Origin of the sequence: Streptococcus oralis, from assembly GCF_002386345.1 — a bacterium.
In the GTDB taxonomy this organism is placed as follows: Bacteria; Bacillota; Bacilli; order Lactobacillales; family Streptococcaceae; genus Streptococcus; species Streptococcus oralis_S.
This window is the reverse complement of the sequence record NZ_CP023507.1, coordinates 345117-575802: the sequence shown is the minus strand read 5'-3', so window position 1 is coordinate 575802 and position 230686 is coordinate 345117. Positions and strand designations below refer to the sequence as shown.

Sequence of the window (230686 nt, the reverse complement as noted above, 5' to 3'; positions counted from 1 at the left end):
ATCTGTAATCACTTTACCTTGTGGTGACACACGTTTCCATTCAGCTAAATGTTCCCATCCTTTACCATTGGTCGTAAAGATAGCATATTCACCTGGGTTTGCTTCTTCTCCATCCGCCATAACCACTGTAGCCTTAACAGGCTTGTTTAGATATGTTGCTTCAACCTTAAACTTCACTCCATAACTTGCACCATTCTTAGGAACCTGCAATTGGGTTCTACGTCCATTAGTATCAATTCCCTGCTCACGAAGAGATGTCCATTGGTTCATAGGAGCACCAATGATTTTTGGTCGTGCAGAGTCGCCCTCTTTAACTTGGCGATTATAGTCTGCAGGCACATATCTAAACCAGGTGTTTTTAGCATCAGGATCATAACTATTTTCATAAGAAGTTCCTGCTACACGATCACGATAAATCTCAGTTGAGTGGAAAGGTTTTAGTTCCGTAACTGTTAATTTAACGACATATCCTGGAGAAATTTCCTTCTCATAAACACTACCTACTTTAAGAGAACCGTCAGTATCAAGTCCTTTAAATGCCTGACTATCACCAAAATCTAACCAGTTAATTTGCTTAACTAGATCCGCAGGGCGTTTCTTTTCGGAATCTGCTAAAGTTGGTTTTTCAATTGTGTTGTTAGGATCTCCATCACGTAAACCAGTAGGTGTAGCATCTCGACGTGCTCGGCGAGAACGTGTAGGTTGCGTAGCCTCCCTAGTCTCTACTGGTTGTTCTACAGCTCTTGAAGCACTTACAGTTTCTGAGCTAGCTTCAGTTGAAGCTGAATTGGCACTCTCTGCAGGCTTCATTTCTGTAGGAGCAACTGGCTTCTCAACTGAAGGTTGAGGCGATTCAGAAACAACTGGCTGTTCATTCTTTGGTTTCTCAATAGACTCTGAAGCTGAGTTTGCAGGTTTACTATTTTCAGCGGATTGAGGAGCCTCAGTAGCTGAAGCAACTAAAGTAGTTGCAGGTTTTGGTGATGTCTCAGAGTTTGCTGGTGCTGTAGAAGTTGCTGATGGTTCAGCAAGATCCGTTCGAGAAATCTCATTTTGGACACCAGAAGCGCTTGTTTCATCAGCGCTAACCTGAGACGTCACTCCCAATAGAACCAAGGTAGACAAGAGTACAGAACAAACACCCACGTTTAGTTTCCGAATAGAAAACTTACGAAGATGTGGATTAAATAATTCTTTTCCCATTAGAATCTCCTAAAATTATTTTTTAAGATATTATACATTATTTTTAATGATTTAGCTACTAAATTATCCTAGAATAATAACTTTTTTTCTATTAAATAAGCAAAGCTTTTAAATATTATTATATTGAGCGTTCTTTATGTTTGTTTTTAGGAATATTTATATTAATGTTTTATCTCTCAAATAAATTATTTTACAAACTAAATTAACCTTTCTTAGAATATAATAAAAAATTCCTGCTATTTATAAAGCATCAAAGAACCACTCACTCCAAAGAGCAAGTGGTTCTTATACTTTTTATTTTTCAAGCAAGCTGAGCGCTTCAGCATCCGCAATAATCGTCACATCAGGGTGATTTTGCAGACTACTTGCTGGTAGACTCTCAGTCACTGGTCCAGACACTGTTCCGGCAATAGCTTCTGCTTTTGATTCACCGTAAGCAAAGAGAATAATTGACTTGGCATCCAAGATGTTTTTAATCCCCATTGAGATAGCTTGGGTTGGAACGTCTTCAATCTTGTCAAAGAAGCGAGCATTGGCTTCGATAGTAGACTGGTCCAGCTCTACAAGGTGTGTTTGACTGTCAAATGGAGTACCAGGTTCATTAAATCCGATATGTCCATTGCGACCGATTCCCAAGATTTGCAAATCAACAGGATGGTCAGCCAAAATTTGGTTGTAGCGTTCAACTTCTTCTTCAGCATTATCCTTAACACCACGTGGCAAGAAGCTTTCCTTAAATGGTTTTTGGTTAAACAGGTTTTCTTGCATGAAGTAACGGTAAGATTGTGGATTGTCCCCATCAAGCCCTACATACTCATCAAGGTTCACACTGGTTAGATTTGAAAAATCAAGGTCACTCTCAACGATTTCTTTGTAAAACTCAAGTGGACTACTTCCTGTCGCAAGTCCCAATGTTTGAGCGCCATTGGCTAATTTTTCCTTCAAAATCTCAAAAGCAACTTTTCCACCTTCGACTTGGTTTTCAACTTTAATAACTTTCATCTTTTCATCCTCCGTTTTAATCTATATTTATTATATGGTATAGACCAATTTTTGTCAAGTGAAAACGATTTAATTTCTAAAAAAAGAGCGTCCAAACTTGAAACGTGTTATAATGGATAGGATTAGAACTTAGAAAGAATGAACAGATATATGAATACAGCTGATTTTGATTTCCACTTGCCTGAGGAATTGATTGCCCAAACACCCCTTGAAAAGCGAGATGCCTCCAAACTCCTCATCGTCAATCGTGAGACGAGAGAAATGCAGGATAAACACTTCCACTCTATTATCGACATGCTGGAACCAGGTGATGCCCTTGTCATGAACGATACTCGCGTTCTCCCTGCCCGCCTCTATGGTCAAAAGGAAGAAACTGGAGGCCATGTGGAGCTTCTCCTACTCAAAAATACCAGTGGAGATGAGTGGGAGGTTCTCGCCAAACCTGCCAAACGCCTCAAGGTCGGGACTCGTGTCAACTTTGGTGATGGTCGCCTCAGCGCTGTCGTTACGGAAGAATTGACCCACGGGGGCCGCTTTGTCCGCTTTGAATACCAAGGAATTTTCCTAGAAGTTTTGGAAAGTCTGGGTGAAATGCCACTACCGCCCTACATCCACGAAAAACTAGATGACCGTGAACGTTATCAAACGGTCTACGCCAAAGAAAGTGGCTCTGCTGCTGCACCAACTGCTGGACTGCACTTTACCAAAGAACTGCTAGCAGAAATCCAAGCCAAAGGTGTTCATCTAGTCTATCTCACTCTCCATGTCGGACTCGGAACCTTTAGACCCGTTTCTGTAGACAATCTAGACGAACATGAAATGCACTCCGAATTCTACCAGCTTTCTGAGGAAGCAGCTGCCACCCTTCGCTCTGTCAAGGAAAAGGGAGGTCGCGTCATCGCTGTCGGAACCACTTCGATCCGCACACTGGAAACCATCGGTTCCAAGTTTAATGGGCAAATCCAAGCAGATTCTGGCTGGACCAATATCTTTATCAAACCAGGCTACGACTGGAAGGTTGTGGATGCTTTTTCAACCAACTTCCACCTTCCCAAGTCAACTCTTGTTATGCTAGTTTCTGCCTTTGCTGGTCGTGACTTAGTCCTAGATGCCTATCACCATGCCATCCAAAAACACTACCGCTTCTTCAGTTTTGGAGATGCCATGTTTATCTATTAAGAAAATCCCTATTAGGAAACCTAATAGGGATTTTTCTAATTATTCTATACCAAACTTTGGATCTTTCAAACTCTGAACACTGGCATTGATAACTGCTCCGATAATCAAAATCTTTGCAATGAGAATAAACCAGAACATCATGACTACCACGATAATGGAACTGAAAAATCGGACATCAACCAGATGATTAACATAACTATTGACGTAGACAGAAAAGATATTCAATAAAAAGATAAGAGTTAGCAAGACAAAGACACTTCCTGGTAAAACATAGCGGATTCGTGGTGCTTTTACTTTTGGAAGGAAGTAATAAATCATGACTAGAATGGCAAAGATCAAGGCATAGACCAGAGGGCCTGTAAAGTCTTGCAGGTAAGAAAATAGCGGACTGTCTGATTGCCAGTAAGTTTTGAGGAGGTTAAGCAACATACGACCAAACATACTCAAAAACAAGGCAAAGGCAAAAAGGATCTGCAAGCCAAAACTAACAAGTAGACTCATCAACTGATGGGAGATAATGCCTCGACTCTTGGTCACTCCATAGGCTTTGTTAAAGGCTTTTTGGAGGAAATCCATTGATTTCGAAAAAGTCCAGAGGGCAGATAAAACAGCAAAACTCAGCAAACCAGTCGATGGTTGAGTCAGAACTTCTCGGACAATCTTGGCGACCACATCATACACCGTATCAGGCAAAAATTCCTTGATCGTCAGTAAGAAATTTGAGACCGGAATCTGAAAATAAGGCAAAATATTGACCATTATCATTAGCAAAGGAAAGATTGAAATCAACCAATAGTAGGCAACCGCAACACTGGTCAACTCGCTATCAGATGCTTGATAATAATGCAAAAAAGCTTTCAATAAGGGCCTGTCCATCAGCTCTTTCCACCACTTTTTCATGTTTCATCCTCCGTCATTTTCTTCATCATCTAAGTTCTTCTTATTAAATCTAGCATATCATAAGGTAAGGTATTCGCAGCCTCTTTCAGAGAATAATTTTCTAAATTATTCACATTTTGTCGTAGTTTTTTGGCATACTTGGCTGTTATCAGTTTAGCTTCTTCGTATTCAAAGATTGCCTTACGTTCGAGATAGTAGCCTCGCAGCATTTCTTCGATATTGTTTGGCTTGATGCGATTGATAACCCGCTCAACAAAAGCACCGCTTCCGATAATGGCCGTCTCGCGTAGACGAGACTCTTGCATAAAGCTAATCAGAGAACTCTTGTAAACCCCTTTTAGGTTTTCCAAACTCTCGATAATCAGCTCTGTATTTTCCAAATACAACTCTGAAATCTGATCATAGTCAACTGCTAATAGTTTACGAGATTCTTCATTCATCCAACTACGAAAAGTTTTGCCAAAGGTAAACATTTCATGGAGTAGAAAGCGCAGTATCCGTAAGGAAACTAGGAAATAATAAGTCACTCTAGAAGCGAAGTTCCGATTGATACTCTGCTCCATGTTTTTTAGGTAACGTTGGTAAACTCGATAGCCACGCTCACTGATTCTATTTTCTTCGTAGGCTTGCTCTAAACCATCACTCTCAATACTTAAGATAAGAAGTTTGAGGGACTCCCAGTCCTCCTGGACTCTCTTATTTTCCAGACTAAGGATGAGGTTTTCAATTCGACCATGATAATTATCAATAGCTGCATAAAGAGGAAGTTTGTTCTTGTGATGGTCCAGTTCTTTTTCTAATTCTGCAGCTACATCATTCAAAATCGCAATATGCATCAAATGATCCTTGCTTTCCTCTTGTTCCTCAGATAAGTGAGGGAGGACCAGTAAACCTGTTAGAAAGCTTAATAGTGTAACGCCTGCTACGAGAAAGAGCAACAGAGGATACTCCTGCTCCAAATGACTTGGTATGAGGAGAATAGTCGCGATAGATACTGTCCCTTTGACACCAGAGAAGGTCAAAAGAAGCATATCTTTCGTGTACTTATGAATTTTTTTCTTAAGTCGACGTGTCCTCACAAAGTAAAAACCAGCAATCATGACAAAGCGGATCGCAAAGAGTAAGAAGGTCAGAACGACAACTGAAAGCAGTAAAAGAAGGGGATTGTAGAGAGAATTAGACAAGATCGGCTCTGCTATCAACTCTAATTCCATTCCCAAGAGAACAAAGACTGATCCATTTAGCATAAAGGTCACGGTGTGCCAAACGGTCTCCGTCACGGTGTCTACCTGAGCCTCAAGGAGCGTAATTTTCTTAAAGCGACTGGCCTTCAAAATACCTGCAACCACTACTGCGATGATCCCTGAAACATGAAACTCTTCTGCGATGAAAAAGGTCATGAGCGGCAAACTTAGCTCTAGCAATAGTTCACTGGCTATATCTATCGCTCGTACACTCAGTAAAAAGCTATGCAAAAAACGATTGACCATAGCCGTCACAAAACCGACTACAAAACCACCAAGTATAGAAAGTGCTAGGGAAGTTCCAGCTTGGCTGAAAGAAAACGTTCCTGTTGTCCAAGCAGCAAGAGCCATCTGAAAGGCAACCAAACCCGAAGCGTCATTTAAGAGCCCTTCCCCTTTTAGGATATTGGAAACCCGTTTGGGAAAACGAAAACGTTCAGAAAGAGATGCAAAGGCAACCAAATCTGTTGGCCCAAGTGCCGCTCCAACTGCTAAACAGGCAGCCAAAGGAAGAGTCATCCAAAGAAAGTGAGCCATGCCCCCCAAGCTTAAGGTCGAGATAAAAATCACAGGAAAGATCAGAAAGACAACAATCCGCCAGTGCTTCAAAATGGACGTAATATCTGCTTCTTCTGCCTCCCGGAAGAGTAAGGGACCAATAACCATGGCCAGAAACAGCTCTGTATTGAGATGAAAGTCCGCATCGGGAACAAATAAACCAATCCCAATCCCCAAAAGAATTTGTACAAGAGGAAGGGGCAAAAAAGGGAGAATTTTATTGGTCGTAGTTGAAATGATTAAGACAAATAAAAATAGAATCAAGTAAATGAGTAATTCCACACAATTCCTCCTTAATCTTTTTTACAACAAGATTCAAAAATCTCCTTTTGCTCTTGGATTTTCTGATCAATCTTAGAACAGTCTTTGTGCTCAATTTTTTTCTGGCATCGTTCCATTTCAAGAGTCACTAATTTTTTCTTAATTTTAAGCATTTTCTTGCTCATATGTGCTTCGTCGAGCACCCCGACTGCTCGCTCGTGATGCGTTGACTCGACAAAATTTTGGCGCATTGCCTCAAGCTTCTCACGAAGGTATTGTTTATCCATGTCTATACCTTTCTAATTTTTCAATCATAACTAAAAACGGTGGATTATTAACTTGGTTGAGAGTCCGATAAATGGCAGCTGTATACTCTTGTTGGTTCAACTGGCTAACAAAATCCAATACAGCATCCCTCTCGGTGTCTCCTCCTTCATGACCATAGTAAATCATGATTGCAATCCGTCCCCCTTTGACAAGCAAGTGACACAGCTTTTCTAAGGCTTCGATAGTAGTCTGAGGTTGGGTGATGACGGATTTGTCAGCAGAAGGTAAATAACCAAGATTAAAAATCCCTGCCTTAGCTTCTGTCACAAACTGGTCTAGTGTCTCATGACCTTTCAAGATTAACTGGGCATTTTTCATTCCAGCCTGATCCAAACGCTCTTGCGTCTTCTCCAAAGCCTGCTCCTGAATATCAAAGGCATAGACTTGCTTGGCTAGCTTGGCTAGAAAAAGGGTATCATGGCCATTACCCATGGTCGCATCCACAACAATATCCTCTTTTGTCACGACTTCAGCTAAAAAATCATGCGCCATCTCAAGTGGTCTTTTCATTTTTAAACTCCTGTTTTACAGCCTTGCATCCTTGCACACTTCCACGACGGCGCATCTCAGTTTCAATAGCATTTAGCACTTCCCATTTATTGAGGCTCCACATAGGACCAATCAACATATCTCTCGGTGCATCTCCTGTAATTCGATGGATGACGATATGCTTGGGAATGATTTCCAACTGGTCACAAATGACCTTGACATACTCGTCCTGACTCATCAGTTGCAAACGTCCTTCGTGGTAATCTCGCTGCATCCGTGTATTGGTCATGAGGTGAAGCAAGTGCAGTTTAATTCCTTGAATATCATTGTCCGTAACACAGCGACGGACATTTTCAACCATCATCTCATGGGTTTCACCGGGCAAACCATTGATCAAATGGGAAACAATCTCAATCTTGGGATACTTTCTCAAGCGTTTTACTGTTTCCACATACAATTCATAAGAATGGGCACGGTTAATCAGGTCAGAGGTTGCTTCAAAGGTAGTCTGTAAGCCCAATTCAACTGTCACGTGCATACGTTCCGATAACTCAGCCAAATATTCGATGGTTTCGTCTGGCAGACAGTCTGGCCGTGTTCCGATATTGATACCTACTACACCTGGCTCGTTGATAGCCTGCTCATATCGTTCCCGAATCACTTCCACCTTTTCATGGGTGTTGGTAAAGTTTTGAAAATAAACCAGATACTTTTTAACTTCTGGCCACTTGCGGTGCATAAAGTCAATTTCCTTATAAAATTGCTCACGGATAGGGGCATCCGGTGCCACGATGGCATCTCCAGAACCTGAAACCGTACAAAAAGTACAACCACCATGGGCTACAGTTCCATCCCGATTTGGACAGTCAAATCCCGCATCAATAGGAACTTTGAAAGTCTTTTCTCCGAAAAGTTTTCGATAATAATCATTCAAGGTATTATAAGATTTCATAACTTTCATTATAACAAAAAACACCTACAATCTCAAAAGCCTGACTTTCCTACAAATTCCCTTGTTTCTCATTTCCTTTAGCGTTTTTTTATGATACAATATGGGTATGATTTTAATGAAAATAGCATCTATTTTATTATTGATATTAACCTTGGTGGTTTGCTTTATTGTCACCAAGCTTTTCGGACTTAGGAAAATAGGATTTAATTTCGCGGATCTAGCTTTTCCACTTTTGGTATTTGAGTACTATCTGATCACTGCTAAAGCCTTTACCCACAACTTTCTACCGCGACTCGGTGTTGCTCTTTCTCTCCTAGCAATCCTCCTTGTAGTCTTTTTCCTTGTCAAAAAACGAAGTTTTTATTACCCTAAATTCATCAAATTCTTCTGGAGAGCTGGTTTTCTCCTTACCTTAATCATCTACATAGCTATGATTGTCGAATTGATGATGCTCCCATAAAAAACATTCCCTCAGACAGCTGTCTAAGGGAATGTTTTTATCTTCATACTTACTTTCTAAGCTCTACCAAGATACTTTTTCTTATTTCCTAAATGTTAAGGCGTAGAATTTTTCATCCCAAAGAAGTTTCATTTCCTTTTCCTTAACTTCACTTGGAACAGCATTCTCAATTTCACTCAAATCAACAGTAGCGTCTTTAAAATAATCCTTACTAAAATGATTTTTCTTATATTGCTGATCCACATAGTCAGCCGTCTCATCTGCAATTAAAATCTTAGTCCCTGGCTTCGCCACTCGTAGCATTTCCTGCATAGCCTTGGCCTTATCATTGAAAAAATTGATTCCGCCAATATGGTAGACAATGTCAAAACTATTATCCGCAAAGGGGAGATCCTCCGCGCAAGCATGGAAAAGTTGCAGATTGGTCTTTTTAGCGCAAGATTTCTGGCATTTTTTTAGCATACTGATAGAAATATCTACCCCTACAAAGTCTAAACTTTTCAGGTCAATTGTCTCAGGAATATAACGGAGGTCTTGGCCAGTCCCGATAGAGACATAAAGAACAGATAAATTATCCTTCCATTCTATTTCCTCCATCAGATCCTTTCTCAACTTATCAATTGCCTTGCCGTGGAGAAGTGGTCCTATCCATTTCTCACTCATATCATACCAGCGAGCCATACGGTTGTACATGGTCATGTATTTAGCATTATCTCCAGATAAATAATCTGGATTAAGAGACAGATAGATAGTCCCATCTTTTTGAAAATTTTCCACCTCCAAACCTGACTTCAATTTATCTTGTAATCTTGTTTCAATCATATGCAACATCTCCTTTTTTATTTGTCACCTATTATAGAGGATTTCGTAGCGAAAACAATAGCTTTTCAGTAAGTGGCAACTATCCACTTGTATCCGGTAGTAGAACCAGGGTCAGTTACAAAAAAACAAGTGCCAATTTCCATTGACACTTGTTTCTACTTTTAAACTGTGTTGCAAAATTTCGTGAAAGATACCGTTTAAAAAACTTAATCTTCTTTTTTGCGTCTTGCCAAGAATCCTGTTCCCAATCCAAGTAGGGCGATTCCAGCTACTAGAGCCACTTGGTTAGACTCGCTTCCTGTATTAGGCAATTCCCCACCTTTTTTAGGCTTACCTGGTTCATTTGGTTTGCCAGGTGTTGGTTTTTCAGGAGTGTGCGTATTTGTAATGTTGTAACCTTCTACTGAAGCAGTATAACCATCTGGAACATTCACTTCTTCAACAGTGTAGGCAATCTCCTTACCTTCTTGATAACGATCAAGACCTGTAAACTCATAAGTCCAGCCACTTGTTTCTGACACTGTAGCTGTCTGACCAGTTTCCTTACCATCTGCAAGAAGTTTTACGGTGATAGATGCTGGACGGATGCCATCTTTGTTATCTTCATCTTTCCAGATTTTATGACCTTTTACAGCTGTTTTTTCTGGAGTATGTTCGTTGGTAATGGTGTACTTACCATCCTTGTCTGTAGTGATGGTTGCTTTGTATTCTGTCATAGCAGTTTCTTTGACAGTGTACTTGATTTCCTTACCATTCTCATACTTAGGAAGTTTTTTAGATTCGAACTTCCAGCCAGTTTTTTCTGAAACTTCAATTTCTTGAACAACCTTGTCGCCGTTAAGAATTTGAACTTTCACAGATGTTGTACGTTTACCGTCTTGGTTGTTGTTATCTTTCCACACCTTAGTTCCTGAAAGAACTACTGTTTCTACGTCATGAGTGTTAGTCACCACTTGACCAGTTACAGAGGCTTTATAGCCAGCTGGTACATCTACTTCATCGATAGAGTAAGTAATTTCTTTACCAGCTTCGTATTGTGGAAGATTTGTGAATGATGCTACCCAAGTGTTAGCGTCTGTCTTATCCTTAGCTGTCAAGGTTAATTTCTTACCTTCAACGGCTACTGGATCAGCATCTCCTACTTTTTTGTAAAGTTGAACCGCTACGGACTCAGGACGTTTACCATCTTGGTTGTTCGCATCGTTCCATACTTTTGTTACCTTGTAGTCAATTTCTTTAGGAGCATATTTGTTTGTGATGGTAAAGTCTGTAATAGTCGCTTCGTATTCTGCTACGGCTTCTTCTGTTACAGTGTATTTGATTTCTTTACCAGCTTTATATTTTGCTAATTTCGTGAATTCGACAGTCCAAGTTCCGTCTGCGGCTGCTTGAACTTCTTTCGAATCAACTTGCTGACCGTCTGCTAAAAGATTGATTGTAATCTTGGTTGGACGTTTGCCGTCTTGGTTGTTCGCGTCATCCCAGTTCTTAGTTGCTTTTACAACAACTGTTTCTGGTAAATAGCTATTTGTGATAGTGAATCCTGATGCAGCATCACCAGTAACTTCAGAAGTGTAACCAGGAACAGTTACTTCTACTACCGTGTACTGGATAGGTGTGCCACCTTTATCAGCATCAAGGTCTTTGAAGCTTCCAGCCCAACCATTTGCTTCAGTCAATTCAAGTGTTTTACCAGTATCTTGACCATCTGCAAGCAATTTAACTGTGACAGAAGATGGGCGTTTGCCATCTTGGTTGTTCTCGTCCTTCCATACTTTCTTAACAGAAACTTCCGTTTTTGCTGGAGTGTAAGTGTTCTCGAAAGCTTTTTCATCATCGTAAGAAACAGTTGCTTCAAGTGCGCCTTTACCCTTGTCCGCTACAGTAACTGTAGCCGTAACAGTTTTAGTATCGTACTTGATGCTTGTATCACTGCCAGCTTTTTCAGCAATTTTAAAGGTATAAGTTCCTGCTTTGTCGAATTCCAATTCTGAGAAAGCAATGTTTCCGTCTTTGTCATTCTTCACAGTTTCTTTCACCTTACCATCTTGGTCTGTTAAAGTGAATTCAAACTCTTCAGCCTTTAACTCACGTCCTGTAAGTTTTTTATTAGCTTTAATCTTAACTTTAGCTTTGCTACGTTTATTTGTAACTGTTTTGATAGCTCCGTCTTGTCCAACAGTCATCTCAAATGGAGTAGGATTTAACTCATATCCCTCAGGAGCCTGAACCTCAGTTACTGTAAAGTTCCCTTTCTTGATATCACTTTCTGAGTAAATAGATGATTCAGCAATTCCGTCATCATTTGTCGTTACAATTTCCTCTTTAGCCGTAGCTCCTGCCGGAGGAGTAATCTTGAATTTTGCTCCTTTTAGACGGTCATGAGTCAGCTCATCGACCTTGTAAAGAATGATACGGTAACCAGTTTCTAACTGAATTGTACCGCCTGAAGCAACTACTGAGTTTCCGATTTGCTTAACGACTGTCTTATTACTATAGTCGTCATATGTAAGAATCTGGTCATCACCCTTCATTTCAGCATTATTCTGAACTTTTGTTCCATCAGCTGGAGCACTTGTTTTATAATTAATTCGAAATGCTGCAGGTTTCCCGTTCTTAGCAACAATTGAAGAAGCATTGTTAATTGTTAAAGTAAAATCGGTATATGACTCATTCCAACTAACTTGGTAATCTTTACCAGCTTCTAAGACCACCTCATCTTTAAAGTAATAAGATTTATCGTACCAACCTGCCGTAACTTTAAATGTTTCTGGAATCATCTGCATCGGTGAGGCATTAGGATCAACCCAGTCATGAATTTCAATTTTGTTATAGGCAGCTTGTTTCGGATTAGCTCGGACATACCAACTGTGTAAATATTGTCCACTCTTATTTAGAGCACTAGATGTCCAATCCTCTTTATAAATCAAACCATGATACTTACTAAAATTCGCACGTCCAATACCTTCAGAATAATCAGATGCTTCGCCTCTTTTTACCTTAATCTGGTGTGTAATTTCATTTATGGTTTCCGTTTTATCAAATCGAAGCGTCTCATTGCTTAGTTCATTTTTAGAACTAAAACCAACAAAGAATGTCCCTTTGACATTTTGAACTTGATAGCCACCTTTTTTCTCAAGGTAAGCTTTCAGATTCTTTAATGTAATAGTTACCTTACCACCATTATTATCCCCATTTGATACAATTTGAGTTTCCCCGATAACGAGATCTGTTTCTTTGTCTTTCAAGTCAAAACTCTCATTTCTCACGGTTAACGGACTTGGGACTGTAAATGTAAAGGTATCACCGTCCTCCAATTTGCCATCATAGGCACTCAAATCATACTCCACAGAGAACTTATAGTTTGAGTAGTCATGGTGCTCTGGAGAAAGGTTATAAATTCCATTTTCATCCGGACTTATAAATTTACCATTATCAACTTCCCAAATTCCGATATTACTGATAACATTCTTTAGCTCCTTCGCTTCTGCTGAATTGGGAGCAAGGATTATCCCTAGAACACATGCCAGAGAAGTTAGGATGGATAACCAAAATTTCTTGTTCTTCATTTTCTTCCTTTCTAAATAACCGAAAACATAAAACGACCAACTATGATTGTTAAAACTCAACAACATCTCCTTTCAAATTCATTAAAATGGATGAGGCGCATTGATGAAACTACATCACATTTACAGACGTTCTTACAGTATGCAATTGCAATTATTTATCATATTGGTTCTGTTTTTAATATAGAAACCTCCTTTAATTTTATTATAAAACAAAATTAACTTTTTTTGTAATAATATAAGGTTATTACCCTTTATAAAATATTGACACTGTGTAAAATTTTAACTTATATTTTTATTTTATCAACATAAAGCTTTCTCTCAAGAGACAGAACGCCTACAAAACTAGCTTACATTTATAAGAAGCACTTAAAATTAACATATGAAAACATTGCATTTATTTATAAGTTTGAATTATCTTAATATTTATTCCAACTACTTTATATAATTGCTAATCAAGTAGAATTATATAATATCCAACATTCTTTCTGAATATAATATAAATTTGGGATTTTTATTTGTCTTGAATTGAATACAAAAAGACCAGGTTTCCCTGGTCTTTCTGAGATACATTTAGAAGAAATACTGATTCATTCTAGTCTTCTTTTTTACCTTTAGTGGCCACTAGACCTGCACTCAAGCCAAGAAGAGCTAAACCTGCTGCTAGAGCTGCTTGACTTTCTGCACTTCCTGTATTTGGTAACTGTTCTTCTTGAACATGACTAGCTTCACTTGAAACAATTTTTTTTGTATCTGCTTTTTCTGATACTTGTGGTTTTGTAGATTCTTGAGGTACTGGTTTAGTTGTTTCACTAGCCGTACCAACTTCTACAATGCGATCTTGAGCCATGACTTTATCATAGCTTTCTTTTTCAGTTCGCTTGCCATTTTCAACCTCGATCAAGTGAACACGGATACCTTGTCTTCCTTCTTGAAGGATGCGAGTTTGACCTGCTGGAAGTTTGTCATTCTTTTGTTCCTGAACTTTGAAATCAATGATTTCTTCTTCTGAGATAAGCTCTGGAAGATTAAGAACGAGGTTCTTCACTTCATCTTCTGGAAGAGAAGTTCCTGGTTTAGTACCAACTTCTACAATACGATCTTGAGCAACGACTTTATCGTAAGTTTCTTTAAGCTGACGTTTTCCATTTTCCACTTCAATCAAGTGAAGACGGACACCTTTTTGACCTTCTTGGACAACACGAGTTTCTCCTAGGTACAACTTATCAGTCTTACGCTCCTGAATCTTGAAGTCGATGGTTTCTTCTTCGACTACAAGTTCTGGTCTGTTAAGGACTAGGTTCTTCACTTCATCTTCTGGAAGAGCGGTTCCTGGTTTTGTTCCAACCAAGACGATGCGGTCTGTCGGAGCCTCTACCACTTCGCGAAGTTTTTCTTCCTTAGTGCCGTCAGGATTCATCGATGTGAAGATACGTTCTTTACCAACTTTTCCTTCTTGTTCTACACGAGTTTCTCCTAGATACAGCGTTGAATCCTTTTTCTCAACTGTCTTGTAGGCCAAATCGTTTTCAACAAATTCGAGTTTTGGAAGTTCTTCTTGTACAGCAGCAACTGTCTTCTCAGAAACTGGTTTTTCCTTGGTAAACTGGATACGGTATTCCTTGACTTGTTTTCCACTTTCTGAAACAAGACGAACAAGTACTGGAAGGCTATCGTCTCCGCTATCTACAACTGTTGAAGCTACTTGATTACTTTCTTCGACTGAGATTTTTGGACGTTGACCTTTATAGGTGATTTGGTAGTCTTGACGATCTTCAGCGAAATCAGGAAGTTCTTTTCCATCTACAAGAATCTTCGATTGAGTGCTTTCTTGAGGCAATTCGCTTGGAGCAAGGAAGGTCATCTCAATTATCGCAACACCCTTCTTATCCGCTTTGCGCTCCATACGCCATCTCATGGCTTTGGCTTTGACAGCTTTAAAGGTAACGTTAATTTCATCACCGGCTTCAATGTCTTTATCCGCACGATAAGGAACAGCTTCCCAATTTTCTGGATTGTTGAATGGATGGTCTGCGTCGTAGGCTTGGTAGTTTGAATAGTAGGTTGGCACTTCAAACTCTGGACCGACATAGCGTTCTAAAACGAGTTTAGATGGTGCATCCGTACCACTATCTGCAAAGAAGTGAAGTTTGGCTTGCGCAACAGTCCGTTCTACAATCTTACCATTTTCACGGAAGATCACACCCGCTGATACTTCTGGATTAGAAGATGGTGTTGGAGACCAGTTTGTCCAACGACGATTTTCAGAATGATCTCTATCATTGATATAGTCAACACGGTCATGAGAACTGTCGTCAATATCATTAGTTGCTGAGGCAAAGGCGCGGTTACTATTTTCATCATACTCTGGGTTATTTGAGAGAGCTTCGCCAAGTTTGTCTGTCACTCGTACAGTGAACTCAGCAACAAGATCACTACCTAGGATACGACCTCGAACAGTAAATTGACCTGCTTTTGTCAGATTTTCTGCTGGAACTTCTTCCCATTCAACTGCCAAGTCTTTTGTTTCGTAACCGTCTTTACCTGTGAAGTAAACCGGAACCTTAGTTGGCAATTCAAGTGGTTGTCCTACTTGTAGCAAGCGAGCTTGTTTGACCGCAGCAACTGGTTTACGAGAGAGCAAGTCTTTATTGCTTGTAAAGTGTAGACGGTATTCTCCTAAGATGTCACCATTTTCAGCTTTCGCGATGACACGAACTGGCTCACCTTCACGAACGCTTGGAACAACCGTCGCAAGACCATTGTTGCTAACACTTGCTGTTACTGCAGGAACTTTTCCATCTACAGACTCAAGATAGTAGTCTGTCAAATCAGGGTTGAAGTTTGCTAAGTCTTTACCGTCAACTTGGATTCTCGTTTGTCCTTGTTTGGCTGCCGCAACCTGTTTCGCAAAGATTTGTACCTCTGTGATAGATGTTCCTTTCTTGCTATCAAGTCGAACCATACGAATGCGAACCGCATAGGTCTCAACTTTATCAAAACTGAAATGATTCATTTCTCCAGCTTTTAATTGAGCTGGTGCTTTGAGATTGCTTACCTCTTTCCAGTTTGCAGGATCGTTAAATACATGGTTTTCCTCACCTACAAAGCTAGGGTTTTTAGGAGCTGTTGGGACAGTCTTACCAACATAATACTCAATCACATAGGTCTTCGGTACACCGACTCCGTGGTCTTCGTGGAATCCGACACTAAGATTATCAATTGAACGCTTGCTCAAGATACCTGAATCTCCGAATAGGACACCGACTGAAGCTTCTGGATTAGTACGATTCCAGTTTGTCCAACGGTTGGCTGGTCGGTCATTAAAGGAAATCAATTTATCGTTGACATTTGAAACAGGATCGCTTGGATTTGAGTCTGAAGCAAAGGCCAGTGGCAATTCTGAACCGGTCCATTGGTCAGAAATATTTGCTCCTTGCTCAGTTTGAGCAGACACACGAACATGAAGTTTGGTAGTTAATTGCGTACCTTCTAGGCGACCATTAACTGTAAAGACACCTTCCTTGGCGTATTGCTCTGAACGAATCGTATCCCAAGTAACCTTAGCTGATGAAACGTGACCATTTGAATCGTAGGTACGAACACTTTCTGGTAATTGTGGCGCTTCTGCAATTGGTGTTGTCACACTAACTTCTTCAACCGAAACAATACCTTCTACAGAGACTTTAGCACGCGCTTCAAGGTCAATTCCTTCAACTTTACCTAGTACTTCAAATGTTTGATAGGAGTCAAGTTTTTCTTTCGGAATAGCTTGCCAAGTGACTTTATGAGTTTTAGGGAAACCTTTGTCATACTCAACCGTTACTGTTGTTGGAAGAGTAGGTTCTTGATGCAAGTCTGTCACTACATTTACTGGACGGATAGATTGCGCAACCTTCTTCTCAGTATTGGCCTGGATCGTAAGATCGATTTGACCTCTAGCCCCCTCATATTCTGCTTTCAGAGTGACTGCTCCTGGCTTATGTAACTCAAGCATTCCTTTACGAACCGCGACTTCCCCTTCACCACTTGTAGAGAAGGTTACTTTATCAGCTGGTAAAACTGCTTGTGTTCCGTCTTGATAGTGAGCGTGTACAGACAATTTCACTGTTTGGTCTTCTTTAAGACCGTCAGCTTGCTCTACTTGTAGGCTCAAGTGGTCAATTTTCGGTGCTTCTTCAAGGAATTGAATTGCATAGGTTTGAAGAGGTCCACCATTTTTTGGTTGAACATAGATGCTTGCACGCATGCCGTTTGCTGCACTTGCTTGGACTACAGTAACATCCGCATTTTCAGCACTTGCTACAACTTCTGGCAAGGATGCACCGTAAGCAAGAGTTCGATATTGCATTGGATTTTGGCTAGTAAGACCAGCGACAGACTCGCCACCTACAGTTACAGTTGGTACTGCAGGTGCCACAGGATTACCTTCTTCTACTACAAGGGTAGCGTGAATAGTCTCACCACCCAGTTGACCAGTCATTTGAATACGTGATCCTGCAACTGACAGTTTAGCTTTATCTGCTTCCGAAATCTCCCACTTATCAACTTCGTATTCTTGTACGCTTCCATCCGTAACAGCAATAGAAACGTATTTATCAACAGCGCTCAAGTCTGTTCCTGGAGCAACACGCTTAACAGTTGGAAGCTCATTTGCGATTGCTAGAATTTCGACACGGGCCTCAACTTCGCGTCCGTCTGCCATACCTTTAACAGTCACAACTCCTGCTTGGCTCACATCAACTGAAGACCAAGTGACTGGACGTTTTTCACGACTGCCATCACTGTAGATAAAACCGACTGTCTTCGGCATTTTTGGCTCTTTCTCAATAACAGTACGTACTTTTGGTACTTCTGTACCTAAAACAGTTTTTTCTTGTCCTTCTTTCTTACCTGTAAAGACAGTGACTTGGTCCGATTTCAAGAGATCAGAGTGGGCAGTAAGGGTGAATTTACCTGCTTGCTCAGTTGATTTAACAATGGCAACCCCTTTACCGTTAAAGGCTCTGCGGATCCAAGAACCATCAGGTTGTGCCTTGTAGCGTTCACGACTGGCTTGTTCCCCATTATCAACACCAACCAGTTGACCTTGTCCATGCAATTGGAAACGAACCAAATTATTGGCAGTTGGTACCACATTTCCTTCACTGTCTACGATTTCATAGTAGATGTAAGTCAAGTCTTTTCCATCTGCAGCGATTGCGTGTTCTTCCTTGACGAGGCGAACTCCTGCAGGTTGGCCTGCAGTCGTAATCTTATCACGTGCAATTTCGTTTCCAGCTTCATCGCGAGCTACAGCTTCCAAAGTACCTGGTTGATAAGCAACCTTCCACTCAAGATAGAGTTCCTTAGCATTGGCACCTTCTTGGTAGGTACGGCCATCACTGGTTTGTTTCTTGTTGAACTTCTTAACTCCAAGAGATTGACCATTTAAGAACAATTCTACGCTTGCAGCGTTTGAGTAGGCACGAACTGGAATTTTTCCGTCTGAATCTTCAACTTTCGATGCCAATTCTCTATTTTCCCAGTTCCAGTGAGGAAGAAGGTGCACCATCGGTTTCTTCTTGGCAGAAACCCATTGGCTTTGGTAGAGATAAAAGTCATGTTTTGGAATACCGGCTGTATCTACGATACCAAAGTAAGAGCTCTTAACGGGAGTTTGGTTTTGGTTGTGCCATGGTGTAGGTTCACCGATATAGTCCGTACCTGTCCAGATAAACTGTCCAGCATAGCCAGCGTTGTCACGGTCAAATGTCCATGAATCTGTTGCCGTTTTACCCCAGCCAACTCGGTCATTACCATAGTCAGACTGTTCGTAATGGCGCTCAGGTCCGTTACTATGTTTCAATTCCTGTTCAGGGCGATAGTAACTTCCACGTGTACGGGTAGCTGAAGATGTTTCCGAACCGTAAATCAACCAGTTTGGATGTTTCGCACGAAGTTTCTTGTAGTTGTCTTCTGAATAGTTGAAACCAACTGCATCCAGTTCATTAGCAATTTTCTCATGATCACCGCTACCATCACCAAAGCGGAACTTATCTGCTCCCATGGTAACATAACGTGTAGTATCAACATCTTTAATCACTTTTACTAAGCGTTTAACCGTTGCAAGAGAGTGAGCATTACCATTGGCTTCACCGATTTCGTTTCCGATAGACCACATGAAGACAGCTGGGTTGTTTTTATCTCTTTCGACCATGGTACGAAGATCATAGTCAGACCATTTTTCACCTTTTCTAGCTTCTGGGTGAGTAGCGTCTTTTTCAAAGAAACGTCCGTAGTCATAAGGTTTCTTACCACCATACCAAGTATCAAAGGCCTCTTCCTGAACGAGCAAACCAAGTTCTGCTGCGATTTGCAAGGTCTGTGGACTTGCAGGGTTATGAGTTGTACGGATGGCGTTAACGCCCATCTCCTTCATTTGTTTGAGACGACGGTATTCTGCCTTATAGTTTTCTTCTGCTCCAAGCGCTCCGTGGTCATGGTGTAAGGAAACACCATGGAATTTAATGCGTTCACCATTCAAAGAGAATCCTTCATTTGGAGTCCAATGATAGTAACGGTAACCAAACAGATCCTTCTTAGCATCCACCAATTGACCATCACGGTAAACACGCGTAATCAATTCGTACAAGGCAGGTTTGTCATTTAAAACGGTCCAGAGTTTTGGTTGTTCAACTTCTAAAATAGCATCAAGACTTGTTGACTCATGTGCTTTCAAGGTACGACTCGCTGTACGAACCAAGCCTGTTACAGCCTGACCACCACGTTCAACGATTTGATACTCTGCCACCAGTTCATGGTCTTTATCGTCTGTATTGACGATTTTGCTGGCCACATGCGTTTCAACCTTGCCATGTTGCTGTTGTTCTAGCTTTGGTGTTAAGATGGTTGTCCCATTCTTCTCAACATGAACTTTATCTGTCATTTGCAAGGTCACATCACGGTAGATACCGCTACCAGAGTACCAGCGGCTACTTGGTTGTTTGTTAACCGCATGGACAGCAATCACATTCTCACGACCATCTTTGTGGAGGTATTTAGTAATATCGTAAGAGAACTGGTTATAACCATTTGGATAATGTCCCACTAACTGGCCATTGACATAGACTTGAGAATCCATGTAGACCCCATCAAAGGTCAAACGAACATTCTTCTTGAGATCTTTTTCATCAAGTTTAAAGGTCTTACGATACCAAGCTTCACCACCATTGAGCTGTCCACCTTCGTTTTGGGCAGGTGATTGATGGTCAAAATCGTTAAAGATACTCCAGTCGTGTGGGAGATCCAATTTTTGCCATGACGAAACATCTGCATCTGGTTTCACAGCTTCTTTGGAGTTTGCATTGAGTTTAAAGTGCCAATTTTGATTAAAATTCACTTTTCTGTCTTCAATCATTTGATTTACTTCTTCATTTGTCGCAGCCTTCAAATCTTCCTTAACAGGTTTTTCTTGACTTGAAGCTTGAGATTCTACCTTTGGTGCTGTTTCTTCAGGTTTTAGAGATGCTTTCTCCTCTTTTGGAACTACAGGTTCCTCTTCTTTCACCTCTGGTTTGCTTGCTTCAATGGGAGCAGCTTGACTTTGGTCGACACTTGCAGCATCCTTGTGCTCTGCTACAGTTTGATCTCCTTTTTCCTCCACTGCCGGACTTTCCTCTTTTGCTTGTTCCACAGTGTGGGCGATAGAAGTTTCATCCGCGAAAACTGGTGATTCTCCAATGACACTTCCTCCAAATAGAACCGCACAGGTTCCAATCATGACAGAGCAAGCGCCTACGGCAAACTTACGAATGCTGTAGACTCTTTTACGATTCCAATGGCCTTTTTCCATAAAATCCTCCTTTAGTAACCGCTTCCATTTCATTGTAAGCGTATTACTTTTCCATAGTCTTTTACCCTTATTTTATAAAATAATATAGGAAATTTCAATACCCTAAACACAAAAAATCATATTTTTGATTGTTTTTTCTAAAATTTGTAGAAAATTCATTAAATGTGAATATAGATTTAGAACAAAAAACAAACATTTCTTGTCATGCAGTAGAATATTATAAAAAAGTCTCACCTGCCAACTTATCTGCTAGCTTAGGGAAAAGAGTATAAAATTTATGGGCTAAATGGAGCAAGATTGGAAGATTTAGTTCCCGTTTGTTTTTTCCTATGGTTTTGACAATCTTTCTAGCTACTGCATCTGGCTCGAGAAGGAAGCGGTCAACTGATTTGAGGTAGCTCCCATCTGACGTCAAATGAGGATTTCCATTAGCAAAGCGTTCTGGGAAAATCTGATACCACACGGTATTTGAAATCCAACTAGGAACCTGACATCCATCAATTTCGTGAACATAAGGAAGTTTAAAGCCATTTCCTTCAGCATCCAAGTTTTCTTGAGTATGTTCCTTATCTACATAAAAATACCCTTACCCTCTTTATCAAGGAGTTCAAAGAGATACTGAATGCGTAAAAAACCAACAGAGACCGTAACCTGCCAATAATCAAGTAAGGTGTCTGAAGTTACTTTGGTCATTTCTTTCTTAGCTTCATACTTATCCTCAATGAAAATAAAGGGATCTCCATAGTGTAAGATAACCTTCTGGACATCATTTATCTTGGTTCTAATTCGGATATGTAGCTGATCTTCCTTGTAAAGATATGCATACTCTGATTCTGGTCTATGATAAATAGCTGTTAATTCCATCATTTGTCTCCTAAATAATCTATCATCAACAAAAACGCAAACGTTTTCATAATTAACAGAACTAGTATACTATTTTAGCTGTTTATTTGCAAATTTTATACCAGTTTTACGATAGATATATAAGATGGACAAGGGTAAAATTGAGTAGACTCTTTTTGAGCTTTAAAAAGAGAGTTTCCATGAACTGAAAAACTCTCTCATCATTACGAATCAGATGATTAAAATAAAAGCTATCTGATATCTTTAATCTTCTAAAATGAAAATTTCTTCAACATGTAGTCGTAGCAACCTTGCAATTTTCATTGCTAGTTCAAGTGTAGGATTGTACTTGTCATTCTCTATAGCAATTATGGTTTGTCGACTAACGCCTAATATTCTTGCCATATCTTCCTGACGTAGTCCCTCAGACTTTCTTAACTGTTTGATGTTATTTTTCATACAGCATTAGTCTTTCTGAAAAAAATAAACGCCAACAGCCAATACTACGATAACAGTGACAACTGCTAGAATGACTCCTTGAACAAGTTTATTTGGTTCTTTATACTCTTCATCACCAGCAATCATATTGCGTTTTATTGCGGTTTGAGCAAATCCTTGCACACTTACAGATAAGATCAAAATTAAGCAAGGAAGCATTTCAAGTTTGCCACCAACAACAAGTGCTTGATAGATATTAAATCCTGTCCATGCACATAAACCCAAAAGCGCTGTTTTATAGCCCCACTCCTCAGAACGCAACTGAATATCTCTGTCCATTTCATCCATCTTTTTCATGGCTTTGTTCCTCCAAATTTTTGTAATAATGTCAAGAGCTCTTTACATTTCTTATTATACTCTAAATCGATAAAATGTCAAGATATTTTAACATTTTTACTTTTTTTATTTTCTTCATCTATTCTAAGAATATTCCTAACTCCAATTTACAGTCTAATCAATCTGACAAAGGGCAAGTTCTTTTAATCCTATTTTATCTTGACTTCATAAGCTTCGGCTATAGATATACTTTCAGTTATGTTAGACTCGAAGTTTATCCTCTCTTTTCTGCTTTCTTATCTCTATTTATACCTTAAATGGGCTTAATCGTTATAAACTGCCTGTTTATCATGTGGTATTTTTCTACAAATTAGCAACCGAAAAAAATAAAAAGCCATTCCTCAAGGGAACAGCCTTTTCACTTATAATTAAAGGTTTCCCCAGCCAACTTATCTGCTAACTTGGGAAAGAGGGTATAAAACTTATGGGCTAGATTCAGTAAGAGCGGAAGATTGATTTCACGTTTGTTTTTGCCTATGGTCTTAACAATCTTTTGCGCGACAGCATCTGGTTCCAATAGAAAACGGTCGACCGATTTGAGGTAGGTCCCATCTGGGTCTGCCTGGTCAAAAAATCCTGTACGGATAGGTCCTGGATTAACAGTTGTCACATAGACACCATAGGGCATGAGCTCAAGGCGAAGAGCATTTGAAAAACCAATGGCCGCAAACTTGGTCGCAGAATATAGACTAGACTTGCCAGTCGCTATCAATCCTGCCATGCTGACGATATTGATGATATGACCTTTTCGACTTTCCTTCATGCGCTCCGCAAAGCGACGAGACAGATTCATCAGGGCAAAGGTATTGACCTCAAACATCTGGTGAATGTCTTGATCAGAGATCTTGTTGAAATCTTCAAAAATTCCATAGCCAGCATTGTTAATCAAGACATCAATCTTGCCATAACGGAGATAGAGGTCAGCTACTAGTGCTTCCAGGGCTGAGTCATCAGTAATATCGATTTCAATTAATTCCACATGAGGATGATTTCCATATAGTTGGGCTAGTTTTTCCTTGTTTCTACCTAGCAAGATGAGTTGGTCATTTGGCAAGAGTTTGACCATTTCTTGGGCTAAGCCACCGCTTGCTCCAGTGATGATGATGGTGCGCATACTTATCCTTTCTCAATCTTCTAAATTTCCACTTCTTCCAAGTCTTTGACCACATGGACATTTTCAAAAACAGTTGCCGCATCTTTCTTGAGCTGACTGATATCTTTTGAGAGGAAACGAGCACTGATATGATTGAGCAAGAGGCGTTTAGCACCGGCTTCTGCTGCTACTTGTGCTGCCTGCATATTGGTTGAGTGACCGTGGTTGCGGGCAATTTTTTCATCTCCCTTGCCATAAGTCGACTCATGGACAAGGACATCAGCGTTAACAGCTAGACGCACACTGGCATTAGCTTTTCGGGTGTCACCCAGAATAGTAATAATCTTACCAGGTCGTGGTGCTGAGATATAGTCTGCTGCCTTGATTTCAGTTCCGTCTTCTAGAACAACGTCCTGACCGTTTTTGATTTTTCCAAAAAGCGGGCCAAATGGAACACCAGCAGCCTTAAGTCTTTCAGCATCCAAGGTACCTTCTAAGTCCTTTTGCATGACACGATAGCCAACACAGAAAATAGTGTGGTCCAGCTCCTCTGCATACACCGTGAATTTATCGGTCTCAAGGATTTTCCCTAGAGAATCTTGGTCAAACTCATGAAAATGAATGCGATAAGGCAGACGAGAACCCGACACACGTAGACTGGTTAAGACAAATGACTTGATCCCTTGTGGTCCATAAATGTCCAAATCTGTCTGCTCCTCATTAGCCTGAAAAGCACGGCTAGAGAGAAATCCTGGCAATCCAAAGATGTGATCTCCGTGCAAGTGAGTGATAAAGATTTTGCTGACCTTACGTGGTCGAATTGTGGTTTCCAGAATACGATTTTGCATTCCTTCTCCACAGTCAAAGAGCCAGACTTCGTTAATCTCGTCCAAGAGTTTCAATGCTAGACTTGAAACGTTGCGAGCTTTAGAGGGCTGACCGGCCCCTGTTCCTAAAAATTGAATATCCATTCGATACTTTCTAATTAATCAATATATAACATAGCTGTGCGATTTTCCGATCGGAAATAGCGACTGCCAGAAAAAGCAACAGCTTCTTGCAATAAATCCTCTTGGCTGTAGCCCTTGAGACGTTTGCGACCATCAGCAAAACTTTCCAAGTCTGTCAATGCTGTGAGATTCTCCACACTAACAACTTCTTCATCTCCGACAGCCTTCATGTAAATATTACCAGACTCTTCAAAGACGAGTTGATGGGGGAAAATTTGCGCAATCTCAAAGAGCAAGTCATCCGAGATTACCTCTTCATTTTCAGAGAAGATTCGCCCCAGGCCCTTACTCTCATAGCAAAATCCAAAAGATTTGCCAGATAAATTAAGACGAATAAAAGGCTTATTTTCAAAGGTGAAACTTGGCTCAGCATTGTAGAGGTTCAGTTCATGACTGAGTTCTGCAAAATAATCCGTCGCAGCTTGAGGGCTCTTTTTCTGGTAGAGTTCTGCAAAGTAGGCATTAACGACACTCGGAGGAGGTGTGATGAGAGCCAACTGCTCTTGCTCTGTTTTGCCAGCTAGAAGCTGATCTAGATAGACCCTATCCAGACTTGTATAGCCCCCATACTTTAGAGCCAAGGTTTTAATATCAGTCATAAAATTCCTCTAACCTCCATTTATTTTTCTCGGAAATGTAGCCTGTAATCACTTCACCGTCATCTTGATAGTCGCGCTCTTCCAGAATCGCTACACTTTCTAGATCATGTATCTTGTAGGATTTTGAAAAAGGCACGCGTAGGGTAAAGACTTCAAAAATATCCTTGAGCTTCTCCAAAAACAATGCTTGCAAGTTCTCACGACTATCCTCAGACTTAGCAGAAATTAGGGCATAAGGCGTTTGAGTAGGCGTGAAATCCTCTACCAAATCCGCTTTATTGTAAAGGGTCAGGCAAGGAATATCCTCCATATCCAAGTCTTTCATGATAGAAAGAACCGTTTTTTCATGCTCCTCGTGATAAGGATTGCTGGCATCAATGACATGAACCAGAAGGTCCACATGCTTGCTTTCTTCCAAAGTCGACTTAAAACTGGACACCAATTCTGTTGGCAAATCTTGGATAAAGCCAACCGTATCAGTCAAGGTAACCTGAAGATTGCCCCCTAGATGGATGCTCTTTGTCGTCGCATCCAGAGTCGCAAATAGCTCGTCTGCTTCGTACTGGATCTTACTGGTCAAGGTGTTCATGATGGTTGATTTCCCAGCATTGGTGTAACCAATCAAACCAATCTTAAAGGTACTTGACTCCAAGCGTTTTTCTCTGACTGTCGCCCGATTTTTCTCAACCACCTTGAGCTGGCGCTCGATATCTGTGATTTGATTACGAACACTACGACGGTTCAGTTCCAGCTGACTTTCACCAGGTCCACGGGAACCAATTCCCCCCGCCTGACGGCTGAGCATAATCCCCTGACCAACCAAGCGAGGCAAGAGATACTTGAGCTGGGCCAAATGAACTTGGAGTTTTCCTTCATGGCTTCGAGCCCGCATGGCAAAGATATCCAGAATCAACTGCATACGGTCAATGACCTTGACACCGAGAATTTCTTCTAGATTGACATTTTGCCGTGGAGTCAAGCGATTATTGACGATGACAGTAGTAATTTCTTCTGCATCCACCATCCGCGCAATCTCTTCCAACTTACCAGAACCGACAAAGGTCTTGGAGTCATACTTTTCCCGTTTTTGCCTGTAGCTATCCACAACGACGGCTCCAGCTGTCTTGGCTAGACTGGCCAATTCTTCCATGGAGAGGTCAAAATTGTCCATGCCCTGCAATTCCACACCGATGAGTAGGACACGTTCCTCTTTTTTCTCCGTTTCAATCATTTAAAAACTCCTCAATCTGGCTTAAAATGCGGTTTTGAACTCCAGGCTCTCCTATCTGATAAAAGGTCACCTGCATACGATTACGGAACCAGGTCAGCTGACGCTTGGCAAAACGGCGGGTCGCCTGCTTGAGACTCTCGCTCGCTTCCTCAAGAGTTTGCTCCCCACGGAAATAAGGAAAGAGTTCCTTGTAGCCAATGCCTTTGGCAGCCTGCGCATCTGGATAATGGTCAAAGAGCCACTTGGCCTCATCCAAAAGACCAGCCTCAAACATCAGATCTACTCGGCGATTGATACGATCATAAAGCTGACTGCGTTCATCATTCAAGCAGATAATCAAAGGTTCATAAGGACTTTCCTGATTTTCCAAATCCTGACCAAAATGGGCAATTTCCAAGGTGCGCATGGCACGACGACGATTAAACTGAGGAATATCAAGACCTGCTTGCTCCACAAGATTGGCTAATTCTTCATCTGATAAAGGCTCTAAACTAGCTCGATAGGCTAAAATCTCCTCATGAGGTGTTTCCCCACCTAGATGGTAGCCTTCCAGCAAGCTCTGGACATAAAGCCCTGTCCCACCAGCAATAATGGCTAGCTTGCCACGGCTTTGAATATCCTCAATAGCCTTCTTAGCCTCTGAAACAAAATCAAAAGCCGAGTAAGACTCGGTCACCTCTCTGACATCAATCAAATGATGAGGAACAGCTACTTGCTCCTCTGGGCTAGCCTTGGCTGTTCCAATATCCAACCCTCTGTATACTTGCTGACTGTCACCACTGACCACCTCTCCACCAAAGCGCTTGGCCACTTTAATAGCAAGGGCTGTCTTCCCAACAGCAGTCGGTCCAACAATCACAATTATTTTTGTTTTCATCTTTTTTCCTTGAAAAATTTCCATTTTTTCGTTACTATTATTATATCACAAAAAGGTCAGTCAGAAAAATGCTACCTCTTGAGGAGCCAGGCTGATCGGGAAGATAAAGGAGGAAGACTCATGGCTAAAGGATTCGCTAAAGGTCTTGTAACAGGTGTCGCAGGAACTGTCGCTGCCGTTGCAGGTGCAGTATACGCAATTAAAAAGAAAGTGATTGAGCCAGAAGAGCAAAAAGCAGCTTTCATCGAAGAAAACCGCAAAAAAGCAGCTCGCCGTCGCGTATCACATTAAGCAACAAAAGAAGTTGAGATTTCTCAACTTCTTTTTATTTTCTTAAATAGCCAAATCAAACTTCAGTTGTGGCTTAACCGGATCATAGTCAACCAACTCAAAGTCTTCCGCTTTGATATCAAAGAAATTGGTCCCATCAGGAACATTTAAAACCAAGCGTGGTTGGCAGTTTGACGGCTCACGACGGAGCAATTCCTCTGCTTGTTCAAACTGATTATCATAGATATGAAGGTTGTTGATGAAGTAGAAGAACTTCCCAACCTTCCAGCCGAAATGCTTGGCAATCATCATCTGCAAGGCCACGTACTGCATAGCATTGATGTGGTGGGCCACCAGCATATCATTCGAACGCTGGGTCAAGGTCGCATCCAGATAGATGTCCCCATCAACCCGACGGACATCAAACATGGTCTGAAAGGCGCATGGAAGGAGGCCGTCTGTCTCCTCAAATGCTTGGTAATCCCAGAGTGAGATGATATTGCGACGGTTCCAAGGATTGGCTTCTAACTGCTTGAGAATCTTGTTGATGATGTCGTGTTTCTTAACGACTGCCCCATAGCGTTCACCGATGGTTCCCGTATCTCCCACTTCCCAGTCATTCCAGTAGTGAACATTGTACTTGTCATTGAGAACATCTAAGCTATTAGACTGATCTTGGTAGATCCAGAGTACTTCCTTGATGGCGGATTTGATAGCAATCGGGCGCAAGGTTGTGATGGGAAATTCCCCCTTAGACAAATCATACTCGGCAAAGGCACCCGTTACGTACTTGGAATTGGCAACTGTCCCATCCTTGTACTTGGGACGAGCCTGCTCAGAAAAGACACCGTCTTTGAGGATTCGTTCAATATTCTCTTTAAAAATCGTATCTGCTTTTGTCATTTACTCTCACCTCATTTATTGTCCTAACTAGTATAACATAAAAAATCTTTTCTACATACTCAGATAATCGATAGCCCTTTTATATTTTTCTAATCGTTCCAAATCATTGTCAGTGACAGACCTCAGTCTAGATAAATCTGAATTATGCTTCAAATCTGCCAATTTGACAACGCGTGCTAGGGGATTAGATTTCACATTTTCTAGATATGTTTGATAGTCTTGCCCCTTTTTCTTTGACAAAATCTGAACGGCAGCAACTACTGTTTCTGGTAAACCAGCTAATAATAGTTCTTCAGCTGTAAAAGGACTGTCCTCTATAACATCATGTAGCAGAGCCACTGCTTTTTCCTCTTCGGTATCAACTTGACTTGCTACATAAATTGGATGTTCTATATAATCTACCCCTGCCTTATCAAATTGCCCATTATGAGCTTCCGTCGCGATAGACAATGCTAATTCAAGCATGGGTTGTTTTGATGTGTTCATCTAGCGATTCCTTCCCAAAATTAAAACCTATTTCGTTTTATTCGACTTTTAAAAAAGAGCTTGATGGATAACCAAGCTCTATTATCAATCTATCTTATTGCAATACAAGTGATGCTGCTCCGATAACTCCAGCGTCATTTCCTAGAGTTGCAAGAGCTAATTTTGTTGATGTACGTACTTGTGGGAAGGTGTTTTCGTCGTAGACTTTTTGAACACCTTGTAGAAGGAATTCTCCCGCAGCTGACACCCCACCACCGATAACGATTGTTGATGGGTTTAGGATTGAACCGATGTTGGCACACGCGATTCCCAAGTAACGTGAGAAGTTACGGTAAACGATCAAGGCAAGGTCGTCCCCTTCTTTTGCAAGGTCAAAAACAGTTTTGGCTGTTACTTCTTCACCGTCGTCGATCAAGCGTTTCAAGGCCGCACCGCCTTCGTATTCATCAGCATAACGACGAGTCAAGTTGACAATCCCTGTTGCTGAAGCAACTGTCTCAAGACAGCCTTTTTTACCACAGGTACATGCGATTGGTTGGTCAAAGTCAACAGTGATGTGACCAAGCTCTCCTGCCGCACCAGCGACACCGTGAAGCAATTTGCCTTCTGCAACGATACCGCCACCAACACCTGTACCAAGTGTCATAAAGACAACGTCTGGTTGGTTTTCACCAGCACCCATCCAGCGCTCACCAAGAGCAGCTACGTTGGCATCATTATCGATGAAGAATGGAATACCCAAGGCTTTTTCAATCTTTTCTTTAATTGGTTGAAGGGTTTTCCAGTTGAGGTTGTAGGCACCGATAACAGTTCCTTTTTCACGGTCAACCACACCAGGTGATCCCATCCCAATCCCTCGGAAGTCTGTGGCTGACAATCCAAGCAAGTCCAAACGATGTTGAATAGACTCAATCATATCATCTACAATATGGCTTCCTTCGTCCAAAATATTGGTCTTGATAGACCATTTTTCTTGGATTTCTCCCTCTTGAGTTAAAATTGCAAACTTGACAGAAGTTCCACCAAGGTCAATCCCAATAATCTTTTGACTCATATTATTCTCCTTTTTAATTGAAAATGCTTACAGACATAGTATAACAAAATCGTCCATTTTGTGCAAAGGTTTGCATTAACTTCCTAGAAATTATTCTGATTTATGGTTTCCAAAGACCAGAACCATCTACGTAGTATCTGCCACCATCAACTCGCTCATTCTTTGCCATTTTACCATCTGATTTCAAATAGTAATTTCCTTGCCAAGTATTACGAGCGTATGAACCATCTGATTTCAAGTAGTACCAAGATTGATAAGAAGAGTCATATATCCACTCACCTTGTGCCATTTTACCGTTCGCTTTGAGATAAAAAGCGCCTTGCCAAGCATTTTGGGCATAGGATCCATCTGATTTCAAATAATACCAAGCTTGGTATGATGAATCATAAATCCATTCACTTTGAGCCATCTTTCCGTTTGCTTTAAGGTAGTAACTTCCTATCCATGTGTTTCGTGCATACGAACCATCCGATTTGAGATAATACCATCCCTTGTAATATGAGTCATATATCCACTCACTCTGAGCCATTGTTCCATCTGATTTGAGATAGTAATCTCCTTTCCAAGAATTGGTTACTAGATTACCATTGTCAGAATAATAATACCAATATCCGTCCTGCTTAACCCATCCACTAGAAGAAACTCTATTTTGTGGACTAGACTGGCGTGGTTTAAAGACTCCCCGAGGTGCATTTGCACGTTCACAAGCTATCCCATCACCATCTTTGTCTAGTCTTGAAGAATATCCAGGCTCTCCTCTATGGATATCAGAATAACCATTTTCCCATGCTTCTTTACAACTAGAAAAATGAATATTTTCTTCTGCACTAACCAGTTGAGCAAACAAACCTAAAATTGGAAAAACAGTAAGAATCACTTTCAGCAAAATTGTTTTTTTCATCATTTCCTCCTAATAAAATGACATCGTTTTCTTTTTATTTTATCAAACTTAATTCAACAATTCAACATATCCATTATATTTTTTAATTTATGAAATTTATTTAGAATTCACTTCCAACTCATACAATCCTCTCACTGCGTTACAGCCATAGACAGCTTCCGCTTGGTCCAAGTCTGGCACAGTCAAGACTTTTTCCTCTACTTGTCCTGTTTCCAGCAAATGCTGACGGTAAATTCCTGGCAAAATTCCAAGTCTGATAGGCGGTGTGTAGAGTTTACCATTAATTTTTAAGACCAGATTTCCAATAGAGGTTTCAAGCAATTCTCCTGCTGCATTATGGTAAATGATTTCCTGTTTACCTAGGCTTAAGTGTGGTCTGTGAGTTGTTTTAAAGTAGGTAAATGATTGATTCAAATCTGCTTCTTGCAGACAAAGTTTGGTTTTGCAGAAACTTGGACTGAGGGGTGTTAAGATTTGGCGACTGAGTTCTATCTCTCCAGATTTGCTGAGACTAATTCGCAAGCGGTAGTCTTGATTTGCATCACAAGCTTGACACTCTTCCTCTATCTTTTGTCTCAGGTCTTCTGGGTCAAAAGGATTGGCAAAATATCGACTAGCCTTTGTCAGTCTTTCCAGATGTTGTTCTTCAAACAGCAGTTGTTTTTTGCTGATTTTCCCAGTTGTAATCAATTGGAATCGTGCTTGTTTACGATAGAGAATAGCCGCCTTTTGATGAACCTCTCGGTATTCAGATTCCCAAGTACTATCCCAAGTAATCCCTCCGCCAACTCCATAAATGGCTTTCCCTTGATGCAGTTGAATAGTCCGAATGGCGACATTGAAAATTCGTCGCCCATTTGGAAGCAAGAGACCAATCGTTCCGCAGTAGACTCCGCGTGGTTGAGGCTCCAAGTCCTTGATGATTTCCATGGTTGCAATTTTCGGTGCTCCCGTTATGGAACCACATGGAAAGAGCGAACGGAAGATTTCAACTAGGTCCACATCCGGTCGTAACTGACTCTTAATGGTCGAAGTCATTTGCCAAACGGTCGAATACTGCTCCACCTGACACAGACGCTCCACATGCTCACTTCCAACTTCAGAAATACGGTTCATATCGTTTCGCAAGAGGTCTACAATCATCATATTTTCAGAGCGATTTTTAGGATCCTGCTCCAACCAGCTAGCCTGGGCAAGGTCTTCTTGGTCAGTCACTCCACGCTGAGTCGTTCCCTTCATTGGTCGCGTTGTCAACTCACGGTCATTTTGCTCAAAAAAGAGCTCTGGGCTCATGGAAATCACTGCCATCTCATCATGTTCAACATAGGCATTGTAGCCCGCCTCCTGCTCTACCACCATACGATTGTAAATGGCAAAAGGATTGACACTCAAGTCTTGCTTGAGTTGGACAGTGTAATTTACCTGGTAGGTGTCCCCCTGACGCAAATGATGGTGAATCTGGGAAATAGCTTTTTCATAGTCCTCTGCAGATGTTTGTTCACGCCACTTTGAAGGCAAATCTACTTCCTCATAAGTCAGAGGAATAGGGGATGTTTCCACCCTATCGTGAACGGTAAAGTAAAGCAAATATTCGCCCAGTAGAGGAAGTTTGTGAACTGCTAGTTTTTTCTCAAAAGCAGGTGCAGCCTCATAGCTGACATAGCCCACGACATAATAACCTTGCTCTTGGTAGCTTTCCACTTGTGCCAGCAAGTCTGCCACTTCTGATAAATCTCTCGTTTTTAACTCTTTGATAGGCTGAGTGAAGGTGTATCTCTCCCCCAAAGCTCTAAAATCAATCACTGTTTTTCTATGCATATCTTAAGTATAGCACAAAAGAAATAAACCCTCAGCTACAAAACTAATCAATATAACTTCCTTTTGATGAATTTTAACTCTATGTAGTTGCTTAATATAAAATTTCTCCTAGTAGTTATTACCACTAGGAGAAATTTTTGCTAAATATTACTTGCTAGTTCACTAGAAGAAAAAGTCAATTTACGAATATAGCTATTAAATCCTAATTAGACTTCATCATCTTCTTTTCGACGATGACTTAGAAGAGCTAACCCCAGAATAGCGCTAGTTGCTGCTACTACCATTGTACTTAGCGATTCTGCTGTTCCTGTATTCGGAAGTTTTTTAGTCTTCAGGGTATCTTCTACTGCTTTCTTGGCTTCCGGTTTACTTTGCGCAGTTGGGTTGACTGAGGCAATGCTGGTTATTCCATCAGTCTTGGCTTGATCGACTTCTACATTTGTGGTCGCAGCGTCAATTGCTTGTTTCGCTGTATCTGCTTTCGCATTGGCATCTGCCTTCGCTGCAGCTTTCTCTTCATCCGTCAAATCGGTACGTGAATCAATGGCTGATTCCTTAGCTTTCAGCGCATCATCGATCGCTTGCTTGGCTGCTGGCTTACTTTGCGAGGTTGGGTTGACTCCGTTAACTTCAGTTGTCCCAGCAGTCTTGGCTTGCGATACTGCTTCATCTGTGGTCGCAGCGTCAATGTTCTTCTTAGCTTCATCAGCTTTCGCCTTGGCATCTGCCTTCGCAACAGCTTTCTCTTCATCCGTCAAATCAGTACGTGAATCAATGGCTGCTTCCTTAGTTTTCAGCGCATCATCGATCGCTTGCTTGGCTGCTGGCTTCGCTACTGGCTGCGGATTGACTGAATTGACTTCAGTTGTTCCAGTTGACTTAGCTTGATCGACTTCTGCATTTGTGGTCGCAGCGTCAATGTTCTTCTTAGCTTCATCGGACTTAGCTTTGGCATCGGCCTTCGCAACAGCTTTCTCTTCATCCGTCAAATCGGTACGTGAATCAATGGCTGCTTCCTTAGCTTTCAGCGCATCATCGATCGCTTGCTTGGCTGCTGGCTTCGCTACTGGCTGCGGATTGACTGAATTGACTTCAGTTGTTCCAGTTGACTTAGCTTGATCGACTTCTGCATCTGTGGTCGCAGCGTCAATGTTCTTCTTAGCTTCATCAGCTTTCGCCTTGGCATCTGCCTTCGCAACAGCTTTCTCTTCATCCGTCAAATCAGTACGTGAATCAATGGCTGCTTCCTTAGCTTTCAGGGCTTCATCAATCGCTTGCTTGGCTGCTGGCTTGCTTTGAGCGGTTAGCTCAACTCCGTTGACTTCAGTTATTCCATCAGTCTTAGCTTGCGATACTGCTTCATCTGTGGTCGCAGTATCAATGTTCTTCTTGGCTTCATCGGCCTTAGCTTTGGCATCGGCTTTCGCTATAGCCTTCTCCTCGTCCGTCAAATCGGTACGTGAATCAATGGCTGCTTCCTTAGCTTTAAGGGCTTCTTCAATCGCTTGCTTAGCTACTGGCTTCGCTACTGGCTGCGGATTGACTCCATTGACCTCAGTTATTCCATCAGTCTTAACTTGGTCGACTTCTGCATTTGTGGTCGCAGCGTCGATGTTCTTCTTAGCCTCATCGGCCTTAGCCTGGGCATCTGCCTTCGCTGCAGCTTTCTCTTCATCCGTCAAATCGGTGCGTGAATCAATGGCTGCTTCCTTAGTTTTCAGCGCATCATCGATTGCTTGCTTGGCTGCTGGCTTCGCTACTGCTTGCGGATTGACTGCGTTGACTTCAGTTGTTCCAGTTGACTTAGCCTGGTCGACTTCTGCATTTGTGGTCGCAGCGTCGATGTTCTTCTTAGCCTCATCGGCCTTAGCCTGGGCATCTGCTTTCGCTGCAGCTTTCTCTTCATCCGTCAAATCGGTGCGTGAATCAATGGCTGCTTCCTTAGTTTTCAGCGCATCATCGATTGCTTGCTTGGCTGCTGGCTTCGCTACTGCTTGCGGATTGACTGCGTTGACTTCAGTTGTTCCAGTTGACTTAGCCTGGTCGACTTCTGCATTTGTGGTCGCAGCGTCAATGTTCTTCTTAGCCTCATCGGACTTAGCCTGGGCATCTGCTTTCGCAACAGCTTTCTCCTCATCCGTCAAATCAGTACGTGAATCAATCGCTGCTTCCTTAGTTTTCAGCGCATCATCGATTGCTTGCTTGGCTGCTGGCTTCGCTACTGCTTGCGGATTGACTGCGTTGACTTCAGTTGTTCCAGTTGACTTAGCCTGGTCGACTTCTGCATTTGTGGTCGCAGCGTCAATGTTCTTCTTAGCCTCATCGGCCTTAGCCTGGGCATCTGCTTTCGCTGCAGCTTTCTCTTCATCCGTCAAATCGGTGCGTGAATCAATGGCTGCTTCCTTAGCTTTAAGGGCTTCTTCAATCGCTTGCTTAGCTACTGGCTTCGCTACTGCTTGCGGATTAATTGAAGTTATTTCAGTTGTTCCAGCAGTTTTAGCTTTCGATACTGCTTCATCTGTTGTTGCAGCGTCGATGTTCTTCTTAGCTTCATCTGCTTTCGCTTTGGCATCGGCTTTCGCTGCAGCTTTCTCTTCATCCGTCAAATCGGTGCGTGAATCAATCGCTGCTTCCTTAGCTTTCAGCGCATCATCGATTGCTTGCTTAGCTGATGGCTTACTTTGCGCGGTTGGGTTGACTCCGTTAACTTCAGTTGTCCCAGCAGTTTTAGCTTGCGATACTGCTTCATCTGTGGTCGCAGCGTCAATTGCTTGTTTCGCTGTATCTGCTTTCGCATTGGCATCTGCCTTCGCTGCAGCTTTCTCTTCATCCGTCAAATCGGTACGTGAATCAATGGCTGATTCCTTAGCTTTCAGCGCATCATCGATCGCTTGCTTGGCTGCTGGCTTACTTTGCGCGGTTGGGTTGACTCCGTTAACTTCAGTTGTCCCAGCAGTCTTGGCTTGCGATACTGCTTCATCTGTGGTCGCAGCGTCAATGTTCTTCTTAGCTTCATCAGCTTTCGCCTTGGCATCTGCCTTCGCAACAGCTTTCTCTTCATCCGTCAAATCAGTACGTGAATCAATGGCTGCTTCCTTAGCTTTCAGCGCATCATCAATCGCTTGCTTAGCTGCTGGCTTACTTTGCGCAGTTGGGTTGACTGAGGCAATGCTGTTTATTCCATCAGTCTTGGCTTGCGATACTGCTTCATCTGTTGTTGCATTATCGATGTTCTTCTTAGCTTTATCGGCCTTAGCTTTGGCATCAGCCTTCGCTGCATCTTTCTCCTCATCCGTCAAATCGGTGCGTGAATCAATTTCTGCTTCCTTAGCTTTAAGGGCTTCTTCAATCGCTTGCTTAGCTACTGGCTTGCTTTGAGCGATTGGATTGACTGCGTTGACTTCAGTTGTTCCAGTTGACTTAGCTTGATTGACTTCTGCATCTGTGGTCGCAGCGTCAATGTTCTTCTTAGCTTCATCCGCTTTCGCTTTGGCATCAGCCTTCGCAACAGCTTTCTCCTCGTCCGTCAAATCGGTGCGTGAATCAATCGCTGCTTCCTTGGCGTTCAGGGCATCATCGATCGCTTGCTTGGCTGCTGGCTTACTTTGCGCGGTTGGGTTTACTGAGTTGACCTCAGTTGTTCCAGCAGTCTTGGCTTGCGATACTGCTTCATCTGTCGTTGCGTTGTCGATGTTCTTCTTAGCTTCATCGGCTTTAGCCTTGGCATCTGCCTTCGCAACAGCTTTCTCTTCATCCGTCAAATCAGTACGTGAATCAATTTCTGTTTCCTTAGCTTTCAGGGCATCATCGATCGCTTGCTTGGCTGCTGGCTTGCTTTGCGCGGTTGGATTTACTGAGTTGACCTCAGTTGTTCCAGCAGTTTTAGATTGCGATACTGCTTCATCTGTTGTTGCATTATCAATGTTCTTCTTAGCCTCATCGGACTTAGCTTTGGCATCGGCTTTCGCAACAGCTTTCTCTTCATCCGTCAAATCGGTGCGTGAATCAATGACTGCTTCCTTAGCTTTAAGGGCATCATCAATAGCTTGCTTGGCTGCTGGCTTACTTTGCGCAGTTGGGTTTACTGAGTTGACCTCAGTTGTTCCATCATTCTTGGCTTGATCAACTTCTGAGTTTGTCGTCGCAGCGTCGATGTTCTTCTTGGCTTCATCTGCTTTCGCTTTGGCATCGGATTTCGCAACAGCTTTCTCTTCATCCGTCAAATCAGTACGTGAATCAATGGCTGCTTCCTTAGCTTTCAGCGCATCATCAATCGCTTGCTTAGCTGCTGGCTTACTTTGCGCAGTTGGGTTGACTGAGGCAATGCTGTTTATTCCATCAGTCTTGGCTTGCGATACTGCTTCATCTGTTGTTGCATTATCGATGTTCTTCTTAGCTTTATCGGACTTAGCTTTGGCATCGGCTTTCGCAACAGCTTTCTCTTCATCCGTCAAATCGGTGCGTGAATCAATGGCTGCTTCCTTAGCTTTAAGGGCATCATCAATCGCTTGCTTGGCTGCTGGCTTACTTTGCGCAGTTGGACTGACTCCGTTAACTTCAGTAGTTCCAGTTGACTTAGCCTGGTCGACCTCTGCATTTGTGGTCGCAGCGTCAATGTTCTTCTTGGCTTCATCAGCTTTCGCCTTGGCATCTGCTTTCGCTGCAGCTTTCTCCTCGTCCGTCAAATCGGTACGTGAATCAATGACTGCTTCCTTAGTTTTAAGGGCATCATCGATCGCTTGCTTAGCTGCTGGCTTACTTTGCGCGGTTGGGTTTACTGAGTTGACTTCAGTTGTTCCAGCAGTTTTAGATTGCGATACTGCTTCATCTGTGGTCGCGTTGTCGATGTTTCTCTTAGCCTCATCGGACTTAGCTTTGGCATCTGCCTTCGCTGCAGTTTTCTCTTCGTCCGTCAAATCGGTACGTGAATCAATTTCTGTTTCCTTAGCTTTCAGGGCGTCATCGATCGCTTGCTTGGCTGCTGGCTTACTTTGCGCAGTTGGGTTTACTGAGTTGACCTCAGTTGTTCCAGCAGTCTTGGATTGCGATACTGCTTCATCTGTCGTCGCAGTATCAATGTTCTTCTTAGCCTCATCAGCTTTCGCCTTGGCATCTGCCTTCGCAACAGCTTTCTCTTCATCCGTCAAATCAGTACGTGAATCAATGGCTGCTTCCTTAGTTTTCAGCGCATCATCGATTGCTTGCTTGGCTGCTGGCTTGCTTTGCGCGGTTGGGTTTACTGAGTTGACCTCAGTTGTTCCAGTTGACTTAGCCTGGTCGACTTCTGCATCTGTGGTCGCAGTATCAATGTTCTTCTTAACCTCATAGGCCTTAGCTTTGGCATCGGCTTTCGCTGCAGCTTTCTCCTCATCTGTCAAATCGGTACGTGAATCAATGGTTGCTTCCTTTGCTTTCAGCGCATCATCGATTGCTTGCTTAGCTGCTGGCTTCGATACTGCTTGCGGATTGACTGAATTGACTTCAGTTGTTCCAGTTGACTTAGCCTGTTCGACCTCTGCATTTGTGGTCGCAGTATCAATGTTCTTCTTGGCTTCATCAGCTTTCGCCTTGGCATCTGCTTTCGCTACAGTTTTCTCTTCGTCCGTCAAATCGGTACGTGAATCAATGGCTGCTTCCTTAGTTTTCAGGGCATCTTCAATCGCTTGCTTGGCTGCTGGCTTACTTTGCGCGGTTGGATTGACTGCGTTGACCCCAGTTGTTCCAGTTGACTTAGCTTGATCGACTTCTGCATCTGTGGTCGCAGCGTCAATGTTCTTCTTAGCTTCATCAGCTTTCGTCTTGGCATCATCTTTCGCTGCAGCTTTCTCCTCGTCCGTCAAATCGGTACGTGAATCAATTTCTGCTTCCTTAGCTTTCAGGGCATCATCGATTGCTTGCTTGGCTGCTGGTTTACTTTGCGCGGTTGGATTGACTCCGTTAACTTCAGTTGTTCCAGTTGACTTAGCTTGGTTAACTTCTGCATTTGTGGTCGCAGCGTCAATGTTCTTCTTAGCTTCATCGGACTTAGCTTTGGCATCGGCCTTCGCAACAGCTTTCTCTTCATCCGTCAAATCGGTACGTGAATCAATGGATGCTTCCTTAGTTTTCAGCGCATCATCAATCGCTTGCTTGGCTGCTGGCTTGCTTTGAGCGGTTGGATTGACTCCATTGACCTCAGTTGTTCCAGCAGTCTTGGCTTGCGAAACTGCTTCATCTGATGTTGCATTATCGATGTTCTTCTTAGCTTCATCGGCCTTAGCCTTGGCATCTGCCTTCGCTGCAGCTTTCTCTTCATCCGTCAAATCAGTACGTGAATCAATGGCTGCTTCCTTAGCTTTCAGCGCATCATCAATCGATTGCTTAGCTGCTGGCTTGCTTTGCGCAGTTGGGCTAACTGAGGCAATGCTCGTTGTTCCATCAGTCTTGGCTTGATCAACTTCTGAGTTTGTCGTCGCAACGTCGATGTTCTTCTTAGTTTCATCAGCTTTCGCCTTGGCATCGGCTTTCGCTGCAGCTTTCTCCTCGTCCGTCAAATCGGTGCGTGAATCAATGGCTGATTCCTTAGCTTTCAGCGCATCATCGATCGCTTGCTTGGCTGCTGGCTTGCTTTGCGCAGTTGGGTTTACTGAGTTGACCTCAGTTGTTCCATCATTCTTGGCTTGATCAACTTCTGAGTTTGTCGTCGCGTTGTCGATTGCTTGTTTCGCTGTATCTGCTTTCGCCTTGGCATCGGCTTTCGCTATAGCCTTCTCCTCGTCCGTCAAATCGGTACGTGAATCAATGGATGCTTCCTTAGTTTTCAGCGCATCATCGATTGCTTGCTTGGCTGCTGGCTTACTTTGAGCGGTTGGGTTTACTGAGTTGACCTCAGTTGTTCCAGCAGTCTTGGCTTGATCAACTTCTGAGTTTGTCGTCGCGTTGTCAATGTTCTTCTTAGCTTCATCAGCTTTCGCCTTGGCATCTGCCTTCGCAACAGCTTTCTCTTCATCCGTCAAATCGGTGCGAGAATCAATGGCTGCTTCCTTAGTTTTCAGGGCCTGCTCAATAGAAGTTTTGGCTTCATTCTTTTTCTGACCTGCTTGAGGATTGACACTTTCTATATCAATAATCCCACTTGTTTTAGCACTCTCTACTGTAGCATTTGTTGTCGCGTTGTCGATGTTCTTCTTAGCTTCATCAGCTTTCGCCTTGGCATCTGCTTTCGCTGCAGCTTTCTCCTCGTCCGTCAAATCGGTGCGTAAATCAATGGCTGCTTCCTTAGATTTCAGGGCGTCATCGATAGCTGCTTTTGCGGCAGCTTTCTTTATTGTTATAGGATTGTCCTTACTGATTGCTAAAAGCCCTTCTCCTTTTGCAAAATCTAATGCCTCTTTTGTTCTAATATTCACATCACCAATTGCTGTTAAAGCTTTTTCTTTATCAGCGTTCACCTTTGCAATTGCTTCTGCCTTCTCTTCAGCAGTTGCAAGTAGATTTGAATTAATTTCTACAATCTTGCTTTCTGCAGCGTCATTAATAGCATCGATGGCTGGCTGTTTGTTTAAAGTTATGAATTCTGATAAAGATCTTGTATCAATTGAACCATCTTTATAAGTTACAACTAGATTTCCATTTAAATCTTTGGCAATAGTATCGATTCGCGCTTCTTGATTTTCAACTATTTTTCCACTCTTACTAATCAGATTTGCATCATCGTTAGTTTGAGAGTATTCAATTTTTACTTTTTCTTTTATTTTTTCAAATTCTTCAGTTGTGATGTTATTAGGATCTACTACACTTACCTTATTTTCAGGAGCCTGTATGTCATATTTTGAAGTTTGATTTTTAACCACAAACTCCACATATCCTGCTGTTTTTTGACGCTCTGCTACATTTGTAGTTTCCTCAATTCTACCGTTGTATGGTGCACTCTCTCCGTTGTTATAATCATTCGCTACAATGATACTTGTCCATTTTTGACCAGGTTTTGCATTAGTAATCCCAGTCATTTTAATACTAGCGCTTCTCTTGTCATCTGAAACCGAGCCTTCTCCACTCGTTAGGGCACTTTCAGTGATTTTCCCAACTGTATAACCATAGGCATCTAGATTACCTTCGGTGGAATCACCAGCACCTCGAAGTTTCATATCTTTAATTTTAGATTCATCTTTAGCAGTAAAGGTTAAATCAGTTTCTTCACTAGAGTATACATAGATAGTCCTGTTTTGCTCGTTAGAATATGGTACTTGTACAGTTGGGGGTATATTCTCCCTCAAAACCTCACCTACAGGTCTTGTTCTTGTAGATCCATCAGTAAAGGTTACCACAATGTTATTTCCTACAACATCAATTGATTGAATGATTTCATCAGGATTCTCTACTAAAGTTCCACGTTTATTCACTAATCTCGCATCTTCATTAGCTGTTGAATATTCTATCTGAATACCATTCTTGATTTTCTCTCTATCTTCAGCAGTTGGATTTGTTAGGCTACTTACTGTTATCAATTCATCTGCAGGCTGAGCTCGCAAAGCGTACTTCTTTGACTGAGATTTCAATACAAGATAGAAATAAGCGGGATCAGACATGTCTTGCCCTTTTTTCAGATTTTCTCTACCTTTATCATCAACTACCTGTAAATAACGAGTTCCAATATTCAAGTTTTGATCTTCTCGTTTGGTATAACCGCTATTATTTTTCAACACATCATTGGGACGCCCTTTAATGACAATTTTAGCTGGATTTTTCTTTGTAGCAGGTGTTGTTAAAGTTGGGTTTTCTGCTCGGTTTATTACGGTAGCAGTAAATCCATATTCAATATCAAGATCATTTTCCGTATCTGGAACATTATTAAACTTCTGTCTAGAACCCTTTTTAATTGTTGCATAGCGGATTTTTCCACTTTCAGAGTAAACTGGGATTTCTAATGTGAAGTTCTCTTCATTATAGATGTAAATTTTCTTCTCTGATGGAATCGAAAAGGTAAAATCTACTTTAGGATCTTCATTTACAGCTGCTCGGAATCCAGTATTACTATCCACTGAGCTACTCTTACGAAGAACAGTTGACTCCGTTTTGTCATCCTGAATAGGCTCTGTATTTTTCTCCGAATTTTCAGTTTCTTTTTCCACGTTCTCTGTTTTTTGAGTCACAGTATCTTGTCTATTCGTGGTATCTTCTGAAATTTCTTTTTTTTCAACTACTTTATTTCTCAGCTTAGAGTTCACTGCAGTCACTAATTTTTGGTAGGCTCTATTCAATTCTTCTTGGTTTAGTGCACTGTTTAAACTAGCTTTTGCTGAAGCTAATTCAGTTGATAAATTAGCTAAGCTTTCTTCTGTTTTTATTGAATATACACCACTAGTAATGTTTGTTTCAATTTCTAAAATATAGTTTGCAAGTAAACTTTTATCTAATTCAGGTTGACTATCCTTCGCGTTACTCTGATCAGTACTGATCTTTTCACCATCTTGCATTAGTTCAACCTTATTAGCTGACTCTTCAGAAATTTTCAATTGATCAGCAGAAACAGCACCAGTTCCTAAAAACATTAATAGTGTTGCAACTGCCACACTTGCAGCACCAAAACTATATTTTCGAATTGAAAAGCGCATAACCTTTTCTTTATCCTGTTTTTTAAGGTTTTTATTAATAATCTCTTTTTTCATCAATACTCCTTTAACTACCACTATCAATATAAAAATATATAGATTTTTATATATAATTATAAAGTATTATACCACTCATTCTATAATTTTTAAGTTCTTTTTGCAAGTTGTGGAAGATACTTTTATTTGTAAAAACTTAGTATTATTCTGAAAAAGTAGCTTCTTGAATTCAAAAAAATGGAGAGGACATTTTGTCCTCTCCATTCTCTATATATCACTCAGCCTATTTGTCTAAAAAGATTACTTAAAGATAGAAGTTTTAAAGCTATCCGTCTGTTGTAAAAGTTTCTTGAATAGTTTTTCTTTTAGTGCAATTGTATTATCAAACTTAACAGAGCCGTTCTTCAAACTGATTCTATCTCTTTCAACAGCAGCAGAAAACGCTTGTTTTAAATCTTCGTAAGAATTATAGGTTGTGCCGTCGATTTCAACTGACTGAATTCCATTTTTCGCTTTTGTTACAACTTCATTGAAATATGCTTTCTTCCAATCTTCCAAAGTACTAAATTTATTATCAGACAGTTTCTTAATAATATAATCATCACCTAGAGTGGATTTACCTTCTTTTCTAGATTCATCCTTATATTTATTTGATGCATAACCTAGGAAACCTTTTTCATAACCATAGTAACCCCAAATTCTAAAGGTGTTGTGCTTAAAGGACATCGCTCCAGGAGCACCCTCACTTGTATTTCCACCATAGATACCAGTCATCATAGGAACAGTAACATAAGCAGAATCAAAATCGGAAGGATTATAAACTCTATTACCCGGACCACGGTTCGTCATGAAATTATTGGTTACCAAGTCATCTACTGTATGTAAAGGAATAGCTTTCTCTTCGTCGCTTAAAGGTCGAACCTTATCAAATTGATTCTTAGTGTTATTCCCCCTGTATTGTCTATCTACCTTCTTGAACCAAGCATTATTTAATTCTTGACTAGCTTTATTGAGGACAGCTTCTCCTTCCAGGTAATCTAGGAGCATGAGCGTATCATTGTACCCTTTCATATAACGATCAATCTCATCTCTAGACTTAAGATCATTTGGATTCGTATTATACCACTGATTTCCATCATTCAAACGTTCATAGGCCATATTGATACCTAAAGCTTTATATTCCCCGTTTGGATTCGATACTGAAGGAGTTTGTAGCATTCCTTGAGCAAATGCTTCAAGATCTGTTCCTTCGCGATGTCTTGAACCGCCTAGATAAACCATACGATCATTAACGTGAGTTGTTTCGTGCGTGAAGGCAGATACTCCAAAATCACTAATCATATCCGTTACCATAAAGAAGACTGAATCATCTTTATATGGATTAGCATAAACTCGAGCTACAGCTCCCATATTCCAGTTCGTATCATGATAGGTACCAGTTGGTCCAAATACTTCACGTACTGGTGCAACATCTTTACCTTTGTTAGTATGACCATAACGATCCGTACTGATTCCTTTGTAGTTCTGGTTATCTCGAACAGGAGTTGGGACCATATTGTTACTCTTCAATAATTGGTTACGTACTTTATCTAAAGACAAACGAGACCAGAAATCTAGATAATTTTGTTGTTCCTTAGCAACTTTATCAATTTCAGCCTTAAAGGCATTTCTTTCTGCATCAGTATTCTTACCATATTTCTCAAAAGAACTATAAGCCATGGTATTGTATGTTGAAATCAAGATCATATGGGCATCTTTTAAGTTCAAAAGTGGCAAGATCATTTTACCATGCATATCATTATTTAATCCTTCGTATGCTCTATGTTTCTTACCAACAAACTCAGGATTCGTTGTTTTAGGTTCAACGATGTAAACATTATCTTTAGTTGATTTTATGAACCAATCATTCAGATCTCTATCACTTGTAAAGAGTTCCATATTGTATTTTAAAAACTCATGAAGATTACCCTTACCTGTTGAACCTGAAATTACTTCACGGTAGGCATCGTGAGTGCGATCACCTTTTATATTATTTTCCTTAGAACCGATATTGATAATCCTATCTAGGACATCAACATTTTTACCATAGAAATCTGGTTTGAATAACATAATCTCTTTGATGTTAAAATCTTCAAATTTAATTCCATAGTATCGATTGAGATAGGACAAACCAAGAAGTAGAGCAGCCTTATTATCATCTATTTTCTTAATCAAAGCACGTTTTGCAACTTCATCAGTATTTAGCTGATGATCTTGGTTGTGAACAAGTTTCGTAATAAATTTACCAAGATTCTCTTTTACGAACTTGAAACTCTCTTCCAGATAAAGATTCTTAATGGCATTTACTTTTCCGTCACCAAGTCTATTTAAATGTTTATAAATGGTATCAGACTGTAACTCAACTGGACTTAATTTTTCTAGAATTGATTGGATTAAATCACTTCTATCCTTATCAACGATATTTGGAGTATAAACTATTTCACCAAGTTCTACAATATTGTACTCTTTAACTTGTTTCACTTTAGAGCTATCTTTAGCAACAACAAGTAATTCTTCTTTCGTTCCGTCAGCATAGTGAATCAAAATCTTATCAATATCAGATAAATCTGTTACAAACTGTCCATTTTTCAAACCTGTAACAGAAAGAACTTCTTTCATAACCAAGTTTGAACTAGCTTCCAATTTATTGGCCTGATTGACAATCCACTCTTTATTATAGAAAGGTTGTAATTTTTCGATATTACGATAAGCAAGTTCACGGTCAATTCTGTAATCTTGAATATCTTTATAGGTCTCATCTAATGATTTTGTATTGTTGAGAGTGTCCTCAATTAGAGGTTTAATTTCAAACTTATCAGCAGTGATTCCCATTGCATCAATCTTGGTATTAGCTTCTTCGAGACTAATTTCTCTAATTCTATGTGAACGAGAATATTTGAACGAATGTTTACCTGCACTAACATCTTTTACAACAAAGTTTCTTTCAAGAGCATTATTCGTGAAGTATCCCCCATCGTAATCAATATCACCGGAACCATAGAATTCTTCACCGTTCTCAACTTTCATCATTGAAACATTATTTTCAAGTTTGCCCCATACCCAGTTCTTACTGATGAAACCTCCAACATCTACAGGTGATTTAACTTTAATTGTTCCTTTAGCGACTGAATTTCGTACAGTCCCATATTTACCGATGCCATTAGGGTCCGAACTATTGTCAACAGTAGACGCAAGACCAGCAGCCCGAGCCTTAGTTGCTGTAATATCAGCTTCTACATATGTTTTATTCGCATGGCCTTTCCAAATCTCACCCACAATACCAGCAAGATTCCATCCTTTATCCCCAACACCATCAATTTTACCAATGAAAGCAACATTATTAACTTTAGCGCCCTCGCCATCTAATTTATTAACCACACCAGCAATATCATTTTTCGCAATAATATGGCCTGTAACTTTGACATTTTCGATTACAGCATTTTTAACAATTCTTGCAACGGGTGCAATATTTTCTGCCCAAGGCATATTAATATTCACATTGCCAAGGTTGATATTCTTCACAGAAGCATTTTCAATACGCTCAAACAATGGTCGAGCGATATTATGAATGGTATACTGTTTTCCATCAACACTTGTTAAATGACCATTAAATACACCTGGTACATATTGTTTATTTGGAGTTGGAACATTTGCTGCGTTCAAATCTGCACCAAGCTTAAACGTCCCCTTACGATTAGCTTGCATTGCTTTTACCAATTCATTGAAATCGTAGTAGACATTCTCTTCGTGAGATTTTGGCTTGGCAAAATAATGAACATATTCTTCACTGAGTTCATTACCATTAGTATGCTGAACTAGATCCGGAGCTTTAGCAGTGACCTTGTATAGTGTTTTTCCATCGACAGTAACTTCTTCGATTTTATCCACAGCAAGACGGGTCACCTTATTATCATGCGTAGCGATTTTTAGATAGTATGGTTTTACATCAGTTGGAACAGAAGTTAAGAAGCTACTATCCGTTTCAACACCATCAGTATCAACACTTATTAAGCTTGTTTCTTTAATATTTTTGACTTCAACTTTTTTGAGGTCAATTCTTAGTGGTTCTTCCCTTAGAACTTCTTCTTCATCACCTTCACCACGGTCATAAACCATCTTGGTTTCGAGTTTATAATCCTTGTAGTACTGCAAATCTGTCAGGCTAGCTGTTAAGTTGTCTGGTGAAATAGTCAATGTTTTGACAATTTCATCACCCTTTTTAAGAGTTAGGGTAATGGATTTTATAGTTGCCTTACTTGGGTTTTCCAAATTGTAACGAATTTGAGATGTTCGTTTTAAATCTTTAACATCGATAAGCGACAAACTTAAAATTGGTTTTTCAAAGTTTTTAGTTCCTAATTTAACGATACGGTCTTGATCTAACTCCAAAACCTGTTCGACAACTTTCGGTGCTTCTTCAGTCTTCAGTCCTTTAATTGTCTTATAAGTTTTTATAATCTTTTTCTGTCCGTCTTTTCCTTCTTTGACAGTAACTCTTTCACCTTTTTTCAGTTGATCATCTTCTTCAACCTTTTCCTTAAACGGAATCTTTTCAAGACTTTCTTCTACCAGAGTTCCTTCAATTGGTTTCGTACCACGACTTATTTTTTTAATGACTGGTTCTTTGATGACAATGGTTGTTGTATTTAAAACTTGATCAGTCTCAATACCGTCGAGAGTCTTATAAGTCGTTTTGGTAATTTGACTACCCTTTTCTCCATCTTGAATGACAGTTTCTTCATCCGTATATTTGGTTGGATCTTCGATAATTTCTGTCTTATAGTCAATCTCCGTAGTAGTTTCTTTCGTAACCGCGCCCTCAGTTACTTTATATTCAGGTAACTTTTCTTGAACTAACGACTCACCTTCTTTACCTGGCTCCTGAGTACCTTTAGCTTCAATCTTGCCTGTATATTCTGACTGTGGTTCTTGAACTAAAGACTCGCCCTCTTTGCCTAACTCCTGAGTACCTTTAGCTTCAATCTTGCCTGTATATTCTGACTGTGGCTCTTTAACTAAGGACTCGCCCTCTTTGCCTGGCTCCTGAGTACCTTTAGCTTCAATCTTGCCTGTATATTCTGACTGTGGCTCTTGAACTAAGGACTCTCCCTCTTTGCCTGGTTCCTGAGTGCCTTTAGCTTCAATCTTGCCTGTATATTCCGCCTGTGGTTCTTGAACTAAGGATTCTCCCTCTTTGCCTGGCTCCTGAGTACCTTTAGCTTCAATCTTGCCTGTATATTCTGACTGTGGCTCTTGAACTAAGGACTCTCCCTCTTTGCCTGGTTCCTGAGTACCTTTAGCTTCAATCTTGCCTGTATATTCTGACTGTGGCTCTTGAACTAAGGACTCTCCCTCTTTGCCTGGTTCCTGAGTGCCTTTAGCTTCAATCTTGCCTGTATATTCCGTCTGTGGTTCTTCAACTACCGACTCACCTTTTTTACTGCTTGTATTGGTACTAGATTTTGATTCTTTAAAGTAACCAACATACTCATATCCTTCAATATGAATAACACCTTTAGCCAAACCTTCATGGGTAGATGCAGAAATAGTTTGGTTATACGAAAGTAACTCTTTATTTTCAAATGTAAAGGCAGTAAAAGGTACAAAATTGCTGACGCCGATAGAGCTAATTAACAGAATACCAAGTACTTTACTACGGTGTTTCTTGGAAACTAATAAAACCGCTAGTGAGGCTGTTGCCAACCCAAGACCTGCCAAAGCAAGCTCCTTACTTCCTGTGTATGGAAGTTGTTGACTGTTAGTCTCCTTCTTGCGATAAACTACATAAATAATATCTTCATCTTGAAATTCTGTAGGAACCTCATGGTGAATCAAGGCTTTTTCAGACTCGGTCAATTCCTGCTCCGCCAGATAACGGTAATGCACACTATGAACACCACCAATTTCATTGGCTTGCACCTTATCTACTAAAAGGGTACTGGCACCAAAAAGGAAGGCCCCGATAGCTACAGGACCTACCCCAACAGTGAGCTTACGAATCGAATATTTGGTAATTTTTTCTAGTTGTTGTTTTGTCTTTTTCATTCTCACGACTTTCTGATAGAATCTTGTGGATACTGCGCACGCGCACCTCCGATTAATTTTGGACGACTAGCTAGAGCCGTTACATGGGCATGCCCAATTTCTCTCAAAAGAGGGCGAATCGGAACCTGAACATGCTTGACATGCATGCCAATCGCAGTATCTCCGATATCCAATCCAGCATGGGCCTTGATAAATTCAACCTCAACTGGATCCCGCATAAACTTGAAGGCTGCCAACTGACCCGAACCTCCTGCATGAAGTGTAGGAAGGACACTGACGATTTCAAGACCAAACTGCTCTGCCACCTGACGTTCAACAACGAGGGCTCGATTGACATGTTCACAACCTTGAACGGCTAGATGAATTCCTTTTTCCTCTAGGATAGCTAGGATGGTCTTCACAATGATCTCCCCAATTTCTTGACTGGATTCCTTGCCAATCTGACCACCTATCACCTCACTAGAAGAAAGGCCCAAAACAAAGATAGTTCCTTGCTTCAAATTAGCCTTGTCTATTACATCTTCTACAATCTGGCTTGTTGCTCTTTGAATGTCTTTTTCCTTCATACTTGATACCTCTTTTGTCACTATCTATCATATCTTTTTTTACTGATTTTATCAAGGCCAACTAATCATTCTGATTTTTAAAAGTAAAACTCCCAGAATAGACTGGGAGTTAGCTAATTGCTATTTTATTAATGTATATTTCAACTGTCGTCCCTTTTTCGGGTGCAGAATTGATCTTCATCTGGTAATTGTCTCCAAAATGAAGTTTGAGTCGTTGGTCGACATTTTGAAGGCCAACTCCCCCACGTTTGAGCTGACTTTGACTACTATCGCCAGCAGCTTGGAAACCAACACCATCATCCTCAATGCGGATGACAAGCCCTGTATCCTGTTTCTGAACAGAAACTTTAATATGTCCCTGTCCTTCCTTCTCCTTAATACCATGGTAAAGAGCGTTTTCTACAAGAGGTTGCAAAACCAGTTTAGGCAAGACTAAATTATCAAAGTCAGGTTCTTCAGCAATCTCATACTCCAGCTTATCACCATAGCGTTGTTTCTGGATAAAGAGGTACTGGCGGACATGATTGATTTCATCAGAAAGAGAAATCAAATCCTTGCCTTGATTGAGCGCCAAGCGGAAATAGGTTGCCAAAGACTTGGTCACCTGAACCACTCGCTGACTATCCTGAAATTCAGCCATCCAGATGATAGTATCCAAAGTATTGTAGAGGAAATGGGGGTTAATCTGGCTTGACAAGGCTTGAAGTTCATACTGCCGGGTCGCTTCTTCCTGTCTGCGCACATCTGCCATCAGCTGATCAATCTGATCCAGCATGGCATTGAACTGGCGAGTCACTTCTCTCAGTTCATAGGCACCAGCTTCCTTAGCACGAAGATTTTGTGTACCAGAAGCAATTTCCAGCATGGTTTCTCTCAAATCCTTCAAAGGGGCAATCCAGCGTTTGAGACTGAACCACACCAAGCAGAGACAGGCAAGAAGAGATAAGGCACTAGCACCAAGCAAGGTCCACATGAGTTGACTCCGAACCTGGTCTAACTTCTCCAACGAAGACACGCCTATCACCGTCCAATCAGTTCCTGCAATCTTTTCCTGACTGACGTAGGATTGATGGTCTAGCGTATAGCCCTGCCCCGTCTCGATGTAGGGTTTCATGGCCTCCATTTCACTCGCTGAGCTATAGACAGTACGTTTAGGATGGTAGACAAATTCATGGTTTTCATTGATGATAAAGGCAAAGCCCTGCTGGCCCAACTGAAGTTGGTTGAGATAGGATTCCAGAGTTTCGTAGGAAATATCCAAACGAAGCACACCAAGATTGGCTCCCTTTTCATCAACAAGTTCCTGAGTAACAGAAATGACCCATTGACTATCTGATTTACGAGCTGGGGTTAAAACTGGCTTAGCTCCCTGATGAATAGCCTTTTGGTACCAATCCTCAGCCATCATATCTGAGGAGGTTTTCATCTGCACACTGTCATCTGTAGAAATAACCTGACCGGATTTGGTGACCAGTACCACCGTTTTCAAGTCCTGGTCTGACTTTAAGATAGTCAAAAACAGATCTCGGATTCCCTTGACCTGGTCTTGGTTAGGATTCTCAGCATAGGCTAAGACATCCTTCTGCTGGGTCAAACTGGTAGAGGTGGTTTCTAATTTTTTGATATAAGACTGAATAAAGTGGCTAGTTTGGCTAATGGTCGTTTGGCTATTACCCTCAATAGTAGCCTCAATAGCTGATGAACTAGATTGATAGTAGAAAGTCCCAACCAGAGCTAGGAGAATGAGAAAGACCAGAAAGATGGAAATAACCATTCTGACTAGGAGAGAAGAACGCTTCATTGACCTTCCCCCTTCTTAAACTGACGAGGGGTCACACCTGCAATCTGTTTAAAGCGTTGGGTAAAGTAGTTCATATCTTCAAAACCAACCTTTTCGGCTATCTCATAAATCTTTAAATCTGAGGTCAGAAGCAAGAGCTTGGCTTGTTTGACACGCTCTCTCACCAGGTAATCCTGAAAAGGTAGGCCCAACTCTTTCTTAATCAAGGAACTCAAATAAGTCGGACTAAAACCTAGGTCACTGGCCAAAGACTTCAAACTAAACTGACTGTCAGCTAGATGAGACTGGATCTTCTGAGCAATATTTCCCTCAAACTTATCGGTTAATAAATCTTGTAACTGCTCTTCCTTTTCTTCCTTGTCTAGTTTTTGCTTGATTTTCCCCAACATTTCCTCAATATCCTGACGAGAAAAGGGCTTGAGCAGGTAGTCATCCACACCTAGTTTGACAGCAGACAAGGCATAATCAAAATCACCGTAACCTGTCAAAAAGACCAAATGAACTTGTGGATAGGTTTCTCGTACCAGACTGGCCAACTGGATGCCATTTAGCTGAGGCATGTTGATATCGGTTAAAATGATGTCTGGCACCTGCTTTTGAATCAAGTCCCAAGCCTGTCTTCCATTTTCAGCCTGACCGATGATCTCCATATCGTAGGCTGCTACATTGACCAGCTTGGTCAAGCCTTGTCTTACTAGATATTCATCCTCTACGATTAAGATTGTGTAGGTCATGCTCTGCTCCTTTGTCACTTACTAGTATCAGTATAGCAAAATTCTCCACTAACTGCTTAGGAAAGACTTCTTAATCGACATAATCTAGTAAATAGGCATAGCCTTTTTCTTCCATTTGGTCTTTGGGAATAAATCGGATAGAAAGACTATTGATACAGTAGCGCAAGCCACCCTTGTCCTTAGGCCCATCTGTAAAGACATGGCCAAGGTGAGAATCTCCAACTCGACTTCTCACTTCCATGCGCGTCATATTGTAAGACTTATCTTCCTTGTAAGTGACAACATCTGGACTAATTGGTTGGGTGAAACTAGGCCAGCCACAACCAGACTCAAACTTGTCTTTTGATGAAAAGAGGGGTTCGCCAGTTGCCACATCCACATAGATACCAGATTCGAATTTATCCCAGTAGCGGTTTGAAAAAGCTCGTTCTGTTTGATTTTTCTGGGTAACTGCATACTCCTCAGGTGACAAGGTCTTTTTCAATTCCTCATCGCTTGGTTTAGGATATTTGCTGGCATCGATGACGGGATAGGCAGCCTGATTGACATTGATATGACAGTAGCCATTTGGATTTTTCTTGAGGTAGTCTTGGTGATAATCCTCCGCCACCACAAAATTCTTCAAGTTTTCCTTTTCAACTGCCAGAGGTTGGTCGTATTTCTTAGCAACTTCATCAAAGACTTGGTTGATTACTTCCAAATCCTTTTCATCTGTGTAATAAACGCCGGTACGATACTGGGTCCCCACATCATTTCCTTGTTTATTTTTGCTGGTTGGATTGATAATGCGGAAGTAATGAAGCAGGATTTCCTTGAGGGAAATTTGATTAGCGTCGTAGGTGACATGGACGGTTTCCGCATGACCTGTTTGGTTAATCAATTCGTACTTGGTTGTTTCCCCTCTACCATTTGCATAGCCTGAAACGGCATCGGTTACTCCAGGCACGCGTGAGAAGTATTCCTCCACTCCCCAGAAACATCCCCCAGCTAGATAAATTTCGTGCAAGTCTGCATCCTTACTCACTTCAGTTTTTTTCACTGTTTTTCCTCCTTGGCTAACGGATGCTTTCTCAATTTGCGAGCTGTCTGTCTGCCCTGCATTTCGCATCAATAGAAAATAGAAACCGGTTAGGACTAGGAGAATGACCCCTGCCAAGACAAACAATTTTACTTTATCATTCATAGCCTTTCTCTACCCCATTTCTTTCAATTCTTTCAAAATCATATCCTTATCCATAAAACCTGGTTGCGTTTTGACCAGCTTGCCTTCCTTGTCTATAAAGGCTTGAGTCGGGTAAGAACGGACACCATAACTTTCCAAGAGTTTACCTGATGGATCAATTAGAACTGGGAAATTTTTATAATCCAAGCCCTTGTACCAATTCTTAAAGTCCGCTTCTGCTTGTTCACCTTTGTGTCCAGGAGAGACCACTGTCAAAACTACATAGTCATCACCAGCATCCTTAGCGATTTCATCCGTATCTGGAAGGCTGGCTAGACAGATGGAACACCAAGAAGCCCAGAATTTAAGATAGACTTTCTTGCCCTTGTAATCAGATAAACGATAGGTCTTACCATCTACTCCCATCAGTTCAAAATCAGCAACCGCCTGACCTTTAGTCGCAGTTTGCGAACTGACTTGTTCTGTTTTGGATTGCTCCTTCATAGTAGACTCGTCTGACATGTTTTTAGCCGAACAGGCTGCCAAGCAACAAATTGAGCCTACTCCAAGGAGACATGTTTGCCATTTTTTCATTTCTTTTTCCTCTCTATTCAAATAATGTAGTCAAAATGGAAGCATTTCCCAAAAGCACCAAGATTCCCATCAGGATAATGAGGAAACCACCCACTTTTTTGAGGATTCCGAGATAAGGATGGAGTTTTCGGAAATGTTTCAAAACATAGCTGGAGGCGAGAGCTAGAACTAAAAATGGTAGCGCCAATCCCAGCGTATAGACTAACATGAGACCAGCTCCCTGCCAAGCTCTTGAACCGCCTGAAGCCGCCAAAGCCAAAACAGAGCCCAAAACCGGCCCTACACACGGTGTCCAAGCAAAACTAAAGGTCAACCCCAGTAAAAATGCCTGACTATAGCCATTAGCATTTTGACCCTGTCTCTTTAATTGTAGCCTTCTTTCCTTGTAGAGTCCCTGCAAATGTAAAACATCCATCTGGTGCAAGCCCAAGAGAATGATAGTCGCACCCGTCACATACTGAAACCAAGAAGCATACAGCAAATTGCCTAAAAAACCAGCTCCATAACCCAGTAAGATAAAAACAAAGGAAATCCCCGCTATAAAGGCCAGAGTTCGCAATAAACTTACAACTGAGATTGAAAATTTTCCGCTAGAAGCCTGAGCATCATTCTTTTCATCCAATAAGACCCCTGCATAGACTGGCAACAAGGGTAAAATACAAGGAGAAAAGAAGGAAAGAATTCCAGCAAGAAAAACACTAATAAAAAAGATTACATTGTCCATTGCCTTCCTCCATTCTTTGATTTGATAGGTCTATTATATCCCCAAAACTCCAGAAAAAACAGGGACAATGATAGGGAAAAATAGGAATTTAATCAGTTTATTTAGAAATCTGGCACAAAAAAAGCCAGACAAGGTCTGACTTTGGTAGAAACAGAAAAGAGAATCACCTGTCCTCCCTACTTATCTGGTAATAAATAAGGTCCGCAACGTAGTCTTTTCTCTCCACACCATTGGCAATGGTTTTTAGATAAGACATTCCCGCTTTTTCCATAACACGGCCTGAAGCTAGATTGAGACTAGCGTAACGAGCTCTGACTTTTTGAAAGCCTGCTTGAGTAAAACAAAAATCTAACACAGCTTTCAAGGCCTCTGTCATCATACCTCGGCCCCAAAAGTTTTTTCCTAAAACACACCCAATTTCACAAGAAGAATCGTTCTTATCCATTGCAACGATGCTAATATCTCCTATCGCTTGCTCTGGGTTTTCTTTGAGACAAATGGCCCATTTGTAATAGTTGGGATTAGTATAGGATGCAACCCAATTTCGAATCGAGTTCCGAGTCACCTCGACATCAGGATGAGGATCCCAGGTGACATAGGCCAGATTCTCAGCAGATGAAGACCAATTTTGAAACATAGCTTCTGCATCACTCTCCACAAATCTTCTCAAGATCAAACGTTCTGTCTGTAATATTTGCGTACCGATTGCTTTCATGATGTTACCTCACTTTCTATCCTTGGAATTAGGTTTATACTTCCATTGCTCTGCCTTACTTCTCTATTCAAGACTAGAAGCGAAGAAGGTCCCCTCGGACCTTCCTCGTTTTCTCATTTCTAGGCTCAGGGTAAAAAGACTATACTCAGTAACAGCTAGGAAACAAGTGTTTTATCTAGTCCCATGACGCAGTCGCTGTCTGGTTTGAAATGCGCTTTACCAAGCTTTTTCAAACCTAGTCATCGTTGCGGGGGTGAGACAAGGAAAATCGAACTCTTCGAGTTACCAAATCTGCCTCGCTTTCTCATTTCTAGACTCGGGCTAAAAAAGTTCCCCGGACCTTCCTCGCTTTCTCGTTTCCAGGCTCGGGGTAAAAACCTCCACTGGAGGTTTTTACTCCCAAAAGTCATCAAATACGGTGATTGGTAGGTGACGTTTGTGTTGGCCTTTGTGCCACCAGTTTTCGATAGTTGCTTGGGCTTCTGGGCTGATGGTTTTACCTTCGAGGTAGTCATCAATTTCATTGTATGTGACTCCCAAGGCTACTTCGTCTGCAATACCTGGTTTTTCTTCTTCCAAATCTGCTGTTGGGATTTTTTCATAAAGGGCTGGGTCTGCACCAAGTTCCTTCAAGAGTTGTTTTCCTTGGCGTTTATTGAGGCGGTAAAGAGGGAGAATGTCTGCACCACCATCACCAAACTTGGTAAAAAAGCCTGTGATATTTTCCGCAGCATGGTCTGTTCCAATGACGGCTCCGCTATGGGCACCCGCAAGGGCATAATGGGCAATCATACGACTACGAGCCTTAATATTGCCCTTGTTGAAGTCTGAAACAGGACTTCCTGTCGCTTCAACTGCTGCTGTCATAGCATCAGCTGATTCCTTGATATTTACAACTAGACTGACATCTGGCTGGATGAAAGCAAGAGCTTTTTGAGCATCTGCCTCATCTGCCTGCACGCCATATGGCAGGCGGACAGCAATAAATTGGTAGCTGTCATCTCCTGTCTCTGCTCGCATTTCTTCCATAGCTAATTGCGCCAAGCGCCCTGCCAAGGTTGAGTCTTGTCCTCCAGAAATCCCTAGTACAAAGGTTTTAAGGAAGGGGTGTTTTTTCAAGTATCTTTTTAAGAAGTCAATCGAACGACGAATTTCTTCCTGGGCATCAATCACTTGTTTGACGCCCAGTTGCTGGATAATGGTCTCTTGCAAACTCATTCTTCTTCTCCTTCACCAAGGGCTTCCTTGCGCATCTTGTCAATCAAGTCCATCTTATCTTGCCAAATATCACGCGCCAAATCTACTGGATAGTGCTGTGGATTGAGTACCCGTTTGTACTCATCCCAAAGCTTGTCAAATTCCTTGCGAGCATAGGCCTGAATTTCTGTTAAACTAGGCAAGTTGTAAACTAATGTTCCTGCTTTGAAAATATCCACCAAGAGAGGAACAGCATCAAAGTTTCGAACGGTCTTTTTGATGTAGGTATAGGTCGGATGAAACATCTTGATTTCTGTCATGCCGCTCACATCCACACCATCATAAGTAATGTAGTCACCTTCTGACTTGCCTTTTTCACGACTGGTAATGCGCCATACTTGCTTCTTACCTGGTGTCGATACTTTTTCAGCATTGCTTGAAAGCTTGATGGTATTGCGCATCTGACCATTCTCATCTTCGATAGCCACAATCTTATATACTGCTCCAAGAGCTGGCTGGTCATAGGCTGTAATCAGCTTGGTACCCACCCCCCAAACGTCAATCTTAGCGTGTTGCATTTTGAGGTTAAGGATAGTATTTTCATCGAGGTCATTGGAAGCGTAAATTTTGGCATCTGGATATCCAGCCTCATCTAACTGTTGGCGAACTTTCTTGGAAATATAGGCTATATCCCCTGAGTCGATACGAACGCCTTTAAAATTGATCTTATCACCTAACTCACGCGCCACCTGAATAGCAGCCGGCACACCGATACGCAAAGTGTCATAAGTATCTACTAGAAAGACACAGTCTCGATGGGTTGACGCATAGGCCTTAAAGGCCTTATAGTCGTTTCCATAAACCTGTACCAAGGCATGAGCATGAGTCCCCAATACTGGAATACCAAAGAGCTTCCCTGCTCGCACATTGCTAGTCCCGTTGGCCCCACCAATCACGGCTGCGCGTGTTCCCCAGATAGCTGCATCCATTTCTTGCGCACGACGTGTCCCGAATTCCATCAAAGGCTCATCTTCAATGACTGAACGAATACGTGCTGCCTTGGTCGCTATCAAGGTTTGAAAGTTAACGATGTTTAAAAGAGCCGTTTCGACCAATTGGCATTGGGCTAGAGGTCCTTCCACCTGCACAATCGGCTCATTAGCAAAAACCAAGTCCCCTTCTTGGGCAGAACGAACCGTCAACTCCAACTTAAGATTGCGGAGGTAGTCTAAGAATGCCCCATGATAGCCAAGCGACTCCAAGTAGGCAATATCGCTATCTGAAAAGCGCAAGTCTTTAAGATAATGTACAATTCTTTCCAAACCAGCAAAAACTGCATAGCCGTTCTGAAAAGGTTGCTGACGGAAATAAACTTCAAAGACCGCCTTCTTATTGTGAATTCCTTGGTCAAAGTAAACTTGCATCATGTTAATCTGGTACAAGTCCGTGTGCAATGTCAAACTATCATCTGGATACATCTGTTTTCCTTCTTCCTACTTTACAAAGGTATGAACGTATTCTACAACTTTCACACCATCCGATAAATTAGTACTATTATAACACATTTTACTGAGATTGATAAAAAGCTAACAAGCTATTCTCCATTCTCCAGTTCATCCATATCTTGCTCAAACTTTTTTTGAGCCCATTCGCCATAACTTTTAAGCCCAAGATTGCCGATAAAAACCCAAGGAAGGTAAATCAGATAAGTAATAACCCAAGCAGACAAATATTTAAGGTTCAGAGGATTGTGCTGATAAATTTCGATATTGAATTGATAATTCTGCAACATCAAAAGAGTCGTAATAGCGAGAGTTACCAGCAAACACCCTCCAATCGTAAAATGAAAACGACTATAGTAGTTCACACCCAAATCTCGAGCACGGCCGAAAAAGTAAGAAGTTCCAATAATGATAATGATGAGAATCATTATCGGATTAAAAAGACTTGGTGCTAATACTGTAATCATATAAGATAAAAGCAAGAAAGCTATAGAGATATAGAAACTTTCAGCCCCCGCTTTATTCATCAGTTGTTCTTCTCTTTCGTCTAGTAATTGATAATAAAAAAATCTATTTTTCATCTTCTTCCTCCCAAAATAATTGATCTAAAGTTTTGCCTAAGCATCTGCAAATGGACTGGCAAAGGGAGAGACTAGGATTGTATTTCCCTGCTTCTATCAAGCCTATAGTCTGCCTAGTAACACCCACAGCCTCTGCCAAATCCCCTTGTGTTAAATCACGCTCCACCCGAGCTAATTTTAATTTTAAGTTTTTAGCCACTAGCGTCCTCCTTCAACATTTTAAAAAGTTGCGCTTCTTTTAAAAACATTATACCATATATCTAACTTAATGCAATATATAAATGTCATTTTGTAAGATTTCATTAACAAAAAACTCTCTATCATCTTACATGATAAAGAGTATTCGTTCTTTTTTGATACTTAGCTAAGTTCCTCTCCAAAAGAAAGAAGTCTAGGTCACAAATCCTTTTGGTAATAGTATCTTTGTCCTGTGTAGGGATAATCTTGCAAGGTAAAGACTTCCTTGTAGCCATGGCTTATATAAAAATCTGGCGCTTGAAACTGGTAAGTATTCACGAAAGAAAAACGACAGTTTCGATTCTTGGCTTCATTTTCTGCTCGCTGCAATAGTTTCGAACCGATTCCTTGTCCCCGTAATTCCTCTCTCACAAACAAATATTCGATTTCCAGCCAATTTCCGAAAGTCTCAGCTACTAAGCCCGCCATGAGATTGCCCTTTTCATCTTCGAGATAAAGATTCAGTGGCTCGCTCTCAGCCTCTTCTCTTTTGGAACGATTATAAGCACGAATCAAATCCCCTATTTCCTGCGCTTTATGCGACTCCTTATTTTCCAATCTAACGTGCATCCAAACCTCCTAATAAACTACCACAGCTTGATTATAGTCTTATTTCGATGGACTGTCAAACTAGAAAAACTCACCAAACAGAGTTGATGAGTTCATGATTTATTTTCTAAATTTCCACTGACTATAAATCCCAAAAACAAGGATCCAGATGGCAGAACCAACTGCCCCCATGAAGGTAGACTCTTGCAAAAAGAGAGTCACGAAAACAAAGACAAAAAAGAGAATGGTTAGGGGATTAAGCAAGCGATACTGAGGCATAAGGTAGCCATCAGCCATGAAGTCTTGTGACTTGCGGTATTTGAGATGAGCCACCATAATCAAGATATAAATCGCGATGTAAACACCTGATGAGGATGCGGTGATCAAAGCAAAGGCATCTGAAACACCTGGTAGCACGTTGATAAAGGCAGCCAGAGCAATCAAGATCGCTGAGGCGATGATGGCATTTTGAGGTACATTGTGGCGAGAAAGGGTATCGACCTTGATGGCCTTTAAGAAACGATTTGGCGAATCATGGGCAATCTGATATAAGTGTCTCCCTGTTGAGTAGAGAGTTGAGTTAAGAGCAGACGCCGCTGATGTCAAGACAACAAAGTTGATTAGAGCCGCCGCCCACTTGATCCCCGCCAGTTCAAAGACCGTTACAAATGGAGAATCTGAAGAATTAAGATAAGACCAAGGAATAATGGCCATAATCGCAATGAGAGCTCCCCCGTAGAAGAAGATAATTCTGAGAGGAATTTCCTTAACAGCTTTGGGCAAGACCTGACGAGGGTTCTTTGTTTCAGAAGTTGTTACCCCGATAAACTCAATCATCAGATAGGCAAAAAATACCATTTGAAAGGCCATGACAAAGTTCATAACTCCGTTTGGAAAAAGAGAGAACTGGTCGCTGATATTTGCCAAGCTTGCAACACCATGCGGTGTCTTAAAGCCTGTCAAAACCATAAATACCCCAGTGGCAATCATGGCTAAAATCGCCACAATCTTGACCATAGCAAACCAAAACTCGACTTCTCCAAAGAGCTTAACCGCAATCAGATTGACCAAAGCCAAAATCGTTAAAAAGACAAGCTGAATCATCCAGCTAGGCCAGGTAGGGAACCAGAAGCGGACATAGTCTGAGATGGCAGTGATTTCTGCCATACCGATAAAGACAACTGACAACCAATAAGACCAAACTGAGAAATATCCCCAGCCTTTCCCCAAATGACGGGTGATAAAGTTGATAAAGGTATGTTGTTCTGGATCCTGATACAGCATCTCCCCAACAGCCCTCATCATCAAAAACATAAAGGCTCCAGTAATCATGTAAATCAGGATGATAGAAGGTCCTGTAAGGCTGATAGAGCGACCAGCACCTAGGAAAAGTCCGGTTCCGATTGTTCCCGCAATGGCCATCACCTGAACATGGCGATTGGTTAAACCACGCTCCATTTTATTTTTCTTCTTATTTGAACTCATATAGTCTCCTATTTATCCAAAAAACCAAAAAGGAGTTGAGCAAGGTAAAACCTTCACTACTCCTTTTTCATCCTATTTAGGCTGTTTTCTCAACCTTTAAGATTTTGACATCATAGCTACCAACCGGTGTTTCAATCGTTGCAGTATCGCCAGTCTTCTTGCCAATTAGAGCACGGCCAATCGGACTTTCATTTGAGACTTTACCAGCAAAAGCATCTGCACCTGCAGAACCGACGATGATGTAGACCTCTTCTTCGTCTTCACCGAATTCTTGGATTGTTACTGTTTTACCGATTGCTACCTCATCTTGGGCAACTGCATCGCTATTAACAATTTCAGCATAGCGAATCTTTGTTTCTAGACTTGAAATTTGACCTTCAACAAAAGCTTGTTCATCTTTCGCCGCTTCATACTCACTATTTTCTGAAAGGTCTCCATAGGAACGAGCAATCTTGATACGCTCTACGACTTCGGGACGTCGGACGAGTTTCAACTCCTCTAATTCTTTTTCTAGTTTTTCCTTTTCTTCAAGGGTCATTGGGTAAGTTTTTTCTGCCATTTTTTTAACTTTCTTTTCTATTTACTTTTTTAAAACAAAATTATGTGGAAAACCACATAATTTTAGTTTGAACTACTTGCTTGAGGTAACTTGCTATTGATATGCTCTGCAACGTTTTGATCATGTTCTTCTTTTGTTGTTGCAAAGTATACTTTACCATCTTCAACATTGGCTACAAAGTACAAGTACTCACTCTTTGTCTGGTTTACACTTGCTTCAATCGCATCCGAACTTGGGCTATCAACCGGTCCAGGCATGAGGCCAAGATTTGTATAGACATTATATGGTGAATCAATCGTTGTATCAATTCCAGCGTCATCTGCTAAACTAATCTTTTGACCAAGTTTTCCTTGAGCATATAGGATAGCGATATTACTTTGAAGTGGCATACCAACATTCAAGCGGTTATAGAAGACACCTGCGATCTTCTTGCGGTCTTCGGTCTTAGCACCTTCTTTTTCGACAAGAGAAGCAATGCTGAGCAATTCATTAACTGTCAGATTCTTTTCTTTGATCGTAGCGTAATATGGTGACATAGCCTTATCCATAGCAGCCACCATCTCATCAATCAAACTTTCAACAGTTGTACCGTCTTTGATCGTATAGGTAGCTGGGAAAAGGTAACCTTCAAGACGATAACGAACGCCACTGTCTTTTGTTGGAAGACTTCCAAGTAGGTTTGGATACTTGGCTACTAATTGTGAGATAAAGGTCTCATCTTGAGCTTTTGCCAAGAAAGCATCCGCAGTAAGAGGTTCTTTAAATTCACCTTGAAGTTGTCCTACTGTTTGAGCGATTTGCTCTAATGTATAGCCTTCTGGAATTGTCAAGTTTGCAAGAACAGGTGCCTGAGCTTCAGGAGTCCCACCTTTTTCCAATTCTTGAATCAACTCATCCGTACTCATACTCTTCTTCAAGTTGTAATAACCTGACTTCAAGTTAGCATGGCTATAATATTTAGCATAAAGACTAAAGATAAGGCCATGTTTAACCAAACCAGATTTTTCCAAGGTGCTTCCAATTTCTTGAACATTTGCACCGTCTGGGATTTGAACCGTTACGTAGTCTTTAGAGCTCGCATCCACAGGTTTCAAGGAATCTTGAACGTAACCATAACCAAAGTAACCACCAACTGCAACGAGTACTAGGAGAACTAGAACTGTTACTAGGCAACCTTTAGCTTTTGATTTTTTCTTTTTCTTAGTTGGTGTTGCACCTTGACGACGACTACGACGTGGAGCATCAGCTAATCCACTGCTAGATTCTGTAGAAACAGGCTCAACTCTTTCAGGCATTCCTGGGGTGATTTCCTCTTTCTTGTCTTCTGTTTTATAGGTTACGGCAACCTTAGTCGGAGTATCGTTAAATTCTTTTTCTTCGGGTTTAAGCTCAACTGGTTCTACCTTAGGTTGAACAGGTTCCACTACAGGTTCTTCAGCCAGATGAATCGGCTCTACTAGAGGTTCTTCAGATTCTACAACTTCAATCTTGTCAATGATTGGCTGTCTAATCTCTTTCTCTTCTTGGTCATCCGTTTCATCAGTTCTAGCACTTGAAAGTGGAGGAACACTTGGTGCATTTTTTAGGATTTTATCGACAACAGATAGGGAATCAGCCATCAACTCTTCTGTTGACGTTTCTGGTTCAAGATCTGAAGGAGTTGCTGAACTAGCTGGAGATGATGAAGCCGTCAGATTTGGAATCTCTACTTCTTTCTCTCTTTTATCTTGTTCTTTTACTCTTTCTAAATCACGTAGAATCTGCTCTTTAAAGCTTAATTTTTCTTCTTCTCTTGATTTTTCAGTCAAAAGCATTACCTCCTTGTTGACAATCCATAATATTATATCTTAAAAGTCGTAAAAAAGCAACCAACTAGGGCATTCCCTAGCTAGTTTTCTTTATTTTCAGGCTGCCAAACCATATCATACCAGGTTTCCCCAGCAAAGCTTGACTGGGATAATCCTTCATTAACAAAGCCATGTTTTTCGTAATAGGCGATAAGATAATCATGACACGTCAGATTAATGCCCTCTCGTTCATGTTCTAAAGCGACCTCTTTCAGAGTCTTTAATAGTCTTTTCCCAACTCCCAAAGCTTGTGCTTCCTTAGCAATAGATAGGCAAGTCACAGAAATATAACCTCCAGGTTGATGGCTATAGTCTTTTATTTCTTCTGTAAAGGACTGATCATGTAGATGGCGGTGTGGGACGACTGGACCTTCGATATAACCAAGAATACGCCCCTCCTTTTCAGCTACCAGAAAACTGGTCTGAATTTCCCGCAAATGCGCCTCAAAGACGGAACGAGGAATGGCCTCTTCAAGGGAGAAATTCTCTAGCTCTATCTCTATAATCCGATCTAAATCTGAAAATCTTGCTTGTCTGATTTTCATATTTCCTCCTGATAAAAGGGATTTGCCCATATCAGATACCATTCAGAACCACTGCAATAATGACTATCGGTCACTTCTTCTTCAACAAAGCCATTCATTTCAAAATATGATAGTAGTTCATCAGGACTCTGCAAAAGAATACCTTGGTGATTTAGTTCGACTGTCACCTGTTTCAAGGCCGCAAGAAGAAGAGTTCCCAGTCCCTGTCCCCAATGGTCAGGATGAATAGTCAATGATTTTATTTCTATCCATTTGGGATGAATAGACTGAGCTTCTCCTAAAATATAGCCTAAGAGCTGATTTTCATCCCCAGCTACAAGAAAGGTACCCGCAGTCTTGCGGATACTCTCTTCTAAAGATTGGCGGCTAAATACCTCTTCTAACGAAGGATTGGCTTCTTCAATCGCCAACATTTCGTCTAAATCTGATAAGGTGGCTTGCCTTATAGTGATTGGAATTTCCATCTGTTTCCCTTATTGGACGTTGCTTGTCAAATTAGACAAGAGACGTTCAAATGAATATTCATAGGTTTGGATGTCTCCTGCACCCATAAAGACGTAAACAGCATTATCATGGTCTAAGAGAGGAGATACATTCTCAACAGTGATAACCTGGTGTTTCTTGTTGATTTTATTGGCTAAGTCTTCTACTTTGACATCACCATGGTCCACTTCACGGGCCGATCCATAGATTTGCGCTAGGTAGACGGCGTCTGCTTGATTCAATGCATGGGCAAATTCGTCCAACAAGGCGATGGTTCTAGTAAAGGTATGCGGTTGGAAGATTGCTACGATTTCCTTACTTGGGTATTTTTGACGAGCTGCATCCAAGGTTGCAATGATTTCTGTTGGATGGTGGGCAAAGTCATCAATGATCACTGTATCATTGACGATTTTTTCAGTGAAACGACGCTTAACACCTGCAAAAGTTTTTAAGTGTTCACGGACCAAGTTCAAATCAAAACCAGCTGTGTAAAGAAGACCAATAACAGCTGTCGCATTCATGATATTGTGACGACCAAAGGTTGGAATGTGGAATTGACCCAACTCTTGACCACGGAAATGAACGGTGAAGGTCGAACCAGTCGTAGAACGAAGAAGATCGCTAGCTACAAAGTCATTGCCCTCAGCTTCAAACCCATAGTAATAGATTGGCGCATTGGCTGTGATCTTACGCAACTCAGCATCCTCACCGTATACAAACAAACCTTTGGTAATTTGTTTGGCATAGTCGTTAAAGGCATTGAAAACATCCTCTAGACTTGTAAAGTAGTCTGGATGGTCAAAGTCAATGTTGGTGATGATAGAGTATTCTGGGTGATAAGGCATGAAATGGCGCTCATATTCGTCTGATTCAAAGACAAAATATTTGGCATTGGCTGAACCACGACCTGTCCCGTCACCAATCAAGAAGCTGGTGTCTGTGATGTGAGACAAGACGTGTGACAGCATACCTGTTGTTGAAGTTTTTCCATGAGCTCCTGCCACTCCCATGCTGACAAAGTCGCGCATAAAACTACCTAGGAATTCGTGGTAACGTTTGTAGCTGATACCATTTTGGTCCGCATAGGCAATTTCAACGTTGTTATCTGGACGGAAGGCATTTCCCGCGATAATCTCCACATCACCTTGTAGGTTCTTTTCATCAAAAGGAAGAATCGCAATCCCTGCCTGCTCTAGTCCACGTTGAGTAAAGTAATATTTTTCAACGTCTGAACCTTGAACCTTGTGTCCCATTTGGTGCAACATCAAGGCTAGGGCACTCATCCCTGATCCCTTGATTCCAATAAAATGATATGTTTTTGACATGCTTTTCTCCCCTACTCAGTAATTCTTGTCAGATTCAACTCTTGGGCAACCTGACGTTCCTGTTCTGTTTGCTTATTCTTTTTATTATAGATTTGACTCTTCTTTAGAAAATCGTAGTTGTTCTTTTTAGTTTTTTCCGTTTGGGTTTTCGGAGTTGGATTCGCCACTTGGCCAACCTCCTCAGCTAAGATATAGTGAGACTGGCTCAAGTTTTTACTAAATTTGGCAAACTCACCAGGGTTTTCCTTTTGAAATGGTGCTGTTGGTTGGTTTCCTTGACGAACAAGTGTTAAACCATTGTGTCGTCTAGTATGACTAACATCTTGAGTCAAATACTTGGCTGAGCGTTTCTTCTTCAAGTCCGCACGCGCCTCTTCTCGAGCCAACTCTGCATAAGTCTTTTCAACTTTTTTAGGTTCTGGGCTTGGCTTTGACTCCTTATTAACCACTGGAGAAACTACGGTTTCTTCCTCATTGATAGGAGACCATTCCAAATAGTTCTTATCGCGGTAATCACCTTTGATATTGCTAATAAAGTCTGACTCATCGTACAAGTCCATGACTGGCATTTTGGTCAGCATGATCTCATCATCTGACACCAATGGAAATCGATCTTGTTTCATTTTGTATTTCCTTTCAACACTTCATTATAGCGTATTGTCTTGATTTTTCAAGTGCTGGCTTCAGAAATTCCCAAAATTTCACGAATTTCTGCCAGACTGAGACTCGCACGCGACTCCGTACCATCTAAAACTTGGGAAACCAAATGTTTCTTTTGTTCTTGAAGTTCTTGGATCTTTTCTTCAATGGTCCCCTTGGTAATCAAACGATAGACCTCGACCATCTGCTCCTGCCCCATGCGGTGGGCTCGTCCGATAGCCTGGGCTTCGACAGCGGGATTCCACCAAAGGTCAACCAAAATAACCGTATCAGCTCCCGTTAGATTGAGACCAACACCACCCGCCTTAAGGGAGATGAGAAAGGCATCTCTCTCCCCTTGGTTAAAGGCCTTGGTCATCTCCTGTCTGTCATGAGCAGGAGTTGAACCTGTGATTTTGAAGGAGGTCAAGCCCAAGTCTGGGAGTTCTTTCTCGATTTTTTCCAACATTCCTTTGAACTGGGAGAAAATCAAGACCCGATGCCCACCATCAGCCACTTGTAGCAATAAATCTCGGAGACTATCCAATTTACCACTAGCTCCCTGATAATCGTCCATGAAGAGAGCTGGCGTATCGCAGATTTGACGCAAACGCATGAGTCCAGATAAGATTTCTACCCGACTTCTCTGGAATTCTTGATCTGTCACTTGCGCTAGGCGGTCTCGCATCTGTTGCAACTGGGCTAGATAGATAGCCTTCTGTTGGTCTTCCAGTTCATTTTTATAGACGACTTCAATCAGATCAGGTAGTTCTGTAAGAACTTCTTCTTTCTTACGCCTCATGACGAAAGGCTTGATAAACTGCGCGACTCGGTCAGCCGGTAATTTCATAAACTCTTTCTTGTTCGGCAAGAGCCCAGGTAGCACAATTTGAAAGATAGACCACAACTCTCCTAAATGGTTTTCGATGGGCGTACCTGACAAAGCAAAAACTGCCGGCACCACAAACTGGCGCAAACTCTGAGCAATCTTGGTTTGGGCATTTTTCATGACCTGGGCTTCATCTAAGAAGAGAAAATCAAAAGCCATCTCTTGATAAAGCTCGCTGTCTTGACGAAAGGTGGCATAGCTAGTCACATAGATTTGGTGATTTTCAGAAAGAATTGCTTCTCGATTCGCTTTCAAACCATGAACGACAGCCAAATCCAACTGTGGGGCAAATTTCCTGAATTCATCTGCCCAATTGTAGATCAAACCTGACGGAGCCAAAATCAAGACCCGACTATCTTCTGTCACCTGACTGGTCAAAAAAGCGATGGTTTGCAGTGTTTTTCCCAGTCCCATATCATCTGCCAGGATGCCACCAAAGCCATAGTGATGAAGCATCTGGAGCCAACGGACTCCCTTTTCCTGATAGTCTCTCAAACTCGCCTGCACCCGTATATCTCCCAAAGGAAAATCCTCTGGATGGGTCAAATCATGAGCTAAATGCTGAAATTCTTCCGAGAAAGAGATCCGATCTCGACCTTCAAAAAGCTGAGAAAGGCTATAAGCCAGAGATTTTCGCGCTTGGAAAGAACCATCTTTTAGCTCAACCCCCAGTTCCTGCAAATTTTGACGAATCTGCTTGGTTTCCTCATCAAAAAAGTACACTTGGTCAGAAGAACTGATATAGAAATCCTGATTACTGGTCAGGGCTTTAAGAGCTTGATCAATCTCTTCTTGGGCAATCCCTTGGAAATCAAATTGGATTTCCAACAATCCTCCCTTGGACTCAATCTGAACCTGAGGAGCTTGGACACTGTAGAGCTGATTGATTTCATCAGACAAGAAAACTTGACCCAATTTCTCAAAAGCTGGAATCGTATGGTGAAAGAAAGAATAAACTGCCTCTGGCTTCAAAGCCTGTCTCCAAGACTGAAAATCAGCCTCAAAACCAGCCCCTAAACAGACTTGAAATAGTTGGTCTTCCAAGACGGCATCGCTTGAAAATAGTAATTGTTCCAGCTGTTGACGACTAGTCACCTTAACATCTCCATAGTCAAACTGGATATCCAAACGGATGCGGCCGTCATCCTCCCTATCAAAGTAAAAGATTGGTGAAAAGGGTCTGATTTGCAAGCGCTCAGGAGCAGAAACTGTGCCCAGCTGTCCAAACAAAGTCAGACAGGCAGCCAGACGGTCGCGATCACTGTTGTCAAACTGGAGGCATTTTCTCCCTCTCTCCTCCTGAGGAAGCTCCTTGATTTCCTTTAGGAGGCTGATTTGTTTAGGATTTAAGAGATAAAGATTCCCCTTACGAAAGAGAACTGCCCCTCCATAGAATACGTTGACTCGCTCACTTTCAGAAATCTCCATTTCAAAATAATCGGGATACTCCTGCACTGAAAAAGAGAACAGTTCTGCATCGGGATCTAAATCATGAAAGAGAAGATTTTCATAACTAGTAATCTGGTGCTCAAAATGAAAATCTTCCAAGTTCATCAATAACCCCACTCCCTGCTCAAAAAAGGTCAGAGGGAAAAAGAGGTGACGACCTTGATTAGGGAAAAAGAGCTCTTGACTCAGTCCCTCCTCAATCAAGCCACATAAAAAAGTAAGAACATCTTGACTAGCTGTATCAAAAGACTCCCAAGACAAGTCATTTTCATAGTATTTCCCAATCATGTATGGCTTTCGATGGACTAAGACCTTCAAAAAGAGAGGGATGTCACGAATGACATAATATTTTTGACTATCAACTAAACCGATTCGGAGAGTCCAAAGGAGGCGATTGGTTCCAGCTTCTACCTGGCCTTGAGCCGACAAAGTGTAGATTTTCTCTCTCTTCTGAGGTTGGATCCGCTCCAAAAAACTACCACCAAAACCAACCTTGGTTTCGACCTCTTCTTGCTCTTCATGTCCTTTTTCTAAGGATTGTAAAATCACCTGGCCTTCTTCGTCGTTCTTCAGATAATGCTCGAGCGCTGCGAGGTGAACACAGTAACCTCTTTTTTGGAAAAAATCGCAAGCACAAAAAACCAGATCATCCTCTAAACTGTAGCGCAAGTCTTCTCCCGCCACACGAGTATAGAGGCGATTCCCTTTTTCCTTGATAATCTCAATGTTGCCTGTTTCATAGAGTACAACCCCCTCCATGCGCAACTTTCCCGGAATCAATTTAGCCATAGTTACCCCTTTATCTTATCTTTTCATTATACCACATTTTCCCCTACGAAAATAGCCTTCTAGGAAGACTTTTCTCCTAGAAGGCTCGATTTTTAAAGTGTAGCAAAAGTGGTCACGATGCGTTGGCAAACCTCTTCCAGTACTGACTTCGGCATAGCCACATTGAGGCGGGCATGAAGAGTTCCCTCCTCTCCAAAGTCCAAACCTCGATTCAAGATAACCTTGGCTTCATTCTTCAAAAGCTCTTGCAAGCGGTCATCCGTTAGGTCATAGGCTGAAAAATCAAGCCAGATCAAGTAAGTTCCTTGCGGTTTCATGACCTTAATCTTGGTTTCGTTGCCCAAAACATCCACTACATAGTTAATGTGGTCCTCGATGACTTCTTTTAACTCTCCTAACCAGTCCTTACCATAACGGTAGGCAGCTTCTGTCGCCAAATACCCCAAGCCTGAGATTTCATGTTGGTTATTGGCCAACTGGCGTTTTTGGAAAGCCAGACGAAACTTTGGATTTTCAATAACTGCATAGGAATTCTTGGTCCCAGCAATATTAAAGGTCTTAGTGGCACTGCTCAAGATAAGGGCGAAGTCTTTAAAGTCTGGATCAATGGTATTAAAAGACTGGTGTTTGTGACCAAAGAGAGCCAAATCTTGGTGAATCTCATCTGAAACCAACAAAACACCATGTTTTTGGCAGAGATGCCCAATCTTTTCTAACACTTCCTTTTCCCAAACACGTCCACCAGGATTGTGGGGATTGCAAAGGATATAAAGCTTCACATCCTCTTCCACCAATTCCTTCTCCAACTGGTCAAAGTCAATCTCAAACAACCCATCCTTTTCCACCAAAGAATTGGTAATCAATCTGCGATTGTTCAGTTTGACACTGCGGGCAAAAGGAGGATAGACCGGTGTGTTAATCAGAACAGCCTCTCCCTCTTTTGTAAAGGCTTGAATGGCTGTTGAGATGGCCGGTACCACTCCCTCAATGAAGACGAGAGCTTCCTTGTCAAAGTGATATCCGTGTTGACTGGCTTCCCAGTCCTGAACCGACTCAATCAAAGCATCGCTAGCATAGGTATAGCCATAGACCAACTGATCTGCGTAGGCTTGTACAGCTCGTCGAACCTCAGGCAAAACCACAAAGTCCATATCCGCTATCCAGGCTGGTAGAATTTCTCGATCAGCTTCTGCTTCTTTCCATTTATAGGTATGGTGCCCAAAACGATTAGGCAGGCTTGTAAAATCATATTTCCCCATATCTATCTTATCCTTCCAAAGCTTGGCGCAAGTCCGCAATCAAATCTCTAGCATCTTCAATCCCGATTGACAAGCGCAAGAGGTCATCTGTTAAGCCATAGGAATGGCGCACTTCTGCTGGAATATCCGCATGGGTTTGAGTTGTCGGATAGGTGATCAAACTCTCTACTCCACCCAAACTTTCCGCAAATGAAAAGACCTTGAGGCTATTTAAAATATGAGGAATACGTTTTTCATCCACTACTTTAAAGGAAATCATACCCCCACGTCCTGTATAGAGCACTTCCTTGACAGCAGGTGAATCCTTCAAAAAGGCAACCACTTCTTGGGCATTGGCTGTAGAACGCTCCATACGAAGAGGCAGAGTTTTAAGACCACGAATCAACTGATAACTATCAAATGGTGATAAGACCGCACCAGTCGTATTCAAATTGTAGAACAGTTGCTCATATAGTTCTAAACTATTAGTCACAACCACCCCAGCCAAGACATCATTGTGCCCTGCTAGATACTTGGTTGCTGAATGAAGAACGATATCCGCACCATCTTCAATCGGACGTTGGTAAATCGGACTGTAGAAGGTATTGTCCACCACTACCTTGGCACCCTTGGCATGAGCTAGTTTGGCTAGTTTGGCAATATCAAATTCCAACATCAAGGGATTAGTTGGTGTTTCAATATAGAGAACATCCACATCTTTCTCCAACTCAGCAATCAACTCTGCTTCAGTATTGGCATAGGTAAAATGGAAACGACCTTCCTGCTCCACTTGGTTGAACCAACGGAAAGAACCACCATAAAGATCTCGCACTGCCAAGACTTTACTTCCTACTGGAAAGACACTAAAGGCCAGTACAATCGCAGCCATACCTGAGCTCGTTGCTAGGGCATAGTCCGCTGATTCAATAGCCGCCAAAACCTCCTCCGCCTTACTACGAGTTGGGTTTTTAGTACGGGTATAGTCAAATCCCGTAGACTGACCGAACTCTGGATGCTGATAAGTGGTTGAAAAATGAAGCGGTGTTACCAAGGCACCTGTAGCCTCATCTGACTTGATACCAGCCTGGGCCAAAATTGTGTTGATGTGTAGTTCTTTGCTCATACAATACCTCCAAATCTATAGTAACTATTGTACCACTTATTTTTACTAACTCATTTTCTTGTTTTCAAGAGCTAGTTATAGTTTCAAACTATATAAAAACGATAGTTCCTTGAGAAACTATCGTTTTTCCTGTTGAATAGACTGGTTATTTAACGTGTTTTGCCAGTTCTTCTTGGGCTTTTTTATTTGATTCTTCTTTTTCTTTTAGCCATTTTTCTTTAGCTTTTTCATACTCATCAGCCGTTACAGTCTTATCTTGTAACTTGAGATACTTGTATGATTCGACACCCTTATTTCCAGCTTGTGAGAATGGTGATGAGAATGGAACTGTCTTTCTCAAGGTCGGTGTTCCACCCTGAGAAACGTTTGGAATTGCAAGGGCGCTATCAACGAGCCAAGCTTGAATTTCAGCATATTTTTCATAACGTTTTGCTGGATCTTGCTCCTTGTTCGCTTCTTCTAACATTTGAGTGTAAGTATCCAGACCAACTGCCTTAGCCTTGTCATTGACCTCACCTGGTTCTAGACCAATGTTTTGCAACATACCACCGTTATTGACATTTAAGATATCAAGATAACTTGATGGATCCAAGTAGTCCGCACTCCAACCGCCATTATAGATATCAAAGTCTTTTTGAGCTGCTGTTTGAGCGAGGTAGCTAGAGTTGTCAAAGTCATCTGTTGATAGCTGTTGGATATCGATAACCACATTCTCAGCTCCTAGAACAGATTCGATGGATTGTTTCAAAGAACTTGCTTCAAGTACACCTTTTTTAGCTGATTGGTCTACAGATACATCCAAGTGGATTGGGAATTGCACACCCTTAGCTTCCAATTCTTTCTTAGCTTCTGCAAATTTAGCTTTAGCCTTGTCAGGATTGTAGTATGGATCTTGTGCATCTGCAAAGTTGATTCCTTGCCATTCTTGGCCATATTTGACCATCTTTTCTGAAACAACATCGCCAAAGTCTTTTCCGTTGATACTTACAAATGTTGGAGGTACAACCAAGTTACGAATAATCTTTGTTGCTCCGTCCTCCCCTTGAGATTGTGCTCCATAGGCTGTACGGTTATAAGCATAGTTGAAGGCTTGACGGAAGTTTTTATTCAGAACTGCTTCTTGGGTTGATTTCTTTTCGATATCAGAGGACTTAGACGTGAAGTTATAAGATTTTCTGTCCAAGTTGAAGTTCAAGTAATAAGAAGTTGCATTTTGCATACTATAGATGATGTTATCCTTGTTCTTCTCTTTAATGCCTTCAAAGCTTGAGCTATTTGGATAGAGACGCGCATAGCTGTATACTCCTTCTACAAAGTTACGTGCTAGGGCATCTTGGTCACTACCATCATAATAGGCCAATTTCACATCATCCACAAAGACATTTTTTTCATCCCAGTAGTTAGGATTTTTCTTGAATTCGATAACAGATTTTGAAACAAACGATTTCATCAAGAAAGGTCCATTGTACAAAATACTAGAAGGGTCTACCTTACCAAAGTCATCCCCTTTTGATTTTAAGAAATCTGCATTGACAGGGAAGAGAATGGTTGAAGTTGTTTTAGAATTCCAATAAGATTCTGGACGTGTCAAAGTGTACTGAACTGTTTGGTCGTCAATCGCCTTAACACCGACAGTTGAAAAGTCAGTTGTTTTCCCGTTGATATAGTCATCCAAACCTGCTACAGAGTCTTGAACAAGGTACAAGGCTTCGGATTTTTTATCAGCAGCATATTTCAAACCTGTCACAAAGTCTTGGGCCGTTACAGGGGCGTATTCTTCACCCTCATAAGTATACCATTTTGCATCCTTACGCAATTTGTAAGTATAGGTCAAACCGTCCTGAGAAACAGTCCAATCCTCTGCCAATGATGGAACATAGTTACCGTATTGGTCATTTTCCATCAACCCATCCACCAAATTGGTCACGATGTCATTGGTTGTTGCACGGTTTTCTGCAAGATAGTTCAAACTAGATGGATCGCTCGAATAAACATAGTTGTATGTTTTAGTAGCGCTACTTGAATTTCCACATGCGCTCAGTAGAATACCTGCGCTTAAAACGACACTTGCAAGTGTCAGATACTTGGCCTTAGACTTTTTCATTTCCAGAACCTCCTATTTAAAAGTTTTGTCTTATTATACAGCTTTGGTTTTATTTAGTCAAGTAATTTCTAAAGAAAAACTTAAAAAAGCATATTTTTTGCTCTTGATTTTAGAAAAAGTTCTCTTTTTTTAAGAAAAATGTAGTATAAAAACCTTTCTGTTAAAGAAAGGTTAAATTCATTACTTTTATTTATAAATCTTTTTACGATATTTTCAATCGTGTACGTAGTCGGTCTGCTTGAGCTTTGCCGATTATCTTGTCCAGAAGTCGTGTCCGTAGGCTCATCAAACCATAAAGACCTCCTCCAAGCCCTCCGATGAGAGCCACATAAAGGAAACTCCAAAAACGTCCACTTGGTTGGAAGACAAAACCGAGTAGCCACTGCAAGAAGCCAACTAGGATAAACATGACAAGGGTCAAGATGGTAATCAAAATGGTTCGCTTCAAGATTATCTTTCGACGAGCACCCGTTACCTGGCAGATGTCACGGTACATCAGGACATTCGGAATAATCAAACCGATAGTCGTTGAAATCAAGGGACCATAGCTATGGAAAATAGCAATGGTTGGCAATTGCAAGACAATCTTAGCAATGGAACCATAGATGAAGTATAGAACTGCCTTGCGGTTTCGGAACATGGCCTGAAGCATAGGAGACAAGACCATATACAAGCCTAGGATAGTAGACTGCAAAACTGCAAAGACAAACAAGCCCATGGCCAGACTATCTGGCTTACCGTAAAAGACTGTATAAAGAGGCTCCCCTACCATGACCACTCCAACCGTTGCCGGTAGTAGAAATAAGAAGAGCATGGTGAGGCTATCTTGGACTAGGCGAGCCGCAGCTGGCAAGTCACCTTTTACATAGTTTTCCGTCAAAAGCGGCAAGCCGACACTCCCAATTGAAACTCCCACAGAGATTAAAATCATGGTAATTTTATTAGGATTGGCAGAGAAATAAGAAAACATGACAACCAAGTCTTCATTGCTGTAGTTAGTAAACCACTTCATACTATTGATAAAGCTCATCTGGTCTAAAATCTGGAAGAGCTGGATGGCTGATCCTGTCAGGATAAAGGGAATGGCTTCCTTGATCGTATCGACTAAGAGTCGCTTACTATTGATTTTATCCCGTGTTTCAAAGACTCTTTTAAGCAAACCTTCTTGGGCAAGGAAGTAGATCAAAACTGCAAAACTTGCCACCATCCCCACAAAGGCTGCAAAGGTCGATTGGGTAACTGCTGCTAGGTAGTCACCAGAACCCATCTTCATAATGAAGAAGGTTGCCATCAACATCCAGATAACACGAATCACCTGCTCAGCGATTTGACTCATAGCATAGGGTTTGAGGTTATTCATCCCTTGGAAGAAGCCTCGAATGACACTCATAGATGGGAAAATCAAGACCGCCCAAGCCAAGCTCTGCATGATGGGAATCAGGTCTTTCCCCACACCTGACAAATCTGCTAACCAGGGAGAAAAGAGATACAAGACCAAAGCAAAGACTAAGCCCAAGCCCGTCATAAAGCTTAGGAAACTCCGAATCAAGGCAAAGCTATGCTCTTCTTCTCGCATGGTATTGTACTTAGCCACTTGTTTGGCGACCGCAACTGGGATACCCGCTGTCGAAATCAGCAAGAACCAGGCGTAAATATTGTAGCCCATGGTAAAGAGACCATTGGCCTTGGCAGCATAGGTCCCCATCCAGATATACCAGGGAATAATGTAGATAGCACCAAGGAGGCGACTAATAAAGTTACTAGCTGTTAGCCAAGCAGTCCCTCGCAACATCTGGGCTTGCTGGTGATTGTTTTCGTTAGACATAGCTTCCTCATTCAATTTTGATAACTAGGAAAAGTTCCTTATCTTCCATTATAAACTTTTCCTTGTTACTTGTAAAATTCGGGCGTGAAGTTTATAATAGAAAGTATGATTAAGATTGAAACCGTATTAGATATTTTAAAGAAAGATGACCTTTTTCGCGAGATTATTGACCAAGGTCATTACCACTACAACTACAGTGAAGTTGTTTTTGACAGCATCAGTTACGACAGTCGAAAAGTAAAAGAAGGGACTCTTTTTTTTGCCAAAGGTGCTGCCTTTAAAAAAGAATACCTCCTATCCGCTATAAGTCAAGGCTTAGCTTGGTATGTCGCAGAAAAGGACTACGAAGTCGGTATCCCCGTCATCATTGTGAACGATATCAAAAAAGCCATGAGTTTGATTGCGATGGAATTTTATGGTAATCCGCAAGAGAAACTCAAAATTCTCGCTTTCACAGGGACAAAAGGAAAGACAACAGCTGCTTACTTTGCTTACCACATCCTATCTCAACGCTACCCAACAGCTCTCTTGTCAACTATGAATACAACTCTGGATGGCAAGACCTTCTTTAAATCTTCCTTCTCAACACCTGAAAATATCGATCTTTTCGACATGATGGCTCAGGCTGTTAAGAATGGAAGAACCCATCTTGTAATGGAAGTCTCTAGCCAAGCCTATCTTGTTCATCGAGTCTATGGCCTGACCTTTGATGTAGGTGTCTTTCTTAACATCACTCCTGACCATATCGGTCCGATTGAGCATCCTAGCTTTGAAGACTACTTCTACCACAAACGTCTCTTGATGAAAAATAGCCGAGCAGTTGTCATTAATAGCGACATGGACCACTTTTCTGTATTGAAAGAACAAGTGGAAGATCAAGAACATGACTTCTATGGTAGCCAGTCAAGTAACCAAATCGAGAACTCCAAAGCCTTTAGCTTTTCAGCTACAGGTAAACTCGCTGGTGATTATGATATCCAACTCATCGGCCACTTTAACCAAGAAAATGCAGTTGCTGCAGGACTTGCCTGTCTTCGTCTAGGTGCCAGTCTAGAGGACATCAAAAAAGGGATCGCTGCAACCCGCGTTCCTGGACGTATGGAAGTTCTCACTCAGAAAAATGGAGCCAAGGTCTTCATCGACTATGCCCACAATGGTGATAGTCTGAAAAAACTGATTTCTGTTGTTGAAACTCATCAAACTGGAAAGATTGCCCTGGTTCTGGGTTCGACTGGAAACAAGGGTGAAAGTCGTCGCAAAGACTTTGGACTACTCCTCAATCAACATCCTGAGATTCAAGTCTTTCTAACTGCGGATGACCCCAACTATGAAGATCCAATGGCCATTGCAGATGAAATCAGCAGCTATATCAGTCATCCTGTTGAAAAGATTGCCGATCGTGAAGAAGCCATCAAGGCAGCTATGGCCATCACAAATCAAGAACTTGATGCCGTGATTATTGCTGGTAAGGGAGCTGATTGCTACCAGATCGTCCAAGGAAAGAAAGAAGACTATCCTGGAGACGCAGCTATCGCAGAACGTTATCTATAAAAAAATCAAGGGAATATTTCCCTTGATTTTTTTAGTCTTCTTTCTTAAATGAATTTTTAAGACCTTCAACGGCACCTTCTACAGCGCCTTTAGCATCTTCAACTACTTCTTTTGCTTTGGCAACTGTTTTTTCTACGGTGCCTTCTGCTTCTGTCTTGCTATCGCCAGTAACTTTACCAAATCCTTCTTTGATAGCACCAGTTGCTTGATCCAATTTATTTTCAAGTGACATAGCTCTGTCTCCTTTGCTTTTAATACGATAATCGTTATCGCTTACATTCAGTTTATGCTTATTCTTTAGTAAAGTCAAACAATCTGCTCAAAATGAAGCAATTAAAGTAAATAGAAAGTCAACCGTTCCTTGTCAAAATCAACAGCCAACTCATATTTTCCTTCTTTGTTTTGCACAATATAACCCAAGACGACTAGACTCTCAACAAAGATATCACGGCGTTTCTGCATCAGTTGATCTTTTTTGAGGAATTTTAACAAAAAAGTCGTCATATATTTGAGGGCATACTCAGGGTTAACATCTCCTAAAATATCATAGAGTTTCTGCTGTTTTTCTGTCAAAGGATATTGGTGCTTGACCTTGTAGAAATAGTTGGATAGGGTCATCTTTTCTCTTGCAAAGTCCGTACGTTCGACTAAAATGGCAGCATTGGTTTGATTGCGCAATTCTGTCTCAAAAGTCTTCTCCAACAAGGCTTGATAGACTGGACTGTCCTCTCTGATAAAAATTTCTTGGTCAAGGGTTAGATTGTCTATCGATTCTAGAAAAGAGAGATTGAGAAAATAGCGTTTGTTTTCCCTTCGGATCAAACCTGCCTTAATATACTCTTCCATGAGTTTATCAACTGCTACATCTAGAAACTGAGCCTTGATTTCTCGAAGGATCACATCGTCATGCTGGTCCAGATAGTCCACCAAATCTATAAAAAATGGCTGTCGAGTCAAACGAGATGGGTTAAAAATCTGAATCATGAAGATTCCTTTCTTTACATTCTAATAGAGGGGATGCTGCTAGTTGACTAGGATTGGTCCCTGGTTGATTCAGAGGCGCTGGAAGTTCGAGTTTCCTGTAGTATTCCCTCCAAAAATCACTGATCTCCTGCTCCTCATCCCCAAATTTCATGGGAATAGTTTCAAAAATCGGTAGGATTTCAGCGATATACTGGGAGCAATAAAAGCCAGAACCATCTGGATAAAAAGAGGCATTATAGGGTGCACCCAAATGTTTGCTAGCTCTCTCCTTTACCAAGTCAGCTTCCAGCTCTGGATAGACATAAAGATCGTAAAGATGAGTTGGTTCAAAAAATTCAGCCGGTTCTTGACAAATGACACCAGCTTTCCCACTAGCATGGTAGATGAAACCGTCCAAAAAGATGGCTACATGACTATAGTTCCCAGTAGAAACCTGGATGGCCTGCCCCATATCTGAAAGGTCCTTCACAAAAATCAAATCACCATTTTCTAACATCTTTCTCTCCTAGAAAAAAAGGAGCCGAAACCCCTTTAGCTATATGGAAAACACCGTTTTCTCGTGTCAATCTCCAGTCAAATAATTACCATTTAAATAATTCATTAACTATATTATAAGAATCACTCTAGCTGAAAATAATAAAGTAGCACCAAACTTCCAAAAGACAGAGCTAAGTAGAGGATTCCTATTTGCAATCCATACAAATACCAAAAACCACCACTAACCAAAATAAAAATCGACGTCTCAGCAACAAGGCGATGCCATTTTTTAAAAGCATGTGGAGATTTTGGTGCCATATATCGCGCCCAAAATAAGATTAATAGAACTGCTAGAAGAAAAAATAGGAATTTTTCCAGCCAAGAAATTTGTATCACAGATACGGAGAAAAGACCAAGGATTGCCACAACCTCAACCAAAAAGCGCAGTCCTTCAATCAATCGCATCATGCTATCACCTTCTATAAATAGTCAAATTAACAGTTCCAAATATTCATTAAGAATTACCCATTAAAGCTTTCAGTCAACTGTGGCACCACTTGTTTCTTACGTGAAACAGCACCTGGAAGGAAAGCGTGATTATTTTCAAGTTTGAAATTGAAAGCTGCTTCCACCTTGTCCATGTTTGATCCAAGAGCCAGAATTTCAGAGTTTGAGTTGACGATGTCTGTAATCATCAAGACAAAATCTGAGTAGCCGTTTGCTGCATTAGCCGCTTGCATTGCTGCTTCGATTTCAGCTTGACGTTCCAAGACTTCAGCAATATCAACTGTATTGACTTGGGCAACACGAACCTTATTTCCGTTGAGTTCAAAAGTCTTAGCATCGATGTCAATCAATTCTTCAGCAGATTTGCTGGCCAAGTTAGTACCAGCCTTGAGCATAGCAAGACCGTACTCTTCCAAGTTGACACCTGCTAATTCAGCCAATTCAGGAGCAATGACTTTATCAGATGGGTGAGTTGTTGGTGATTTCAAAAGAAGAGTATCTGAAATCAAACCTGAAAGCATCAAACCTGCGATTTCTTTAGGAACTGCCACACCATGTTCTTTGAACATGCGGTAAACGATAGATGAAGCTGATCCAACTGGTTCCAAGCGCATGTAGAGCGGGCTGGCAGTTTCAAAATTAGCCACACGGTGGTGATCTACAACTCCGTAAACTTCTACTTCAGCAATATCTGACACTGATTGTTGGAATTCATTGTGGTCAGTCAAGATAACTTGCTCTGCACCTTCTGCTTTAGCAGATGTAATGACGCGTGGTGCTTCTACACCAAAATAGTTCAAAACGAAAGCTGTTTCTTCATTAGGAGTTCCAAGTGCTACTGCTTCTGTGTCCAATCCATAAGCCTCTTTTGCAAGATAGGCAAAGGCTACAGATGACCCGATGGCATCTGAGTCTGGATTTTGGTGACCAAATACTAGAATCTTAGACATGATAATACCTCTTTAAATTTATTCATCTTATTGTAGCACTTTTTTCCTCTTTTGACAAAAGTAAGAGGAGCACAAAGACTCCTCGTTAGACATCAATATGGTTGATTAGATTTTTCTCTTGATTTTCAGATAAAAATCGTTCTTTCTGTGGACGTTTCTTTCGTTTGAGGAGAGCTTCGGCAGACATGGCTTCTTCCTTACTGGCAAAACCCTCTACATAGATGAGTTTGACTGGCAAGCGAGCTCGGGTATACTTGGCCCCCTTACCACTATTATGAACGGCAAGGCGCCTCTTCACATCCGTTGTATAGCCCGTATAGTAAGAACCGTCGCGGCACTCCACCACATACATATAGGCATTATGATCCATAGTAAATCTCTTGAATTTCTGGTGTATAGGAACCATCATCATTATGAACAATGAGAGGTGGCAAGACCTTAAAGCCACTGGTCGATCCATCCTTGATAGCTTCGATTAAGAGCATATTGGCCTCCTTCTCACGTTTAGGATAGACAAATTGCAGGCGCTTTGGTGCCAAATTATGGCGTTGAAGCATGTCTAAGATATCCAAGAGCCGATCTGGACGATGAACCATGGCCAAACGACCATTAGACTTGAGAATACTCTGAGCACTACGGCAAATTTCTTTTAGGTTAGTCGTAATTTCGTGTCTGGCCAGAAGGTAGTGTTCACTCTCGTTCAGATTGGAATGCGGATCTACCTTAAAATAAGGCGGATTGCACAAAATCATATCCACCTTACTTCCCTGAATGTGGGCAGGCATATTTTTCAAATCATCACAGATGACCTGCATCTGCTCTTCCAAGCCATTCAACTGAACCGAACGCTCTGCCATATCCGCCAAGCGCTCCTGAATCTCTACAGATATTATCCGCGCCTGAGTACGTGAACTAGCAAAAAGTCCCACTGCACCATTTCCAGCACAAAAGTCCACAATTAAACCCCGTTTAGGGAAGCGAGGAAAGCGTGACAAGAGAACACTATCCACCGAATAGCTAAACACCTCTCTATTTTGAATGATCTTGATATCTGTCGAAAAGAGCTGGTTGATTCGCTCTCCTGGTTTTAATAATTGTTCTTCTTTCATACTTTTATTATAACAAATTATGTTAATATTACAAATGATTTGAATAATCGTATTTATGGCTTCTTCTTTAAATGCTCTAATGCCTCACGCGTCCAAACAGGCATCATTCGGGCAAGAGGAGCAAATCCGTGCTTGATCCGATCATTTGAAAAACGTCTCCGTCTTGGTAATTGATGCTTTTCCTCTTCCAAGGTACGTATGGAAAGACTGGCCTTTCCAGTATATTCGTCAAAATCCACCACCTGAACTTGAACTTCATCGCCAATTTTTAAAATGTCATAGATATTTTCAATAAATCCCGTCCGAATCTCCGAGATGTGAATCAGCCCTGTCACCCCTGTCTCTAACTCGACAAAGGCACCATAGGGCTGAACTCCTGTAATACGCCCAGTTAGCTTATCACCAATTTTCATTCTAGTCCTCAATTTCAATCGTTCCAATTACTACATCTTCAACTGGTTTGTCCATTACACCAGTCTCAACAGCTGCAATGGCATCCAAGACCGCAAACGATTCTGCGTCTACCAACTGCCCGAAAACAGTATGGCGGCGGTCAAGGTGAGGAGTTCCACCTTGTTCTGCATAAATCTCAGCGATTGGTTCAGGCCAGCCACCACGCGCAATCTCTTTCTTAGAGTATGGCAAATGTTGGTTTTGCACGATAAAGAACTGGCTACCATTGGTATTTGGACCCGCATTGGCCATAGAAAGGGCACCACGGATATTATAAAGTTCTTCAGAAAATTCATCTTCAAAAGAGTCACCGTAGATTGATTCTCCCCCCATACCAGTACCAGTTGGATCTCCACCTTGGATCATAAAGTCCTTGATAATGCGATGGAAAATCACACCATCATAGTAACCGTCTTTTGACAGAGCAACAAAGTTGGCTACTGTTTTGGGAGCATGTTTAGGGAAGAGCTTGATACGCAAGTCTCCGTGATTTGTCTTAATGGTCGCAAGAGGACCTTCTACTGTTTCAATTTCTACTTGTGGGAAATGCAATTCTTTTTCTACCATACCAAATCCTTCTAAGGCATCAAAAATGCCATCTTCTTCTACTGTTTTTGTAATATAATCTGCTTTTTCTTTGATTTTTTCATGGGAAACTCCCATAGCAATACTGATTCCAGCATAATCAAAGAGTTCCAAGTCATTGAGCCCATCCCCAAAGACCATAACATTTTCTGGTTTCAAGCCTAGATATTCTACAACCTTAGCAACACCAGTGGCTTTTGAACCTGAAATAGGCACGACATCTGATGAATGTTCATGCCAACGTACCATTCGAAGCTTACCTGAGAGACTATCTGGTAGGTGCAAATCAGCCCCTTTATTCTCAAAGGTCCACATCTGGTATATATCTGCTTTTTCATGGAAGTTAGGATCCACATCCAAGTTTGGATAAATCGGATCAATAGCTTCACTGATCAGTTCTGTTCGCGTGGAGAGTTTGGCGTCATGACTACCAACCAGGCCGTACTCAATTCCCTCTTCCTTCGTCCAAGAGACATACTCCTCAACATCTGACTTGTCAATCTGATGTTGATAAATCACCTGGCCTTTTTTATCTTCAATATAGGCCCCATTTAGGGTTACAAAAAAGTCTGGCTTGAGCTCACGAATCTCTGGAACGACACCGAAAATTCCACGACCAGAGGCAATTCCTGTTAAAATTCCTTTTTCACGCAACTGTTTAAAGACAGTGGTAATTGTAGCTGGAATAAAACCTGTCTTTGACGTACGCAAGGTATCATCGATATCAAAAAAGACGATTTTAATCTTCTTTGCCTTGTATTTTAATTTCGCATCCATCTCTCTACCTCTTTTCCATCACTCCTTCCATTATACCATAAACCTTAGGAAATTCCTTTTTTGAAAAAAAGATGAAAACCTATCAAAAAGAGAGCCAGTTGAACTAGCCCTCACTTTTCATCCTAGAACATCTCTAGAGCAATCATGGTAATCATCGTTGCATCATAGTAGTTGTCCAAAGGTAAATCTTGTGTGAAAATGTATTTATTTTGCTGAAGAAGTTTCAGATAGCCTTCTCCCTTGTCAGACGCATAGGTAATCGGTGCCAAGAAACTACCTGCCTGGTATTGATTGAGGGCCGTTCCGTTCAAGTCATAACCAGCATAAATGCGTTGCTCTTTCATAAAGAAATCCATCATCTTTTGAACGAGTTTTTGGCTTCTTTCATCCTGACTCTGTGACAGGTGATAAGGCAAACGACAAGCGTTATAAGAGTACGCCCCATCATACTGAGATTCGATTGTGTTGGCATCAACAAGACGTGCCCCGGACTTCTCCGCCCAGATAAAGTCTGGCAAGAGACCTGTATCAGAATGGGAACTGATTTGCTCCAATTGCCCAAGCATCTTATCCTTAACATCTAACCACTGTTTGTTTCCAGTCAGGTCATAGAAAGACTGGAAATAGTGAGGAAGAGTATCAGATGTCCGCATCAAGTAATAATAATCGGAATTCTTATTTGCCCAGTTCCCTACTGTTAAAACACCCGTCTCTTTATTGTAATTATATCGAAGTATATCTTCTAAGATTTTTTTAGCTTGTTCTTGGTATTCCTGAGCTTTATCTGGCCACTGCTTAGAAGCTTCAATCAAAGAATAAGCGATGTAGAGATCTCCATCAGTTGCATTTTGCTTTTTGACCGTTTCACTACCATTTTTGATCACTTGTTTCCAAGACATTAACTGCGTTCCCTCTATGCGATGATTTTGATAATAGCGATAGAGGTTATCAAAATCTGCTTGACTTGCTTGTCCTTTTTGGGCTGCTAAAACCGTTATGAGCATACCGTAACTTTGGGCTTCTGATAGAACTATTGTTTCCTCAGAATCATTCGTCGTACGAACATAAGACTGATCGCCTTTTGTAACAAGGAACTGTTGACTCCATTGACTGTAAATTCGATTACGCATCTCGATTTTAGTCCTTCCTCTTGCCAAAAACAAAGTTAAACAAAAGATAGATAGGATGAGCACAAACCAGACATATTTTAATTTATTTGTTTTCATAGAACCTCCTATCCTGCAAACCGTTTGGTTTTAACCCACTTGGTTTCTTTCCGTCGAAGTACCTTATCCAGTATAATAGATGAAATAGAATCAACCGATACGATGATAAAGATCTGAGAATAACTAAAATAAGATGCCAAGGCCAACCAGATTTGTTTAGTCGTCGCTTGTCCAAATTGACTTGCTAATGCCGTCATAATTTGCATCAAATACAGACCAATCATAAGTATCCAGTTGAAGAGCATGAGCTGGGCGATGTAGATATTGTCCGCATCAAAAGCGAATGGAACTCTGACATCTGGTATGAAAAGATTAAGGCAGATAGCTAGCACATTCGCTAGGAAAATCAAATCCGATAGGACAATGGCAAAGTTAAACCAAAAGAAAACACACGAATAGTTAAAGACTTCTAGTTTGACACGCCAGTTTCCTCTGCTAAATAAATGCTTAAAGTTTGAGAGAACAACTTCATAATTTCCTTTCGCCCAACGTTTACGCTGCATATAGTAACTCTTTAAGGTCTCAGGTTCTTGTTGGAAAGCCTCTGAATTATAGGCAAGGGCAATCAATTTACCGCTCTGCATGATTTTGAAGGAAATATCGGTATCCTCGGTTAAGGCACCATTTTTCCAACCACCAATACTCTTTACAAAGTCGGTTTGAATGAGAAAGTTGGTTCCTGGGATACGCCCAATTTTAAAGAGATGCCACATCCCAACGTGGTGCACGCGCTGAGTAACAACGATTTCTTGGTTGATACAACGAGTCAAGAAATTTTGATTGGCATTTCGAGTCTTGTTGCGACCGAAAGATGCCACGTGACGTTCTGGATCCTTCATCACTTCTTTTACAAGGAAATAAAGAGCGTTCTTTTCAGGCATGGCATCCGCATCATAAACACAGATATATTCACCCGTTGCCATCTCCAAAGCATCGTTTAGAACGCCCGCTTTTCCTCCCGTACCAGTACGGTCGATAATAGTAAGATTTCTTCCTGCATATTCAGGCATAGCTTGTACAGACAAACACTCTGCATAGGTATTGTCCGAACAGTTATCCGCAAACAAGAGCAACTCCACACGGTCGTGAGGATAATTCATGTCCAAGATAGCTTTTGTCGTCTGTGCAATAACCACATCCTCATTATGAGCAGGTACAACAATGGTAACCTTCGGATAATAAGGCAAGGGCGAAGTGTCTACACGAAAATCGCTGTGTTTAAACCAAAAGTGAACAGCTGAAAAGAGAATTACCAAGCCCCATGCTAGAGAAATCCAAATTGTAAGCAAGGTAAAAATCATCAGTATTTGACTAATCATGTTTCACCGCCTTAAAATTCTTATTCACCCGATAGTAAAGAATATTATATGCAATAAATAGTATGGCAAAACAAATTCCAAAAAAGAAACTCACTCCCAAAGCAATTCTGAAAAATAGGTCTGTTAGAGTCATTTCCCCTCCTAATATTCTACAATTATATCCGTCTCTAATTGACGTTTCAAATAGCTCACTAAATCAGAGTAATTTTGATACTTACTTTTATTTTGCGAGTCAATCACTAAGTAACCTAATTGAAATTGAATCTCTTGCATTCCATTTTTTCCATGGAAATGCAAAGCCTCTAGATCCTTCACTATATTATTCAAACAAAATTCCTGTAAAGAAATCTGACTATCATGAGATAATATAATAAAATTCCCCTCCGAAAGATAGTAAAGTTTATCATTGTAACTTAGTTTTTGAGCAATTATTTCTTGAATACGAACTAACATGCGATTATATTCTCTCGGATTTATCTGAAAAAATAGGTCCTCATGCGACCAATGAATTAGTACTGACTGTAGCACAGATTCACTTTGTTTATTTATCATAGAATGATAATCTGATTTGGCATCATCTTCTTGATCCTGAACCTTTGAAGCCATTTTTAATAAATAATGTCGAACCTTCATTAGAATACCAAGCAATGTTGGAAAACTGATTAATAAAAGCAGAACTGAAGAATTAGGGATGAAAACTACACCTGCTATTAAAACAATGACTCCCAATCCAAAAGATAAGATAAGTGTCCAAGCAAGGAGTAAATCAGATAAAACTAAAACCGAAAATAAGGCTAAGGCAAAAAACAATAGTTGCTCTAAAATAATAGTTCGAGCATAGAAAAAGCAAAGTACCAACAAAAGAAGCTCACATCCAAGCAAAGTCAGAAACCAGTTTCTAAATCTATACCAATTTTTCATTGTGTCCCTGCTCCTTCTTTAAACTCTGATGCAGATTCACCAAAGCCAAAATAATGTTTAATAGTCTGTACAATTCTTTCTGATGCATTTCCATCTCCATAAGGATTTGGTGCATGAGACATTTGTCTATAGACAGTTTCATCTGTTAAGAGTTTGGTCATCGCTTCTTTCACACAGACTGGATCTGTACCAACTAGCTTCAAAGTACCCGCACGTACTCCTTCTGGACGTTCGGTCGTGTCACGAAGGACAAGGACAGGTTTTCCGAGAGAAGGCGCTTCTTCCTGAACACCGCCAGAGTCGGTCATGATAAAATAGCTTCTTGAAGCCAAATTATGAAAATCAAGTACATCTAGAGGTTCAATCAAGTGAATACGATTGTGCCCAGCCAATATATCGTTTGCTGCTTCTTGAACGACAGGGCTAAGGTGAACAGGATAAACAACTTCAATTTCCTGATGAAGATCAACCATCTCACGTAAAGCTGTAAAGACATTTCTCATTGGTTGACCTTGATTCTCACGACGGTGCATGGTTACCAATACAAGTTTCTTATCTGGGTCCAATTGATCTAGAACTTCATGATAGTAATCCGATTGAACGGTTAGTTTCAAGGCATCAATGGCTGTATTTCCCGTAATGACAATAGCAGACTCAGGGTGATTTTCCTTGAGGAGATTTTCTTTACTCTCACTAGTTGGAGCAAAATAAAGATCCGCAAGGCAGTCAGTCATCTGACGATTCATCTCTTCTGGGAAAGGAGAATACTTATCAAAGGTCCTTAGACCAGCTTCAACATGGCCGATACGCACCTGATTATAGAAAGCAACTAAGCTTGCTGCAAAAGTTGTCGTTGTATCTCCATGAACAAGAATTATATCTGGAAGTTCTTGCTTAACAACTGGATCAAACTTTTCTAAAATTTTTCCAGTAATATCTAAAAGGGATTGATTTTTCCCCATAATATCCAGGTCATAATGTGGCTCGATGCGAAACGTTTCAAGAACTTGATCCAGCATTTGACGGTGCTGAGCTGTCACAACTGTGATCGTCTCAATGCTGTCACTATGTTTTTGCAATTCTAACACTAAAGGGGCCATTTTAATAGCTTCTGGTCGTGTTCCAAAAACAACCATCACTTTCAGTTTCTTCATTATGCTATCCTTCTACTATAATAAAACTTGACACATCAGATTAATCTTTATATCGAATTATTGCGCAAATCAATTAATTTGATTATCTTAATTATTTTACCGTCAATTAATTTATATGTCAAATTTTTCCCAAATTATATTATTGCATTTAATTTAATTTTAACAATTTGTAACCTTTTTGTAACAATATTATTTACAACCTTTAAAAAGCCTTATTTTAGGAAATTTTAAGACTTTTTAAAAGAATCCGTATTTAAAAAAACTAAACCTTATATGTTTTTTTCGATATTTATTTTTAACTTGATAATTCAAACAATCATATTTTACCAATTTGAGGAATAAATCAAACAATTTCAAACAAAAAAATCCCTTTTTCGAATGAAAAAGGGACTATGATTGTTTACTATATTTAAGATTTAAATCTTATAAAATCTGTCTTAAGACAAATTTTTCGACAGATACAAGACCAATTCTCCGATATCTTCACAAACCGCATTCATGGCCGGTTGATGGTTCTGATACCAAACACCCGTCCCATCTGGAATATAGCCTCGTTTGATGTACAATCTCTGGGCAGGTCCATACCCTGAATGGAGCCCAACACCAAGGGTCACCTTATCCGATATGAGCCTAACTCGTTTTTCTGCTTCTTCCAGCAAGAGATTTCCAATACCTTGATTTTGAAAAGGTTCAAAGACATTAAAATCTGAGAGTTCTGGATAGATTTCTGCAAAAGGCCCCTGCTTAGCGCAGGGCAAAATTGAGATATAACCCGCCAAAGCACCCTCAACCTCTGCAACTAAGACTTCTCTCTCCCCACTTTCTTGCTCCTTAAAGTATCGAGTTAAAATCTCCTCTCTACTTGGCCAACCTTGGCTGATAAATCCTCGAGATAGTTCTTTTATGTCAGATTCTTGCATTTTTCTAATTGAACATGTCCTCTTCATAAGTTGCTCCTTTATAGCTTTCTTCTACCATTATAGCACGATAATAAAGATTAAAAGAAAAAACCTAGTAAGACAAAAGAATCTTACTATGTCAACAGGAAATCCTTTCTAACAAAATCCTATAAAAATCTGAAAAAGAGGTCCACCCAGACTGAACTCGCCTTCTCATTTCAAGGCTCGTGAAAAAAAGACCCGTAAGGATCTTATTCGCTTTCTTATTTCCGAGCTCATGAAAAAGAGGTCCACTGGACCTCTTTTTTAATCTTCGTTTACGAAAGGCATCAAAGCCATTACGCGAGCGCGTTTGATAGCTGTTGTTACTTTACGTTGGTTTTTAGCTGAAGTTCCTGTTACACGACGTGGAAGGATTTTCCCACGTTCTGAAACGAAACGGCTAAGAAGTTCAGTATCTTTGTAATCAACATATTCAATTTTGTTTGCTGCGATGTAATCAACTTTTTTACGGCGTTTGAATCCGCCACGACGTTGTTGAGCCATGTTTTTTCTCCTTTATAGTATTAATTGTCCATTAGAATGGTAAATCATCATCTGAAATGTCCAATGGATTGGTTGCTCCGAATGGATTTTCAGAACGTGAAAAGTCTGGTACTGGGTTTGCAGGTGCTGATTGACCAGCAGTTGGTGCAGAATAAGCCCCACCTGTATGTCCTTCGCGCACTCCGCGGCTTTCCAACATTTGGAAATTCTCAGCCACGACTTCTGTTACGTAGACACGTTGTCCTTGCTGGTTATCGTAACTACGAGTCTGGATACGACCTGTGATCCCGATAAGAGAGCCTTTTTTAGCCCAGTTAGCAAGATTTTCAGCCTGTTGGCGCCACATAACGACATTGATAAAATCAGCCTCACGTTCGCCATTTTGACTCTTGAATGTACGGTTTACTGCAAGAGTAAAAGTCGCAACTGCTACATTTGATGGGGTATAACGCAACTCAGCGTCACGAGTCATACGCCCTACAAGTACAACATTGTTAATCATAATCTACCTTCTTACGCGTCAAGTTTGACGATCATGTGACGAAGAATGTCAGCGTTGATTTTTGAAAGACGGTCAAACTCTTTAAGAGCTGCGTCGTCGTTAGCTTCAACGTTAACGATGTGGTAAAGTCCTTCGCGGAAATCTTGGATTTCGTATGCAAGACGACGTTTTTCCCATGATTTTGATTCAACAACAGTTGCACCGTTGTCAGTCAAGATAGAGTCAAAACGTGCTACCAAAGCGTTTTTCGCTTCTTCTTCAATGTTTGGACGAATGATATAAAGAATTTCGTATTTAGCCATTGATATGTTCCTCCTTTTGGTCTAATGACCCCTAGTCTTTGCAAGGGGTAAGTGAGGTTTGCTCACAATTAACTATTATACTAGAAATACTAGTAGATAGCAAGAGAAAAGTGAAAAAAGAAGATGAAAATATCTTCTTTTTACTAGTTTATGGTTTGATACGATGCAACATACGTGGGAATGGAATGGCTTCACGGATGTGTTTGGTTCCAGCTGCGAAGGTTACCATACGCTCGATACCGATACCAAATCCTCCGTGTGGAACTGTACCGTATTTACGAAGGTCAAGATAGAATTCATACTCTGTACGATCCATACCAAGTTCATCCATCTTAGCTACAAGGGCATCGTAGTCTTCCTCACGCATAGAACCACCGATGATTTCTCCGTAACCTTCTGGTGCGAGCAAGTCTGCACAAAGCACGCGCTCTGGATTTCCAGGAACTGGTTTCATGTAGAAGGCCTTGATAGCTGCTGGGTAGTTCATGACAAATGTTGGCACACCAAAGTGGTTTGAAATCCAGGTTTCGTGTGGTGAACCAAAGTCATCGCCATGCTCAAGATGCTCATAGTCAGCATCTTCATCATTCTCATGCTCTTGCAAGAGGTCAATGGCTTGATCGTAAGTGATGCGTTTGAACGGCTCTGCAATGTAGCGTTTCAAGAGATCTGTATCACGTTCCAAGGTTTCCAAGGCTTGAGGCGCACGATCAAGAACACCTTGAAGAAGGGCTTTAACATAAGCTTCTTGCAAGTCAAGTGACTCATCGTGTGTCAAGTAGGAGTACTCCGCATCCATCATCCAGAACTCAGTCAAGTGACGACGCGTTTTTGATTTTTCAGCACGGAATACTGGACCAAAGTCAAATACACGACCAAGAGCCATAGCCCCTGCTTCTAGGTAAAGCTGACCAGATTGACTCAAGTAGGCTGGCGTTCCGAAGTAGTCTGTTTCAAAGAGTTCTGTTGAATCTTCAGCCGCGTTTCCTGAAAGAATTGGGCTATCAAATTTCATGAAGCCGTTCTTGTCGAAAAACTCATAAGTTGCATAGATGATAGCGTTACGGATTTGCATCACTGCTACTTGCTTACGAGAGCGGAGCCACAAGTGACGGTTGTCCATCAAGAAGTCTGTTCCGTGTTCTTTTGGTGTGATTGGGTAGTCTTGAGATTCACCGATCACTTCGATGTCTGTAATATCCAACTCATAGCCAAACTTAGAACGTTCGTCTTCTTTGACAATTCCTGTCACATAAACAGAAGTTTCTTGGCTTAGGCGTTTAATCGTATCAAACTTCTCTAGCCCCACTTCCTCACCGAACTTTTCAATAAAGTTTGGTTTAAAGGCTACACCTTGGAAGAAGGCTGTTCCATCACGCAATTGCAAGAAGGCAATTTTCCCTTTTCCTGATTTGTTGGCAACCCAGGCTCCGATGGTCACTTCTTGACCAACGTAGTCTTTTACATCAATAATTGTTACACGTTTTGTCATAATCTATCTTCCTTTTTTCGTTTAACTTGTCCGAAGACATCATTACCCACTATTTTACCATAAATAGACTGTGATAGCTAGGTTCTACTAGATAAAAATCGCGAGATTTTCGTTACAAAAAATCTTCGCTAAAAAGGCGAAGATTCTAAGTTTTATTTTTCCATAAACTGGTGCAAACGACGAATAGCTTCTTTTAATGTGTCCAAGTCTGTGGCATAGCTGAGACGAACATTTTCTGGTGCTCCAAATCCAGCTCCTGTAATCAAGGCAAGGCCGACTTCTTCGAGAATAGCCGTTGTAAACTCTGTCACATCGGTATAACCCTTCATCTCCATCGCTTTTTTGACATTTGGGAAAAGATAGAAGGCTCCTTGGGGCTTGACAACTTCAAATCCTGGTACTTGGCACAAGAGAGGATAAATGGTATTCAAGCGCTCTTCAAAGGCTTGGCGCATGGTTTCAACAGAGTCTTGCGGTCCAGTCAGCGCCTCAATCGTTGCATATTGAGATACTGCTGTCAGATTTGAAGTCGTTTGTCCTGTTAATTTGCTCATAGCAGCGATAATTTCAGGATTTCCCACAGCATAACCTACCCGCCAACCAGTCATGGCATAGGCCTTAGATACACCGTTAATCACAATGGTTTGCTTGCGAATGGCTTCTGACAAACTAGAAATTGGAACAAATTCGTTCCCGTTATAAACCAGACGTCCATAAATATCATCTGCTAGGATAAGGACATCATGCGCAACAGCCCAATTTCCGATAGCCAAGAGTTCCTCACGAGAGTAGATCATACCAGTCGGATTCGATGGTGAATTGAGAACCAAGACCTTGGTCTTATCTGTACGAGCTACTTCTAACTGCTCTACTGTTACTTTAAAGTGATTGTCTTCCTTGGCCTGGACAAAGACTGGCACACCTTCTGCCATCTTGACCTGGTCTCCATAGCTGACCCAGTATGGTGTAGGAATGATGACCTCATCACCTGGATTGACCACAGCCATAAAGAAGGTGTAGAGAGAGAACTTAGCACCTGTGGCAAAGGTAACCTCATTGGCTGCTACAGAATAGCCATAATAGCGTTCAAAGTAGGTATTAACCGCAGCCTTTAAGTCTGGCAGACCTGAAGCAACTGTATAAAAGGAAGCTCGTCCATCACGAATCGCTTCCACCGCCGCATCCTGAATATTTTCAGGAGTATGAAAATCTGGCTGTCCCAAGGTTAAGAAAAGAACATCTTTTCCTTGAGCTTTTAACGCTTTGGCTCTTGCATCACTAGCTAGAGTGACGCTTTCTTCCATTTCTAGTACACGTTTGGATAGTTTCATATGCCCTCCTTATTGGATCACTGCTCCTGTTTCAAAATCTATCAGATAGTAGTGGTTTCCTGACTTAACTTCCCAAATCGGCTTGTCCTGATAGCGACCAAAAGTGACTTTGTCAATGTCGCTAGCACCTTTTTCCCTCGAAATCGTCGCTGCCTTGTCTTGAGAAATCCCCTTATCAAGCTGATAGACATAAATCTTGTGGTCATTCTTTTCAATCAGTACGGCAATGGCCTCTTGCTTTTTATTATGTCCTAAAACGCTGTAATAACCTTCTAGTCCATTATAAAAATCAACCTGATCTGCCTCTTCCAATTCTGCATACTGCTTGGCTAGTTTTTCTCCCTCAACTCTAGCATCTTGATAGGGTTTCATGCTGAGTGATATCAGATAAAGGAAGGAAGTCGTCATGACTAGTACTACCAGAGCAATGCCGATTCCATACTGTAAAAGTAGCTTGTTTTTTGCTTTTTTCTGTCTTAGTTTCACTCGTCTATTTTACCATCTCTCCTTCTTTATTACAAGTGAAGACGGGAACATTCTAAGAATCTTTTCCTATAAAATGTAAGTTCTTGTTTTTCTCTCTCATTATTGATAAAATAAAGCTTATGAAACAATATTTGAAAGAGAAAATTTCCGATAATCAACTAGACTTAAAAACGGCTATCGTCCTTAATAAAGCCATACGGACTTTTAAACCATATGAAGCCAAGGCTGCTAAAGAACACGGGCTAACACCCACCCAATTTTCAGTTTTGGAAACCCTCTATAGCAAGGGGGAACTGCGCATTCAGGATTTGATTGAAAAAATGCTAGCCACTTCTGGAAACATGACTGTTGTCATTCGAAATATGGTTCGAGATGGATGGATTTCTAGAACTTGCGACCCCAAGGATCGTCGCTCCTTTTTCCTGAAATTAACACCTGCAGGACGCAGAAAAATCGAGGAGGTTCTTCCTGACCATATCGATTCGATTGTAGAAGCACTCAGCATCTTGGAAGATGGCGAAAAGGAAGACTTAATCCAGATTTTAAAAAAATTTAAAAATTTGTGAGCAAAATTATTGCTAATTAGTATCATTTGTTGTAACATGGATGGTAACAAAAGAGTTCGCTCTTTGAATTTTAAACTAAAGGAGACACATCATGTCTAAAAAAGTATTATTTATCGTCGGTTCACTACGCCAAGGTTCTTTCAACCACCAAATGGCCCTCGAAGCTGAAAAAGCACTTGCTGGAAAAGCAGAAGTTAGCTATCTTGATTACTCAGCTGTTCCTCTCTTCAGCCAAGATTTGGAAGTTCCAACTCATCCAGCTGTAGCTGCTGCTCGTGAAGCAGTCCTTGCTGCGGATGCCATCTGGATTTTCTCTCCAGTCTACAACTTCTCTATCCCTGGAACAGTGAAGAACTTGCTTGACTGGCTCTCGCGTGCTCTTGACTTGTCTGATACACGTGGAGCTTCTGCCCTCCAAGACAAGTTTGTTACTGTCTCATCTGTAGCCAATGCCGGTCACGATCAACTCTTTGCTATTTACAAAGACCTCTTGCCATTTATCCGTACACAAGTCGTTGGTGACTTTACAGCTGCTCGTGTCAATGACTCTGCTTGGGCAGATGGAAAATTGGTGTTAGAAGAAGCAACTGCTTCATCACTTGCAAAACAAGCGGACGACCTTCTTGCAGCCATCAACTAATCCAGCAAAAACCAGCTCGAATGAGCTGGTTTTATGCTTGTTTTACAAAGACGAGTTCTAAATCACTTGATAAATCAGGTCGGTAGTCAAAACCTGCAAAACTGAGCTTGCGAGCTTGTTCGACTGTATGGATTTGCCCCTCTATCAAGGCGGTCAAAAAGGCACCACGGGCTTTTTTTGAAATGGTTGAGTGGATTTTCAACTGGCCTGCCTTGTCCTCCATAAATTTGAAGGTCACCATCTTTTCTCTAATTTCCTTCGAAAATACGGTTTCAAACTCTGATGATAGGAGTGAGAATATCAAGTCCTCGTCCTGAAGTGCCTCATCATAGGCTGATTTCCAATGAGTCTTTAGGGTTTTTCTAGCCACTTTTAACTTCATCAAGAAGTCCAAACGGTGAGGAGCCATAGGCGACAAGGCTGGGACAACACCGTATAAAGCCGAGGTAATCAGGACATGATTTTCAAGATAGGTTTGTTCAGCTTCGGTTAACCCATTTCGTTTGATGTGACGATACATGAGACCATCGAAAAGTTTCAAGGCTGGATAATGTTTAGCCCTGTGATCTTTTAAAGCTTGAATATGGCCGTACTCTTCTTCTGCTTTCTCGACAGATACCTTATAAAAAGTCTCTAATTCACTGGCTGAGTAGTGCGCCAGTGAGTCAAGGACTGCCTGACTTTCTTCCCTCAAGGGGAGCGCTTCGATACAAGGATGGTTTGTGTTCATTTCTTTTGCTGTTGGGATTAAAATTTTCATATTGTTAGTGTAGCATATTTTTCAATCACGACCAAGAATTTCATCTTAAAAACCTCGGTTCATACCGAGGTTTCTTTTACTTGACTTTAAAGCTCTTGAGATAGTTATCCTTTCCAACTTGACCTTCAAAAGATTGACCATTTTCGAGGTAAGGAAGGTCGTCTGACACTGAAGCCTTGACCTTATAAATCTTGCCATCAACTTTGAAGAAGTAAACGGTATCCCCCTTGATGACAGCTGATTTAAGATCTGAAACCACTCCCTTGATGTTTTCTACCGTTTCATTATCCAACTCTAGGTCATTTTTATTGGCATATTTGCTGAGGAGTTCATCTACCGTAGCTGCTACGATGACGTTTTGGTACTCCACGGCATCGACCAATGCATATTCCTTGACCAAGCCTGCATTGTCCTTTAAGCCCATGATATAAAGAGGCTTGTCATTGAGATTAACAAGGATAGGGAAGGTAGCCTTGTAGGCCTTCTCTTGCACTGCTCCTTCTGCGGAAGCACGGGCTGATTCTTCAGTTGCTGAAGCTAGATTGTACTTGGTGATTTCACCAGTGCGCATATTTTCAAGGATAAATCCTAGATTACTTTCGTCAGCATTTGCTGAAGTCACTCCCGTGTAGAGATAAATGTCATTTCCGATAGAAAGATAGTTATAGCCCTCTGTCGTTTGGGTAACATTTTTCTTAGAAATCAAGGCATTCCAGAAGCCGTCTTTATACTTGCCGTTGTAGTTGATTTGTTCGATAGTTTCTTCGGCTGGATAGACACGGTCCACCCATTCTGGCACCTCATCCAAGCTGTATTCCTTGGTTTCTCCATTGGTAGCATCTAAGATAATAACAGATGAAGGACGAGGAACTCCTAGACCAAACTGTTTTTGATAAACGGTTGCTACATAGAAGGGATTGCCTTCATCATCCACCTCAAAGGATGGCGTTTTAAAAATCTTGGTTGGGTACTTGATTCGAAGATGACGTTTGACATCACGATTAAAATACTCAGAGTCTGAATACTTCATGGGCGTTTTTAAATCCACTAATTCCGCATTTCCTGTCACCATATCAACCTTGATATACTCACCAATTCCCTTGGACTGATTATTAAACCATTTGATCGGGTCGGCATACTCTAAAGGTGTCACCCGATAGGGCTTTCCATCAACAGTCAGCTGGGTATAAGTATCTGCTGCTACGTACTGGGAGACCTTATCCGTCAGAGAGCCTAGGTAACGGTCACCAATCTTTTCTGCAGTGCTCCGATCTAGGATTGGAACCTTACTGGTATCACTCTTAGGAAAATCTTTAAAATCTTTTTCTGTGATAGACACCACATTAGCATAATTTTTGGCTTGGAAAAAGCTAGAGGTCACTAGGCTTACCAGACCAGCGAGTGCAAAGATGATACCTGCAGTCAGAAACAATCCTCTACTAAGTTTGGTAAAAAGAAATCCTTCTAGATTGAGTTCGTTGGTAACCTTGCCATGGCGTAGGTGAACTGTCTTGACCAAATTGGTACCCTTGCGGAAACTAAACAAAATGCCCATCACCACTAGATGCCCACAGAGAAAGAAGATGAATTCCCAGCTAGTCAGATTGAAGGGTGGTAAAAAGATATACCAGGTCGTCGCGACCAAAACAAGTTCAAAAAGGATGCGTTTCATCTGAGTTCCTCCTAAATAATCCGTCCTTCCAAATGATCCAGTTCATGTTGGCAGATCTGAGCTGGAAAACCTGTTAGCGTAATGGTCTGCTCCTGCCACTTACTATCACGATAGGAAACCGTAATCGTTTCATAACGAGTCGTTGGTCTCACTCCTGTCAAGGATAAACAACCTTCCTCTGTCTCGTAAGGTCCTTTATAGGAAAGGAGAATGGGGTTAAACATAACCATGGGAACTAGACCAAGATTAAAGATAATCACGCGCTTCTGCACACCAATCATATTAGCCGCCAGACCGACACAGGTCTCTAGATTAGCCAGCAGGGTATCCTGCAAATCCTTAGCCAGATAAAGGTCTTCTTGACTTGCAGGTTTCGAGACCTGCGACAAGAATAAGACATCTCGGACAATTCTCTTTTCCATTCTCTTACGCTCCTTACAACTTTACTTTATTATAGCACAAAAGGGGGCAACTTCTAGTCCTTTCCCTCAAATGCAAAAAAAGTCATCCGAAGATGACTTTCTTTTTAAATCGCATTCTTATCAAGACCAAGTTTACGTTGAACAAACTTAACGATTTCGACGATAAGTATCATTGAGAAGCTTCCAGCTAGAACAATACCCCATTGTGACAAGTCCAGTTTGGTAACATGGAAGATACCTTCAAGCGGTTCTACGACGATTGTTGCCATGAGAAGGATGAAGGATACCAAGATGGACCAGTTAAAGGTCTTAGACTTGAATGGGCCAACTGTCAAGATGGATTGGTAAACAGACTTGACATTGTAGGCATGGAATAGTTGAATCAAACCAAGGGTTGCAAAGGCCATAGTAAGGGCATCCGCATGAATGGCATGATTGTCACCCACATGAACTGGGTAAGCAATTGCAAGTCCATAAACACTCATAACAATAGCTGCTTGGAGTACACCTTGATAGATGATAGAACTCAAAACACCACCTGAGAAGAAGCTTGACTTACGTCCACGAGGTTTGTGGGTCATAACACCTGGCTCAGCAGGTTCAACACCAAGAGCGATAGCTGGGAAGGTATCGGTTACCAAGTTGATCCACAAAAGATGAACTGGCTGCAAGACGTCCCAACCAAACAAGGTTGATAAGAAGATAGTTAATACTTCAGCAGTATTGGCAGAAAGTAAGTACTGAATGGTCTTTTGAATATTTGAGAAGACCTTACGTCCTTCTTCAACTGCGACGATAATGGTCGCAAAGTTATCATCCGCAAGAATCATGTCAGAAGCTCCCTTAGAAACCTCTGTACCAGTGATTCCCATACCGATACCGATGTCGGCTGTTTTCAGAGCTGGCGCATCATTAACACCGTCACCTGTCATGGCAACGACCTTACCTTGGTTTTGCCAAGCTTTCACGATACGAACCTTGTGCTCCGGAGATACACGCGCATAAACAGAGTATTGACCAACGACTTTTTCAAATTCTTCATCAGAAAGTTCGTTAAGCTCAGCACCAGTCAAGACACGGTCTTCCGAGTCATTTTCATCGATAATTCCCAAACGTTTGGCAATAGCTTCTGCTGTGTCTTGGTGGTCACCCGTAATCATGATTGGACGGATTCCCGCTTCCTTAGCGACACGAACGGCTTCTGCCGCTTCGGCACGCTCAGGGTCAATCATCCCAATCAAACCAGTAAAGATCAAGTTGTTTTCAAGCTCTTCAGAAGTAAGATTTTCTGGAATACTATCTATAATCTTATAAGCACCTGCAAGGACACGCAAGGCTTGGTGAGCCATTTCCGAGTTGTTTGTATGGATTAATTCAGTGACTTTCTCATCAATCGGAGCAACATCTCCAGCCTTATCACGAGCAACACAACGTTTCAAGAGTTGATCTGGAGCCCCCTTGACTGCCACGAGGAATTTACCATCTGGCAATGGATGAACCGTTGACATGAGTTTACGATCTGAGTCAAACGGTAATTCAGCTACACGAGGATATTTCTCTAAGAACCCTTTAACATCGTAACCCTTGTCCAAGGCATACTGGATGAAGGCTGTTTCCGTTGGATCCCCAATCAGGTTTCCTTCAGCATCAATCTTGGTATCGTTGGCCAAGACAACAGAACGAAGTAGGGGCATGTCCAAGCCAAGTTCAATCTCATCAGCTGAGTCATGTAGGACTGCGTCATAGAAGACTTTCTCGACTGTCATCTTGTTCATGGTAAGTGTACCAGTCTTATCAGAAGCGATGATTTCTGTTGAACCAAGTGTTTCGACTGCTGGCAACTTACGAACGATAGAGTTTCGTTTGGCCAAAACTTGAGTACCAAGGGCAAGAACGATCGTCACGATAGCTGGGAGTCCTTCTGGAACGGCTGCAACAGCAAGCGCAACAGAGGTCATCAACTCACCAAGTGGATTTTTTCCTTGAATGAAGACACCAACAACAAAAGTAACAAGGGCAATGACCAAGATAGCATAGGTCAAAACCTTAGAAAGGTTGTTCAAGTTTTGTTTGAGTGGCGTATCTGTCTCATCCGCATCTTGGAGCATGCCAGCGATATGACCCACTTCAGTATACATACCTGTATTGACAACAACACCAAGACCACGACCGTAGGTCACGTTTGAGTTTTGGAAGGCCATATTGACACGGTCACCAATACCAGCATCTGCAGCGAGTTCTACAGTCAAATCTTTTTCAACTGGAACAGACTCACCTGTCAGAGCTGCTTCTTCGATTTTAAGAGAATTAGCTTCTAGCAAACGTAGGTCTGCTGGCACTACATCACCTGCTTCGAGAGCTACGATATCACCTGGTACCAATTCTTTGGAATCAATCTCAGCCATGTGTCCATCACGAATAACGCGAGCAGCTGGACTAGACATAGATTTGAGGGCTTCGATGGCTTCTTCTGCTTTTCCTTCTTGGTAAACACCAAAGGCAGCGTTGATGATAACCACAGCAAGGATAATGATGGCATCTGCGATATCTTCCCCACCAGAAGTTACGACTGACAAGATAGCCGCAGCAACTAGGATGATAATCATCAAATCCTTAAATTGCTCGATAAATTTGACTAGGAGAGATTTTTTCTCACCCTCTTCCAGTTCATTGCGTCCATATTCAGCTAGGCGTTTCTGTGCTTCGCTAGACGAGAGACCTTGCTCAGTTGCTTCAACCGACTTCAAGACCTCTTCAGGACTTTGAGTATAAAACGCTTGGCGTTTTTGTTCTTTTGACATGTGTCTCCTCCTTGACATTGTGTGCAAAACAAGTTCTCTTTTAGTTTTATGACAAACAAAAAGAGACCTGTTAATCATAACAAGTCTCGCTGTTTAAGATAGTGCCGGAAAACATACTTTTCAGTATACAATTCGGAATGACGACACTATCACAGGTTTCTGCCAGCTACTCCCTTGAGTAGTACTATTATATCAAAATTTGAAAAGTTTTCAAGGGTTAAAATCAGATGAAACACTTTCTGAATCAAAAGTACGTTCACTGATAATATATCTAGGACGACGTTTTGTTTCCAGATAAATTTTTCCAACATACTCACCAATTACACCCAAACTAATCAATTGAACTCCACCAAGTAAGCTAACTATTGCATAGGTGCTCGCCCAGCCAGCCACGACTGTACCAGCAAACTTACTCCATATAACCCAAATAATCAATAGAAAACTAAAGAGTGACGTCAAAACACCAAGACTTGTAATCAACCGAATCGGTTTTATTGATAAACTTGTAATACCATCCATAGCCAAACCAAGCATTTTAGACAGTGGGTAATGGCTCTCACCAGCAATTCGTTCATGTCGCTTATACGATACGTAAGAATATTTAAAGCCAACTAAAGGCATTAAACCACGAAGAAAAAGATTGACCTCAGGGAATTTTTCTAATTCCTTCAAGAATCTTTTAGAAACCAATCGATAGTCAGCATGATTAAAAACGACTTCTGCTCCGAATAGGCGTAAAACTTTATAAAAACCTTCAGCTGTAATTCGTTTAAAAGCAGAGTCCGTATCACGGTTATCACGTACACCGTAGACAATTTCAGAACCGCTTTTATATTCTTCAATCATTTTATCCATACAATTGATATCATCTTGTCCATCGGCATCAATAGTAATGACAATATCAGCAAACTGAATGGCCTCATACATACCTGCAAGTACACTACTTTGATGACCTCTGTTACGACTTTGCGATACACCAACCACAGAAGGGATAGATTTAGCATAACTTTCTATCAGTTCCCAAGTCCGATCCTTACTACCATCGTTTACATACATAATTTTACTATGGCAGTGGATTTCTTCTTTCTTTATTAATTGTTCAATTTTTTCAACAAACATTGGATTAGTATGCGGTAAGACTTGTTCTTCGTTATAACATGGAACAACGATATATAAAATTGGCTTGTGTCTACTCATCTCTTTCTCCTAATCTTTTTATCCCAAAAGGAAAGTTGGTTCCTCTAAACATCCTGACTATCAATTCACAGCCCAAAATTGTTAATATAACTACAAAAACTGTCGTTATATATTGATTAACAAAAATTCCAGTATATTTCGTAGACAATTCTTTAACTAATTTTTCTACTAACACCAGAACTATCGGCGAATGTACTCCATAATAAATCAACGTTTTTTGGCCGATTGATTTCAAAATGGAACTCTCTGGAATTGTTTTAAAAAATATAAGAACACTCCAAATTCCTGAAATAGCTGCCAAGTAAAATAAGAAATGATTCCCAATTTGCTGATAATACAAATCAACAATTTGATAGCCACTCACTCGATAGTTTAGTTTACTGCTATAATTGGTAAGAATAAGTCCAATCGGTAAAAGGTAAATTGAAAAATACTTTTCTAATTGATGTAAATTATTCTTAGTCCATACTCCCAGCAAGATGAAAATCAGAGCAACAGGAACTAAATCAATATTCCAAATTAAATAATACTCCCTCTCATATACCTTCTGTCCGAGATAGACCAAAACCAAGAGAGATAAGATTATTATCACCCACTGGCTCAAATTCCATCTTCTCTTTAAAATAAAGTAACTGAAAACATGAGCCAAAAACATCACATTCAAAAACCATAATTGAAAATAAATATGCAAACGATCTGAAATCAGTAACTGTTTTATAAAATGAAGAATATCAAAACTCAGAACCTGATCAGGGTACATAACAAAAAGTTGAAACAGAAAAACAAAACTATTTAGCAAGAAAAAAGGAATAACTAAACTCTTTACCTTATTTAAACAATAGCCTGAGAAGGTTTCGTATTTTCTAACATTCAAAGTAAAACCAGATAAGAAAAAGAACAACGGTATGTGGAATGAATAGAGAAGCAACTTTGCATTGTTTGGAACGAAGCTACTATGTCCAATGATAACTAATATAATTGCTAAACCTTTAGACATATCTATGTAACCAATTCGGTTCTTCATACTATCCTCCTGTTCCTAATTTTAAACGATAAACGCTCATATCTGAAGTGACAGATTCAACTTCCTCAAAGTAAACATCCTTCTGATAATGTTCTTTCATAATTTTTTTAACACTATCCATATTCCCTGAGGAAGTGGACCAAAAGAAGAGAATATTCTGATTGTTGATTGCAGAAGACAACAGATTTTCAGGTTCTTCAACTCCGTATCGTTTCATTTGTTCATAATAATGAGGAGAAAAAGTTTGCCAATTTCCTAATGTAGTTGTATTTGTCACTAACTGATTGGGTCTTAATTTAAAAGTTGACAATGTAGGCTGTGAAGAAACCAAAGTGCCATATCCACCAAAAACAATAAGTTTATCCGAATTCCTCTGTACAAGATTTTGGTACTCTGAGACTACTGACGATTGAATATAGGGAAACCAATACAGTTCTTGTCCAAGCTGATTTATCCATACTGCTCCTCCTAGTATTCCCATTATTTGTAAGCTAAGGAACACCTTCCTCTTATCAAATAAACATCTTTTTTCATAAAATGATCGAGCATAAAAAATAAATACTAATAAGAAACATACTATTAGAGGGATATATACGCGCTCTACTACCCTCTGTCTAACAAAGAGAGCTCCAATTAAAAGTAAGGGGGAAATCGGTACAAACCATCCGTATAGCTTCTTAGGCTTAAAAATCAAGAACCAACTAATCAGTACTAAAGAGAAGGTTGTCAGTATACTATTCTTAAAAAAATCTGATATCATCTGAGGCAGATTAAACGAGTATTTCTCTGAGAGGGAGCGAACAGATTGAATGTTTGTTAAAAGAGTATTGCTTAAGGCTTTTTTTTCAGCAAATAACCAGTAGGTGGAGACATTCAAATCATTCTCACTTACTCCCAAAGCTTCAAATTCATTCGCATGTCTTTGATAATCAATAGCAGGATAATCTCTCAAATTCGTACTTAGGGCATTCCATGTCAAATACTCCTGTACGTCAGCTTTCCCTAGTGTATATAGTTTATTGGAAGCAAAAATCAGTAAAATGACGCTAAATAATAAAACAACTTCTTTTCTTTTTTTAGAAGATATCCACTCAAAGAGCAGAAAAGGGAATAACAGTAAAATAAAGCTTGATATAATTTGAGGTCGAATGGATAAACCAATGAACAATAGTGATAGTCCTGAAATGTACCTTTTGTCAAATAGTAAAAAAGTTGCTGCTGTAGCTGATAAATATGCGATAACGGAAAAAGAAAAATATTTAATAAGTATCAATTGGGCTAAAAACACAATTGGAAGCAAAAGATACAGTTTTTTCTTATAAAAAAAGATAGCATAGACACCAAAACTAATACAATAAATACTAACTAAAAAGATAAAAAAAATATTCCAATCAGTAAAAATTTTTTGAAGAAAGACCAACCCTGTAGATAATAAAATTCCTACATAGGGTAATAGCATATTATCCCCAGATAATATAGTTTGATTCACCATGATATCATCTACTACAGGATATTCAAAACCTCTCATCGATATATAGAGATAAAAAAATAAAAATGGCAAAAATAAAAAACTTAAGCTAAGTAGCCTACTGACCATATTTTTATTTATCATTACAAGCTCTCTTTCGAATAAATATTACTCTTCAATTCTACCACATTTCCTTATAAAAAACTAGCTTACCTCCAATCTTGTAAGCCTATATCGTTTGAATTTTCCTTTGAAAACCAGTATAATGTAAGAATACTATATGCCTAGAAAGGAAGTCCGATGAACCAATCCATGTCAAATCTCAAATTGGCAGAGCGCGGAGCCATTATCAGCATTTCGACCTACCTCCTCTTGTCTGCTGCAAAATTGGCAACTGGCCACCTCCTGCATTCTTCCAGTTTGGTGGCAGATGGTTTCAACAACGTATCGGACATCATTGGAAACGTTGCTCTCTTGATTGGGATTCGGATGGCCCGCCAACCTGCAGACCGTGACCATCGCTTTGGTCACTGGAAGATTGAAGATTTGGCTAGCTTGATTACTTCCATCATCATGTTCTATGTTGGTTTTGATGTGCTTCGGGACACCATTCAGAAAATCCTTAGTCGGGAACAAACACCTATTGATCCTTTGGGAGCGATTCTAGGAATCATTTCAGCAGCGGTCATGTTTGCTGTTTATCTCTATAACACACGCCTCAGTAAGAAATCCAAATCCAAGGCTCTCAAGGCAGCTGCTAAGGACAATCTTTCCGATGCTGTCACCTCGCTTGGGACGACCATTGCTATCCTAGCCAGCAGTTTCAATTACCCTATCGTGGATAAATTGGTCGCTATCATCATCACCTTCTTTATCTTAAAAACAGCCTATGATATCTTTATCGAGTCTTCCTTCAGTCTTTCAGATGGTTTTGATGACCGTCTGCTAGAGGACTACCAAAAGGCCATCATGGAGATTCCAAAGATTAGTAAGGTCAAGTCCCAAAGAGGGCGTACCTACGGTAGCAATATCTACCTTGATATCACCTTAGAAATGAATCCCGACTTATCAGTCTATGAGAGTCACGAAATTGCGGACCAGGTCGAATCCATGCTGGAAGAGCGTTTTGGAGTCTTTGATACCGATGTCCATATCGAGCCAGCTCCCATACCTGAGGACGAGATTTTAGACAATGTCTATAAAAAACTGCTCATGCGTGAGCAATTGATTGACCAAGGAAATCAGCTAGAAGAACTCCTTGCTGAGGACTTTCTCTATATCCGTCAAGATGGAGAGCAGATGGATAAAGTCGCTTATCAAGCCGAAAAAGAACTTAAAGCTGCTATTAAGGATATTCAAATCACTTCCATTAGTCAGAAAACCAAGCTCATTTGCTATGAGCTAGATAGCATCGTCCATACCAGTATCTGGCGTCGCCATGAGACTTGGCAAAATACTTTCCACCAGGAAACTAAAAAAGAAGACAAACAGTGACCCTATCCAGTGGATAGGGCCTTTTTGATTATTCTACTTTAAGCAAAGACAGACTATGACGGTTTGGAAGATTTGCTTTTCGAAGCTTGTTTTGCCTCTTTTCTTGCTTGACGATTTTGTTCGATACGCCATTCTCTTTCATAGTACTTCATGATCTCATAGACCCTTTCAGGAAAATCTACATCTAGTAGAATGATAGGGATGATCAAATCTGCTGACGGATGAAAAGGGAAACACCTTCTCTTCAGTAGAGCTAGAAGTGATTGGGATTTCACATTTTCCTTGTTTTTAAAATAAACTTCAATCCGATAGGAATTCCTATACTTTCCTCCAATCCGAGAGAAGGAAAATTCCTCTACATCTGCCCAAGCATAGAAATGACTGGGTTTCTTTGGATTCGGTTTGTAGTAAAACCCCTCAACTGTGAATCTCAAATACTCCTTATCCAAGCTTAACAGTCTGTATGTCTGATAAATGACTACTCCAGCACAAAAGAGGACAACTAGCATAAACAAAAGACTTATCGCATGAAGTTTGCTCCCCTTTTCCGAATACGAATAGAGATAAGATAGAGGTAACAAGACGAAAAGACCGAACAAGGTATTCCAAATGATTTTCTTGGGACTACGTTTAATGATTTTTTCTTCCATCATGCCAACTCACTTAGGTATTCATAACGTTCGTATTTTTCAAGAAGTGCTTCGTTTTTCTCGTCTAGCTCTTTCTGAAGCGTCGCCAATTTGCCAAAGTCAGAGCCATTTGCCTGCATTTCTTCTTCAATAGCAGCGATACGATTTTCCAAGGCTTCAATATCGCCTTCAATGCTTGCCCACTCCTGCTTTTCTTGGTAGGTCATGCGTTTCTTGTCTTCACGGACCTTGACCACTTTCTCCTTTTCGGCCTTTTGCACTTGATTGGCCATCTCTGTTTCAAAGGCTTTTTCATCAAGATAGTCGGTGTAATGGCCAAAGAAGGGAAGAATCTTGCCATCCTCAAAAGCGAGAATCTTGGTCGCTACCTTATCCAAGAAATAACGATCGTGGCTAACTGTCAAGACAGGACCTGCAAAGCCCCGCAAGAAATTTTCCAAGACTGTCAAAGTCGCAATATCTAGGTCATTGGTCGGCTCGTCCAAAAGAAGAACATTGGGTTTTTCCAAGAGCAGTTTGAGGAGATAAAGACGCTTTTTCTCTCCACCAGACAATTTCTCAATCAAGGTTCCATGCGTCGAACGTGGGAAGAGGAACTGCTCTAGCAACTCTGCAATGGAAGTCGTAGAACCACCACTGGTCTTAACCTCTTCTGCTACTTCCTGCAGGTAATTGATAACGCGCTTGCTTTCATCTAAACCTTCAATTTGTTGAGAGAAATAGGCAATGCGAACCGTCTCACCGATGATAACTTGACCTTTAGTCGGCTCAAGACTTCCTGCGATGAGGTTTAGAAGAGTTGACTTCCCGACACCATTATCCCCAACGATTCCGATACGGTCTTTAGCTTGCACTAAGAGATTAAAATCTTGCAAAATGGGCTTGTTCTCATAAGCAAAGGAAACATTCTGAAACTCGATGACTTTTTTCCCAATCCGACTTGTTTCAAAGTTCATGGTCAAGTCTGTTTCAGCAACGCCACCTGAAACTTCTTTTTTCAAATCGTAGAAACGATTGATACGGGCCTGTTGCTTGGTCGCACGGGCCTGTGGTTGTCTACGCATCCAGGCTAATTCTTGCTTATAAAGTTGTTCCTTTTTGTGGAGAAGTGCTGCATCACGCTCATCTTGTTCAGCCTTGAGGCGAACATAGTCCTGATAATTTCCCTGATACTCGGTCAAGCCTGCTCGGTCCAACTCGAAAATCCGCGTTGATAGCGCATCTAGGAAATAACGATCGTGGGTGATAAAGAGAACTGTCTTCTTAGAATTCTTCAAAAAAAGAGTCAGCCACTCAATGGTCGCAATGTCCAGGTGGTTGGTCGGCTCGTCCAGAAGCAAGAGGTCGTGGTTTCCTAGGAGAACTTGCGCCAACTGGACCCGTCTTCTGAGACCGCCTGACAATTCACCAACTGGAGTCGACAAGTCCTGAATACCTAGCTTACTGAGGACCGTCTTGACCTGGCTTTCAATTTCCCAGGCTTGGAGAGAATCCATCTCTGCCATGACCCGTTCCAAACGAGCCTGCTTGTCCTCACTGTAATTGAGCATGATTAACTCATACTCACGAATCAACTGGATTTCCTTGAGGTCGCTAGAGAGAACCGTATCCAAGACCGTCTTGCTATCATCAAAATCAGGATCCTGTGTCAAGTAGCCAATCTTATAGTCATTCTTAGCAGAAAAAGGACTGACATCCCCATCAAAGCCAGAAACGCCAGAAAGGACGTCTAAAAGGGTGGTCTTACCCGTCCCATTGACACCTATTAGACCGATTCTATCCAAGTCATGGATGATAAAGGAAATATCCTTAAAAACGGTCTTGTCACCAACGGATTTGCTTAGTTTTTCAACGATAAAATCACTCATTTTTTCTCCCTCAGGTAAGCATGGATAGCTTGACGATCATTTTCCAACTCTCCATCGACAATGGCAAACTCAATCTCTGTTAAAATCTCTCCCAAGTCTGGTCCTGGCTGGTAACCATATTCCTTAATCAAAATTCCACCGTTAATCTGAATTTCTTTCTTGTCATGAATGGTCAAACTATGGTAAGTTTCTTTGATGGTTTGTGGGTTGACTTCTTTCCCTTGGGCCTGACGAAGACTTTCAGCTTGTAGAAGGGAATGCAAGTCAAATCGGTAACAATCGCGCTTGCTCAGCTCACCTTCTTCTCGCAAAGCCAAAATAGTCAGCAAATCCTGAACCTGCTTAGCAAACTGGCGTGAGGTTTTCCAAGCTTTCAAAAATGGCTGTGCATCTTTAATCTCCAAAGCCCACAAGAGAGCTGCCCAGGCTTGTTCGGAAGACTCAAAAGTGAAATCATTCTCCAAATCAAACAGTCTGTTGAGCTTGTCCTGGCTTCCTGCCATATCTGGAAGATAGTCATAAGCTTGACTTTCAATCATGGAAGACAGACCCACTCGCCAAAAAGGTGCCAGCAAGAGTTTATCAAACTCAACGAAGGTGCGCTCTACAGAAATTTTCTCCAAGAGTGGCGTCAAAGCCCTCATCGCCTCAAAAGTTTCTGGCTCAAGTTCAAAACCAAGACTGGCCTGAAAACGAAAACCACGCATTATGCGCAGAGCATCTTCATTGAAACGCTCACTAGCCACCCCAACCGCTCGCAAGACTTGGTTTTCCAAATCTTCTAAACCATGGAACAAGTCAATGATTTCGCCTGTCTCATCCAAGGCGAAGGCATTGACTGTGAAATCACGGCGCTTGAGGTCTTCTTCTAGCGAACGCACAAAGGAAACCGCGCTGGGCCTGCGATAGTCCACATAGACATCCTCGGTCCGAAAGGTGGTTACCTCATACTCTTCATCCCCATCTAAAACCAAGACGGTTCCGTGCTCGATTCCAATATCGGCTGTTCGCGGAAAAATCTGCTTTGTCTCCTCTGGATAGGATGATGTCGCGATATCCACATCGTGGATGGGACGATTGAGGAGGGCATCTCGAACAGAGCCTCCAACAAAATAGGCTTCAAAGCCTGCTTCTTTAATTTTTTCTAATACTGGTAAAGCCTTCTGAAATTCAGAAGGCATTTGCGTTAATCTCATAATAAGTGTTCTAATCCATAGACAAGCTCATGACGCTTGACAACTTCTTTGATTCCCAAATTGACTCCTGTCATGAAGGAGCTGCGATCATAGGAGTCATGACGAAGGATCAATCCTTCTCCCTGATTGCCAAAGATAACTTCTTGATGAGCTACTAAGCCTGGCAAACGAACTGAGTGGATCCGCATGCCATCAAAATCAGCACCACGGGCACCAGCAATCAATTCTTCCTCATCAGGCGCACCTTGTTGGATAGACTCTCGCACTTCCGCCATCAACTCAGCCGTTTTAATGGCTGTTCCGCTCGGAGCATCTTTTTTCTTGTCATGGTGGAGTTCAATAATCTCCACATTTGGGAAATATTTAGCTGCTTGTGCTGCAAATTGCATAAGCAAGACAGCACCCAAGGCAAAGTTTGGAGCAATCAAGCCACCCAAATCTTGTTCACGGGAAAATGCTTTTAGTTCTGCAATTTCGTCACTAGTGAATCCAGTTGTTCCTACGACAGGAGCAAAGCCATTTTCAAGGGCAAAACGCGTATTTTCGTAAGCAACGGCTGGTGTCGTAAAATCCACCCAGACATCCGCTTCAAAACCAGCCAAGTCAGCCTTATCATTAAAGACAGGAATCCCCTGCCACTCTGACTCAGACTCAAAAGGATCCAAAACTGCGACCAAGTCCAAGTCTGGATCAGCCAAGACCATCTGACAAGCAGCTTGGCCCATTTTTCCCTTAAAACCGGCAATAATTACTCGAATACTCATCTCTACTCCTGTCTAAGATACAAAGCCTGTAAGAACACAAAGTGAAAATAGGAGTTCTGATCAAGGAGTGTCTACTCCTTGGAAGAACTATATTTTTCACACAGGGTTCCAGGCGTGTTCAATTATCAAGATACAAAGGACGTTAGCTGCCCATGAAAAATAGGGAATGGCGCTGACTTTCCATGAAAGGCAAGACAGACATCTTTTTTCAAGAGGCAGGTAGGCCGTGTTCAATTGCTAAGATACAAAGTCTGTAAGAACAATTTAGACGATTGGTGTATAGCTCAAGGCGATACTACCTTCTCCAAGGTGGGTCCCAATGACACTACCAAAGGTTTCAATTGGAATTTCAGCAGTCACACCACTCTCCATCAAAAGCTGACGTAAATCCGCTGCCTTTTGAGGAGCGTTCCCATGGATGACTGTTATACGGTAGTCCCCATCTTTTGTCAACTCCTTGATGATTTCCACCAAACGTTTGATTGCTTTCTTTTCTGTACGAACTTTTTCGTAAACTTCAATCACTCCTTGGTCATTAAAGTAAAGAATAGGCTTGATACTGAAGAGATTCCCTAAGATGGCAGCACCATTTGACAAACGTCCTCCCTTAACCAAGTGGTCGAGGTCATCTACTATGATAAAGGCTGAATTATCAGCAATTTGGATAGCCAACTTCTCCTGAATCTGGGCAAAATCATCGCCTTGTTCTGCCCATTCAAAGGCACTCTCTACCATAAATCCGAGAGGGGAACTTGTGATATGGGTATCCGGAAAGGCAATGGTCAAGCCATCATACTCATCCAACATGTATTGGATGTTCTGATAAAAGCCTGAAATTCCTGACGAAAGAAAGAGTCCCAAGACATGGGTATAACCCTCGTCTTTCAAAGAACTAAGAATCTCATCCAATTTGGCAATACTTGGTTGACTAGTTTTAGGCAATTCTGCAGACTGAGCCATTTTTTGATAAAATTCCTCAGCAGTTAGATTGACACCTTCAACATACTCCTCTCCATCGATATTAACAGGAATATCCAAGATAAATAGATTCTCTCTTTGCAGCGTCTTCTCCTCTAAATAGGCTGAAGAATCTGTAATGACAGCTAATTTCATGACTAAAACTCCAAATTGATCCCTGGAAGATCCAAGGCGATTTCTGTTACTTCATACGTCAAACGATTGAGCATGTTCAAACATGGACGTGCCAAGGTTTCGACTTCTTCTTGGTTAAATTCGCTTGGTTCGTTAACAATACGACCTTCCACATGGTTAACTTGAGAAATCGTTCCACTGATGACAAATTTGTCAAAGACAATCATGAAACTCAAGATAACGACTAAAGAAGTCACTTGATTTTCTTGGTCATGTTGGAGCAACTGAAAGTTCACGTCTACCTTGGTTTCAGGAGCTCCATTTTCATTTTCCCATTCAAAGTTACGAGCATCAAAGTGATACTGGCTAACAAATTCTTGTTCTCGTTTAAGATTCATTTTTCTCTCCCATTGCTACAATTTACTATGCAATTGTACCACATTTTTATCATTTCATCTAGTTTTCTAGGCTTTAGTCAATTCCGATTTCATCTTTAACAACAGCAGCAATTGTATCTACGTAGTAGTTAACTTCTTCTGTTGTTGGGGCTTCTGCCATGACGCGCAAGAGGGGTTCTGTTCCACTTGGGCGGACAAGGATACGACCGTTCCCTGCCATTTCTTCTTCCATCTTTTCGATGATTGTTTTGATGGCTGGTACTTCCATAGCCTTTTCTTTCATGGCATTTTCCACTCGGATATTGACCAGTTTTTGTGGGTAAATCGTCACTTCTGATGCCAGTTGAGACAAGCTCTTGCCTGTTTCTTTCATGATTTTAGTCAATTGGACAGCTGATAATTGACCATCACCAGTTGTGTTGTAATCCATTAAGATAACGTGACCAGACTGTTCACCACCAAGGTTGTAGCCTGATTTTCTCATTTCTTCAACGACATAGCGGTCACCAACAGCAGTCACTGCCTTGTTAATGCCAGCACTCTCCAAGGCCTTATGGAAGCCAAGGTTAGACATAACCGTTGTCACAATGGTGTTTTGAGCCAACTGGCCTTTTTCAGAAAGGTATTTACCGATGATATACATGATCTTATCACCATCGACGATGTCACCATTTTCATCAACAGCAATCAAACGGTCACTATCACCGTCAAAGGCCAAACCAATAGCTGACTGGCTTTCTTTGACAACTTCTTGAAGAGCTTCTGGATGTGTAGAACCCACATTCAAGTTGATATTAAGACCATCTGGTGTCTCACCGATAACTGTCAACTGAGCACCAAGATCAGCGAAAATCTGACGGGCACTTGTAGACGCTGCACCGTTCGCTGTGTCCAAGGCCACTTTCATTCCCTCAAGAGGCGTTCCAGTTGAAACAAGGTAGCCTTCATACTTACGCAAACCTTCTGGATAGTCCACCAAGGTTCCTAAACCTTCGGCACTTGGACGAGGAAAAGTGTCTTCGGTAGCATCTAGCAAGGCTTCAATTTCTGCTTCTTTTTCATCATCAAGTTTGAAACCATCCCCACCAAAGAACTTAATCCCATTATCAAGGGCTGGGTTGTGGCTCGCTGAAATCATGACACCCGCACTAGCTCCCTCAGTTTTGACCAAGTAAGCTACTGCTGGTGTTGCAAGGACACCAAGTTTGTAGACGTGAATCCCTACAGAGAGAAGACCTGCCACCAAGGCTGATTCTAACATTTTTCCTGAGATACGTGTATCACGTCCTACAAAGACTTTAGGGGCTTCTGTTTCGTGTTGACTGAGGACATATCCACCAAAACGGCCTAGTTTAAAAGCCAATTCTGGTGTCAGTTCTACGTTTGCTTCTCCACGGACTCCATCGGTCCCAAAATATTTACCCATTTTATTTATCATCCTTTTCTATTATTTATTATTGTTTAGACGAATCTGATTTTGTTTCTGAACTCGTTGAAGACGAACTGCCTTCTGAGGAACTTGTTGACGAGTTACTTGAACTAGACGTTGCTGTTTTTGTTGTAATTTTCATAGTTGTGTCAAACGGCATAATGACGCTTGGTAAGACATTTCCATTTTTATCGACTGCTTGTAGAGGAACAGAGGACGAGTAGTTTCTAGTTATCCGTTCACTCGTCGGTAAGATGGCAATGACACGATCTACTTTGGAGAGGGTTTCCTCATCACTAATAACCGTTACTTTTTCATCTGATACAGTAACTGTATCGATTTTCACGCGAGAATCAATCTGACTAGGGTCAATCTCCGGCACAACAATGACATTGTCTCGTTTTGCTTTTTTACCGACCTTCACTGTTATCTTTTGCGGTGTCGCAACAGCCGTCAAACCGCTCGGAAGATTTTCAATGGTTAGAGGAACTTCGATGGTTCCTACACTGGCATCAGAAAGATCAGCCGTCACCTTAAATTTGCGGGTACTTTCCTGCATCTCACTCGCCAAAGCAACTCTGTTTGACCCTGTTAGAAAGACCGTCACCTCAGATGTAAAACCACTGATAAAATACTGATCACTGTCATACTGAATATCAATTGGGACATTAAGAACTGTGTTTGTATAAGTCTCCGTCCGCACCTGTCTGGCACTGTTGCTATTCTGATAGTTTGTCAATGTTGCATAGATAAAGAGAATGCAGGCGAAAAAGAAGGAAGAAATGATGTATAGACTATTTTTTCTCATGTTTCAATCCTCCTAGCAAGCGCTCTTTCAGACCTTGCTTTTTCTCTGATTTTGGAAGTAAGATTCTTCTTAACTCCGATTCAAACTCTTCCAAGGTTAAATCGTGCTTAAAGACTCCATTATAGGTGATTGAGATTCCACCCGTTTCTTCCGAAACCACAAAGGTAAGAGCATCTGACACTTCCGACAAACCGATTGCCGCTCTGTGACGCGTTCCAAACTCCTTGGAAATCCCGGTATCTTCAGTCAGGGGTAGATAGGCTGAAGTTACAGCAATCCGGTCTTCCTTGATAATAACAGCACCATCATGCAAGGGAGTATTGGGAATGAAAATATTGATAAGCAATTCAGCCGAAATTTTAGCATCTAAAGGGATCCCTGTCGAGATGTATTCCTGCAAGGTTCTCACTCTCTGAACCACTACAAGCGCCCCAATCTTACGAGGACTCATGTATTCAACTGATTTCACAAATGCACGAACCATTTGCTCTTCCGCACTGATAGGGGCATTGGAGAAGAAATCAGTAGCCCGGCCCAATCGCTCCAAACCTGTTCGAATCTCTGGTGAAAAGATAACCACCGCTGCAATCACCCCGTAGGTGATGATCTGATTGATCAACCAGGAAATAGTTGTTAAACCAATCATATTGGAAAGAATCTGGGCTAGAATAAAAACTAAGACTCCACGGACCAATATCATAATCTTGGTGCCTGCAATAGCTTTAGTAAAATGATATAAAATATAAGTCACAATGAGAATATCAATCAGATTGGTGACTATACTCCAAGGACTTGAAAACAAACTCGTCCAGTATTGTAAATTGGATAATTGTTGAAAATTCATCCTTGGCCTCCTCCCTGTCAAAACACTTTACTCATCATTATACCATTTTTTGCCCATTTTTTCCCTATCCTACCTCATTTTAAATTAAGCAAAAATATGATAAAATAAACTGACTAGAAAAACAAAGGAGAAATCATGTCTCAACTCTATGATATTACCATTGTAGGTGGCGGTCCTGTCGGGCTCTTTGCTGCCTTTTACGCCCACCTACGCCAAGCCAAAGTCCAAATCATCGACTCTCTTCCCCAGCTCGGTGGTCAACCAGCCATCCTCTACCCTGAAAAGCAAATCCTTGATGTTCCAGGTTTTCCAAACTTAACCGGAGAAGAGTTGACCAATCGCTTGATTGAACAGCTAAACGGCTTTGATACTCCTATTCATCTCAACGAAACCGTTCTTGAGATTGAAAAACAAGAAGAAGGCTTTGCCATTACAACCTCTAAAGGTAGCCACCTGACTAAAACAGTTATCATTGCCATGGGTGGTGGTGCCTTCAAACCACGTCCGCTCGAATTGGAGAACGTTGAAGACTATGAAAATATCCACTACCACGTTTCCAATATCCAACAATACGCTGGCAAGAAAGTAACCATCCTTGGTGGGGGAGACTCAGCTGTGGACTGGGCTCTAGCTTTTGAAAAGATTGCCCCAACTACCCTTGTTCACCGCAGAGATAATTTCCGCGCCTTGGAACATAGTGTGCAAGCCTTGCAAGAATCATCTGTGACCATCAAGACACCGTTCGTCCCTAGCCAACTCCTTGGAGATGGTAAAACACTCGACAAACTAGAAATCACCAAAGTCAAATCAGATGAAACCGAAACTATCGAAGTAGACCATCTCTTTGTCAACTACGGCTTCAAGTCTTCTGTTGGTAATCTTAAAAATTGGGGTCTGGACCTCAACCGTCACAAGATTATCGTCAATAGCAAGCAAGAGTCTAGCCAAGAGGGTATCTACGCCATTGGGGACTGCTGCTACTATGAAGGTAAGATTGATTTGATTGCGACAGGACTAGGTGAAGCTCCAACTGCTGTTAACAATGCTATCAACTACATTGACCCAGAACAAAAAGTTCAACCCAAACACTCGACCAGTTTATAAGAAAAGAACCACGAATCAACTGATTCGTGGTTTTATAGTTCATCTGCGATCTTGTTTATTTTTCTGAGTCTGTGATTAACACCACTTTTAGTCAGGGGATTGCTCAGGCTATCTGCCAACTGCTGGATAGAGTAGTCTGGGTGCTGGATTCGCAACTGCGCTACCTCTTGCAAATCCACGGGTAAATTTTCCAAACCCATTCTATCTTTGATTTTACTGATATTATTGATGGTCTTCATACTAGCAGAAACCGTTCGAGCGATATTGGCTGTTTCAGCATTATTAGCCCGATTGAGATCGTTACGAGTTTCACGCAAAATCTTGACGCGCTCAAAATTATCACGCGCCTGCATGGCCCCAATCACGATCAAGAAATCCATGATGTCTTCTGCACGCTGAAGATAGGTAACCGCACCTTTCCTGCGCTCAATAACCTTGGCGTCCAGCAAAAACTGCTGGAGGAGAGAGGCCAGTCCTTGGGCATGGTCCAGATAAACAGAACTAATCTCCAACTGGTACTTGCCAGACTCAGGATCTCGGATGCTACCATTTGCTAGAAAGGCCCCACATAAGTAAGCACGACCAGCCTCCTCATCTGCTAAAATATCGGGATCAATACCCGTCTCCAAACCAAAGAAGGAATCCGCAAGCCGCAAATCAGCTAAAATCTCCTGCACCCTCTCATCAGTATAGACCGTGTAGACACGATTCTTGCGAAGATTGCTTCTCTGATGGTGACGAATTTCTGACTTGATCTCATAAAAATGGAGAAAGGACTCATAAAGGTGCCGAGCTAACTTGGCATTTTCGGTCACGACGGACAAGGTCAAGCCCGAACTAGATAGACCGATACTTCCAGACATCTTGATAATGGCCGATAGTTCATAACGACTGAGATGGTGTTGACCAAGAATTTCCTCTTTTACTGCAACTGTGAAACTCATTTTCTCACCTGTATAATACGCATCAATTCGTCTACAATCAAATCGCCATCATGGAAGGCTCCTCCATTTTCCAAACGAAGGAAGTTGGATGAAATCACACGAGGAACCTGCTTGCAAAGACCAGCAAAGTCATGCTCTACCTGAACCAAATACTCATCAAAACGGTTGGTATCCATGTATTCTCTAGGAACCTTTTCGATATTAACCAAGACCGTATCAATAAAAGGCCGACCTAAGTGTCGATGGAGGACTTCCACGTGGTCACTGTCTGAAAAGTACTCTGTTTCCCCACGCTGGGTCATGATATTGCAGACATAGGCAATCTCAGCCTTAGTATCCAAGAGAGCCTGCCCAATCTCCTCAATGACAATATTCGGCAAAATCGATGTAAAGAGGGAACCAGGCCCCAAGACAATCATGTCACTCTCGAGAATGGTATTGACTACTCGACGGCTGGCTTGCGGTGTTTCATCATCCAAGGTATTGGTCACATAGACATGGTCGATCATGCCTGGATGATCTGCAATGTGGCTCTCACCTGCCACCTCAGAACCGTCTTTAAAGACTGCATGCAGTGTCAAAGGCTGATCGCTTGAGGGGTAGATTTTTCCTGTTGTGTGGAAAAAGAGACTTAGCAGCTGCATGGCATTGTAAGTGGACCCTTGCATTTCAGAAAGTCCTGCTATAATGATATTTCCTAGAGGATGACCCGCAAAAGCACCAGCGTCTTCTGAAAAGCGGTACTGAAAAACCTTCTCATAAAACTTAGGCATATCCGACATGGCTACCAGGACATTGCGAAGATCTCCTGGTGGTGTCAGCTGTTGGATATTCTTTCTTAGTTCACCAGAAGAGCCACCATCATCAGCTACCGTTACGATGGCAGCGATATCAACATCCTTTTCTCGCAAGCTTTTCAAAATGACGGGGATACCTGTTCCTCCACCAATTACCGTTATCTTTGGTTTTCTCATGAACGGTTTACCGTTTCCTTTCTTCTGTCTTTGTCACGATGGCTTTCATTGACAGGCCAGTTTTTAGCAAGGTCCTCAGCTATGCGCTTGGCAAAGGCAACACTACGGTGTTGTCCACCTGTACATCCTACTGCAATGGTTAAAACAGACTTGCCTTCTTTTTTGTAACTTGGCAAAATGGGCTCGATCAAGGCGAGTAAGTGCTGATAAAAACTTTCAGACTCTTCATGATTCATCACATAGTCATAAACTGCTTGATCCTCACCTGTCTGATTACGGAGTTCAGGCAGGTAGTATGGATTTGGCAAAAAACGGACATCAAAGACCAGGTCTGCATCGATCGGGATACCATACTTGAATCCAAATGACATGACCTCGATACGGAAAGACTGGGCTTGTTCTTGGTCTGAAAATTGCTCAGCAATGGTTTTACGAAGTTCACGTGGGGTGAGTTCTGTCGTATCCACCACATTTTGGCTCATGTTTTTCAAAGGTGCCAAAAGTTCACGTTCCAGCTTAATGCCATCTAAAATTCGACCATCTGCAGCAAGTGGGTGACTCCGTCTGGTTTCCTTGTAACGGGCTACCAATTCCTTATCTGCTGCGTCTAAAAAGAGGATTTTGAAGTCCAAATCATCTTGGTTTTCCAATTCATCCAAAACAGCCTGAATCTCTGAAAAGAAGGAACGACTACGCATATCGACTACCAAGGCCAGTTTGTGGTCATCGTCCTTGGTCTCTACCAACTGCAAAAACTTTGGCAAGAGGGCTGGCGGCATATTGTCAATGGTAAAATATCCCAAATCTTCGAAGGACTGAATGGCTACCGTTTTCCCTGCGCCACTCATCCCTGTCACAATCACCAGGTGAAGTTGTTTCTTTGTCATCTATCTCTCCTTATATCAAAAAAAGTTTGGCAGAGCCAAACTTCAACTAGCTTATCCAATCTCTGCGATCACTTCAATTTCGACTTTTACATCACGAGGAAGACGTGCAACCTCTACAGCTGAACGAGCTGGGAACTCCTCTTTAAAGGCAGTCTGGTAAACCTCGTTAAAAGGAACAAAGTCATTCATATCGCTCAAGAAGCAAGTTGTTTTAACAACATGGTCAAAGTCTGTTCCTGCTTCTGCCAAAATAGCACCGATATTTTTCAAGACTTGTTCTGTCTGTTCTTGGATTGTTTTTCCTACAATTTCTCCAGTTTCAGGAGATAGGGGAACTTGACCGCTAGCAAACAAAAGATTGCCAACGATTTTCCCTTGAACATAAGGTCCGATTGCTTTTGGAGCTTTGTCTGTATGAATTGTTTTTGCCATTTCTTTCCCTCACAATTTTTCTAATATTGCGTCCCAAGCCTGATCCATCCCTGCCTTGCTGACAGATGAAAAGAGGATGAAGTCGTCACTTGGGTCAAAGTTTAATTTCTTTTTGATTGCTGATTCGTGCTTGTTCCACTTACCACGAGGAATCTTGTCTGCCTTGGTCGCAACGATGATAACTGGAATCTCATAATACTTGAGAAATTCGTACATCTGCACATCATCTGCTGACGGGTCGTGGCGGAGATCCACCAAACTGACGACCGCACGGAGATTTTCCCGAGTCGTTAGGTACTCCTCAATCATGCGCCCCCACTTTTCACGCTCCTTTTTGGAAACGCGGGCATAGCCGTAACCTGGTACATCTACAAAACGCATCTTGTCATCAATGTTGAAGAAGTTGAGTAACTGGGTTTTCCCAGGTTTCCCTGATGTACGGGCAAGATTTTTGCGGTTGAGCATGGTGTTGATAAAGCTGGACTTCCCAACATTGGAGCGCCCTGCAAGGGCAATCTCCGGCAGTTCATCCTGCGGATAGTGGGACTTGTTGGCCGCACTGAGTAAGATTTCAGCATTATGTGTATTGATTTCCATAGTCACCTCTAGGCTGTTTCTAGGATTGGTTTTTCCGTTCCGTCAACAGCTTCTTTGGTGATGCGGACCAATTTCACATTTTCCTGACTTGGCACTTCAAACATAACGTCTAGCATGGTTTCTTCGATGATGGAGCGAAGACCACGCGCACCCGTTTTGCGTTCGATAGCCTTATTGGCAATCTCTTGAAGAGCTTCGTCGTCAAATTCCAACTCGACATCGTCATAAGAAAGCAAGGTTTGGTATTGTTTGACCAAGGCATTTCTTGGCTCTTTCAAGATGCGAACCAAGTCATCGACTGTTAATTGCTCAAGAGCTGCAAAGACTGGCAAACGTCCAATCAACTCAGGAATAATCCCGAATTTTTGAATATCTTCTGCGATGATTTCTTGCATGTAGGAGCTATTTTCGTCAATCGCCTTATTATTTTGACCAAATCCAATAACCTTTTCACCCAAACGTTGTTTGACAATTTCTTCGATGCCATCAAAAGCACCACCCACGATAAAGAGGATATTTTTAGTATCCACCTGAATCATCTCTTGTTGTGGATGTTTGCGTCCTCCTTGAGGCGGTACGCTAGCAACGGTTCCCTCGATAATCTTGAGAAGGGCTTGTTGTACCCCTTCGCCCGAAACGTCACGTGTGATAGACACATTCTCGCTCTTCTTGGCAATTTTGTCAATTTCATCTACGTAGATAATCCCACGTTCTGCACGTTCGATGTTAAAGTCAGCAGCCTGCAAGAGTTTGAGGAGGATATTTTCCACATCCTCACCCACATACCCAGCCTCAGTCAGAGCTGTCGCATCTGCAATAGCAAAAGGCACATTCAAGCTCTTAGCCAAAGTCTGAGCCAAGAAGGTTTTCCCAGAACCAGTTGGGCCAATCATCAAGATGTTTGACTTCTGCAAATCCACATCTTCTGACTCTTCACGCGTATCGTGGAAATTGATGCGTTTGTAGTGGTTGTAAACTGCCACTGCCAAGGCACGTTTGGCACGATCCTGACCAATCACATAGTGGTTTAGGATATTGAGGAGTTCGATTGGTTTTGGTACTTCAGACAAGTCTGCCAAGACTTCCTCAGCCAACTCCTCCCGAATGATTTCCTGGGCCAACTCCACACATTCATTACAGATAAAGGCGTTGTTCCCAGCGATTATTTTCTTTACTTCTTCTTGGCTTTTGCCACAAAATGAGCAATAAACCATCATATCATTTTTCCTATTTGTAGGCATGATTTCCTTCCATTCTAATTTATCATTCTATCTAAAATAAGGTCATATAAAAAGCGTGGACACTGTTGACCAGATTGGTAAAAGCATTCAACCAGAGTAAGGCAGACAGTCCATAGCGCTTCTTACGAAAAGCCTGTGCTCCAGTCAAAATACAGATCACACACAAAAAAGCTGTAAAAAATCCAAATATACTGCGCTCCATTAGACTTCCTTTCTATCTCGGTATTCGATGGTAAAATCATAGTCGTTTTTCTCATCTCGGGTGTAAGATTTGCTTGCGACTGTCTCAAAATGAGACAAGTCAAACTCCTCAGGGAAATAGGTATCTCCCTCTACCTGAGCATGAATCTGTGTCACGATGATTTCATCTAAATATGGCTCAAAAGCCTGAAAAATCTGTTTTCCGCCAATGATATAGAGATTTTTTTCCTGACTCTGATACCACGCTAAAACAGACTCCACATTTTGAAATACGAGCGCCCCATCTATGACTTCTTCGCTATTGCGCGTTAAAATCAGGGTTTGCCGTTTTGGAAGCAGACGACGTCCCATACCATCAAAGGTCACTCGTCCCATCAGTATAGCATGATTTAAAGTTGTTTCCTTAAAATGTTGCAACTCTGCTGGCAAATGCCAAGGGAGACGATCTTCCTTCCCAATCACACCTTTTTCGTCTTGGGCCCAAATGGCTATGATTTTCTTTGTCATGCTTCCGTCCTTTTTATTGATACTACTATTTTATCAAAATTCTCCCAAAAAGGCTGTTTTGAAACGCGTGCAAAAGAGAGAAAAGGAGCAGGCTTCATTTAGCCTGCTCCTCTCGTCCCTAGGACGTATATTTTTTTGCTTCTGATTCAATTTTTTCAACCACTTCTTGGATACTTAGTCCAGTTGTGTCAAGATAAACTGCATCCTCAGCCTGTCTAAGAGGAGAGGTTTCACGATGACTATCCTTGTAGTCACGCGCAGCAATCTCTTCTTTCAGCGTTTCAAGGTCTGTTTCAATCCCTTTAGCAATATTTTCCTTGTAACGACGCTCTGCTCTTTCGTCAACAGAAGCCACTAAGAAAATCTTGAGTTCAGCTTGTGGTAAAACAACTGTCCCGATATCACGCCCATCCATAACGATACCACCTTGCTGAGCAATCTCTTGCTGGAGCGAAACCAGTTTCTCACGCACCTCAGGAATGGCAGCAATGCTTGAAACCTTGTTGGTCACTTCATTTTCACGAATCGGATGAGTAATATCAACATCCCCTACAAAAACAAGTTGCTCACCTGTTTCTGAACGTCCGAAACTAATGGGGTGTTGGTTAAGAAGCTCAAGAAGTTGGTCTACATTTCCTGCATTCAACTGGTGTTTGAGCGCTATATAAGTCGCAGCACGGTACATAGCACCTGTATCGAGATAAGTATAACCAAAATCCTTAGCGACAATCTTTGCGACCGTACTCTTACCACTCGAAGCTGGACCATCGATAGCAATTTGAATTGTCTTCATGACCGACTCCTATCTTGTCTTAATCACATCACCTGGATTGGCAAACCAAGATCCAGATGACATATGAGAAGGATTTAGGGCTTCTAGCTGGGCAATGGAAATCCCTGCACGTTGAGCAAGAGCTGCTTCTCCCTCTCCAGGATGTACTGTAAGTGTTCCTTCACCTTCTGTATGTTCTTCCGAACTGCTCTCTGAAGGTGTTGATTCAGAAGAAGCTGTTTCCTCTACCTTGCTACTTGAAGATGATGATGCTTCTACTTTAGAACTTGAACTTGTAGAAGGAGACGATGCATCATAGAAGTCCTTCAAAGATGAAGTACGATTGCTTCCTCCGGTTGATAGGTAAATCAATACAACTACCATTGCTACAACGATTACAAAGAAGAGGCTAGCTAGAACCGTCAAGACACGATTCGCAACAACACCCTTCCCTTTTTGTTTCCGGTGTCGACGCTCTGATCTTGTTTCTTCCTCATTGTTTTCGTAAATATCTTCTTGCCACGGTTCTTTTTCCATACCTTACTCCTTGTTTTTTTTACATTTTCTTATTACAATATAAATATGAAAGTCACACTTATACCCGAACGGTGCATCGCCTGCGGGCTTTGCCAAACCTATTCTGAACTCTTTGATTACCATGATAATGGAATCGTTCGATTTTACGATGATCCAGTTGAATTGCAAAGAGAAATCGCTGAGACCAGCGATGTTCTGGAGGCCATCAAAAATTGTCCTACACGTGCACTTCTAAAAGATCCATCGTAGGAATCAGGGAATAAATATAATTGATTTTTTCTCATTTTTCCCACACCTACTAGTTTAGCATATTTCTAGGTAAAATTATAGTCTTTTTTGGTTATTTTTTCCTTCAATAATAGAAAGGTCACTTTTTTCTTTGACGAGATAGAGTGGTCTTTTTTTGGTTTCTAGATAAATCTTACTGATATACTTACCGAGAATCCCAATCGTCAGGAGTTGAATCCCTCCAAGAAAGAGAATGACAGCCATCAAAGATGTCCAACCAGATGTGGGATTTCCCAGGATAAGAGTCCGAAACACTACAAAAACAGTCATCACAAAAGAAAGAAAACAAGATAGAAGTCCCGCTACAAAGGCTATACTCAAGGGGAAATCTGAAAAGTTAAGAATTCCTTCAATCGAGTAGAAAAAGAGTTGTCTAAAACTCCAACTGGTCTTGCCAGCCTGTCGTTCAACGTTTGGATAATCAAGATAGTGCGTTTTAAAACCCACCCAGGCAAAGAGTCCTTTAGAAAAACGATTGGATTCGGTCAGGGTTAAGATAGCATCTACCACAGACCGTCTCATCATACGAAAATCACGGACACCTGAGGGTAGAGCCACTGGGCTAATTTTTTGCATGAGGCGGTAAAAGAGGTCTGCACAGAAACTGCGGAAAAAGGGTTCTCCCTCCCGACTAGTTCTCCGTGTCCCAACACAGTCCAAGTCTGCATTTTGGTCTAGTAAGGCTTTCATCTCAAGTAGCATACTAGGAGGATCCTGAAGGTCTGCATCCATCACGACCACCAGGTCTCCAGTTGCATGCTGCAAGCCTGCGTATAAGGCTGCCTCTTTCCCAAAATTTCGTGAGAATGAGACATAACGGACCGCAGGATTTTGCTCCCGATAGGTCTTCAAAAGCTCTAAGGTCCCATCGTTTGAGCCATCGTCTACAAAGACATATTCGACTTCTGCTCCCAAGTCAGGAAGCAGAGCTTCCACAGACTTATAAAAAAGAGGAAGTACTTCCTCTTCGTTTAGACATGGGACAATGATTGAGATCATCATCTTAGTCTTCAAATCCATTTGGATGCTTGCTTTGCCAACGCCATGCGTCTTCACACATTTGGGTGATGTCGAGTTCTGCTTCCCATCCGAGCTCTGCTTTGGCTTTTGCTGGGTCTGAGTAGCAGGCAGCGATATCACCTGGGCGGCGTTCTACGATGCGGTAAGGAATAGGACGTCCCACTGCTTTTTCCATATTTTGGATAATTTCAAGAACGGAGTAACCTTTACCAGTTCCAAGGTTATAAATGTTTAGACCTGAACCTTTTTGGAGTTTTTTCAAAGCTGCAACGTGACCTTTAGCTAAATCGACAACATGGATATAGTCACGAACCCCGGTTCCATCTTCTGTATCGTAATCATCTCCAAACACTTGTACTTGTTCTAGTTTGCCCACTGCTACTTGTGAAACATAAGGCAAGAGATTGTTTGGAATTCCGTTAGGATTTTCTCCCAAGTCACCGCTCTCATGTGCTCCGATTGGGTTAAAGTAACGTAGCAAGACCACATTCCATTCTGAGTCTGCCTTGTAGATATCCGTCAAAATTTCCTCTAACATGAGCTTGGTACGACCGTATGGATTGGTCACTGAAAGTGGGAAATCTTCTAAGATTGGAACAGTGTGAGGATCTCCGTAAACTGTCGCAGAAGAACTGAAGATGATGTTCTTACAGTTATTTTCTTCCATAGCTTTTAGAAGGCTGACAGTTCCAGCGATATTGTTGTCATAGTAGGCAAGAGGGATACGGGTTGATTCGCCAACAGCCTTCAAACCAGCAAAGTGAATCACACCTGTTGGCTCTTCTTGCTTGAAAATATCTCTGAGAGTATCAGTATCACGGATATCTGCCTCATAGAAAGGAATTTCAACTCCTGTGATTCTTTCAACAACTTCTAAACTTTTACGGTTGCTGTTGACAAGGTTATCCACTACAACCACTTGATGACCTGCTTGGATCAATTCAATAACAGTGTGGGTTCCGATAAAACCTGCTCCACCTGTTACCAAAATTTTTTCTTGCATCTTTTTTCCTCGATTCTCGGATTATTTTTTCTTATTTTATCATTTTTGATGGGGAATGTCATTTGACATCCTAAACTACCTGCTAAAATTTCAGTAAAATCTTATTCGCTTTTTACTCGTTTGACATAGTTTGCGATTGGGTAGTTTACTGGGTCCAAGGTCAACTCCTTGTCTTGGACCAGCTGGGCTAGATGATACCCGATGATTGGACCCGTTGTGAGACCTGATGAACCTAGACCACTAGCCGCATAGACACCTGCCAATCCTGGCACTTGTCCAAAAAATGGGGAGAAATCACTGGTGTAGGCACGGATTCCCACACGCTCACCAGATGATTTCGCTTCTGCCAAGGCTGGGTAGTGAGGCAAGGCTGCCTCCTCCATTTGATGGAGCAAGGTTTCATCTACCGTCAAATCAAATCCCATATCATTTTCATGGGTAGCGCCCAAGGACAATTTCCCACCTGCAAAAGGGATCAAATCCCACTCCCCTTCTGGCATGACAACAGGGGAAGATGCTAGGTCTTTGGAGAGCTGATAATCTCGGAGTTGCCCCTTTTGGGGACGAACATCTACTTCATATCCTAAAGGTTCCAAAATGTCCCCCAACCAAGCTCCCGTCGCTAGAATAAGCTGATCAAACACCTCTTCGCCAATCTGATAGCCAGTTGCTAAAGGTGTCAGACTCACTTTTTCTTTGACCAGCTTGACTTGACTGGCTTCTAGCAAACGAGTCACTAATAGGTGGCCATCCACCCGTGCCCCACCAGAAGCATAGAGCAGGCTGTCAAATCCCTGCAAACCAGGGAATAATTCATTTGCAGATGCTTGGTCTAAAATGGCTAATTGACCTATCAAGGGAGATTCTTCCCTACGCTGGAGTGCTAGTTCATAGAGTTCTTCTAACTTGGATTCATCCTTTTTCAAGAGAAAAACTCCCGAACGCTGGTAAAAATCAATTTCCTGACCAGACTTTTCTATATCAGCCAACAAATCCACATAAAAGTCAGCCCCCAAGCGCGCCATCTTATACCAGGCTTTATTGCGACGTTTGGAAAACCAAGGACTGATAATTCCCGCTGCAGCCTTGGTTGCTTGCCCCTTTCCATGGTCAAAAACGGTCACCTCTAGATCACTTTCTTTAGAGAGGTAGTAGGCAGCAGTTGCCCCTACAATCCCTGCTCCAATAATGGCAACTTTTTTCATTGTCTTCACCTTCTAACTAGATATGGTGGAAAGGATTGGTCGATGCTTGACTAGGTACAATATCAATAGTCCAACCCTTTTCTTCCTTCCATTGAGTAAGGAGTGCAGCAATTTTTTCCACAAAAAGCACTTCGATATAGTGGCCCGGGTCCAATGCCAGCAAACCATCAGACAGCATATCCTGAGCTGTGTGATAGTATATATCACCAGTTATATAGACATCTGCTCCCTTTGCTAAAGCATCCTTATAGAAAGATTGACCACTACCACCACAGATGGCTACTCTTGAAATGGGCTTCTGCAAATCACTCTCTTGATAATGAACCATTCGAAGACTATCTAGACCAAAGACTTGCTTGACATGTTGGGCCAATTCCCCAAATGTCTGAGGCTGAATATTCCCAATCCGTCCAATTCCACGTTCTGGACCTGTCTCCTGTAGATAGATCGTTTCCTCAATACCTAACATCTGACAGAACCAGTCATTGAGGCCATTTTCAACGATGTCAATATTGGTATGGCTGACATAAACTGCGATGTCATGCTTGATCAGGTCGATGTAAATCTGATTTTGCGGACGGCTGGCTATCAGATCCTTGATAGGACGGAAAATTGGCGCGTGCTTAACGATAATCAAATCCACACCCTTTTCAATGGCTTCAGCCACCGTTTCTTCACGAATATCGAGAGCTACCATGACACTTTGGATATCCTTATCCAAAGTGCCAATTTGCAGGCCACGACTGTCACCCTCCATTGAAAATTCCTGAGGGCAAAAGGCTTCATAAGCTTGTATTACTTCACTTGCTAGCATGAAAGCACCTCCTTGATGGCTTGAATTTTATCTACTAAAACTTGACGTTCCTCCAGATTTTTTTCTGGGATTTGTTCGAGGGCGAACTCTAGCTTAACCGCTTCTTTTTGCCATTTTTGGACAAAAACTGGGCTGACTTCTTTGGATAAGAAGGGACCAAAGCGGACATCACTTGCTGATAGCTTCATTTGTCCTGATTCCACCACCAAAATCTCGTAGAATTTGCCTGCTTCTTCTAGAATGCTTTCTGCCACAATCTGAAAACCATTGGCTTGCAACCAAATGCGCAAGTCGTCTTCACGATTATTGGGCTGGAGGATTAAACGCTCTACATTAGCTAGCTTTTCCAAACCTTCTTTCAATATGGTAGCAATCAAACGGCCACCCATACCAGCAATGGTGATAACCGATACTTGGTCAGCCTCTTCAAAGGCTGCCAAGCCATTGGCTAAACGGACTTGAATTCTCTCTTTTAGATTGTGACTTTCAACATTTTTAACCGCTGACTGGTAGGGTCCTTCCACCACTTCCCCTGCAATGGCGCTTTTGATTTGGCCTCTCTCAACTAACTCGATGGGCAGATAAGCATGGTCACTTCCCACATCTAGTAAAATAGCTCCCTGCGGTACAAAGGACGCCACCAATTCTAATCTCTTTGAAATCATCTTCTCTCACTTTCCAAAACTCTGTTACCTCTTATTATACCACATTTCATACTCTTCAAAAATCAAATTCAAACCGCGTCAACGTCGCCTTGCCGTACTCAAGTACAGCCTGCGGCTAGTTTCCTAGTTTGCTCTTTGATTTTCATTGAGTATCAGCTAGCAATCTTGCACCTAAAAAGACCGCAATCCACAGATTGCAGTCTTTCTTTATTTTCTGGATTGGTAACGACTAGTTAGAATGAAAATCACGGTAAAGACCAACATCATGGCCCCATAGACAGGTAATGTTTGTCCTGTTAAGGTCGAAATTTCAAGCAACTTTTGGATCTTTGGGAAAAGAGCTGTAGCTAGGAAACCACCTACCGACCAAACAATCAAGAGGACACGCCAGAGGGTGAATGGTATGCAGGCTCTAAATACGGATAAGAAACCGATAGAACCAAGGAGATAATAGAGTAGGGTTGAGATTTCTAACTCAGACCAACCTTGACTCGCTCCAAATAGTTTCACAAAGAGAACGCTGAACACGACCATGAGTGCGCTTGGTAGGGCGCGAAGCATGGATCTTCTGAGGAAGTTTGGTTCAACAGGCTTGATATTTCGCTCAAAAGTCAGAACGAATGGTGGGAACCCTTCGACAAATTGGTCGATCATGGTAATCTGGATCGGAATAAAAGGGAAAATCAAAATCCACTCAGACCGTCCTAATAAAACACTGGCAATACAGATGACTGCAAGCAAGAAGGAATAGATGGTCTTAATCAAGAAAATCGGTGCGATATGGGCAATATTATTGACTACACGACGACCTTCAAAGAGAATCTCAGGAACATCATTAAAGTCTGAGTTCAAGAGAACTAGATTGGCAATCTGACGAGTCGCCGGATCTCCTTCAGCCATAACGATAGAACAATCTGCTTCGCGGAGAGCTAGGATATCATTGACACCATCCCCTGTCATTGCCGTTGTATGCCCTGCTTTTTTCAGAGTTTGGATGATGAGTTTCTTTTGATGAGGAGAAACACGTCCGAAAATAGCTGTCTCTTCAGCCATGGCAACCAATTCCTCATCTGTGATTTTTGAGCAATCTACATAGCTGTGATAGTCTACAAAGCCAGCCTTCTGGGCAATGCTGGATACTGTAACGGGATTGTCGCCAGAGATAATTTTGAGTCCCACTTCCTGAGAACGGAGGTAGTCCAGCGTCTCAGCGGCTCCTTCTCGAATGGGGTCCAAGATCTCCAGCAAGGCCAGGGCCTGAATATCAGATGGTTTCTGTGGTTTGTGATAGTCTAGTTTTTCCTGACTGAGGGCTAAGACCAAGACACGTGACCCTCTCTCTAGGGCCTCTCTGGCTTCAGGGACTTCAGAGTCCAACAACATCTCAGGTGCCCCTAAAAAAACCGTCCCCAGACCTTCTAACTCCATAGCTCCCCACTTACGGTCGCTTGAGAAAGGAAGATTCGAAAGCATAGGATAGGAAACCTGACCTTGGAAACGCTGGCGAATGGCTTGGGCTGTTGGATTTTTATCCTCACTATGAGCGATATAGCTAGTCAAAATGCTGGCAATAGCTTCATTACCATACGTTTCCGTCAGAGGAAGAATCGCCTCCACCTGCATCTTTCCTTGGGTGATGGTGCCCGTCTTGTCCAGACAGAGCATATCCACGCGAGCCAAGGTCTCGACAGAGTACATCTCCTGCACCAAGACCTTTTTCAAGCCCAGCTTGATCACCGCAGTCAAGAGCGAAGTGATGGTCAAGAGGGCGATTCCCTTGGGCAACATACCCAAAAGTGCTGTTGAAGTATTCACTACAGAAGACTTAAGAGGCAAACCTTTTAACATCAAGGCTTCTAACAAGAGAGCTAGACCAAAGGGAATGATAATCTTTCCAGTAAAACCAGCTAGCTTGTCTAGCGATTTCATGATACGGGAGTTAATTGGTTTCACTGTCTTAGCTTCCAGCATGAGTTTGGAAGCATAGTTTTCTGCCCCGACATGGTGAACTTGAGCCAAAACTGCGCCACTGGCTAGGAAACTCCCTGATAAAAGCAAGGCATCCACTTCTTTTTGCACCAAATCACTCTCACCCGTCAACATGGCTTCATTGACTTCCGCAAATCCTTCCAGAACCAGTGCATCACTGGGGATTTGCTCTCCAGCAGACAAACGAATGACATCTCCTAGAACCAACTCTTCTGGATCGAGAGCGACTTCTTGACCATCACGGATGGTTTTGACCTTTTCCTTGGTCATGAGATTGAGCTTGTCCACCATGTGTTTGGCCCGTAGCTCAGTCACAATCCCAGAAAAAGCGTTAAAGCAAATAACGGCAAAGAAAACCAGATTGCTCCAAGCCTGCACAAAGACCAGCGCTAGGGCAATAACAAAGTTTAATGCGTTAAAAAGTGTAAAAACATTTCGTTTGATGATTTGCCAAGTACTGGTACTGGCTGAAGCGGTAAAGTCATTGACCAAACCTTGAGCCTGTCTTTCCTTGACTTCTCTTTGGGTTAATCCCATAATCTTATTTTTATCCATAAATTCTATCATATCATTTTTTTAAAAAGAATTCTAATCCCATCTAAAACTGTTGGCTGATAACTGAAAAAGTTTGCCAGTAGTCTTTTGATAAGGTATAATAATAAAAGCAATACAATCGAAGGAGATCTCATGTTTTATACTTATTTACGTGGACTAGTCATGCTGATCTTGTGGTCCATCAATGGCAATGCCCACTATCACAATACTGATAAAATCCCTAGCCGAGACGAAAACTATATCCTCGTCGCACCTCACCGTACTTGGTGGGATCCTGTTTATATGGCCTTTGCGACCAAGCCAAAACAGTTCATCTTTATGGCCAAAAAAGAGCTGTTTAACAACCGCATCTTTGGCTGGTGGATCCGTATGTGTGGCGCCTTTCCTATCGACCGAGAAAAACCTAATGCCTCTGCCATCAAGTACCCTATCAACGTCCTCAAAAAAAGCGACCGCTCTCTCATCATGTTTCCAAGTGGGAGCCGTCACTCAAACGATGTCAAGGGTGGCGTAGCTCTGATTGCCAAGATGGCTAAGGTCCGTATCATGCCAGTTACCTATACTGGTCCCATGACCTTGAAAGGTTTGGTTAGCCGTGAACGTGTCGATATGAACTTTGGAAACCCTATCGATATCTCAGACATCAAGAAAATGAATGATGAAGGGATTGAAATGGTTGCAGACCGCATCCAAGCTGAATTCCAACGTTTAGACGAAGAAACCAAGCAATGGCACAATGATAAAAAACCAAACCCACTCTGGTGGTTTATCCGCATCCCTGCCCTCATCCTTGCTGTGGTTGTTGGTATCCTAACGATTATCTTTACCTTCATTGCAAGCTTTATCTGGAATCCAGATAAGAAGAGAGAGTCTCTTGGTTAAAAAATACAATTATCCCTTGGCTTTTACCAAGGGATATTTCTTTTATGCAATTTTCCATTTTTGGGCCAACCAGTTGGAAAAGGCTAGAAAGCGCTCAGCCACTTGCTCATGATGCCCATAGGGATCAAAGACAAACTGACCAGTCGGATAACGTTTCTGAAGACTGGTATGGATCTGCTCAGCATAAACTGGTGCTTGAGCCAAGCGATTAGTATGATGTGCTCCTTCTGTTTGACCATTCTGTAAATACAGTAAACAATCTAAGTTTTTCACCCTTTCATCTTTGCAATAAGTCGTAAAATCAGGATACCAAAAGGAACCGCAGATAGAGAAGATACAGGAGACCTTGTCAAAGCTGAATAGACTGTAGACTGCCGCCAGTCCACCTAATGAGTATCCTCCATAGGCAAGGCGATCTTCGTCCAGGCGATAAAGAGACCGCAACTTATCTAAAAGATTTCCAAATAAAAGTTCATGATAGGAATTTGCCTGGCCGCCAAAATCTGGAGTCCCCTCTCTCAGAGCAGCTGCCTCCCAGGGAGTGTAGTCATCTAGGCGATTTTTAGAGGTCAAGCCCACTAAAATCACAGACTCTGAAAGGGAAGATAGGAAATCCAAGTTTCCATCATTCAAGAGAACAGCTGGATAGATTTGGTTGGGATCATAGGCCGAAGGAAGGCTGACCTTGACTTGGATTCCCTCCCAATCAAACTCATTATTTATTGATAAAGTCATTGATTTTCTCAAGGGAATCAATTACTGCTGGACCATAATCCATCAACTCATCGTAAGAAATGGTCATGATTTTTTGATTCTTAATTGCAGGAACATTTTCCAAAACTTCATTTGCCTTCATCAACTCTACTGCGTTGGCATCCAATTTTTTATTACGGTCACTAGTTACATAGATAATCAACTCAGGATCCATAGACACGAGATTTTCCAAGGTTAAGCCTGATGTTCCCGTTGCAACATTTGTATAACCAAGTTGATTCAACAAGCTTTCTTGCAAAGCAGATTTGTATGCACCAAAGGTTTCGTCATTATAAGCAACCATAATCAAAGCCTTTTTCTTTTCACCTTGGCTTGTTGGATTTGCTTTCTTAACAGCGTCAATTTTAGCTTGTAATTGGGCTGCGTATTCATTGGCCTTGTCCTGAACATTGAAAATCATTCCAAGATTTTTGACATCTTCTACAATATTTCCCAAATCTTGCTGAATTGTTGAGAGAGAAGCTTTTTGCGTATAGACTGGGATTTTGTTTTCATTCCAAGTGCTAACTGTCCCCAAGGATTTTTCAGAAAACATCATGTTTCGACCCATCACAGCATCTGGTTCATAAGAAAGGACTGTCTCTTGAGAGACTGTTTTTTTATCGCCAATTTTAGGAATCGTCGCAATCGCGTCCTTGTATTTGTCCGTCACAGCATTGTCAGGGTTGAGCATGCCAGCAATTTTATCCTTCAAGCCTAACTCCAACAAGATTTCAGTGGTTGAAAGATTGTTGGTGATAACTTTTTCAGGTGCCTTGTCAAAGACTTGTTCGACTTCATTCCCCTTAGCATCATAGGTCTTGACCGTGAGTGGATAAGTCGTCTCTGCGCTGGCCTTTTGACTTGTTTCTGTGCTAGACTGTGTGGTAGTTTTTTCTGTAGTAGTATTGCCACAAGCTGCCATGGTTAGGGTAGCTACTGTTACGAGTAAAATGCTTAGTGTTTTTTTCATCTTGTTTTCCTTTTCATTCTTATAAATAGTGAATCATAGCTTGCTGATCCTCGGTCCAAGTAACCTGACTTTGAACTCCGTATACAATTTGCAATGACTCAGGGGTGATGGTCTCCTTTGGAGTCCCTTGGTAAAGGATTTCTCCCTCTTTCATCAGATAGAGATAATCCGAATAGCGACAAGCAAGTTGAATATCATGTAGGACAGCTAAAACATTGACCTTGAGATTCTTCACAATGGCCAACAAGTCTAACTGGTACTTGATATCCAGGTGATTGGTTGGTTCGTCCAGGAGCAAGAGAGTCGGTTCTTGCGCCAAGGCGCGGGCTAATAAGACTCGTTGTTTCTCCCCCCCTGACAGAGACGAATAGAGACGAGTTTTCTTCTCGAGCATATCCACCTTGACGAGAGCATCTTGAACGAGGGCATAATCTCTTTCCTTTTCCTTCTGTAAAAAAGAGAGGTGGGGAGTTCTTCCCAGCAAGACGATTTCCTCAACTGTACAATCAAACTGCAATTGATTAAACTGAGTTACAACTGCCATTTGCTTGGCTGTTTCTTTGAGTGACCAATGCTCCAGCGGCTTTCCATCTAGGCTTATCAAGCCTTTGTCCGCCTTTTCCTGACGATAAAGGAGTTTAAGCAGACTGGTTTTTCCACTTCCATTTGGTCCTAGTATCGTGTGAAATTGATGCCCCTCAACCTTAAGAGAAACTCCTTTGAGGATTTTTTTCTCTCCTAGTTCAAAGTGGACATCCTGACAAATCAAGTCCATATCAGGCCCTCACCTCCCTTCGCCTACCTCCAACAATGTAGATAAAGAAGGGAGCACCTACTAAGGCTGTGAAAATACCAATCGGCAGCTCAGCATTTGGAATAATGACACGAGAGAGTACATCTGCCCAGATGACAAAGAGGGCACCCAGCAAGGTTGCAATGGGAAAAAGCCTCTTGTAATTCGTTCCTACTAACCCTCGAGCTAAGTGAGGAGTAATGAGACCGACAAATCCAATAATCCCACAGGTTGCCACTAAGACTGCTGTTAACACAGCCACCATTGTCACATAAAGATACCAATAAAAGCGTAAGGGAATCCCCAAAGTTAAAGCAGCCTCATCTCCCATCATCATTGCATTGAAAACACGATACTGAGTAGAGAAAAATAGAAACGCTACTCCCACTACTATAGTTGGCAGGACTAAGTCAGACCAAGTGGTCCCGGCAAGCGAGCCCATGGTCCAAAATTTAATGGTCATCACACTGTCCGCATTAGCGCCGACTGAGATAATAAAGTTTGAAAAAGCCAGAAAGAGAGCGTTGACCACCGTTCCTGATAAGATCAGACTAGAAGTCGTCATCCTGCCCTGCATAGAGGCAATAATGAGGACAGCGATTGTTGCCAAAACAGCTCCTAAAAAAGCTCCAAGGCTAATCACCAATTTTAAACCAAGAATGATGCTCAAGGTTGCCCCTAGAGTTGCACCAGCAGAGATTCCTAAGACATAAGGCTCTGCGATGGGGTTGTTCACTGTGGACTGCATCACGCTACCACACATAGAAAGACCAGCTCCTACTATCAGACCTAACAATACTCGGGGGAATCTCATGTTCCATACAATGGCAAGAGTGGACTTGGAAACCTCTCCTATCTCAAGAGGAATCCCCAATCTGCTCAAAATAATTCGATAGGTATCGCCTAGATCAATCGCAACTGATCCCATAGAAACTGCCAGAAAGAGCGAAATTCCTAAAACACTTAGCAAAATACCTAAAAACAACACAAATTGCAAATCTTGTCGGCTTCCAGAAAGTTTGGAAAGCATGAAAACCTCCTTTGATAGCATCTTAAAAATTTAGAAAATTCTCATGAAAAGTATACCATATTTCTATTAGATGAACAAGGATAGAGACATATATAGAAAAAGCCCTCTGAAGTCAGAGAGCTGATTTGAGCTCGGGCTATAATCCTAGTGAAACAAAAAATCTCCCCGAAGGGAGAAAATCTGGTTTATTTTAGCTTACAGTGCTAATGACCGTAACCGAAGATAATACTTGAGTATATTGAGGTAGGGTGACAAAAGTAAAAAAGCTACCCAATTTAGAGTAGCTTCATTATCAAGATATATTCAATTGAACACGGCCTAAGCACTTGGCAAAAAAGATAAAATCTCCTAGAAACTGAAGTTTCTTCGTCAATTTTCCTATTTTTGCTTTGTGCTTTTGACGGCCTTTGTATCTTGAATTAACGACGAAGTCCTAGAGAGTTGATCAACTCACGGTAACGGTTAACGTCGTTTTTACGCAAGTATGCAAGCAAGTTACGACGGCGACCGATTTTCTTCATCAATCCACGGTAAGTAGCGTGGTCTTTTTTGTGTTGTTTGATGTGTTCGTTAAGGTGGTTGATTTCCCAAGTAAGGACAGCAACTTGAACCTCTACTGAACCTGTATCACCTTCGTGACGTGCATATTGTGCGATGATTTCATTTTTTTTCTCTTTTGAGATTGCCATGATGTTTCTCCTTTTTATTTGGCTTCATCCGAGTGACAGGTTGGCATGCCTGCAACCAAGAAGAAGTTATTTGTCTTTACGACAGTTCTTATTCTACCAAGAAGCAGGGACTTTGTCAACTGATTTACTATTTAAAACCGTGAATTACTCTACTGATTTCAGGGCTTCGAGCATATCTACTTTTCTCACAAACAAGTCACTCTTTACTATCATTATAAGGCTTTTTCAACTAGTTGGAAACTAGAAGCAAAAACAAAAAAGCCTAGGAATCCTAGGCTTTCTGTTTATAAATTATTTTCCAAGGTAGTATTCAGAAACTACGTTCAATTTTTCGTCAAATTCGAATACCAATGGTGGGAAGTTAGGGATTTCCACGTCCATGATTTCGTCATCTGACAAGCGTTTGATGTGTTTTACAAGGGCACGGATTGAGTTACCGTGAGCTCCTACGAATACATTTTTACCATCTTTAAGTGCTGGAGCGATTTTGTCTTCCCAGAATGGAAGGGCACGTTCCAAAGTCACTTTCAAGTTTTCAGCATCTGGGATAACTGAGTCGTCAAGTGAAGCGTAACGACGGTCAGTGTGAGCTGAATGCTCATCATCACGGTCCATGTTTGGAGGCAATACATCGTATGAACGACGCCAGATGTGAACTTGCTCATCACCAAATTGTTCCGCAGCTTCAGCTTTGTTTTTACCAGTCAAACCACCGTAGTGACGTTCGTTCAAGCGCCATGATTTTTCAACTGGAACCCACAATTGGTCAGAAGCTTCAAGAGCCAAGTTTGTTGTTTTGATCGCACGTTTCAATACTGAAGTGTAAGCTTGGTCAAATTCGATACCAGCTTCTTTGATCAATTTACCAGCGTCAATCGCTTGTTGTGTACCTTTTTCAGACAAATCAACATCAGCCCAACCAGTGAAAAGGTTAGCTTTGTTCCATTCAGACTCACCGTGGCGAGCAAAAACCAATTTTACCATTAGATGGATTCTCCTTTTATTTTTCGAGGTTTCCCTCGTTTATCTATTCTATTTTACACAATTTTTCACAAAAAAGCTAGTTAAAATCAACTAAAAAGAGAGAACAGTGTCCTCTCATCTAGTTATTATTAATTCGCGATATTCAATCAAGAAACGATTGCAATTATTTGTTATTTAAAGCATCAATTAAACGATCAGTATTCTTAGTTATATTAGTATCATTGTAACGATTATGAATTAGACCTTCAATTGTTTCTTTGCAATTTTCAAGATTAGCTTTTCAAATACTACCACACTGACAAGATGTAATGAAAGATTGTTTCATAATATTCTCCTTTTATTTTTTCAAGTTGTATTACATCATGTTTTCTTATAAAAAAAGCATTTTACTAACATATTCTTTCGCCAGGTAATTCTTTAAATAAAAAAACAACCCTCAAACGGATTGTTTCACTAGACTATCAGACAAGGCCACAGACTTCTTTCAAAAATTTAGAAAAAGAAACAGCGCCTTTAATGATTAGAAATCCTCCTATCCACTCGGTCGCTGAAAGAAATCCCAGCACGCCACCAATGATAAATAAAATAGATGGCAGCATTCGAAGTTGTTGGTCTTCTTCGAAATAGATTAGCATAAAGGTTCCTAATGCAATCATCAAAATCTTAAAAAATGTCAGGAGCAGGGAAAAGGTAACCGTGACGACCAGCATTTTTGAAGGATCTTTATAGATGATGGCCCCAGTATAGGATAGCAAAAATCGTAGAACAGGTCCCAAAAGTAAGGTCACTCCTGCCACCATGCCCAGTCTCCAATTGAGTCGAACCAATCTATCTCTCTCCATAAAAACCTCCTTCTCTCGTAGCTATCATTCTACCATATTTCCCCCAGAAACAAAAGACCTTCTCCGTCACAAACAAATCCCCTACCAGCTTTCAGACAGCCGAACATAAAAAGAGAAGATCTGTCGATCCTCCCTTTTCATTTTCCAACCCTTATTTCTTAAAAATAGAGGTTCTGAAGTCGTTTGTTTGGTCAAGATAGGCCTTAAAGATTGCTCTCTTCAACTTATGAACGGCACTGTCATACTCTGGATTATAGTTGCTCCAACGAGGACTTACAGCATCCTTGAGAACAGCTTGATCCATGAGGGCTTGCAATTCAGTCACACTATTGATGGTCTTGGTCGCATAGCTTGGCCATGGTTTTGTCGGATCTTTAAAGGTCACTTGTTTCAAGTTTTTAAACTGATCCACACGTTCTTTGTACATGGCTTTCTTAAAGGCAGCCCAAGATGCATACTTGCCTTCAAACACCTTGTCCAATACAAGTTCATCTGTCACCAATCCGCGTTCTTTACCATAGAGATTGATAGTTTTACCTTTTTGTTTGGCAGCTTCTTCGTATTGGTTAGAGATATAAGGTACCATTCCATCCTTGAAGCCTTTGGCAGCCAAAAGTTCGTAAGCAATCCTACGCCCCATAAGGTCCCCTGGCGTGCCTTTCTCACTGCTGAGAGCTGAATAGATTGGGGCAAAGAGTTTAATCGTATAGTAGCCATTTCGTTCATAGTCACCAGACTGGTACTCACGAGCTGACAAGATGTTGTGGTCAATCAAACTATCAAAGTTAGTTAGTTTTTGGGCCTCTTCTTCTGTCAATTCTTTGACTACGTTAGTAGCGTATACCTCATTGCCATCTACTGGATCTTTCACATACTTGTTCTCAATTTTTCTGAGAACCGCCATTTTCTGGTAAACATTTAGCTTGTTAACGATTGATTGCCCTTCGAGGTATTCCAGCATGTAGATAAGATCAAACATGTTGTGGACATAGTTCTGAAGATCTGTTGCGTTTTGGAATCTTTCTGTCGGATCCAAGATTTGCAGACGGGAGCCCTCTGTACTATCTGATTTTGAGTGTCTCAAGATAGAATTAATGGTAATGGTTGCGTCACTTGGTTGGTCAGGGGCTTGCAATAAGCCTTTTGCAAAGAACTCTGGGCCCAAGCCACTTCTTCGACCATAGCCGCCAAGATAAATATCCTGATCCGAATCATGGGTCATTTCATGGGTATAAGTAATGGCTCCATCCTTGTCTAGCATACGGTAAGACATATAGTAGACACCATCCCCTGTTGCGTAGGCTCCATGCTGGTTGTGTACTACCTTATTGCCAACTGGTCCAAAGAAATTCTTCATGGCTGGATTGGAGCTATCAAACTTAGCCTCCACTGTAGCTTTTCCTGAGGTTGTGTCATCCCCAAACTTATAAGCATCATAAAGCAAGATGGTACGATAGAGTTTTTCACGTCTCTCATTATCTAAAATACGATACCAATAATCGTAGTGATCACGCTGACGTTTGGCTGTTTCACGCGCATTTTCTTCTACAAAATCATTGAGAGCCTTGCCCGCTTTATGCTCGCTATTGCGGTAGCGATCATAGGCTCCAAATCCAAGGCTGGACATGGTCGAGATGACAAATACTGATTTCTCTGGCAAGGTTAGGAGAGGCAAGACCATATTGCGGTATTTCCATGTGGCACTAGTAATGCGGTCATAGACACCTATAGAATACTTGGTGCCAGCTTGTCCTTGCTTAGTTTTGACTTCTTCAATATTAGATTTTTCTTCGACGATGTAAGCCTTAGTCTCTGATTTAAACCAGTCATTGTTGCTTTTCTCTGGTAAAAAGACCTTTCGGTAATGTTCTAACGTGCTAAATAAATCTGTCGTCCCATGATGACTGGCAAGACTGATACCATAAGTATCGACATTATTCTTAGCTAGAAGATTGTTAAAGCCAGATTTACCCAACTCAATCAGAGTATCTAGTGGTGAAGCATTTCCCTTACCAAAGAAGTCCAGATGGTACAGAACTAGGTCTTTGACATTCACTTGACCATAGCTGAAGTTGTACCAACGCTCCAGATAGGTCAAGCCAAGTAGCAAGGCTTCCTTGTTGTGCTTGATTTTATCTACAAGATAGCCCTTGATGACTGGATTGTCACCGGCAAGTCCAGCATCAGCTGACAAGAGTTTTTTCAAACTGTCTTCCAGATGTTGTTTTGTTTTGGCGAACTGGTCTTCTAGATAAAGCTCAGTTTGCTTGACGTTTGGAGAAATACCGAGCGTCTTTCTGATGGCTTCTGAATGATAGGCAACCTTTTGTAAGTCTGGTAAGACTTGCTTGATGATGGAGGTTTGGTCATACAGGAATTGGTTTGGCGTATAGAGAAGTCCAGTATTTCCTAGACTATATTCTGCTAATTTGGCAAAATCAGCCTGGTACTTGAGATCGAGCTTTTCAGATGAATGGTCCTTGTAGTGAAGCAAGAGTTTGTTTGCAGTCTCTTTGTTAGAAACAATATCTGTGATGACTTGGTTATCCTTCATCATAACTGCTGACAAGAGTTCTTTTTGATATAAGAGACTGTTCTCATTGACCAGATTTCCGTATTTGACGATGGTTGCCTTGTTGTAGAAAGGTAGCAATTTTTCAATGTTCTTATAAGCCAAGGCGCGCTTAGCTTGATAATGAGCCACCTTAGAAAAATCACTGTCTTTTTTGCCACTTGTTGAGAGGGGTTCCACTATTGGTAGAGTTAGAGGATTGATTGCTGCTTTTTTGCTTTCAATCTGGGAAGCATCTAGCATTGTTCCTCTTTCTTCAAAGGATTCCTTGCTGACGACCTCATCCTTGACCAAGGTGACATTGTAGACTCTGTTGGCCTTGCTGCTGAATGTGTCCTTCACCTTCATTCCATTGTAGTGGTAACCGGTAATGGCATTTCCGTTGGTTACATTGACATCACTGAGAACATTGGTCAATCTTCCAGCATGCTTTTCTAGATTAGAAGTTCGATCCCACAAATAGCCTGCTACTCCCGCGACTCTACCAAAGTGCTTGGCATTGTTAATATCGCCTTCAGCATAGCTATCTTGGATCTGTGCATCCTGATCTACTAGACCTGCAAGACCACCCACAGTCTGATCTGAACTATTTGTGTTGGATGAAATGGCCACTGTCGCTTTTGACTTAGTAAGTAAAGCCTTGTCACCTGTCAAATGACCGACCAGACCACCGATATTGTAGGCAGCAGTCGTTTCATAAGTGTTGATAATTCTTCCCTTGAAACTGCTCTCTGTGATACTTGATTGCTCAGCCTTTGCCAGCAAACCACCGATACCACGTTCACCGGCGAGAACACCATCAACGTGAACTTGTTTAATCTTTGTGCCATTCTGGGCTTCATAGGCCAGTGAACCGATAGCATCTTTCCCTGAAATGGAGACATTTTTCAGACTCAATTTTTCTACCGTAGCGCTACTCAAGGTTTCGAACAGTGGTTTTTTCAAGTTGTAAATAGCATACTGCTTGCCATCTTTTTCACCGATCAACTGACCAGTAAAGGCGCCCTTGATGTAGGATTTAGCTTCAGGATCTAACTCCACTTCGTTGGCATTCAAACTAGCTGCTAAATGATAGGTTCCAGAGAGATTCTGGTTGATAGCTTTGACTAGGTTGCTAAAGGAAGTAAAGGTTGTCGTTTCCTCTCTAGCCTTCTTAGCTAGGTAGAAGGTGAAATCGTCGACATATTTATTCTCTAGCTCTTGCTGGAGTTTCTCAGCCTTGGCTGTGATTTTATAAACTGGCTGACCATCTTTCGTTTCAGCCGTTATTGAAGCGACTGGTAGATAGACATCTTTAAACAACGAAGATTTAACCTTGACAAAGTAAGTGTCTGGATTACTTGGAACACCGTCTAAAGAAACGTGTTGTTTGTAAGTACCATTGGTCTGACTATACAACTCCAGATCCGAAACATTTCTTAGCTCAAGCGTCTTCTCTGGGTCTTTTTCTTTTGGTTTTTCTGTCGGAGCTTCCGGTTTTACTTGCTCGGTATTGCCAGTATATTCTGGAAGAGGAGCGACTTGTTCCGGTTCAACGATGGCTCCTGCTTGAGTTCCTGTATATTCTGGTGTTTCAGTTGTCTCTGGGGCTACTATTGCACCAGACTGCTCACCTTTATATTCTGGTAAGGAAGATTGAGTCTCAGGTTCCACAATCGCACCTGCTTGAGTTCCTGTATATTCTGGTGTTTCAGTTGTCTCTGGGGCTACTATTGCACCAGACTGCTCACCTTTATATTCTGGTAAGGAAGATTGAGTCTCAGGTTCCACAATCGCACCTGCTTGCGTATCTGTATATTCTGGTTTTTCGCTGGTCTCTGGGGCTACAATCGCTCCCGCTTGAGTTCCCCTATACTCTGGTGTTGGTGGCACCTCTTCAGGTTCTACGATTGCTCCAGACTGCTCGCCTGTATAGGCTGGTTTCTCAGCTATTTCTGGTTCCACCAAAGCTCCTGACTGGACACCCCCAACCTCTGGCTCAACTTTTTCCGGCTCAACGATGGCACCAGCTTGAGTTCCCTGATACTCAGGTAGTGGAGCGACTTGCTCGGGTTCAACGACTGCTCCTGCTTGGGTGCCTGTATATTCTGGTTTTTCAGCTATCTCTGGGTCTACAACCGCTCCCGCTTGCTCGCCTGTATATTCTGGTAATGGAGCCTGAGTCTCAGGCTCTCCTTTTCTTGTAGACTGAGGTGCTTCACTCGCGGCTACTGCCTTCTTAGTCCCTTTCTCTACTATACGTGGCAAGGCTTCTTCTACTTTGGTTGAGAGAACTTCCCGAGAAATTTCTTGGTTTTCAACAGTGAAAATGCGAACAAGTTCAATCTTCTTCCCAGCACGACCTTCTTGTTTGACATGGATGGTTCCCTCTGTTAGATCTGGATTTTCTTGAACCACTTCTGAAAAGTCTAGTTTGATTTCAATCTCTTGGTCTTTGTATAGGAGCTCTGGTTTGTTCACGCGACCAGCCAAGACTTCATCCTGAGGATCCACACTAGCAAGACCAGACGGATGTTGATTGGATGAATCTTGAGAAGGGATTGGTTTTTCAGCAGGGAGTGTAGGAGATGGAGCTTTCTGCTCATCTCCTGCCTTTTGTCCACCTTCGTTGGTTTGGAAATGAGGTTGAACCGTGTAGTCTAGTTTCTGATCCCTAGCAGCAGTTTCTTGCTGATTAATCTCTTTGTCTTGCTTAATATAGCCTAGATAAGTATAACCTGATAAGGCACGTGGCAAAGGCAGACTATCTCCTTGGGATAATTGGTATTCTTGATTGTACTGGAGCAAAAGTTGATTTTCGATAGCCTGAACTGAAGAAACCAAACCGCTGCCCATCCCTGTTACCAAAATCACATTCAAGAGGGCTTTCTTCTTGCCTTTCTTTTTGGATACAACAAAAATAAGAAGGCCAATTGAAGCTAGAGCTCCACCAGTTAAAACACTAGTAAGGCTATTCTGCCCACCTGTATTGGGCAACTGACCTAGCTGGACTTTCTCATCCATACGGTAGACTAGATAATAAGTGCTCTCACTATCTTCAGCAATCTTCGGAATGTCCTTTACAATCAAGTCTTTCTCTTGACTACTTAGCTCCGTATCCGTCACATACTTGTAGTGAACAGCTACATTTTCTTGGGCAAATACAGTACCACTGCTCGCAATGGACACAAAAAATAGGCTTGAAATCGAAGCTGACACAAGTCCAATTGCTAATTTTCGTAAGGAGAAACGATGCTGCTTCTCTCCAAAAAACTTTTTCATTCTATATCCTCTCAACTTTTCAACCTCTATCAAGAAAATAACTAGTATTATATTTTGATATAGGTATTTTACATCAACCATTATACTATAAAAAGAGTTCCTTGTCTCAAATAAATGCTTTAGATTTTACGATTATTAAAGCTTATTTATCCTGTCAAATCTACCCCTGCTTGGTAACAAAAAAAGAAGGCTAAGCGCCTTCTCTTATTTGAAAATATTCCTAACAAAAAGTTATTATTCTTGAATCTCGAATTTTTTCAAAAGTCCAAAATAGAGGGATCCACCAATGATTGTCAGAATTCCTCCTACCCATCCCAAGAATGGGATCAATCCAACAGAACCACCTACGATAAACAAAACAGACGGTGCAGGGGTCACACGTTCATCGTCCTTGTAATAGACAATAGACACAATTCCTAAAACCAAGACAGCAATTTTTACCAATGCCAAAATGATTGAAAAAATCGTCAATATACCAACTGTTGCATCCGAGTCCTCCGTCGCCGCAGCAGCCCCGACAGCTATCATAAACATAACAAGAGGTGCCAACAGCAAGACGATACCTGAAATAAGACCAAAAATCGCATTTACGCGAGCAAGTGTTTTTGTTTTCATCCGAATCTCCTTAAAAAATTTTTACAACTATCATTTTACCATATTTTCATGAAAAACAAAATAAATTTCAAAACGAGTATACTAGATGGTGAATGATTTCCAATTTCTATACAGACATTTAGAGTAAAAAATAGGTCATGTATCAATTTATTTGTAAATTCATTCGTTTTTGTACTAAGCAAGCCATTCACCTAAAAAAAGAAGATCACTTGGATCTTCTTTTTTCGTGTCTATCTTTCAAAGATAGACTGTCTAAAGTCGTCTGTCTCACGAAGATAAGCGTTGTAAATCTTCTTCTTGAGCAGGTTGACCCAGCTAGCTTCGACACGGCTAGTAGCATTGGTAATGTTGCGCACATCCTCTGCCACGGCTGCGTCCATCAACTGCTGCATCTCTGCATAAGAGCGAATGGTTACTTTCTTGGTACTGTTTGGATTTTTAAGCTCGTACTCAATGGTAATTGGTTTGAGCTTGGTCAGCTGATCAATCCGCTCCTTATACATGGCCTTCTTGAAGGCTGCCCAAGAGGTGTATTCACCTTTAAATACATTTTCCAAGACTTTCTGGTCGGTCACGAGACCGACATCTCTTCCAGACCATCCGTCCCACGTTTTCATCCCTTCATCGAAGGCTTCCTGAGAGTACTGACCAGAAACATAAGGGACAAATCCGTCATGATAGCCCTTGGCTGCCAGTAATTCATAGGCTGTGCGACGGAACATAACGTCACCAGGTGCTCCATTTGGATTGCTCAAGGCTGAGTAAATTGGTGAGAAGAGGCTGAGACTGAGGTAGCCATTTCGACCATATTTTCCGCTTTCCTTGTTCTCCCTACGAGTGATCACATCATTTTCAATCAGGGAGTCAAAGGTCTTCAGCTGCTTGATTTCCTCAGCTGTAAAGCTTCGCGTCTGGTTTCCAGCGTGGGTCTCCTTGCCATACTTATCTGTAATATAGTAATTCTCCATCTTCCTGAACCACTGTAACTTGGCAGCATCACTCTGCTTCAGCATAGAAGTACCTTCTAGATAGTCCAAGGTGTAGATCATGTCAAACATACCATGGACATAGTGTTGCAGGTCTGCTGCATTTTGAACACGTTCCTTGAAATTATAGGTATGCATACGTGTCTTAGAATCCTTGTCCACCTTGAAGAGAGTATTGAGCGTAATAGTTGGTTCATCTGCGCTCGGCGAAGATTGCAAGAGTCCCCGAGCATAGAGTTCCGCACCCAAGCCCTCACGACGGCCATAACCTTCAAAGTAAATTGCACCGTCAGAGTTATGGGTCATCTCATGCGTGTAGACTGAGTTACCATAGTCTTCCAACAATTTAGCAGCATCAAAGTGAGTTACACTACCCGTAGCATAGGCATTATAGCCCTTGCTTGGATACCACTTGCCAGCTGGTCCAAAGAATTCCTGCATAGCCTGTGATTTTTTGTCATTAGCTGGAGCCCAATATCTTTGACCATTCTTGTCAACCAATGAGAATCCATCATAAACCAGAACCGAACGGAAGAGCTTGTCCTTGCTTTCTGGACTGAGAATCTTATACCAGAAATCATAGTGGTCGCGCTGGTATTCAGCTGTTTTTCTCACTCTGTCTTCGACATATTCAACTAGTTCTGCGTCTGTGCGCACTCTGTTATTGGCATCCAGGCGGTAGCGATCATAAGCTCCCATAGAGAGGGTAGACATATTAGAGATAGCATAGACACCTTTCTCCGTCATGGTCAAGAGTGGCAGGAGCATGCCCTTGTGTTCCCAATTATCTGCTGTAATCTTGTCATAAACACCGACAGAGTACTTGCTCTTGCCCTCGGCTGCGTCCTGAAGCTGTCTCGCTTCTGCTACATCGGACTTAGCCTCAACGATGTAGGCTTTTGTATTGGTCTTGAGCCATTCATTATTGGTCTTGTATGGTAAGAAGAGCTGACGGTAGCCTTCAAGGTAATTGAAGAGTCCTCGCTTGCCAGTTGCTTCAGAGAGCGAATTATCATACGCTGTATAGTTGTTCTTAGCCTTGAGATTCTCAAGTCCTGATTTTCCTAAAGCAATGATTGTATCAAGAACCGAAACGTCAATCTTACCGTAGAAATCCATCTTGTAAGCCGACAAGTCCTTAACATTAAAGGTATCATAGTTGATATTGTACCAACGGTTAAGGTAAGTCAGACCCAATAGGAAAGCTTCTTTATCAGCAAGAATCTTCTTAACAAGATAATCCTTAACTACTTCACCTTCAGTATTGATAGCCTTATCCATAGCTAGCACTTTGCGAAGCTCACCTGATAGCTTGCTTTTCACTTGCGTAAATGCAGTGTCTAAGTATAGTTCATCTAAAGAAGTGTCTGCTGCTACCCCGAGAACTGTGCGCATAGCTGGCGAATCAAGAACGACCTTGTTCAGCTCTGGCAACACTTGATTTAGAATGCTAGTATAATCTGATACGAAGGCTTCTGGAGTATAAAGAAGGTCTAATCCCTTCATTCTATACTCAGCAATACCTTGGTTGACGAAATCTCCCTGATAAGATATTTCTAGATAGTCAATGGTATTGTCCATGTAGTGAAGCATCAAACGATTGATTGCTGTTTTATTGCTATGGATATCAGTGATAATCTGGTCACCCTTCATCGGAACAACATCCAGTAGGTACTCCTTATTCAACTTATGCTCTTTCGGAATCTTGTTCGCAAACGAAACAATGGTTTCTTTATTGTAGAAAGGAAGCAGTTTCTCCATATTTGCATAAGAATATCCACGGTCGAATTGAGCATTGTTTACTTCACCATAGTCGACAAAACGCATATTTAGATTCGTGTCATCTAGGCTAGTCGTGATGTTCATAGCAGTCAGTTTTTCTTCCATTTCTTCTTGAGTAATGGTAGAAGTAACAAACTGATCGTTTTTCAAGGTTTCACTCTTGGCAACTTTATAGGCTTGCGTAATGCGGTCGTTTTTGTAGCCCTGATCTCCAGAAATACTGTAAACGTTTGTACCGCTAACATTGCTGATCACATTATCAACTAAACCATTAAAGTAGTTCGAGCCGACCACTCCACCGATTTGACCGTTAGTGGTTGAATTATATACTTTTCCTGTCACATAAGATTTGGTGATTCGAGCATTGTTTTCTAGACGTCCAACCAAACCACCGATACGTTGTTCATTTGATCGAGCTCCACTAATAATCGTTACATCTGCTTTACTTTGGCTAAGAAGAGATTCTCCTCCTTTAAGGCTTGCAACCAAACCACCTACATTATAAGCTTTGATGTGTTGACTGTTAGATAGGATAGTTCCCGTAAAGGAACTATTTGTAATCTTCGTATTGGTTCCATTAACTACTAGACCCGCTACGTTAGAGGCGTTGCCTACTACCGATACTCTCCCCTGAACAGAAACATCTGTGATTCGCGCATTCTCCGCATTGCGTGCCAGCGCAGCTGAGTCATAGGTACCCACGATATTCACATCTTTAAAGTCGATATTTGAAATGGTAGAGCCACTCTTGAGGTTTTCAAATAAAGGCTTGGCTAGATTGTAAATCGCATATTGCTTACCATTTTGACTACCCGTCAGACTGCCGGTGAAGTTTCCTTTGAGGTAGACATAATCCGCAGGAGCTAGGTTGACCTCACTCGCATCCAAATCAGCTCCCAGAACATAATTTCCTGCCATATTTCGCTTCATAGCTTCTACCAATCCTGCAAAGCTAGTGTAGACATTTTGCTGACTTGGGACTGCCTTACTGATATAGAAGTCGTGCCCAGACTTGTAGCCCGCTTCACTTTCTTGGACGAGTTCAGGAAGGGTTACATTAACCTTATAAACTGCCTTGCCATCTTTCTCTACTTCAGAAATGCTGTGAACAGGTAGGAGAATTTCCTTGGATTCGCTTGATTTGATCTTGACGAAGTAGGTAGACAGATCCGTAGGAATAGAGTTCATCGATACAAAGCGCTTGTATTGGTCGTTTTCTTTATGATAAAACTCAACGGAATCAATATCACGGAAGGCAATCTTCTTGTATTCTAGCTCAAAGTTACGACTGTCTGTTTCAAACTCAGTAAAGCTGCCATTATCCAGTTCATAAGTCAACTTGGTTTTTAGAGTGTAGCCTGTGTAGTAGTCTAGGTCGCCAATTTTCAAGCTGCCAGCGAAGTTGGTAATTGGAAGAGTGCGAATCAGCTGGTCTCCCTGATACAATTCTGCAGTCGCTGAACGGAAGGACTGGGTCTGGTCTTCCAATCTATATTGGACCGTCACCGACTTATCATCAGCATTCTCAGTCAGACTTAGAATGGAAACGGTCGGCTTGACTTTAGGCACTCCATTTAGAGCTTCTTTGGCTGCTGTCAGGCTAGCAAGAACTTGGTTGACCTGTACTTGTGTAGCAGTTTGATTGTTCAAAACTTTGTCTGCCTTGGTCAATTCGTCAGTATAAGCTGTCTGCTTTTCTGAATCCGCATTCTTATATTTAACCGAAGTTTTAACCGTTGGATTTAAATCGTACTCAGTCTGAAGAGCTGTTTTAACAACTTCAAGACCACTTAATTGAGCCTTGGCTTGATTGATTTGTTCCACCAGTTGGTTGACTTCTGCTTGGCTGGCTTGGGATTGGCTCAGAATCGCTTGACCAGCCGTCAAAGCAGCATCATAGTTAGCTTGATGACTCTGACTATCGTTGAAATAACGGGCCTGAGCTTTAATCTGATCCGCTTCTGCCAAGAGATTATGCAGTGAAATTAAATCGAACTCCTCTAAAGCATCTGCTTTCGGCGCATCATTTGGCACCATGGTTGGTTTAGCCGTTCCAACTTTGACTATTTGCGTTACAGGAACTAGGGTTTCCTCATTAGACAACTCTTGGCGGTCAACCTCTTGACCGTTAGAACTGTAGACTCGGGTCTTAATGGTACGTTCGCCTTGGACACCCGGAGTTGCAATTTGACGAGCATCACGAACAAGCTCATCCGTTTCTTCTTCACGAATGGTGAAATTGATTTTTTCTACACGAGTTTCATCCGTGTAAGTCAGTGGATATTCTGGCAGAGCGTCTGCTTTTGGCGCTTCGCTTGGTACCATGCTTGGTTTAGCAGTTCCGACTTTGACAATCTGTGTTACGGGAGCCAAGGTTTCTTCATTCGAAAGTTCTTGACGGTCAACCTCTTGACCGTTAGAGCTGTAAACACGAGTCTTGATGGTCCGCTCACCTTGAACACCCGGAGTTGTGATTTGACGAGCATCTCGAACAAGCTCATCGGTTTCTTCTTCACGAATGCTAAAGTTGATTTTCTCTACGCGCGTTTCATCTGTATAAGTCAGTGGATACTCTGGCAGAGCGTCTGCTTTCGGTGCATCGTTCGGTACCATAGTTGGCTTAGCTATGCCGACCTTGACAATTTGCGTTACAGGAGCCAAGGTTTCCTCATTAGACAATTCTTGGCGGTCGACAACTTGACCGTTGGAACTGTAAACACGAGTCTTGATAGTACGTTCGCCTTGGACTCCCGGAGTCGCGATTTGGCGGGCATCTTGGACCAATTCATCCGTTTCTTCTTCACGAATGCTAAAGTTAATTTTCTCAACCCGAGTTTCATCGGTATAAGTCAACGGATATTCTGGCAGAGCGTCTGCTTTCGGTGCTTCGCTCGGTACCATATTTGGTTTAGCAGTTCCTACTTTGACAATTTGCGTTACAGGAGCCAAGGTTTCCTCATTAAACAATTCTTGGCGGTCGACAACTTGACCGTTGGAACTGTAGACACGGGTCTTAATCGTACGTTCACCCTCAACACCTGGTGTTGCAATCTGGCGGGCATCTTGAACAAGCTCATCGGTTTCTTCTTCACGAATGCTAAAGTTGATTTTCTCTACGCGAGTTTCGTCAGTATATGTCAACGGATACTCTGGCAGGGCGTCTGCTTTTGGCGCTTCGTTCGGTACCATGCTTGGTTTAGCTGTGCCGACTTTGACAATTTGCGTTACTGGAGCTAGAGTTTCCTCGTTAGACAACTCTTGGCGGTCGACAACTTGACCGTTGGAACTGTAGACACGGGTCTTAATCGTACGTTCACCTTGGACACCTGGAGTTGCAATCTGACGAGCATCTCGAACAAGCTCATCCGTTTCTTCTTCACGAATTGTGAAGTTAATTTTCTCAACCCGAGTTTCGTCGGTATAAGTTAGTGGATACTCTGGCAGAGCGTCTTCTTTCGGTGCATCGTTTGGTACTACGGTTGGTTTAGCTGTGCCGACTTTGACGATTTGCGTTACCGGAGCCAAGGTTTCCTCATTAGACAATTCTTGGCGGTCAACAACTTGACCATTAGAACTGTAGACACGGGTCTTAATCGTACGTTCACCTTGGACACCCGGAGTTGCGATTTGACGAGCATCTTGAACTAGCTCATCCGTTTCTTCTTCACGAATTGTGAAGTTAATTTTCTCAACCCGAGTTTCGTCGGTATAAGTTAGTGGATACTCTGGCAGAGCGTCTTCTTTCGGTGCATCATTTGGCACCATGGTTGGCTTAGCCGTGCCAACTTTGACCACTTGCGTTACAGGAGCTAGAGTTTCCTCATTGGATAATTCTTGGCGATCAACCTCTTGACCGTTAGAACTGTAGACGCGAGTCTTGATCGTGCGCTCTCCCTCAACACCTGGTGTTGCAATCTGGCGACTACCCTCTGGAATCTCATCTGTATATTGCTCGTCAATAGAAAAATCAATCTTTTCTATTCTAACCTCATCATTTGTAGTCAATTCCAACTCAGAGTTCTCTTGAACAGGCGCTGTTTCTGGACTGGTGCCATATTCTGTCAGTTCTGGAATCTCTTGAACTGGAGGCGTATCAGAACTGGTGCCATACTCTGCTAATTCTGGAACTTCGTGAACTGGCGCTTTATCAGGATTTGTCCCATATTCCGTCAGTTCTGGAGTCTCACGAACCGGAGACGTCTCAGGACTAGTTCCATATTCCGTCAGTTCTGGAACTTCATGAACTGGAGCTGTATCAAGATTTGTGCCATATTCCTTCAATTCTGGAACTTCATGAACTGGAGATGTCTCAGGAGTTGTACCGTACTCTGCTAATTCTGGAACTTCGTGAACTGGAGTTTCTTTTGGTATCGAGTTAGCTGGAGCTGTTCCAACTAAAATAATTTCAGAAACAGGTTCAACCGTCACTTGATCAGAAATCATTTCGCTTTTCACGATTTCTTGATTCTTACGAAAATGACGAGTCACTACTGTACGTTGACCTCGAACACCTGATTGTATGACTTTTGATTGGCCTTGAGCCAATTCATCGGTATATTGGTATTTTGTCTGATAAGGAAGTTCTTGAACTGACTCCTGCTCGCTAATTTTTAGTTCTGGTAAGTCATAAATAGGAGTTGAGCGTGTGAACTCTATCTCCTTAGCAGCTATAGTTTCTCTTTCTTCCTCAGTTAAAGCATCCCCCTTATCTGAAACAATCTCTTTCATATCAAGATTTGTTTCACTTGGCTTAAGTTCACTTCCCTTCTCTTTCTCTAAGTCAAGTGTCAGATTTTCCTTCAGAGCAGAATGAGCTAAATGACTATCATTTTGTTCTTCATTCTTTAAGTAACCGATATAGTCGTAACCGTCAATTTTCAATGGCGCTGGAAGTGCATCTCCAAGACCCAAGTTAAGACTTTGATTATATGCAGCGAGTTCGATATTCGTAACCGCTAAGACTGTTGGAGATAGCAGTATGGATCCCATTCCAGTTACCAACAAGATCGAAGATAAATACCTCTTCCCATTTCTGCCTCTAACAACTACAAGCACTAGTAATGTAAGACCCATCGCTGTAAAAGTGGATTCCCAAAGGCCGGAGTGACCTGTCTTAGGCAATACTCCAGATGAATCCCCTTGAGTAGTCGGACGATAAACTAAATAATAGGTCTCTGAAGCGTCCTCAACATACTTTGGAATCTCCCTGATCAAGGCACTCTTCTCTGCCTCCGTCAATTCAGACTCCACTACGTAGTGGTATTTGACCTGAGCAGACTGCTGACTTTGAATTTCTGCTGCCTTTACAGAAGTCAAGTCCCCAGTTATTTGCCCACTCAAAAAGAAGCTTCCAATCGTCGCCGAAACGAGCCCAACTGACAACTTCCTGAAAGAAAAGCGCTGTCGTTTTTCTCCATAAAACTGATGTTTCATTCTCAAAATTTCCTCTTCAATATGTTATTCAATCCTTTCTATTCTATCTGATTTCACTTGATTATTCAAATTATTTGTCGCAATTTTTAGAAGCAACACAAGCTTTTGAAAAGTATCAAAAAACGACCTCTCTTTTAAAAAAAATCTCAAAAAATCAACTTAAAACTTTCCTTAAAAATGTTGAATTTCTACATCTTTCTCCTAAGCTTTTACCAGCAAAAAAGAGAGAAATGACTTCCTCTCTTTTTCCTTTTCATCTCATCTTAAACTATGAGAAGACATATTTCTAATCTGATTATTTGGCTTCAAATCCTTCTGCAACTGCATCTGCAAAGTTTTCTTCTACGATGCTTGCACAGTGGTCACAGATGACTGCGTGGTAGCTACGTTCTGCAGTAGTTGGATCAATACGACGGCAACGGTCACAGACTTCACCTGCAGCGCGTTTAACTGTAAAGGCTACATTCTCAAAGCTAACGGCGCCTTCTGGAGCTGTACCTTCAGCGATGGTCAATTCTGACACGATCAAAAGTTGAGCCACATTGCTATCTACTGCTCCAAGAAGAGTTTTCACAACTTCGTTTGGATAAACTGTCAAGTGTGCTTCGAGTGATTTCCCGATAACTTTGGCATTACGAGCTTCTTCCAAGGCTTTTTGAGCTTGTCCACGGAAATCCATGAAGGCTACCCAGGTATCTAAGATTTCTTCTTGATTTGCAAATGTCTCTGCTTCTGGCAATTCTGACAATTGAACAAATTCTTCAGCTTCAAACTCAAGATATGACCAGATTTCTTCTGCAGTGTGAGGAAGGATTGGTGTCAAGAGTTTGGTGATTTTGACAAGAATGTCATAGAAGACTGTCTGCATTTGACGGCGTTCGAGTGATTTGGCACCTTCGATGTAAACAACGTCTTTAGCGAAGTCAAGGTAGAAGGCTGACAAGTCAACGTTGATAAAGTTCACCAAGGCCTTGTAAATTGTCAAGAATTCAAAGTTGGCATAAGCATCACGAATGGTCTTGACAAGCTGGTTAAAGCGGATGGTCATGTACTTATCAACCGAACGAAGCTCATCGTAAGCCACTGCGTCTTGAGCTGGGTTAAAGTCAGATGTATTGGCAATCAAGAAGCGAAGTGTGTTACGGATCTTACGGTAAGTTTCAGAGACTTGGCTCAAGATATCCATAGAGATACGTACGTCGTTGCTTGAGTCCACACTTGTTACCCAGAGACGCAAGATTTCCGCACCAAATTGTTTTTCAACATCACTTGGAGCAATGGTATTCCCAAGAGATTTAGACATCTTCTCACCTTTACCATCAAGCGCAAATCCTTGTGACAAGATTTGTTTGTAAGGAGCAACGCCATGGTTGGCAACAGATGTGATAAGTGATGAGTTGAACCAACCACGGTACTGGTCAGAACCTTCAAGGTAAAGATCTGCTGGATATTTGAGTTCTGGACGGTTGACCACTACTCCATTCCATGAGGAACCTGAGTCAAACCATACGTCCATGATATCTGTTTCTTTCTTGAACTCGCCATTTGGTGAACCTGGATGAGTAAATCCTTCTGGCAAGAGGTCCTTAGCATCACGTTCCCACCAGATGATAGAACCATGTTCCTCAAAGAGTTGAGCTACATGTTCAATCGTTTCAGCTGTCATGATAGCTGTACCATCTTCTGCGTAGAAGATTGGAAGCGGAACACCCCAAGCACGTTGACGAGAGATAACCCAGTCACCACGGTCACGAATCATATTGTAAAGACGAACTTTACCCCATTCTGAGTGGAACTTCACTTTTTCAATTTCATCCAAGATTTCTTGGCGGAATTTAGATACAGAGGCAAACCACTGTGGAACAGCACGCCAGATGATTGGTTTCTTGGTACGCCAGTCAAATGGGTATGAGTGAGAAATTTCTTCTTGAGCAAGGAGTAAATCACCCAGTTTTTCGATAACCGTCGGCACAACCTTGTCATAGAACTGACCCGCAAATTCAGGACCAGCATTTTCCATCATAATACCGCGTTCGTTAACTGTTACAGCAACTTCAAGGCCGTTGGCAACACCGACATTGTAGTCGTCCTCACCAAAACCAGGGGCTGTATGGACAATACCAGTACCAGAGTCAGTCGTAACGTGGTCACCAAGGATCACCAACTCATCTACAGCTGTATCCCATGGGTGGACTGTTACGATGTGATTCAATTCTTGACCACGGTAGGTTGCCAAGACTTGCACATCAGCCCAGCCAAATTTCTCAGACAAACTGTTCAACAATTCTGAAGCAACTACAAACTTACGAGATTCACCAGCTGGTTGTACCAATACATAATCAATATCTGCTCCAACTGTCAAACCACGAGATGCTGTGATAGTAAATGGTGTAGTGGTCCATACGACAATATAAGTATCCGTATCTAGAACACCTTTTCCGTCTTTGACGCGGTTAGCATAGTAAAGGGAAGTTGAAAGCAAGTCATGGTACTCAATTTCCGCTTCAGCAAGGGCTGACTCAGAAGACCATGACCAGTAAACAGGCTTGGCACCACGGTAGATATAGCCTTTTTTAGCCATTTCACCAAAGACCCGGATCTGAGCCGCTTCATAGTCCGGAGTCAAGGTCACATAAGGATTTTCCCAGTCACCAGAAACACCCAATCGTTTAAAGTCTTCACGTTGTTTATCAACTTGAGAAAGAGCATACTCGCGACAAAGTTTCAAGTACTCAACCAAGTCCATTTCTTTGCGTTTAACGCCTTGTTTTGCCAAGACTTGCTCGATTGGCAGACCATGTGTATCCCAACCTGGGATGTAAGGTGCATAGAATCCTGACATAGACTTAGAACGAACAATAATATCTTTAGAAATCTTGTTCATGGCATGTCCAACGTGGATATTTCCGTTTGCATACGGAGGTCCATCATGCAAGGTGAAATGTGGTTTTCCTTGGTTCAATTCTTGACGACGTTGGTAAAGTTTTGCTTCTTCCCATTCTTTTTGCCAAACTGGTTCTTTGGTTGGAAGACCAGCACGCATAGGAAAGTCTGTTTTCCCTAGATTGAGGGTTTCTTTAAGTTTCATTGTTACTCCTTTAATTTAAACTGACAAAATAAAAACCACGATTCGCAAAAAGGACGAAAATCGTGGTACCACCTTTGTTCGAAAAAAGACAGGGTCTCTTTTCCTCTTTTCCCGTAACGTAGGGGACGTCTAGTCTTACTGCTTTCAGACTAGATTCGTTGAGAGGATAATCTAACCACTAGGGATTGCAGGACTCTCACCATCTCCCGCTCGCTGAAAATATAGTTGGTTGGATCTTGTTCTCACATTTTTTATAGGATAAGAACAGATTCTTTATTTGCATCGTTCTCAGTTGCTGCAGTAGCTTCTACTTCAACTGACTCTTCATGCTGGTCACTTTCTTCTGTCTGTTGATTTTGTTGAGCTTCAAACTCAGCTAATTCTTTGTTACCAGCCTCGATACGAGCTTGTAATTCAGCAACCTCTTCTGGTGTGAATTGACGAGTCATATCAATAGGCTCTTCCTCTGGTTGTAAAGATACAGTTTCACCAAGAACTTCACCCACCACTTCTTTAAAGGCTTCATCACTTGTCTGAAGGTAAGTAGCTGTTGGGCGAAGAATATCTTCCCAATCAGATGACTCAACAATAGCCAATTGACTTTCAATCGTAGACTTGAGGCGTTGATGGAATACACGGCTCTTGTTCTTCAACTCTTCAGTCTCAACAGCCACTCTCTTCGCATTATCTGTTGCCTGACGGAGAATTTCATTTGCCTTGTATTTCGCTTCTTCAAGCAAACGCTGAGCGTCTTGTTCAGCTTGTTGAATAATATTGTTTGAACGTTCTTGAGCAGCTTGTTTAACACGCTCCGCTGTATCTTGGGCAATCAAAACTGACTGACTCAAGGAATCCTTCATCTCATCAAAGTAAGACAAACGTTCTTCCAAACTCTTGATGTGTGTCTCTTTATCGTGATTGCTACGAACCAAGTCTTCATAGTCACGAACAACGATATCCAGAAATTCATCTACTTCTTCTGGATCAAAACCTCTAAATTTTGTACCAAAGGTTTTATCTTTAATTTCTAATGATGTAATTGGCATACTTTTCCTCACTTACTTAATAATAATTGAATGCTTAATTTTATCTTATCTTTTTTTGTCTGTCCATTGTCTTTGACAATTTTTAGACGACCAAACTTTCTCACACTGATCAAATCTCCAACTGCAACCTGGTAATCACTTTTTTCAACCAGATGATAGTTTACCTGGACAGATTTTTTTCTATCAGTTGACTAGCTTGGTTTCTAGATAATTTCAAGGCACTTGATAAGAGGGCATCCAATCGAAAACTCGAAACTAAAATTTCTCGTTCTCTATAATCAATTTTAGACAAAATCCTATCGGTAAAAGGACGTTCCTCCAGCGATACAGGAAGTCTGCCAATCTTTCTTATTCCATCCTGAAAAAGAGGAATGAAATCACGATTGACAAAAATCTGTGCTCTCTTTTCATCTACCAAGATATCACCAAATAATTTACGGTCAATTCCTAGTTGGTTGATGATTGTTCCCAATATTTTTCCATGACTCAGTTGCTCAAACTTACTCGGATAGCAAATTTCCAACAAGGCCATTTCAAAGTCTGATATCTCCGGTTCAAAGTAATCGGGATAGAGAAGAACACGAACCGACTCTGTCGGAAGAACATCACCACTACTTTGGCAACCCAGTCCATATGTCCCAGCTAGCACCCTCAAAATCTGTTCCTGATGGGGATTGATAAAAGGAGTAAGTACCGGCGCATAGGTATCTTCTACACGCTTGAACCACTCTAATCCCTTATCAATAAAGGGAATATCATCTTGGGAAAAATGCTGATAAATGGCTCGATTTACTGTCATAGTAATAGGACTAGTCGTGTTAAGAGATTTCCAACAAATTGAATCAGAATCAGCGCTGCCCAAACCGTAAAATCAAGACCAGCAAATTGTAGATTGAGCTTACGAAGTGGCTCAATAACTGGGCGAGCAAGTCTGATAACTAGGCGTCCCAGCTGGCTTTCATAGGCATTTGGAAACCATGAAAGAAGAGCAAATGCAACGAGAATGATGGAATAAATGCTAACCGCATTTTGGATTAAACGGATTAAGAAAATCATTATCTTGCTCTATTTCGTTTAATGTCAAAACCAAACTCAGCGCTTTGTGATTCGTCTGGAAGTTTAATATCTTCAATATTCACGACAACGTTGACAGGAGTCAATAGATACATCGTGCTCGCAACTTTTTTCATATTTCCAGCCAAGACATGACGGGCTCCATCTAAGTAATCAAGGCAACGACGGGCTTGAACCTCTGTCATATATTGGAAATCAATCAAAATACTTTCATTTCCAGCCAACAAATCTACAATCTCAGTTGCATCTTCATATTTTCTTGGATAGCGAACGTCAATTGTCACTTTCTCATCTGAACGATGGCTTTGCATTGCCAATTCTTGCTGACGCGCATGAAGACGGGTAATATTTGCATCTTTTGCTGATCCTGACTGAGCAGGTGCTGGTAATTCTTTAGAAGATGAGATGGCTGGGCTAACTGTTTCCTCTTGTTGAGTCTGGTAGTTAGTCGTTTCTTCTCCGTCTTCTGTAAAATAATCTATAAATTTATCGAATCTATCTTTTAAAGACATAGCTCTCTCCTATTTAAAAAATGCTGTACCGATTCGAACAAAGGTTGAGCCGAACTGAATCGCTTCTTTAAAATCACGACTCATTCCCATGCTTAGCTCTGTCATCGGCATATTAGGGATTTGTTTTTCTCTAATTTCTGCTTGCAGAGCCTGCGTATCCTTGAAAATTTCTTTCAATTCATCACTGTCTGCCTCAAAAGGAGCCATGGTCATTAAACCAACATACTCAATCTGATCTAACTTAGCCAATTCTGGCAAAAGTTCTAGCAATTCTTCTTTTGAAAACCCATGCTTGCTTTCTTCCCCAGAAATATTGACCTGCAAGAAACACTTGACAACATGGTCTGTTCTCTTTTGAATTTCCTGGGCTAGCTTTAGGGAGTCTAAAGCATGAAAGTAATCCACAAATGGGATTACTTCTTTCACTTTCCGTCTCTGTAGTGTTCCTATTAAATGCCAAGTAACTGGGTAATCTTTCAAGGCCTGATATTTTTCTAAAAATTTATCGACTCGATTTTCACCTATATGACGGACACCAAGCGGAAGCAAGGCTTCCGCTGTTTGTACATCTACATACTTTGTCACTGCGATTACTGAAACAGCATCTAGAGCACGGTTGGCTTCTTGACTAGCATCAGCTATTTGCTGAAAAACTAATTCAGTATTTTTTTTCAAATTCATTGATTAACGGTTTTTGAAGAATGGAGGTGTATCCAATTCATCTTCATCTTGTGAAACTGGTGTTTCGAAGCGTTCTACCGGTGAAACAACTGGATCTGTTTGGCGAACAATTGACTCACGACGCAAGTCCCAGTCTCCAAAAGCAGACGCTTGGTTTGTTTCAAAACGACGTGGGCTTGATTTAGGCAATTCTGCTGTTTCTTCCAAGTCGAATTGACGGTCAAATGTGTGTGTTTGTGGCGCTTTAGTTGATGGACGTCCAACTGGTTGGTTGTTACGAGCTCCAACTACTTTTTCCACTCGCTCTTGACGAACACCTGTCGCTACAACAGTAACACGGATTTCATCCTTCATGCTTTCGTCAATTGATGTTCCAAGCCAGATGTTTACACCTTGGCCAGCTGCTTGGTTGACAATTTCTGAAGCTTCTTCTGCTTCAATCAAAGTCAAGTCAAGACCACCAGTAACGTTGACGATGACATCTTCAGCACCATCGATAGTTGTTTCAAGAAGTGGAGAGTAAATTGCTTTACGAGCTGCTTCAACAACGCGTTCTTCACCACTACCGATACCGATACCCATAAGGGCATTTCCTTTGTTGGCCATTACAGTTTTCACGTCAGCAAAGTCAAGGTTAATCAATCCTGGGTTCGTGATCAAGTCAGTGATCCCTTGAACACCTTGGCGAAGAACGTTATCTGCTTCGCTAAGAGCTTCAAGAAGTGGCGTTTTCTTATCAACGATTTCAAGCAAGTTGTTGTTAGAGATAATCAACAAAGTATCAACATGCTCGCGAAGTTCGTTGATTCCTTCTACAGCGTACTGGCCACGTTTGCTTCCTTCAAATCCGAAAGGACGTGTCACAACACCAACTGTAAGAGCACCAAGATCTTTAGCGATACGTGCAATAACAGGGGCTGCACCTGTACCAGATCCACCACCCATACCTGCAGTGATAAAGACCATGTCCGCTCCAGTGATAGCTTCCGTCAAAGCTTCTTCACTTTCTTCTGCAGCTTTACGTCCAACTTCTGGACGTCCTCCAGCACCCAAACCACGAGTCAATTTTGGACCAAGTTGGATAACTGTTTCTGCTTTCGTACTGCTAAGGGCTTGTACATCAGTGTTGGCTGCGATAAATTCTACACCAGCAACACCTTCGTCAACCATGCGGTTGATGGCGTTGCCACCACCACCACCGACACCAATTACCTTAATAACTGCGCCTTGAGCTGCTGCTGTATCAAATGAAAATGTCATAATTTCTTATCCTCTTTTATTCATCAAACATGCTTCCGATCAAACCACGGAAACGTTCTGTTAGCTTCGGTTTACTTTGAGAACTTGCTTGGAATTCTTCCTTGGGAGCAACTGGAGTTTCCTGCACAGTTTCAGCTGGAGCTGCTTGTGCTGGACTTGGTTGCGCTACTGGATTCAAACGTTGATTTGGAATGCCAAAGTTGATTGGTTTTTGACGAAGGAATTCATCTCCTTTAACTGCTTTTTGGGCAAGAAGATTGACTTCAGTCAATTTACCAGCAAACTCAGACAAGCTAATCACATGCGCAAATGCAGGGTTGCGAATTCCAACTTGATTTGGTACATAGAGTTTTACGCGAACACCAAATACTTCTTGGGCTAATTCAACAATTCCTGGCAAAATTGCATTTCCACCGATAAGGACGATACCTCCAGGTAAATCTAACAAGTGTCTTCTTTCCAACTCTTGTTTGATTTGGTCAAAGATATGTTTGATGCGTGCTGAGATAATTTCTGCCAAGTAGCTTTCTGTCACTTCAACAGGTTCTACTTCACCAATTACTTCAACTTGGAAAGTTTCGTTACTTGCAAGTGGAACGTAGGCTTCACCATAGTTCAGTTTCAAACTTTCTGCAATTTTTTGAGATGTTTTCAAGACTTTAGAAATGTCTTTAGTAACGTAATCTCCACCTTCTTGGTAGATGTTAGTGAACTGCAATTCTTGGTTGCGGATAGTCGCTACAGTAGTCTGACCTCCACCCATGTCAATGACAGTCGCACCAAATTCACGTTCACCTTCATTGAGAACGGAGTTCACTATTGCCAAAGGTGAAATAATCACATTATCAACATGAATGCCTACACGCTCAACTGTCTTGCGAAGATTGTGTAGAATCGTACGAGGACCTGTGTAAAGCAGACCACGCATTTCCAAGCGGACACCCATCATACCACGAGGGTCACGGATGCCTTGGAATCCATCCACGATGAATTCTTCTGGAATAAAGGTAATCACTTCACGGTCAGGAGTCATGCTCTTTGTCAAAGCTGATTTGACAACATTTTCAACATCTTGATCTGTGATTTCTTTGGTATCTGAAGTTACAGGAATCATTCCTTGTGTTGGTTCAACCTGCAAGAGGTTTGCTGGAAGGCCAACGTTAACAGACTTAATAGAAATACCCGCTTTCTCTTCTGCCTGTGTGATTGCAGATTTAATTGCTGAAGCAGCTGCTTCAATATCAACAATAATTCCGTCTTTGACACCTTTACTTTTGGCATTGCTAACACCAATTACATTTACTTCGCCATCTCTATGCTCAGCTACTAGCACTTTAATCGAGCTAGTTCCGATATCTAAGCCTGTAAAAAAACCATCTCTAGTCATTACATCGCATCCTCTCTGTCTTCCAAGTTTCTCACTTCTATTTAATAACTATGTTTGGGCATAGCTATTCAAAGAATATTATAACACAAAAAATCCAATCGTGCTTAGTTTTTGATAAAAATCCTGCATGTTTTTTGAGAAAATTCTAGAAAAATTCTTCTTCTAAGAGATTTTTTGAAGTTAACGTTCACAATTTCCTTTTTGCTTCTTAAAAACCAAAAAAAGAGAAGATCATTTTAGATCTTCTCTTGAATAAATTCTTCCGATTTTTGTTGTAAAAAATTTTCTACTAATTTCCCTGTTAAGCGAATTGCTATCACGATAACCGTCGAAACAAGGAGATAATTTAAGGGCTGGCCGAAGCTTCCAACAAGTGGTGGTTTGTTTAAAAATCCATAATCTCCACCTACAACTAAGTTGACAACCCATATCAAGCCATTTAAGGCGAAGGTAATCACCACCACATTCTTCAAATCGAGAAGGGAAGGTTGATAGTTTCTAAACAAGTATAGAAGCGCATTTCCTAAAAGTGCAACATGTCCGATAATGAAGGACAAAATGGTCACGTGTGGAAATGGGTAGGGATCAAAGAGAGGGTAAGCCAGTGCTGCTGTTGCTCCAAAAGTTCCTAAAAGAGCAAAGTACTGTTTGTACTTGGATGTTCCTGGAATCAAGAGCATCACAAACATGGCGATACGGCAATGATAGAAGGGTAAACTTTCTGACAGAGGCATGAGATTCCCCCAATACCAGCTATACAGAACAATCAGTTGAACAGACTGAAGAATCTGAATAAAACGCTGGTAAGCAACTTTCTCGCGAAAACGATAAGAAGCATAGAAAGTAAGAGCCAGTAAACATAACAAACCAATGTACCAGTGAAGTTCAAACTGGGGCGGTTCTGATATCTGTGTGGTAAATAATTTATCCCACAAATTCATATTCTATTCCTCGTTCATCTAGCTAGAGGCAGTAAAAAAAATTCACTCCCCCCAGCTTTTAAATTTTTTGAAAAAACTTGATTCTATGCCATGCATAGAATACTTGAGTCTTAAATTCGCAACCTATTATATCATTTGTATTGCAGAAATGCACCTTGTAGATACCCTTTTTTGATTTGTCAACTTCTCTAGCATAAACTAATCAACATATTGGTCTCTTTGTCCTTTATAAACTTGCCAAAGAATCTCCATTTGCTCCTTGGTGATGCGTTTTTCAGATAAAACTGGCAATTGGTCAATGGCAAAAAATTGAAGCTCAGCAATTTCTTGATTCTCTTGAAATTGTCCATCAAGAAGTTGGCATTCAAAGACAAACTTTGCATATTGTTTGCTCTGTAGTTGGAAACGATTGGTATCAAAAACTGCAAGTAACCTTTCAGCTTTTGCTGTAAAACCGGTTTCTTCTTCAATTTCTTTGAGAATATTTTCGGTTGGAGAGTAGCCGACTTCACCAAAACCACCTGGCAAAGCCCAACTATCCTCTCCTTTTCCTCTAACTAAACAGACTTTTTCATCCTCAACAATCCAAGCACGGACGTCCATCAGAGGAGTTGCATAAGCGGAAGTTGGTTTCAAGACTTCTGCAACTTCTTCTGCATCGAGGTCTGATACCTGATTCAACATTTCAGATAACAGGATTCGCAAGTCCTCGTAGCGCTCACGGTCAAACGGATCTTTTGTAAAGGTTAATCCAGTATCCGTAATGGCTAGCATTCTTTGCAGATACTTGGTAAAATCACTTGCATTCATTTTCTAAACTTTCTACCAGCTTGGCTAGATTCATGGAGTTCGATCCTTTGAGCAAAATTTGGTCATTGGCTCCAAGGCTTTCCTTAACCTGCTTGACTAGGTTTTCAAATTGGTCCTCGTCAGCTGTTTTCTTGAAGTAGAAAACGTGACCGATTGGGAACATTTGACTAGCAAGTTGGCTTAATTCGGCAATGTCTTCTCCATAGAAAATAACGGTATCCAGCACATCTGGCGATAGGCTTAAAATCATCTGGTTATGGAGTTGGACTGACTGGTCGCCGAGTTCCTTCATGTCTGCCAAGACAGCGATTTTCTTGCCTCCTTCGTTGGCTGGGATGGCAGAGAATGTCTCCAAAATCAACTTCATAGCAGTTGGATTGGCATTGTATACGTCAGACAGAATATCTGCTCCATTGGCTGCTTTCTTCCACTCAGTACGATTGCGGGTCAATTCTAGGTTCTGGAAGGCCTGATGAATTTGCTCCTCTGGCACTCCTTCTTGTAGAGCCACATAAGCAGCAATCATAGCATTGGTGGCATTGTACTTACCTGTCACTGGCAAATCGAGGGCTTGTTCCAAAAAATTAGCCTTAAAGGTCAGACTATCCTTGCGCTCAATCAAGTCCGTGATTTCTAACTCAGCTCCTGGCCCAAAACGGACCACTTTTTTATCTGTAGGCAAGTAGTCCTCTACAATCGGGTCAGCTGGTGCCAAAAGCAAAGAACCTGGTGCCATACCATCAGCAATTTGCATCTTCCCTTTAGCAATCTCCGAACGGTCTTTGAAAAAGGCCAAATGGGCTTCTCCAACCAAGGTTACAATGGCTGTCTTAGGATGAGCCAATTCAGACAAGAGGTGGATATCCCCCAAGTGATCCTGCCCCATCTCCAAGACCAACTTTTCTGTCTCCTCAGGCATATGGAGAACCGTATAGGGAAGACCAATCTCGTTATTGTAATTGCCTTGTGTCTTGTAGGTTTTGTAGGTTGTTGACAGTAAATGCGCCAACATATCCTTGGTCGTTGTCTTACCATTTGAACCTGTAACTGCAAAGACATCAACAGCTGTCTTTTCAAGATAGTAGGCAGCTAGGGATTGAAAGGCAGTCAAAACGTCATCTACTAGAATGTAGGGATGATTTGCAACCTCTTTCTCAGACAAGGTTACTACTGCACCATTTTCAAAAGCTGTTTCGATAAAGTCGTGACCGTCACGCGCACCTTTAAGTGGCACAAACAAATCTCCCGTCCCAATCAAACGACTGTCAAACTCAGCCTTTTCTAGCTGGATGTCCTCAAAGATGCTGACATCATTTTTAGCTCCAACAGCTTGGGCAACTTCGTGGATCGTTAATTTCATTTCTACTCCTTTAAAAAGGGTTGAAGTCCGAGAACTCTAGTCACCATGCAGTGATAGTTCTGGCTTCTACCCTCTCTTTCATTTTTATAGCAAATGCGCTTCACGCTTGTCAAAACTTTGCTTAGCAAGGTCAACCAAATGCTCGATTAGTTCTGGGTAGCTGATTCCCATATTGTCCCAAAGTAGTGGGTACATAGACCACTGGGTAAAACCTGGCATGGTATTGAGCTCGTTTAGGAAAATCTCGCCCTTATCTGTATAGAAGAAATCACAACGAGACAAACCGAGGCCACCGATTGCACGGAAGGCAGTTTCTGCATTTCGACGCATGATAGCTACCACATCATCACTAATCTTGGCTGGGATGTCCATGGTAATCTTGTTATCGATATATTTGGCATCATAGTCATAAAAGGCAACATCCTTGACCACTTCACCAGGAAGCGTGCTCTTGACATCGTAGTTGCCCAAGAGACCAACCTCGATTTCACGAGCATTCACCCCTTGCTCTACTAAGACACGGCTGTCATATTGAAAGGCAAGCTCCAAAGCTTGGCGTAGTTCCTCATGGTTTTCAGACTTAGAAATACCGACACTTGAACCCATGTTTGACGGCTTCGTGAAGACTGGATAAGTCAATTTTTCTTCAACTTCAGCGATTTTAGCAGTCACATCATCACCTTCGACGATGGCCACATAAGGTACTTGGGCAATCCCGGCAGACTCCAAGACACGCTTAGTCGTAATTTTATCCATGGCAAGGCTGGATGACAAGATGTTACAACCAACGTAAGGCATTTTCAAAACTTCCAAGAATCCTTGAACAGAGCCATCTTCTCCCATCGGACCATGAAGAACCGGAAAGACCACTGCGCCTTCTTCGTAGATGGAACTTGGCGCTATTTTCTTATCCCAATCAATAGTTTCATTGGTCATGAGACAGTCTTCTTGACCTGGAGTCTGGCTAAATTCTTGTGTTTTGATAAAGTCACCTGACTGGCTGATGAAGAAAGTCTTGACTGTGAAACGGTCGTAGTTGACCGCACGCATAACACTTTCAGCTGAAAGGACAGAGACTTCACGCTCTGCACTACGCCCACCATATAAAAGAATAATCGTTTGTTTCATATTGCTTGTCCTAATTCTAATAGAATACTCGTTCTTTAGTATATCATATTTGCTTCTTTTTTTAAACTTGTATATAAAAAAGCCCTCATTTGAGAGCTGAAACTTTACCGATCCACCACTTGAGCTTCAAAGTAAGCTGGTTTGTCGTCTACATTGGTGATGGTGATCGTGTAGGACTTGTTATTGGTTACATAAAAAACATTCTCCCCTTGGTAGCTGACAACAATCCCATTCTTTACCAAATGAATACCTTTTTAATTGTTTGGAAGCTCTTTATCATCATACCTTTTTGGAGCTCTATCTATTCTGCAAAATTTCGTTCTCTTTCCTTTTTCTACGCTGACCCGACCACCTGATAAACTGCAACAATACTATCATACGAAGAATCAAATAGACCAAACGAAGGATTTTCATCTTTCCAAGAGCTGATAAGAAGTTTTTCCTTGCATTCCCCACTTCTTGAACTAACTGTTCAACCGTCTTACCTGTTTCCTCTTCAATAGCAACTGCATTCTTTGAAATCAAATAATATTTTTGTTCTAATCTGCTGATATAGGCTTTGGAAATTGGCTCGTCTAAGAAAAAATATACTCTATCAGCATATTCATCCTGAGACAGCGTATAGTAAACTTCAGCTTCACTCTCCCATTTTTTAGGAAAACTAGTTATTCTAATATTTCCATAGTCTAAATGCATCATTCCATCTAAAACGTCATTAGTCCATTCTTCCGCATAATGGTATAATTTCACTTTCTTATCTACTATTGGCCAAACCATAACATACCGACTATGCATGAATTCCTTAGTTAATGCCGAGTTACTTGCCAAACTGGTCGCACCAATCTCATATACTGACCAAATAAAAACTACGAGCATTAAGACAGCTTGAGTTGGTTTGTTTTTATAATAGTTTTTCATTTTATTTAACATTTTGCTCTCCAACTGCGAGATTAGGTTTATCTAAATCTTTTTTTGACATTTTGACTAGTATTCACCACTAGATACTCTCTTGCATATTCGAAAGAAACAAGCTGATTGTTACTTTCAAAGCAAATAAGTCTCCTTTACCAAACAATTGCAACTACTGAGGCCTAGTTTATGGTTCCTAAATCTACCGATCCACCACTTGAGCTTCAAAGTGTGCCGGTTTGTCGTCTACATTGGTGATGGTAATCGTGTAGGACTTGTTATTGGTTACATTAAATACTTTTTCCCCTTTGTAACTGACAACAATTCCATCCCGTACTAAATTAATGTCCTTTTGATTGTTTGGAAGCTCTTCATCATCATTTTCTGAATGATTTCTTCTAAAAAGTTTTTGTTCTTCAACACCATAAAAAATATCGCTATCCATCTCAAACCAAACTTTTTTACCTGATAATTTAAGCTTATTAGTGTCATTTTTTTTCAAGATTAATTCTAAGTAGTATTCTACATCATGTGTCCGAGGATTTACTGTAAAGTTAGCCGACTCTCCTGGTTGCAGAGTATACTTACCAAGATTTTGTGCCCATAGATTAAAGAAAAAAATGGCCGCCAAAACTACAACAAGTGTTAAACTACAACCTAAATTCCAATTTGATTTTCTCTTCAAGTTCATTTGTAACTCTCCTTATAGTCATTAATTCAGTCTTGAATCATCTTAGCATCTCCTGGATTATCTCCATAATTTCCATTAATAATGTTCTCTAAATATTTCAAAGGATTCTTATCTGACCATCCCTGAGCCACTCCTGCCCCAACTTTCAAATATGCATCACTCGATTCTAAGTAACCTTTACCAACATAGCCAAAGAGATAATTTCCCAAATAATCAGACTTCATCCCTTGTTTCCACTTTCGTCCCCAGAGTGAGAACGGATATTCTTCTCTGTATGTTCGGTTTTTTAAGTCTAGCGGTTTATTAGAATTAACCAAATCTATAAATGTTCCATTGTCTCCAATCTCATTTCCTATAGCAATCGAATTATCGACTCTTCCATTATCACCAGGGCTTTTCCATTTTCCAACTTATCTAAGATTTCTGGTATTCTTTATGCAAATCCTTAGCTTTCTTAGAAGAATCATATTTTGCACTCTCAATCTTCACATCCTTCATCTTCTGCACCCAGCTCATGTCCACACCGTCCGCATAGTAGTTGCCATCACAATTGACGAGGTATGGGGAATTTACACAAATAGATTCCTAGTAATCACTAAAAAAGGAAACTCTGGAAATGAATAGTCCTCACGAAGTATAGAACTAAAAGAAAAAAGGGGAGTGTAAAATTGGTAACTTAAGTTTTACAAAGAAAAGAAGACAAGAATAAAGCTATCAAAGTGAAAAAATAATCATTTTTTCTTCATTTTACTTTTCTAGTTTCCTCTATTCACCTGTCACCTGCGCTTCAAATCTAATGTCTCTGTCTGAAATATTCGTTATTTTTATTTGTTTTGCGTTTGGAATCTCAAATTCCCAAGATTCTTTAGATTGAAGAACTACACCTTTTTCTGATAAATATATACTATTATTTGTATCGTTTTCTTTTATTTTTGTTGGGATATTACTTGACGATGAGTAGATTTCGCTAATTTCTTGCTTCAAAACATCATAGTTAGTCCCTAAAAGGTTTCCTTCTCCCTTCTGCCACCATGAGGTTTTCCCAGATAATTCTAATTTCCCACCAGAAATCTTAGATAGATATAATTTTGGAGTAAATTCCTTTTGTTTTGAGGTCGGAACTTTTAAAACTATGGAATCCCCTGGTTTCAAGGTATAACTCGCATTTTTGAAATACAAAAAAATATAATAGGAAAACACAATCGCTACAATAGCAACTATTCCAGAACATCCTAGATTCCATTTATTAAATTGTTTTCTTTTATTTTTCACGCGTACTTCTCCCCATTCTTCGTCAGAAACTCAGATTGAGACATATCACTAATCTGCTCCAAGATCCTCTCTCCAAATATCCTTGTCGGTCACATCAACCCAATTTTTGGGGCTAAAGCGACTAGAGTAGATGGAGGTCCAGTTTACCGATCCACCACTTGAGCTTCAAAGTGTGCCGGTTTGTCGTCTACATTGGTGATGGTGATCGTGTAGGGAGTTTCTTCCGTCACCCCAAATACTTCCTTTATCTCCCCTTGAACCACTATACCATCACTTTCTAAATAGATACTTTTACTCTTATCATTTGGTAAGTCTTTACGCTCGGTTTTGTCTTTTAAAAAAATTAGCTCCGTTATTGTTTGCTTTTCAACATTATAGACTATATTACTGTCTTTCATTCCCCAACCTTTTCGACCGGACAATTTTAACTTCGCATCATCTAATTTTTTAAAATGTAGTTCCGAATTATACTCTAGCTGATCTGTATTGGGATAAACTCTCAATTGAACACTTTGACCAGGTTGCAGAGTGTAATTACCAGCATTTAAAACCACACAAATAAAAACTGCCGCAAACGAACCATACAACAATCCGATGATCATTCTTGAGAGACTGCTTTTAAAGTGCCGTAAAAGTAGAAATAAAGACACAATAAATAACACGGGTGTTAGCATTTTAGTTTTCCTCTCTCATCACTATTAAAATCCAGAAGAACTGTGGCCTTCAATCCCTCCTTAAAAGAGAGTATATTTTCCAACCCAAAAGAAAGCAGACCAAAGCTATCGAATAGTAGAAAATTTTCTGAAGCAAATGATTTAAAACTATCTTTCTCATCTGATTCACAACTGTATATAACTGATTCATCGCATTGTCCGAGCGTTGTTCCCAAACGGTCACTGAAGAACCTGTGTTACTTTCAATCACAGCTTGATTTTCACTTGCTAATTTCAAATATCTCCCAGCATGATACAACCGCTTTTCCCCATTTAACCAACTAATTTCAACACTCTTGTCTCCTTGTAATCGATTATTGTAACTGATGGATACCGCTTGATTCTCAGAAGAAATCTTACTTTCAATTTGATTATAGTCATCCACCACATAGATAAGGCCGATGTTCTTTCCATTTTCTTTTGAGGGCACTAGATGAATATGCTTATCAAGAGCATGCCAATCCTGATCATTTTTATCTTGAATCAATTTAACCATACTACTATTCACATCCATCTTAGAAAATGAAATATATTGGTAGATCGGCTTAATGATGAACAATACCATATAAAAAAGGAAAAATAGGATAGACTTACTTTTATTTCTCATTTACTGCTCCAAAGTAACTTTTTTTACAAAATATTCTTAAGAACTCTGTCATGGTAAGCTGCCTTTATAAAACTATTACCTCGTCGTTCCGTTTGTTATTCTGTTCTCCATATATCCTTAACTGTCACTTCTCCCCAATTATCTGGGCTAAAACGACTAGCATATATGGAAGTCCAGTCTTTAAGGACTTTGTGACGGAGTATTTCATCTGCTTCTTTGCGAATCTCATCGACAGTCTTTCCATGATCCGCTAGAAAGGCTTCTACTTGAGACTGCTGAAAATATCCTGTACTCTCATCATCATAGTACCACATAAACCGTTCTAATTGCTGATTGTTTACATCGTACTGGTAATCTACATTTATGGTTGTCTCTGTATCTGGCAGTCTCAAACGCATCTCTATCCCAACTTTCGTCATCTCCTGAAATCTAAAATAAAAATAATAACCTAGAGAATGAATAGTGTTTGGTAAATTTACACTTTTATAATCAATAGAATGTTTATATAAATCTTGAGATCCATTATCGATAATTTTTAACCCTTTTAACTTATAAAAAGCTCGTCCTTTCCAGAGAAATGTATAATTGTGATAATCACTTTCTTCGTAGTATATTTCATCAAAAATATTGTGAACTCTCTGATATTTATAGTACTGAAAACCAGAGAAAGATAATAATAGAACCATTAACAACGAAAAAATTACAAATTTTCTCTTCTTCATCTAATCACCTCATCTCTGTCAACTCTTGATTACCTGCTTCAATATTTCGAATGAAATTATAAGTACTTGGGTAATTTTTTTGTAGCTCATCTACGGTATCTTTTTCTAGTAAAGTCCCTCAACACACCCCGTTGTTCATACAGCATTGCGGTGAGCAAGAAGTTACTTTCTCTAACAATCTAACCATACAAGGTTTGATACATCTTTTTCATAAAAGACTCAAGCTCTTTTTGAACAATCTTTAATAGGCGCTCTTCTTCGGATTGAGAGATAGAAACAATCTCTCTTTTCCCGTTACCATTTTGCTGAGAATAGCTAGAATCAATTAAATTTAGATTTTTATCTAAAATAAAAGCTACATGCGTTTGTTTTTCATTAACCTGTGTGATGAAAAATAACTGAAAATCCTTAGCATCCTTTTTGGGAGGACTAACTTTCAAATGTAACTCTCCTTCTATTTCTAATGGATAAATAACTCCATCCAATCGAATAGCTCCGTCAGGAGGAATAGTATAACCTGCCTTGCGGATGTCAGACGCATATTTTTCTGATGACGTCAAGCGATGAAGAACCTCAATTCTTTCATTTTTCTCAAAGGCTTCTTTTAAAGCACTAGATTGTTGGAAATGATTGTAAGTAAAATATAAAGGAATCGCTAATAGGAACAAGGACAATACAATCAACCATTTAAACTGTTTTACTTTGTCTAACATTCGCCTTTCCTCTATCAACACTCTCTTTCAAATAGGTGGGATTATAAATTCTCACTCACCTTCCTCATCGTCATAAACTCGTTCGCCATGGATTTTGATGTATTCTTCATTCCTGCGGTCATCTTCTTCCCAGACTGGGTCTCTCACATCGTCCATAAACGGAATTTCTTCCAAACTCAGCTCATTAGCTTCTTTATAACTCATCGAAAGGATATCCTCATGCCGATTTTTAAATTCCTCCACACTTAACCAGCTCTCTTTATCATCTTCGCTAATCTGACCATCAATAGCAGTCGCAATTTCAATGGCCATAATATACATAGCTCGTTTATCAACAGTGAGAAGGTCAAGGTGGGTAGAAGCTAAACGTAGACAGTCTCCTTTTTCTCGATAGTCTGTTGCTGGATTGTCTTCAAAATCTAATTCAAGATTTTCATATACATGACTCCCAAATTTATTGATAATCCCTTCTTTCAACTGAACATTATTCCATCTGTTATCATGCATCCACTTATTCAATTTCAAGTGAATAGTTGGGTCTGTTTTAAATGGGCGAGTATTCCCAAAATAAGAAATATCTACTGTCTTCCCATCTTTAGTATCAAACCACATTCTCTTCGCTAGTTCTAAGTAATCAAATGGAATTTCTTTGGTATAATCGCCTTTGATGTATAGTCTCACTCGTCGTCCTCATCGTCATAAACACGTTCGCCATGGATTTTGATATATTCTTCACGAAGGCGCTCTTCTTCATCCCACAAAGGTTCCTCTACAGGTTTCAAACTTTTCAGTTCCTCCACGCTGATATCGGTTGCTTGATCGTAACTTAGTGATAAGACATCCTTGTGCAACTCCTTAAAAGTCTCTACATCCATCCAGGTTTGCTTATCATCCTCGCTAATTTTTCCATCAATTGCACCAGCCACCTCGATTGCCATGATATACATAGCACGTTTATCAACCGTTAAAATATCCGTATGTGTTGTAGCAATCCTAAGGTTTACTCCACGTTCTCTCCCATCAGTAATAAAATCATTTTCAAATTCCAATTGAATGTTTTCATCAGAAAACGAATTCCAAGGATTGCTCTTGTCGTATGGTATATGATTCCATCGTTTATCCTTAAATCGCCATTTATCAAATTGAACTCCAAAAAAGAAATCATCCTGTAACATAGCATCATCACCAACATTGGAGAAACTTATTTTCTTGCCATTCCGTTCTTTAAACCACATCTTCCAAACTAGTTCTATAGTAGTAAATGTTATTTTTTTAGCATAATCACCTTTGATGTAAATTCTCACTCGTCGTCCTCATCGTCATAAACACGTTCGCCATGGATTTGGATGTACTCCTCACGCTTCCTATCCAATTCTTCCCAGATGGGATCGTCAATAGCTTTCAAAACCTTTATCTCTTCTAAACTAATATCGACTGCTTCGTCGTAGGTCATATTCAGTAGGTCTTTATGTTTCGTTTTGAATTCTTCAACACTCAGCCAAGTTTCTTTGTCGTCTTCGCTGATTTGACCGTCAATGACAGATGCTACCTCAATCGCCATGATATAGAGCGCTCGCTTGTCAACCGTTAGAATATCCTTATGAGTCGTGATGATTCGAAGATAGTCTCCTTTTTCTCGCCCATCACTTTCATAAGAATCTTCAAAATTTAAATTTAAATTTTCACGCTTAAAAGTCGCCCAAGAGTCTTTTCCTATTCTAAAATCAGCCATTCCCCAACGCTCATCATTTGAAGAAAATTTATCTAGAGTTAAACTCAAATAAAAATTATCATCAAATGCATAAGAAAAACCAACTTTCACTCCCTTACGTTCTTTGAACCACATTTTCCAAGGATATTCCATACAGTTTTGGTATATACTAGTTTCGTAGTTGCCTTTAAGATATAGTTTCACTCGTCGTCCTCATCGTCATAAACACGTTCGCCATGGATTCGGATATACTCCTCGCGCTTCCTATCCAATTCTTCCCAGATGGGATCGTCAATAGCATCAATCGTTTGAATTTCTTCCAAACTCATCTCATTTGCTTCATCAAAGGTTAAAGATAAGATATCTTGGTACTTTTCCTTGAATTCCTCGATTGTCAGCCATGTGTTCTTATCATCTTCACTGATTTGTCCATTAAATATTGTGGCAATCTCAATAGCCATGATATATAACGCTCTTTTATCAAGAGTGAGCAGTTCAAGATGGGTAGAGGCCAAACGTAAACAGTCTCCATTTTCTCGAAAATCTGTTACATAAGCATTCTCAAATTCCAAATTTAGATCTTCATCAATTTGTGAATAAAAACGGTATTTTATTCCTTCTTGTATCGGAACATGCAACCAACGTTCATCACAATCCTGCTTATCTAGTTTTAGATGAATGGCTATATCATTCCTATCTCTGATTTGAAGAAAACCAGAATAGGAGAGTGGGATGCCTTCTCCTTGATAACTTTCAAACCACATCCTCTTCGCTAGTTCTAAATAATCAAATGGAATTTCTTTGGTGTAATCACCTTTAATATATAGTCTCATAAATCTGAGATATCGCCTCCATGTGCTAGTATGTATTCTTTTCGACGATTAGCTTCTTCCTCCCAAAGAGGGTCGTCTACAACATCCATCGTTTGAATTTCTGTCAAACTTAGTTCATTTGCTTCTTCAAAAGTCAGAGATAGAATAGCCTCGTGCTTTTTCCTAAACTCCTCGACTGTTAGCCATGTCTTCTTATTATCCTCGCTAATTTGCCCGTCAATCACCTTTGCAATCTCAAGCGCCATAATATACATAGCCCGTTTATCAACTGTCAAAATTTCTAGATGGGTGGTTAAAATACGGAGATAGTCACCCTTTTCATTATAATCTGTAGCAAATGCATCTTCAAAATTAATTTCAATACATTCTTTAATATGTGAAAAGAGACTTCTTACCCCTTCCTTTAGGGGGATACTAGACCATCTCTTATCAGCAGTGCTTTTCCTCAAGGATAAATTTGAGAAAAAATCTTCTTGTAATGCATCATTGTTCCCAGCATTTGAGTAAGAAATTTGCTCATCTTCTGGAAACCACATTTTGCCAGCTAGTTCCAAATAACCATAAGGTACTCTTTTTGTATAATCGCCTTTTAAGTATAATTTCATTCTTCCTCGTCGTCATAAACTGGCTCGCCATGGATTTTGATATATTCTTCCCACCCTCTGTGTAATTCATCCCAAAGGGGTTCATCAATCGCCTCCATAACCTCTAGTTCTTCCAAACTAATATCGACTGCTTCGTCGTAGGTCAAATTCAGTAGGTCTTTATGTTTCGTTTTGAATTCTTCAATACTCAACCATGTTTCTTTGTCGTCTTCGCTGATTTGACCGTCAATGGCAGATGCCACCTCAATCGCCATGATATAGAGCGCTCGCTTGTCAACCGTTAGAATATCTAGATGAGTGGAAATAATTCGCAAATAATCACCTTTCTCACGTCCATCGCTTTCATAAGAATTTTCTAGATCCAATGTCAAGTTTTCATATTCAAATGTCTTCCAAGGGTTTATATTTGTATTAAAATTTGCACTCTCCCAACGTTCGTCATTATATTTAAATTTATCCAACCGTAAATTCAAATGTAAATCTTCATCCCAAGCATAGGAAAAATCAAGTGGAATTCCTTTTCGCTCTTTGAACCACATTTTTTGAGCTATTTCTTTAAACTCTTCATAAAAATCAGTCTTGGTGTAATCACCTATGATATAAAGTCTCACTCGTCGTCCTCATCGTCATAAATACGTTCGCCATGGATTTTGATATACTCTTCCCGAAGTCGCTCTTCTTCTTCCCATAAAGGATCTCTTACTGGCACCATTGTCTTTAATTCTTCCAAACTAATTTCAACCGCTTCATCATAAGTCAGTGAAAGAACAGCCTTATGATATTCCTTAAATTCTTCTACACTTAGCCAACTTTGCTTGCCGTCTTCGCTAATCTGACCATCAATGGCAGATGCTACTTCAGTTGCCATAATGTATAAAGCACGTTTGTCTACAGTTAAAACATCTGTATGAGATGTGGCGATACGTAGATAATCCCCACGTTCTCTCCACTCTGTAATGAAAGTTTTTTCAAATTCCAATGTTATACTCTCATATTCCAAAGACAACCAAGGATTGCTCGGAATTATAAAAGAAGCTTTATCCCATCTTTCATCAACAGAAGCCCATTTGTGTAACCGAACACCAAAGTATAAATCATCCTGTAGCATGGCATCATCACCAACATTGGAGAAACTTATTTTCTTGCCTTTCCGTTCCTTAAACCACATCTTCCAAACAAGCTCTCTAGTTGTGAAGTCTATTTTTTTCGTATAATCACCTTTGATATAAAGTCTCATAAATCTGAGATATCGCCTCCATGTGCTAGTATATACTCTTTTCGACGAGTGGCTTCTTCCTCCCAAAGAGGGTCGTCTACCACATCCATCGTTTGAATTTCAGTCAAACTTAGTTCATTTGCTTCTTCAAAAGTTAGAGATAGAATATCCTCATGTTTTCTTTTAAACTCCTCGATTGTCAACCAGCTAGCCTTATTATCCTCGCTAATTTGCCCATCAATCACCTTTGCAATTTCAAGCGCCATAATGTACATGGCTCGTTTATCAACTGTTAAAACTTCTAGATGGGTGGTTAAAATACGGAGATAGTCTCCTTTTTCATTGTAGTCTGTAGCGAATGCATCTTCAAACTCTAGGTCAATACATTCGTCAAGATGTGAAAAGAGTCTTCGTACCCCTTCCTTTAAGGGGACACTAGACCATCTCTTATCGGCAGTGCCTTTCCTCAAGGATAAATTTGAGAAAAAATCTTCTTGTAAATCATCATTGTTCCCAGCATTTGAGTAAGAAACTTGCTCATCTTCTGGAAACCACATTTTGCCAGCTAGTTCTAAATAACCATAAGGTACTCTTTTTGTATAATCACCTTTTAAATATAATTTCATTGTTCACTCCTTATTGCGTCAAGTATTTAAAAGCTTTCCACATATTTTTGATAATTTCCTCTTTTGCACCTTGACCAAGTCCTTTTAGTTCAGAACGTTTGTTTACCCAGTCTACAATATCCTGCCTACTTGAAATCCTTGAAACCTCGATATCTATGTCAAGGTCATAACCCGATTTCCCACTCCCCGATTGAACTTGGATTTTCCCACTATCTGGCTCCGCATCAACTCGAATATTATCGACTTTTTTACCTTTAACTCGTCCAGAGACCTTTTTCCCAAAAGACTTACTCGTTGGTTTATTGGCCTGCCAGCTGTCATAGTTACTAGAATAATTAACCTGAATTTCACCATTTAGTAAGGCTGTCTTTGTGATAGCTGATAAGCTGGACACTGCTCCACTAGCTATCAGTACATTCCCATATTGTACCCCTGTTACGGATGCTGCCGTACCAGCTACGATACTTGTCCCTGCTGTTGGTGGACCAGCCATGATACTCAAGACTTCAAGGGCGCCACTCGCAAAGTAAACTCCCAATCCAGAGAAAATTTGAGCTACTCCACTCCAAAATTCGACTGAATTTGCTTCAAAGTTTTGGGCTTTTAGTTCATCAAACTTTTTGTTAACCAAATGAGTATAGTCAGCATCGTATTTCCCATTTTTTAAAACGACATAGCCTTGCTCCAAGGGATGAATGTCAATGATATTCCCTGTTTCATCAATCTTAAGAGTGTGATTGTAGTCGTCGATTATTTTATCCCATTCGGACTTGTCGTGACCTTTTAAGCGCTTCTTTAATTCGGCACGATAGTGGGCATCGCCATCATCCGATAGCATCATATCCCTAGAAGCTTTATTGATGGCACGAGTTTCCGAGTCTTGAAAATCTCTTTTGGCATGCGAAACAATCTTCACATCCTTCATCTTCTGCACCCAGCTCATGTCCACACCGTTCGCATAGTAGTTCCCATCGCTATCGACAATGATTTTACTTAGTTGCGTAGCTCCTTGAATCGCTAAGCTAAGGACTTCTAGACTATCACTGAAATACTGGGAAACCTCTGAGACAAAAAATTCTAGTTTTTCAATCTTGTCATCCAAATCCTGAATACCTGACTCGATTTGAGACTTAGTATTGTAGAGGATGGTCTTCTCAGAGAAAGCTTTCCCCCAATTCAGTGTAAAGAGGTCTTTGATTTGATTTAGCCAGTTCTCCCTCGCTTGAATCTGAGCTTCTACGATAGCTAACTGCTCTTCCCTCAATTTTTTCAGTTCCTTGAGCTGGTCCAGGTCCAAATCTCCATATCCTGAGACCTGAGCATCCGCATTTTTGTAGGAGGTCAACTCTAGTTGGATATCATCTATCGCTGCTTGTAACTTCTTGATGCTGGGGATGATAATCTCTGTAAAGAGACCCTTCCCAGCTGTGTAGGCCGCTCCTGTCAGCTCACCTGAGTCTAAAGAGGAAATCAGGTGGTCACATCCACTAGATAAGCGGTCCGTGACTTCATTTGCGACTTGGAGATTGTTAGTCATGGCCTGAATCAATTCTTGGGATTCTTGTGCGCTGTATTTTACTCCCATGGTAGCCGATTCCTTTCTGATATCAGTTCTTCTCTAGCTTCATCGAAAGACCGACGAGCCTTCTTCGTTTGTTTTCCCAATTCATCCAGTTCCTCTTCTACATAAGAGTTGATCTGTCGTTGAATGGTTCTATTATCACTTTCGATTTGCTCTATCACCTGACGAGAACTGGGCGAGAGAGCCAATAGAGTCGCCATACGATGGTGGATGCTCTGGATTTCTGAGTGAAAGTGAGTTAGCTGCTGTTCATATTGTCTTTTTAGAGTCTGGAGATTTTCTTCCTTATCGTCAATCTTGACAATTTCTCGCCAAAGTTTGTAGCGTTTTTCTTCGTTCTTATCAGCCATTTTTAATGTTCCCATCTCTTAGCCAGCTCTACGTCGCGTTTTTCAATCTTATGAGCAATTTCTGGAAACTTATTTGCTTGGGTCAAAACAGCTGAACTAAAATCACTGACCGCCTGAAGCATTTGATTGCAGGCCTGACGTCCAGCTTCCATCCCAGCGATTTCAGAAGTATACGAAAATTCTACTTGCTGATTTTGCTTCTTGCTCGTGTCATACCCGACCAATTCATTAATAGCTGCCTCTGCTGCTATCGTGCTAGATTTTATCTTTCCACCCATACTTCAAACTCCCTTTATTCATTGTATATTGACCATATCATAACACAAAAATAGTACGATTTCAAAACAAACCCTAAGGGCAAGTGACCTCATCTCCTTAGAGTAAACTCTATAGCTCAGTGAATGAGTTTGACAAAGACGCCACTAGTCATTTTGGAGATCCCTTTTCTAATGCCTTATAGTTTGAGTAGTCTTATTAGCAAGGCTTGTTCACCTCTCGTGAGAAACAGAAAAAGACAAGCCCTAGAAAAATTTCTAGGGCTCGTCTTATGTATCAAAATGAGCTACGTTTTAACTGACTCCTACAACTCTGTCCGATTTTCAATGGCTCGTAAGAGTGTGACTTCGTCCGCATACTCGATATCTGCTCCCACGGCTAGTCCTCGTGCTAGACGAGTGACCTTGATACCAGCTGGCTTGAGCAAACGAGAGAGATACATAGATGTCGCTTCCCCATCTGCCGTCGCATTGGTTGCCACAATCACCTCTGAAACCTCACTATCCATGAGACGGGTCATGAGACTCTTGAGGTTGATATCGTCTGGGCTGATACCATTCATCGGAGAAATGAGGCCGTGCAAGACATGATAGAGTCCATGGTATTCTTGGATGTTTTCCATAGCAGCCACATCGCGACTATCCTCTAACACCAAGATGGTTGTCTGGTCTCGAGTCGGATCCGTACAGATAGAGCAAGGATCATCATCTGTCAAACGACCACAGATGGAACAATAGGTTAATTCCCGTTTAGCAGACAGGAGATTTTTGGCAAATTCATTGACATCGTCATCAGACATTCCAATGGTATAGAAGGCGAGGCGGGTAGCCGTTTTGATCCCGATACCTGGTAACTTTGAATAGCTATCAATCAGCTTGGCAATAGGTGTTGGATACAGCATAAGTTCCTTTCTAATTCATTGGATGGTGTTGGTGATAAAGATTGATAATGTCGCGTGCAATCGAAGGTCCGACACCGTTTGTAAGGTTGGTGTTATGAGGAAAGACGACTGCGACCGCGATTTGAGGATTTTCGGTTGGTGCATAGGCGACTGCGTTGGTATTATTGGCTTTTTGACCGCCATTAACGTAACTTTCGGCAGTACCCGTTTTCCCGCTGATGGAAACGGCTGCGCCATTTGAAAAGGCACGACCAGTTGTCAGAGCACTCGTTCCATGCGAAACTTGATAGAAACCTTGCTGCAAGATAGCCATATCTGATTCTGAGATATTGACCTTGTTTAGTTCCTTAGTGGCTGTTTCTTGAACCAGACTGCCTAAGCCACCTTGGTCATTGTTTCCATAAACCCCTTCAACGATGTGAGGAGCTAAACGTACGCCATTGTTTGCAATGGTTGCGACATACTGGGCTAACTGCATCGGTGTGTAGTTGTCAAACTGACCAAAGGAATTATTGATATAGTTCCCCAAATCAAATTCTTTCGGCGTAAATCCTGTGGATTCATCTGGAAGGTCAATCCCTGTTGAAGCTCCGAGTCCGTATTCCCCAAAGGTTGATCTCAATTTGCCCATTGCAGTCTCTAACTGTCCCGTTGCGGCCACCATGTTTGGTGTGTAGGTCTGTCCCATGATTCCTAGAGCAGTTTGAACCATATAGGTATTAGAAGAGTATTCTAGAGCCTCAACTGCTGTGATAGGGAAAGAGCCATAGGACAAGGTGTACCATGAATTGATAGGGGCCGAACCTTGGAAAACAATCGGTTGGTCTGTCAAGGTTTGATTACCTGACAAGACTCCATTTTCCCAACCAGAGCTGATGGTCGCTGCCTTAACGACAGATCCTGGCACAAAGACGTTGGTTATCGTTCCAAGCGAATCTGAACTTAATTGACCGGATTCGACATCATGCTTGACACCTGACATGGCCAAAACTGCACCGGTTTTAGGATTGAGGGCTACGGCGTAAACCCCTTCAGAATATTTGGCTCCACCGTTACCCAACTCTGAGTTGAAGTAGCTCTTGAGTAGGTCGTCCACACCATTCTGGAAAGCTAGGTCAACCGTTAACTTGATATTGTTTCCTTTACTTCCTTCTTCGACATTTTCCACACTTTCCATATTTCCGTGTTTGTCGAGGTGGATTTCTTTGACGGAGCGTTTGCCTTGAAGAACATCTTCATATTGCTTTTCAAGATAGGAAGTTCCCACTCGGTCATTGAGAGAATAGCCTTTTTTGAGATAAGCATCAACTTCCTCAGCCGGAAGTCCTGACTTCTCATTTGAAACGCTACCGACGATCGTCGATAAAGATGTATCCAGTACTTTACGATCCCATGAGGTTGAAATGCTGATACCTGGTAATTCCTTGGACGCTGATGCAACGAGAGCAACTTGGGTATCATCTAAGGCATCCGTAGAAATGGTTCCCGTTGCAAAATTTTCAACAGCATTGAGCTGACTAAAGAGATAGATTTCCTTTTTCTGGTCATCTGTATAATTAAGTTGACTCACGTCAATGCTTTCAACCGCATTATTGTAAAGTGTCGCTTCTGATAAACGATTCCCATCTGAATCCAGGCGTTTATCGCTTGGCAAGGATTCGACTGTTTTTTTGTAAATATCCTGGTCCGCCAAGTAGTAGTCTGCAATCTGTCGATCTGTCAGATCAGGGGAGGTTACATTTACATATGTGAGAAGTTTCTTGGCTGTCTCCTTCAATTCAGCTGCCGTCATTTTATTGTTTCGTGTGAAAGAAACAACCTGCTTGACAGTATTTTCTACCAAGGGTTTGCCTGTTGCATCATAGATCTGTCCACGAGCTGAACTGGTTGTTACCCTTGTTTGGCTGGCTGAGGCCAATTTTGTTTCATAAAAATCTTTATTGAGCACCTGCATGTATAACAAACGACCAATAATGGCCATAAAGAGCAGGATGACAATCGCAAATAATAAATTAAGCCGAATCGGAATCGAATGGCTATTAAATTTTCTCATACAACTAAGACTCTTTTCTAGAAAAATTCCCGATTTCCACCTTTATTTCCCCTAAAATAATAGAGCAAACAGGTGAAGCTCAGTACATTTCATTGTACCATATTTTACGGAGAAACTCTTGGAAAAGTCGAAGCATTTTTTGACTTTTAACTGAAAATGCCTTTTTATTTGGTTATCCTATTTTCTATGATATAATGATAGTAATAGTTAGGAAAGCGTTAACTTTTAAGACTTTGACTCATAAAAAGGAGCCTCATGAACAAGCCAGATATCGCAACCATAATCGACCTCCATTTTGAAGAATTAACCGAGCTCGAGCAAGAAATCGCTCGCTATTTTTTGCAAGCTGAAACGATCCAAGATGATCTCTCTTCTCAGCAAGTTACCCAGAAATTACATATCTCCCAAGCAGCCTTGACCCGCTTTGCCAAAAAGTGTGGTTTTACAGGCTACCGAGAGTTCGTCTTTCAATACCAGCATCAGGCTAGTAAACCGGACACTCATTCGCACAAACACAGTCCTTTGACCAAACGTGTTTTGCGAAGCTACAGTATCATGCGAGAACAAACTCAGGATTTGATTGACGAAGAACAACTGGAACGCGTCGCCCAATTAATCGATGACGCTGAACGAGTTTACTTCTTTGGGACAGGAAGTTCTGGTCTGATTGCCCGTGAGATGAAACTGCGCTTTATGCGATTAGGTGTTGTCTGTGAAGCTTTGACCGATCAGGATGGCTTTGCTTGGACGACTAGTATCATGGATGAAAACTGTCTGGTACTTGGTTTTTCCCTATCAGGCACTACCCAATCCGTCCTCGATAGTTTGTTGGATGCCGAGGAAATGGGTGCCAAGACCATTCTCTTTACCAGCGCTCCAAACAAAAACAGTCAGGCCTATACCGAAACAGTCCTTGTCGCAAGTCATAGTCAATCTTCTTACATCCAGCGTATTTCCGCTCAACTCCCTATGCTCATTTTAATAGATTTGATTTATGCCTACTTTTTAGAAATCAATCGCGAGAGCAAAGAAAAAATCTTTAACAGCTATTGGGAAAATAAAAAACTCAATGGCTATCGTAGACAAAAACGTGTTAGAAAATCCTAGTTTGGTTCAACCAAACTAGGATTGTTTTGTTTTGAAATGATAGTAGGCACCCAATATCCCTGCGTTATTTTGGGTATGGGAAATTCTAATCGTAAAATAAAACGAGCTATTCTCCAGAAGTATGTTCTATAAGATTATAGTTTAATGCAAAGTGTAGCGATGTAGTCATTTCCATAAGGTGACAAGCGATGTCTTTTGTCACATGATTCATAAAAATCAATCATAGCGAGACCATTTTTTAGTTGTCCTCTAATCTGACTTTCTAAGGTATGGCTAAATTCATATCCATATTCTGGATTGATGGTGATTTTGCCTTCCTCTTCAAGCTCTCTTGAATTAAAAGGGATTGAAAACTTTAACAGTAATTCCTCATCGGGTTTATCCCATACAGTGTCAGCATCATACATGTAGATCCAAGGATTCATAAATCCGACCATTAAGAGTCCACCCTTTTTCAATACGCGAGAAGCTTCTTTATACATGTTTTCTAAATCCTCTATGTATACATTTGAAACTGGATTAAAAATAATATCAAAGGTTTCATCTTCAAATGGAAATGGTTTTGTCATATCGCTTTGAACGGTATTGATCTTTAAGCCTTCTCTTTTAGCAACCATCTCATCTCTTTCTAATTGTGATTTCGAAAAATCCATAATGGTGACATCATAACCTTTTGCAGCAAAAACCGGACCCTGCTGTCCACCACCACAAGCTAACCCTAATATCTTTTTTCCCTTGGCTTTTTCAAACCATTCTGTGGGGACTTTTTCCCCAACAGTTAAGGCAACAGAAATTGGATGCTTTCTAGCTTCTTCTAATTCTTCATGTGTCAATGGCTCAGTATAGTCATTTTTTACATTATTCCATCTATCTTCATTTAATTTTATATAATTATTCATCTTACAATCTCCTCGTAATTTTATATGATGTCGACTTCAGGTGAATAGGTTCCCATTACAGTTTTTTCACCTCTACAAATTCTAATTTGTCAATTTTTCGTCCACCTCATTATATCATTTTTCCACATTTTCTCATTTACTCAAACTAAACACTAGTTGAATTGATGATAGAATTGCTCTCGCTTCAACCTTTCATACAAGATGCTTATTTTCTCCTAGTTTCTCACGATTACATCCTTTGGCTCAATTTTTTCAATAAAAAAAGAATTAAGCAAAACAGTTTTCACTCAAGTAGTGATTCAGTGTTTTTCTTAATTCTATAATTCCAAACTAGGATTGTTTTGTTTTGATACTCTTCGAAAATCAAATTCAAACCACGTCAGCTTCACCTTGCCGTACTCAAGTACTGCCTACGGCTAGCTTCCTACTTTGCTCTTTGATTTTCATTGAGTATAAAATGATAATAGGCTCCCAACATCCCTGCTGTGTTTTGGTGATGGGCAAATTCTAATCGAGTTTTTTCAGCTAGACTTGGTACCAAGGCCGCCTTCAAGGCTGTGCGGATCTTAGGCTTGAGGATAGCCTCTTGCCCCATGATGCCGCCACCAAGAATAACCACTTCTGGATTGGCAACGTAGCAAATATTTGCCAGACCTTTCCCAAGGTAGTCTACCATGCGGTCAATCCCAGCCATACAGATCTTGTTTCCTTCAGTGGCTTCCTTGAAAATGCGTCGGCCATTCCACTGATCGACTGAGTCACCATGAGCTGCTGCCACATATTCTACCAAGGCTGTCGTAGAAGCCAAGTCTTGGAAACCTCCATCCTGCATATGCATATAACCGACTTCGCAAGCTGAATTGCTAAATCCATGGAAGACTTTCCCATCCATAATCAAGCAACCACCGATACCTGTTCCAATAGTCAAGCAAAGTGTGACACTCGCTCCCTTACCTGAACCAGATACTGCCTCAGCAAGACCTGCGCAGTTGACATCATTTTCAATCTCACAAGGAATAGCAAAACTCGTCTCGATTTCCTTCTTGAACTGGGTTCCTGCATAGTTGGGAATCTGAGGTCCAGCGTAGAAAATTTCCCCCTTATCAGGATCCACCATCCCTGCAGAAGAAATGGCAACACCTGCTACTGGGCCTTTTTCTAAATAGCTGGCTACGATATCTTTTGTCTTTTGTAAGATATGAGGACCACCCTTATGCGCCTCAGTTGGCATTTCATGCGATTCAACAAGTTGGCCTTCTTGGTCAATCAAACCATATTTGATATTGGTTCCACCGATATCAATTGCAACGTAGTGTGTCATAAATACCTCCTTATGGATTAGAGGAAGCGCTCCTTGGTTTCACGAATCAAGGCTGCAGCTGCTTCTACAACTGGACGATCTTCTTCAGTTACTGGTGTCAATGGTGAACGAACTGAACCAATGTTCAAACCTTCATTGATCTTCAAAACTTCTTTGATGACACAGTACATATTTCCATGTGCAGCAGTGAGTTTGCCAATGATTTCGTTGATAGCGTATTGCAATTCACGCGCTGTTTCCAAATCTTTCTCAGCAATCAACTCATTAAGTTTCAAGAAGAGTTCTGGCATCGCACCATATGTACCACCGATACCGGCTTTAGCACCCATGAGGCGTCCTCCTAGGAACTGTTCATCTGGACCGTTAAAGACGATATGGTCTTCCCCACCAAGGCTCACAAAGGTTTGGATATCTTGAACTGGCATAGAAGAGTTCTTCACACCGATAACACGAGGATTCTTCAACATTTCAGTGTAAAGACTTGGAGTTAAAGCAACTCCTGCCAATTGAGGAATATTGTAGATAACATAGTCTGTATTTGGTGCTGCAGCACTAATGTCATTCCAGTATTTAGCAACTGAGTACTCAGGCAAACGGAAGTAAATAGGTGGGATTGTTGCGATAGCATCTACTCCCAAGCTTTCCGCATGGCGAGCAAGTTCCATACTATCCTTTGTATTATTGCAAGCTACGTGAGCAATGATGGTCAATTTGCCCTTAGCAACTGCCATAACTTCTTCCAAAATCAACTTGCGGTCTTCCACACTTTGATAGATACATTCACCTGAAGAACCATTGACATAGAGACCTTGAACACCTTTATCAATGAAGTATTGAACCAAGGCACGCGTACGCTCTGGACTTACTTCTCCTTGATCATCATAACATGCATAGAAGGCTGGAATGACACCTTCGTATTTTTTCAAATCTGACATAGATTTTCTCCTAAGATTTCTTTTTTCTGCTAAGAGCAGTTCTATTTTTTACAAGTTTAGTATACACCTTGTGAAAATCGCTTTCAATATCTTGTATACACTTAGATTTTAGTTTCTACTTGTATTTTAGAAACTGTAACGATTGAAAGTAGTTTCAGAAACAAGCCATCCTACTGGTATTTGGCGAAAATTCTCTCCATCAAACCTGCTTGGAGAAAGACTAGTAAACCAAAACCAAAGAGGATAAAAGCTGACCCACCCAAGAGGAGAGTGAAGGCGGATAGATAAAGAACCATCACAATGAGAAAGAGAATGGCTAACATGAGGAAGAACCACGGAAAGTTAAAACTTGCCAAGATAAGCCCTTTTTGCAGCACTTCTTTCCAAGACAAATCATAGCGCGCAGCGATGGGATAACTAGCCAGCATCACCAGAGTGAGGAAGATGAGAATCCCCAAACAAATAGCTTTCACAATCTGGAAAGGCAAAGCAGTCTGACCCCAGAAGAGATAGAGATCTAGAAGGCTTAATGACACAATGCCTAACTCCAGCAAACCTAACTGGAAACCCAGTTTCAGATTTTGCTTGAAGGCTCTTAGATAGGTTCTGAAAACTGGAACTCGTCTGCTTCTCTTAATCTCGAACATAGTCTCATAGAGGCTGATTTTCGCCACTCCGGTCGTCACGATGGGCAAACAAGAGACGACAAAAAGAAGATTGACTGTGACGATATCCAAGACCTTCTCACTGAAACGCATGAGAAAATTATCTGTATCAAATGCTGCCTTGATAAGACTTACTCCTTTTTGTGCCATGTTTGCTCCTCCTGATTCTTTTAATCAATCAAAATTTTAAAGAGATATTTGCGAACCTTTTCTTCCATCCCTGCGTAGCCATTTGGCTGGTGCGGTTCTCCAGGGAAGAAAATCGCAAAATTGTGATAGCCCAACAAGAGTGGGTATTTTTCATGACAATGGACAAAGCCAATGTCGCTCGCTTCGTCGAATGCTACCGCTTCGTCTTTGATACGTGAACCGTAGCTCGAATATTCATGCCCTTCTACCAGCAAATGCAAGTCTGCATAGTTCTTATGGTGTTCAAATTGATCATTTTCAGCTTGATTGAGGACATTTTCCTGAACAACTAGAAAGACCTTGTCCCCGTCAATCTCATACTTACCGAGTTCGAAAGAATCCTTACGGTGCTGATAGAGATAGTCGATAGCCTTGTCTAGATTGGGATGGATTCCTTTGTAAAAGGCGATGTTTTTCAAATCGTCAAAAATCATACTGTTTCCTTCGTTTCTGAAAGTTACTAGTTTTCAGTTTCGAATTATCCTTTCTCTATTTCCCTGTAATAGTGCGGACGGAAGCAAATTTCTTCGGTATTTCATTCCTAATTTTTGAGCCTTTTGCTCTTTCATCATCAGTCTCAAAAATTCCGTCTAAGATAAGCGTAAGTTGCTTATCTTAGATACCACTAAAGCGGGAAATAGCAACAATAAAACGAACCTACTCTAACTAGTATCATGAAAAGAGTTCATTCGTAAGTTTATAAGTGTCTGACAAAACTTCACGAAGTAACTGCATACTCTCCATTTTGTAGACACTTATAACTCTGTATTCTCTTATACTCAACGAAAATCGAAGAACAAACTAGGAAGCTAACCGCAGGCAATACTTAAGTATGGCAAGGTAACGCTAACGTCGTTTAAACTCGATTTTCGCAAGGTCTTAACCTTTAACCGCTCCCATAGTAATCCCTTGAGTGAAGGATTTTTGGAAGACAAGGAAGACGGTTACGATTGGCACCGCTGCAAGAGCTGCACCTGCCATGATCAAACCATAGTTGGTTGCCATTTCGGCCTGCATGGTCGCAACCCCGAGTGAGATGGTCAAGTTTTGACGTGAAGTCAACATAACCAACTGCATAAAGTAGTCGTTCCAAGTATTGATGAAGGTAAAGATCGCAAGGGCTGCAAATCCTGGTTTCACGATAGGGAAGGCTACGCTCCAGAAAGTACGAATCTCACCACAACCGTCGATTTTAGCTGATTCAAGCAATTCTGTAGGGATATTTTCACTGAATTGTTTCATAAGGAAGACCCCGAATGGCCATCCAATCAAAGGCAGGATAACTGCCCAAAGAGTATCGTGAATTCCCATGAAGTTGACGATACGTACCAATGGTACAAGGACAACTTGTTTTGGAAGAGCCATGGCAGCGATAAAGACTGCAAAGAGGATGCGCTGACCATAGAAACGTTTTTTAGCCAAGACATAACCTGCTAGAGAAGAGGTTGCACACACTAGGAACATGGTTACCAGTGAGATAAATACAGAGTTCCACATCCACTGCATAGCAGGGTTTTGCACCATGAGTTGTTGGAAGTTCTCCATGGTTGGCATTTTAGGGAACCACTGTGGCGGAATCATAATGGTATCAGGCTGTGATTTGAAGGCACCTGTCAAGATCCAGTAGAATGGAAAGATGAACAGTACGGTCAACAAGAGCAAGATAATCGTTGAAATAACAGTGAAAGCTGTTAAAGGTTTCTTTTGTGTAGGTTGCATAACTGTCTCCTTTCTTTAGTATTCTACGTCGTTTCCGAGGATCTTGAATTGAGCAAAGCTGACAATGGCAATCATCACCGCCAAGAAGACACCGATAGTATTTGCATAGCCATATTCTGTCAATTGGAAAGCTTTTTCGTAAAGGTAGTACATCAGTGTACTTGTTGAGTAGTTTGGACCACCAGAAGTCAAGAGCTGAATCAAGGCGAAACATTGGAATGAGTTGATGGTTGTAATGATCGCGATGTAAAGAGTTGTTGGAAGAAGGCTAGGCCATTTGATCTTCCAGAAGACTTGAAACTCAGTCGCACCGTCAACACGCGCCGCTTCAACAAGTGAGTTGTCAATATTTCCCATAGCAGCGATATAAAGGATAATCGGTTGACCAACAGATGTTGTCAAAAGGATAATCATAATCGCTAGCAAAGCCCAGTTTTTGTCACCCAACCAAGAAATGTTTTGGCTGATAATATGACTTGACTTAAGGACAAAGTTCAAAATCCCTGATAGTGGGTCATAAATCCATTTCCATACAACCGTTACGGCAACACTACCTGTAACTACAGGAAGGAAGAAGACGAAACGATAGAAAGAACGGGCAATGGCATTTTGATGATAGGTTTGAGATGCTACAAAGAGCGAGAAGAGAACCACAATCGGAACAGATCCAATAACCAGGATAACGGTATTGATCAAAGACTTCATAAAGACAGGGTCTTTAAACATGCGAATGTAGTTGTCAAAGCCTACAAACTCAAATTTAGTCATGGAGTAGTTAAAGAAACTTGTAATGAATCCCATAATCATAGGAGCCAAGACAAAGATGACAAAGAAGAATAACACTGGTGCTAGGAAAGCGTAGGAAATCACTGTTTCCCGCATACGAATTTTATTGACTTTCACAGTCGGCACCTCTCTTTCAAATAGAATAGTTTTTGATTTTCTTGAACTGTTTTAAAACCAAAATGAAATTTTTTAAGATTCGCTTATGTAAGAACTTCATTTTAATTTCGTGACAGTTCCTACCATTTCAAACAAAAGTCCCCCTTTTCTTACACCATAGTGCACAGGGAAAAGGGGGGGAATCAATCTGACTTAGTGCTTATTGTTTTGTAGCTTTTTTGATGGTTTCGTTAGCTTTTTCAGTGAAGGCTTTCAAAGCATCCGCTGGTTTTTCGTCACCATTTGATACAGATTGCAACATTGGGAACCAAAGTGTTCTCATTTCAGCAAATCCATCGATAGTGTTGTAGTATGGTGAGTAGTATTTAGTCCAGCCACTGATTGTTTCCATACGTTTGTCTTCATAAAGTTTGCCAAATGAAGTACGAACTGGGAAGGCACCTGTACGAACTACGTCTTTAGGACCCCATTCTTTGTCATCTGCGATGAATTGAACGAATTTCTTAGCAGCAGCGATTTTCTTATCGTCTTTGTTGTTAAATACTGCAAATCCGTTTACAAGGTATTCAAGAGATGGTTTACCAGAGTCTGATGGGAATGGTACTTCTACCACATCTACCTTACTTGCTTCCAAGAGTTTCGCTTGGATACCGTTTTGAGCTGGTGCCCAAAGGATTGTGTATGAAGTTTGACCGTTGGCAAAGTTTTGGATGTCTGCTCCACCGTCAAATTGTGAACCATTGTTCAACAAACCGTCTTTAATCCAGCTAGCAGCTTTTTCAAGACCTTTGACGAATTTAGGATCGTCTGTTGTATATTTGGTTACGTCTTTGTCTGTTACAGAACCGCCATAAAGGTTTGCGATGAAGGCACGTGTTCCTTGGTCTCCCCCTTGACCAGAACTGAACAATGAACCTGGTGTATATCCTTTATCTTTAAGCGCTTTCAAAACTTTTTCAAAGTCATCAGTTGTCCAACCTTCTTTTACAAGGTTTGCAACTCCAGCATCTTCCAACATTTTCTTGTTCATAGCCATGTAGAATGGAGCTGAACTGATTGGATACATGTAAGCTTTATCTCCAGCTTTACTTGCTTGTACGATGTTTTCGTTGTTGACATCTTTGACGAATTCGTCTGTGAAAAGGTCGTTCAACTCAGCCAATTTACCATTTTTACCGTATTGGATGATACGTCCTGGTGCGTCAAAGAGTACGTCTGGCGCTGTTCCAGCTTCGATAGCTGTTGTGATCTTTTCTGGACCTGACTTGAAGTCGATGGTTTCCAATTTCACTTTTACATCTGGATTTGCTTTTTCAAAAGCTTCGATGATTGATTTTTCATAAGTTCCAACACCGTCACCAGTTTTTTCTTGTGTGAAGACTGGGAATGCCCACCAAGTGATTTCTGTTTTTCCGCTATCGCTACTAGAGCTTCCAGCATCTTTACTTCCACCAGAATTACCACAAGCCGCAAGGCCAAGAATCGCAGCACCCGCAAGTACTGTACAAGCTAGTTTTCTAAATTTCATTTGTATTCTCCTAATTGATAAGCGTATCCATATTGGATAATGAGTTCTTTATATTTGTATACGTTTTCATTTTATCCGACGCATCAACCACTCTCCTCTGTTTTGAGATTGTGTTATTTAAGACCGGCAACAAAGCGTTCCGTAATCTCTTTTGGTCTAGTAATAGCCCCACCAACAACGATACCTCGCACCCCATATTCAAGGATTTGTTTGGCTTGTTCTGGTGTATGAATCTTCCCTTCAGCGATGACATCCACACCTGCTTCACACAGTTTTTTGATCAGTTCAAAGTCTGGACCATCTACTTTGGGACTATAAGAGGTGTAACCTGATAGCGTTGTTCCAACAAAATCAATTCCTGCTTCAACTGCTGCTATACCCTCTTCAAACGTGCTAGTATCAGCCATTAAGAGTTGATGCGGATATTTTTCTTTGACTTGTCGGATAAAGTCCTGAATTTCCAAACCGTCGTAACGTTCACGTTTGGTACAATCCAGAGCAATGACCTCGATGTCTAGTTCAGCCAATTCATCAACTTCTTTCATAGTAGCTGTAATGAATGGCTCCTGTGGCGGATAGTCACGTTTGATAATCCCGATAATCGGGAGTTTCGTAACCTCCTTGATCTCCTTGATATCACGAACACTGTTTGCTCGGATACCGACTGCTCCACCTTGCTCAGCCGCTTTGACTAGCAAGGGAATGACTCCTCCCGCTTCTGTATAAAGCGGTTCGTGAGGAAGTGCCTGGCAAGAGACAATGATTCCATCTTTGATTTGTTCAATCAAGGCTTCTTTGCTGATCTGTGGCATCCTCTTTCCTCCCTTTCTTGTTCTTATGGGCTTATTATATATCATTTGTTAAGCGCTTTCAATAGCTTGTAGTAGAATAGATTTCAGTTTCAAAACTATTTTATAGAACAGACTATCCTGAAAGTAGTTTCAGACCTCTTATGATTTCGAAGCAAGCTGAATGTAATAAAGAAAGATAGCAGGCTGAAAAACCTGCTATCTCTTATGAGACTTACTCAAATAGCTTTTACTTATAATTCTTTTCTCTTTTTTCCAAATGCAAAGAGTGATATGAGGACGCCCGCAAGGCCAAGGGAAATCAGTGAGTTTGTTTCCTTGCTTCCAGTATTTGGTAGACCCGCTTGTTTAACTGCTGGCGCTTGATAGGTCACATCTTGGCCTAGAGACAGTTTGTTGTCTGCAGCTACTAATACTAGATTGGTGTCTCCCTTGTACTCTGGCACTTCATGGACTGCTGCCTCAGCGCCATTGACACCTCCCTTATACTCTGGCAGGTCATTTGAAGCTGCCAAGACAAAGTTAGCACCTCCTCTATATTCCGGAAGTTCGTTTGAGGCTGCTAGAACTGCATTGACACCACCCTTGAACTCTGGAAGTTCATGGACTGCTGCCTCAACAGCGTTGACCCCACCTGTAAATTCAGGCTTTTCAACCGTTGGCGCTGGTTCTTCGCCTACTGTTGATAATGGACCGGTGTACTCTGGCATCTCTGCCACTGGGGCTTCCTCAGCATTGACTCCACCAGTGAATTCGGTTTTTTCTACTGTAGGAGCTAGTTCTTCACCTACTGTTGCCATTGGACCTGTATACTCCGGAACTTCATGAACCGCTGCTTCTTCTGCATTAACACCACCTGTGAACTCTGGAACCTCATGGATAGCAGCTTCACTGCCATTAATACCATCGCTTAGTTTAGAGCCAGCTAAAGAAACTGGTAAATTGTGCATGCTTTCAATTGCACCCTCAGCTAGACCTGTAATCCTTTGACCCATATCCCCTGGGTCTATTGTGAATAGGAGAGTTTTTGTATCGTACTGGGTCATAAAGGTTGCTGTCTTGCCATTTGCCAATTGAAGGGTCGGAGCCTTGTTGACCAATACTTCCGAATCGAACTCCATGGCTATAATGCCTGGCCATTTTTGGATAGCATATTTTACTTTTGCTTCTTTAGGAGAAACTCTTTCCTTGGTCAAGAAATCCCAGTTGAACTTCTTGAAGGAAAGTGTGTATGGAACACCTCCAGGAGCATGGTGTTCATATAAAAGTCCAAATTCATCTGGTCCGATTTGTTGAAGTGAGTTATAAGCATACTCACCTTCTTGAATCAAATGGTGGTGCAACCAAGTTAACTGACCATCTTCTTCTACACGAGCCACTCGAATATAACCATTTTTACGACCAGGACCATTTGCATTTGCTAATAGAATATACTCTTTGCCATTTTGAACCGTGTGAGTCGCAGCCATTTGAACATAAACGTCTGGCACATCGTAGCGTTCAACGTTATTGTCCCAAGTTAGACCACCATCATGACTGGTTGCAACCTGTAGATCTTCTGTCAACCCACGCATAAAGAGTTTGAGGTCCCCATTGTTTAACTGAACAACTGAAGCTTCTGTATTTTGAGCATAATAATTACTCATTGTACTTGAATCGACTACTGTACCATCATAAAGTGTACGATTGTCGTTGACACCACCACCCATATGCCAAGTCTTACCATGGTCGTCTGAGTAGATGATTCGAGATGATTGAGAACCATTGAGGTGGTTGGTACGGTTAGTTGTATAGACAGGAACGACGATTCGACCTTTATGTGGTCCAGTACGAAGGGTAATCCCCACTCCAGGACCTACTCCTAGGAATTTCATCCAATCGGCTTTGACCATCGGAGTAATATCTTGAGGCGCTGACCAGGTCTTCCCGTCGTCATCGCTGTAAGACATCCATAGGTAGCTATCCTTCGCAATTCTAAATGGAGAAGTTTTGTTTGTTGTGAAGTAGATATTGCCCAGTAGCTGGTCACCCTTGTATAGATCACCCTTGTCGCTATAGGCCGGTTTAACAGGTTCTACAACAACACGGTAGTCTGTTGCTTTACCATCTGGAGTGTAAACTGTACCATTTTCTCGAATAGTATAAGCTTCCTGTTCACCTTCTCGATAGAGGAGTTGATAGGTTTTACCATTGATTTCTTTGTAGGCTTCTTCTTTTTGCGAAGACATTCCAAAGATTCCTTTTCCTTCTGGGAACATGTCATAAATGGCAAAAATGCGTTTGGTTTCAGGATCTTGAGTCAGGGTCATATCGATATTCACTGGTGAACCGATTGATGGATCAGAAGCCTTTGGATTGTCACGTAGGTTGGTAATAGTTACTCGATCTCCCCAAGTTTTACCATTATCTTTACTGCGTCTAATGACCATGCCGATATCACCCCAGTCACTCGAATGGAGACGGCGTTCATCTGCACCTGCAATCAGCGTTCCTTTATCTGTCTTGAGAAGGGCTGGGATACGATAACTCTTGATACCATCTTTATTTGGTTGATTGTTCCTACCACCTTCAAAGACGTCTTCTTTCTCAGTGACTTTTGCTCCCTCAGGAAGTTTCTGTTCCAATTCACCTCTTTCAAATAATTGACTTCGTGTTTGAACTTCATCTGGGTTTAAAGCACGATCGTAAACAGTTAGGTTTCGTACTTGTAGGTTTGATGCCCAAACAGTTTTATTGCCCCGTTTGGTTGCTCCAAGTTGAGCTTGATTAACATCTGGCATATCTTTGATGAAGTTACCAGATTTGAGACTTGTTCGAGATAAGACACCATTCACATAAAGACGAACTCGACCATGAGGTAACTCTGCTGTTGGTTGTTCGACAGTAAAGGTCACGGAATTCCATTGTCCAGGACGAACTTTCAAAGGAGCATCTGTATACTTATCATAGAACTGCTCTCCATTAGCGCCACGCCCTTCAATAAGAGCTGTATTATCAAGGACCGACATAGTAAAGTACTCATTTTCCTTGGTGTCACTGGATACAGAAAAGAGATTGTAAAAGCGTGGAGCTGATGCATCTGGTTTGAACTCCATGTGAACTGTAGCATTTTTTAGTTGCTTTAGTTTGTCTAGTTCATTTGATAAATCAACTCTCTGACCATTTGCTGCATTGGTTTCAACATCTTCTTTTTCAAGGACAGGATTAGCATTTTTTAAATCTCTTGAGTAATAGTCACGAGGAATAGCCCCCTGATCCTCTGATTCCTCTTCCTTATTTGCTTCTTCTGCAGGGGTTTCCGTAGAGGATGGAGTTTCTGACTCTGCACTCTCATTTTTTTTCAAATGATCTTGGTCCACCACAACGCCGTTGTCTTGAGCTGCTGCCAATTTATCAGCCAAATCCTTATCCAAATGAGCAAGATCTCCCGAGGACACTTCTTTTGGCAACTCTGATAAACCTTGACCAGGTTCGACAGTTTCTGTATTGGCTCCTGCTGCATTGGCTTGCTCTTGAGCTAAGACTGGATTTGTTCCAAATACCACTGTACCAATCACTACAGATGCCGCCCCAACTGCAAATTTTCGAATTCCGTATCGCTGTTTCCGATCTAAAGATTTGTAATTCATGTTTGTCCTTTCATTTTTCATAAAATAAAGCGCTTTCTTTTTCTTTAAAAATTTTTATTGTCTCTTCAAGAGACAAGTTTTACAAGAAAGTATCCAACTCAATGAGAGCTCCCAATCCTCTCCCATTTCTGCTGAGCCATTCTTTAAGCGCCCAGCAGCCTTTTTCCTCCTTTCACAAGTGACTTTTCCTTTATTATACAATAAAGTCTTATATTTATATCTGTGTTCCCACAGAATAGATTTTACTTTTAAGAATATTTTAATATTTTAAATTTTCTAAAAGTACTTTCAGATTTAGGACATAAAAAGAGAGCTCCTGGGCTCTCTCATTCATTATCTTGCGTACTTAAAAGGAATCTCACTACCACAGAGCCAGTTATAAACTTGGTCATTGACAAAAACATTCATGGCTTCGTGGGCATACTCAGGCATGATGCGATAGGCCTTGTCGCAAGTTAGGCGGTTGTAAATAGCAAACTGGGTAATAGGATAGCAGACATCGTCGTCCAAGCCTGTAATCATCTTGACCTCACCTTGAATGCGATGGGCAAGATTTTTCACATCGATATAGGCGAGGGTCGCCATGATTTCCTCCTCTGTTTCATGGAAAGGATCGTGAAACTTGAAATAACGGAAGAGTTCATCATATGCTTCACTGGTATTGCCAATCTCAAGCACTCGTCTAAAATCAGACAAGAAGGGATAGATGGCAACTGTTCGCTGAATCCGAGGATTGAGAGCAGCTGCAACCAAAGCTAAAGCCCCTCCTTGTGAGGCACCATAGCTAGAAAGTCTTTTCTCATCCACCTGAGATAGACTAGCAACAATTTCAACCAACTGGTAAATATCCAGATAAACATCCTTATAAAAGAGATGTTCACGACCTTCCACAGCACCACGGATGATATGCCCCTTCACCGTATTTCCTAGTGGAGAGCGCAAGCCGTCTTGCGAATAGCCCGACTGGCCACGAACGTCCATGGAAACAACACCGTAACTAGCCACGGTGAAGGACAACATATCGGCCCAGTCCCAACCACGCCCCATATAGCCATGGAAATAGAATATTAGGGGAACTTTACCCTCACTCTTTGGAAGGACGACGCGTGCGTAGACCTTGCCTTCATTGGTTCCTTCAAAAGTGAGCTCATAGCACTTGACTTGGGGAATATGGAAATCTCTTTCCTCCAACTGGTAGGCTGGAAGAGATGAAACTTTTTTGACTTCTTCATCCCAGAAAGCATCAAAGTCTTCTGGAATCTCATCCCGTCCTAGATAGTTCTTGATTTCTTCTAACAAAGCTGGATTTTTCATAGCATGCTCCTTTAGTTTTGTAATCGCTATCATAACTCTAGCATATCTAGGAAGGCAATGCAAGAAAGAATACTAAATAGAAAGTGATTTTAGATTCTCTTTCCTTAAACCTATCGTCTAAAAGTAGTTTTAAAAATAAAAAGAGCGTTTCCGCTCTCTGTGTATCAATAGGTGCTAGCTCCTTTCTCTAGTTTGACGGTTTGGAATTTCTTTTGGTAGGTTACTTTAATAGTCATGTGAGAGTCCTCGTTTCTTTTTGATGACTCTAGTATAAGACCCAAACCTAAAAGCTAGCTTATAGATTTCTTAGAAAAGGCTTAATCCAGATGTTCTCTCTTTTCTAGGTGGAGAGCAATCATGCGCCATTCTGGATCCTCTTGCCAACCTTCTATCGAACTAATGTAGCTGGCAACTTTTCTGGCTTCTTCTAAAATCGGAAAATCTTCGATGATATCCGCCACTTGGAACTCCGGCAGTCCTGACTGTCTGGTTCCAAAAATCTCACCCGATCCGCGCATTTTCAAATCTTCCTCAGCAAGGACAAATCCATTGGTCGTTTCTGTCATGATGCGCATGCGGTCCTTCCCAGAATCCGTCTTGGGATTAGCCACAAGAACAGCATAGGACTGCTTGTCCCCCCGACCCACACGGCCTCTGAGCTGGTGAAGTTGGCTGAGACCGAACCGGTCGGCATCCATGATAATCATGACGGTCGCATTAGGGACATTGACCCCAACCTCGATAACAGTTGTCGAAACGAGAATATCTGTTTTTCGCTCTTTGAAATCCTGCATGATTTGGTCTTTTTCATCACTTTTCATTTTACCATGTAAAAGAGCCACTTCAGCCTTACCAGCAAAATGAGCTGTCAACTCCTCTGATAAGGCAATGGCATTTTTCAGATCCAGGGCTTCTGATTCTTCAATCAAGGGAGAGATGACGTAGGCTTGAGAACCTTTTTGAATTTCTCCCTCTAACCAAGTCAAGACCTGAGGCAGCTGCTCATGCTTAATCCAGCGAGTAACAATAGGCTTCCGCCCTGCTGGCATCTGGTCAATAATAGAAACATCCATATCACCAAAGGCTGTGATGGCCAAGGTTCGTGGAATGGGAGTCGCCGTCATCATGAGGACATCTGGATTGTCCCCTTTTTCACGTAAAATACGCCTTTGCCCCACACCAAAACGGTGCTGCTCATCGATGATAATCAAACCAAGTCGAGCATAATCTACCCCATCCTGAATCAGAGCATGGGTTCCGATAATCAAATCGGCCTCCCCCTTTGCTATGGTCTCCAAGACTTCTCTTTTTTCTGCAGCTTTTAAGGAACCTGTCAAGAGAGCGAGTTTCAAGTCTGGAAAAAGGCTCTGTAAACTTTCAAAGTGTTGCTCTGCTAGGATTTCTGTTGGCACCATGAGAGCTGCCTGATAGCCAGACGTCACCGCCGCAAACATGGCCAAACCAGCAACCACCGTTTTTCCGCTCCCCACATCCCCTTGTAAGAGACGATTCATGTGGTGGTCGGACTTCATGTCAGCCAAAATTTCCTGCAAACTCTTTTCCTGGGCTTGAGTCAGGGCAAATGGCAGATTTTCTTTAGCAGCTGTCACCTTTCCCTTAGACCAATTCAGAACCAGACCGCTTCCCTGAACTCTATTTTCAGACTTGAGTGACTGCAACTGCATCTGAAAATAAAAGAGTTCCTCAAATTTGATCCGACGAAGGGCCTGCTTGTATTCTGCCAAATCCTTTGGAAAATGCATAGCACGAACTGCCTGACAACGGGACATGAGTTTGTATTTGTCCAGCAAAGACTGGGGAAGATTTTCCTCTATCAAGAGGTCCAACCCCTGATCAAAGGCTGTCTTGATAACCTTGACCAGACTGGCCTGACTGATTCCTTGAGCCAGACGATAAACCGGTTGGAGGTCATCTTCCACTTGAGCTAGAACCTTCATCCCAGTCAAACTGGCCTTGGCACGGTCCCATTTCCCAAAGACAGCAAGAGTTGCACCTAACTCTATCTTATCAGCCAGATAGGGTTGGTTAAAAAAATTCACCGCAAAAACGACCTCTCCCTGCTTGAGGCTAAAACGCAGGCGATTGCGCTTGAAACCATAATACTGGACACTGGCAGGAGTCACTACCTGACCAGACAGAACAGCCTTTTCTCCATCTTCCAACTCTAGCACCTGCTTGGTCTTGAAATCTTCATAACGGAAAGGAAAGTAGAGCAAGAGGTCTTGCAAGTTTTCAATTCCTAGTTTGGCGTATTTCTCTGCTGACTTTGGTCCCACACCAGGTAAGACATGCAAGGGTTGGTGTAGATTCATGCTCCACTCCTTTCTTTTTAATAATATTCTCTCGGAATGCGGTCGCTGAGGAGACAAACCACCTCATAGTTAATAGTTCCACGATAGGTCGCTACCTGAGTAGCTGTGATTTCCTGGTCACCGTTGGAGCCAATTAAGGTTACTTTTGTTCCTAGAGGGTAAACCTTAGGTAATCGAATGGTGATTTGATCCATTGAAACCCGACCGACGACTGGGCACGCTTGTCCATCTACCAAGACGGAGAAATTCTGCATGTCTCGTGTCCAACCATCCGCATAACCGATTGGCACCGTCGCAATGACTTGCTCACTATCTGCCTGATAGGTCGCCCCATAGCCCATGCAAGCTCCAGCCGGAACTGTCTTGACATGAACAAGGGCAGACTCCAAACTCAAGGCTGGAGTCAAATCATAGGGCAAGTCCAAGACCTCTCCACTAGGATTCAGGCCATACATAGCGTCTCCCATACGAACCGCATTGAAAATAGTCTCTGCATGCCAAAGAGTCGTGGCAGAATTGCTGGCATGAACCATCTCTGGCACTTCCTTCATACTTGCCAAAATAGCTTTAAATCGTTCTAACTGGGTATTAAAATAAGTGTCTGATTCTTCATCTGCAGTCGCAAAGTGGGTAAAAATCCCCTCAACACGAGCGCCGTGTTGTTGGAGCAAGGCATGAGCCTGATCCGCTTCACTGGCTTCTCTAAAACCAATTCGTCCCATTCCTGAATCAATCTTGAGGTGGACAGTTAAGCCAGATAAATCTGTCTCCCTAGCTAAGAGCGCTTGAATCCATTCCAGTCCAGCCACTGTCATGGTGATGTCGTATTCTTTAGCTAGGTCAACGGCTTCTAGCTCAGAAACTCCTAAGATGAGAATTTTCTTGTTAAGTCCAGCCTGACGAAGTTCAATAGCTTCATCAATATTGGAAACACAAAATCCATCAACATCATTTTGAATAGCCTTGGCAACGGCAACTGCTCCATGACCATAGGCATTGGCCTTGACCACTGCCCACTTGAGCGTTCCTTCAGGGATATGATCACTCATTTGCTGGATATTTTGTCGAATGGCTCCCAGATATATCAGAGCCTTGGTCGGTCTATGTGGACTAGCTTTCATGATTTTCCTCCAAAATGACACTGGCTGTCACAAACTGATCTGTATGGCTGATCGATAGCCAAATCTTTCCTGAAAATGGCGCCTGACTAAAATAAGGCGCGCCTCGTTCATTGTTCAAAACTTCCAAATCCTGAAAGGTCAGTTTGCCAATTCCTGTCCCCATAGCCTTGGAAAAAGCCTCCTTAGCCGACCAACGACCTGCCAAGTATTCGATTTGTCTGCGCCCTTTGAGACTGGTAAAGCGCTCCATTTCCTTAGTAGTCAGCACCCGCTTGGCAAAGCCATTGTGCCGTGTAACTGCTCGTTCTATCGAAGCCAATTCTTCGATGTCAATTCCGTGTCCAACTATCATACTCATAAAAGGAGCTGAGATTCCCCCAACTCCATCCTTTTCACTTATTTTGTTAAGGTAGTATAAATTTCTTCTACCAAGGCTACTGTATTTTCCCAACCTAGACAAGGGTCAGTTATGGAGTAGCCAAAGACCTCTGGTTGGTTTTGACGACCATCTGCTAGGTAAGATTCGATCATAAAGCCTCGAACCGTCTTTTTAATCTTTTCATTCCAGTCACGATTCAGCAAGGCTTGACGAACAATGCGAATTTGTTCCATATACTGCTTGCCAGAATTGTCATGATTGGTATCGATGATAATGAAGGGATTTTCAAGTCCCATAGTCTCATAGCGATTGATGGCATTTAAGAGGGTTTCATAGTAGAAGTTGGGTTCATTTTTACCATATTCGTTCATGGCGCCACGAAGAATAACGTGGGCCAAGGGATTTCCTGAAGTCTCCACTTCTTGGCCATGGTAAAGGAAGGTTTGCTTGTTTTGAGCTGCATAGATAGCATTAAACATAACCCCAAGGTTTCCGGATGTCGGATTTTTCATCCCAACTGGAGCATCAATCCCAGAGGCTACAAAGCGGTGTTCCTGGTCTTCCACTGAACGAGCTCCTACAGCATGGTAGCTGACCAGATCATCGACCAAAAGGAGATTAGACGGATAAAGCATCTCGTCAGCCGTAGTCAATCCCGTCTCCGTAATCACACGGTAGTGGAGCTGACGAACAGCCTGCAAACCATTGATGAGACTAGGAGCCTCACTAGCATTTGGCTGATGAATCAAACCCTTATAGCCATCTCCATTGGTACGAGGTTTAGCTGTATAGACACGCATGACGATAAAGATTTTATCCGCAACTTTTTTCTGCAAGTCAGCTAAACGGCGGGCATATTCCAAAACAGCCTCTTCATTGTCAGAAGAGCAAGGTCCCATTACCAAAAGAATTCGGTCGTCCTCACCCGAGATGATGGCTGCCAACTCTTGATCTCGCACTTCCTTATAACGCAAGACTTCAGGTGACAACTGGGTCGCAGCCTTGATTGCTTCAATATCAATTTCTTGACCTTTTTCGATAAATGCCATCTTACTCTCCTAGCGTTTGGTAAATTTCGCGAACAAGTGCTTCTGTGTTGTCCCATCCTAGACACGGATCTGTAATGGACTTACCAAAAACTTCTGGCTCATTTTGACGTCCATCTTCTAGATAGGACTCAATCATAAAACCACGAACATATTTTTTGATCTTCTCATTCCAGTCACGGTTAATCAAGGTCTGACGAACGATACGGATTTGATCCATGTACTGCTTGCCCGAATTATCATGATTGGTATCGATGATGATAAAGGGATTTTCCAAGCCCATCTTTTCATACTGATCAATGGTATCCATCAAATTGTCATAGTAGTAGTTAGGAATATTTTTCCCGTATTCATTCAAGGCACCACGAAGAATGGCGTGGGACAATGGATTCCCTGTTGTTTCCACCTCTTTACCGAGGAAGAGGAAACTCTGTTTATTTTGCGCTGCGTAAATCCCGTTAAACATAACATTGAGATTTCCAGATGTGGGATTTTTAAATCCTGTTGAAAAGTCTGCTCCACTCGCTACAAAACGGTGCTGTTGATCCTCTACAGAACGAGCTCCAACAGCCATATAAGAAATCAAATCATCCACCAGCGGAAGATTTTCAGGATAAAGCATCTCATCAGCTGTTGTCATTCCCGTCTCGGTAATCACACGGTAGTGCAGTTGGCGAACAGCCTTGATCCCATTGATCAAGCTAGGAGCTTCTGTCGCATTTGGTTGATGAATCAAGCCCTTATAGCCATCTCCATTGGTACGAGGTTTAGCTGTATAGACACGCATGACCATAAAAATACGGTCTTTGACCTCTTCTTGCAAAGTAGATAGACGCTTGGCATACTCGAGAACCGCCTCTTCATTATCAGATGAACATGGTCCAATCACCAAGAGAATACGCTGGTCCTCCCCACGAATGATGGCTTCCAATTCCTGATCACGTTGATTTTTTCTCGCAAGAGCCGCTCCCTCTAATTTAGACAAGGCGCGAACTTCTTCAATGTTAATTTTAGGACTTTTAGCTTTAAATACCATGATTCATCTCCTTATAAAGCAAACGGACACCAAGCAAAAAATGATTTTTACCAGGTATCCGCTGTATCTTATCTCATATTATTGTCTCTTACCATGACAGTTCTTGAATTTCTTACCTGATCCACATGGGCATTGGTCGTTTCGTCCGATTTGGCTCAAGTCCAAATCTTCTGGAAGGCTTGCCTGCTGCGCTGCGATATTACGAGTCGCAGTTGTACTGATATTGTGTTCAACTTGCGGACGTTCTTGTTCATGGATTTGTGCTTTCATCATCAAACGAGTCACATCGAATTCAATCGATCCAATCATGTCGTTAAACATGCGGAAACCTTCTGCTTGATATTCTACAACTGGGTTGTTTTGAGCATATCCACGAAGACCAACAGCATTTCGCAACTGGTCAAGAGCATCGATATGGTCTGTCCACTTGTTGTCTACAACACGTAGAATCAAGACTTTTTGGAATTCTTTCACTGCATCTTCGTCACGAAGCTTAGCAACTTGGCTGTCATAGACTTTCAAGGCACGTTGGAAAAGTTCATCTTTGATAGCTTGGTCTGACAAACCTGCAAGGTCTGAACGGCTAATTGAATCTTCTGGAAGCAAGTTATACTTAGCAAAGTTCAAGATCGCTTCCAATTTTTCATCTTCTTTCGAACGTGCATGTGCATCCACGATACGGCCAATTGTTCGACGGATCATAGCATGGATTTCTGGTGCCAAGTCACGATCTGCAGTAATGACATCATAACGTTGTGCATAGATGATCTCACGTTGTTCACGCATAACGTCGTCGTATTGAAGGACTTGTTTACGAGTGTCGTAGTTGTTTCCTTCGACACGTTTTTGAGCTGCTTCAACTTGACGGGTTAACATGCGAGATTCGATGGCTTCGTCAGACATATTCAGACGTTCAAAGACACCTTTCAAACGTTCTGAACCGAAACGTTTCATCAAATCATCTTCAAGAGACAAGTAGAATTGTGACTCACCTGGGTCTCCTTGACGACCTGAACGTCCACGAAGCTGATTATCAATACGGCGACTTTCGTGGCGCTCAGTACCGATAACGCAAAGCCCACCAAGCTCACGAACTCCTTCACCAAGCTTAATGTCGGTACCACGACCGGCCATGTTGGTTGCGATGGTAACAGCACCACGTTGACCAGCGTTCATGATGATTTGCGCTTCTCTATAGTGGTTCTTCGCATTCAAGACTTCGTGAGGAACACCTGCTGCTACTAATTTCTTAGAAAGGAAGTCACTCGTTTCAACGGCAACTGTACCTACCAAGACCGGCTGACCTTTTTGGTAACGAGCTTTTACATCTTCAACTACAGCCTTAAATTTCGCATCAAGACTTGCATAGAGAAGGTCTGAGTGGTCGATACGTTGAATTGGACGGTTGGTTGGGATTGGGATAACACGAATGTTGTAAATTTCGCGGAATTCTTCTTCTTCTGTTTTACCAGTACCTGTCATACCTGCCAATTTCTTATACATACGAAAGAGGTTTTGATAGGTAATAGAAGCTGAAGTCTTGGTCTCATCTTGGATTGGCACACCTTCTTTTGCTTCGATCGCTTGGTGCAAACCATCCGAGTAACGACGACCTTCCATGGTACGACCTGTAAATTGGTCGACGATCAAGATTTCCTGCTCTTCACTAACCACATAGTCGATATCGAGAATCATGATATAGTTGGCACGGAGGGCATTGTCGATAAAGTGAGTAAGAGCTACATTTTCAATGTCGTAGAGATTTTCTAGTTTGAAGTAGCTTTCTGCCTTGTCAATACCAGAGTCTGACAAACCGATCGTCTTAGACTGAACGTCAATGATATAGTCGTCCTTGTCCAAAGATTTCACGAAGTGGTCTGCCATATGGTAGAGTTGGCTTGTTTCAACTGCATTGGCACCTGAAACGATCAATGGTGTACGAGCTTCGTCGATCAAAATAGAGTCAACCTCATCGACCAAGGCATAATTGAGTGGACGTTGCACCATGTTTTCTGCACGAACGACCATGTTATCACGAAGGTAGTCGAAACCAATCTCTGAGTTGGTTGAGTAGGTAATATCGCAAAGATAAGCTTCTTTTTTCTCCATTGGAGATTTTGCTGCCAAGTTGATCCCTACTGACAGACCGAGCCATGAGTACAATTCACCCATTTCAGTCGCGTCACGTTCTGTTAGGTATTCATTGACTGTAACTACGTGAACCCCTTTACCTGCAAGGGCATTGAGGTACACTGGCATAGTCGCTGTCAAGGTCTTCCCTTCACCCGTACGCATCTCTGGAACGTCACCATGGTGAAGAACAATCCCACCCATGACCTGAACCTTATAAGGGAAGAGCCCAAGGACACGTTTTGCAGCTTCACGAACTACTGCAAAAGCCTCATATAGCAATGAATCAAGTGATTCACCCTTGTTGTATCGTTCTTTAAATTCGTCAGTTTTCGCTTTTAGTTCTTCGTCTGACATTGCAGCCATTTGGCTCTCATAGTTAAGAACCTTATCAGCCATTTTTTCCAGACGACGAAGTTCTCCTTTATCATTTTCAATAATCGTTTTTAAAATATTAGCCATGATTTTCCTTACTTTTTATTCTGAATATTTTAGAATGTTCTTTTAATTTTAGCATATTTACCATTATTTTTCAAGAAAGAATCCTTAATTTACAACGGAAAAGACCAGTCAAAATTCAGCTTTTTTTGCATCAATCTTCTGTTGCTATTTTTTTGTTTTTTGTTCGTGAGGCATGCTTGATGACCCAGGCACAACTTGGACTCAAATCCTCCTTTTGCCAAGTTTGAAGTATCTTTTCAAACTTATCAGGATCTTCCTTGTACAAATCATTTAGATTATTGGCTACACTTTTTTGAATAGACTTGTCTCTATCATCTTTTAGATCGGTCAGAATAGTGGTAAACTCCTCAAAATAATCCAATACCACGGTTTGTCTCTTAGCCCAAGGCAGACGGATACGCATACATTCGCTGGCAAGTCTACGAACGCGCAAATTTTCATCCCGACTCCATTCTAACAGCAAAATCATTGTAGCCTTAGGATAGCGAGCCAGCAAAGGTCTCATAGAAAATTCCCCAGTAAATCGCTTGGTTAGTTCCTTACTAAAGGCCGCGCTCAATTCAAATTCCTTGTCCCCATGTAGCTCTACATATTTTCCGATTGGCCAAAGCCAATATCCTTCTGAGAACATACCTAAACCACCCTCTAACTCAGGACCCAAAATTTTCTCAAAAACCTTGAGAGAGTCCTGATAAGATAGGGGAAGACAATCTTTGATACCTCTAGCCAAGAGTTCTTGACGCTGGCTAAACTCCAACTCTTCCAAGTCTTTTTCTAACAAGAGCCTAAACTTTTGTCCATCAAATGCAGGGGACGCTTCTTTCAACCGTCGACTCAAATCACTAGCATAAGCTAAGTCATAATAATCTTTTACTTTTTTAGCCATTTTTCAAATCCCTTAATCTTCATTTTACGGGACTTATTATATCATACAGACAGCCCGTCAACAAAATTATTTTCATATCTCCAACTATTTTAACAAGAAAGAAAAAAGGACTAGAAGCTAGTCTGGTCCTTCATTTGTTAATGTTTAATTTCCCAAGAATATAGGCAATATCCCAAAATACCAAAAGAGATTGATCCAGAAGGCCAAGCAAAAGATGATGCCAAAGATGAGAAGACTGATTTTTTTAATCAGCACGGAGTATAGGATGGATAAAACTCCAAAAACCACAAAGATTTTTTTCATAACGAAATAATATACTGAAACTCCTCCTATTTGCCAATCCCAAGGAAGGATAAACATGAGGAACCAGAGAAGGCAAATCGTAAGAATATATCTCTTGTAGTGCGCTTCAAGAAAGGCTTTTGTTTTCTCCATAGCAAACCTCCATTTGAGTCACTGTCTCTTCCCTTTTATTATACCAAAAAAACCTGGAAAAAGCTTTCCAGGTTCGGGTTTAAAATCACTAGTCATACTAGAGAAATTCCTTTATTCATAGGCTGATTCACTTTATTGACTTGATGAAGATGTTCCAAAATCGACCTTAGGAACTGTCTTGGCTTCTTCTGTTTCTTTAAAAGTTTCAGCTTCTTTAAAGTTCATCATATTTGCAAAAAGCACGGTTGGAAAACTTCTCAACTTTTGATTGTACTCGGCTGCGACTTTATTATAATCCTTGCGTGCTACAAAGATACGATTTTCACTGCCTGAAAGTTCGACCATTAGTTGCTCAACATTTTGATTGCTCTTGAGTTCTGGATAATTCTCCGTCAAGGAAATCAAGCGGGAAAGAGCAGAGCTCAATTCTCCCTGAGCCTTTTGGTTTTCTTCCGATGTCACTGAGCTACTACCGATTTTAGCTCTAGCATCCGCAATCTTGGTAAAGACTTCGGTTTCATGATTCATTTGTCCTTTAACGGACTCCACCAAGTTACCAATCAAGTCCGAACGACGTTGGAGGGCTGTAGAGACATCGGCCTGAGCCTGCTCCACTTTAGTCTGTTCACCAACCAGACCGTTATAGGTCGTCACTGCGGAACAACTTCCCAGAACTAGTAGTCCAAAGAAAATCACCACTATTGAGAGAATTACTTTATTTTGTTTCATATCAAAACCTTAACACTTTCTTTTATCAACTTTTCTGAGATAATACTCAGATTTTAAATCAATTTCCCAAACTTTGCTTTTATTTTTAATTAAGGAGTGAACTCTTGCAAAGGAGTCACCTTACTGCATGGAGAAATCGGTTTGAACAATATATGATCACTCACCAGTCATCAGACGAACCGCCACCATCGAAGCCACCGCCGTCCCAGCCTCCAGATGAGTCGGAGCCTGAGTCAGACCAAGAGGAACCTGAGTCTGATGAGTCACCGCCCCACCAGCCACCGCTAGAATCATCTCCACGTGAACCACGACCACCAAATAGAAATCCGATAATCATCACGATGAAGTAAATGAGAACTCCAAATACGATAACTCCGTCGCTCGAACTGCTTTTTCGATGACGTTTCGAAGATTGACTCCCAGCGGTATACTTTTCAATTTCTCTTAGACGACTAGAATTAGTAGCATAGTCGTAACTACTTCTAGAACTTGAAGAAGTCGTACTCGATCCACTATAGAACATGTAGTTGAGATTATTGACTATTGAGAGAACACCCTTGTTATAGTCACCATTTTTAAAGTAAGGACGTGCTGTTGTCAAGAACCTGTGAGTCTGATAGTCAGTGATCTTACTGGCCACATTATTACTGGTTTCAATCCGTGATTTTCTATCTTGGACTGCTACCACAATCAAGACACCATGATTGTCTCCCGAGTAGCCAATCTTCCAAGCTCTAGCTGTTTCATTGGCTACAGTCTCGATTGTTTCTCCATTTAGGCTTTTCACAACGTAAACACCCATCTGGAATTTTTCTGATTTTTTACTATTGACATTATTCAATTCTCGAATTTGACTTATAGTCTCATCCGTTAGATAGTGATCCGGGTCATAGATCCCGTACTCAGGTTTTTCAGGTGCTGTGAATGCTGACAAGAAGAGAAAGACCATCAGCAACCCAAGCAAGCGAACCAACAAACTATGTTTAAATAATCTGCTTCTTTTCATAATAACCTCCCTGATAAAGGAAAATTGATTTAAGGAATTATAGCATTTTGATTTTTACAAAGAAAGTGCATTTTCATTACAAATAGATTACAAAAGCTAGGAAAAAGATTGAATTTTGATGACAGATTCTCCTCCAATTTGATAGGTTCTTTTCTCCCCTCTTAGATAGAAAAAAGAAGACTATGAAGTCTTCTTTTAGTTTGTTTTTGTAGAAAAACAAGCAAGGTTTACTTGCGTTTTCTCGCAATCAAGTGAATCGGTGTTCCCTCAAAAACAAAGGCCTTGCGGATTTGATTTTCCAAGAAACGCAAGTAAGAGAAGTGCATGAGTTCTTCTTCATTGACAAAGATGACAAAGGTTGGTGGCTTGGTTGCCACTTGGGTTGCGTAGAAAATCTTGAGGCGTTTCCCTTTGTCTGTCGGTGTTGGATTGATGGCAATGGCATCCATAATGACATCGTTCAAGACAGCTGATGGGATACGGGTGTTTTGGCTTTCACTGATTTGCTTGATCATCTCAGGCAGTTTATGGAGACGTTGCTTGGTAAGAGCGGATACAAAGACAATCGGTGCATAAGGCAGATATTGGAACTGCTCACGGATATCCTCTTCCCATTTTTTCATGGTGTGGTTGTCTTTCTCAAGAGTATCCCACTTATTGACCACGATGATCATCCCTTTACCTGCTTCGTGGGCAAAACCTGCGATACGCTTGTCGTACTCACGGATGCCTTCTTCGGCATTGAGGACCATCAAGACCACGTCAGAACGGTCAATGGCACGCATGGCACGCATAACAGAATATTTCTCCGTATTTTCATAGACTTTACCAGACTTACGCATACCAGCTGTATCAATCATGGTAAACTCTTGTCCATCAGCATCTGTAAAATGGGTATCAATGGCATCGCGAGTCGTTCCAGCTACTGGACTAGCAATCACGCGGTCTTCTCCCAAAATGGCGTTGATCAAACTTGACTTTCCAACGTTAGGACGGCCAATCAAGCTAAATTTAATCACGTCTGGATTTTCTTCTTCAACTTCGTGTGGTAGATTTTCTACAATAGCATCCAGCACATCTCCTGTCCCGATACCGTGGACAGACGAAATTGGCAGTGGTTCTCCCAATCCTAGCGCATAGAAATCAAAAATATCATTTCGCATTTCTGGGTTGTCAACCTTGTTAACGGCAAGGATAACAGGCTTATAGGTTTTATAGAGTTTACGGGCAACGTATTCATCCGCATCCGTAATTCCTTCTTTCCCAGACACCACAAAGACGATGACATCGGCTTCTTCCATAGCGATTTCTGCCTGGTGCTTGATTTGCTCCATGAAGGGAGCATCGACGTCGTCAATCCCTCCCGTATCAATCATACTAAAGGAACGATTGAGCCACTCACCCGTTGCATAGATACGGTCACGTGTCACGCCCTCGACATCTTCTACGATTGAGATCCGCTCACCAGCGATCCGATTAAATAGGGTTGATTTCCCAACATTGGGACGTCCCACAATGGCAATAGTTGGTAAGGCCATGTTTTCTCACTTTCTACAATAACTTTTTCTGTTCTAGATTTTTCCGAGTTGAACGAGGTTCGGCTTGACCAAACTGCTCAGCCAAACGTTGACTCCAAGAGGTCGACGCACGCGCACCAGCATAGTCTGCCTGAACTATGTCATAGTCCAAAATCGCTGCTACGGGCTGTTCTTGGTATTCTTCTTCAAATACCACTTGGTTCAAAGGCAGTCTTGGTTTGACCTCGTGTTGTTGATCTGGCACGCCAAGGGCAATCCCAAAAACAGGGTAGGTATAGTCAGGCAGGTTAAAAAGTTCTGCCACTTCTTCTGACTTATAACGGACCAAACCGATGATAACACCACCATATCCCAGACTCTCAGCCGCAAGCAAGGTATTTTGCCCCGCAAGCGCAGCGTCAACAGACGTGATAAGGAGGCCTTCTACCCCTTGAGGTTGGAAAGTGTCCGTATGAAGACTTGCTCCCTTTTCAGCTCGGTTCAAGTCACCGACAAAGAGCAAAAAGACAGCTGACTGGCGAATGGCTTCCTGAGGAACCAATTCATATAAGGCATCTTTCTTCTCTTGACTACGTACAAGAATCACAGAATAGGATTGGAAATTTTTCCAAGATGACGCCATTTGTCCAGCAGTCAAAATCTCGTCCAAGTCCGCTTGAGGAATTTCTTGCTCCTTAAAGCGACGAACTGAAGTATGGGCTTTCATCAGTTTAATGGTTTCTGTCATCGGCGATTTTCTCCTTCTAGTCTTGTCTCCTCAGCTAAATAACGGATTCGTTCCATGACCCGTCTAGCTTCCCAAGTCTCGTCATTTCCATTCTTTCCTTTGGCAAAATGTTTTTCCAAATCTTGGAAATTAAAGTTGGAAGTAAAGAAGGTCGGCAAATCTTCCTGCATGCGGTACTGAAGAATGACTTGAAGAATCTCATCACGCACCCAAGGTGTCGACTGCTCTGCACCAATATCATCCAAGACCAATACTTCTGCTAATTTGATCTCATCCACCAAGGTCTTCACTGATCCTTCACCGATGGCATTTTTCACATCAATGACAAAGCTTGGATAGTGGAGAATCGTCGTTGATGCTCCACGTTTTTCAGATAGGTCATGAGCTAAGGCCGCCATCATGAAACTCTTACCGACACCAAAATCTCCGTAAAGATAGAGACCTTTTCGGATACTAGGGTAAAGGTCAACAAAGGCATAGAGTCTCTCAAAAATCGGTAATCGTCCTAGATCATCCAGGTCAATCTGAGCCAACTTCGCTTTCTTGAGACTGGCTGGTAGATTGATCAATTTGAGACGATTCTTAATTGCAGCCTCTTTTTCTGCCGCGATTAGTTCTGGTGTTTCTTCATAAGACACATCCGCATAACCGTGATTCATAACCAAGATAGGCTTGTAGCCACGCGCTATATAGTCCGCATCCCCACGAAGAAACTTGTCACGTTCTGTGATATATTGGTTGAACTTGGAGATGCTACGATTCAACTCCTCTGGACTGAGGGATTCTTTCTGGATAAAAGCCGCCACATCTGGGTCTTTCATAATCTGCTGGACTAAGTCCTGATACTGAAAACGACTTGTCTGACGTTTGATAACGTCACCCACACTTTCCATCTAGTCTCCTCCTTCTTCTAATCGGGCTAACATTTCTTGTTTTTTACGTTCTAGTTCCAGACGAGTTTCCTCGCTGGTTTGATTTTTATATTCTGGATTGCTCCACTTGGGAACATTTGTCTTAGTCGAGCTAGTTTTCAATTTTTTGTCTTCTTGGCCTTTTTGCTGACGCTCTCGAATCCGAAGCACAGCTTCTTCTGCTGTCCGAATTTTTTGATAAGCATAGTCATTGGCGACCTTCATGGCATATTTCTCATTGACATTGGCCGAATCAACCTTGTTAAAGGTTAGAAGCAAGACGATATTGATGACTTCATCCAACAAGCCTAAAGACGCCATCTGGTGAAGGAGTTCTCTTTCACTTTGGGTGATGTTCCCCTTACGCGTTTGCTTGATTTCGGCTAAAAAGTGCAGGGGAGTTTTATTTTTGGCTTCCCTGATAATGGTCATTTCTTTGGGGCTAAAGTCAGAAGTAGCTGGTTTTTGTGCTATCTTTTCACGCATGCGTTTGACAGAAATAACCTGAGCTACAGCTGTCGCCTTAGCTAATTGATAGGTTTCAAACCAGGTCCATTTTTTTTCATCTGCAATGGCGAACAATTCCAAAACATCCGCCTGCTCGTCTTCAAAACGCAAGCCATCTCGAGCCATCAGACGCTGGAAATGTTCCAAGTCAAAATCATTTTTTAACTTGCTTTTAGACTCGCTTGGTGTCACTTCTTCAGTCAGGGTTGGAAAGACTTGGCTCAAAGAAACAGAGAGTGCTTCTCCCTCACTTGGAGTCTGCTTCATAGCAGAAACAGCTGTATCCCCAATCTTTTTCTCTAATAATCTGCTATAGACAGAATGACTTAGAAATTCTTGACTGGAAAGGGGAGAATGAAGCTGTAATTCATAGACATTCTCCTTCTGATAAAGGGTCAACAGATCGAAGGCAGATAAGACTTTGAAGGATTGGAGCAAGGTCGGCATGCCAAAGTTTAAGTGGTTGAGGATATGGGAAAAGAGGTGTTCCTTTTGCCCACCATCCCAAAAGGTAATGGTATATAGATAGAGGCTCAGTGCCTCCTGACCGATAATCGGGAGGTAGCACTGCACCAGAGAAGAGGTATCTTGCGACACCCGATTATTCTTTAGAAAAGAAAAACGGTCATTTGGTTTCATCTATTTTTCCTTTTTCTTCTTAGAGGACTGGGTGATCTGCTGAAGCAGACTCTCCAACTCACTCACATCCTTAAAGCTACGGTAAACACTGGCAAAACGAACATAGGTGATCTCATCAAGCTCTGCCAATTCTTCCATGACTAAGGACCCAATATATTCACTTTGGATCTCATTCTCACTGCGACTACGGAGTTTTTGCTCGATGCGATTGACCACCATGTTGATTTCATCACTTGACACAGGACGTTTCTGGGCTGAGCGGATAATCCCATTAAAGATTTTATCTCTTGAAAACTGCTCTCGCGTACCGTCTTTTTTGACGACAACCAGCGTTCTTTCTTCTACTCGTTCATAGGTTGTAAAACGATGCTGACACTCGTCGCACTCACGTCTTCGGCGGATGGTATTTCCTTCTTCGGCTTGTCGACTATCAACAACACTAGACTTGGTAGCCCCACATTTTGGACAACGCATGCACTTCCCTCCTTGTCGTTTTCTTTTCATTATACCATTTTTTGAGCAATTCCCAAAACAATTCTTATTTTTACTTGACAAGTTTTTTGTTTTATTGTATTATTTGATTAGAACAATAAAGGAAAAGAAAGGAGACTATGATGTCCTGGTCATTTGATAATACAAAACCGATTTATTTACAGATTATGGAAAAAATCAAATTACAGATTGTTTCCCATGAACTGGAACCCAATCAACAGCTCCCTACCGTGAGAGATTTGGCGAGCGAGGCTGGGGTCAATCCCAATACCATTCAGCGCGCCTTGTCTGACCTCGAACGTGAAGGATTTGTATATAGCAAGCGGACAACTGGTCGATTTGTCACCGAGGATTTGGACCTCATCCTTCAGTCCCGCAAACAACTTTCCGAGGAGCAACTGCAACAATTCGTCTCTTGCATGCTCCAATTTGGCTACAAAAAAGAAGAACTGCCAAATGTATTAAGCGACTATATTAAAGGAGTTTAAGACTATGACACTACTAGCACTTGAAAATGTAACAAAATCATATGGAGCAACTGCGGCACTTGACAATATCTCACTAGAGATCTCAGCCGGAAAGATTGTCGGGCTCCTTGGACCAAACGGATCCGGGAAAACAACCCTAATCAAACTGATCAATGGCCTCCTTCAACCAAATAAAGGACGTGTTCTCATTAATGGACAGGATCCAAGTCCTGCTACCAAGGCGATCGTTTCCTATCTGCCAGACACAACCTACCTCAATGAAGAGATGAAGGTTAAGGATGCTCTAACCTATTTTAAAACCTTCTATCAGGATTTCAATCTCGAAAAAGCCCAACACCTTTTAGCCGATCTCGGTATTGATGAAAACAGTCGCCTCAAGAAACTATCAAAAGGGAACAAGGAAAAGGTCCAACTCATCCTGGTTATGAGCCGTGAAGCCCGCCTCTACGTTCTGGACGAACCAATCGGAGGCGTGGATCCAGCTGCCCGTGATTATATCCTTAATACCATCATCAACAACTATTCCCCAACCTCTACGGTGCTGATTTCAACCCACTTGATTTCAGATATTGAGCCAATCTTGGATGAGATCATCTTCCTCAAAGACGGGAAAGTCGTCCGCCAAGGAAATGTTGATGATATTCGTTACGAGTCAGGTGAATCAATTGACCAGCTCTTCCGCCAGGAATTTAAAGCCTAAGCAAAGGAGATTATTATGTTTTGGAATCTAGTTCGTTATGAATTTAAAAATGTCAATAAGTGGTATCTGGCACTCTACGGTGCTGTGCTTGCAATTTCAGTTTTGCTTGGAGCTTTTATTAGCAGTCTTAGCCAGAGTTACAATCCTAACAATTCTGCTTATTTCATCTTCTTTTTAGTACTAGTCTTTGGAGGACTCAGCGTCACTCTTTTGATTGCAACAATCTTTTTAATCATCCGAAGATTCAAAGGTAGTGTTTATGACCGCCAAGGGTACTTGACCCTAACCCTACCTGTCTCAGAGCACCAAATCATCACCGCAAAACTCTTCAGTGCCCTTGTCTGGTACATCTTAGGTTGTGTCGTCTTTATCTTGAGTATATTGATTATCTTCTTCTTAACACCAGTTGAAAAAGACTTCACTATCCTCTATGACTTCATTTCCAATTACATCAGCTACGGCTGGCTGTATGCCCTATCACTATTTGTCGGTTCAATCGCATGGATTTTATCCATTTACCTCTCCATCTCTATCGGGCAACTCTTTAACGAGTATCGAACAGCTATGGGGATTCTAGCCTATATCGTTATTTCAATCGTTATTGGTTATGTTTCTCTCTTCTTAAGAGTTGACAATGACTATAACGTAATGGCTGGTACAGAAATCTTACGCGATCTCTTTTTATCAGCTATCTACTATCTCGGAACCTACTACATCTTGAAAAACAAGGTTAATTTGCAATAAAAAATGCCCAGCTAGAAAGCTGGGTTTTTCTTTAACTCAATATCAAACTGGCTACGATGGGACTGACAAAGACGTAGAGAATACCAGTGACACCGATAGCCAAGCCACCCATGGCTCCTGCTACTGAGCCGTATCGAAAGGCTGTTCCCGTTCCGACAGCATGACCTGTCCCTCCAAGGGAGAGTCCGACAGCCACTGGATCGTCAATCTTCAACCACTTCAAAAGGGTTGGACCGATAACACTGGTCAAGATCCCAGTCGCCACTACGACGACCAAGGTCACAGTCGTCAAACCTTGCAATTTTTCTGTGATTCCCACCGCCATGGCGGTTGTCACTGACTTGGGAAAGAGAGAAATGGCTAGGAAAAAGTCCATGCCAAAGATTTTCGCCACTATGGCAGTGAAGCTAGTGTTGACAACTACTGCTAGCAGACTACCAAAGAGAATACTCCGTGCATGGTGCTTCATCAGATGAAAACTCTTATAAAGCGGAATCCCTAGAGCTACGGTCGATGGGACTATCAAGTTGTTCAGATAAACACCACCTTGGTAGTAATCTTGATAAGAAATACCCGTCGCCTTAAGGAAAATAATGATAAAAATGGCTGACAAAAGCAGGGGTGTTGTCAAGGGATGGGGAAAACGTCTGTAAATCAACATCCCCACTAGATAAGCTAGGATAGATAATGCAATCCCAAACAGAGGATTGGATACAAATTCGCTCATTTGGCATCTCCTTTCTCATAATCTCCCTCAAATCGTCTCTTGATAAACTGAACCACTAGGGCAATAAGGATAATGTTGATGACAGCCGCAAAAAAGACAATCAAGACGATGGGTAAAAGATAAGGGGCAATCACATCAAACTTTTCCATGATACCCACTGCTGGCGGCAAAAAGAGAATGGTCATATTGGCCAGCAAGAAATTTCCAACCATGTTGACATGTCTGGTCCTTAGCCACTTGAACTGTAAGGCTAGAAAGAGAATAATCAAACCGATAATACTGCCTGGGATGGGCAGATGAAAGAAACTAGAAATTCCCTCTCCGATAAGAGAAATCACAAAGAGAATCATTAATTGAACATATAATTTCATCCTAAACTCCACGAAATAGACTTCTTGCATACCAGTTTACTCTTTTTTCAGAAAATTTCAAGGAAATATCGCAATTCTTCTCTCTTGCAAGGATTAGTTAAAAGTAGTATAATCATTGCATGCGCAATCATCTTGTGTTGTAGAGACAGTCAGTAATGACTTTGTGATTTTACTTTGAAAAGAAAGGAGAAAGCAATGAGCTATTTGGAAAAGTGGTTTGATTTCAATCGTCGTCAGAAAGAAATTGAAGGTCTCTTGGAAGAGACCATTGCCCAGCAGAGTGACCAAAGTCTGACCTTGAAAGAGTTTTACCTGCTCTACTATCTGGACTTGGCCCAAGAAAAATCTCTACGCCAGATTGACCTGCCAGATAAACTTCATCTGAGCCCGAGCGCTGTTTCTCGGATGGTGGCTCGCTTGGAAGCCAAAAATTGCGGTCTACTTAGTCGCATGTGTTGTGATCAAGATAGACGTTCTAGCTTTATCTGCCTGACAAGTGATGGGCAAAAGACACTGGCCTCTCTACAGAAGGCTGTCGAAGAAAGCTTGGAAACAGGTTTGGATTTCTTGATTTAAGATGATTTTAGAAAAAAGTTGCGTGCGCAATCATTTTTCTTGACATTCTCTTTTACAAGGAGTAAAATAAAGTCATCATTAAACAAAGGAGTTTTTAAAATGATTGAAATTACCTATCTAGATGCCAGCAAGAACGAAAGAACTATAACGTTCGAATCTTATGACGACTTTGATCGTTCACAACAAGCTTGCCTTATCGGCCTCGCAGACTACTACCCAGTCCAAAAATTAACTTACAACGGTCATGATTTGGACTACCATGGGACTTATGGAGATGTCTTCTTCTATCTCATGAAACAAGATTTAAGCCAATATAACTAAAAAAGGAGAAATACAATGGCAAAAGCAATTACAGATGCAACATTCGAACAAGAAACAAAAGACGGTTTGGTCTTGGTAGACTTCTGGGCAGCTTGGTGTGGTCCATGTCGTATGCAAGGTCCAATCTTGGACAAATTGTCTGAAGAACTTTCAGAAGATGTCTTGAAAATCGTTAAAATGGACGTTGATGAAAATCCAAATACAGCTCGTGCTTTTGGAATCATGTCTATCCCAACCCTTCTCTTCAAAAAAGACGGCCAAGTGGTGAAACAAGTTGCAGGTGTTCACACAGCAGAACAAATCAAGGCCATCGTTGCTGAATTGAGCTAATCACACGAGAGACCATGTACTTCATTTGGTCTCTTTTTTCTTACCCTTTGCCATTTTTCAAAAAATATGCTAGACTGTAGGTAGAATATTACGATGTTTGGGACATGCCATCGCTAAAAAAAACCTCTACTTGGTATTTTTTAGCTCCCCTCAAGGGAGCTTTTTGCGTGCTCTGAACATTTCCCATTTTAGAAGGAGTACTATGAAACGTCATTCAGCCTTGGTCGTCTTTAGCGGCGGTCAAGATTCCACAACCTGCCTCTTTTGGGCTAAAGAACACTATAAAACAGTCGAAGCCGTCACCTTTGCCTACGGCCAACGCCATCATCTCGAAATTCAAGTTGCTAGAGAAATCGCTAAGGAACAAGGCATTCGTCATCACATCTTAGATATGTCTCTGCTGGGACAAATCACTGAAAATGCCCTGACCTCTGATCTGGAGATCGAGCAAAAAGAGGGAGAGGTTCCCAATACCTTTGTTGACGGCCGCAACCACCTCTTTCTTTCCTTTGCGGCAGTTCTTGCCAAGCAACGAGGCATTAAAGATATCGTGACAGGTGTCTGCGAGACAGATTTCTCAGGCTACCCTGATTGTCGGGATGTCTTTGTCAAATCCCTCAATGTTACTCTCAACCTTGCCATGGATTACGACTTTGTTATCCAAACACCTCTCATGTGGCTAGACAAGGCTGAAACTTGGGAGTTAGCCGACCAACTTGGTGCCTTTGACTACGTTCGTGAGAAGACCTTAACCTGCTACAATGGGATTATCGGTAGTGGCTGCGGTGATTGTCCAGCCTGCCACCTACGCCAGCATGGCCTTGATGTTTATCTCTCACAGAAAGGAGAGAGCTAATGTTTTTTGCTCCCAAAGAAATCAAACAGGAAACTGGGGAATCTCTTATCTACAATCCTCACAGAACCTTGGTATCAAAAGAGTTCACCTTCGATGCTGCCCACCACCTCTTTCACTATGAGGGAAAATGCAAGTCCCTGCACGGCCACACTTATCATCTGCAAATTGCTGTCAGTGGATTTTTAGATGAACGGGGTATGACCTACGACTTTGGAGATATCAAAGCGATCTACAAGAACTACATAGAACCCCACTTGGATCATCGCTATCTCAATGAAACCCTGCCTTATATGAACACGACTGCTGAAAATATGGTTTACTGGATTTTTCAAACCATGAGCCAAGAGTTGCCAGACGAGCGCAATCTCCGTTTGGAATATGTTCGTCTCTATGAGACTCCGACTGCCTTTGCGGAGTTTAGACGGGAGTGGTTAGATGACTAGGGAACGTGTCCTCAAACTACCAGTTCTGGAAATTTTCGGCCCAACCTTTCAAGGTGAAGGTCGTGCTATCGGGCAGAAAACCATGTTTGTCCGCACTGCTGGTTGCGACTACCACTGCGACTGGTGCGACTCTGCCTTTACTTGGGATGGTTCTGAAAAACCAACTCGCATGACCGCTGATGAAGTCATTGCAGCCTTAGATAAGCTAGGAAGCTACGACTATGTAACCCTATCTGGCGGAAATCCCGCTATCCTAGCAGCTAACATGGCCGAACTCGTCACCAAGCTCAAGGAACGCGGTATCACTCTGGCTGTTGAGACTCAAGGTTCTCGCTGGCAAAATTGGTTAAAAGACATCGACCAGGTCACTCTGAGCCCCAAGCCTCCTTCATCAAAGATGGAAGTCAACTTCGAGACCTTGGACTTTATCGTTTCCCAATTGGATCCAGACAAGGTCACCTTTAAAATCCCTGTCTTTGATGATGCCGATTTGGCCTTTGCTAAAGGGATTCAAGAACGCTACCAACCAGATGTCCTTTTCTTATCGGCTGGAAATCCTGAGCCCAAGGCTACAGGCAATATTGTCCAAGACCAACTAGACCGACTCAAAGAACTCTGGGAATGTGTCGCTACTGACGATAGCTGGGGCAATGTCCGCGTCCTTCCTCAACTCCATACCCTCCTCTACGACAACCAACGTGGTGTTTAAATTAGAAAGAAAAAAACATGTCACAACAAGAAGAAATGAAAAACCTAAGCCTACTGGGCAACAAAGAAACCAACTACATTTTTGACTATCAACCAGAAGTTCTCGAATCCTTTGACAATCGTCATGTGGAAAATGATTATTTCATCAAATTCAACTGTCCTGAATTTACCTCCCTTTGCCCAATCACTGCTCAGCCAGACTTTGCGACCATTTATATTTCCTACATTCCTGACAAGCTCTGCGTCGAGTCAAAATCCCTCAAACTCTACCTCTTTAGCTATCGAAACCATGGGGATTTTCACGAAAACTGTATCAACACCATCGGGAAAGACTTGGTCAATCTACTAAACCCTCGCTATTTGGAGGTATGGGGAAAATTCACTCCGCGCGGTGGCATCTCAATCGACCCCTACTACAACTACGGTAGACCTGGAAGCAAGTATGAAGGTTTGGCAGAACAACGCCTCTTCCAGCACGACCTTTATCCAGAGAAAATTGACAACCGTTAAACAGATACGAAAAAGCCCTGTTCCTCAAACTGAGGAGCAAGGCTTTTTGAGTTTCAATTATTCTTCTGTTCCAAGGAAATTTTTCGCAACAAGTGCTGCAAGAACGCCACCAACGATTGGGGCAAGGATGAAAATCCATACTTGTTGAAGGGCTGCACCACCTACCAATGCAGCAGGAGCCAAGCTACGAGCTGGATTTACTGAAAGGCCAGTAATGTTCAATCCCACAAGGATCATAGCCATCAAGGACAAGCCGATTACCAAACCAGCGATTGCGCCATTACCCTTGCTTGCTGATGTTACAGTCATGATAACTAGGACAAACAAGAAAGTTGCGATGACTTCAAACAAGAATCCACCAAAGACAGTGACACCGTTTGCCAAGGCATTTTCACCAAGACTAGCAGTTGACATGCCTGAGTTAGACAAGAGGAAGAATACTGCAGCTGACGCAAGGAAAGCTCCAACTACTTGTCCAAGGATATAGTTTACAAGCTCTGAAGATGACAAACGTTTGTTTACAAACATAGCGATCGAAACCGCCGGGTTCAAGTGCGCACCTGAAACAGTTCCGATTGAGAAAGCTGCAACTACGATTGCCAAACCAAAGGCAAAAGCAATTCCAAGGTGTCCAAGGCCATTAAGACCATTTCCAAAAACAACAGCTCCTGTTCCAATGAACACAAGCATAAATGTACCGATTAATTCAGCAACAAATTTTTTCATGATAAATCTCCTTTTTTCAAACTATGTATTAGTCTATCAAAAGAAGGAAAGTGTTTCAAGAAAATTGACTGGAAAGTATTTGAAAATCATGAAACGACTCGCTTATCCTTAGTACTGAAAAGATTGAATGGCTTCTTTCAAGGCATCTTGTAAACTATTTTTCTGGTCAAGTTGGATATAGACTTCCAACAGACAGGATCTGAAGTTGGAAAATTTATAAAAATCTTCCCTCTCTTCTATCGGAAAGTCAATAGTTTTTATCCAAGAAGCTACTTGTTCTTGCCCTAATTTCCCTTGCAAAATGGGTTCATAAAGTACTCTCGCTAAGCGCCAGTCCTCATCATTTGTAAAACGAATGGTAATTCTTTTAAATAATTGACCCAGTACATCAAATACTTCAGAAAATCTGTTACTAGGAAAATCTGGATGACAAACGACTTCCGTCAAGAGATCCGCTCCATGCGCAAAAGCGTGAACCCAACCATACTGACTTGAAAAACCTGTCGTATCCTTTTCTTTTTTAAGGTAATACAAACCTTGAGATAGCATAGCATTTCTTATATCAGCTTTTAAGCCTTTATAGAAAAGAGAGTGCTCGTTACCATCTGCATACAAAAGATTGGCATAAATAAGCGCCCTAAAAGAACGTTTAAGAGTTGAAACTCCTCTACTATCAATCTCTTTGTATAGCCTTTCATTAGAGGAGACCTCTTCTGAGATAAACTGAAACTGCTCAAGGGAAAACAGTTCTTCTTGAATTCCTCTAGCCAAACTCGTAAAAACAAGTTCATCTCGAATTTCTGGAGAGGGATCTCCTAAATGCTCAAGCAACCACTGAATTTCTTCTCGACTATAGCTTGGTTTTTCTTCTGTCACTTTTCTTTGTAATTTTTTACGCATCTCAAGCACCTCTACATTTCTAGTAACTTATCAAAAAGTCATCCGAAGATGACTTTGAAGAGGAATATTTGGAAAAATTGGAAAGGAACATGGCATAGTTAAAGCACTATTTTTTCTTTTTCGGAGTTAAATCTTCAAAAGATGTACTATTTTTACTAATAGTCTCGCTAATGGCTTTTTGTCCCAACCCATTAATTGAGCTATCCATTTGAGCTGCTAAAGTCGTTACAGCAGTTTTATTTGTCATAGCAAGAACCCCTATCTCCTCATCGTACTTATCTACAATACCTTTTCTACCTGATTTTATAGGAGGAGCACAAAATGTTTTGATAGCTGCTCTTTCTAATGTTTTTTTGATTTCTCGCCTGGCTGATTCTGACATAGGTCCAATCAAAGCGTCTATGACTAAATCCACTAGCATTTCTTCTGCCTCCTTTCTAACTCATATAAGTCTTTTCTTTGACTATAACTCTCTTCTAACTCTTTTTCTAAGCGAGAACGCTCTTTTCGGTACTGAGTCTGCAACTCTTCATCTTTTGCCTCTATTTTAGCATACTGCCGAAGATACTCACTACTCGTCTCACTTGAATAAGATTCTAATAACATCAGAAATTGGTGATGCTCCCCATCGTCTCCAGATTTCTGTCTAGCAAAATCATAAGCAACGTTCTCAAACTCCTCATATAGTCTTGTCAACTGAGAACGATTATGATCTAAACTTTCATAGGATTCTTCTATTTTCTTCTTAGCAGTTCTATAGTCATCCTCCAAGGACCAAAGTCCCTCTTCTTGCTTTTTTATTTTCACTTGGATTTCTTCTAGTTTGTCCATTGATTAATATCCCTTGCCAAGCTTTCGTCTCCTTCAACTGCTTGTTCAACACCCTTCTGAATATTCGTTTCCAAATCCGTAAAGGCTTTTACAATCTCAGCTGATTTACTTACTTTTTTATCAAAATGTCTCTGAGTTTCACCCACAATACTATCATAAGTTACCCCAGCTTCTGCATAGACATCCTCTATCTCATCATAAGTTAACTCTGTGACGAACCAAGGAACTTCCTTACTTTTATCGTAGAGTGTTTCAGCATCCGCAACTGCTTTTTTCGCAACTGCCTCAATCTCGCTGTGTCCGTTGCTGACACTCTCTGTCATTGCCGTCGCAACAGCTGTTGCTTGGACGCTGTCCAAGAAAAACATCTCATGGCTACTTATACTACCATCTGATAAAAATTGGGTACTCAACTGCTTTAGAAGTCGATTTTTGACACCTTGTAATTTCTTCAGAGTTTCATAGTTCTTCTTTTCAAGTCCAGTCATCTTCTCTGGACTCTGATTTTCCAAAATATCTTTGATTTGGTTAATTTGATTTTTATCACCCGTAATATCTGGATCAATACTGTGCCCACCGGAATTTTCAAGCAGATAATCTTCCCCCAAGTATACACCTAAAAAAGGTTTTGAGATATTGTTAAGAAAGTCATCTTGAGTCCGGATTCGTACTACTTGACCTGTGAATGTCTTTTGTTTATTGATTATCTTCTCCCTTGCCGAATCCCACGGAGTCAGATAATCTATGATTTTATCTTTAGATTCGATAAGACCTTCTAAATAGAGAGGCGCTGAGTTATATACCACAGTACGCGGAGCGTTATACTCTAAGGCCACCCTCTGAGCGATGTTACCTCCTAAAGAATGTCCAGTTAGAGTAATATTATCCCCATATCTCTGTCGAATCCTTTCATAAAATTTGAAAGCTTCATCATAATGAAAACCGAGCGCCATGGCTATACTACCGACATCTGTAGCGACATCCTTGACTATATCCGCATTAGGATTCGTTCCCGTATAGGCAATAATCACCTCTCCACTGTCCTTATCTAGGAAGGCTGTACCACTCGTCCCAGTAAAGTCATCATGAAAATCATCTAGATACTGGAGGTTAGAGGGGAGAGGTTTACTTCTGTCTACTGCATTAAGAAGTTGTTTTCTATCATCATGTCCAATTTCAGGTTGATTAACTCGCACATTCTCAAATTCGTAAGTCAGATTTGCTGCATCTAGAGTAGCAATACCACTATTCGCTGTATCCTTTTTACTCATACTTCTCTCCTAATTCGATACTCTCTCCTTAAAATAATAGCCATCATTAAAATCAACAGTAACAGAATAATAATAAAAGTCATCTAACCTCAAAGAACTACCAAATCCTAGCACTGTTTCAGCTTGTTGCTGTTTATTAAAATATTGGTTAATCGTTGTGTTTTTAATAATATAATCTATATCAAAAGAACCATTATTTCCATTAAAATGTTTGTTTTTTAATGATAATTTACTTAAAAACTCTTTATCTATACCAAGTTTTTGAAACAAAAAACCATCAAACTTCCATATTCTTTTAGCGGTTTCTTCATCAGAAAAAATAAATTTGTTGTCTATATATTGAACACTTACTACCACTTCATCGCTTTTTGGCGCATCTTCCTTCGCTGGGCTTTTAGCAAGAGTACCCGTTATTGTATGCGATGTTGCATCACCTTTCAGCTTAATTTCTGTAATAGAATCATCAATTCCATCACTTTTCTTTTTGAAATAGACCTGCTCAATCTCAAATCCTTCCGGAAATTGCTTAAACAAATCAAACAAATTCTCGGTTGGATAGACACGACTGACCTCAGAGACTTTGTTCTCAATCCATGCTCGACTATTTTTATTTTCTCCACACCCTGTTAATCCTATCATTATCAATCCTCCTAAAAGTAACATTGTGAGAAATATGCGTTTTTTCATAACCCTCTCCTTACTTATGATATTCAATAAAACAACTAATCATAGTTCCCTTATAGTATACCATAAAAGAAACATTTCCTTGCTATCTTATTAAAATTCGTTAGTCAGATTAGAAGCATCTAAGGTCGGCACATTACTATTTGGCATCTATCTTCTTCATACTCTTACTTTTTCCTGTTATAAGTTCTGAATGAGATATATTTTCTCCGTCAAAAACCACAGGATAACCGTATTCATAGCCAATAGTTGCAGAGTGGTCTGCACTAATAAAAAGGTCTAACGATTCACTTGATTGTATATGGAAGTAATCCTGAATAATTTTACTATTTACATTTTTATAAGTAATAGAAGCATCACCAGTCTCCCAATTATAGTACGTTTTTTTGAGTTCCAATTGAGACAAAATTGCTTTATTTAGTTCTAACTTTTGAAATAAAAACCCATCATAAAACAAATCATCTTTAGAAACTTCTGGATTCAAAAATTCCAATCCTTTTTCAGTGTACACAACACGGCTTTCTAAAAGCACTTTTTCTTCATAAGGATTACCTCGAGCTTCTATTCTTTTAAAATTACCAGTTATTTCTTTTGTTTCTGCATTTCCTACGAGTTCAATCTTCTGATAACGAGAATAGTCCTTCGTCTCATCGTAGGTATCAATACTTCTAATCTCAAACCCTTCCGGAAATTGCTTAAACAAGTCAAAGAGATTTTCAGTTGGATAGACACGACTAACCTCAGAGACTTTGTTCTCAATCCATGCTCGACTGTTCTTATTTTCTCCACATCCTGCCAATCCTATCATTATCAATCCTCCTAAAAGTAATATTGCGAAAAACGCGCGTTTTTTCATAACCTTCTCCTTATTTATGATATTCAACAAAATAGCTAATCATAGTTCCCTTATGGTATACAATAAAAGCAACATTTCCTTGTATCTTATTCAAATTTACAAGTCAGATTCGCTGCATCCAGAGTTGGAATTTCACTGTTAACCGATTCTTTTTCACTCATTCTTTCGCATGCTCCTTATTTATAATCAGGTCAATCAGGATGTTTTAAATGTTAGCAAATTAATTAGAAACACTATTTCTATCATCTATCCAACTTGAAACTATCTCACTCATTCCATCATTTGGGTTATCCTTAAAAGCAATATTAACATTCAATCGATAACCTTTTGTATTATTATAAGATTCCGCTCCACTTATTGATAAAATGTGTTCTCCATTTGAATTAAGGAAATTATTTATTGTAGAGTCATCACTAATATAATAGATTTCAAACACATTGCGATTTGAAAAATATTGAAACTTTTCAAGCTTCATTTGAGATAAAACATCTCTATTCAAACTTAATGTTTGGAATAGAAAACTTTTATAACCCCAAATTTTTTCCGCTACCTCATTGTTAGAAAATATAAATTGACCATCTTTATATTCTACATCAACATGGTCTTTCACTTCTTCTTTATATGGTTCGGTAGATATTTTTATAGTCTCTATCTTTCCTTTTATGGTTTGATTTTCTGCATCTCCATCTAAGGAAACTACTGTTCTGAGCGAATCCTTATAGAATGTTTGAGTAATATTAAACCCTTCCGGAAATTGCTTAAACAAATCAAAGAGATTTTCAGTTGGATAAACACGACTGACCTCAGAGACTTTGTTCTCAATCCATACTCGACTGTTCTTATTTTCTCCACATCCTACCAATCCTATCATAATCAATCCTCCTAAAAGTAACATTGCGAAAAACATGCGTTTTTTCATAACCTTCTCCTTATTTATGATATTCAACAAAATAGCTAATCATAGTTCCCTTATAATATACCATAAAAGCAACATTTCCTTGCATCTTATTCAAATTTATAAGTTAGATTAGAAGCATCTAAAGTTGGAATACCACTACTCACCATTATTCAACTCTCCATTAGACACTGTTTCTCTAAAATAATAACCGTCTTTGTAATCAACAACAACAGAATAATAGTAATAATCATTACTCTGCAAAGAGCTTCCAAATTCTAATACGCCATTTTTAAGACCATCCATTTTAAAAAATTTGTTTATTATTGGATTATTCACACTATAAGATATGTCAAAACCATTAGTTACACTGTTATAACTCTTATTTTCTAATTTAAACTCAGATAAAATACTTTTATTAATCGTTAATTCTTGAAACAGAAAACCTTTAAGTTCCCAAATTTCCCTCGCTCTTTCTTCATCTGAAAAAATAAATTGCTGTTCTATGTAATTAACATCTATAATGTCTGTCTTTTTTTCTAACTTTAAATCTTTTCGAATTAATTTACCAGTTATCGTCTTGAACTGACTATTTCCGGTTAAGTATATTTTTATGCTAACTTTATCATTCATGTATACTTGATAGACCTCAAACCCTTCCGGAAATTGCTTAAACAAGTCAAACAGATTCTCGGTTGGATAGACACGACTGACCTCGGAGACTTTGTTCTCAATCCATTCTCGACTATTTTTATTTTCTCCACACCCTGCCAATCCTATCATTATCAATCCTCCTAAAAGTAACATTGTGAGAAATATGCGTTTTTTCATAACCCTCTCCTTGCTTATGATAATTAATAAAACAACTAATCATATTTCCCTTATAGTATATCATAAAAGGCTGATATGACTGTTTCATCTATGATGTTAAAATCCTGTCTAATTCATTTTAAAACACTGTAATCCTAAAGGTCATGATATAATAGCCAATGAATAACAAGCATTACTTGAAGGAGAAATGTATGAAAAAATCGTTCAGACTTTGTTGCCTAGCTTGTGTGACAACACTAGCCTTAGCCCTTGGTGCTTGCTCATCAAAGCCATCTACTAGTTCTACAAATAATTCAAACAATCAGGCCTCTACCTATCACAAGAAAGATGTAACTGGTCCTGCCGCTTCATTTGACTGGAATGCCAAAGTTGAACCTACCAACTATGAGAGAACCTTTGTTGAAACCAACAGTAGCAGTCAATTTAATAAAACTTTAGATCGCACGAAAGAGGCGGCTGAGAATCTTGAAAAAAAGAAAAAGGAAATTTCGGATCCTAAGGTTCAAACAGCCCTCAAATTAGTGGATGCTGTCTTTGTCAATCAAGAAAATTTTGACCTAGTTGTGAAATCAGCGAGTGCTAGCAATCAAGAAGAGTTATTTGATAAGATTTGGAACGAATATTTAGTCCCTGAGTTAACTAAAATCCGTCCGAATTTTTCAAATGATACCATCTTTGAGTATAAGGGAGAAAAATATCCTCTGAAAATTTATGCACCAATGTTTTTCAAGGTCAACACCAATGCATTAGGAAAAGCAGGTGCCTATACTCTTGAGGACTATAAGGTGGAGGGCGACATGGTTTATTTGAAATTTATATCCCCAGCTGTAGATACTTACCAATATGAAGTCAAAGCATCCTATCACACAGACAATCTCGAATTCTTTCAAGGACTGGTAGAAGAACAACAAAAGGTTCTTGAAACAGACTATGCTAAAGCTCTAAATATTCGATTTGTTTATCAATTAGCGGCGCTTGATTTTAAAGCTGACAACTACGTAGACCTAGAGGGCATGGATTATCTTGATCGTAACACCCATTACCTTGCCATAAAAGTGGATAATAATGGAGAAGCTAGCCTTGATAATGAAAATCTCGCCAACCTTTTACAAATTAGCATGAAGGCTTCAAACGAGGCCAATAAAGGAAAATTTGAATAAATCTTTAAAGCATAAAAAAATCACCTCAAACAGGTGATTTTTGTGTATTCATCTTATCGATAAACCGTCTTAAATCCGACACTGGATACCCTTACTCTCCCAACTCAGCACTGTAGGCGATAATCTGGTCAACTGTTTCAGACAGAAACTGAATCGTATCACGGAGTGGTTTGTCCGTTGAAATATCCGCTCCGATAATCATGGCTGACTCAAGCGGTGTCTTACTGCCACCTGATTTGAGGAGGTTGAGCCAGTCTTCAGCTCCAGTTTCAGAGTTTTTCAGATGGAGATAGCCAGCAGTCGAGATGACAAGACCAGCAGAGTAGGTGTAGCTATACAAGCCCATGTAATAGTGAGCTTGGCGCATCCAAGTCAAGGCCGCATCGTCGTCAATTTCAATAGCATCTCCCCAGAAATCTGTCAAAACTTCCTTCATAATGCTGTTGAGCTTGCTTGCTCCAAAGGTTTCCCCTTCTTCAATCAATGTATAAACCTTACGCTGGAAGGCTGCTTCCAAGAGGTGGGTGATGAAATTATGGAAGTAGGTATCTGTTAAGCGGTGGGCAAGGGCAAAGCGTTTTTGACGTGGGTCATCAGACTGGTACTCCAAGTAGTCACTGAGAAGCAATTCATTGAAGGTTGATGGCGCTTCAACGTAGTAGGTCGACATGTGGGCATTAAAGTAGCTTTGGTAATTGTCTGAAAAGATAAATTGACCAGAATGCCCAATTTCATGAATCAAGGTATAGACATCGCTCAAACGGCCTGTCCAGCTCATGAGGACATAAGGGTGCACGCGATATGGATCCGCCGCATAACCGCCAGAATCCTTGCCACTATTAGCAGCGAAGTCCACCCAACGTTCTTCTTGATAGCGAGCAACTTCCTGACAATATTCTTGTCCCAAAGGTTCAACTGACTTCATGACCAAATCATAGGCATCATCAATAGTCACTTCAGGATTGAGGGCGCTGTCCAAATCCAATTTCCAGTCTGCAAAGGTCATCTTTTCAAGTCCATTGACCTTGGCAACATGCTTGAGGTATCTCTGAGCTACTGGTGCAAAGTCCTTCATGATGAGGTCTATCTGACGATCAAACATGGCACGATCCACTTCTTGCTCAGCCAGAAGATAATCAAAGACTGAGTCGTAGCCCTTCATATCAGCCAAGAGTTTTTCCGACTTGACTTGAGCTAGATAGGCTGCGGCAGCCGTATTTTGGTGCTTACGTAGTCCTTCTGAGAAGGAACGGAAGGATTTCTCACGAACCTCAGCGTCCTCGTGGTTTTGGTAGAAATTCTCATAGGTAACAAAGCTGTTTTTGTAGGTCTTGCCATTGGCTTCAAAGTCAGCCATTTCAAAGTCCCCAGCTCGCATCTTAGTATAAATATCCTGAGGACTGTAGAAAACTTCACCGAGATTGGTTAAGGCCTTCTCCACATCAGCCCCTAGGTAGTGGGCTTTTTTGATTTTGGCCTGACGAATGGCTGCCGTCAAATGTGGCAATTCACCCAAACGGTCCAAGACTTCCTCGTCTGCTGCCACCAAGGCATCGTCAAAGAAGGTCAAGGCTACGCTGGCATCTGTTTCAAATTCCATCCCAGCTTGGGCAATATTGGCAAATTCTTCATTGCTATAGTCTGTCGTCTGAGGCATAAAGGCGTAATTGCCGATATGACTCATCTGAATGTAGATTTGTTCCAATTCCGCAAAGGCCTTTTCAAAATCCTCAAACGTATGAAGATTGCCCTTGTAATCACGGCTAAATTGGTTGATATCTTCGCGAGCTTTCTCGATTGCTCGCAAGAAATCCTCACGGTCTTGGTATAGGGCAGTTAAGTCCCAAAGTTCCTTTTCTGGAAATTCTGAACGGTGTTTTTGTTCCATTTTCTTCCTCTTATTTCTCTAATTCTACTAAAACACTAAGGGCAGATAAGGCGTAAAGTGGCGCTGTTTCTGCTCGCAAGATGCGAGGGCCAAGTCCTGCAAAAACAGCTCCTTTAGCTTCAAAACTTTCAATTTCTGCTGGTGAGAGACCACCTTCTGGGCCAAAAATAAAGAGCAATTTGGCTCCTTTTTCAAGACCAGTGACTGCTTGTAAGAGCGCAGCAGCTTCTCCCTCTTTTGCTGATTCTTCATAAGCCACCACAATTGAGTCAAACTGGTCCAGCTGGGCTAGAAAATCTGCTTTTTTCTCAAAAAGCTGGATACTTGGTACAATATTACGCTTGCTTTGTTCTGCTGCTCCAAGGGCAATTTTTTCTAGCTTTTCAACCTTTTTACCCAATTTCTTACCATCCCATTTGGCAACTGACCAGTCGGCAGGAAAGGCCCAGATTTGACTAGCTCCTAGTTCTGTTACTTTCTGAGTAATAAACTCCAGCTTGTCTCCCTTGGGAAAGCCAGATGCAATGGTGACTTGAACGGGCAGTTCCACATTGTCAGCTAATTCTTGAACCAACTCAAACTGACGCGCTTCCACATCTATCACGCGCGCCAAACGCTTGATGCCATCATCAAAGACCAAGGTCACCTCATCCTCTTCTTTCAGCCGCATGACCTGAAACATATGCTTGATGGTTTCCTTGTCCTCGATAGTTACAGGAGAGATTGCACTGCCTTTGACAAAATACTGCTGCATGCTAGCCTCCAATCACACCAGAAATATCCTTGGTCTTCTTAAAGACACAGGCATTCCATTCCCCTTGAATCATGTGGGTTTCAAGGAAAAATCCAGCTGACTCAGCTGACTCGCGCACCATGTCCCACTTGTCCTTGATAATCCCACTCATGATCAGGTAGCCTTCGTCCTTGACCAAACGATAAGCATCGTCTGTCAGATGAATGAGAATATCCGCCAAGATATTGGCCACAATGACATCTGCTTCAATCTCCACACCCTTGAGCAAATCTCCAGCAGCAACATGGATGTTTTCCATGCCAGGGTTGAGCTCGATATTTTCCTGAGCCACCCGAACCGCCACATCATCCAGGTCATAGGCGAAAATTTTCTTGGCACCAAGTAGCGAGCAGGCAATGGAGAGGACACCTGAACCAGTTCCCACATCTAGCACCGTTTCGCCACCACGAAGAACCTGCTCCAAGGCAAAAAGGCTCATCTTGGTCGTTGGATGCGTTCCAGTCCCAAAAGCCATGCCTGGATCCAGCTTGATAATCTTTTCTCCAGCAGTCGCCTCGTAGTCCGTCCAGGATGGCACGATGGTCAAGTCATGAGTAATGCGAGCTGGCTCATAATATTTCTTCCAGTTGTCTGCCCAGTCTTCCTCAGCCAAGGCAGTCGTGCCCATCTTGACCTCTCCTAGATCCATAAAGTCTGTCAGTTCTGCTAAATGAGCCTGCAAATCTGCCTCAACCACTGCCACATCAACCGTATCAGGATAGTAGGCGGTCACTACGATTTCTTCATGTTGCTCGACCTCTGGGAAAATCTCACCAAAACGGTCGACATTCCCCACATAGTCCATGCTGTCTTCAATCGCAACACCTTGCGCCCCCAGCTCAATCAAGAGATTGGAGACCAGCTCCTCTCCCTCACGCTTCACTGTAACTTTTAACTCTTGCCATGTTTCCATTTTGAATCTTCCTTATTTTTCTTGAATTCCTCAATCACATCTGTGTAGTGTTCTTTCATTGCGCTATGAATCTGCTGTTTAAAAATACCAAACGTAAGATAATAAACAAATAGAACAATTCCTTCAAACAGTATCAGAAACAAAAAATATTCTGAAAATGAAAGTGTTTGATTATTCTCACCTTGTAAAGACAGAACATACAGCAGCCCCCAGATAACAGCCATAGAAATCCCAGCTACTTTCATACCACTCTCTCTCTGCTTCTTTAACTTTAAATATTCCAAATAGATGAATGTAGCTTCTTCTCTAGAATATTGTCCTGTTTTTAGTTTGCGTTTAACTTCCTTGTTTAACGTCGTTGTTGCAATTGCAAAAATCATTTTATTTCCTCCATATAATCCCTCACCCTATCCTGCAACTGGGGTACAACCTTATCTGAGCCAAGAAACTCCTCAACGCTCATCAGTTTGTAGCCCTGCCCTTCATCACCAAAGACAATCTTGTCAAACTGTTCCTGCGTTAACTTACCAACTAGAAAGACGGATTCCTTCCCCTCAAAAAGCATACTTGGATACACCTTACCCCAAAGCAGGCAATCTTCAGTCAGATGAATTCCTAATTCTTCGTAAACTTCGCGCGCCGCGCACTCAAAAGGACTT

At 41.3% G+C, this 230686-nt stretch carries 207 protein-coding genes and 3 pseudogenes (2 of these 210 only partly in view); 22 read left to right on the top strand and 188 right to left on the bottom strand.

The features are described from left to right. Nucleotides 1-1203 carry the 5' end (the start) of a CshA/CshB family fibrillar adhesin-related protein gene (locus CO686_RS02870; RefSeq protein WP_096753477.1) on the bottom strand. 7485 nt of this gene lie to the left of the window's left edge, so 1203 of the gene's 8688 nt are visible here — the first part of the coding sequence; it begins with the start codon at nucleotides 1201-1203; its stop codon lies off the left edge, out of view. Nucleotides 1204-1497: 294 nt separating this feature from the next. Then, nucleotides 1498-2205 (bottom strand): glucosamine-6-phosphate deaminase, encoded by a 708-nt coding sequence (locus tag CO686_RS02865; protein WP_000864609.1) that lies wholly within the window; start codon nucleotides 2203-2205, stop codon nucleotides 1498-1500. Nucleotides 2206-2355: 150 nt separating this feature from the next. Between CO686_RS02865 and queA the strand changes: the two genes are divergently transcribed. Further along, a complete protein-coding gene (gene queA, locus CO686_RS02860) occupies nucleotides 2356-3384 on the top strand; it encodes a tRNA preQ1(34) S-adenosylmethionine ribosyltransferase-isomerase QueA (RefSeq protein WP_001090170.1) in 1029 nt (342 codons plus the stop codon). Nucleotides 3385-3423: 39 nt separating this feature from the next. Here the strand turns inward: queA and CO686_RS02855 are convergent, their stop codons facing one another. The 5 genes from CO686_RS02855 to mnmL are packed head-to-tail and all read right to left on the bottom strand — an operon-like array spanning nucleotide 3424 to nucleotide 8124. Beyond that, nucleotides 3424-4284 (bottom strand): YihY/virulence factor BrkB family protein, encoded by an 861-nt coding sequence (locus CO686_RS02855; RefSeq protein ID WP_000759517.1) that lies wholly within the window; start codon nucleotides 4282-4284, stop codon nucleotides 3424-3426. 29 nt (nucleotides 4285-4313) lie between these two features. Next, nucleotides 4314-6368: a cation:proton antiporter gene (locus CO686_RS02850; RefSeq protein ID WP_000421605.1), complete on the bottom strand. Its 2055-nt coding sequence runs from the start codon at nucleotides 6366-6368 to the stop codon at nucleotides 4314-4316. A gap of 11 nt (nucleotides 6369-6379) precedes the next feature. After that, entirely contained in the window at nucleotides 6380-6634 is a 255-nt protein-coding gene (locus CO686_RS02845) for a hypothetical protein (RefSeq protein ID WP_000361097.1), read from the bottom strand. Further along, a complete protein-coding gene (mnmM, locus tag CO686_RS02840; protein WP_000828419.1) occupies nucleotides 6627-7184 on the bottom strand; it encodes a tRNA 5-(aminomethyl)-2-thiouridylate-methyltransferase MnmM in 558 nt (185 codons plus the stop codon). Before mnmM ends, CO686_RS02845 begins: the two co-directional genes overlap by 8 nt. Next, nucleotides 7168-8124 (bottom strand): tRNA modification radical SAM protein MnmL/YtqA, encoded by a 957-nt coding sequence (mnmL, locus tag CO686_RS02835; RefSeq protein WP_049549786.1) that lies wholly within the window; start codon nucleotides 8122-8124, stop codon nucleotides 7168-7170. Before mnmL ends, mnmM begins: the two co-directional genes overlap by 17 nt. Nucleotides 8125-8215: 91 nt before the next feature. Here mnmL and CO686_RS02830 point away from each other — a divergent pair, with 91 nt between their 5' ends. After that, nucleotides 8216-8575 (top strand): DUF3397 domain-containing protein, encoded by a 360-nt coding sequence (locus tag CO686_RS02830; RefSeq protein ID WP_000525394.1) that lies wholly within the window; start codon nucleotides 8216-8218, stop codon nucleotides 8573-8575. 81 nt (nucleotides 8576-8656) lie between these two features. Here CO686_RS02830 and CO686_RS02825 read toward each other — a convergent pair whose 3' ends face one another. The 12 genes and pseudogenes from CO686_RS02825 to miaA all read right to left on the bottom strand — a co-directional run bounded on the left by CO686_RS02825 (nucleotide 8657) and on the right by miaA (nucleotide 27284). After that, nucleotides 8657-9397, bottom strand: a complete 741-nt coding sequence (locus CO686_RS02825; RefSeq protein WP_049549785.1) for a class I SAM-dependent methyltransferase — start codon at nucleotides 9395-9397, stop codon at nucleotides 8657-8659. Nucleotides 9398-9603: 206 nt separating this feature from the next. After that, complete coding sequence (locus CO686_RS02820) at nucleotides 9604-12966, bottom strand: Cna B-type domain-containing protein (protein ID WP_096753476.1); 3363 nt, start codon at nucleotides 12964-12966, stop codon at nucleotides 9604-9606. Nucleotides 12967-13558: 592 nt separating this feature from the next. Continuing rightward, nucleotides 13559-20797 carry an LPXTG-anchored adhesin/beta-galactosidase BgaA gene (gene bgaA / locus CO686_RS02815; protein ID WP_096753475.1) on the bottom strand — a complete coding sequence of 2413 codons (7239 nt, stop codon included), beginning with the start codon at nucleotides 20795-20797 and terminating at the stop codon, nucleotides 13559-13561. Nucleotides 20798-21014: 217 nt separating this feature from the next. Further along, nucleotides 21015-21203, bottom strand: a pseudogene (locus tag CO686_RS10330) (SDR family NAD(P)-dependent oxidoreductase); the annotation flags it as partial. Continuing rightward, nucleotides 21195-21661: pseudogene (locus CO686_RS10380) on the bottom strand (alpha amylase N-terminal ig-like domain-containing protein); the annotation flags it as partial. The pseudogenes CO686_RS10380 and CO686_RS10330, both read right to left, overlap by 9 nt. Nucleotides 21662-21904: 243 nt before the next feature. Further along, complete coding sequence (locus CO686_RS02805) at nucleotides 21905-22099, bottom strand: helix-turn-helix transcriptional regulator (protein WP_006150191.1); 195 nt, start codon at nucleotides 22097-22099, stop codon at nucleotides 21905-21907. Nucleotides 22100-22105: 6 nt separating this feature from the next. Then, nucleotides 22106-22435, bottom strand: coding sequence for a hypothetical protein (locus tag CO686_RS02800; RefSeq protein ID WP_004252308.1), 330 nt, complete (start codon nucleotides 22433-22435; stop codon nucleotides 22106-22108). A 397-nt stretch (nucleotides 22436-22832) separates the two neighbouring features. Beyond that, complete coding sequence (locus tag CO686_RS02795) at nucleotides 22833-23588, bottom strand: SDR family NAD(P)-dependent oxidoreductase (protein ID WP_049549781.1); 756 nt, start codon at nucleotides 23586-23588, stop codon at nucleotides 22833-22835. A 20-nt stretch (nucleotides 23589-23608) separates the two neighbouring features. Beyond that, complete coding sequence (gene rnz, locus CO686_RS02790) at nucleotides 23609-24538, bottom strand: ribonuclease Z (protein WP_049549780.1); 930 nt, start codon at nucleotides 24536-24538, stop codon at nucleotides 23609-23611. 14 nt (nucleotides 24539-24552) lie between these two features. After that, the gene (locus CO686_RS02785) at nucleotides 24553-25176 is read right to left on the bottom strand and encodes a cystathionine beta-lyase (protein ID WP_096753474.1); all 624 of its coding nucleotides are present in this window, start codon (nucleotides 25174-25176) and stop codon (nucleotides 24553-24555) included. Beyond that, a complete protein-coding gene (hflX, locus tag CO686_RS02780) occupies nucleotides 25169-26407 on the bottom strand; it encodes a GTPase HflX (protein WP_000573174.1) in 1239 nt (412 codons plus the stop codon). Before hflX ends, CO686_RS02785 begins: the two co-directional genes overlap by 8 nt. Then, the gene (miaA, locus tag CO686_RS02775; protein WP_096753473.1) at nucleotides 26400-27284 is read right to left on the bottom strand and encodes a tRNA (adenosine(37)-N6)-dimethylallyltransferase MiaA; all 885 of its coding nucleotides are present in this window, start codon (nucleotides 27282-27284) and stop codon (nucleotides 26400-26402) included. The genes hflX and miaA overlap by 8 nt, the downstream gene beginning before the upstream one ends. 120 nt (nucleotides 27285-27404) lie before the next feature. Between miaA and CO686_RS02770 the strand changes: the two genes are divergently transcribed. Further along, nucleotides 27405-27575 (top strand): DUF3042 family protein, encoded by a 171-nt coding sequence (locus CO686_RS02770; RefSeq protein WP_001051782.1) that lies wholly within the window; start codon nucleotides 27405-27407, stop codon nucleotides 27573-27575. Nucleotides 27576-27617: 42 nt separating this feature from the next. Here the strand turns inward: CO686_RS02770 and CO686_RS02765 are convergent, their stop codons facing one another. The 31 genes from CO686_RS02765 to CO686_RS02615 form a co-directional block, all read right to left on the bottom strand. Beyond that, nucleotides 27618-28457 (bottom strand): thymidylate synthase, encoded by an 840-nt coding sequence (locus CO686_RS02765; protein ID WP_096753472.1) that lies wholly within the window; start codon nucleotides 28455-28457, stop codon nucleotides 27618-27620. Between the two features lie 51 nt (nucleotides 28458-28508). Next, complete coding sequence (locus CO686_RS02760; RefSeq protein ID WP_001097945.1) at nucleotides 28509-28943, bottom strand: HD domain-containing protein; 435 nt, start codon at nucleotides 28941-28943, stop codon at nucleotides 28509-28511. Between the two features lie 94 nt (nucleotides 28944-29037). After that, complete coding sequence (locus tag CO686_RS02755) at nucleotides 29038-29997, bottom strand: ROK family glucokinase (protein ID WP_096753471.1); 960 nt, start codon at nucleotides 29995-29997, stop codon at nucleotides 29038-29040. Nucleotides 29998-30097: 100 nt separating this feature from the next. Next, nucleotides 30098-30898, bottom strand: coding sequence for an excalibur calcium-binding domain-containing protein (locus tag CO686_RS02750; RefSeq protein ID WP_096753470.1), 801 nt, complete (start codon nucleotides 30896-30898; stop codon nucleotides 30098-30100). A 96-nt stretch (nucleotides 30899-30994) separates the two neighbouring features. After that, nucleotides 30995-32716 (bottom strand): aminodeoxychorismate synthase component I, encoded by a 1722-nt coding sequence (gene pabB / locus CO686_RS02745; protein ID WP_049501403.1) that lies wholly within the window; start codon nucleotides 32714-32716, stop codon nucleotides 30995-30997. Nucleotides 32717-32922: 206 nt separating this feature from the next. Beyond that, nucleotides 32923-42363 (bottom strand): sialic acid-binding adhesin, encoded by a 9441-nt coding sequence (locus CO686_RS02740; protein WP_096753469.1) that lies wholly within the window; start codon nucleotides 42361-42363, stop codon nucleotides 32923-32925. A gap of 240 nt (nucleotides 42364-42603) precedes the next feature. After that, nucleotides 42604-48387, bottom strand: a complete 5784-nt coding sequence (locus tag CO686_RS02735; protein WP_096753468.1) for a ZmpA/ZmpB/ZmpC family metallo-endopeptidase — start codon at nucleotides 48385-48387, stop codon at nucleotides 42604-42606. Between the two features lie 2 nt (nucleotides 48388-48389). Next, complete coding sequence (locus CO686_RS02730; protein WP_172844167.1) at nucleotides 48390-48953, bottom strand: TIGR01440 family protein; 564 nt, start codon at nucleotides 48951-48953, stop codon at nucleotides 48390-48392. A 109-nt stretch (nucleotides 48954-49062) separates the two neighbouring features. Further along, the gene (locus tag CO686_RS02725) at nucleotides 49063-50754 is read right to left on the bottom strand and encodes a cache domain-containing sensor histidine kinase (protein WP_096753466.1); all 1692 of its coding nucleotides are present in this window, start codon (nucleotides 50752-50754) and stop codon (nucleotides 49063-49065) included. Next, on the bottom strand, nucleotides 50751-51488 hold the full coding sequence (locus tag CO686_RS02720; protein ID WP_061427736.1) for a response regulator transcription factor: 738 nt from the start codon (nucleotides 51486-51488) through the stop codon (nucleotides 50751-50753). Before CO686_RS02720 ends, CO686_RS02725 begins: the two co-directional genes overlap by 4 nt. A gap of 70 nt (nucleotides 51489-51558) precedes the next feature. Further along, nucleotides 51559-52671, bottom strand: a complete 1113-nt coding sequence (gene msrB, locus CO686_RS02715) for a peptide-methionine (R)-S-oxide reductase MsrB (RefSeq protein WP_049478901.1) — start codon at nucleotides 52669-52671, stop codon at nucleotides 51559-51561. Nucleotides 52672-52680: 9 nt separating this feature from the next. Beyond that, complete coding sequence (locus tag CO686_RS02710; RefSeq protein ID WP_000759253.1) at nucleotides 52681-53244, bottom strand: redoxin family protein; 564 nt, start codon at nucleotides 53242-53244, stop codon at nucleotides 52681-52683. A 13-nt stretch (nucleotides 53245-53257) separates the two neighbouring features. Next, complete coding sequence (gene ccdA2 / locus CO686_RS02705; protein WP_096753465.1) at nucleotides 53258-53968, bottom strand: thiol-disulfide oxidoreductase-associated membrane protein CcdA2; 711 nt, start codon at nucleotides 53966-53968, stop codon at nucleotides 53258-53260. Between the two features lie 163 nt (nucleotides 53969-54131). Beyond that, on the bottom strand, nucleotides 54132-54683 hold the full coding sequence (locus CO686_RS02700; RefSeq protein ID WP_096753464.1) for a GNAT family N-acetyltransferase: 552 nt from the start codon (nucleotides 54681-54683) through the stop codon (nucleotides 54132-54134). Nucleotides 54684-55076: 393 nt separating this feature from the next. Continuing rightward, on the bottom strand, nucleotides 55077-55901 hold the full coding sequence (gene nadE / locus CO686_RS02695) for an NAD(+) synthase (RefSeq protein ID WP_049501521.1): 825 nt from the start codon (nucleotides 55899-55901) through the stop codon (nucleotides 55077-55079). Next, nucleotides 55898-57358: a nicotinate phosphoribosyltransferase gene (locus tag CO686_RS02690; protein ID WP_096753463.1), complete on the bottom strand. Its 1461-nt coding sequence runs from the start codon at nucleotides 57356-57358 to the stop codon at nucleotides 55898-55900. The genes nadE and CO686_RS02690 overlap by 4 nt, the downstream gene beginning before the upstream one ends. Nucleotides 57359-57474: 116 nt before the next feature. Then, nucleotides 57475-57963 (bottom strand): DUF6773 family protein, encoded by a 489-nt coding sequence (locus CO686_RS02685; RefSeq protein ID WP_000797158.1) that lies wholly within the window; start codon nucleotides 57961-57963, stop codon nucleotides 57475-57477. Beyond that, entirely contained in the window at nucleotides 57953-58162 is a 210-nt protein-coding gene (locus tag CO686_RS02680) for a helix-turn-helix transcriptional regulator (RefSeq protein ID WP_001107502.1), read from the bottom strand. The genes CO686_RS02685 and CO686_RS02680 overlap by 11 nt, the downstream gene beginning before the upstream one ends. Nucleotides 58163-58359: 197 nt before the next feature. Beyond that, complete coding sequence (locus tag CO686_RS02675) at nucleotides 58360-58770, bottom strand: GNAT family N-acetyltransferase (protein WP_070800019.1); 411 nt, start codon at nucleotides 58768-58770, stop codon at nucleotides 58360-58362. A 99-nt stretch (nucleotides 58771-58869) separates the two neighbouring features. Next, a complete protein-coding gene (locus tag CO686_RS02670) occupies nucleotides 58870-60234 on the bottom strand; it encodes an amino acid permease (protein WP_000097710.1) in 1365 nt (454 codons plus the stop codon). Nucleotides 60235-60310: 76 nt separating this feature from the next. Continuing rightward, complete coding sequence (gene greA, locus CO686_RS02665) at nucleotides 60311-60793, bottom strand: transcription elongation factor GreA (RefSeq protein ID WP_000818754.1); 483 nt, start codon at nucleotides 60791-60793, stop codon at nucleotides 60311-60313. Between the two features lie 62 nt (nucleotides 60794-60855). Beyond that, the gene (mltG, locus tag CO686_RS02660) at nucleotides 60856-62607 is read right to left on the bottom strand and encodes an endolytic transglycosylase MltG (RefSeq protein WP_096753462.1); all 1752 of its coding nucleotides are present in this window, start codon (nucleotides 62605-62607) and stop codon (nucleotides 60856-60858) included. Between the two features lie 74 nt (nucleotides 62608-62681). Continuing rightward, a complete protein-coding gene (locus CO686_RS02655; protein ID WP_000702422.1) occupies nucleotides 62682-63185 on the bottom strand; it encodes a GNAT family N-acetyltransferase in 504 nt (167 codons plus the stop codon). Continuing rightward, nucleotides 63182-63649, bottom strand: a complete 468-nt coding sequence (locus CO686_RS02650) for a GNAT family N-acetyltransferase (protein WP_049550520.1) — start codon at nucleotides 63647-63649, stop codon at nucleotides 63182-63184. The genes CO686_RS02655 and CO686_RS02650 overlap by 4 nt, the downstream gene beginning before the upstream one ends. Nucleotides 63650-63658: 9 nt before the next feature. Then, nucleotides 63659-64993, bottom strand: coding sequence for a UDP-N-acetylmuramate--L-alanine ligase (gene murC / locus CO686_RS02645; RefSeq protein ID WP_000048076.1), 1335 nt, complete (start codon nucleotides 64991-64993; stop codon nucleotides 63659-63661). Between the two features lie 11 nt (nucleotides 64994-65004). After that, nucleotides 65005-65616 (bottom strand): divisome accessory protein ZapJ, encoded by a 612-nt coding sequence (gene zapJ / locus CO686_RS02640; protein WP_049550521.1) that lies wholly within the window; start codon nucleotides 65614-65616, stop codon nucleotides 65005-65007. Between the two features lie 47 nt (nucleotides 65617-65663). Then, a complete protein-coding gene (locus tag CO686_RS02635; protein WP_049550522.1) occupies nucleotides 65664-68759 on the bottom strand; it encodes a pilus expression-regulating Snf2 family helicase in 3096 nt (1031 codons plus the stop codon). A 92-nt stretch (nucleotides 68760-68851) separates the two neighbouring features. Then, on the bottom strand, nucleotides 68852-70018 hold the full coding sequence (locus CO686_RS02630) for a MalY/PatB family protein (RefSeq protein WP_049550523.1): 1167 nt from the start codon (nucleotides 70016-70018) through the stop codon (nucleotides 68852-68854). A gap of 7 nt (nucleotides 70019-70025) precedes the next feature. Then, nucleotides 70026-71120 carry a cystathionine gamma-synthase gene (locus CO686_RS02625; RefSeq protein ID WP_096753461.1) on the bottom strand — a complete coding sequence of 365 codons (1095 nt, stop codon included), beginning with the start codon at nucleotides 71118-71120 and terminating at the stop codon, nucleotides 70026-70028. Nucleotides 71121-71265: 145 nt separating this feature from the next. Further along, complete coding sequence (locus tag CO686_RS02620; protein ID WP_096753460.1) at nucleotides 71266-73224, bottom strand: peptide ABC transporter substrate-binding protein; 1959 nt, start codon at nucleotides 73222-73224, stop codon at nucleotides 71266-71268. 202 nt (nucleotides 73225-73426) lie between these two features. Then, nucleotides 73427-75049: a putative polysaccharide biosynthesis protein gene (locus CO686_RS02615; RefSeq protein WP_096753459.1), complete on the bottom strand. Its 1623-nt coding sequence runs from the start codon at nucleotides 75047-75049 to the stop codon at nucleotides 73427-73429. A 105-nt stretch (nucleotides 75050-75154) separates the two neighbouring features. Between CO686_RS02615 and CO686_RS02610 the strand changes: the two genes are divergently transcribed. Further along, a complete protein-coding gene (locus tag CO686_RS02610; RefSeq protein WP_049500168.1) occupies nucleotides 75155-76600 on the top strand; it encodes a UDP-N-acetylmuramoyl-L-alanyl-D-glutamate--L-lysine ligase in 1446 nt (481 codons plus the stop codon). 31 nt (nucleotides 76601-76631) lie between these two features. Here the strand turns inward: CO686_RS02610 and CO686_RS02605 are convergent, their stop codons facing one another. The 20 genes from CO686_RS02605 to CO686_RS02505 all read right to left on the bottom strand — a co-directional run bounded on the left by CO686_RS02605 (nucleotide 76632) and on the right by CO686_RS02505 (nucleotide 92620). Continuing rightward, entirely contained in the window at nucleotides 76632-76832 is a 201-nt protein-coding gene (locus CO686_RS02605; RefSeq protein WP_000051179.1) for a CsbD family protein, read from the bottom strand. Nucleotides 76833-76933: 101 nt separating this feature from the next. Next, complete coding sequence (locus CO686_RS02600; RefSeq protein WP_049489900.1) at nucleotides 76934-77584, bottom strand: DUF1803 domain-containing protein; 651 nt, start codon at nucleotides 77582-77584, stop codon at nucleotides 76934-76936. Continuing rightward, a complete protein-coding gene (locus CO686_RS02595) occupies nucleotides 77568-78080 on the bottom strand; it encodes a YiiX/YebB-like N1pC/P60 family cysteine hydrolase (RefSeq protein ID WP_049489902.1) in 513 nt (170 codons plus the stop codon). Before CO686_RS02595 ends, CO686_RS02600 begins: the two co-directional genes overlap by 17 nt. Before the next feature lie 122 nt (nucleotides 78081-78202). Further along, nucleotides 78203-78529, bottom strand: a complete 327-nt coding sequence (locus tag CO686_RS02590) for a DUF2568 domain-containing protein (protein ID WP_049489904.1) — start codon at nucleotides 78527-78529, stop codon at nucleotides 78203-78205. 53 nt (nucleotides 78530-78582) lie between these two features. Continuing rightward, nucleotides 78583-79518: a manganese-dependent inorganic pyrophosphatase gene (locus tag CO686_RS02585; protein ID WP_000036036.1), complete on the bottom strand. Its 936-nt coding sequence runs from the start codon at nucleotides 79516-79518 to the stop codon at nucleotides 78583-78585. A gap of 85 nt (nucleotides 79519-79603) precedes the next feature. Further along, on the bottom strand, nucleotides 79604-79888 hold the full coding sequence (locus CO686_RS02580; protein WP_049550526.1) for a GIY-YIG nuclease family protein: 285 nt from the start codon (nucleotides 79886-79888) through the stop codon (nucleotides 79604-79606). Beyond that, nucleotides 79878-80627: a tRNA1(Val) (adenine(37)-N6)-methyltransferase gene (locus CO686_RS02575; RefSeq protein ID WP_000657018.1), complete on the bottom strand. Its 750-nt coding sequence runs from the start codon at nucleotides 80625-80627 to the stop codon at nucleotides 79878-79880. The genes CO686_RS02580 and CO686_RS02575 overlap by 11 nt, the downstream gene beginning before the upstream one ends. A gap of 53 nt (nucleotides 80628-80680) precedes the next feature. Further along, nucleotides 80681-81040, bottom strand: coding sequence for a S1 RNA-binding domain-containing protein (locus tag CO686_RS02570; RefSeq protein ID WP_049550527.1), 360 nt, complete (start codon nucleotides 81038-81040; stop codon nucleotides 80681-80683). 1 nt (nucleotide 81041) lies between these two features. After that, a complete protein-coding gene (locus CO686_RS02565; protein WP_070800031.1) occupies nucleotides 81042-82442 on the bottom strand; it encodes a bifunctional Cof-type HAD-IIB family hydrolase/peptidylprolyl isomerase in 1401 nt (466 codons plus the stop codon). 122 nt (nucleotides 82443-82564) lie between these two features. Then, nucleotides 82565-83668 carry a family 8 glycosyl hydrolase gene (locus CO686_RS02560; RefSeq protein ID WP_049550529.1) on the bottom strand — a complete coding sequence of 368 codons (1104 nt, stop codon included), beginning with the start codon at nucleotides 83666-83668 and terminating at the stop codon, nucleotides 82565-82567. Between the two features lie 8 nt (nucleotides 83669-83676). Beyond that, nucleotides 83677-84987, bottom strand: a complete 1311-nt coding sequence (locus CO686_RS02555) for a glycosyltransferase family 2 protein (protein WP_000625365.1) — start codon at nucleotides 84985-84987, stop codon at nucleotides 83677-83679. 141 nt (nucleotides 84988-85128) lie between these two features. After that, nucleotides 85129-85908, bottom strand: a complete 780-nt coding sequence (locus tag CO686_RS02545) for a hypothetical protein (protein WP_049500900.1) — start codon at nucleotides 85906-85908, stop codon at nucleotides 85129-85131. After that, nucleotides 85905-87062 carry a non-hydrolyzing UDP-N-acetylglucosamine 2-epimerase gene (gene wecB, locus CO686_RS02540; protein ID WP_007521309.1) on the bottom strand — a complete coding sequence of 386 codons (1158 nt, stop codon included), beginning with the start codon at nucleotides 87060-87062 and terminating at the stop codon, nucleotides 85905-85907. The genes CO686_RS02545 and wecB overlap by 4 nt, the downstream gene beginning before the upstream one ends. 437 nt (nucleotides 87063-87499) lie before the next feature. Beyond that, complete coding sequence (locus tag CO686_RS02535) at nucleotides 87500-88009, bottom strand: GNAT family N-acetyltransferase (protein ID WP_025172573.1); 510 nt, start codon at nucleotides 88007-88009, stop codon at nucleotides 87500-87502. 258 nt (nucleotides 88010-88267) lie between these two features. Continuing rightward, nucleotides 88268-88507, bottom strand: coding sequence for a 30S ribosomal protein S18 (gene rpsR, locus CO686_RS02530; protein ID WP_000068664.1), 240 nt, complete (start codon nucleotides 88505-88507; stop codon nucleotides 88268-88270). A gap of 31 nt (nucleotides 88508-88538) precedes the next feature. Further along, complete coding sequence (gene ssbA / locus CO686_RS02525) at nucleotides 88539-89009, bottom strand: single-stranded DNA-binding protein SsbA (RefSeq protein WP_000609596.1); 471 nt, start codon at nucleotides 89007-89009, stop codon at nucleotides 88539-88541. An 11-nt stretch (nucleotides 89010-89020) separates the two neighbouring features. Next, nucleotides 89021-89311: a 30S ribosomal protein S6 gene (gene rpsF, locus CO686_RS02520; RefSeq protein ID WP_001151782.1), complete on the bottom strand. Its 291-nt coding sequence runs from the start codon at nucleotides 89309-89311 to the stop codon at nucleotides 89021-89023. Nucleotides 89312-89459: 148 nt separating this feature from the next. After that, on the bottom strand, nucleotides 89460-90803 hold the full coding sequence (gene asnS, locus CO686_RS02515; RefSeq protein ID WP_096753458.1) for an asparagine--tRNA ligase: 1344 nt from the start codon (nucleotides 90801-90803) through the stop codon (nucleotides 89460-89462). Between the two features lie 152 nt (nucleotides 90804-90955). Next, complete coding sequence (locus CO686_RS02510) at nucleotides 90956-92134, bottom strand: pyridoxal phosphate-dependent aminotransferase (protein WP_000777443.1); 1179 nt, start codon at nucleotides 92132-92134, stop codon at nucleotides 90956-90958. Nucleotides 92135-92143: 9 nt separating this feature from the next. Beyond that, nucleotides 92144-92620 (bottom strand): cell wall elongation regulator TseB-like domain-containing protein, encoded by a 477-nt coding sequence (locus CO686_RS02505; protein ID WP_000776855.1) that lies wholly within the window; start codon nucleotides 92618-92620, stop codon nucleotides 92144-92146. A gap of 119 nt (nucleotides 92621-92739) precedes the next feature. Between CO686_RS02505 and CO686_RS02500 the strand changes: the two genes are divergently transcribed. After that, nucleotides 92740-93186, top strand: coding sequence for a MarR family winged helix-turn-helix transcriptional regulator (locus CO686_RS02500; protein ID WP_000816316.1), 447 nt, complete (start codon nucleotides 92740-92742; stop codon nucleotides 93184-93186). Between the two features lie 91 nt (nucleotides 93187-93277). Continuing rightward, a complete protein-coding gene (locus tag CO686_RS02495; protein WP_000039632.1) occupies nucleotides 93278-93826 on the top strand; it encodes an NADPH-dependent FMN reductase in 549 nt (182 codons plus the stop codon). 31 nt (nucleotides 93827-93857) lie between these two features. Here CO686_RS02495 and yaaA read toward each other — a convergent pair whose 3' ends face one another. The 7 genes from yaaA to CO686_RS02460 all read right to left on the bottom strand — a co-directional run bounded on the left by yaaA (nucleotide 93858) and on the right by CO686_RS02460 (nucleotide 103314). Further along, nucleotides 93858-94586 (bottom strand): peroxide stress protein YaaA, encoded by a 729-nt coding sequence (gene yaaA / locus CO686_RS02490; RefSeq protein ID WP_049500887.1) that lies wholly within the window; start codon nucleotides 94584-94586, stop codon nucleotides 93858-93860. A 76-nt stretch (nucleotides 94587-94662) separates the two neighbouring features. After that, on the bottom strand, nucleotides 94663-96258 hold the full coding sequence (locus CO686_RS02485) for a hypothetical protein (RefSeq protein ID WP_049500885.1): 1596 nt from the start codon (nucleotides 96256-96258) through the stop codon (nucleotides 94663-94665). Nucleotides 96259-96269: 11 nt separating this feature from the next. After that, nucleotides 96270-96680 carry a peptide deformylase gene (locus CO686_RS02480; protein ID WP_049550533.1) on the bottom strand — a complete coding sequence of 137 codons (411 nt, stop codon included), beginning with the start codon at nucleotides 96678-96680 and terminating at the stop codon, nucleotides 96270-96272. A gap of 104 nt (nucleotides 96681-96784) precedes the next feature. Then, nucleotides 96785-99481, bottom strand: coding sequence for a cation-translocating P-type ATPase (locus CO686_RS02475; protein ID WP_049500636.1), 2697 nt, complete (start codon nucleotides 99479-99481; stop codon nucleotides 96785-96787). A gap of 210 nt (nucleotides 99482-99691) precedes the next feature. Continuing rightward, nucleotides 99692-100678: a glycosyltransferase family 2 protein gene (locus tag CO686_RS02470; protein WP_049500638.1), complete on the bottom strand. Its 987-nt coding sequence runs from the start codon at nucleotides 100676-100678 to the stop codon at nucleotides 99692-99694. Next, entirely contained in the window at nucleotides 100671-101702 is a 1032-nt protein-coding gene (locus CO686_RS02465; protein ID WP_049500641.1) for an acyltransferase family protein, read from the bottom strand. The genes CO686_RS02470 and CO686_RS02465 overlap by 8 nt, the downstream gene beginning before the upstream one ends. 1 nt (nucleotide 101703) lies before the next feature. Beyond that, a complete protein-coding gene (locus CO686_RS02460; protein ID WP_049500643.1) occupies nucleotides 101704-103314 on the bottom strand; it encodes a hypothetical protein in 1611 nt (536 codons plus the stop codon). A gap of 156 nt (nucleotides 103315-103470) precedes the next feature. Between CO686_RS02460 and CO686_RS02455 the strand changes: the two genes are divergently transcribed. Continuing rightward, nucleotides 103471-104664 carry a cation diffusion facilitator family transporter gene (locus tag CO686_RS02455; RefSeq protein ID WP_096753457.1) on the top strand — a complete coding sequence of 398 codons (1194 nt, stop codon included), beginning with the start codon at nucleotides 103471-103473 and terminating at the stop codon, nucleotides 104662-104664. Nucleotides 104665-104717: 53 nt separating this feature from the next. Here the strand turns inward: CO686_RS02455 and CO686_RS02450 are convergent, their stop codons facing one another. From CO686_RS02450 to cdaA, 9 genes are all read right to left on the bottom strand, one after another. Next, nucleotides 104718-105317: a hypothetical protein gene (locus tag CO686_RS02450; protein WP_049500647.1), complete on the bottom strand. Its 600-nt coding sequence runs from the start codon at nucleotides 105315-105317 to the stop codon at nucleotides 104718-104720. Further along, nucleotides 105314-107182, bottom strand: a complete 1869-nt coding sequence (locus CO686_RS02445; RefSeq protein ID WP_049500648.1) for an ABC-F family ATP-binding cassette domain-containing protein — start codon at nucleotides 107180-107182, stop codon at nucleotides 105314-105316. Before CO686_RS02445 ends, CO686_RS02450 begins: the two co-directional genes overlap by 4 nt. Continuing rightward, on the bottom strand, nucleotides 107179-108378 hold the full coding sequence (locus CO686_RS02440) for a CCA tRNA nucleotidyltransferase (RefSeq protein ID WP_070800035.1): 1200 nt from the start codon (nucleotides 108376-108378) through the stop codon (nucleotides 107179-107181). Before CO686_RS02440 ends, CO686_RS02445 begins: the two co-directional genes overlap by 4 nt. Beyond that, a complete protein-coding gene (dapB, locus tag CO686_RS02435) occupies nucleotides 108375-109142 on the bottom strand; it encodes a 4-hydroxy-tetrahydrodipicolinate reductase (RefSeq protein ID WP_033630048.1) in 768 nt (255 codons plus the stop codon). The genes CO686_RS02440 and dapB overlap by 4 nt, the downstream gene beginning before the upstream one ends. Before the next feature lie 264 nt (nucleotides 109143-109406). Continuing rightward, on the bottom strand, nucleotides 109407-110255 hold the full coding sequence (locus CO686_RS02430; protein ID WP_049489761.1) for a DegV family protein: 849 nt from the start codon (nucleotides 110253-110255) through the stop codon (nucleotides 109407-109409). A 2-nt stretch (nucleotides 110256-110257) separates the two neighbouring features. Next, nucleotides 110258-110632, bottom strand: a complete 375-nt coding sequence (locus CO686_RS02425) for a DUF1149 family protein (RefSeq protein ID WP_001050092.1) — start codon at nucleotides 110630-110632, stop codon at nucleotides 110258-110260. Between the two features lie 73 nt (nucleotides 110633-110705). Then, a complete protein-coding gene (glmM, locus tag CO686_RS02420; protein ID WP_049500655.1) occupies nucleotides 110706-112058 on the bottom strand; it encodes a phosphoglucosamine mutase in 1353 nt (450 codons plus the stop codon). A gap of 28 nt (nucleotides 112059-112086) precedes the next feature. Then, on the bottom strand, nucleotides 112087-112869 hold the full coding sequence (locus CO686_RS02415; protein ID WP_001230923.1) for a CdaR family protein: 783 nt from the start codon (nucleotides 112867-112869) through the stop codon (nucleotides 112087-112089). Further along, nucleotides 112856-113713, bottom strand: coding sequence for a diadenylate cyclase CdaA (cdaA, locus tag CO686_RS02410; RefSeq protein ID WP_001011078.1), 858 nt, complete (start codon nucleotides 113711-113713; stop codon nucleotides 112856-112858). The genes CO686_RS02415 and cdaA overlap by 14 nt, the downstream gene beginning before the upstream one ends. A gap of 135 nt (nucleotides 113714-113848) precedes the next feature. On the opposite strand from cdaA, the gene CO686_RS02400 reads away from it, so the two are divergent. Further along, the gene (locus CO686_RS02400; RefSeq protein ID WP_049500657.1) at nucleotides 113849-114817 is read left to right on the top strand and encodes an NAD(P)/FAD-dependent oxidoreductase; all 969 of its coding nucleotides are present in this window, start codon (nucleotides 113849-113851) and stop codon (nucleotides 114815-114817) included. Between the two features lie 32 nt (nucleotides 114818-114849). Here CO686_RS02400 and whiA read toward each other — a convergent pair whose 3' ends face one another. From whiA to CO686_RS02350, 10 genes are all read right to left on the bottom strand, one after another. Further along, the gene (gene whiA, locus CO686_RS02395) at nucleotides 114850-115761 is read right to left on the bottom strand and encodes a DNA-binding protein WhiA (protein ID WP_049500659.1); all 912 of its coding nucleotides are present in this window, start codon (nucleotides 115759-115761) and stop codon (nucleotides 114850-114852) included. Beyond that, on the bottom strand, nucleotides 115758-116735 hold the full coding sequence (locus tag CO686_RS02390) for a YvcK family protein (RefSeq protein WP_049500661.1): 978 nt from the start codon (nucleotides 116733-116735) through the stop codon (nucleotides 115758-115760). The genes whiA and CO686_RS02390 overlap by 4 nt, the downstream gene beginning before the upstream one ends. Further along, a complete protein-coding gene (gene rapZ, locus CO686_RS02385; RefSeq protein WP_000163039.1) occupies nucleotides 116732-117622 on the bottom strand; it encodes an RNase adapter RapZ in 891 nt (296 codons plus the stop codon). Before rapZ ends, CO686_RS02390 begins: the two co-directional genes overlap by 4 nt. 51 nt (nucleotides 117623-117673) lie before the next feature. Then, on the bottom strand, nucleotides 117674-118054 hold the full coding sequence (locus tag CO686_RS02380; protein ID WP_001140428.1) for a RidA family protein: 381 nt from the start codon (nucleotides 118052-118054) through the stop codon (nucleotides 117674-117676). A 9-nt stretch (nucleotides 118055-118063) separates the two neighbouring features. Beyond that, nucleotides 118064-118651 carry a ribosome biogenesis GTP-binding protein YihA/YsxC gene (gene yihA, locus CO686_RS02375; protein ID WP_000405203.1) on the bottom strand — a complete coding sequence of 196 codons (588 nt, stop codon included), beginning with the start codon at nucleotides 118649-118651 and terminating at the stop codon, nucleotides 118064-118066. Between the two features lie 8 nt (nucleotides 118652-118659). Further along, nucleotides 118660-119892, bottom strand: a complete 1233-nt coding sequence (gene clpX / locus CO686_RS02370) for an ATP-dependent Clp protease ATP-binding subunit ClpX (protein ID WP_002874765.1) — start codon at nucleotides 119890-119892, stop codon at nucleotides 118660-118662. 31 nt (nucleotides 119893-119923) lie between these two features. Further along, on the bottom strand, nucleotides 119924-120094 hold the full coding sequence (locus tag CO686_RS02365; RefSeq protein ID WP_000442252.1) for a hypothetical protein: 171 nt from the start codon (nucleotides 120092-120094) through the stop codon (nucleotides 119924-119926). After that, nucleotides 120094-120600 (bottom strand): dihydrofolate reductase, encoded by a 507-nt coding sequence (locus tag CO686_RS02360; protein ID WP_049489755.1) that lies wholly within the window; start codon nucleotides 120598-120600, stop codon nucleotides 120094-120096. Before CO686_RS02360 ends, CO686_RS02365 begins: the two co-directional genes overlap by 1 nt. A 118-nt stretch (nucleotides 120601-120718) precedes the next feature. Continuing rightward, a complete protein-coding gene (cmk, locus tag CO686_RS02355) occupies nucleotides 120719-121393 on the bottom strand; it encodes a (d)CMP kinase (RefSeq protein ID WP_049549903.1) in 675 nt (224 codons plus the stop codon). Nucleotides 121394-121402: 9 nt separating this feature from the next. Continuing rightward, nucleotides 121403-121909 carry an SAG1386/EF1546 family surface-associated protein gene (locus tag CO686_RS02350; RefSeq protein ID WP_049549902.1) on the bottom strand — a complete coding sequence of 169 codons (507 nt, stop codon included), beginning with the start codon at nucleotides 121907-121909 and terminating at the stop codon, nucleotides 121403-121405. 45 nt (nucleotides 121910-121954) lie between these two features. On the opposite strand from CO686_RS02350, the gene CO686_RS02345 reads away from it, so the two are divergent. Continuing rightward, nucleotides 121955-122158, top strand: a complete 204-nt coding sequence (locus CO686_RS02345; RefSeq protein WP_002874767.1) for a ferredoxin — start codon at nucleotides 121955-121957, stop codon at nucleotides 122156-122158. Between the two features lie 75 nt (nucleotides 122159-122233). Here CO686_RS02345 and CO686_RS02340 read toward each other — a convergent pair whose 3' ends face one another. The 6 genes from CO686_RS02340 to CO686_RS02315 all read right to left on the bottom strand — a co-directional run bounded on the left by CO686_RS02340 (nucleotide 122234) and on the right by CO686_RS02315 (nucleotide 129448). Further along, nucleotides 122234-123199: a glycosyltransferase family 2 protein gene (locus CO686_RS02340; RefSeq protein WP_049500670.1), complete on the bottom strand. Its 966-nt coding sequence runs from the start codon at nucleotides 123197-123199 to the stop codon at nucleotides 122234-122236. 1 nt (nucleotide 123200) lies between these two features. After that, entirely contained in the window at nucleotides 123201-124220 is a 1020-nt protein-coding gene (gene galE, locus CO686_RS02335; RefSeq protein ID WP_001156532.1) for a UDP-glucose 4-epimerase GalE, read from the bottom strand. A gap of 101 nt (nucleotides 124221-124321) precedes the next feature. Beyond that, entirely contained in the window at nucleotides 124322-125425 is a 1104-nt protein-coding gene (locus CO686_RS02330; protein WP_172844166.1) for an NAD(P)/FAD-dependent oxidoreductase, read from the bottom strand. A gap of 16 nt (nucleotides 125426-125441) precedes the next feature. Continuing rightward, complete coding sequence (locus CO686_RS02325) at nucleotides 125442-126239, bottom strand: Nif3-like dinuclear metal center hexameric protein (RefSeq protein ID WP_096753455.1); 798 nt, start codon at nucleotides 126237-126239, stop codon at nucleotides 125442-125444. Then, nucleotides 126233-126904, bottom strand: a complete 672-nt coding sequence (locus CO686_RS02320) for a tRNA (adenine(22)-N(1))-methyltransferase (RefSeq protein WP_096753454.1) — start codon at nucleotides 126902-126904, stop codon at nucleotides 126233-126235. The genes CO686_RS02325 and CO686_RS02320 overlap by 7 nt, the downstream gene beginning before the upstream one ends. Nucleotides 126905-127111: 207 nt before the next feature. Further along, nucleotides 127112-129448 carry a cation-translocating P-type ATPase gene (locus CO686_RS02315; RefSeq protein ID WP_096753800.1) on the bottom strand — a complete coding sequence of 779 codons (2337 nt, stop codon included), beginning with the start codon at nucleotides 129446-129448 and terminating at the stop codon, nucleotides 127112-127114. A gap of 132 nt (nucleotides 129449-129580) precedes the next feature. Between CO686_RS02315 and CO686_RS02310 the strand changes: the two genes are divergently transcribed. Further along, a complete protein-coding gene (locus CO686_RS02310; RefSeq protein WP_096753453.1) occupies nucleotides 129581-130330 on the top strand; it encodes a lysophospholipid acyltransferase family protein in 750 nt (249 codons plus the stop codon). A gap of 42 nt (nucleotides 130331-130372) precedes the next feature. On the opposite strand, the gene CO686_RS02305 is transcribed toward CO686_RS02310, so the two are convergent. The 44 genes and pseudogenes from CO686_RS02305 to pbp2b all read right to left on the bottom strand — a co-directional run bounded on the left by CO686_RS02305 (nucleotide 130373) and on the right by pbp2b (nucleotide 180110). Continuing rightward, entirely contained in the window at nucleotides 130373-131065 is a 693-nt protein-coding gene (locus tag CO686_RS02305; RefSeq protein ID WP_000175773.1) for an alpha/beta hydrolase-fold protein, read from the bottom strand. Next, nucleotides 131046-132056, bottom strand: a complete 1011-nt coding sequence (locus CO686_RS02300; RefSeq protein WP_096753452.1) for an ABC transporter substrate-binding protein — start codon at nucleotides 132054-132056, stop codon at nucleotides 131046-131048. Before CO686_RS02300 ends, CO686_RS02305 begins: the two co-directional genes overlap by 20 nt. A 19-nt stretch (nucleotides 132057-132075) precedes the next feature. Further along, nucleotides 132076-132831, bottom strand: coding sequence for an ABC transporter ATP-binding protein (locus CO686_RS02295; RefSeq protein ID WP_000364115.1), 756 nt, complete (start codon nucleotides 132829-132831; stop codon nucleotides 132076-132078). A 1-nt stretch (nucleotide 132832) separates the two neighbouring features. Beyond that, nucleotides 132833-133879: a FecCD family ABC transporter permease gene (locus CO686_RS02290; protein ID WP_096753451.1), complete on the bottom strand. Its 1047-nt coding sequence runs from the start codon at nucleotides 133877-133879 to the stop codon at nucleotides 132833-132835. A 419-nt stretch (nucleotides 133880-134298) separates the two neighbouring features. Next, entirely contained in the window at nucleotides 134299-134568 is a 270-nt protein-coding gene (rpsO, locus tag CO686_RS02285; RefSeq protein ID WP_001018251.1) for a 30S ribosomal protein S15, read from the bottom strand. 291 nt (nucleotides 134569-134859) lie between these two features. Beyond that, nucleotides 134860-135552, bottom strand: a complete 693-nt coding sequence (locus CO686_RS02280; protein ID WP_000240130.1) for a phosphoglycerate mutase — start codon at nucleotides 135550-135552, stop codon at nucleotides 134860-134862. Nucleotides 135553-136013: 461 nt separating this feature from the next. Next, entirely contained in the window at nucleotides 136014-136394 is a 381-nt protein-coding gene (locus CO686_RS02275; RefSeq protein WP_049501556.1) for a hypothetical protein, read from the bottom strand. Between the two features lie 151 nt (nucleotides 136395-136545). Continuing rightward, nucleotides 136546-142227, bottom strand: coding sequence for a ZmpA/ZmpB/ZmpC family metallo-endopeptidase (locus CO686_RS02270; RefSeq protein WP_096753450.1), 5682 nt, complete (start codon nucleotides 142225-142227; stop codon nucleotides 136546-136548). A gap of 234 nt (nucleotides 142228-142461) precedes the next feature. Continuing rightward, the gene (locus CO686_RS02265) at nucleotides 142462-142842 is read right to left on the bottom strand and encodes a hypothetical protein (protein ID WP_049501554.1); all 381 of its coding nucleotides are present in this window, start codon (nucleotides 142840-142842) and stop codon (nucleotides 142462-142464) included. 230 nt (nucleotides 142843-143072) lie between these two features. After that, the gene (locus CO686_RS02260; protein ID WP_096753449.1) at nucleotides 143073-151043 is read right to left on the bottom strand and encodes a ZmpA/ZmpB/ZmpC family metallo-endopeptidase; all 7971 of its coding nucleotides are present in this window, start codon (nucleotides 151041-151043) and stop codon (nucleotides 143073-143075) included. Nucleotides 151044-151338: 295 nt separating this feature from the next. After that, a complete protein-coding gene (ileS, locus tag CO686_RS02250) occupies nucleotides 151339-154131 on the bottom strand; it encodes an isoleucine--tRNA ligase (RefSeq protein WP_096753448.1) in 2793 nt (930 codons plus the stop codon). Nucleotides 154132-154382: 251 nt separating this feature from the next. Then, complete coding sequence (locus CO686_RS02245; RefSeq protein ID WP_096753447.1) at nucleotides 154383-155177, bottom strand: DivIVA domain-containing protein; 795 nt, start codon at nucleotides 155175-155177, stop codon at nucleotides 154383-154385. 8 nt (nucleotides 155178-155185) lie between these two features. Then, nucleotides 155186-155976 (bottom strand): annotated as a pseudogene (locus tag CO686_RS02240) (YlmH family RNA-binding protein). Continuing rightward, entirely contained in the window at nucleotides 155973-156233 is a 261-nt protein-coding gene (locus CO686_RS02235; RefSeq protein WP_000576501.1) for a YggT family protein, read from the bottom strand. The pseudogene CO686_RS02240 and the gene CO686_RS02235 overlap by 4 nt, the downstream one beginning before the upstream one ends. Further along, nucleotides 156233-156763 carry a cell division protein SepF gene (locus CO686_RS02230; RefSeq protein ID WP_000053367.1) on the bottom strand — a complete coding sequence of 177 codons (531 nt, stop codon included), beginning with the start codon at nucleotides 156761-156763 and terminating at the stop codon, nucleotides 156233-156235. The genes CO686_RS02235 and CO686_RS02230 overlap by 1 nt, the downstream gene beginning before the upstream one ends. Nucleotides 156764-156772: 9 nt before the next feature. Next, entirely contained in the window at nucleotides 156773-157444 is a 672-nt protein-coding gene (locus CO686_RS02225) for a YggS family pyridoxal phosphate-dependent enzyme (RefSeq protein ID WP_084878743.1), read from the bottom strand. A gap of 3 nt (nucleotides 157445-157447) precedes the next feature. Further along, nucleotides 157448-158704, bottom strand: coding sequence for a cell division protein FtsZ (ftsZ, locus tag CO686_RS02220; protein WP_049501413.1), 1257 nt, complete (start codon nucleotides 158702-158704; stop codon nucleotides 157448-157450). Nucleotides 158705-158720: 16 nt separating this feature from the next. Then, the gene (gene ftsA, locus CO686_RS02215) at nucleotides 158721-160091 is read right to left on the bottom strand and encodes a cell division protein FtsA (protein ID WP_070535008.1); all 1371 of its coding nucleotides are present in this window, start codon (nucleotides 160089-160091) and stop codon (nucleotides 158721-158723) included. A 236-nt stretch (nucleotides 160092-160327) separates the two neighbouring features. Then, on the bottom strand, nucleotides 160328-161032 hold the full coding sequence (locus CO686_RS02210; protein WP_096753446.1) for a YwaF family protein: 705 nt from the start codon (nucleotides 161030-161032) through the stop codon (nucleotides 160328-160330). A 198-nt stretch (nucleotides 161033-161230) separates the two neighbouring features. Beyond that, nucleotides 161231-161842: an NUDIX hydrolase N-terminal domain-containing protein gene (locus tag CO686_RS02205; protein WP_049478463.1), complete on the bottom strand. Its 612-nt coding sequence runs from the start codon at nucleotides 161840-161842 to the stop codon at nucleotides 161231-161233. Further along, nucleotides 161829-163202 carry a UDP-N-acetylmuramoyl-tripeptide--D-alanyl-D-alanine ligase gene (locus CO686_RS02200; protein ID WP_096753445.1) on the bottom strand — a complete coding sequence of 458 codons (1374 nt, stop codon included), beginning with the start codon at nucleotides 163200-163202 and terminating at the stop codon, nucleotides 161829-161831. Before CO686_RS02200 ends, CO686_RS02205 begins: the two co-directional genes overlap by 14 nt. An 84-nt stretch (nucleotides 163203-163286) precedes the next feature. After that, complete coding sequence (locus tag CO686_RS02195; protein ID WP_096753444.1) at nucleotides 163287-164330, bottom strand: D-alanine--D-alanine ligase; 1044 nt, start codon at nucleotides 164328-164330, stop codon at nucleotides 163287-163289. A 104-nt stretch (nucleotides 164331-164434) separates the two neighbouring features. After that, nucleotides 164435-164572 (bottom strand): hypothetical protein, encoded by a 138-nt coding sequence (locus tag CO686_RS10320; RefSeq protein ID WP_172837204.1) that lies wholly within the window; start codon nucleotides 164570-164572, stop codon nucleotides 164435-164437. A 55-nt stretch (nucleotides 164573-164627) separates the two neighbouring features. After that, nucleotides 164628-165260: a hypothetical protein gene (locus tag CO686_RS02190; RefSeq protein WP_096753443.1), complete on the bottom strand. Its 633-nt coding sequence runs from the start codon at nucleotides 165258-165260 to the stop codon at nucleotides 164628-164630. Between the two features lie 181 nt (nucleotides 165261-165441). Continuing rightward, nucleotides 165442-165930, bottom strand: coding sequence for a hypothetical protein (locus CO686_RS02185; RefSeq protein WP_049549967.1), 489 nt, complete (start codon nucleotides 165928-165930; stop codon nucleotides 165442-165444). Nucleotides 165931-165956: 26 nt separating this feature from the next. Then, complete coding sequence (locus CO686_RS02180) at nucleotides 165957-166154, bottom strand: polymorphic toxin type 44 domain-containing protein (protein WP_044020414.1); 198 nt, start codon at nucleotides 166152-166154, stop codon at nucleotides 165957-165959. Nucleotides 166155-166695: 541 nt separating this feature from the next. Then, nucleotides 166696-167202, bottom strand: coding sequence for a hypothetical protein (locus CO686_RS02175; protein ID WP_049500298.1), 507 nt, complete (start codon nucleotides 167200-167202; stop codon nucleotides 166696-166698). 143 nt (nucleotides 167203-167345) lie between these two features. Continuing rightward, on the bottom strand, nucleotides 167346-167876 hold the full coding sequence (locus tag CO686_RS02170) for a hypothetical protein (protein ID WP_000957423.1): 531 nt from the start codon (nucleotides 167874-167876) through the stop codon (nucleotides 167346-167348). Nucleotides 167877-167925: 49 nt separating this feature from the next. Further along, nucleotides 167926-168522, bottom strand: coding sequence for a hypothetical protein (locus tag CO686_RS02165; RefSeq protein WP_049500788.1), 597 nt, complete (start codon nucleotides 168520-168522; stop codon nucleotides 167926-167928). 95 nt (nucleotides 168523-168617) lie between these two features. Next, on the bottom strand, nucleotides 168618-169244 hold the full coding sequence (locus CO686_RS02160) for a TipC family immunity protein (protein WP_084881682.1): 627 nt from the start codon (nucleotides 169242-169244) through the stop codon (nucleotides 168618-168620). Nucleotides 169245-169423: 179 nt separating this feature from the next. Next, nucleotides 169424-169957: a thiol-disulfide isomerase gene (locus CO686_RS02155; protein ID WP_084937157.1), complete on the bottom strand. Its 534-nt coding sequence runs from the start codon at nucleotides 169955-169957 to the stop codon at nucleotides 169424-169426. Nucleotides 169958-170008: 51 nt separating this feature from the next. Next, complete coding sequence (locus CO686_RS02150) at nucleotides 170009-170638, bottom strand: hypothetical protein (protein ID WP_070534994.1); 630 nt, start codon at nucleotides 170636-170638, stop codon at nucleotides 170009-170011. Further along, nucleotides 170635-171261, bottom strand: coding sequence for a hypothetical protein (locus CO686_RS02145; protein ID WP_084881680.1), 627 nt, complete (start codon nucleotides 171259-171261; stop codon nucleotides 170635-170637). Before CO686_RS02145 ends, CO686_RS02150 begins: the two co-directional genes overlap by 4 nt. Next, a complete protein-coding gene (locus tag CO686_RS02140; RefSeq protein WP_084881679.1) occupies nucleotides 171258-171872 on the bottom strand; it encodes a hypothetical protein in 615 nt (204 codons plus the stop codon). The genes CO686_RS02145 and CO686_RS02140 overlap by 4 nt, the downstream gene beginning before the upstream one ends. Continuing rightward, nucleotides 171869-172501, bottom strand: coding sequence for a hypothetical protein (locus CO686_RS02135; RefSeq protein ID WP_070534986.1), 633 nt, complete (start codon nucleotides 172499-172501; stop codon nucleotides 171869-171871). The genes CO686_RS02140 and CO686_RS02135 overlap by 4 nt, the downstream gene beginning before the upstream one ends. Further along, entirely contained in the window at nucleotides 172498-173106 is a 609-nt protein-coding gene (locus tag CO686_RS02130; RefSeq protein WP_096753442.1) for a hypothetical protein, read from the bottom strand. Before CO686_RS02130 ends, CO686_RS02135 begins: the two co-directional genes overlap by 4 nt. Further along, entirely contained in the window at nucleotides 173103-173717 is a 615-nt protein-coding gene (locus CO686_RS02125) for a hypothetical protein (protein WP_084881678.1), read from the bottom strand. Before CO686_RS02125 ends, CO686_RS02130 begins: the two co-directional genes overlap by 4 nt. Continuing rightward, entirely contained in the window at nucleotides 173714-174343 is a 630-nt protein-coding gene (locus CO686_RS02120) for a hypothetical protein (protein ID WP_049550287.1), read from the bottom strand. Before CO686_RS02120 ends, CO686_RS02125 begins: the two co-directional genes overlap by 4 nt. Further along, entirely contained in the window at nucleotides 174340-174948 is a 609-nt protein-coding gene (locus CO686_RS02115; RefSeq protein ID WP_049550288.1) for a hypothetical protein, read from the bottom strand. The genes CO686_RS02120 and CO686_RS02115 overlap by 4 nt, the downstream gene beginning before the upstream one ends. Before the next feature lie 10 nt (nucleotides 174949-174958). Beyond that, on the bottom strand, nucleotides 174959-176533 hold the full coding sequence (locus CO686_RS02110; RefSeq protein ID WP_096753441.1) for an LXG domain-containing protein: 1575 nt from the start codon (nucleotides 176531-176533) through the stop codon (nucleotides 174959-174961). Continuing rightward, nucleotides 176524-176895 carry a hypothetical protein gene (locus CO686_RS02105; protein WP_227232078.1) on the bottom strand — a complete coding sequence of 124 codons (372 nt, stop codon included), beginning with the start codon at nucleotides 176893-176895 and terminating at the stop codon, nucleotides 176524-176526. The genes CO686_RS02110 and CO686_RS02105 overlap by 10 nt, the downstream gene beginning before the upstream one ends. Beyond that, nucleotides 176883-177158 (bottom strand): TIGR04197 family type VII secretion effector, encoded by a 276-nt coding sequence (locus CO686_RS02100; RefSeq protein WP_000509001.1) that lies wholly within the window; start codon nucleotides 177156-177158, stop codon nucleotides 176883-176885. The genes CO686_RS02105 and CO686_RS02100 overlap by 13 nt, the downstream gene beginning before the upstream one ends. Before the next feature lie 302 nt (nucleotides 177159-177460). Beyond that, nucleotides 177461-178057, bottom strand: coding sequence for a recombination mediator RecR (gene recR, locus CO686_RS02095; protein WP_000966754.1), 597 nt, complete (start codon nucleotides 178055-178057; stop codon nucleotides 177461-177463). Nucleotides 178058-178067: 10 nt separating this feature from the next. After that, nucleotides 178068-180110, bottom strand: coding sequence for a penicillin-binding protein PBP2B (gene pbp2b / locus CO686_RS02090; RefSeq protein WP_096753440.1), 2043 nt, complete (start codon nucleotides 180108-180110; stop codon nucleotides 178068-178070). Between the two features lie 255 nt (nucleotides 180111-180365). Here pbp2b and CO686_RS02085 point away from each other — a divergent pair, with 255 nt between their 5' ends. Next, on the top strand, nucleotides 180366-181217 hold the full coding sequence (locus CO686_RS02085; protein ID WP_070838291.1) for a MurR/RpiR family transcriptional regulator: 852 nt from the start codon (nucleotides 180366-180368) through the stop codon (nucleotides 181215-181217). A gap of 134 nt (nucleotides 181218-181351) precedes the next feature. On the opposite strand, the gene CO686_RS02080 is transcribed toward CO686_RS02085, so the two are convergent. The 26 genes from CO686_RS02080 to nrdR form a co-directional block, all read right to left on the bottom strand. Then, complete coding sequence (locus CO686_RS02080) at nucleotides 181352-182116, bottom strand: class I SAM-dependent methyltransferase (protein WP_096753439.1); 765 nt, start codon at nucleotides 182114-182116, stop codon at nucleotides 181352-181354. 424 nt (nucleotides 182117-182540) lie between these two features. Then, nucleotides 182541-183437 carry an ROK family protein gene (locus CO686_RS02075; protein WP_096753438.1) on the bottom strand — a complete coding sequence of 299 codons (897 nt, stop codon included), beginning with the start codon at nucleotides 183435-183437 and terminating at the stop codon, nucleotides 182541-182543. A gap of 17 nt (nucleotides 183438-183454) precedes the next feature. Beyond that, complete coding sequence (locus tag CO686_RS02070; protein WP_049500131.1) at nucleotides 183455-184372, bottom strand: dihydrodipicolinate synthase family protein; 918 nt, start codon at nucleotides 184370-184372, stop codon at nucleotides 183455-183457. 170 nt (nucleotides 184373-184542) lie between these two features. Next, a complete protein-coding gene (locus tag CO686_RS02065) occupies nucleotides 184543-185187 on the bottom strand; it encodes a YesL family protein (protein ID WP_070657369.1) in 645 nt (214 codons plus the stop codon). A 20-nt stretch (nucleotides 185188-185207) separates the two neighbouring features. Continuing rightward, nucleotides 185208-185660 carry a NanQ anomerase/TabA/YiaL family protein gene (locus CO686_RS02060; RefSeq protein ID WP_000575429.1) on the bottom strand — a complete coding sequence of 151 codons (453 nt, stop codon included), beginning with the start codon at nucleotides 185658-185660 and terminating at the stop codon, nucleotides 185208-185210. 445 nt (nucleotides 185661-186105) lie between these two features. Then, a complete protein-coding gene (locus CO686_RS02055) occupies nucleotides 186106-186945 on the bottom strand; it encodes a carbohydrate ABC transporter permease (RefSeq protein ID WP_001183243.1) in 840 nt (279 codons plus the stop codon). A gap of 15 nt (nucleotides 186946-186960) precedes the next feature. Continuing rightward, nucleotides 186961-187827: a carbohydrate ABC transporter permease gene (locus CO686_RS02050; RefSeq protein WP_002874780.1), complete on the bottom strand. Its 867-nt coding sequence runs from the start codon at nucleotides 187825-187827 to the stop codon at nucleotides 186961-186963. A gap of 220 nt (nucleotides 187828-188047) precedes the next feature. Further along, on the bottom strand, nucleotides 188048-189376 hold the full coding sequence (locus CO686_RS02045) for an extracellular solute-binding protein (RefSeq protein WP_000672117.1): 1329 nt from the start codon (nucleotides 189374-189376) through the stop codon (nucleotides 188048-188050). Nucleotides 189377-189489: 113 nt separating this feature from the next. Continuing rightward, complete coding sequence (locus tag CO686_RS02040; protein ID WP_001135645.1) at nucleotides 189490-190188, bottom strand: N-acetylmannosamine-6-phosphate 2-epimerase; 699 nt, start codon at nucleotides 190186-190188, stop codon at nucleotides 189490-189492. A gap of 230 nt (nucleotides 190189-190418) precedes the next feature. Beyond that, nucleotides 190419-193814 (bottom strand): SIALI-17 repeat-containing surface protein, encoded by a 3396-nt coding sequence (locus tag CO686_RS02035; protein ID WP_049500137.1) that lies wholly within the window; start codon nucleotides 193812-193814, stop codon nucleotides 190419-190421. A 333-nt stretch (nucleotides 193815-194147) separates the two neighbouring features. Next, nucleotides 194148-195128: an acetylxylan esterase gene (locus CO686_RS02030; RefSeq protein ID WP_049500113.1), complete on the bottom strand. Its 981-nt coding sequence runs from the start codon at nucleotides 195126-195128 to the stop codon at nucleotides 194148-194150. Between the two features lie 317 nt (nucleotides 195129-195445). Continuing rightward, nucleotides 195446-197461, bottom strand: a complete 2016-nt coding sequence (gene recG, locus CO686_RS02020; protein ID WP_049500116.1) for an ATP-dependent DNA helicase RecG — start codon at nucleotides 197459-197461, stop codon at nucleotides 195446-195448. 17 nt (nucleotides 197462-197478) lie between these two features. Then, nucleotides 197479-198582, bottom strand: coding sequence for an alanine racemase (alr, locus tag CO686_RS02015; RefSeq protein ID WP_049500117.1), 1104 nt, complete (start codon nucleotides 198580-198582; stop codon nucleotides 197479-197481). Next, nucleotides 198572-198934 (bottom strand): holo-ACP synthase, encoded by a 363-nt coding sequence (gene acpS, locus CO686_RS02010; protein ID WP_049520474.1) that lies wholly within the window; start codon nucleotides 198932-198934, stop codon nucleotides 198572-198574. Before acpS ends, alr begins: the two co-directional genes overlap by 11 nt. 44 nt (nucleotides 198935-198978) lie before the next feature. After that, nucleotides 198979-200010 carry a 3-deoxy-7-phosphoheptulonate synthase gene (locus CO686_RS02005; RefSeq protein ID WP_096753437.1) on the bottom strand — a complete coding sequence of 344 codons (1032 nt, stop codon included), beginning with the start codon at nucleotides 200008-200010 and terminating at the stop codon, nucleotides 198979-198981. Nucleotide 200011: 1 nt separating this feature from the next. After that, nucleotides 200012-201043, bottom strand: a complete 1032-nt coding sequence (locus CO686_RS02000; protein WP_000231312.1) for a 3-deoxy-7-phosphoheptulonate synthase — start codon at nucleotides 201041-201043, stop codon at nucleotides 200012-200014. Between the two features lie 78 nt (nucleotides 201044-201121). Continuing rightward, nucleotides 201122-203635: a preprotein translocase subunit SecA gene (gene secA / locus CO686_RS01995; protein ID WP_045616788.1), complete on the bottom strand. Its 2514-nt coding sequence runs from the start codon at nucleotides 203633-203635 to the stop codon at nucleotides 201122-201124. Between the two features lie 130 nt (nucleotides 203636-203765). After that, nucleotides 203766-204521: a DNA alkylation repair protein gene (locus CO686_RS01990; RefSeq protein WP_049550301.1), complete on the bottom strand. Its 756-nt coding sequence runs from the start codon at nucleotides 204519-204521 to the stop codon at nucleotides 203766-203768. Between the two features lie 144 nt (nucleotides 204522-204665). Beyond that, nucleotides 204666-204956, bottom strand: coding sequence for a hypothetical protein (locus CO686_RS01985; RefSeq protein WP_000415961.1), 291 nt, complete (start codon nucleotides 204954-204956; stop codon nucleotides 204666-204668). A 132-nt stretch (nucleotides 204957-205088) separates the two neighbouring features. After that, nucleotides 205089-205685: a LemA family protein gene (locus CO686_RS01980; RefSeq protein ID WP_000812476.1), complete on the bottom strand. Its 597-nt coding sequence runs from the start codon at nucleotides 205683-205685 to the stop codon at nucleotides 205089-205091. A gap of 160 nt (nucleotides 205686-205845) precedes the next feature. Next, entirely contained in the window at nucleotides 205846-206691 is an 846-nt protein-coding gene (locus tag CO686_RS01975; protein ID WP_000830954.1) for a TPM domain-containing protein, read from the bottom strand. 227 nt (nucleotides 206692-206918) lie between these two features. Next, nucleotides 206919-208229: a ribosome biogenesis GTPase Der gene (der, locus tag CO686_RS01970; protein WP_001207704.1), complete on the bottom strand. Its 1311-nt coding sequence runs from the start codon at nucleotides 208227-208229 to the stop codon at nucleotides 206919-206921. 13 nt (nucleotides 208230-208242) lie between these two features. Then, the gene (locus CO686_RS01965) at nucleotides 208243-208956 is read right to left on the bottom strand and encodes an NADPH-dependent oxidoreductase (RefSeq protein ID WP_049500121.1); all 714 of its coding nucleotides are present in this window, start codon (nucleotides 208954-208956) and stop codon (nucleotides 208243-208245) included. Continuing rightward, nucleotides 208953-209849 carry a primosomal protein DnaI gene (gene dnaI, locus CO686_RS01960; RefSeq protein ID WP_000446485.1) on the bottom strand — a complete coding sequence of 299 codons (897 nt, stop codon included), beginning with the start codon at nucleotides 209847-209849 and terminating at the stop codon, nucleotides 208953-208955. Before dnaI ends, CO686_RS01965 begins: the two co-directional genes overlap by 4 nt. Beyond that, nucleotides 209850-211013, bottom strand: a complete 1164-nt coding sequence (locus CO686_RS01955; protein WP_000803928.1) for a DnaD domain protein — start codon at nucleotides 211011-211013, stop codon at nucleotides 209850-209852. It abuts the gene before it with no gap. Next, the gene (gene nrdR / locus CO686_RS01950) at nucleotides 211014-211487 is read right to left on the bottom strand and encodes a transcriptional regulator NrdR (RefSeq protein ID WP_001203678.1); all 474 of its coding nucleotides are present in this window, start codon (nucleotides 211485-211487) and stop codon (nucleotides 211014-211016) included. 140 nt (nucleotides 211488-211627) lie between these two features. Between nrdR and CO686_RS01945 the strand changes: the two genes are divergently transcribed. The 3 genes from CO686_RS01945 to CO686_RS01935 are packed head-to-tail and all read left to right on the top strand — an operon-like array spanning nucleotide 211628 to nucleotide 213437. Beyond that, the gene (locus CO686_RS01945; protein ID WP_000119117.1) at nucleotides 211628-211993 is read left to right on the top strand and encodes a GntR family transcriptional regulator; all 366 of its coding nucleotides are present in this window, start codon (nucleotides 211628-211630) and stop codon (nucleotides 211991-211993) included. A gap of 4 nt (nucleotides 211994-211997) precedes the next feature. After that, nucleotides 211998-212693: an ABC transporter ATP-binding protein gene (locus tag CO686_RS01940; protein ID WP_000173187.1), complete on the top strand. Its 696-nt coding sequence runs from the start codon at nucleotides 211998-212000 to the stop codon at nucleotides 212691-212693. Between the two features lie 15 nt (nucleotides 212694-212708). Continuing rightward, nucleotides 212709-213437 carry a hypothetical protein gene (locus CO686_RS01935; protein WP_049500123.1) on the top strand — a complete coding sequence of 243 codons (729 nt, stop codon included), beginning with the start codon at nucleotides 212709-212711 and terminating at the stop codon, nucleotides 213435-213437. Between the two features lie 31 nt (nucleotides 213438-213468). On the opposite strand, the gene CO686_RS01930 is transcribed toward CO686_RS01935, so the two are convergent. Together CO686_RS01930 and CO686_RS01925 are read right to left on the bottom strand one after the other, a co-directional pair. Beyond that, nucleotides 213469-214164, bottom strand: a complete 696-nt coding sequence (locus tag CO686_RS01930) for an LrgB family protein (RefSeq protein ID WP_001288935.1) — start codon at nucleotides 214162-214164, stop codon at nucleotides 213469-213471. Continuing rightward, complete coding sequence (locus tag CO686_RS01925) at nucleotides 214161-214535, bottom strand: CidA/LrgA family protein (RefSeq protein WP_000781325.1); 375 nt, start codon at nucleotides 214533-214535, stop codon at nucleotides 214161-214163. Before CO686_RS01925 ends, CO686_RS01930 begins: the two co-directional genes overlap by 4 nt. Nucleotides 214536-214730: 195 nt before the next feature. Here CO686_RS01925 and CO686_RS01920 point away from each other — a divergent pair, with 195 nt between their 5' ends. The 7 genes from CO686_RS01920 to queF all read left to right on the top strand — a co-directional run bounded on the left by CO686_RS01920 (nucleotide 214731) and on the right by queF (nucleotide 218279). After that, nucleotides 214731-215111, top strand: coding sequence for a MarR family transcriptional regulator (locus CO686_RS01920; protein ID WP_000120821.1), 381 nt, complete (start codon nucleotides 214731-214733; stop codon nucleotides 215109-215111). Nucleotides 215112-215210: 99 nt separating this feature from the next. After that, a complete protein-coding gene (locus CO686_RS01915) occupies nucleotides 215211-215432 on the top strand; it encodes a DUF4649 family protein (RefSeq protein WP_000570247.1) in 222 nt (73 codons plus the stop codon). A 15-nt stretch (nucleotides 215433-215447) separates the two neighbouring features. Beyond that, nucleotides 215448-215762, top strand: coding sequence for a thioredoxin (gene trxA / locus CO686_RS01910; protein WP_001029576.1), 315 nt, complete (start codon nucleotides 215448-215450; stop codon nucleotides 215760-215762). 202 nt (nucleotides 215763-215964) lie between these two features. After that, nucleotides 215965-216618, top strand: a complete 654-nt coding sequence (gene queC / locus CO686_RS01905; protein WP_000820634.1) for a 7-cyano-7-deazaguanine synthase QueC — start codon at nucleotides 215965-215967, stop codon at nucleotides 216616-216618. Beyond that, nucleotides 216618-217061: a 6-carboxytetrahydropterin synthase QueD gene (gene queD / locus CO686_RS01900; RefSeq protein WP_000464563.1), complete on the top strand. Its 444-nt coding sequence runs from the start codon at nucleotides 216618-216620 to the stop codon at nucleotides 217059-217061. Before queC ends, queD begins: the two co-directional genes overlap by 1 nt. Further along, a complete protein-coding gene (queE, locus tag CO686_RS01895) occupies nucleotides 217054-217770 on the top strand; it encodes a 7-carboxy-7-deazaguanine synthase QueE (protein ID WP_000196457.1) in 717 nt (238 codons plus the stop codon). The genes queD and queE overlap by 8 nt, the downstream gene beginning before the upstream one ends. Before the next feature lie 17 nt (nucleotides 217771-217787). After that, the gene (gene queF, locus CO686_RS01890; protein WP_000082583.1) at nucleotides 217788-218279 is read left to right on the top strand and encodes a preQ(1) synthase; all 492 of its coding nucleotides are present in this window, start codon (nucleotides 217788-217790) and stop codon (nucleotides 218277-218279) included. A 57-nt stretch (nucleotides 218280-218336) separates the two neighbouring features. On the opposite strand, the gene CO686_RS01885 is transcribed toward queF, so the two are convergent. The 9 genes from CO686_RS01885 to CO686_RS01845 all read right to left on the bottom strand — a co-directional run bounded on the left by CO686_RS01885 (nucleotide 218337) and on the right by CO686_RS01845 (nucleotide 225273). Further along, entirely contained in the window at nucleotides 218337-219005 is a 669-nt protein-coding gene (locus tag CO686_RS01885) for an MIP/aquaporin family protein (protein WP_000714823.1), read from the bottom strand. A 108-nt stretch (nucleotides 219006-219113) separates the two neighbouring features. Beyond that, nucleotides 219114-219905, bottom strand: coding sequence for a DUF2785 domain-containing protein (locus tag CO686_RS01880; RefSeq protein WP_001227786.1), 792 nt, complete (start codon nucleotides 219903-219905; stop codon nucleotides 219114-219116). A 106-nt stretch (nucleotides 219906-220011) separates the two neighbouring features. Next, a complete protein-coding gene (locus CO686_RS01875) occupies nucleotides 220012-220326 on the bottom strand; it encodes a hypothetical protein (protein WP_000959513.1) in 315 nt (104 codons plus the stop codon). Continuing rightward, complete coding sequence (locus tag CO686_RS01870; RefSeq protein WP_000359227.1) at nucleotides 220320-220736, bottom strand: hypothetical protein; 417 nt, start codon at nucleotides 220734-220736, stop codon at nucleotides 220320-220322. The genes CO686_RS01875 and CO686_RS01870 overlap by 7 nt, the downstream gene beginning before the upstream one ends. Continuing rightward, entirely contained in the window at nucleotides 220724-222007 is a 1284-nt protein-coding gene (locus CO686_RS01865; RefSeq protein WP_000037150.1) for a Tle-like phospholipase domain-containing protein, read from the bottom strand. The genes CO686_RS01870 and CO686_RS01865 overlap by 13 nt, the downstream gene beginning before the upstream one ends. Before the next feature lie 9 nt (nucleotides 222008-222016). Further along, on the bottom strand, nucleotides 222017-222694 hold the full coding sequence (locus CO686_RS01860; RefSeq protein ID WP_000745947.1) for a hypothetical protein: 678 nt from the start codon (nucleotides 222692-222694) through the stop codon (nucleotides 222017-222019). Between the two features lie 136 nt (nucleotides 222695-222830). After that, nucleotides 222831-223547 (bottom strand): hypothetical protein, encoded by a 717-nt coding sequence (locus tag CO686_RS01855; protein WP_025172971.1) that lies wholly within the window; start codon nucleotides 223545-223547, stop codon nucleotides 222831-222833. A 220-nt stretch (nucleotides 223548-223767) separates the two neighbouring features. After that, nucleotides 223768-224466 carry a hypothetical protein gene (locus tag CO686_RS01850; protein ID WP_000746966.1) on the bottom strand — a complete coding sequence of 233 codons (699 nt, stop codon included), beginning with the start codon at nucleotides 224464-224466 and terminating at the stop codon, nucleotides 223768-223770. Nucleotides 224467-224601: 135 nt separating this feature from the next. Further along, nucleotides 224602-225273 (bottom strand): hypothetical protein, encoded by a 672-nt coding sequence (locus tag CO686_RS01845; protein WP_000745946.1) that lies wholly within the window; start codon nucleotides 225271-225273, stop codon nucleotides 224602-224604. A gap of 191 nt (nucleotides 225274-225464) precedes the next feature. Here CO686_RS01845 and CO686_RS01840 point away from each other — a divergent pair, with 191 nt between their 5' ends. Continuing rightward, complete coding sequence (locus CO686_RS01840; protein ID WP_000748116.1) at nucleotides 225465-226433, top strand: hypothetical protein; 969 nt, start codon at nucleotides 225465-225467, stop codon at nucleotides 226431-226433. Nucleotides 226434-226524: 91 nt separating this feature from the next. Here the strand turns inward: CO686_RS01840 and pepF are convergent, their stop codons facing one another. The 5 genes in view from pepF to CO686_RS01815 are tightly spaced (at most 10 nt apart) and all read right to left on the bottom strand, a layout consistent with a single transcriptional unit that may run on beyond the window. Then, nucleotides 226525-228321 carry an oligoendopeptidase F gene (pepF, locus tag CO686_RS01835; RefSeq protein ID WP_000435561.1) on the bottom strand — a complete coding sequence of 599 codons (1797 nt, stop codon included), beginning with the start codon at nucleotides 228319-228321 and terminating at the stop codon, nucleotides 226525-226527. Nucleotides 228322-228331: 10 nt separating this feature from the next. Then, nucleotides 228332-229075: a 16S rRNA (uracil(1498)-N(3))-methyltransferase gene (locus CO686_RS01830; RefSeq protein ID WP_001188184.1), complete on the bottom strand. Its 744-nt coding sequence runs from the start codon at nucleotides 229073-229075 to the stop codon at nucleotides 228332-228334. A 1-nt stretch (nucleotide 229076) separates the two neighbouring features. Next, nucleotides 229077-230027: a 50S ribosomal protein L11 methyltransferase gene (prmA, locus tag CO686_RS01825; protein WP_096753436.1), complete on the bottom strand. Its 951-nt coding sequence runs from the start codon at nucleotides 230025-230027 to the stop codon at nucleotides 229077-229079. Then, complete coding sequence (locus tag CO686_RS01820; protein WP_045592520.1) at nucleotides 230006-230407, bottom strand: hypothetical protein; 402 nt, start codon at nucleotides 230405-230407, stop codon at nucleotides 230006-230008. The genes prmA and CO686_RS01820 overlap by 22 nt, the downstream gene beginning before the upstream one ends. Then, nucleotides 230404-230686 carry the 3' portion of an NUDIX hydrolase gene (locus tag CO686_RS01815; protein ID WP_070657348.1) on the bottom strand. It continues 146 nt past the right edge of the window, so the window shows 283 of its 429 coding nt (coding positions 147-429); its start codon lies beyond the right edge, outside the window; the stop codon is at nucleotides 230404-230406. The genes CO686_RS01820 and CO686_RS01815 overlap by 4 nt, the downstream gene beginning before the upstream one ends.

Coding starts and splice junctions, on each gene's coding strand:
- CO686_RS02865 (WP_000864609.1), bottom strand. CDS start 2,205: ATGAAAGTTATTAAAGTTGAAAACCAAGTCGAAGGTGGAAAAGTTGCT.
- queA (WP_001090170.1), top strand. CDS start 2,356: ATGAATACAGCTGATTTTGATTTCCACTTGCCTGAGGAATTGATTGCC.
- CO686_RS02855 (WP_000759517.1), bottom strand. CDS start 4,284: ATGAAAAAGTGGTGGAAAGAGCTGATGGACAGGCCCTTATTGAAAGCT.
- CO686_RS02845 (WP_000361097.1), bottom strand. CDS start 6,634: ATGGATAAACAATACCTTCGTGAGAAGCTTGAGGCAATGCGCCAAAAT.
- mnmM (WP_000828419.1), bottom strand. CDS start 7,184: ATGAAAAGACCACTTGAGATGGCGCATGATTTTTTAGCTGAAGTCGTG.
- mnmL (WP_049549786.1), bottom strand. CDS start 8,124: ATGAAAGTTATGAAATCTTATAATACCTTGAATGATTATTATCGAAAA.
- CO686_RS02830 (WP_000525394.1), top strand. CDS start 8,216: ATGGGTATGATTTTAATGAAAATAGCATCTATTTTATTATTGATATTA.
- CO686_RS02825 (WP_049549785.1), bottom strand. CDS start 9,397: ATGATTGAAACAAGATTACAAGATAAATTGAAGTCAGGTTTGGAGGTG.
- CO686_RS02820 (WP_096753476.1), bottom strand. CDS start 12,966: ATGAAGAACAAGAAATTTTGGTTATCCATCCTAACTTCTCTGGCATGT.
- bgaA (WP_096753475.1), bottom strand. CDS start 20,797: ATGGAAAAAGGCCATTGGAATCGTAAAAGAGTCTACAGCATTCGTAAG.
- CO686_RS02805 (WP_006150191.1), bottom strand. CDS start 22,099: ATGAAAAATAACATCAAACAGTTAAGAAAGTCTGAGGGACTACGTCAG.
- CO686_RS02800 (WP_004252308.1), bottom strand. CDS start 22,435: ATGAAAAAGATGGATGAAATGGACAGAGATATTCAGTTGCGTTCTGAG.
- CO686_RS02795 (WP_049549781.1), bottom strand. CDS start 23,588: ATGCGCACCATCATCATCACTGGAGCAAGCGGTGGCTTAGCCCAAGAA.
- rnz (WP_049549780.1), bottom strand. CDS start 24,538: ATGGATATTCAATTTTTAGGAACAGGGGCCGGTCAGCCCTCTAAAGCT.
- CO686_RS02785 (WP_096753474.1), bottom strand. CDS start 25,176: ATGACTGATATTAAAACCTTGGCTCTAAAGTATGGGGGCTATACAAGT.
- hflX (WP_000573174.1), bottom strand. CDS start 26,407: ATGATTGAAACGGAGAAAAAAGAGGAACGTGTCCTACTCATCGGTGTG.
- miaA (WP_096753473.1), bottom strand. CDS start 27,284: ATGAAAACAAAAATAATTGTGATTGTTGGACCGACTGCTGTTGGGAAG.
- CO686_RS02770 (WP_001051782.1), top strand. CDS start 27,405: ATGGCTAAAGGATTCGCTAAAGGTCTTGTAACAGGTGTCGCAGGAACT.
- CO686_RS02765 (WP_096753472.1), bottom strand. CDS start 28,457: ATGACAAAAGCAGATACGATTTTTAAAGAGAATATTGAACGAATCCTC.
- CO686_RS02760 (WP_001097945.1), bottom strand. CDS start 28,943: ATGAACACATCAAAACAACCCATGCTTGAATTAGCATTGTCTATCGCG.
- CO686_RS02755 (WP_096753471.1), bottom strand. CDS start 29,997: ATGAGTCAAAAGATTATTGGGATTGACCTTGGTGGAACTTCTGTCAAG.
- CO686_RS02750 (WP_096753470.1), bottom strand. CDS start 30,898: ATGAAAAAAACAATTTTGCTGAAAGTGATTCTTACTGTTTTTCCAATT.
- pabB (WP_049501403.1), bottom strand. CDS start 32,716: ATGCATAGAAAAACAGTGATTGATTTTAGAGCTTTGGGGGAGAGATAC.
- CO686_RS02740 (WP_096753469.1), bottom strand. CDS start 42,363: ATGAAAAAAGAGATTATTAATAAAAACCTTAAAAAACAGGATAAAGAA.
- CO686_RS02735 (WP_096753468.1), bottom strand. CDS start 48,387: ATGAAAAAGACAAAACAACAACTAGAAAAAATTACCAAATATTCGATT.
- CO686_RS02730 (WP_172844167.1), bottom strand. CDS start 48,953: ATGAAGGAAAAAGACATTCAAAGAGCAACAAGCCAGATTGTAGAAGAT.
- CO686_RS02725 (WP_096753466.1), bottom strand. CDS start 50,754: ATGAAGCGTTCTTCTCTCCTAGTCAGAATGGTTATTTCCATCTTTCTG.
- CO686_RS02720 (WP_061427736.1), bottom strand. CDS start 51,488: ATGACCTACACAATCTTAATCGTAGAGGATGAATATCTAGTAAGACAA.
- msrB (WP_049478901.1), bottom strand. CDS start 52,671: ATGAATGATAAAGTAAAATTGTTTGTCTTGGCAGGGGTCATTCTCCTA.
- CO686_RS02710 (WP_000759253.1), bottom strand. CDS start 53,244: ATGAAAAAATGGCAAACATGTCTCCTTGGAGTAGGCTCAATTTGTTGC.
- ccdA2 (WP_096753465.1), bottom strand. CDS start 53,968: ATGGACAATGTAATCTTTTTTATTAGTGTTTTTCTTGCTGGAATTCTT.
- CO686_RS02700 (WP_096753464.1), bottom strand. CDS start 54,683: ATGAAAGCAATCGGTACGCAAATATTACAGACAGAACGTTTGATCTTG.
- nadE (WP_049501521.1), bottom strand. CDS start 55,901: ATGAGTTTGCAAGAGACCATTATCCAGCAACTGGGCGTCAAACAAGTG.
- CO686_RS02690 (WP_096753463.1), bottom strand. CDS start 57,358: ATGTATCCAGATGATAGTTTGACATTGCACACGGACTTGTACCAGATT.
- CO686_RS02685 (WP_000797158.1), bottom strand. CDS start 57,963: ATGAAAAATAGATTTTTTTATTATCAATTACTAGACGAAAGAGAAGAA.
- CO686_RS02675 (WP_070800019.1), bottom strand. CDS start 58,770: ATGCACGTTAGATTGGAAAATAAGGAGTCGCATAAAGCGCAGGAAATA.
- CO686_RS02670 (WP_000097710.1), bottom strand. CDS start 60,234: ATGAGTTCAAATAAGAAGAAAAATAAAATGGAGCGTGGTTTAACCAAT.
- greA (WP_000818754.1), bottom strand. CDS start 60,793: ATGGCAGAAAAAACTTACCCAATGACCCTTGAAGAAAAGGAAAAACTA.
- mltG (WP_096753462.1), bottom strand. CDS start 62,607: ATGCTTTTGACTGAAAAATCAAGAGAAGAAGAAAAATTAAGCTTTAAA.
- CO686_RS02655 (WP_000702422.1), bottom strand. CDS start 63,185: ATGAAAATCAGACAAGCAAGATTTTCAGATTTAGATCGGATTATAGAG.
- CO686_RS02650 (WP_049550520.1), bottom strand. CDS start 63,649: ATGGAAATTCCAATCACTATAAGGCAAGCCACCTTATCAGATTTAGAC.
- murC (WP_000048076.1), bottom strand. CDS start 64,993: ATGTCAAAAACATATCATTTTATTGGAATCAAGGGATCAGGGATGAGT.
- zapJ (WP_049550521.1), bottom strand. CDS start 65,616: ATGAAACAAGATCGATTTCCATTGGTGTCAGATGATGAGATCATGCTG.
- CO686_RS02635 (WP_049550522.1), bottom strand. CDS start 68,759: ATGGCTAAATTGATTCCGGGAAAGTTGCGCATGGAGGGGGTTGTACTC.
- CO686_RS02630 (WP_049550523.1), bottom strand. CDS start 70,018: ATGGGGAAATATGATTTTACAAGCCTGCCTAATCGTTTTGGGCACCAT.
- CO686_RS02625 (WP_096753461.1), bottom strand. CDS start 71,120: ATGAGCAAAGAACTACACATCAACACAATTTTGGCCCAGGCTGGTATC.
- CO686_RS02620 (WP_096753460.1), bottom strand. CDS start 73,224: ATGAAAAAGTCTAAGGCCAAGTATCTGACACTTGCAAGTGTCGTTTTA.
- CO686_RS02615 (WP_096753459.1), bottom strand. CDS start 75,049: ATGTCTAACGAAAACAATCACCAGCAAGCCCAGATGTTGCGAGGGACT.
- CO686_RS02610 (WP_049500168.1), top strand. CDS start 75,155: ATGATTAAGATTGAAACCGTATTAGATATTTTAAAGAAAGATGACCTT.
- CO686_RS02605 (WP_000051179.1), bottom strand. CDS start 76,832: ATGTCACTTGAAAATAAATTGGATCAAGCAACTGGTGCTATCAAAGAA.
- CO686_RS02600 (WP_049489900.1), bottom strand. CDS start 77,584: ATGATTCAGATTTTTAACCCATCTCGTTTGACTCGACAGCCATTTTTT.
- CO686_RS02595 (WP_049489902.1), bottom strand. CDS start 78,080: ATGTTAGAAAATGGTGATTTGATTTTTGTGAAGGACCTTTCAGATATG.
- CO686_RS02590 (WP_049489904.1), bottom strand. CDS start 78,529: ATGATGCGATTGATTGAAGGACTGCGCTTTTTGGTTGAGGTTGTGGCA.
- CO686_RS02585 (WP_000036036.1), bottom strand. CDS start 79,518: ATGTCTAAGATTCTAGTATTTGGTCACCAAAATCCAGACTCAGATGCC.
- CO686_RS02580 (WP_049550526.1), bottom strand. CDS start 79,888: ATGGATCATAATGCCTATATGTATGTGGTGGAGTGCCGCGACGGTTCT.
- CO686_RS02575 (WP_000657018.1), bottom strand. CDS start 80,627: ATGAAAGAAGAACAATTATTAAAACCAGGAGAGCGAATCAACCAGCTC.
- CO686_RS02570 (WP_049550527.1), bottom strand. CDS start 81,040: ATGAAAATTGGTGATAAGCTAACTGGGCGTATTACAGGAGTTCAGCCC.
- CO686_RS02565 (WP_070800031.1), bottom strand. CDS start 82,442: ATGGATGCGAAATTAAAATACAAGGCAAAGAAGATTAAAATCGTCTTT.
- CO686_RS02560 (WP_049550529.1), bottom strand. CDS start 83,668: ATGAAAACAAATAAATTAAAATATGTCTGGTTTGTGCTCATCCTATCT.
- CO686_RS02555 (WP_000625365.1), bottom strand. CDS start 84,987: ATGATTAGTCAAATACTGATGATTTTTACCTTGCTTACAATTTGGATT.
- CO686_RS02545 (WP_049500900.1), bottom strand. CDS start 85,908: ATGAAAAATTGGTATAGATTTAGAAACTGGTTTCTGACTTTGCTTGGA.
- wecB (WP_007521309.1), bottom strand. CDS start 87,062: ATGAAGAAACTGAAAGTGATGGTTGTTTTTGGAACACGACCAGAAGCT.
- CO686_RS02535 (WP_025172573.1), bottom strand. CDS start 88,009: ATGAAGAGGACATGTTCAATTAGAAAAATGCAAGAATCTGACATAAAA.
- rpsR (WP_000068664.1), bottom strand. CDS start 88,507: ATGGCTCAACAACGTCGTGGCGGATTCAAACGCCGTAAAAAAGTTGAT.
- ssbA (WP_000609596.1), bottom strand. CDS start 89,009: ATGATTAACAATGTTGTACTTGTAGGGCGTATGACTCGTGACGCTGAG.
- rpsF (WP_001151782.1), bottom strand. CDS start 89,311: ATGGCTAAATACGAAATTCTTTATATCATTCGTCCAAACATTGAAGAA.
- asnS (WP_096753458.1), bottom strand. CDS start 90,803: ATGACAAAACGTGTAACAATTATTGATGTAAAAGACTACGTTGGTCAA.
- CO686_RS02510 (WP_000777443.1), bottom strand. CDS start 92,134: ATGAAACTATCCAAACGTGTACTAGAAATGGAAGAAAGCGTCACTCTA.
- CO686_RS02500 (WP_000816316.1), top strand. CDS start 92,740: ATGAAACAATATTTGAAAGAGAAAATTTCCGATAATCAACTAGACTTA.
- CO686_RS02495 (WP_000039632.1), top strand. CDS start 93,278: ATGTCTAAAAAAGTATTATTTATCGTCGGTTCACTACGCCAAGGTTCT.
- yaaA (WP_049500887.1), bottom strand. CDS start 94,586: ATGAAAATTTTAATCCCAACAGCAAAAGAAATGAACACAAACCATCCT.
- CO686_RS02485 (WP_049500885.1), bottom strand. CDS start 96,258: ATGAAACGCATCCTTTTTGAACTTGTTTTGGTCGCGACGACCTGGTAT.
- CO686_RS02480 (WP_049550533.1), bottom strand. CDS start 96,680: ATGGAAAAGAGAATTGTCCGAGATGTCTTATTCTTGTCGCAGGTCTCG.
- CO686_RS02475 (WP_049500636.1), bottom strand. CDS start 99,481: ATGTCAAAAGAACAAAAACGCCAAGCGTTTTATACTCAAAGTCCTGAA.
- CO686_RS02470 (WP_049500638.1), bottom strand. CDS start 100,678: ATGAGTAGACACAAGCCAATTTTATATATCGTTGTTCCATGTTATAAC.
- CO686_RS02465 (WP_049500641.1), bottom strand. CDS start 101,702: ATGAAGAACCGAATTGGTTACATAGATATGTCTAAAGGTTTAGCAATT.
- CO686_RS02460 (WP_049500643.1), bottom strand. CDS start 103,314: ATGATAAATAAAAATATGGTCAGTAGGCTACTTAGCTTAAGTTTTTTA.
- CO686_RS02455 (WP_096753457.1), top strand. CDS start 103,471: ATGAACCAATCCATGTCAAATCTCAAATTGGCAGAGCGCGGAGCCATT.
- CO686_RS02450 (WP_049500647.1), bottom strand. CDS start 105,317: ATGATGGAAGAAAAAATCATTAAACGTAGTCCCAAGAAAATCATTTGG.
- CO686_RS02445 (WP_049500648.1), bottom strand. CDS start 107,182: ATGAGTGATTTTATCGTTGAAAAACTAAGCAAATCCGTTGGTGACAAG.
- CO686_RS02440 (WP_070800035.1), bottom strand. CDS start 108,378: ATGAGATTAACGCAAATGCCTTCTGAATTTCAGAAGGCTTTACCAGTA.
- dapB (WP_033630048.1), bottom strand. CDS start 109,142: ATGAGTATTCGAGTAATTATTGCCGGTTTTAAGGGAAAAATGGGCCAA.
- CO686_RS02430 (WP_049489761.1), bottom strand. CDS start 110,255: ATGAAATTAGCTGTCATTACAGATTCTTCAGCCTATTTAGAGGAGAAG.
- CO686_RS02425 (WP_001050092.1), bottom strand. CDS start 110,632: ATGAATCTTAAACGAGAACAAGAATTTGTTAGCCAGTATCACTTTGAT.
- glmM (WP_049500655.1), bottom strand. CDS start 112,058: ATGGGTAAATATTTTGGGACCGATGGAGTCCGTGGAGAAGCAAACGTA.
- CO686_RS02415 (WP_001230923.1), bottom strand. CDS start 112,869: ATGAGAAAAAATAGTCTATACATCATTTCTTCCTTCTTTTTCGCCTGC.
- cdaA (WP_001011078.1), bottom strand. CDS start 113,713: ATGAATTTTCAACAATTATCCAATTTACAATACTGGACGAGTTTGTTT.
- CO686_RS02400 (WP_049500657.1), top strand. CDS start 113,849: ATGTCTCAACTCTATGATATTACCATTGTAGGTGGCGGTCCTGTCGGG.
- whiA (WP_049500659.1), bottom strand. CDS start 115,761: ATGAGTTTCACAGTTGCAGTAAAAGAGGAAATTCTTGGTCAACACCAT.
- CO686_RS02390 (WP_049500661.1), bottom strand. CDS start 116,735: ATGAGAAAACCAAAGATAACGGTAATTGGTGGAGGAACAGGTATCCCC.
- rapZ (WP_000163039.1), bottom strand. CDS start 117,622: ATGACAAAGAAACAACTTCACCTGGTGATTGTGACAGGGATGAGTGGC.
- CO686_RS02380 (WP_001140428.1), bottom strand. CDS start 118,054: ATGGCAAAAACAATTCATACAGACAAAGCTCCAAAAGCAATCGGACCT.
- yihA (WP_000405203.1), bottom strand. CDS start 118,651: ATGGAAATCAATACACATAATGCTGAAATCTTACTCAGTGCGGCCAAC.
- clpX (WP_002874765.1), bottom strand. CDS start 119,892: ATGCCTACAAATAGGAAAAATGATATGATGGTTTATTGCTCATTTTGT.
- CO686_RS02365 (WP_000442252.1), bottom strand. CDS start 120,094: ATGGAGCGCAGTATATTTGGATTTTTTACAGCTTTTTTGTGTGTGATC.
- CO686_RS02360 (WP_049489755.1), bottom strand. CDS start 120,600: ATGACAAAGAAAATCATAGCCATTTGGGCCCAAGACGAAAAAGGTGTG.
- cmk (WP_049549903.1), bottom strand. CDS start 121,393: ATGAAGACAATTCAAATTGCTATCGATGGTCCAGCTTCGAGTGGTAAG.
- CO686_RS02350 (WP_049549902.1), bottom strand. CDS start 121,909: ATGGAAAAAGAACCGTGGCAAGAAGATATTTACGAAAACAATGAGGAA.
- CO686_RS02345 (WP_002874767.1), top strand. CDS start 121,955: ATGAAAGTCACACTTATACCCGAACGGTGCATCGCCTGCGGGCTTTGC.
- CO686_RS02340 (WP_049500670.1), bottom strand. CDS start 123,199: ATGATGATCTCAATCATTGTCCCATGTCTAAACGAAGAGGAAGTACTT.
- galE (WP_001156532.1), bottom strand. CDS start 124,220: ATGCAAGAAAAAATTTTGGTAACAGGTGGAGCAGGTTTTATCGGAACC.
- CO686_RS02330 (WP_172844166.1), bottom strand. CDS start 125,425: ATGAAAAAAGTTGCCATTATTGGAGCAGGGATTGTAGGGGCAACTGCT.
- CO686_RS02325 (WP_096753455.1), bottom strand. CDS start 126,239: ATGCTAGCAAGTGAAGTAATACAAGCTTATGAAGCCTTTTGCCCTCAG.
- CO686_RS02320 (WP_096753454.1), bottom strand. CDS start 126,904: ATGATTTCAAAGAGATTAGAATTGGTGGCGTCCTTTGTACCGCAGGGA.
- CO686_RS02315 (WP_096753800.1), bottom strand. CDS start 129,448: ATGGATAAAAATAAGATTATGGGATTAACCCAAAGAGAAGTCAAGGAA.
- CO686_RS02310 (WP_096753453.1), top strand. CDS start 129,581: ATGTTTTATACTTATTTACGTGGACTAGTCATGCTGATCTTGTGGTCC.
- CO686_RS02305 (WP_000175773.1), bottom strand. CDS start 131,065: ATGACTTTATCAATAAATAATGAGTTTGATTGGGAGGGAATCCAAGTC.
- CO686_RS02300 (WP_096753452.1), bottom strand. CDS start 132,056: ATGAAAAAAACACTAAGCATTTTACTCGTAACAGTAGCTACCCTAACC.
- CO686_RS02295 (WP_000364115.1), bottom strand. CDS start 132,831: ATGGACTTGATTTGTCAGGATGTCCACTTTGAACTAGGAGAGAAAAAA.
- CO686_RS02290 (WP_096753451.1), bottom strand. CDS start 133,879: ATGCTTTCCAAACTTTCTGGAAGCCGACAAGATTTGCAATTTGTGTTG.
- rpsO (WP_001018251.1), bottom strand. CDS start 134,568: ATGGCAATCTCAAAAGAGAAAAAAAATGAAATCATCGCACAATATGCA.
- CO686_RS02280 (WP_000240130.1), bottom strand. CDS start 135,552: ATGGTAAAATTGGTTTTTGCTCGCCACGGTGAGTCTGAATGGAACAAA.
- CO686_RS02275 (WP_049501556.1), bottom strand. CDS start 136,394: ATGGAGAGAGATAGATTGGTTCGACTCAATTGGAGACTGGGCATGGTG.
- CO686_RS02270 (WP_096753450.1), bottom strand. CDS start 142,227: ATGAAAAAGTTTTTTGGAGAGAAGCAGCATCGTTTCTCCTTACGAAAA.
- CO686_RS02265 (WP_049501554.1), bottom strand. CDS start 142,842: ATGAAAACAAAAACACTTGCTCGCGTAAATGCGATTTTTGGTCTTATT.
- CO686_RS02260 (WP_096753449.1), bottom strand. CDS start 151,043: ATGAAACATCAGTTTTATGGAGAAAAACGACAGCGCTTTTCTTTCAGG.
- ileS (WP_096753448.1), bottom strand. CDS start 154,131: ATGAAACTTAAAGAAACCCTCAATCTAGGGAAAACAGACTTTCCTATG.
- CO686_RS02245 (WP_096753447.1), bottom strand. CDS start 155,177: ATGCCAATTACATCATTAGAAATTAAAGATAAAACCTTTGGTACAAAA.
- CO686_RS02235 (WP_000576501.1), bottom strand. CDS start 156,233: ATGATTTTCTTAATCCGTTTAATCCAAAATGCGGTTAGCATTTATTCC.
- CO686_RS02230 (WP_000053367.1), bottom strand. CDS start 156,763: ATGTCTTTAAAAGATAGATTCGATAAATTTATAGATTATTTTACAGAA.
- CO686_RS02225 (WP_084878743.1), bottom strand. CDS start 157,444: ATGAATTTGAAAAAAAATACTGAATTAGTTTTTCAGCAAATAGCTGAT.
- ftsZ (WP_049501413.1), bottom strand. CDS start 158,704: ATGACATTTTCATTTGATACAGCAGCAGCTCAAGGCGCAGTTATTAAG.
- ftsA (WP_070535008.1), bottom strand. CDS start 160,091: ATGACTAGAGATGGTTTTTTTACAGGCTTAGATATCGGAACTAGCTCG.
- CO686_RS02210 (WP_096753446.1), bottom strand. CDS start 161,032: ATGAATTTGTGGGATAAATTATTTACCACACAGATATCAGAACCGCCC.
- CO686_RS02205 (WP_049478463.1), bottom strand. CDS start 161,842: ATGAATGCAAGTGATTTTACCAAGTATCTGCAAAGAATGCTAGCCATT.
- CO686_RS02200 (WP_096753445.1), bottom strand. CDS start 163,202: ATGAAATTAACGATCCACGAAGTTGCCCAAGCTGTTGGAGCTAAAAAT.
- CO686_RS02195 (WP_096753444.1), bottom strand. CDS start 164,330: ATGAAACAAACGATTATTCTTTTATATGGTGGGCGTAGTGCAGAGCGT.
- CO686_RS02190 (WP_096753443.1), bottom strand. CDS start 165,260: ATGTTAAATAAAATGAAAAACTATTATAAAAACAAACCAACTCAAGCT.
- CO686_RS02185 (WP_049549967.1), bottom strand. CDS start 165,930: ATGAACTTGAAGAGAAAATCAAATTGGAATTTAGGTTGTAGTTTAACA.
- CO686_RS02180 (WP_044020414.1), bottom strand. CDS start 166,154: ATGAAGTCTGATTATTTGGGAAATTATCTCTTTGGCTATGTTGGTAAA.
- CO686_RS02170 (WP_000957423.1), bottom strand. CDS start 167,876: ATGCTAACACCCGTGTTATTTATTGTGTCTTTATTTCTACTTTTACGG.
- CO686_RS02165 (WP_049500788.1), bottom strand. CDS start 168,522: ATGAGAAATAAAAGTAAGTCTATCCTATTTTTCCTTTTTTATATGGTA.
- CO686_RS02160 (WP_084881682.1), bottom strand. CDS start 169,244: ATGAAGAAGAGAAAATTTGTAATTTTTTCGTTGTTAATGGTTCTATTA.
- CO686_RS02155 (WP_084937157.1), bottom strand. CDS start 169,957: ATGTTAGACAAAGTAAAACAGTTTAAATGGTTGATTGTATTGTCCTTG.
- CO686_RS02135 (WP_070534986.1), bottom strand. CDS start 172,501: ATGAGACTATATATTAAAGGTGATTACACCAAAGAAATTCCATTTGAT.
- CO686_RS02130 (WP_096753442.1), bottom strand. CDS start 173,106: ATGAAATTATACTTAAAAGGCGATTATACAAAAAGAGTACCTTATGGT.
- CO686_RS02120 (WP_049550287.1), bottom strand. CDS start 174,343: ATGAGACTTTATATCAAAGGTGATTATACGAAAAAAATAGACTTCACA.
- CO686_RS02115 (WP_049550288.1), bottom strand. CDS start 174,948: ATGAAATTATATTTAAAAGGTGATTATACAAAAAGAGTACCTTATGGT.
- CO686_RS02110 (WP_096753441.1), bottom strand. CDS start 176,533: ATGGGAGTAAAATACAGCGCACAAGAATCCCAAGAATTGATTCAGGCC.
- CO686_RS02105 (WP_227232078.1), bottom strand. CDS start 176,895: ATGGGAACATTAAAAATGGCTGATAAGAACGAAGAAAAACGCTACAAA.
- CO686_RS02100 (WP_000509001.1), bottom strand. CDS start 177,158: ATGGGTGGAAAGATAAAATCTAGCACGATAGCAGCAGAGGCAGCTATT.
- recR (WP_000966754.1), bottom strand. CDS start 178,057: ATGCTGTATCCAACACCTATTGCCAAGCTGATTGATAGCTATTCAAAG.
- pbp2b (WP_096753440.1), bottom strand. CDS start 180,110: ATGAGAAAATTTAATAGCCATTCGATTCCGATTCGGCTTAATTTATTA.
- CO686_RS02085 (WP_070838291.1), top strand. CDS start 180,366: ATGAACAAGCCAGATATCGCAACCATAATCGACCTCCATTTTGAAGAA.
- CO686_RS02080 (WP_096753439.1), bottom strand. CDS start 182,116: ATGAATAATTATATAAAATTAAATGAAGATAGATGGAATAATGTAAAA.
- CO686_RS02075 (WP_096753438.1), bottom strand. CDS start 183,437: ATGACACACTACGTTGCAATTGATATCGGTGGAACCAATATCAAATAT.
- CO686_RS02070 (WP_049500131.1), bottom strand. CDS start 184,372: ATGTCAGATTTGAAAAAATACGAAGGTGTCATTCCAGCCTTCTATGCA.
- CO686_RS02065 (WP_070657369.1), bottom strand. CDS start 185,187: ATGGCACAAAAAGGAGTAAGTCTTATCAAGGCAGCATTTGATACAGAT.
- CO686_RS02060 (WP_000575429.1), bottom strand. CDS start 185,660: ATGATTTTTGACGATTTGAAAAACATCGCCTTTTACAAAGGAATCCAT.
- CO686_RS02055 (WP_001183243.1), bottom strand. CDS start 186,945: ATGCAACCTACACAAAAGAAACCTTTAACAGCTTTCACTGTTATTTCA.
- CO686_RS02050 (WP_002874780.1), bottom strand. CDS start 187,827: ATGCGGGAAACAGTGATTTCCTACGCTTTCCTAGCACCAGTGTTATTC.
- CO686_RS02045 (WP_000672117.1), bottom strand. CDS start 189,376: ATGAAATTTAGAAAACTAGCTTGTACAGTACTTGCGGGTGCTGCGATT.
- CO686_RS02040 (WP_001135645.1), bottom strand. CDS start 190,188: ATGCCACAGATCAGCAAAGAAGCCTTGATTGAACAAATCAAAGATGGA.
- CO686_RS02035 (WP_049500137.1), bottom strand. CDS start 193,814: ATGAATTACAAATCTTTAGATCGGAAACAGCGATACGGAATTCGAAAA.
- CO686_RS02030 (WP_049500113.1), bottom strand. CDS start 195,128: ATGAAAAATCCAGCTTTGTTAGAAGAAATCAAGAACTATCTAGGACGG.
- recG (WP_049500116.1), bottom strand. CDS start 197,461: ATGAATCTACACCAACCCTTGCATGTCTTACCTGGTGTGGGACCAAAG.
- alr (WP_049500117.1), bottom strand. CDS start 198,582: ATGAAAGCTAGTCCACATAGACCGACCAAGGCTCTGATATATCTGGGA.
- acpS (WP_049520474.1), bottom strand. CDS start 198,934: ATGATAGTTGGACACGGAATTGACATCGAAGAATTGGCTTCGATAGAA.
- CO686_RS02005 (WP_096753437.1), bottom strand. CDS start 200,010: ATGGCATTTATCGAAAAAGGTCAAGAAATTGATATTGAAGCAATCAAG.
- CO686_RS02000 (WP_000231312.1), bottom strand. CDS start 201,043: ATGGTATTTAAAGCTAAAAGTCCTAAAATTAACATTGAAGAAGTTCGC.
- secA (WP_045616788.1), bottom strand. CDS start 203,635: ATGGCTAATATTTTAAAAACGATTATTGAAAATGATAAAGGAGAACTT.
- CO686_RS01990 (WP_049550301.1), bottom strand. CDS start 204,521: ATGGCTAAAAAAGTAAAAGATTATTATGACTTAGCTTATGCTAGTGAT.
- CO686_RS01985 (WP_000415961.1), bottom strand. CDS start 204,956: ATGGAGAAAACAAAAGCCTTTCTTGAAGCGCACTACAAGAGATATATT.
- CO686_RS01980 (WP_000812476.1), bottom strand. CDS start 205,685: ATGAAACAAAATAAAGTAATTCTCTCAATAGTGGTGATTTTCTTTGGA.
- CO686_RS01975 (WP_000830954.1), bottom strand. CDS start 206,691: ATGAAAAGAAGCAGATTATTTAAACATAGTTTGTTGGTTCGCTTGCTT.
- der (WP_001207704.1), bottom strand. CDS start 208,229: ATGGCCTTACCAACTATTGCCATTGTGGGACGTCCCAATGTTGGGAAA.
- CO686_RS01965 (WP_049500121.1), bottom strand. CDS start 208,956: ATGACAGAAACCATTAAACTGATGAAAGCCCATACTTCAGTTCGTCGC.
- dnaI (WP_000446485.1), bottom strand. CDS start 209,849: ATGGAAAGTGTGGGTGACGTTATCAAACGTCAGACAAGTCGTTTTCAG.
- CO686_RS01955 (WP_000803928.1), bottom strand. CDS start 211,013: ATGAAACCAAATGACCGTTTTTCTTTTCTAAAGAATAATCGGGTGTCG.
- nrdR (WP_001203678.1), bottom strand. CDS start 211,487: ATGCGTTGTCCAAAATGTGGGGCTACCAAGTCTAGTGTTGTTGATAGT.
- CO686_RS01945 (WP_000119117.1), top strand. CDS start 211,628: ATGTCCTGGTCATTTGATAATACAAAACCGATTTATTTACAGATTATG.
- CO686_RS01940 (WP_000173187.1), top strand. CDS start 211,998: ATGACACTACTAGCACTTGAAAATGTAACAAAATCATATGGAGCAACT.
- CO686_RS01935 (WP_049500123.1), top strand. CDS start 212,709: ATGTTTTGGAATCTAGTTCGTTATGAATTTAAAAATGTCAATAAGTGG.
- CO686_RS01930 (WP_001288935.1), bottom strand. CDS start 214,164: ATGAGCGAATTTGTATCCAATCCTCTGTTTGGGATTGCATTATCTATC.
- CO686_RS01925 (WP_000781325.1), bottom strand. CDS start 214,535: ATGAAATTATATGTTCAATTAATGATTCTCTTTGTGATTTCTCTTATC.
- CO686_RS01920 (WP_000120821.1), top strand. CDS start 214,731: ATGAGCTATTTGGAAAAGTGGTTTGATTTCAATCGTCGTCAGAAAGAA.
- CO686_RS01915 (WP_000570247.1), top strand. CDS start 215,211: ATGATTGAAATTACCTATCTAGATGCCAGCAAGAACGAAAGAACTATA.
- trxA (WP_001029576.1), top strand. CDS start 215,448: ATGGCAAAAGCAATTACAGATGCAACATTCGAACAAGAAACAAAAGAC.
- queC (WP_000820634.1), top strand. CDS start 215,965: ATGAAACGTCATTCAGCCTTGGTCGTCTTTAGCGGCGGTCAAGATTCC.
- queD (WP_000464563.1), top strand. CDS start 216,618: ATGTTTTTTGCTCCCAAAGAAATCAAACAGGAAACTGGGGAATCTCTT.
- queE (WP_000196457.1), top strand. CDS start 217,054: ATGACTAGGGAACGTGTCCTCAAACTACCAGTTCTGGAAATTTTCGGC.
- queF (WP_000082583.1), top strand. CDS start 217,788: ATGTCACAACAAGAAGAAATGAAAAACCTAAGCCTACTGGGCAACAAA.
- CO686_RS01885 (WP_000714823.1), bottom strand. CDS start 219,005: ATGAAAAAATTTGTTGCTGAATTAATCGGTACATTTATGCTTGTGTTC.
- CO686_RS01880 (WP_001227786.1), bottom strand. CDS start 219,905: ATGCGTAAAAAATTACAAAGAAAAGTGACAGAAGAAAAACCAAGCTAT.
- CO686_RS01875 (WP_000959513.1), bottom strand. CDS start 220,326: ATGCTAGTGGATTTAGTCATAGACGCTTTGATTGGACCTATGTCAGAA.
- CO686_RS01870 (WP_000359227.1), bottom strand. CDS start 220,736: ATGGACAAACTAGAAGAAATCCAAGTGAAAATAAAAAAGCAAGAAGAG.
- CO686_RS01865 (WP_000037150.1), bottom strand. CDS start 222,007: ATGAGTAAAAAGGATACAGCGAATAGTGGTATTGCTACTCTAGATGCA.
- CO686_RS01860 (WP_000745947.1), bottom strand. CDS start 222,694: ATGAAAAAACGCATATTTCTCACAATGTTACTTTTAGGAGGATTGATA.
- CO686_RS01855 (WP_025172971.1), bottom strand. CDS start 223,547: ATGAAAAAACGCGCGTTTTTCGCAATATTACTTTTAGGAGGATTGATA.
- CO686_RS01850 (WP_000746966.1), bottom strand. CDS start 224,466: ATGAAAAAACGCATGTTTTTCGCAATGTTACTTTTAGGAGGATTGATT.
- CO686_RS01845 (WP_000745946.1), bottom strand. CDS start 225,273: ATGAAAAAACGCATATTTCTCACAATGTTACTTTTAGGAGGATTGATA.
- CO686_RS01840 (WP_000748116.1), top strand. CDS start 225,465: ATGAAAAAATCGTTCAGACTTTGTTGCCTAGCTTGTGTGACAACACTA.
- pepF (WP_000435561.1), bottom strand. CDS start 228,321: ATGGAACAAAAACACCGTTCAGAATTTCCAGAAAAGGAACTTTGGGAC.
- CO686_RS01830 (WP_001188184.1), bottom strand. CDS start 229,075: ATGCAGCAGTATTTTGTCAAAGGCAGTGCAATCTCTCCTGTAACTATC.
- prmA (WP_096753436.1), bottom strand. CDS start 230,027: ATGGAAACATGGCAAGAGTTAAAAGTTACAGTGAAGCGTGAGGGAGAG.
- CO686_RS01820 (WP_045592520.1), bottom strand. CDS start 230,407: ATGATTTTTGCAATTGCAACAACGACGTTAAACAAGGAAGTTAAACGC.